220 protein-coding genes, 5 tRNA genes, 1 pseudogene and 1 riboswitch (2 of these 227 running past the window's edge) are annotated in these 230686 nt (G+C 50.4%); of the genes and pseudogenes, 92 read left to right on the top strand and 134 right to left on the bottom strand.

What is annotated here, in order from left to right:
• Positions 1-108, top strand: the 3' end of a protein-coding gene (locus MET42_RS0106505; RefSeq protein WP_019882040.1) for an NAD(P)H-hydrate dehydratase. The gene continues 747 nt to the left of window position 1, outside the view; 108 of the gene's 855 nt are visible here — the last part of the coding sequence; its start codon lies beyond the left edge, outside the window; it ends in the stop codon at positions 106-108.
• Positions 109-175: 67 nt separating this feature from the next.
• Here MET42_RS0106505 and MET42_RS0106500 read toward each other — a convergent pair whose 3' ends face one another.
• The 3 genes from MET42_RS0106500 to smpB all read right to left on the bottom strand — a co-directional run bounded on the left by MET42_RS0106500 (position 176) and on the right by smpB (position 1944).
• Entirely contained in the window at positions 176-742 is a 567-nt protein-coding gene (locus tag MET42_RS0106500) for a PEP-CTERM sorting domain-containing protein (protein ID WP_019882039.1), read from the bottom strand.
• Between the two features lie 232 nt (positions 743-974).
• Positions 975-1175: a hypothetical protein gene (locus tag MET42_RS0106495; RefSeq protein WP_019882038.1), complete on the bottom strand. Its 201-nt coding sequence runs from the start codon at positions 1173-1175 to the stop codon at positions 975-977.
• Between the two features lie 313 nt (positions 1176-1488).
• Positions 1489-1944, bottom strand: a complete 456-nt coding sequence (gene smpB / locus MET42_RS0106490) for an SsrA-binding protein SmpB (protein WP_019882037.1) — start codon at positions 1942-1944, stop codon at positions 1489-1491.
• Positions 1945-2036: 92 nt separating this feature from the next.
• Between smpB and MET42_RS0106485 the strand changes: the two genes are divergently transcribed.
• On the top strand, positions 2037-2471 hold the full coding sequence (locus tag MET42_RS0106485; RefSeq protein ID WP_019882036.1) for a type II toxin-antitoxin system RatA family toxin: 435 nt from the start codon (positions 2037-2039) through the stop codon (positions 2469-2471).
• Positions 2472-2476: 5 nt separating this feature from the next.
• Complete coding sequence (locus MET42_RS0106480; protein WP_019882035.1) at positions 2477-2779, top strand: RnfH family protein; 303 nt, start codon at positions 2477-2479, stop codon at positions 2777-2779.
• Positions 2780-2814: 35 nt separating this feature from the next.
• On the opposite strand, the gene MET42_RS0106475 is transcribed toward MET42_RS0106480, so the two are convergent.
• Positions 2815-3297, bottom strand: coding sequence for a DUF4124 domain-containing protein (locus tag MET42_RS0106475; protein WP_019882034.1), 483 nt, complete (start codon positions 3295-3297; stop codon positions 2815-2817).
• Positions 3298-3438: 141 nt separating this feature from the next.
• On the opposite strand from MET42_RS0106475, the gene guaB reads away from it, so the two are divergent.
• From guaB to MET42_RS0106425, 10 genes are all read left to right on the top strand, one after another.
• The gene (gene guaB / locus MET42_RS0106470; protein ID WP_019882033.1) at positions 3439-4899 is read left to right on the top strand and encodes an IMP dehydrogenase; all 1461 of its coding nucleotides are present in this window, start codon (positions 3439-3441) and stop codon (positions 4897-4899) included.
• A 101-nt stretch (positions 4900-5000) separates the two neighbouring features.
• Positions 5001-6608 (top strand): glutamine-hydrolyzing GMP synthase, encoded by a 1608-nt coding sequence (guaA, locus tag MET42_RS0106465; RefSeq protein WP_029512349.1) that lies wholly within the window; start codon positions 5001-5003, stop codon positions 6606-6608.
• A gap of 44 nt (positions 6609-6652) precedes the next feature.
• Positions 6653-7672: a tryptophan--tRNA ligase gene (gene trpS, locus MET42_RS0106460; protein WP_019882031.1), complete on the top strand. Its 1020-nt coding sequence runs from the start codon at positions 6653-6655 to the stop codon at positions 7670-7672.
• Between the two features lie 33 nt (positions 7673-7705).
• Positions 7706-8206, top strand: coding sequence for a GreA/GreB family elongation factor (locus tag MET42_RS0106455; RefSeq protein ID WP_019882030.1), 501 nt, complete (start codon positions 7706-7708; stop codon positions 8204-8206).
• Between the two features lie 9 nt (positions 8207-8215).
• A complete protein-coding gene (locus MET42_RS0106450; RefSeq protein ID WP_019882029.1) occupies positions 8216-8818 on the top strand; it encodes a nitroreductase family protein in 603 nt (200 codons plus the stop codon).
• Between the two features lie 91 nt (positions 8819-8909).
• On the top strand, positions 8910-10505 hold the full coding sequence (locus MET42_RS0106445; RefSeq protein WP_019882028.1) for an ABC-F family ATPase: 1596 nt from the start codon (positions 8910-8912) through the stop codon (positions 10503-10505).
• Between the two features lie 107 nt (positions 10506-10612).
• Positions 10613-11071 carry a Spy/CpxP family protein refolding chaperone gene (locus tag MET42_RS0106440; protein ID WP_019882027.1) on the top strand — a complete coding sequence of 153 codons (459 nt, stop codon included), beginning with the start codon at positions 10613-10615 and terminating at the stop codon, positions 11069-11071.
• An 87-nt stretch (positions 11072-11158) separates the two neighbouring features.
• On the top strand, positions 11159-11926 hold the full coding sequence (locus MET42_RS0106435) for a response regulator (protein ID WP_024929912.1): 768 nt from the start codon (positions 11159-11161) through the stop codon (positions 11924-11926).
• Positions 11927-11958: 32 nt separating this feature from the next.
• Positions 11959-13338 (top strand): ATP-binding protein, encoded by a 1380-nt coding sequence (locus MET42_RS0106430; protein ID WP_019882025.1) that lies wholly within the window; start codon positions 11959-11961, stop codon positions 13336-13338.
• 105 nt (positions 13339-13443) lie between these two features.
• Positions 13444-13534 (top strand) — tRNA-Ser (locus tag MET42_RS0106425).
• A gap of 708 nt (positions 13535-14242) precedes the next feature.
• On the opposite strand, the gene MET42_RS0106410 is transcribed toward MET42_RS0106425, so the two are convergent.
• Complete coding sequence (locus MET42_RS0106410; protein ID WP_019882021.1) at positions 14243-14941, bottom strand: cation diffusion facilitator family transporter; 699 nt, start codon at positions 14939-14941, stop codon at positions 14243-14245.
• 208 nt (positions 14942-15149) lie between these two features.
• Here MET42_RS0106410 and MET42_RS0106405 point away from each other — a divergent pair, with 208 nt between their 5' ends.
• The 3 genes from MET42_RS0106405 (at position 15150) to MET42_RS0106395 (ending at position 19103) form a co-directional block, all read left to right on the top strand.
• A complete protein-coding gene (locus MET42_RS0106405; protein WP_019882020.1) occupies positions 15150-15872 on the top strand; it encodes an MgtC/SapB family protein in 723 nt (240 codons plus the stop codon).
• A 315-nt stretch (positions 15873-16187) separates the two neighbouring features.
• Positions 16188-16775 carry a hypothetical protein gene (locus tag MET42_RS0106400; RefSeq protein ID WP_019882019.1) on the top strand — a complete coding sequence of 196 codons (588 nt, stop codon included), beginning with the start codon at positions 16188-16190 and terminating at the stop codon, positions 16773-16775.
• Positions 16776-16871: 96 nt separating this feature from the next.
• Complete coding sequence (locus tag MET42_RS0106395; RefSeq protein WP_019882017.1) at positions 16872-19103, top strand: TonB-dependent receptor; 2232 nt, start codon at positions 16872-16874, stop codon at positions 19101-19103.
• A 41-nt stretch (positions 19104-19144) separates the two neighbouring features.
• Here the strand turns inward: MET42_RS0106395 and MET42_RS0106390 are convergent, their stop codons facing one another.
• Genes MET42_RS0106390 through uvrB form a run of 4 tightly spaced genes read right to left on the bottom strand, consistent with a single transcriptional unit; the run spans position 19145 to position 22918 of the window.
• A complete protein-coding gene (locus MET42_RS0106390) occupies positions 19145-19693 on the bottom strand; it encodes a hypoxanthine-guanine phosphoribosyltransferase (protein ID WP_019882015.1) in 549 nt (182 codons plus the stop codon).
• A gap of 6 nt (positions 19694-19699) precedes the next feature.
• Positions 19700-20569, bottom strand: a complete 870-nt coding sequence (gene galU / locus MET42_RS0106385; protein WP_019882014.1) for a UTP--glucose-1-phosphate uridylyltransferase GalU — start codon at positions 20567-20569, stop codon at positions 19700-19702.
• A 52-nt stretch (positions 20570-20621) separates the two neighbouring features.
• Entirely contained in the window at positions 20622-20888 is a 267-nt protein-coding gene (locus MET42_RS0106380; RefSeq protein WP_019882013.1) for a SemiSWEET transporter, read from the bottom strand.
• The gene (gene uvrB / locus MET42_RS0106375) at positions 20885-22918 is read right to left on the bottom strand and encodes an excinuclease ABC subunit UvrB (RefSeq protein ID WP_019882012.1); all 2034 of its coding nucleotides are present in this window, start codon (positions 22916-22918) and stop codon (positions 20885-20887) included. The genes MET42_RS0106380 and uvrB overlap by 4 nt, the downstream gene beginning before the upstream one ends.
• Before the next feature lie 158 nt (positions 22919-23076).
• Here uvrB and MET42_RS0106370 point away from each other — a divergent pair, with 158 nt between their 5' ends.
• Positions 23077-24093, top strand: coding sequence for a tetratricopeptide repeat-containing serine protease family protein (locus MET42_RS0106370; RefSeq protein ID WP_019882011.1), 1017 nt, complete (start codon positions 23077-23079; stop codon positions 24091-24093).
• A gap of 140 nt (positions 24094-24233) precedes the next feature.
• The gene (locus tag MET42_RS0106365) at positions 24234-25445 is read left to right on the top strand and encodes a pyridoxal phosphate-dependent aminotransferase (RefSeq protein ID WP_019882010.1); all 1212 of its coding nucleotides are present in this window, start codon (positions 24234-24236) and stop codon (positions 25443-25445) included.
• A gap of 63 nt (positions 25446-25508) precedes the next feature.
• On the opposite strand, the gene MET42_RS0106360 is transcribed toward MET42_RS0106365, so the two are convergent.
• Positions 25509-26054, bottom strand: coding sequence for a hypothetical protein (locus tag MET42_RS0106360; RefSeq protein WP_232411358.1), 546 nt, complete (start codon positions 26052-26054; stop codon positions 25509-25511).
• Positions 26055-26275: 221 nt separating this feature from the next.
• Between MET42_RS0106360 and MET42_RS0106355 the strand changes: the two genes are divergently transcribed.
• A tRNA-Asn gene (locus tag MET42_RS0106355) sits at positions 26276-26351 on the top strand.
• 100 nt (positions 26352-26451) lie between these two features.
• On the opposite strand, the gene MET42_RS0106350 is transcribed toward MET42_RS0106355, so the two are convergent.
• Both MET42_RS0106350 and MET42_RS0106345 read right to left on the bottom strand, forming a co-directional pair.
• Complete coding sequence (locus MET42_RS0106350; protein ID WP_019882008.1) at positions 26452-27693, bottom strand: type II toxin-antitoxin system HipA family toxin; 1242 nt, start codon at positions 27691-27693, stop codon at positions 26452-26454.
• Positions 27683-28027 carry a helix-turn-helix domain-containing protein gene (locus MET42_RS0106345; protein ID WP_019882006.1) on the bottom strand — a complete coding sequence of 115 codons (345 nt, stop codon included), beginning with the start codon at positions 28025-28027 and terminating at the stop codon, positions 27683-27685. The genes MET42_RS0106350 and MET42_RS0106345 overlap by 11 nt, the downstream gene beginning before the upstream one ends.
• Positions 28028-28298: 271 nt before the next feature.
• On the opposite strand from MET42_RS0106345, the gene MET42_RS0106340 reads away from it, so the two are divergent.
• The 11 genes from MET42_RS0106340 to MET42_RS0106290 all read left to right on the top strand — a co-directional run bounded on the left by MET42_RS0106340 (position 28299) and on the right by MET42_RS0106290 (position 40918).
• On the top strand, positions 28299-29729 hold the full coding sequence (locus MET42_RS0106340; protein ID WP_019882004.1) for a cytochrome ubiquinol oxidase subunit I: 1431 nt from the start codon (positions 28299-28301) through the stop codon (positions 29727-29729).
• A gap of 12 nt (positions 29730-29741) precedes the next feature.
• Positions 29742-30743 (top strand): cytochrome d ubiquinol oxidase subunit II, encoded by a 1002-nt coding sequence (gene cydB / locus MET42_RS0106335; protein ID WP_019882002.1) that lies wholly within the window; start codon positions 29742-29744, stop codon positions 30741-30743.
• Positions 30743-30877 (top strand): DUF2474 domain-containing protein, encoded by a 135-nt coding sequence (locus tag MET42_RS14565; protein ID WP_019882001.1) that lies wholly within the window; start codon positions 30743-30745, stop codon positions 30875-30877. The genes cydB and MET42_RS14565 overlap by 1 nt, the downstream gene beginning before the upstream one ends.
• Before the next feature lie 46 nt (positions 30878-30923).
• Positions 30924-32282 carry a paraquat-inducible protein A gene (locus MET42_RS0106325; protein WP_232411356.1) on the top strand — a complete coding sequence of 453 codons (1359 nt, stop codon included), beginning with the start codon at positions 30924-30926 and terminating at the stop codon, positions 32280-32282.
• Positions 32269-33930 (top strand): intermembrane transport protein PqiB, encoded by a 1662-nt coding sequence (pqiB, locus tag MET42_RS0106320; protein WP_019881998.1) that lies wholly within the window; start codon positions 32269-32271, stop codon positions 33928-33930. The genes MET42_RS0106325 and pqiB overlap by 14 nt, the downstream gene beginning before the upstream one ends.
• 12 nt (positions 33931-33942) lie before the next feature.
• Positions 33943-34536, top strand: coding sequence for a membrane integrity-associated transporter subunit PqiC (locus MET42_RS0106315; protein WP_019881997.1), 594 nt, complete (start codon positions 33943-33945; stop codon positions 34534-34536).
• A gap of 93 nt (positions 34537-34629) precedes the next feature.
• Entirely contained in the window at positions 34630-35127 is a 498-nt protein-coding gene (lysM, locus tag MET42_RS0106310; protein WP_019881996.1) for a peptidoglycan-binding protein LysM, read from the top strand.
• 49 nt (positions 35128-35176) lie between these two features.
• Complete coding sequence (locus MET42_RS0106305; protein ID WP_019881995.1) at positions 35177-35425, top strand: hypothetical protein; 249 nt, start codon at positions 35177-35179, stop codon at positions 35423-35425.
• 165 nt (positions 35426-35590) lie between these two features.
• The gene (locus tag MET42_RS0106300) at positions 35591-37159 is read left to right on the top strand and encodes a diguanylate cyclase (RefSeq protein WP_232411354.1); all 1569 of its coding nucleotides are present in this window, start codon (positions 35591-35593) and stop codon (positions 37157-37159) included.
• Between the two features lie 196 nt (positions 37160-37355).
• Positions 37356-38561: a cation:proton antiporter gene (locus MET42_RS0106295; RefSeq protein ID WP_019881993.1), complete on the top strand. Its 1206-nt coding sequence runs from the start codon at positions 37356-37358 to the stop codon at positions 38559-38561.
• 80 nt (positions 38562-38641) lie between these two features.
• Positions 38642-40918, top strand: coding sequence for an EAL domain-containing protein (locus tag MET42_RS0106290; protein ID WP_232411351.1), 2277 nt, complete (start codon positions 38642-38644; stop codon positions 40916-40918).
• A gap of 6 nt (positions 40919-40924) precedes the next feature.
• On the opposite strand, the gene MET42_RS0106285 is transcribed toward MET42_RS0106290, so the two are convergent.
• Positions 40925-42097, bottom strand: a complete 1173-nt coding sequence (locus MET42_RS0106285; protein WP_029512348.1) for an MFS transporter — start codon at positions 42095-42097, stop codon at positions 40925-40927.
• 106 nt (positions 42098-42203) lie between these two features.
• Between MET42_RS0106285 and MET42_RS0106280 the strand changes: the two genes are divergently transcribed.
• The 7 genes from MET42_RS0106280 (at position 42204) to MET42_RS0106250 (ending at position 49629) form a co-directional block, all read left to right on the top strand.
• Positions 42204-42722, top strand: coding sequence for a MarR family winged helix-turn-helix transcriptional regulator (locus MET42_RS0106280; RefSeq protein ID WP_019881990.1), 519 nt, complete (start codon positions 42204-42206; stop codon positions 42720-42722).
• Between the two features lie 59 nt (positions 42723-42781).
• Positions 42782-43063, top strand: a complete 282-nt coding sequence (locus MET42_RS0106275; RefSeq protein WP_019881989.1) for a type II toxin-antitoxin system RelE/ParE family toxin — start codon at positions 42782-42784, stop codon at positions 43061-43063.
• 23 nt (positions 43064-43086) lie between these two features.
• Entirely contained in the window at positions 43087-43386 is a 300-nt protein-coding gene (locus tag MET42_RS0106270; RefSeq protein WP_019881988.1) for a HigA family addiction module antitoxin, read from the top strand.
• 128 nt (positions 43387-43514) lie between these two features.
• On the top strand, positions 43515-44957 hold the full coding sequence (locus tag MET42_RS0106265) for a P-loop ATPase, Sll1717 family (RefSeq protein ID WP_019881987.1): 1443 nt from the start codon (positions 43515-43517) through the stop codon (positions 44955-44957).
• A gap of 241 nt (positions 44958-45198) precedes the next feature.
• On the top strand, positions 45199-46236 hold the full coding sequence (locus MET42_RS0106260) for a GTP-binding protein (RefSeq protein ID WP_019881986.1): 1038 nt from the start codon (positions 45199-45201) through the stop codon (positions 46234-46236).
• A 126-nt stretch (positions 46237-46362) separates the two neighbouring features.
• Entirely contained in the window at positions 46363-46890 is a 528-nt protein-coding gene (locus MET42_RS0106255; RefSeq protein ID WP_019881985.1) for a TIGR00645 family protein, read from the top strand.
• A 228-nt stretch (positions 46891-47118) separates the two neighbouring features.
• Positions 47119-49629 (top strand): methyl-accepting chemotaxis protein, encoded by a 2511-nt coding sequence (locus MET42_RS0106250; RefSeq protein ID WP_019881984.1) that lies wholly within the window; start codon positions 47119-47121, stop codon positions 49627-49629.
• 78 nt (positions 49630-49707) lie between these two features.
• Here MET42_RS0106250 and MET42_RS0106245 read toward each other — a convergent pair whose 3' ends face one another.
• The 9 genes from MET42_RS0106245 to hemN form a co-directional block, all read right to left on the bottom strand.
• The gene (locus MET42_RS0106245) at positions 49708-51588 is read right to left on the bottom strand and encodes a potassium transporter Kup (RefSeq protein WP_019881983.1); all 1881 of its coding nucleotides are present in this window, start codon (positions 51586-51588) and stop codon (positions 49708-49710) included.
• Between the two features lie 77 nt (positions 51589-51665).
• Positions 51666-52340, bottom strand: a complete 675-nt coding sequence (locus MET42_RS0106240; RefSeq protein WP_019881982.1) for a winged helix-turn-helix domain-containing protein — start codon at positions 52338-52340, stop codon at positions 51666-51668.
• On the bottom strand, positions 52337-53785 hold the full coding sequence (locus tag MET42_RS0106235) for a DUF4118 domain-containing protein (protein ID WP_232411349.1): 1449 nt from the start codon (positions 53783-53785) through the stop codon (positions 52337-52339). Before MET42_RS0106235 ends, MET42_RS0106240 begins: the two co-directional genes overlap by 4 nt.
• A 78-nt stretch (positions 53786-53863) precedes the next feature.
• Positions 53864-54772, bottom strand: a complete 909-nt coding sequence (locus MET42_RS0106230) for a hypothetical protein (RefSeq protein ID WP_019881980.1) — start codon at positions 54770-54772, stop codon at positions 53864-53866.
• A 35-nt stretch (positions 54773-54807) separates the two neighbouring features.
• The gene (gene hrpA, locus MET42_RS0106225) at positions 54808-58818 is read right to left on the bottom strand and encodes an ATP-dependent RNA helicase HrpA (protein ID WP_019881979.1); all 4011 of its coding nucleotides are present in this window, start codon (positions 58816-58818) and stop codon (positions 54808-54810) included.
• Positions 58819-59638: 820 nt separating this feature from the next.
• Positions 59639-60058, bottom strand: coding sequence for a hypothetical protein (locus tag MET42_RS0106220; protein ID WP_019881978.1), 420 nt, complete (start codon positions 60056-60058; stop codon positions 59639-59641).
• A 14-nt stretch (positions 60059-60072) separates the two neighbouring features.
• Positions 60073-60912, bottom strand: coding sequence for a DNA ligase (locus MET42_RS0106215; RefSeq protein WP_019881977.1), 840 nt, complete (start codon positions 60910-60912; stop codon positions 60073-60075).
• A 67-nt stretch (positions 60913-60979) separates the two neighbouring features.
• Complete coding sequence (locus MET42_RS0106210; protein WP_019881976.1) at positions 60980-61696, bottom strand: sulfite exporter TauE/SafE family protein; 717 nt, start codon at positions 61694-61696, stop codon at positions 60980-60982.
• 9 nt (positions 61697-61705) lie between these two features.
• Positions 61706-63091, bottom strand: a complete 1386-nt coding sequence (hemN, locus tag MET42_RS0106205; RefSeq protein WP_019881975.1) for an oxygen-independent coproporphyrinogen III oxidase — start codon at positions 63089-63091, stop codon at positions 61706-61708.
• 170 nt (positions 63092-63261) lie between these two features.
• Between hemN and fnr the strand changes: the two genes are divergently transcribed.
• Both fnr and MET42_RS0106195 read left to right on the top strand, forming a co-directional pair.
• Positions 63262-64098 carry a fumarate/nitrate reduction transcriptional regulator Fnr gene (fnr, locus tag MET42_RS0106200; protein ID WP_019881973.1) on the top strand — a complete coding sequence of 279 codons (837 nt, stop codon included), beginning with the start codon at positions 63262-63264 and terminating at the stop codon, positions 64096-64098.
• 39 nt (positions 64099-64137) lie between these two features.
• The gene (locus MET42_RS0106195) at positions 64138-64989 is read left to right on the top strand and encodes a hypothetical protein (protein ID WP_019881972.1); all 852 of its coding nucleotides are present in this window, start codon (positions 64138-64140) and stop codon (positions 64987-64989) included.
• Positions 64990-65006: 17 nt separating this feature from the next.
• Here MET42_RS0106195 and MET42_RS0106190 read toward each other — a convergent pair whose 3' ends face one another.
• The 9 genes from MET42_RS0106190 to metG form a co-directional block, all read right to left on the bottom strand.
• The gene (locus MET42_RS0106190) at positions 65007-65270 is read right to left on the bottom strand and encodes a FixH family protein (RefSeq protein ID WP_019881971.1); all 264 of its coding nucleotides are present in this window, start codon (positions 65268-65270) and stop codon (positions 65007-65009) included.
• A 58-nt stretch (positions 65271-65328) separates the two neighbouring features.
• On the bottom strand, positions 65329-66774 hold the full coding sequence (gene ccoG, locus MET42_RS0106185; protein WP_019881970.1) for a cytochrome c oxidase accessory protein CcoG: 1446 nt from the start codon (positions 66772-66774) through the stop codon (positions 65329-65331).
• 18 nt (positions 66775-66792) lie between these two features.
• Positions 66793-67689 carry a cytochrome-c oxidase, cbb3-type subunit III gene (gene ccoP / locus MET42_RS0106180; protein WP_019881969.1) on the bottom strand — a complete coding sequence of 299 codons (897 nt, stop codon included), beginning with the start codon at positions 67687-67689 and terminating at the stop codon, positions 66793-66795.
• A 30-nt stretch (positions 67690-67719) separates the two neighbouring features.
• Positions 67720-67860 (bottom strand): cbb3-type cytochrome c oxidase subunit 3, encoded by a 141-nt coding sequence (locus MET42_RS0106175; protein ID WP_019881968.1) that lies wholly within the window; start codon positions 67858-67860, stop codon positions 67720-67722.
• A gap of 11 nt (positions 67861-67871) precedes the next feature.
• Positions 67872-68498 (bottom strand): cytochrome-c oxidase, cbb3-type subunit II, encoded by a 627-nt coding sequence (gene ccoO / locus MET42_RS0106170; protein ID WP_019881967.1) that lies wholly within the window; start codon positions 68496-68498, stop codon positions 67872-67874.
• A gap of 10 nt (positions 68499-68508) precedes the next feature.
• Entirely contained in the window at positions 68509-69945 is a 1437-nt protein-coding gene (gene ccoN, locus MET42_RS0106165) for a cytochrome-c oxidase, cbb3-type subunit I (RefSeq protein WP_019881965.1), read from the bottom strand.
• A 129-nt stretch (positions 69946-70074) separates the two neighbouring features.
• On the bottom strand, positions 70075-70212 hold the full coding sequence (ccoS, locus tag MET42_RS0106160; protein ID WP_019881964.1) for a cbb3-type cytochrome oxidase assembly protein CcoS: 138 nt from the start codon (positions 70210-70212) through the stop codon (positions 70075-70077).
• A 4-nt stretch (positions 70213-70216) separates the two neighbouring features.
• The gene (locus MET42_RS0106155) at positions 70217-72511 is read right to left on the bottom strand and encodes a cation-translocating P-type ATPase (RefSeq protein WP_019915229.1); all 2295 of its coding nucleotides are present in this window, start codon (positions 72509-72511) and stop codon (positions 70217-70219) included.
• Positions 72512-72766: 255 nt separating this feature from the next.
• The gene (gene metG, locus MET42_RS0106150; RefSeq protein ID WP_019881962.1) at positions 72767-74839 is read right to left on the bottom strand and encodes a methionine--tRNA ligase; all 2073 of its coding nucleotides are present in this window, start codon (positions 74837-74839) and stop codon (positions 72767-72769) included.
• A gap of 296 nt (positions 74840-75135) precedes the next feature.
• Here metG and MET42_RS0106145 point away from each other — a divergent pair, with 296 nt between their 5' ends.
• The 3 genes from MET42_RS0106145 (at position 75136) to MET42_RS0106135 (ending at position 80459) form a co-directional block, all read left to right on the top strand.
• Positions 75136-75627 (top strand): RNA polymerase sigma factor, encoded by a 492-nt coding sequence (locus MET42_RS0106145; RefSeq protein WP_019881961.1) that lies wholly within the window; start codon positions 75136-75138, stop codon positions 75625-75627.
• Positions 75628-75631: 4 nt separating this feature from the next.
• Complete coding sequence (locus MET42_RS0106140; RefSeq protein WP_019881960.1) at positions 75632-76615, top strand: FecR domain-containing protein; 984 nt, start codon at positions 75632-75634, stop codon at positions 76613-76615.
• Positions 76616-76718: 103 nt separating this feature from the next.
• A complete protein-coding gene (locus MET42_RS0106135; protein WP_019881959.1) occupies positions 76719-80459 on the top strand; it encodes a TonB-dependent receptor domain-containing protein in 3741 nt (1246 codons plus the stop codon).
• A gap of 284 nt (positions 80460-80743) precedes the next feature.
• On the opposite strand, the gene MET42_RS0106130 is transcribed toward MET42_RS0106135, so the two are convergent.
• Complete coding sequence (locus MET42_RS0106130) at positions 80744-81202, bottom strand: fasciclin domain-containing protein (protein WP_019881958.1); 459 nt, start codon at positions 81200-81202, stop codon at positions 80744-80746.
• A 247-nt stretch (positions 81203-81449) separates the two neighbouring features.
• Between MET42_RS0106130 and apbC the strand changes: the two genes are divergently transcribed.
• Together apbC and MET42_RS0106120 are read left to right on the top strand one after the other, a co-directional pair.
• A complete protein-coding gene (gene apbC / locus MET42_RS0106125) occupies positions 81450-82538 on the top strand; it encodes an iron-sulfur cluster carrier protein ApbC (RefSeq protein ID WP_019881957.1) in 1089 nt (362 codons plus the stop codon).
• Between the two features lie 37 nt (positions 82539-82575).
• Complete coding sequence (locus tag MET42_RS0106120; RefSeq protein ID WP_019881953.1) at positions 82576-83136, top strand: DUF1003 domain-containing protein; 561 nt, start codon at positions 82576-82578, stop codon at positions 83134-83136.
• Positions 83137-83220: 84 nt separating this feature from the next.
• Here the strand turns inward: MET42_RS0106120 and pgl are convergent, their stop codons facing one another.
• Positions 83221-83907: a 6-phosphogluconolactonase gene (pgl, locus tag MET42_RS0106115; protein ID WP_019881952.1), complete on the bottom strand. Its 687-nt coding sequence runs from the start codon at positions 83905-83907 to the stop codon at positions 83221-83223.
• 184 nt (positions 83908-84091) lie between these two features.
• Between pgl and gnd the strand changes: the two genes are divergently transcribed.
• From gnd to MET42_RS0106090, 4 genes are all read left to right on the top strand, one after another.
• Positions 84092-85000 (top strand): phosphogluconate dehydrogenase (NAD(+)-dependent, decarboxylating), encoded by a 909-nt coding sequence (gene gnd / locus MET42_RS0106110; protein WP_019881951.1) that lies wholly within the window; start codon positions 84092-84094, stop codon positions 84998-85000.
• Positions 85001-85142: 142 nt separating this feature from the next.
• A complete protein-coding gene (zwf, locus tag MET42_RS0106105; RefSeq protein ID WP_019881950.1) occupies positions 85143-86618 on the top strand; it encodes a glucose-6-phosphate dehydrogenase in 1476 nt (491 codons plus the stop codon).
• Positions 86619-86800: 182 nt separating this feature from the next.
• Positions 86801-87370 (top strand): dCTP deaminase, encoded by a 570-nt coding sequence (dcd, locus tag MET42_RS0106095; RefSeq protein WP_019881948.1) that lies wholly within the window; start codon positions 86801-86803, stop codon positions 87368-87370.
• 120 nt (positions 87371-87490) lie between these two features.
• Entirely contained in the window at positions 87491-89737 is a 2247-nt protein-coding gene (locus MET42_RS0106090) for an arginine/lysine/ornithine decarboxylase (protein ID WP_019881947.1), read from the top strand.
• A 902-nt stretch (positions 89738-90639) separates the two neighbouring features.
• Here MET42_RS0106090 and MET42_RS0106085 read toward each other — a convergent pair.
• Together MET42_RS0106085 and MET42_RS0106080 are read right to left on the bottom strand one after the other, a co-directional pair.
• Entirely contained in the window at positions 90640-91122 is a 483-nt protein-coding gene (locus MET42_RS0106085; protein ID WP_019881946.1) for a dihydrofolate reductase, read from the bottom strand.
• A gap of 9 nt (positions 91123-91131) precedes the next feature.
• Positions 91132-91671 carry a peroxiredoxin gene (locus MET42_RS0106080; RefSeq protein ID WP_019881944.1) on the bottom strand — a complete coding sequence of 180 codons (540 nt, stop codon included), beginning with the start codon at positions 91669-91671 and terminating at the stop codon, positions 91132-91134.
• Positions 91672-91820: 149 nt separating this feature from the next.
• Here MET42_RS0106080 and MET42_RS0106075 point away from each other — a divergent pair, with 149 nt between their 5' ends.
• On the top strand, positions 91821-93656 hold the full coding sequence (locus MET42_RS0106075; RefSeq protein ID WP_019881943.1) for a tetratricopeptide repeat protein: 1836 nt from the start codon (positions 91821-91823) through the stop codon (positions 93654-93656).
• 42 nt (positions 93657-93698) lie between these two features.
• On the opposite strand, the gene MET42_RS0106070 is transcribed toward MET42_RS0106075, so the two are convergent.
• Complete coding sequence (locus MET42_RS0106070) at positions 93699-94529, bottom strand: HDOD domain-containing protein (protein WP_019881942.1); 831 nt, start codon at positions 94527-94529, stop codon at positions 93699-93701.
• Positions 94530-94781: 252 nt separating this feature from the next.
• Here MET42_RS0106070 and map point away from each other — a divergent pair, with 252 nt between their 5' ends.
• Positions 94782-95576, top strand: coding sequence for a type I methionyl aminopeptidase (gene map / locus MET42_RS0106065; protein WP_019881941.1), 795 nt, complete (start codon positions 94782-94784; stop codon positions 95574-95576).
• 27 nt (positions 95577-95603) lie between these two features.
• Positions 95604-98183, top strand: a complete 2580-nt coding sequence (locus tag MET42_RS0106060) for a [protein-PII] uridylyltransferase (RefSeq protein WP_019881940.1) — start codon at positions 95604-95606, stop codon at positions 98181-98183.
• A 9-nt stretch (positions 98184-98192) separates the two neighbouring features.
• Here the strand turns inward: MET42_RS0106060 and MET42_RS0106055 are convergent, their stop codons facing one another.
• The gene (locus MET42_RS0106055) at positions 98193-98465 is read right to left on the bottom strand and encodes a cupin domain-containing protein (protein WP_019881939.1); all 273 of its coding nucleotides are present in this window, start codon (positions 98463-98465) and stop codon (positions 98193-98195) included.
• A 330-nt stretch (positions 98466-98795) separates the two neighbouring features.
• Here MET42_RS0106055 and MET42_RS0106050 point away from each other — a divergent pair, with 330 nt between their 5' ends.
• Positions 98796-101384, top strand: coding sequence for a bifunctional diguanylate cyclase/phosphodiesterase (locus tag MET42_RS0106050; RefSeq protein ID WP_019881938.1), 2589 nt, complete (start codon positions 98796-98798; stop codon positions 101382-101384).
• A 105-nt stretch (positions 101385-101489) separates the two neighbouring features.
• The gene (locus MET42_RS0106045) at positions 101490-102362 is read left to right on the top strand and encodes a hypothetical protein (RefSeq protein WP_019881937.1); all 873 of its coding nucleotides are present in this window, start codon (positions 101490-101492) and stop codon (positions 102360-102362) included.
• A gap of 34 nt (positions 102363-102396) precedes the next feature.
• On the opposite strand, the gene pnuC is transcribed toward MET42_RS0106045, so the two are convergent.
• The 7 genes from pnuC to MET42_RS0106005 all read right to left on the bottom strand — a co-directional run bounded on the left by pnuC (position 102397) and on the right by MET42_RS0106005 (position 107592).
• Complete coding sequence (gene pnuC / locus MET42_RS0106040) at positions 102397-103008, bottom strand: nicotinamide riboside transporter PnuC (protein ID WP_019881936.1); 612 nt, start codon at positions 103006-103008, stop codon at positions 102397-102399.
• Between the two features lie 35 nt (positions 103009-103043).
• The gene (locus MET42_RS0106035) at positions 103044-103304 is read right to left on the bottom strand and encodes a YkoF family thiamine/hydroxymethylpyrimidine-binding protein (RefSeq protein ID WP_019881935.1); all 261 of its coding nucleotides are present in this window, start codon (positions 103302-103304) and stop codon (positions 103044-103046) included.
• A 43-nt stretch (positions 103305-103347) separates the two neighbouring features.
• The gene (locus MET42_RS0106030; RefSeq protein WP_019881934.1) at positions 103348-105438 is read right to left on the bottom strand and encodes a TonB-dependent receptor; all 2091 of its coding nucleotides are present in this window, start codon (positions 105436-105438) and stop codon (positions 103348-103350) included.
• Between the two features lie 98 nt (positions 105439-105536).
• Positions 105537-105640, bottom strand: a riboswitch (TPP riboswitch).
• A 187-nt stretch (positions 105641-105827) separates the two neighbouring features.
• Entirely contained in the window at positions 105828-106103 is a 276-nt protein-coding gene (locus tag MET42_RS0106020; RefSeq protein WP_019881932.1) for a cupin domain-containing protein, read from the bottom strand.
• A gap of 70 nt (positions 106104-106173) precedes the next feature.
• Positions 106174-106263: transfer RNA gene (locus tag MET42_RS0106015), tRNA-Ser, on the bottom strand.
• A 25-nt stretch (positions 106264-106288) separates the two neighbouring features.
• Positions 106289-106822 (bottom strand): peptide deformylase, encoded by a 534-nt coding sequence (gene def / locus MET42_RS0106010; protein WP_019881930.1) that lies wholly within the window; start codon positions 106820-106822, stop codon positions 106289-106291.
• A 14-nt stretch (positions 106823-106836) separates the two neighbouring features.
• A complete protein-coding gene (locus MET42_RS0106005; protein WP_019881929.1) occupies positions 106837-107592 on the bottom strand; it encodes an S-methyl-5'-thioinosine phosphorylase in 756 nt (251 codons plus the stop codon).
• An 85-nt stretch (positions 107593-107677) separates the two neighbouring features.
• Between MET42_RS0106005 and hpnC the strand changes: the two genes are divergently transcribed.
• Genes hpnC through hpnE form a run of 3 tightly spaced genes read left to right on the top strand, consistent with a single transcriptional unit; the run spans position 107678 to position 110696 of the window.
• Entirely contained in the window at positions 107678-108547 is an 870-nt protein-coding gene (hpnC, locus tag MET42_RS0106000; RefSeq protein ID WP_019881928.1) for a squalene synthase HpnC, read from the top strand.
• Positions 108544-109386 (top strand): presqualene diphosphate synthase HpnD, encoded by an 843-nt coding sequence (gene hpnD / locus MET42_RS0105995; protein WP_019881927.1) that lies wholly within the window; start codon positions 108544-108546, stop codon positions 109384-109386. Before hpnC ends, hpnD begins: the two co-directional genes overlap by 4 nt.
• On the top strand, positions 109383-110696 hold the full coding sequence (gene hpnE, locus MET42_RS0105990) for a hydroxysqualene dehydroxylase HpnE (protein ID WP_019881926.1): 1314 nt from the start codon (positions 109383-109385) through the stop codon (positions 110694-110696). Before hpnD ends, hpnE begins: the two co-directional genes overlap by 4 nt.
• 3 nt (positions 110697-110699) lie before the next feature.
• Here the strand turns inward: hpnE and MET42_RS0105985 are convergent, their stop codons facing one another.
• Positions 110700-110984, bottom strand: a complete 285-nt coding sequence (locus MET42_RS0105985) for a hypothetical protein (protein WP_019881925.1) — start codon at positions 110982-110984, stop codon at positions 110700-110702.
• A gap of 269 nt (positions 110985-111253) precedes the next feature.
• Between MET42_RS0105985 and MET42_RS0105980 the strand changes: the two genes are divergently transcribed.
• Complete coding sequence (locus MET42_RS0105980; protein WP_019881924.1) at positions 111254-111556, top strand: hypothetical protein; 303 nt, start codon at positions 111254-111256, stop codon at positions 111554-111556.
• 103 nt (positions 111557-111659) lie between these two features.
• On the opposite strand, the gene radA is transcribed toward MET42_RS0105980, so the two are convergent.
• From radA to MET42_RS0105940, 8 genes are all read right to left on the bottom strand, one after another.
• The gene (gene radA / locus MET42_RS0105975; RefSeq protein WP_019881923.1) at positions 111660-113015 is read right to left on the bottom strand and encodes a DNA repair protein RadA; all 1356 of its coding nucleotides are present in this window, start codon (positions 113013-113015) and stop codon (positions 111660-111662) included.
• Positions 113008-114072, bottom strand: a complete 1065-nt coding sequence (gene alr / locus MET42_RS0105970; protein ID WP_019881922.1) for an alanine racemase — start codon at positions 114070-114072, stop codon at positions 113008-113010. Before alr ends, radA begins: the two co-directional genes overlap by 8 nt.
• 17 nt (positions 114073-114089) lie before the next feature.
• Complete coding sequence (gene dnaB / locus MET42_RS0105965; protein WP_019881921.1) at positions 114090-115472, bottom strand: replicative DNA helicase; 1383 nt, start codon at positions 115470-115472, stop codon at positions 114090-114092.
• A gap of 233 nt (positions 115473-115705) precedes the next feature.
• Entirely contained in the window at positions 115706-116155 is a 450-nt protein-coding gene (gene rplI / locus MET42_RS0105960) for a 50S ribosomal protein L9 (RefSeq protein ID WP_019881920.1), read from the bottom strand.
• Positions 116156-116176: 21 nt separating this feature from the next.
• Positions 116177-116410, bottom strand: a complete 234-nt coding sequence (rpsR, locus tag MET42_RS0105955) for a 30S ribosomal protein S18 (protein WP_024929836.1) — start codon at positions 116408-116410, stop codon at positions 116177-116179.
• A gap of 19 nt (positions 116411-116429) precedes the next feature.
• Positions 116430-116720 (bottom strand): primosomal replication protein N, encoded by a 291-nt coding sequence (gene priB, locus MET42_RS0105950; protein ID WP_019881919.1) that lies wholly within the window; start codon positions 116718-116720, stop codon positions 116430-116432.
• A 5-nt stretch (positions 116721-116725) separates the two neighbouring features.
• Complete coding sequence (rpsF, locus tag MET42_RS0105945) at positions 116726-117100, bottom strand: 30S ribosomal protein S6 (RefSeq protein WP_019881918.1); 375 nt, start codon at positions 117098-117100, stop codon at positions 116726-116728.
• 138 nt (positions 117101-117238) lie between these two features.
• A complete protein-coding gene (locus MET42_RS0105940; protein WP_019881917.1) occupies positions 117239-117571 on the bottom strand; it encodes a hypothetical protein in 333 nt (110 codons plus the stop codon).
• Between the two features lie 244 nt (positions 117572-117815).
• Here MET42_RS0105940 and epsA point away from each other — a divergent pair, with 244 nt between their 5' ends.
• Complete coding sequence (epsA, locus tag MET42_RS0105935; protein WP_019881915.1) at positions 117816-118595, top strand: XrtB/PEP-CTERM-associated transcriptional regulator EpsA; 780 nt, start codon at positions 117816-117818, stop codon at positions 118593-118595.
• Between the two features lie 26 nt (positions 118596-118621).
• Here epsA and MET42_RS0105930 read toward each other — a convergent pair whose 3' ends face one another.
• From MET42_RS0105930 to MET42_RS0105895, 8 genes are all read right to left on the bottom strand, one after another.
• Positions 118622-119047, bottom strand: a complete 426-nt coding sequence (locus MET42_RS0105930) for an RNA-binding S4 domain-containing protein (RefSeq protein ID WP_019881914.1) — start codon at positions 119045-119047, stop codon at positions 118622-118624.
• A gap of 5 nt (positions 119048-119052) precedes the next feature.
• The gene (locus tag MET42_RS0105925; protein ID WP_019881912.1) at positions 119053-121221 is read right to left on the bottom strand and encodes a Lon protease family protein; all 2169 of its coding nucleotides are present in this window, start codon (positions 121219-121221) and stop codon (positions 119053-119055) included.
• On the bottom strand, positions 121218-121682 hold the full coding sequence (locus MET42_RS0105920) for a molybdenum cofactor biosynthesis protein MoaE (protein ID WP_019881911.1): 465 nt from the start codon (positions 121680-121682) through the stop codon (positions 121218-121220). Before MET42_RS0105920 ends, MET42_RS0105925 begins: the two co-directional genes overlap by 4 nt.
• A gap of 13 nt (positions 121683-121695) precedes the next feature.
• On the bottom strand, positions 121696-121953 hold the full coding sequence (gene moaD / locus MET42_RS0105915; RefSeq protein ID WP_019881910.1) for a molybdopterin converting factor subunit 1: 258 nt from the start codon (positions 121951-121953) through the stop codon (positions 121696-121698).
• Entirely contained in the window at positions 121950-123302 is a 1353-nt protein-coding gene (locus MET42_RS0105910; protein ID WP_198289781.1) for a DNA recombination protein RmuC, read from the bottom strand. Before MET42_RS0105910 ends, moaD begins: the two co-directional genes overlap by 4 nt.
• Positions 123303-123400: 98 nt before the next feature.
• Positions 123401-124087, bottom strand: coding sequence for a hypothetical protein (locus MET42_RS0105905; protein WP_232411347.1), 687 nt, complete (start codon positions 124085-124087; stop codon positions 123401-123403).
• Between the two features lie 137 nt (positions 124088-124224).
• Positions 124225-125763, bottom strand: coding sequence for an alkaline phosphatase (locus tag MET42_RS0105900; protein WP_019881907.1), 1539 nt, complete (start codon positions 125761-125763; stop codon positions 124225-124227).
• A 33-nt stretch (positions 125764-125796) separates the two neighbouring features.
• Entirely contained in the window at positions 125797-126540 is a 744-nt protein-coding gene (locus tag MET42_RS0105895) for a PEP-CTERM sorting domain-containing protein (RefSeq protein ID WP_232411345.1), read from the bottom strand.
• 436 nt (positions 126541-126976) lie between these two features.
• On the opposite strand from MET42_RS0105895, the gene MET42_RS0105890 reads away from it, so the two are divergent.
• Genes MET42_RS0105890 through MET42_RS0105880 form a run of 3 tightly spaced genes read left to right on the top strand, consistent with a single transcriptional unit; the run spans position 126977 to position 130103 of the window.
• A complete protein-coding gene (locus MET42_RS0105890) occupies positions 126977-128716 on the top strand; it encodes a CHASE2 domain-containing protein (RefSeq protein ID WP_019881905.1) in 1740 nt (579 codons plus the stop codon).
• Positions 128713-129204 (top strand): SH3 domain-containing protein, encoded by a 492-nt coding sequence (locus MET42_RS0105885; protein ID WP_019881904.1) that lies wholly within the window; start codon positions 128713-128715, stop codon positions 129202-129204. Before MET42_RS0105890 ends, MET42_RS0105885 begins: the two co-directional genes overlap by 4 nt.
• Complete coding sequence (locus MET42_RS0105880) at positions 129201-130103, top strand: M48 family metalloprotease (RefSeq protein ID WP_019881903.1); 903 nt, start codon at positions 129201-129203, stop codon at positions 130101-130103. Before MET42_RS0105885 ends, MET42_RS0105880 begins: the two co-directional genes overlap by 4 nt.
• A 65-nt stretch (positions 130104-130168) precedes the next feature.
• On the opposite strand, the gene MET42_RS0105875 is transcribed toward MET42_RS0105880, so the two are convergent.
• From MET42_RS0105875 to MET42_RS0105845, 6 genes are all read right to left on the bottom strand, one after another.
• Positions 130169-131173: an AI-2E family transporter gene (locus tag MET42_RS0105875; protein ID WP_019881902.1), complete on the bottom strand. Its 1005-nt coding sequence runs from the start codon at positions 131171-131173 to the stop codon at positions 130169-130171.
• Between the two features lie 42 nt (positions 131174-131215).
• The gene (locus MET42_RS0105870) at positions 131216-131773 is read right to left on the bottom strand and encodes a YigZ family protein (RefSeq protein ID WP_019881901.1); all 558 of its coding nucleotides are present in this window, start codon (positions 131771-131773) and stop codon (positions 131216-131218) included.
• 10 nt (positions 131774-131783) lie between these two features.
• Positions 131784-133427: a formate--tetrahydrofolate ligase gene (locus tag MET42_RS0105865; protein ID WP_019881900.1), complete on the bottom strand. Its 1644-nt coding sequence runs from the start codon at positions 133425-133427 to the stop codon at positions 131784-131786.
• 51 nt (positions 133428-133478) lie between these two features.
• A complete protein-coding gene (locus MET42_RS0105860; protein ID WP_019881899.1) occupies positions 133479-134972 on the bottom strand; it encodes a helicase HerA-like C-terminal domain-containing protein in 1494 nt (497 codons plus the stop codon).
• A gap of 211 nt (positions 134973-135183) precedes the next feature.
• A complete protein-coding gene (locus tag MET42_RS0105850; protein ID WP_019915228.1) occupies positions 135184-135681 on the bottom strand; it encodes a DUF302 domain-containing protein in 498 nt (165 codons plus the stop codon).
• 117 nt (positions 135682-135798) lie between these two features.
• Positions 135799-136725: a CysB family HTH-type transcriptional regulator gene (locus MET42_RS0105845; protein ID WP_019881895.1), complete on the bottom strand. Its 927-nt coding sequence runs from the start codon at positions 136723-136725 to the stop codon at positions 135799-135801.
• Positions 136726-136834: 109 nt separating this feature from the next.
• Between MET42_RS0105845 and MET42_RS0105840 the strand changes: the two genes are divergently transcribed.
• The 7 genes from MET42_RS0105840 to fdxA all read left to right on the top strand — a co-directional run bounded on the left by MET42_RS0105840 (position 136835) and on the right by fdxA (position 143531).
• On the top strand, positions 136835-137605 hold the full coding sequence (locus MET42_RS0105840) for a sulfite exporter TauE/SafE family protein (protein WP_019881894.1): 771 nt from the start codon (positions 136835-136837) through the stop codon (positions 137603-137605).
• Between the two features lie 41 nt (positions 137606-137646).
• Positions 137647-139311: a nitrite/sulfite reductase gene (locus tag MET42_RS0105835; protein ID WP_019881893.1), complete on the top strand. Its 1665-nt coding sequence runs from the start codon at positions 137647-137649 to the stop codon at positions 139309-139311.
• Complete coding sequence (locus MET42_RS0105830) at positions 139311-139928, top strand: DUF934 domain-containing protein (RefSeq protein WP_019881892.1); 618 nt, start codon at positions 139311-139313, stop codon at positions 139926-139928. Before MET42_RS0105835 ends, MET42_RS0105830 begins: the two co-directional genes overlap by 1 nt.
• Complete coding sequence (locus tag MET42_RS0105825) at positions 139925-140683, top strand: phosphoadenylyl-sulfate reductase (protein WP_029512344.1); 759 nt, start codon at positions 139925-139927, stop codon at positions 140681-140683. The genes MET42_RS0105830 and MET42_RS0105825 overlap by 4 nt, the downstream gene beginning before the upstream one ends.
• A gap of 156 nt (positions 140684-140839) precedes the next feature.
• Positions 140840-141763, top strand: a complete 924-nt coding sequence (gene cysD, locus MET42_RS0105820) for a sulfate adenylyltransferase subunit CysD (protein ID WP_019881890.1) — start codon at positions 140840-140842, stop codon at positions 141761-141763.
• Positions 141764-141810: 47 nt separating this feature from the next.
• Complete coding sequence (gene cysN / locus MET42_RS0105815) at positions 141811-143091, top strand: sulfate adenylyltransferase subunit CysN (protein WP_051089055.1); 1281 nt, start codon at positions 141811-141813, stop codon at positions 143089-143091.
• Positions 143092-143207: 116 nt separating this feature from the next.
• On the top strand, positions 143208-143531 hold the full coding sequence (gene fdxA / locus MET42_RS0105810; RefSeq protein ID WP_019881888.1) for a ferredoxin FdxA: 324 nt from the start codon (positions 143208-143210) through the stop codon (positions 143529-143531).
• Between the two features lie 112 nt (positions 143532-143643).
• Here the strand turns inward: fdxA and MET42_RS0105805 are convergent, their stop codons facing one another.
• The 18 genes from MET42_RS0105805 to MET42_RS0105720 all read right to left on the bottom strand — a co-directional run bounded on the left by MET42_RS0105805 (position 143644) and on the right by MET42_RS0105720 (position 161084).
• Entirely contained in the window at positions 143644-145752 is a 2109-nt protein-coding gene (locus MET42_RS0105805; RefSeq protein ID WP_019881887.1) for a hypothetical protein, read from the bottom strand.
• Positions 145753-145878: 126 nt separating this feature from the next.
• Complete coding sequence (locus MET42_RS0105800; RefSeq protein WP_019881886.1) at positions 145879-146106, bottom strand: response regulator transcription factor; 228 nt, start codon at positions 146104-146106, stop codon at positions 145879-145881.
• 242 nt (positions 146107-146348) lie between these two features.
• The gene (gene rnhB / locus MET42_RS0105795; protein ID WP_019881885.1) at positions 146349-146930 is read right to left on the bottom strand and encodes a ribonuclease HII; all 582 of its coding nucleotides are present in this window, start codon (positions 146928-146930) and stop codon (positions 146349-146351) included.
• Positions 146930-148093 carry a lipid-A-disaccharide synthase gene (gene lpxB, locus MET42_RS0105790; protein WP_019881884.1) on the bottom strand — a complete coding sequence of 388 codons (1164 nt, stop codon included), beginning with the start codon at positions 148091-148093 and terminating at the stop codon, positions 146930-146932. Before lpxB ends, rnhB begins: the two co-directional genes overlap by 1 nt.
• 12 nt (positions 148094-148105) lie before the next feature.
• Positions 148106-148885 carry an acyl-ACP--UDP-N-acetylglucosamine O-acyltransferase gene (gene lpxA, locus MET42_RS0105785; protein WP_019881882.1) on the bottom strand — a complete coding sequence of 260 codons (780 nt, stop codon included), beginning with the start codon at positions 148883-148885 and terminating at the stop codon, positions 148106-148108.
• A gap of 43 nt (positions 148886-148928) precedes the next feature.
• Positions 148929-149393, bottom strand: coding sequence for a 3-hydroxyacyl-ACP dehydratase FabZ (gene fabZ, locus MET42_RS0105780; protein ID WP_019881880.1), 465 nt, complete (start codon positions 149391-149393; stop codon positions 148929-148931).
• 8 nt (positions 149394-149401) lie between these two features.
• Complete coding sequence (lpxD, locus tag MET42_RS0105775) at positions 149402-150460, bottom strand: UDP-3-O-(3-hydroxymyristoyl)glucosamine N-acyltransferase (protein ID WP_019881879.1); 1059 nt, start codon at positions 150458-150460, stop codon at positions 149402-149404.
• Between the two features lie 46 nt (positions 150461-150506).
• Positions 150507-151004, bottom strand: a complete 498-nt coding sequence (locus MET42_RS0105770) for an OmpH family outer membrane protein (RefSeq protein WP_019881878.1) — start codon at positions 151002-151004, stop codon at positions 150507-150509.
• Positions 151005-151056: 52 nt separating this feature from the next.
• Positions 151057-153327 carry an outer membrane protein assembly factor BamA gene (bamA, locus tag MET42_RS0105765; protein WP_019881877.1) on the bottom strand — a complete coding sequence of 757 codons (2271 nt, stop codon included), beginning with the start codon at positions 153325-153327 and terminating at the stop codon, positions 151057-151059.
• A 62-nt stretch (positions 153328-153389) separates the two neighbouring features.
• A complete protein-coding gene (gene rseP, locus MET42_RS0105760) occupies positions 153390-154751 on the bottom strand; it encodes an RIP metalloprotease RseP (RefSeq protein WP_019881876.1) in 1362 nt (453 codons plus the stop codon).
• The gene (ispC, locus tag MET42_RS0105755; protein ID WP_019881875.1) at positions 154748-155956 is read right to left on the bottom strand and encodes a 1-deoxy-D-xylulose-5-phosphate reductoisomerase; all 1209 of its coding nucleotides are present in this window, start codon (positions 155954-155956) and stop codon (positions 154748-154750) included. Before ispC ends, rseP begins: the two co-directional genes overlap by 4 nt.
• Positions 155957-155965: 9 nt before the next feature.
• Positions 155966-156793 (bottom strand): phosphatidate cytidylyltransferase, encoded by an 828-nt coding sequence (locus MET42_RS0105750; protein ID WP_019881874.1) that lies wholly within the window; start codon positions 156791-156793, stop codon positions 155966-155968.
• 3 nt (positions 156794-156796) lie between these two features.
• Positions 156797-157561, bottom strand: coding sequence for an isoprenyl transferase (locus tag MET42_RS0105745; protein ID WP_019881873.1), 765 nt, complete (start codon positions 157559-157561; stop codon positions 156797-156799).
• Positions 157562-157587: 26 nt separating this feature from the next.
• Positions 157588-158145: a ribosome recycling factor gene (gene frr / locus MET42_RS0105740; protein ID WP_019881872.1), complete on the bottom strand. Its 558-nt coding sequence runs from the start codon at positions 158143-158145 to the stop codon at positions 157588-157590.
• A 27-nt stretch (positions 158146-158172) separates the two neighbouring features.
• Positions 158173-158889, bottom strand: a complete 717-nt coding sequence (gene pyrH / locus MET42_RS0105735) for a UMP kinase (protein WP_019881871.1) — start codon at positions 158887-158889, stop codon at positions 158173-158175.
• Between the two features lie 135 nt (positions 158890-159024).
• Positions 159025-159900, bottom strand: a complete 876-nt coding sequence (gene tsf, locus MET42_RS0105730) for a translation elongation factor Ts (protein WP_019881870.1) — start codon at positions 159898-159900, stop codon at positions 159025-159027.
• Between the two features lie 193 nt (positions 159901-160093).
• Positions 160094-160840: a 30S ribosomal protein S2 gene (gene rpsB, locus MET42_RS0105725; protein WP_019881869.1), complete on the bottom strand. Its 747-nt coding sequence runs from the start codon at positions 160838-160840 to the stop codon at positions 160094-160096.
• 168 nt (positions 160841-161008) lie between these two features.
• Positions 161009-161084: transfer RNA gene (locus MET42_RS0105720), tRNA-Arg, on the bottom strand.
• A 121-nt stretch (positions 161085-161205) separates the two neighbouring features.
• On the opposite strand from MET42_RS0105720, the gene dhaL reads away from it, so the two are divergent.
• The 3 genes from dhaL to MET42_RS0105705 all read left to right on the top strand — a co-directional run bounded on the left by dhaL (position 161206) and on the right by MET42_RS0105705 (position 165269).
• Positions 161206-161838, top strand: a complete 633-nt coding sequence (gene dhaL / locus MET42_RS0105715; protein ID WP_019881868.1) for a dihydroxyacetone kinase subunit DhaL — start codon at positions 161206-161208, stop codon at positions 161836-161838.
• A 75-nt stretch (positions 161839-161913) separates the two neighbouring features.
• Positions 161914-162912 carry a dihydroxyacetone kinase subunit DhaK gene (gene dhaK, locus MET42_RS0105710; protein ID WP_019881866.1) on the top strand — a complete coding sequence of 333 codons (999 nt, stop codon included), beginning with the start codon at positions 161914-161916 and terminating at the stop codon, positions 162910-162912.
• Between the two features lie 404 nt (positions 162913-163316).
• Positions 163317-165269, top strand: coding sequence for a diguanylate cyclase domain-containing protein (locus MET42_RS0105705; RefSeq protein ID WP_232411342.1), 1953 nt, complete (start codon positions 163317-163319; stop codon positions 165267-165269).
• Between the two features lie 20 nt (positions 165270-165289).
• Here MET42_RS0105705 and glnE read toward each other — a convergent pair.
• Positions 165290-168022 (bottom strand): annotated as a pseudogene (gene glnE, locus MET42_RS0105700) (bifunctional [glutamate--ammonia ligase]-adenylyl-L-tyrosine phosphorylase/[glutamate--ammonia-ligase] adenylyltransferase); the annotation flags it as partial.
• Between the two features lie 109 nt (positions 168023-168131).
• On the opposite strand from glnE, the gene acs reads away from it, so the two are divergent.
• The 4 genes from acs (at position 168132) to MET42_RS0105680 (ending at position 172795) form a co-directional block, all read left to right on the top strand.
• Positions 168132-170108, top strand: coding sequence for an acetate--CoA ligase (gene acs / locus MET42_RS0105695; protein WP_019881862.1), 1977 nt, complete (start codon positions 168132-168134; stop codon positions 170106-170108).
• Positions 170109-170260: 152 nt separating this feature from the next.
• Positions 170261-171835: a peptide chain release factor 3 gene (locus MET42_RS0105690; RefSeq protein WP_019881860.1), complete on the top strand. Its 1575-nt coding sequence runs from the start codon at positions 170261-170263 to the stop codon at positions 171833-171835.
• Positions 171836-171866: 31 nt separating this feature from the next.
• Positions 171867-172331, top strand: a complete 465-nt coding sequence (locus MET42_RS0105685) for a hypothetical protein (protein ID WP_019881859.1) — start codon at positions 171867-171869, stop codon at positions 172329-172331.
• Between the two features lie 71 nt (positions 172332-172402).
• Positions 172403-172795 (top strand): YchJ family protein, encoded by a 393-nt coding sequence (locus MET42_RS0105680; protein WP_019881858.1) that lies wholly within the window; start codon positions 172403-172405, stop codon positions 172793-172795.
• Positions 172796-173245: 450 nt separating this feature from the next.
• Here the strand turns inward: MET42_RS0105680 and prfB are convergent.
• A protein-coding gene (prfB, locus tag MET42_RS0105675) for a peptide chain release factor 2 (protein ID WP_157380505.1) occupies positions 173246-174350 on the bottom strand; the annotation gives its coding sequence in 2 pieces (ribosomal slippage) (positions 173246-174268 and positions 174270-174350; 1104 coding nt in all).
• Between the two features lie 170 nt (positions 174351-174520).
• Here prfB and MET42_RS0105670 point away from each other — a divergent pair.
• The 6 genes from MET42_RS0105670 to pstB all read left to right on the top strand — a co-directional run bounded on the left by MET42_RS0105670 (position 174521) and on the right by pstB (position 180208).
• A complete protein-coding gene (locus MET42_RS0105670; protein WP_019881855.1) occupies positions 174521-175177 on the top strand; it encodes a DUF47 domain-containing protein in 657 nt (218 codons plus the stop codon).
• Between the two features lie 21 nt (positions 175178-175198).
• Positions 175199-176200, top strand: a complete 1002-nt coding sequence (locus MET42_RS0105665) for an inorganic phosphate transporter (RefSeq protein WP_019881854.1) — start codon at positions 175199-175201, stop codon at positions 176198-176200.
• A gap of 124 nt (positions 176201-176324) precedes the next feature.
• Positions 176325-177320 (top strand): PstS family phosphate ABC transporter substrate-binding protein, encoded by a 996-nt coding sequence (locus tag MET42_RS0105660; protein ID WP_019881853.1) that lies wholly within the window; start codon positions 176325-176327, stop codon positions 177318-177320.
• 138 nt (positions 177321-177458) lie between these two features.
• Entirely contained in the window at positions 177459-178385 is a 927-nt protein-coding gene (gene pstC / locus MET42_RS0105655; protein WP_019881852.1) for a phosphate ABC transporter permease subunit PstC, read from the top strand.
• A 79-nt stretch (positions 178386-178464) separates the two neighbouring features.
• Complete coding sequence (gene pstA, locus MET42_RS0105650) at positions 178465-179403, top strand: phosphate ABC transporter permease PstA (RefSeq protein ID WP_019881851.1); 939 nt, start codon at positions 178465-178467, stop codon at positions 179401-179403.
• A gap of 25 nt (positions 179404-179428) precedes the next feature.
• Positions 179429-180208, top strand: a complete 780-nt coding sequence (gene pstB, locus MET42_RS0105645) for a phosphate ABC transporter ATP-binding protein PstB (RefSeq protein WP_019881850.1) — start codon at positions 179429-179431, stop codon at positions 180206-180208.
• Positions 180209-180289: 81 nt separating this feature from the next.
• On the opposite strand, the gene MET42_RS0105640 is transcribed toward pstB, so the two are convergent.
• Both MET42_RS0105640 and MET42_RS0105635 read right to left on the bottom strand, forming a co-directional pair.
• Positions 180290-180655 carry a putative quinol monooxygenase gene (locus tag MET42_RS0105640; RefSeq protein WP_019881849.1) on the bottom strand — a complete coding sequence of 122 codons (366 nt, stop codon included), beginning with the start codon at positions 180653-180655 and terminating at the stop codon, positions 180290-180292.
• Between the two features lie 121 nt (positions 180656-180776).
• Positions 180777-181976 (bottom strand): glycosyltransferase, encoded by a 1200-nt coding sequence (locus tag MET42_RS0105635; protein ID WP_198289762.1) that lies wholly within the window; start codon positions 181974-181976, stop codon positions 180777-180779.
• Positions 181977-182107: 131 nt separating this feature from the next.
• On the opposite strand from MET42_RS0105635, the gene MET42_RS0105630 reads away from it, so the two are divergent.
• Both MET42_RS0105630 and MET42_RS0105625 read left to right on the top strand, forming a co-directional pair.
• Complete coding sequence (locus MET42_RS0105630; RefSeq protein ID WP_019881846.1) at positions 182108-182965, top strand: zinc dependent phospholipase C family protein; 858 nt, start codon at positions 182108-182110, stop codon at positions 182963-182965.
• Between the two features lie 85 nt (positions 182966-183050).
• On the top strand, positions 183051-184208 hold the full coding sequence (locus MET42_RS0105625) for a metallophosphoesterase (RefSeq protein ID WP_019881845.1): 1158 nt from the start codon (positions 183051-183053) through the stop codon (positions 184206-184208).
• A 9-nt stretch (positions 184209-184217) separates the two neighbouring features.
• Here MET42_RS0105625 and MET42_RS0105620 read toward each other — a convergent pair whose 3' ends face one another.
• From MET42_RS0105620 to MET42_RS0105595, 6 genes are all read right to left on the bottom strand, one after another.
• Positions 184218-185174 carry a vWA domain-containing protein gene (locus tag MET42_RS0105620; RefSeq protein ID WP_019881844.1) on the bottom strand — a complete coding sequence of 319 codons (957 nt, stop codon included), beginning with the start codon at positions 185172-185174 and terminating at the stop codon, positions 184218-184220.
• Entirely contained in the window at positions 185174-185710 is a 537-nt protein-coding gene (locus tag MET42_RS0105615) for a hypothetical protein (RefSeq protein WP_019881843.1), read from the bottom strand. Before MET42_RS0105615 ends, MET42_RS0105620 begins: the two co-directional genes overlap by 1 nt.
• Positions 185710-186675, bottom strand: a complete 966-nt coding sequence (locus MET42_RS0105610; protein ID WP_019881842.1) for a VWA domain-containing protein — start codon at positions 186673-186675, stop codon at positions 185710-185712. The genes MET42_RS0105615 and MET42_RS0105610 overlap by 1 nt, the downstream gene beginning before the upstream one ends.
• Positions 186675-187586, bottom strand: coding sequence for a hypothetical protein (locus MET42_RS0105605; RefSeq protein ID WP_232411647.1), 912 nt, complete (start codon positions 187584-187586; stop codon positions 186675-186677). Before MET42_RS0105605 ends, MET42_RS0105610 begins: the two co-directional genes overlap by 1 nt.
• 101 nt (positions 187587-187687) lie before the next feature.
• Positions 187688-188548 carry a DUF58 domain-containing protein gene (locus MET42_RS0105600; protein ID WP_019881839.1) on the bottom strand — a complete coding sequence of 287 codons (861 nt, stop codon included), beginning with the start codon at positions 188546-188548 and terminating at the stop codon, positions 187688-187690.
• On the bottom strand, positions 188545-189591 hold the full coding sequence (locus MET42_RS0105595; RefSeq protein WP_019881838.1) for a MoxR family ATPase: 1047 nt from the start codon (positions 189589-189591) through the stop codon (positions 188545-188547). Before MET42_RS0105595 ends, MET42_RS0105600 begins: the two co-directional genes overlap by 4 nt.
• Before the next feature lie 180 nt (positions 189592-189771).
• Here MET42_RS0105595 and MET42_RS0105590 point away from each other — a divergent pair, with 180 nt between their 5' ends.
• Both MET42_RS0105590 and MET42_RS0105585 read left to right on the top strand, forming a co-directional pair.
• Complete coding sequence (locus MET42_RS0105590) at positions 189772-190548, top strand: hypothetical protein (RefSeq protein WP_019881837.1); 777 nt, start codon at positions 189772-189774, stop codon at positions 190546-190548.
• Between the two features lie 58 nt (positions 190549-190606).
• Positions 190607-191161 carry a TetR/AcrR family transcriptional regulator gene (locus MET42_RS0105585; RefSeq protein ID WP_019881836.1) on the top strand — a complete coding sequence of 185 codons (555 nt, stop codon included), beginning with the start codon at positions 190607-190609 and terminating at the stop codon, positions 191159-191161.
• A 38-nt stretch (positions 191162-191199) separates the two neighbouring features.
• On the opposite strand, the gene MET42_RS0105580 is transcribed toward MET42_RS0105585, so the two are convergent.
• Positions 191200-191832 (bottom strand): TetR/AcrR family transcriptional regulator, encoded by a 633-nt coding sequence (locus tag MET42_RS0105580; RefSeq protein WP_019881835.1) that lies wholly within the window; start codon positions 191830-191832, stop codon positions 191200-191202.
• A 137-nt stretch (positions 191833-191969) separates the two neighbouring features.
• Here MET42_RS0105580 and MET42_RS0105575 point away from each other — a divergent pair, with 137 nt between their 5' ends.
• Both MET42_RS0105575 and MET42_RS0105570 read left to right on the top strand, forming a co-directional pair.
• On the top strand, positions 191970-192713 hold the full coding sequence (locus MET42_RS0105575; protein ID WP_019881834.1) for an SDR family oxidoreductase: 744 nt from the start codon (positions 191970-191972) through the stop codon (positions 192711-192713).
• Positions 192707-192964: a DUF2798 domain-containing protein gene (locus MET42_RS0105570; protein WP_019881833.1), complete on the top strand. Its 258-nt coding sequence runs from the start codon at positions 192707-192709 to the stop codon at positions 192962-192964. Before MET42_RS0105575 ends, MET42_RS0105570 begins: the two co-directional genes overlap by 7 nt.
• Positions 192965-193089: 125 nt before the next feature.
• On the opposite strand, the gene infA is transcribed toward MET42_RS0105570, so the two are convergent.
• The 3 genes from infA to MET42_RS0105555 all read right to left on the bottom strand — a co-directional run bounded on the left by infA (position 193090) and on the right by MET42_RS0105555 (position 194794).
• Positions 193090-193326, bottom strand: coding sequence for a translation initiation factor IF-1 (infA, locus tag MET42_RS0105565; protein WP_018985695.1), 237 nt, complete (start codon positions 193324-193326; stop codon positions 193090-193092).
• Positions 193327-193413: 87 nt separating this feature from the next.
• Complete coding sequence (locus tag MET42_RS0105560; protein WP_018985697.1) at positions 193414-193620, bottom strand: cold-shock protein; 207 nt, start codon at positions 193618-193620, stop codon at positions 193414-193416.
• Positions 193621-193870: 250 nt separating this feature from the next.
• Positions 193871-194794: a LysR family transcriptional regulator gene (locus MET42_RS0105555; protein WP_019881832.1), complete on the bottom strand. Its 924-nt coding sequence runs from the start codon at positions 194792-194794 to the stop codon at positions 193871-193873.
• Between the two features lie 117 nt (positions 194795-194911).
• Here MET42_RS0105555 and MET42_RS0105550 point away from each other — a divergent pair, with 117 nt between their 5' ends.
• Positions 194912-195166 carry a DUF2798 domain-containing protein gene (locus tag MET42_RS0105550; protein ID WP_019881831.1) on the top strand — a complete coding sequence of 85 codons (255 nt, stop codon included), beginning with the start codon at positions 194912-194914 and terminating at the stop codon, positions 195164-195166.
• A gap of 82 nt (positions 195167-195248) precedes the next feature.
• On the opposite strand, the gene MET42_RS0105545 is transcribed toward MET42_RS0105550, so the two are convergent.
• The 23 genes from MET42_RS0105545 to MET42_RS0105435 all read right to left on the bottom strand — a co-directional run bounded on the left by MET42_RS0105545 (position 195249) and on the right by MET42_RS0105435 (position 215447).
• On the bottom strand, positions 195249-195782 hold the full coding sequence (locus MET42_RS0105545; RefSeq protein WP_019881829.1) for a phosphatase PAP2 family protein: 534 nt from the start codon (positions 195780-195782) through the stop codon (positions 195249-195251).
• A 109-nt stretch (positions 195783-195891) separates the two neighbouring features.
• A complete protein-coding gene (locus tag MET42_RS0105540; RefSeq protein ID WP_019881827.1) occupies positions 195892-196173 on the bottom strand; it encodes a DUF2818 family protein in 282 nt (93 codons plus the stop codon).
• A gap of 2 nt (positions 196174-196175) precedes the next feature.
• Entirely contained in the window at positions 196176-197621 is a 1446-nt protein-coding gene (nuoN, locus tag MET42_RS0105535; RefSeq protein WP_019881826.1) for an NADH-quinone oxidoreductase subunit NuoN, read from the bottom strand.
• 16 nt (positions 197622-197637) lie between these two features.
• On the bottom strand, positions 197638-199146 hold the full coding sequence (locus tag MET42_RS0105530) for an NADH-quinone oxidoreductase subunit M (RefSeq protein WP_019881825.1): 1509 nt from the start codon (positions 199144-199146) through the stop codon (positions 197638-197640).
• Positions 199146-201236 carry an NADH-quinone oxidoreductase subunit L gene (nuoL, locus tag MET42_RS0105525; protein WP_019881824.1) on the bottom strand — a complete coding sequence of 697 codons (2091 nt, stop codon included), beginning with the start codon at positions 201234-201236 and terminating at the stop codon, positions 199146-199148. The genes MET42_RS0105530 and nuoL overlap by 1 nt, the downstream gene beginning before the upstream one ends.
• Positions 201237-201241: 5 nt before the next feature.
• The gene (nuoK, locus tag MET42_RS0105520; RefSeq protein ID WP_019881823.1) at positions 201242-201547 is read right to left on the bottom strand and encodes an NADH-quinone oxidoreductase subunit NuoK; all 306 of its coding nucleotides are present in this window, start codon (positions 201545-201547) and stop codon (positions 201242-201244) included.
• 2 nt (positions 201548-201549) lie between these two features.
• Positions 201550-202176 (bottom strand): NADH-quinone oxidoreductase subunit J, encoded by a 627-nt coding sequence (locus tag MET42_RS0105515; protein ID WP_019881822.1) that lies wholly within the window; start codon positions 202174-202176, stop codon positions 201550-201552.
• Between the two features lie 16 nt (positions 202177-202192).
• Positions 202193-202684: an NADH-quinone oxidoreductase subunit NuoI gene (nuoI, locus tag MET42_RS0105510; protein WP_019881820.1), complete on the bottom strand. Its 492-nt coding sequence runs from the start codon at positions 202682-202684 to the stop codon at positions 202193-202195.
• A 39-nt stretch (positions 202685-202723) separates the two neighbouring features.
• Positions 202724-203752, bottom strand: a complete 1029-nt coding sequence (gene nuoH / locus MET42_RS0105505; protein ID WP_019881819.1) for an NADH-quinone oxidoreductase subunit NuoH — start codon at positions 203750-203752, stop codon at positions 202724-202726.
• A 1-nt stretch (position 203753) separates the two neighbouring features.
• Positions 203754-206186 (bottom strand): NADH-quinone oxidoreductase subunit NuoG, encoded by a 2433-nt coding sequence (nuoG, locus tag MET42_RS0105500; protein WP_019881818.1) that lies wholly within the window; start codon positions 206184-206186, stop codon positions 203754-203756.
• Between the two features lie 26 nt (positions 206187-206212).
• Positions 206213-207547, bottom strand: a complete 1335-nt coding sequence (nuoF, locus tag MET42_RS0105495) for an NADH-quinone oxidoreductase subunit NuoF (RefSeq protein WP_019881816.1) — start codon at positions 207545-207547, stop codon at positions 206213-206215.
• Positions 207548-207557: 10 nt separating this feature from the next.
• Positions 207558-208037 carry an NADH-quinone oxidoreductase subunit NuoE gene (nuoE, locus tag MET42_RS0105490; protein ID WP_019881815.1) on the bottom strand — a complete coding sequence of 160 codons (480 nt, stop codon included), beginning with the start codon at positions 208035-208037 and terminating at the stop codon, positions 207558-207560.
• Between the two features lie 47 nt (positions 208038-208084).
• Positions 208085-209338, bottom strand: a complete 1254-nt coding sequence (locus tag MET42_RS0105485) for an NADH-quinone oxidoreductase subunit D (protein ID WP_019881814.1) — start codon at positions 209336-209338, stop codon at positions 208085-208087.
• Positions 209331-209927 carry an NADH-quinone oxidoreductase subunit C gene (locus tag MET42_RS0105480; RefSeq protein ID WP_019881813.1) on the bottom strand — a complete coding sequence of 199 codons (597 nt, stop codon included), beginning with the start codon at positions 209925-209927 and terminating at the stop codon, positions 209331-209333. Before MET42_RS0105480 ends, MET42_RS0105485 begins: the two co-directional genes overlap by 8 nt.
• A gap of 44 nt (positions 209928-209971) precedes the next feature.
• A complete protein-coding gene (locus MET42_RS0105475; RefSeq protein ID WP_019881812.1) occupies positions 209972-210451 on the bottom strand; it encodes an NADH-quinone oxidoreductase subunit B family protein in 480 nt (159 codons plus the stop codon).
• Between the two features lie 6 nt (positions 210452-210457).
• A complete protein-coding gene (locus MET42_RS0105470; RefSeq protein WP_019881811.1) occupies positions 210458-210787 on the bottom strand; it encodes an NADH-quinone oxidoreductase subunit A in 330 nt (109 codons plus the stop codon).
• A gap of 145 nt (positions 210788-210932) precedes the next feature.
• A tRNA-Leu gene (locus MET42_RS0105465) sits at positions 210933-211017 on the bottom strand.
• A gap of 6 nt (positions 211018-211023) precedes the next feature.
• Entirely contained in the window at positions 211024-211368 is a 345-nt protein-coding gene (secG, locus tag MET42_RS0105460) for a preprotein translocase subunit SecG (protein ID WP_019881810.1), read from the bottom strand.
• A gap of 52 nt (positions 211369-211420) precedes the next feature.
• A complete protein-coding gene (tpiA, locus tag MET42_RS0105455; protein WP_051089054.1) occupies positions 211421-212215 on the bottom strand; it encodes a triose-phosphate isomerase in 795 nt (264 codons plus the stop codon).
• 148 nt (positions 212216-212363) lie between these two features.
• Positions 212364-213443: an alkene reductase gene (locus tag MET42_RS0105450; RefSeq protein WP_019881807.1), complete on the bottom strand. Its 1080-nt coding sequence runs from the start codon at positions 213441-213443 to the stop codon at positions 212364-212366.
• A 69-nt stretch (positions 213444-213512) separates the two neighbouring features.
• On the bottom strand, positions 213513-214085 hold the full coding sequence (locus tag MET42_RS0105445; protein WP_019881806.1) for a YceI family protein: 573 nt from the start codon (positions 214083-214085) through the stop codon (positions 213513-213515).
• A gap of 34 nt (positions 214086-214119) precedes the next feature.
• The gene (locus tag MET42_RS0105440; protein WP_019881805.1) at positions 214120-214692 is read right to left on the bottom strand and encodes a flavodoxin family protein; all 573 of its coding nucleotides are present in this window, start codon (positions 214690-214692) and stop codon (positions 214120-214122) included.
• Between the two features lie 44 nt (positions 214693-214736).
• On the bottom strand, positions 214737-215447 hold the full coding sequence (locus tag MET42_RS0105435) for a pirin family protein (RefSeq protein ID WP_019881804.1): 711 nt from the start codon (positions 215445-215447) through the stop codon (positions 214737-214739).
• Between the two features lie 104 nt (positions 215448-215551).
• Here MET42_RS0105435 and MET42_RS0105430 point away from each other — a divergent pair, with 104 nt between their 5' ends.
• Genes MET42_RS0105430 through tadA form a run of 3 tightly spaced genes read left to right on the top strand, consistent with a single transcriptional unit; the run spans position 215552 to position 217433 of the window.
• Positions 215552-216469 (top strand): LysR family transcriptional regulator, encoded by a 918-nt coding sequence (locus MET42_RS0105430; protein WP_019881803.1) that lies wholly within the window; start codon positions 215552-215554, stop codon positions 216467-216469.
• Positions 216470-216505: 36 nt separating this feature from the next.
• Positions 216506-216961, top strand: a complete 456-nt coding sequence (locus MET42_RS0105425) for a phosphate-starvation-inducible PsiE family protein (protein WP_019881802.1) — start codon at positions 216506-216508, stop codon at positions 216959-216961.
• Between the two features lie 7 nt (positions 216962-216968).
• Complete coding sequence (gene tadA, locus MET42_RS0105420) at positions 216969-217433, top strand: tRNA adenosine(34) deaminase TadA (protein WP_019881801.1); 465 nt, start codon at positions 216969-216971, stop codon at positions 217431-217433.
• A gap of 79 nt (positions 217434-217512) precedes the next feature.
• Here the strand turns inward: tadA and MET42_RS0105415 are convergent, their stop codons facing one another.
• The 12 genes from MET42_RS0105415 to MET42_RS0105360 all read right to left on the bottom strand — a co-directional run bounded on the left by MET42_RS0105415 (position 217513) and on the right by MET42_RS0105360 (position 230118).
• On the bottom strand, positions 217513-218316 hold the full coding sequence (locus MET42_RS0105415) for a PEP-CTERM sorting domain-containing protein (protein ID WP_232411339.1): 804 nt from the start codon (positions 218314-218316) through the stop codon (positions 217513-217515).
• A gap of 94 nt (positions 218317-218410) precedes the next feature.
• Positions 218411-219253: a PEP-CTERM sorting domain-containing protein gene (locus MET42_RS0105410; RefSeq protein ID WP_019881799.1), complete on the bottom strand. Its 843-nt coding sequence runs from the start codon at positions 219251-219253 to the stop codon at positions 218411-218413.
• 418 nt (positions 219254-219671) lie between these two features.
• The gene (locus MET42_RS0105405) at positions 219672-222248 is read right to left on the bottom strand and encodes a TonB-dependent receptor (protein WP_019881798.1); all 2577 of its coding nucleotides are present in this window, start codon (positions 222246-222248) and stop codon (positions 219672-219674) included.
• Positions 222249-222487: 239 nt separating this feature from the next.
• Positions 222488-223081 carry a PEP-CTERM sorting domain-containing protein gene (locus MET42_RS0105400; RefSeq protein WP_019881797.1) on the bottom strand — a complete coding sequence of 198 codons (594 nt, stop codon included), beginning with the start codon at positions 223079-223081 and terminating at the stop codon, positions 222488-222490.
• A 134-nt stretch (positions 223082-223215) separates the two neighbouring features.
• A complete protein-coding gene (locus tag MET42_RS0105395; protein ID WP_019881796.1) occupies positions 223216-223902 on the bottom strand; it encodes a Bax inhibitor-1 family protein in 687 nt (228 codons plus the stop codon).
• Between the two features lie 113 nt (positions 223903-224015).
• The gene (gene lpxO, locus MET42_RS0105390; protein WP_019881795.1) at positions 224016-224915 is read right to left on the bottom strand and encodes a lipid A hydroxylase LpxO; all 900 of its coding nucleotides are present in this window, start codon (positions 224913-224915) and stop codon (positions 224016-224018) included.
• A gap of 72 nt (positions 224916-224987) precedes the next feature.
• The gene (gene nagZ, locus MET42_RS0105385) at positions 224988-226034 is read right to left on the bottom strand and encodes a beta-N-acetylhexosaminidase (RefSeq protein ID WP_019881793.1); all 1047 of its coding nucleotides are present in this window, start codon (positions 226032-226034) and stop codon (positions 224988-224990) included.
• A 23-nt stretch (positions 226035-226057) separates the two neighbouring features.
• The gene (locus MET42_RS0105380) at positions 226058-227185 is read right to left on the bottom strand and encodes a class I SAM-dependent methyltransferase (RefSeq protein ID WP_019881791.1); all 1128 of its coding nucleotides are present in this window, start codon (positions 227183-227185) and stop codon (positions 226058-226060) included.
• 39 nt (positions 227186-227224) lie between these two features.
• A complete protein-coding gene (locus MET42_RS0105375) occupies positions 227225-227917 on the bottom strand; it encodes a queuosine precursor transporter (protein ID WP_019881790.1) in 693 nt (230 codons plus the stop codon).
• A gap of 20 nt (positions 227918-227937) precedes the next feature.
• Positions 227938-228729: an ABC transporter permease gene (locus tag MET42_RS0105370; RefSeq protein WP_019881789.1), complete on the bottom strand. Its 792-nt coding sequence runs from the start codon at positions 228727-228729 to the stop codon at positions 227938-227940.
• Positions 228726-229637 carry a nickel ABC transporter permease gene (nikB, locus tag MET42_RS0105365; protein WP_019881788.1) on the bottom strand — a complete coding sequence of 304 codons (912 nt, stop codon included), beginning with the start codon at positions 229635-229637 and terminating at the stop codon, positions 228726-228728. The genes MET42_RS0105370 and nikB overlap by 4 nt, the downstream gene beginning before the upstream one ends.
• On the bottom strand, positions 229630-230118 hold the full coding sequence (locus MET42_RS0105360; RefSeq protein WP_019881787.1) for a L,D-transpeptidase: 489 nt from the start codon (positions 230116-230118) through the stop codon (positions 229630-229632). The genes nikB and MET42_RS0105360 overlap by 8 nt, the downstream gene beginning before the upstream one ends.
• Before the next feature lie 133 nt (positions 230119-230251).
• Here MET42_RS0105360 and MET42_RS0105355 point away from each other — a divergent pair, with 133 nt between their 5' ends.
• On the top strand, positions 230252-230686 hold the 5' portion of the coding sequence (locus MET42_RS0105355) for a VIT family protein (RefSeq protein ID WP_019881786.1). The gene runs 255 nt beyond the window's last position; 435 of the gene's 690 nt are visible here — the first part of the coding sequence; it begins with the start codon at positions 230252-230254; the stop codon falls past the right edge of the window.

Below are 230686 nucleotides of genomic sequence, written 5' to 3'. Positions count from 1 at the left end.
CATGGCGCAGCGGCCAGCCTGTTTGGTGTAGGCTTAATTGCTGATGATCTGCCGGATCTCATTCCGGCCGCACTACGCAGTGCCATGGCCACGCCTGCAGCCAATTAGTCTTTAATGTTGCCAACAAAAAACCTCACCGCGGTGAGGTTTTTTAGATTGCCGTCACGCTGGGTGATTAAACCAGCTGGCGACGGCGCAGCACGGCACCCATCAAGCCCAGGCCCACCAGTATCAGGCCACTACTTTCAGGCTCGGACACGGTACTCACATGATATTTCATCGCAGATGCAAAATTTGCAGCAACTACCGTATCTATGTCGGTACCATCCCTAATAGTCGCCTGCCCGACCAGGCTGTTGTCCCGCCCCGCGTTTGTCGCAAAGCCAAAAGAACCAATCTGCCAGCGCTGAGGTGCTGCACGGGTATTGGTCAACTGTTGATTGACGGTATCAAAGTTAAAAATGAAGTCGACCCGCGATTGCAAATCAGACAGCACATAACCGAAAAGCGGCGTCGCAGGATCCGCTTTGGCAAACACATCATACTTAAAACTGAGTAACTCAGTCTTATCCACCATGGTACCGGCGGTAGCCGCATCGTAGCTAAAGTTACCTGCCAGGTTAAACAAGGTCGAACCAGTGTAGTTAAAGTTGACGGTCATCACTGCGGCCTGCGTACCGAGGCTGGCCAGGCTGAGGCTCAAGCCTAGAAAAAGCGTTTTGATTGTTTTATTGATAGCCACGTGAGCGTTCCTCTCATGCAAGTTTTTTATTTGAATTAATCGTTACCGTGATAACGATTTGCGAATTATAGTGGAGGATATTTAAAGGGCAATGGCCCTAAAGCACTATCGCAAAAACCCTACCGCAGCGCACAAACGCAACGCATTTACCAGCAATTCTGAAGCACACTCACAGCAATAAAAAAAGCGCCATTACATCAGATGCAATGGCGCTCTCTTTTACAGCTTAAATTTAGAATGGACGTGGTGTCGCAATGCCCAATGCTTCGTTCAAGCCCAGTGCCAGGTTAGTACCGGCAACGGCAATGATGTAACCAGCGCCAGTCAGGATAGTAGCGATACCGCCTACCAGACCCAAGGATGTTGGATACTCAGGAATAATGGAAAAACCACCAGAAACCACTTCAACTTCAGTCATTGTTAATTCACGCATAACTTCTTCCTTATTTAAATTGTTAATGAAAATAGTTGGGCCTTAAAACAAGTGAATCTCCTCCACTCAAAGCGGCACCAACCAATTTAGATTAACACAATTTAATTACATTAAAACAACTTTTATTAATAAAAATTAACATTTAAGTTTGCAAGTGAAAAATTCCATTCATTGAAAATGGATGGAGAGCAAATACAAAAAAGTTGAAAACGCACGCATCAGCACGAACGGACAAGTGCAGGGAAAAGTCCGTAGAGAATAAAATGAAAACGCACCATGAATGATGGTGCGAATAACAGGGACTGACCTGGGTTTAACGACTGCGTTGCTTGTTTTTTAACAGCTGATTCTGCTCACGCTTCCAGTCACGTTCTTTTTCAGTATCGCGCTTGTCGTGCTGTTTTTTACCCTTGGCCAGGCCAATCTGGATCTTGATGCGGCCACGTGTAAAGTGCATGTCCAGCGGCACAATGGTGTAACCGGCGCGCTCAACCTTGCCAATCAGCTTGTCAATTTCTTCGCGGTGCAACAACAATTTACGTGTACGGATAGCATCAGGACGGATATGGGTGGAGGCAGCACCCAGCGGCGTCACATGGCAGCCAATCAGGTACAACTCGCCGCGCATGACCACCACGTAAGCCTCTTTGAGGTTGGTACGGTTATCGCGTATGGCTTTGACTTCCCAGCCTTCAAGCACAAGGCCGGCTTCGTATTTTTCTTCGATAAAGTAGTCAAAAAACGCTTTTTTGTTTTGCGCGATGCTCATAACGCTGGTGTGCAGACTTAAATCACTTAAAATAGCATTTTAACTCAAAACCCAATTCCGTTCTGGAACCATCGCTGAAATGGCTTAACTCAATGGCGCAAGTAGAAAAAACCGTTTTAGTCATGCACTCTTGTGCCGCCATGTTTCAATTGGTGGATGCAGTGGAGGATTATCCGCAATTTTTGCCCTGGTGTGGCGGCAGTGAACTCATAGAGCGCACAGAGCTGGTGACGCAAGCGACGATTCATATTCGCTACCATGGCATTCAGCAACACTTCACTACGCGCAACCACAAACAAGCGCCTCACCATATGGATATCACCCTGGTCGATGGCCCGTTCAAGCACCTCACCGGCCACTGGCACTTTATCGCCCTGCGGGAAGATGCCTGCAAAATTGAATTCAAACTGGAATATGTGTTTGCCAACAGCCTGGTCGAACGCATTATCGCGCCTGTATTTAGCCACATTGCCAATACCTTTGTGGATAGCTTTGTCAAACAGGCCGACAAACTGCATTTGAAATAGCACGAATGCCAAACACGCAAGCCGAGATGATGACTGTGGAAGTTGCCTACGCCTTACCGCAGACGCAAACGATTATTGCATTGACAGTGAGCCCGGGCACGACTGCACTGGAAGCCGTTATCCAATCAGGCATTGCACAGCAATACCCTGATATTTCGCTGGATCACTTAGTGCTGGGCATTTTTGGCAAGAAGACAGAACACGGGACGATACTGAAAGCCATGGACCGGGTAGAGATTTACCGACCATTGCTGGCGAATCCTAAAGAAGCGCGCAGGCTACGCGCAGCTGCCAAAAATGGGAAGTAAAAACGCCAGCTTTGAATAAAAGCGAACGCTTTTGGTTACTCAACTGGACAATTTTCGTCAATTTCCTGCTGCGCCCTGGCCTGGCCTTCCCTGATTTGATCATCCGTCAGATACTCTTTCTGGCCATTTTCATTGACATTTTGCATGCGGCCGCCAACGGCATAGTTACGGTAGTTAGACCTTGCGGCAGCACAGTTCTGTGCCTTCAAGCGCTCTTGCATGGCTTTAAGCGCCTCAGCTTCGGCTGACTGCCCATTACCGGCAGCCTCACGGTTATCAAGTGATCTTTTGCTGCTGGACGCGCCTTCTTCGCGCTGATAAGCATCCGAGCGCGTCAGCGGAATATCATTAGGCACCGTGGCGGCCTTGATTTTTTGCGTACTATTGGCCCCTGCCTGTGGTGGCACGTCAGAATAATTCATCACGCCTTTTTCATCGCGCCATTTATAGATTTCAGCGCTGGCCTGCCAGCTGCACAGCAGACATCCTGCCAAAATCAGTTTCAACATCATCTTCATCACTCACGCCCTGCTCTTAATTAAAAAACATCCATGCACAAACCATGCCAAACACTACCAGCATCCCGGCAAAAAATGCAAAACGCTTTGTCAAGGCAAAACGAAATCGGTATAATTATATTTTGGAGATAAGGAATTCACATGCGTTTGTTGCAACAAGCCCTGACCTTTGATGACGTTTTACTCGTTCCAGCCCATTCGAATGTCATGCCTCGCGAGGTCAACCTAAGTACCAAGCTGACCAAAAGCATCACTTTAAATATCCCGCTGTTATCTGCTGCGATGGATACTGTTACCGAAGCACGCATGGCAATTGCGCTGGCGCAACTGGGCGGCATGGGCATCATTCACAAAAACATGACGATTGAGATGCAGGCTTCCCGTGTCTCCCGCGTAAAACGTTTCGAATCTGGGGTCGTGATTGACCCGGTGACCATCCACCCCGCCATGAGCGTGCGTGAAGTGATGGACATCACCAAACAACAAAAAATCTCCGGCCTGCCAGTCTTGCAAGATGGCAAAGTCGTCGGCATTGTCACCAACCGTGACCTGCGCTTTGAAACCAACCTGGATCAAGCCGTCAGCAATGTCATGACACCGCAAGACCGTTTGGTCACGGTGCCAGAAGGTGCCAGCCGTGAAGAAATCATGGGCCTGCTGCACAAGCACCGCCTGGAGCGCCTGTTGGTCGTCGGTCAAAACTACGAACTCAAAGGCCTGATCACCGTCAAGGATATTCAAAAATCGCACGATCACCCCTTGGCCTGTAAAGATGAAAAAGGCCGTTTGCGCGTCGCCGCAGCGGTGGGCGTGGGCGAAGGCACTGACGAGCGTATTGATGCGTTGGTTGAAGCTGGCGTAGACGCCATTGTCGTCGACACCGCACATGGCCACTCGCAAGGCGTGCTGGACCGCGTGCAATGGGCGAAGACCAAATATCCAAAACTACAAGTCATTGGTGGCAACATTGCCACTGCTGAAGCTGCGCTAGCCTTGGTAGACCACGGTGCCGACTGCGTGAAAGTCGGCATTGGCCCAGGTTCTATCTGTACTACCCGTATTGTCGCTGGTGTCGGTGTGCCACAAATTACGGCCATCAGCAACGTGGCTAAAGCACTGGAAAAATCCGGCGTGCCATTTATCGCTGACGGCGGCATTCGTTTCTCCGGTGATATTTCAAAAGCCATTGCAGCTGGCGCATACAGCGTCATGCTGGGCGGCATGTTCGCCGGTACCGAAGAAGCGCCAGGGGAAGTCGAACTGTTCCAGGGCCGCTCTTACAAGTCTTACCGCGGTATGGGTTCTATCGGCGCCATGCAAAAAGGCTCTTCTGACCGCTACTTCCAGGACAACACCGCGAACGCTGACAAACTGGTACCAGAAGGTATTGAAGGCCGTGTGCCTTATAAAGGTAGCGTCTTTGCCGTGGTACATCAGTTAATGGGCGGCTTGCGTGCCTCCATGGGCTATGTCGGTTGTGCCACCATTGAAGATATGCGCAATAAAGCCGAGTTTGTACAAATCACCAGTGCCGGTATGCGTGAATCGCACGTGCATGATGTACAGATTACTAAAGAAGCACCTAACTATCGCGTAGATTAAGTCTCACTGACCATTATTAAACCAGCCACAGAGGACACAGAGGACACAGAGATTTTTTCTCTCAACCCTCTGTGTCCTCTGTGCACTCTGTGGCTAAAAAAATGTCTCACTCAAAAATCCTCATTCTAGACTTCGGTTCACAAGTTACCCAGCTCATCGCCCGCCGCGTGCGCGAAGCACATGTGTATTGCGAAATCCACCCTTGCGATGTGTCTGACGAGTTTGTCAGAAACTTCGATGCCGACGGCATTATCCTCAGCGGCAGCCATGCCAGCGTGTATGAAGAAGAAACCGACAAGGCACCGCAAGCGGTATTTGAACTGGGCGTGCCGGTGATGGGCATTTGCTACGGCATGCAAACCATGGCACAACAACTGGGTGGCAAGGTAGAAGCAGGCACCAAGCGTGAGTTTGGCTATGCGCAGGTGCGCGCACGCGGCCACTCTGCCCTGTTCCGCGATATTCAGGATGCCACCAACGCAGAAGGCCATGGCCTGATTGACGTCTGGATGAGTCACGGTGACAAAGTCACCGAGCTGCCAGCAGGCTTTAAAGTCATCGCCAGCAACGACACGACGCCGATTGCTGCCATGGCCGATGAAGACCGCCGTTTCTACGCCGTGCAATTCCACCCTGAAGTCACACACACCAAACAAGGCCAGGCCATGCTGGAGCGCTTTGTACTGGATATCTGTGCAGCGAAACCAGACTGGATTATGGGTGACTACATCAGCGAAGCGGTGGCAAAAATCAAGGCCCAGGTCGGTGACGAAGAAGTCATTTTAGGCTTGTCCGGCGGCGTTGACTCCTCCGTCGCGGCCGCCTTGATTCATCGCGCGATTGGCGACCAGCTGACCTGCGTGTTTGTTGACCACGGCCTGTTACGCCTGAATGAAGGCGATATGGTGATGGAAATGTTCGCTGGCCGCCTGCATGCCAATGTGATCCGCGTTGACGCTACTGAGCAATTTATGGGTAAACTGGCTGGTGTCAGTGACCCGGAAGCCAAACGTAAAATCATCGGTGCCGAGTTTGTGGAAGTATTTAAAGCCGAAGCAGCCAAACTCAAAGCCAGCGGCGCTGGCCACAAAGGCGCGACTTTCCTGGCGCAAGGCACGATTTACCCGGATGTGATTGAATCCGGTGGCGCCAAATCGAAAAAAGCAGTCACCATCAAGAGCCACCACAACGTCGGCGGCTTGCCTGAACAATTGGGCCTGAAACTGCTGGAGCCATTGCGCGACCTATTTAAGGACGAAGTACGCGAACTCGGCGTCGCACTCGGCTTACCGCGCGACATGGTCTATCGCCACCCGTTCCCAGGCCCAGGCCTGGGTGTACGTATTCTAGGTGAAGTGAAAAGCGAATTTGCCTTATTGCTGCAACGCGCAGATGCTATCTTTATTGAAGAGCTGCGCAACACTGTAGACGCTGCCACAGGTAAAACCTGGTACGACCTCACCAGCCAGGCATTTACCGTGTTCTTGCCGGTGAAGTCAGTCGGCGTGATGGGCGATGGCCGCACCTATGACTATGTGGTCGCGTTGCGCGCCGTCGTCACCAGCGACTTTATGACCGCGCACTGGGCAGAGTTGCCGTATAGCTTGCTGGGCAAAGTCTCCAACCGCATCATTAACGAAGTGCGCGGCATTAACCGCGTGGTGTACGACATTTCCGGCAAACCGCCTGCCACCATCGAGTGGGAATAGCCTTCATTCACTAACCAATCTCAGACCGATTAGAGCACAATACGATGAGCAAACAATCCATTATCCTGACTGGCGATCGCCCGACTGGCCCATTGCACCTGGGGCATTTTGTTGGCAGCTTGCGCAACCGCGTCAAATACCAGCATGAATACAAGCAATATGTGATGCTGGCCGACGCACAGGCGCTGACCGACAATATGGATGACATCGATAAAGTGCATCGCAATGTGGTGGAAGTGGCGCTGGATTACCTGGCCGTCGGCATAGATCCTAAGCTGTCGACCATTTTTATCCAGTCACAAGTGCCTGAACTGACTGAGCTGGCGTTTTATTACCTGAACTTAGTCACAGTGGCGCGACTGGAGCGTAACCCGACGGTGAAAGAAGAAATTCGCCTGCGTGATTTTGAACGTGATATTCCGGCGGGTTTCCTCACTTACCCTGTCAGCCAGGCCGCGGACATTACCGCCTTTAAAGCCACGCTGGTGCCAGTGGGTGAAGACCAGATCCCGATGATTGAGCAAACCAACGAGATCGTGCGCCGCTTTAACCGTACCTATAAAAACGCCAGCACCAAGCAGGAAATCCTGGTTGAAACCAAAGCGCTGGTGCCAGAGCTTGGCCGCTTGCCTGGCATTGATGGCAAGGCCAAAATGAGCAAATCACTGGGTAACGTGATTAACCTGGGCGCGACGGCTGACGAAGTGACTAAGGCAGTGAAGCGCGTTTACACTGATCCGCTGCATTTGAAGATTGAAGACCCAGGCCATGTTGAAGGCAATATCGCTTTCACCTACCTGGATGCGTTTGATACTGACAAAGCCGCCGTCGCTGAGCTCAAAGCACACTATACACGTGGCGGCCTGGCAGACAGCATCGTTAAAAAACGCCTCGAAGCCGTGTTGCAGGAAATGCTGGAACCGATTCGCAGCCGTCGCGCCGAACTGGCAAATGACAAGGGCTACATTTTGCAATTGCTGCGTGAAGGCACCGAACAGGCACGCGAAGTCGCGGCAAACACCATGAGTGAAGTGCGGGCTGCGCTGGGGCTGACGTACTTCTAAGCGTTGTAACTTTTAGGTGATACAACAGACAGCATGAGTCGCGGTTTTGTCAAAGAAGATGATCTGGAACTGGCGGGGACGAATTTACCGGAGCGCCCGCTGAGCCCGCATGCTAACTATGTCACGCCAGAAGGTTTGCAAACATTACAGCACACGGTCAAAACACTGGAAACAGCACGCAACCAATATGTTGCCCGCAAAGAAGACCCAAGCGCCCAGCAAAAGCTGGCTGAAATTGACCGCGATCTGCGCTACTTTTTAGCCAGACTGGAATCTGCGCAATTGGTAGATCCCGCGCAGCAACCACGGCACACCGTATTATTTGGTGCCAAAGTGCTGGTAGAAGATGAAACCGGCGAACAATCCGTTTTCCAGATCGTCGGCGAAGATGAGGCAGATATTGCGCGGCAAAAAGTCAGTTACGTGTCGCCAGTAGCCAAAGCGCTACTGGGTCGCAAAGCTGGTGACAGCACCGTTTGGCAACGTCCGGCCGGCCCTTTGCAGCTGGATATTTTAACTATTGAGTATGAATAAACACACATCATGAACGTATCACAAGCCATCCAGGAACGTCGCTCGATCAAAGCTTACGATCCTACCCACCGGATGACAGAAGCGGAAATCCAGCAACTGTTCTCGCTGGCCATGCTGTCGCCGACTGCTTTCAACATTCAGCACTGGCGGTTTGTGGTGGTGACTGATCCGGTGTTACGTCATCAAATCCGCGCAGTGAGCTGGAACCAGGCACAAGTGACTGATGCCTCGTTGCTGGTTGTCCTGACGGCAGACCTCAAAGCCTGGGCGAAAGACCCGGCGCGCTATTGGGTCAATGCGCCGCAACAAGTAAGCGACTACCTGGTGAAGGCAATTCACGACTATTACACTGATCACACGCAGGCAGAACGCGATGAAGGCATGCGCTCAGGCGGTATGGCCGCCATGACGCTGATGCTGGCAGCCAAGGAAATGGGCTATGACACCTGCCCGATGGATGGCTTTGATTTTGACGCTGTGGCTAAGCTGATCAACCTGCCTGCTGACCATGTGCCAGTGATGTTTGTCGTCGTCGGCAAAGCGATGGAAGAAGCCAAAGCACGTGGTGGCCAGTTGCCTATGGATGAAGTCGTCATCTACAACACATTTTAAAACACCGGCACGCCGCAGTTTGCGTGCCCTGTATTTTTGAAGCATTTATTTATCCGCATTCAACCGCGGCAAAACTTTTTGAAAGTTGTTCATGTTAATTGCAAACAATATCACCATGCAGTTTGGCTCCAAGCCGCTGTTTGAAAATGTCTCTGTCAAATTTGGCGACGGCAATCGTTATGGCCTGATTGGCGCCAACGGCTGCGGTAAATCCACCTTCATGAAAATTCTGGCCGGCGTGCTGGAGCCAACCAGCGGCAACGTCAGCCTGGACCCCAATGAGCGCATGGCGTTCTTGAAACAGGATCAATTCGCCTACGAAGACCAGCGCGTGCTGGACGTAGTGATGATGGGCCACGAACAAATGTGGAAGGCCATGCAGGAGCGTGACGCCATTTATGCCAACCTCGAAGCCACGGAAGACGACTATATGCGTGCGGCTGAGCTGGAAGGTGTGTTTGCCGAGTACGACGGCTATACCGCCGAAGCGCGTGCGGGCGAATTGCTGCTGGGCGTAGGCATTCCGCTGGAACAACATACCGGCCCGATGAGTGCAGTTGCACCAGGCTGGAAGCTACGTGTATTGCTGGTACAAGCGCTGTTTGCTAATCCAGACGTATTACTGCTGGATGAACCGACCAACAACCTGGATATCAACACCATCCGCTGGCTGGAAGACGTGGTCAATAATCGTGACTGCACCATGGTCATCATTTCGCATGACCGCCATTTCTTAAACCAGGTATGTACGCATACCTGCGATATGGATTACGGCAAAATCACCTCTTACCCTGGCAACTACGATGATTACATGGAAGCCAGCATTGCCGCACGTAACCAGCAAGCCAAAGACAACGCCAAAGCCAAACAGCAAATTGCCGACTTGCAGGACTTTGTGCGCCGCTTCTCGGCTAACGCTTCTAAAGCCAAACAAGCGACCAGCCGTGCCAAGCAGATTGATAAAATCAAGGTGGAAGAATTCAAGCCTTCCAGTCGCCAATATCCGTTTATCCGCTTTGAATTTGACGACAGGGAAAAATTGCACCGCAATGCCGTGGAACTCAAAAAACTCAGCCATGGCTTTGACAAGACCTTATTCAACGATATAGAACTGATGTTTGAAGCCGGTGAAAAAGTCGCCATCATTGGTGAAAACGGTATCGGTAAAACCACGTTCCTGCGTTGTCTGGCCGGTGATCTCGCACCTAAACACGGTGAAGTCAAATGGGCAGAAAAAGCCAAGCTGGGCTACTTTGCGCAAGACCATGAATACGAATTCGAAAAAGGCGAAGACCTGTTTGAATGGATGACCGCGCAGCGTCAACAAGGCGATGACGACAACACCGTACGTAGTATGCTCGGCCGTTTGCTGTTCCCGACCGAAGCGACCAGAAAGTCAGTTAAAGTGCTTTCTGGTGGTGAAAAAGGCCGCATGCTGTATGGCAAACTGATGCTGGCAAAAACCAATGTGTTACTCATGGATGAGCCAACAAACCACATGGACATGGAATCGATCGAAGCGCTGAACACTGCGCTGGATAAATACAAAGGTACCTTATTCTTTGTCAGCCATGACCGTGAATTCGTCAGCTCGATTGCCACCCGTATTATCGAAATCAAAGCTAACGGCATTGTCGACTTTACTGGCAACTATGAGGATTACCTCGCCAGCCAGGGCATCGAATAAGCAGATACACTCTGTTACATAGCCAGTTTCATCAGACAAACACCCGATACATTCGGGTGTTTTAATGTCAACATTGCAATTTCGCAATAATGATTAAAGGATACATCATGAAACTGAAAAAACTGGCATTCGCAGGTCTTCTGGTTTTGGTGTGCGGCACTGCCTTTGCCGAACCCGGCCATGGTTGCGACAAAGGTAAATTTGACAAAACCAACTGGCAGGAACACCGCCTGGAGCATTTTGAAAAGCACCAGGAAAAATTGCACACCATTTTGCAACTGACCAGTGTCCAGGAAAACGCCTGGAAAAACTATCAGGCGCAAATCAAGCCACAAGACAAAGCTGAGCATCCGGATGTAGCCGAGTTAAGCAAACTCAATACACTGCAACGTCTGGATAAAATGGAAGCCTGGGACAAAGAGCGTGATACGCGTCAGGCTGAACGTGCTAAAGCAGTGCGTACTTTTTATGCGCAATTGAACGATGCCCAGAAGAAAGCATTTGATGAAAATGCCTTTCCTCAACATGAAGGACCACATCACGGTGGTCCACGTCATGAAAAATAAAACCATCCTGATTTAATGTGCAAAACCGGCCACAATGGCCGGTTTTTGTGCTCCAATATTCAATCTTGTAAGCCCGAGACTTTGTTTATGACTGACGGCCATCCCGACACACATGTACTGGTAGTAGATGACGATGATGCGATTCGTGATTTGCTGTGTGATTTTCTGCAAGACAATCAACTGATCACCCATCAGGCAGCCAATCACGCACAAATGTGGCAAGCGCTAGAGCGGCAACTACCAGACGTCATTATCCTCGATATCAATATGCCGCAACGCAGCGGGATCGAGCTGTGTCGTGAGTTGCGTGAATCGCCCAAATACCGCTTGCTACCTATTATTATGCTGACGGCGCGCACCAGTTCGCTGGATACGATTATGGGCCTGGAAACCGGTGCTGACGATTACGTGGCAAAACCGTTTGAGCCGCTGGAGCTGTTATCGCGTATCCGCAGTGTCATCCGCCGTTCGCGCATGCATGCAGAAAACCCTGGCAAGGCGCATCATGAAGAACCTGCTGACAGCGGTATTTTGCGCTTTATTGGCTTTAACGAATGGACTCTGGATATCCAGAACCGGACCTTGATCGACCAAAGCAACACCAGTATTCCGCTGTCCAATGCCGAGTTCAAGTTCTTGCGTTTTATGCTGCTGCACGCCAACCGCACCTTGAGTCGCGATCAGTTGATGGAAGAAATGCATGGCCGAGAAGCAGGCCCATTTGATAGATCAATAGACTTACAAATCAGTAGATTAAGACAGAAACTTGAAGTGGATACTAAGAGTCCATCCATGATCAAAACGCTACGTAATGAAGGCTATCTGCTCACCGCAGACGTCCGCTATCTTAAATAAAAAAGCACCTGACTATAAAGAGCACTAGAGTGATGATAAAGAAACTGCTGGGCACCATGTCGGTCCGTATCTTCCTGATTACCGTCATTGGGATTCTGCTCACCGCGACGGTAGTGAGCATGCTGGGGCAACGCGACTCACGCGAAAATGAAACGCGCCTGCGCGACCAGTTCGCCTTCGACCGCATTGAAAGCATGATCCGCATCCTCGAGGCGACCGTGCCCGAAAAACGCTCCGAGATTCAGGACGTGTTTAAACGTATGGGCAGCCATGTCACATTGGGCGTAGAACCGCCGCAAAATGCGCCGCTGTTGCCTGCAGAATTAGCCAACCTCAACAACTTGCTGGTGCCAGAAGTGGCTGACTTTATCAGCCTGTCCAAGCCCAGCCATTGCGCCCCGCGCCGCCCACCGCCACCACCGCCCGGCTTTGGTGCACCACCGCCGCATCCTCATGGTCAATGCCTGGCGGTTTACACCCACCTTGAAGACAATACATCTGTGTTGATCGAACTGCACTACGGCGGTCATCGCCCACCGGCCGGGCCACCACATGAACGCAACCCGCTCACCATTGTGCTGGCATTCTTTGGCTTGATCAGCATTATCTGGGCCGTGGCTTCTGTTGCCACTCAGCCATTGCGCAAACTGGCAAACGCCGCCTTACAACTGGCACACAATATTGAGCACGCACCTTTGCCTGAAAATGAAGGCTCCACCGAGGTGCGCCATGCTGCCAAAGCCTTTAACGAAATGCAGCGCAGCATCCTCAAGCATATTCAGGAGCGTGGCTTTATTCTGGGTGCGATTGCACACGATCTGCAAACCCCTCTCACGCGCTTGCGTTTGCGCCTGGAAAAAGTCAAAGACCAGGAGTTAAAACAAGGCTTGATCAAAGACCTCACCGCCACCCAGGCCATGGTGCGCGAAGGCCTGGACTTTGCCCGCCTGTGCGGTGAAAACATCCATAAAAGCAAAGTCGATCTGACCGCGCTGGCAACCGCCGTATGCGATGACTTTGAAGATGCTGGCCATGCCATCGCCAGCAGCCTGCCCACACAGTCCATTACCATCCTCGGCTCGGCACATTTGTTAACGCGTTGCCTGACCAACTTGCTGAATAACGCAATTGCCTATGCGCAAACTCCTGCCCTGTCACTGCACGCAGAAGACAAACAGGTCATTTTCGTGATTTCTGACGACGGTCCCGGCATCCCGCCACAAGAACTGAGCAATGTACTGGAACCATTCCGCAGATTGGAAGATTCCCGCTCACGCCAAACAGGCGGCACCGGCCTCGGCCTCGCCATCGCCCGCATGATTGTTGAAAAACATGGTGGAAAACTATCCATCAGCAACAAACCAGTACCCGCTTCTGGCCTGCTGATCCAAATCGTGCTGCCACTGCAATAATCGCCCAATAAAAGCCATTATATTTTTGTTGAACAGCACGCGCGCCACAGTGTAGACTAATCGCCCAGCCACCTTTTGGAGTGTCAAAAGGTTGCAAAACATCCCGGAGAAGTGGCAGAGCTGGTTGAATGTACCTGACTCGAAATCAGGCATACGTGAAAGCGTATCGAGGGTTCGAATCCCTCCTTCTCCGCCAAGATTTATTAAGCCACTACTCGCCTAAGCGTGAGATCACCCTCAGTTTAAACACTAAAGACCACACCGGTGAGTATCTGTAAATCAGTTGCTAAGGATTCAAGATAAGCCGCGCTAGTGTGATTAGCATTAGAGAGTCTCGCTCGACTCGATTGATACTATACAATTTAGATTATTACAAAATGAGAAAATAGTTGATGTATGAAAACTAATAGAATAGGCAGCCAGGAAGCTAGGGGAAACTCAAAATCATATGTAGCTGTATTTTTCTTCGTGGCCTTATTTATTATTGCTGGATACTCTCTAAGAGAATCCAACAAAGCTAGGCAAGCCCAAGTAGTAGACTCTGTTAACGCCGGGCATTTAGTTAAGGCAGTCTTCATACCTAGCACTTTTAGCTCAGACAATACTAAGATTGAAACGGATAAAGACACTTACCTCGTTTATGGCAAACTTCAAGTCGAGAACGGAACCAGCTTCAGATTAGAGAAAAGGCTGAATAAGCAAAAATTCCTCTGTGAGACCTTAAAAAACGAATGCTGGAAGTTGGTATTTTAATTATTAAAAAATGAAGAGATACCTAATCAACATCGCTTTCTTTGCTTGTGTCGCAGTTGCTATCTACATAATACGAATCTCTGTAGTAGAGCGATTTACGGACAACCAACTTAAAAGGGTTGAGAAAATGCAGGTGAGGCTTGAGGACTGATTAGTCTACTGTTGTCTTTTTGTTGCGTCTAACAGGCATACCGACACCAACTGCCACAGCCTGGGGATGCTTAACTGGTTCTGAAGGCGGCTTACGCAACTCGTCGAGTGCTTCCTTAAGGACAGACGCAGAGGAATGCAGGAACAGACCAGCAATAAGTGTCCCTACCGCAATATCAGGCCAGCGTGAGGTTAACCAGTAGCTGGCACCCGCTGCAATCAACACGCCTACATTGGCAATCAGGTCATTTCGAGAGCATAACCAGGTCGAACTCATGTTTAAGTTATCGCTTCGATGTCTATAAAGCATGCCAAAGCAAACGAGGTTAGCAAACAGAGCAAGCGCACCTATCGTCCCCATAAGTTCAGCATTAGGCACAACTGGATTGAAGACCTTGTAGACAGCCTCTAACAATACGCCAATACCAAACACCAGCATGAACACGCCTTTAATCACAGCAGCTAAAGCTTGCCAGCGTAGAGACTTAGCCAAGACAAACAGACTGAAGCCGTAAACAATCGCATCACCTAGCATGTCCAGAGAGTCAGCCAGCAGTGACGTAGAGTGAGCAACTATGCCAGAGTAAGCTTCAACTACAAACATCACAGCATTGATGACTAGGACAGCCCAAAGCACACGGCCATGAGATTCCCTTAAAGCCGTTACTTCACATCCTTTGTCTTCGCAGCAGCTTGCCATTAGTAAACCTGGAACATGGTTGGTATGAGTTGATTATACGCCTAGCAACTCCACCAGCGTAAGAACCGCCGAATTGCCCAGGAACGACCTACAGCCCCTTATCTAGCTCGAGCTGAGGATTAAAACCTTTAGCTAGTGCCAAGCGTTGACACAGCGTGTACTATGCGCACTGAGAATAATAACTGCGATTCGGATAGTGTGATAAGTCATGACATTACAAGTGATTCAAAACATCAACCTGGTATCTCTGTTAGATAGCTCCATTAGCCTGACCATGGCCTTTATATGCGGCTCGGTGATTGGCTTTGAGCGTCAATTCAGACAGCGTACAGCGGGACTGAGAACTAACGTACTGGTAGCCGTTGGAGCTGCCATCTTTGTCGATATGGGAAACCGCCTCACAGGCAATGAAGGAGCAGTCCATATTGTTGCATATGTGGTATCTGGTATTGGCTTCTTAGGTGCTGGTGTCATTATGCGTGAAGAAGGCAATGTGCGTGGACTCAATACTGCTGCAACCCTTTGGGGGTCTGCTGCTGTCGGAGCTTGTGCAGGAGCTGACTTAATCCTTGAGGCTGTGCTGGGGACTATCTTCGTCTTAGCAACCAATACAGTGCTTAGACCCATTGTGAATGGGATTAATAGGAAGCCGATTGACACCATGCGTGTTGAAGCGACCAACACATTCTATGTCATTGCACTCAAAGCAAACCAAAAGGACGCCCTGGCATTGCTAGAAAGCACCCTAGAAGCTGGCAACTTTCCTGTACAGCAATTACAAATGCATGTGTTTGGTGCTGACAGCATCGAGATTGAGGCAACACTCTTAGCCAACTCCGTTGAGACCGACTCGCTCAATCAAGTTGTAGACACACTTCTAGCCTCCCCTTTTATCTCCCAGGCATTTTGGAGTCCGAATATAAAAGAGTAGCGGCCAAAAGGGCGGACAAGAAAAGGGTTATATGCTCGGCTTATAAGTACTGCCTACAACTAAACCTCTCCTCCAGTGCACCTTTTGACACACTGGAGCCTTGCGCCTTTTCCTTACCTCGTACAACAATTAGCCCACCGGTTCCCCCACAGCGATTCGCACCCCATTATCAAGGGTTGCGCTATCGACTGACTTCATGAATAATTGCTCGCTTGCGTTACACACGGCTACACTTAAAAAATATAATTCATTGATTATTAATGGTAATAAAGAACTTTCCAACGCCCTCCTTCTCCGCCAACAAGCCTTAACCCTATGAAATTATCAGCATCGATCACCGCTTTATTCGCCCTGTTACTCATCGCTCTATGCGCTCAAAGTGCTGAAGAGTTTGGTGCTGAGCAAAGAGTGAAGAGTCCGGCTAAGATTCCCTCCTCCATCATTGCTCAGCTAAGCAAAAAAATTGCTCCAGACGGCATAAACGCTTGCCAAGATACTAAGCCCAATGACTTATTTGAAGCACAGTTAGTGGGTTTGAGCAAATCCACAAAGGCGTATTTGGTGAAACCTGCGCATGCCTGTTTATGTAGTGCGCATGACTGCCCTATGTGGCTATTTAAAGTGAACAAAACGACGGCAAAGCTGATATGGGATACGCCAGCAACCAGTTTGTTAGAGATCATGGATAAGAAATTGAATGGCTATAGCAAGCTAAGAGAAGTGAGTGCGCTTGATGGCCAAGGGCATGAAACCATCTGGGCATGGAATATCTCTAGTTATACAGAAATCTATCACAATGTATGGGTGTTGGATGCCGACAAGAAGTGTCGCTTGGGAGAAGAAACAACACAACTCATGGATGGAAAAATGGTACAACATACAAAAACCTGTATTCAAGATTAACCTATTCCAGCTCCCCCTCTGCCACCAGCGTTCTGGCTTTAGTTTTCACAAGCAGGCCTAAACATGATAGATTTTTAAAAAATATAAAAATCTATCATGTCCATGCAAGCAGTCTCTCCTGTTCCACGCGGTCTCAATCAACGCATTCTTTTTCTATTAGCCATCACCATTAGCAAAACGGCAATTGCAGAAGAGGATGTGTACGAGATCGAATTACCCGATGTTGAAGTCACTGCCGTCAAAAGAAATGCCGCGGCGCATCTCACGCCATTAATGGCGGAGGTAATTGCAGACGACAGCTTGCAAAACGCACATGTGAGCCAGCTATCTCAGCTGAACACCTTGCTGCCCAACTTTTCCATACAGCAATATGGCGTCTATAAAAGTGCGTATATTCGCGGCGTGGGTGGTGGTGGCAGAAATGCCGGTTTTGATGCACGTACTGCGATATATGTGGATGGCGTGAATGTTGGCCCCACGATGTCGCTGGAAAACCTGTTGTTTGATATTGATGCAGTGGAGATTGCCAAAGGCCCCCAGGGGTATACACATGGCAATCAATCCGATACCGGGGCGATCCGCGTTACAACACAAGAAGCCACAGCCACACCCCAGGCGCAGATTAAGTTTGGGGTTGGTCATCTGGATTATCGCGAAACCACAGCGGTCATGAATATGCCTCTCGCAGAGCATATCAACAGCCGTATCGCGATCAGAAAAGAAACGCGTGACTGCTATGTCGAGAATGACCATACCAGTCAATCGCTGAAAGATCAGGACAATACATCCGCCCGTGCTCAGTTGCAGATACAAACCAGTGAGCAGCATCGCTTGAAGTTGTATGCAGACTATGCAGACCTCAACAACCAGAACTTTCTGGCCCAGCCACTCACCGGTATGTTTGGTCAACCAGCGCAAAGTGGCAATTCATTCTCACGCGTGTTTGTAAATACGCAGCCCGTTTCACACACCTTGGCGCAAGGATTCAGCATCCAGAGTGAGCGGCAGTTGGCCAATCTAGCGCAACTGGAGGTGATCGTGGCGGCCAGGGACCACAGACATGACCGGCAAACGGATAATGACTATAGCGGCAATGATGTATTGGCAACCTACTATAAAGACCGCCAGCAGTTGACCAGCCAGGAGTTTCGTTACAGCTCGGATGCGCAGGCGGCGCTACGCTACGTAGCTGGCCTGTATTTCTCGCAGGAAGAGCAATCAAATGACAGACGTGCGGTTTTTGGTAACGATATGGCAACACTGGTGAAACGGCCATCAGCCACTGTTTTCACCCCATTTGGTGCCACTTTTGGCGTGATGGCAGGTGCAGTGGTGCCGCTGCAGGCCAAGGTAAATACACAGACCCAGGCCTTGTATGCCAATGCCAGTTACGATCTGGATCCTTTCACGCTGCACATAGGTGGCCGCTACCAGTGGGAGCAAAAGCAGCTGGATTTCAGCCTGGATGGTTCACAAAGTGGCGCTTTTCGTATCGGTACCTTGAACCAGCAAAAGCAGGCCATGGCTAACCACTTTTTCTCCCCACTGCTAGCGGTGAGCTATCACCCCAACCAAAGAAATACCTTGTTAGCCAAATTTGCACGGACCTATAAAAATGGGGGCTGGAATGTGGATTTTCTGAATCGGGCACAAGTGCAGGATGGTTATGCGTTCGCGCCTGAGTCTGTAAATAGTCTGGAGCTGGGCTGGCATTACCAGCACAGGGCGTTTGATTTCAACACGGTACTGTTTGTGAATCATTACGACAACTACCAGGTGTTCCAGTTTTCCCGGCTAGGCGCAAATACGCAAGTATTGCAGTTGCGCAATGCCGCCAGCGTGAGAACGCAAGGGCTGGAGTTCAGCGCGCTAGTCCCGATTGGCCAGGCATGGCATATCAACTCAACACTGGCTTATCTGGATGCCAGCTACCTGCGCTTTCCCAGTGGTGGTGCCAATGGCACCGATGCCTCTAGTCAGGCGCTGCCTGACGCGCCACGCTGGAGTATGGCCAACACGCTAAGTTATGGTTTTCACTCAGGCATGCTAAAAGGCAAACTCGAAGCCAGCCTGCAGCACTATTATCAATCAGCCACTTATAGCGGTATCAGTAATGAGCCAGAAACCAGCCAGCTTGCCAGGAGAAATTTGCTCAACAGTTGCCTCAACTACACCACGGACAACCAGCACTGGCTATGGAGCGTGTGGGTAAGAAACCTGACCAACCAGCAATTTGCCGTGGCCAAGGGAAAAGACTTTTTAGGTAATCAGATCGCGATTTATAACGAACCCCGGCTATGGGGTGTCAGTGGCGAATATCGATTTTGAAGTTGAAGTGCCTGAATAACGCCAGCACTGGCATGTCAACACTAGGCTTGCAACGCGCGGATTTCTGGTAGATTACGCCACCAGCTATACACATCCATGCCACAGCCAAACACATAGCGGTTAGGCACGGTGAGTCCGACAATATCGGCCTGCAGTGGTTTTTGCAGGCCGTTATCTTTTTCGGTGAGTACTGCAGTCAGCACGCGGCTGGCGCCCGCTTGTTGGCAATACGCCACCACCGCAGCCAGCGTAATACCTTCATCCAGAATATCATCCAATACCACCACGGTTTGCCCGGCCAGATCCAGTTCTGGCTGCTTGCTCCAGACGATTTCTTGCCCGGCAGTGCCGTGATAGCGATTGGCTTGCAGGTAGTCCAGCCGGGCTGGCAATGGCAAACGACTCATTAACTGGCCTGCCAGATACAAGCCGCCACGCATCACACACAGCAAGATCACAGGCTGGCCAGATAACTGATCACGCAACTGCTCAGCCATGCGGTCAATGGCAAGGCTGACTTCTGCCGCTGTAAATACGACATCCGAATGGGCGATCCAGAAATCTGGCGACTGTGCTTGTGCCGCGAGCATGCCTGATTAGATTGCCAGTGATTTCAAATAGCTTCTGAAGCTATCGGCGATTTCAGGATGCTTTAACCCCAGCTCGACGTTAGCCTGCATAAAGCCCAGTTTGCTACCGCAATCATAGCGCTTGCCTTTGTAGCGATAAGCCATCACTTTTTCGTATTCCATCAATGCAGAAATACCGTCCGTGAGTTGAATTTCGCCGCCTTTGCCAGGTTTAACATGCTCCAGGCAATCAAAAATACGTGGGCTCAACACATAACGGCCAACCACTGCCAGGTTAGAAGGCGCTTCTTCTGGTTTAGGTTTCTCCACCATGCCTTTTACTTCGAGCAAATCATCTGTTTTAGCAATCGCATCGACCACGCCATAGCTGCTGGTTTCTTCCGGCGCCACGGTTTCAATGCCCAGTACTGAGCATTGTTGCTCGGCATAGACATCTACCATTTGCTTGGTGATAGAGACATCACCCACCAGCAAATCATCTGCCAGCAATACGGCAAATGGCTCGTTACCCACTACCGGCTTAGCACACAATACCGCATGGCCAAGACCCAGTGCTTGTGATTGACGGATAAACACGCAGCTCACGCCTTTTGGCAAAATGCTGTGCACGATATCGAGTAGTTTTTGTTTGCCCGCAGCTTCCAGCTCGGCTTCCAGTTCATAGGCCTTGTCAAAATGGTCGGCAATCGAACGCTTGTTACGGCCCGTGATAAAAATCAGCTCAGTCGCACCAGCAGCGATGGCTTCTTCAGCCGCATACTGAATCAGCGGTTTATCAACAACAGGCAGCATTTCTTTTGGGCTGGCTTTAGTCGCCGGCAAGAAGCGGGTGCCTAGCCCGGCCACCGGAAACACTGCTTTTGTAATTTTTTTCATGGTCGTATCCTAAACAAAATAATTATAAAAATAATCAACAATCAATCTTAATTTAACGGCTTAATACAGATTTTAATTTTAACCAAAGAACGACGCCAGCCAGTATCGCGGTGATCGCATTGGCAATGATCACAGGCCAATCCTGTCTCAATATGCCGTAGATCATCCATAACAATACGCCTGTCGTAAATATCGTATACATTGGCAGTGATATCCCGCTTAAATCCCTGGTACGCCATGATTTAATCACCTGCGGCACAAATGCTATCGTAGTGCACACAGCGGCAATCGAACCAATACACAGATTTAACGTGGTCATTTCAAATCTTCTACTTCGGCACCAAACGCCTGTAACTTAAGCTTCTTCAACTGGTCACGATATTGGGCCGCTTTTTCAAATTGCAGGTTCTTGGCCGCATCATGCATGGCTTTTTCAACCCGCTTGAGCTCTTTGGTCAAGGTTTTCTCGCTCATGTTTTCATAGCTGGCCTGCTCTTGGGCGGCTTTGCGTTCACGTTGTGCTTCGTCTTTATCATAAACGCCGTCAATAATATCTTTAATGCGCTTGGTCACACCCCTAGGCGTGATGCCATGTTCGGCGTTAAACGCCAGTTGGATTTTGCGTCTGCGATCGGCTTCGTCCATCGCCAGTTTCATGCTGCGGGTAATTTTGTTGCCGTAAAAAATCACCGTACCATTGAGGTTGCGCGCTGCACGACCCGCGGTTTGAATCAATGAGCGTTCAGAACGCAAGAAGCCTTCTTTATCAGCATCCAGTACGGCGACCAATGACACTTCAGGAATATCCAGGCCTTCGCGCAGCAGGTTAATGCCCACCAGCACATCAAACTCGCCCAGGCGCAAATCACGGATGATTTCGACGCGTTCTACCGTATCAATATCACTGTGCAAGTAGCGTACTTTGACGCCATGCTCGCTGAGGTAATCGGTCAAATCCTCAGACATGCGCTTGGTCAACGTCGTCGCCAGCACGCGCTCGCCCACGGCCACGCGTAGTTTAATCTCACCCAGTAAATCATCGACCTGCGTATCGGCCGGTTTCACCGTAATTTCAGGGTCAACCAGACCTGTCGGGCGCGCAATCATTTCTACCACTTGCTGCTGGTGATTTTTTTCGTAATCCGCCGGGGTCGCCGACACAAATACGCACTGGCGCATAATGCGCTCAAACTCTTCAAACTTGAGCGGCCGGTTATCCATGGCTGACGGCAGGCGCCAGCCGTAATCCACCAGGTTAGATTTGCGCGAACGGTCGCCCAGATACATGCCGCCTACCTGCGGTACGGTGACGTGGCTTTCATCAATAATCATCAATGCCTGCTCAGGCAGATAATCAATCAATGTTGGCGGTGGATCGCCCGGATTGCGCCGTGTTAAATGGCGGCTATAGTTTTCAATGCCTTTGCAAAAGCCAATTTCATTCAGCATTTCGAGGTCAAACCGCGTACGCTGTTCAATACGTTGCGCTTCAACCAATTTGTTTTCGCTGAGAAAAAAGCTCACGCGCTGGCGTAACTCTTCTTTAATCGTATCCATCGCCCGCACCGTGGCTTCACGCGCGGTCACATAATGGCTGGATGGAAAAATACGGAAGTTATGGATTTTGTTAAATACCTGCCCGGTGAGCGGGTCAAATAACTGGATACTATCGATCTCATCATCAAACAGACTGATGCGTACCGCTGTTTCACTGTTTTCTGCCGGGAACACATCGATAATATCGCCGCGCACGCGAAAACAGCCGCGGCTAAAATCAAAGTCATTACGGTCATACTGCATATTGATCAGTTGCGTCACGATGTCTTTTTGCGCAACCTTTTTACCCTGATGGATATGCAGCACCATACCATGGTACTCACCGGGGTCACCAATACCGTAAATGGCCGACACAGTCGCCACAATGATCGTATCTTCACGCTCCAGAATGGCTTTGGTCGCCGACAAGCGCATTTGCTCAATATGCTCGTTAATGCTGGAATCTTTTTCGATAAATAAGTCACGCGAAGGCACGTAGGCTTCTGGCTGGTAATAGTCGTAATAGCTGACGAAATACTCCACGGCATTATTCGGAAAAAATTCCCTGAATTCGCTATAGAGTTGCGCAGCCAGTGTCTTGTTCGGAGCCATGACAATGGCCGGTTTGCCAGTGCGGGCAATCACATTGGCCATGGTGTAGGTTTTGCCAGAGCCAGTCACACCGAGCAAGGTCTGAAATTTCAGGCCATCATCAATGCCTTGCGTCAGCTTTTCAATCGCCTGTGGCTGATCGCCAGCAGGTGGAAACGGCTGGTGCAATTCGTATTTACTGCCAGGGAAAGTGACGATCACAAGAACAATCTGGAGACAAGAATGGTATAAATCATATTTTAACTGTTTTTGCGGCCACAGGCGCAGGATTTACAATTTTCAGAGATGCCTTTCGCCCGAACTTTTATCGCAAGAATCAGTCACTTCAAACACACCAAAACAGGCACCAGGGGGATTCCGTGAAACACTTGTTTTTAGCATGCCTATTACTCGGCACATCCGTTGCCAATGCTTATAACCAGCAAGCATTGATGGAGGCCTATTTTGGTGTCGTCATGATCCGCGGCTACAACCTGGATGGTGGCATGGCCTATGGTTCCGGCGTAGTGGTTGCTGATAACAGCGTCGTCACCAATTGTCATGTATTACGCGCCACCAAACAGCCTTGGGTGTCACGCGGTGAGGACAGTTACCCGATCACCAGCGTACGCGCCGATGCCTGGCACGACCTCTGCCTGGTCACCACCCACAATATGCCCTTTAAACCCGTCCTTCGCGGCAATAGCCACGATCTGGTACGCGGCCAGGAAATCACCGCCATCGGCCACTCCAATGGCGTGCCGGCACCCATCACCTCTGTGGGTGAAATTCAGGGCCTCTACCCCACGCAACCTGGCAATATGATACGCAGCAGTGCCAAGTTTTTAATGGGCGCCAGCGGTAGCGGCCTGTTTGACATGGAAGGCAGGCTGGTCGGCATTAACACCTTCAAAACCGCAGGCAATGGCGGCAGCATTCACTTTGCGCTGCCGGTCGAATGGCTGGATACACTGGAGAAAATGCCCGCCACCACCGAATTCCCGGTGCATGGCAAAGCCCTGTGGGAAGAAGACGAAGACAAAAAGCCTTTTTATATGCGCGCAGCAGTGCCTGAGTCCCGGCAAGACTGGGCAGCCCTGCAAAAAGTGAGCAGCTTATGGACGCAGCAAGAGCCCACCAGCGCCGATGCCTGGTTTAGCCTGGGCCTGGCGAACCTCTCGTTAAAGCAATTCGCATTGGCCGCCAGCGCATTTGATCAAGCCGTCAGTCTGGATAAACAATTTGTCGAAGCCTGGTTCAGACGTGGAGAAGTCGCGCAACAACTCGGCGACCAGCAAACCGTACACCAGATCGAGGCCCAATTGCAGCAAATTGATCCGTTATTGGTTTCCGTCTACCAGGCTTATCTCGGCTGCGAACAACATTGCCAGAAATAACGGCTTGATTTTTTTAGAAAAACTGCTTGCGCCAGCTTCCACAGCCGTGGTTTTTTGCGTAAAATATTGCGTTTTTCAATTTTTTGCAGGTCGCACCCGGCGGCCTGTTTGAGCATAGTCGACCCAACAAGGAAGCAATCTTGAGCCAAGCTGCCGCCAACGTGCTGTCTGCACGCGTGTTATCCATTAAAGAATCTCCAACTTTGGCCATTACTGCCAAAGCTGCCAAATATAAATCCGAAGGTCGCCCGATTATTGGCCTGGCCGCCGGTGAACCAGACTTTGATACGCCGCAGCATATTAAAGATGCAGCCAAGGCAGCGATTGATGCCGGTTACACCAAATACACGCCGGTCAGCGGCATTCCAGCGCTGAAAAAAGCCATCGTGAATAAATTCAAAAATGAAAACGGTTTTGACTACGCCTTAAACGAAGTCATCGTCGGTGTTGGCGGCAAGCAAACCATTTTCAACCTGTGCCTGGCCGTATTAAACCCGCACGATGAAGTGATTATTCCAGCGCCTTACTGGGTCAGCTACGCCGACATCGCCATGGTGGCCGAGGCCAAGCCAGTGATTCTCGAATGCGGTATCGAACAAGGCTTTAAGCTGCTGCCAGCACAACTGGAAGCAGCCATTAACGCCAAAACCAAACTGGTGATGTTCAACTCCCCTTCCAACCCAACCGGCGCGGTCTACACGCTGGATGAGTTAAAAGCATTGGGTGAAGTGTTGCTGAAGCATCCACATGTATTAATCGCCACCGATGATATGTATGAACACGTCAACCTGACGGGTGACAAATTCCATAACATCCTCAATGCAGCGCCAGGCCTTAAAGACCGCTGCATCGTATTGAATGGCGTATCCAAAGCCTACTCCATGACCGGCTGGCGTATTGGTTACGCCGCAGGCCCGGCTTATATCATCAAAGCCATGGAAATCCTGCAAAGCCAATCCACCAGCAACCCAACCTCGATTTCACAATATGCTGCCGAAGCAGCCTTGAGTGGTTCACAAGACTGTATCAAGCCGATGGTGGCCGCGTTCCGCGAGCGTCACAAATATGTGGTTGACCGTTTCAACGCCATGCCAGGCCTGAGCTGTTTAATGGCAGGTGGCGCGTTCTACGCTTTCCCGGATGCACGCCAGGCCATCGCAAGCCTGCACCAGGCTGGCAAAATCAAAGACGCGTCAGATATGGCGTTGGCTGAATACTTGCTGGAAGAGCACAATGTGGCTGTGGTACCAGGCTCTGCTTTTGGTGCCGAAGGCTATTTCCGCATCTCGTTCGCCACCAGTATGGAAAACCTGCAAGAAGCACTGAATCGTATTGAAAAAGCGCTCAACTGAATAGCATTCGCCTGAAAAGAAAAAAGCGCCTAAGGGCGCTTTTTTTATTTTCTGCATTCAAGGTTAATCCTTGATGAAGTCCTTGAGCAAGCTCTGTTGCAAAGCCACCTCACTCGGCAAACTGGTGCTTGCCATCAAATCCACCGCACCAGCACCTAAAGCAGACGACTGGCTGGCTGCATGATCCTGAATCAGGTCATCAATATGAAGAGCGGCGGTCAATTCATCAGGCAATACTGTCGCTGCAAATGCAGAAAATGTGTTTTCTACAGGCAACTCCGCCAATAAACCAGCGATATCCAACACGTCCTCGCCAGACTGCACTGAAGCCAGCACATGCTGCAACAACCACGGGTGTATCGCGTCATCACTCGCATCTGCAACGTATTGAGCGGTAAGTTGCGTTGTCATGGTAATGGTTTGCTGCCCATTAAACTGAATCAGCTCACCCGTCATTGCCTCCAGTGCCAATGTTGCACCTGAAGCCGTCACTACCTGATCGCCTTCACGCAACAAATCACCCGCGACCAGCGCGCGGTGCTGCCCACGGGCATCAATCACTTCTGCCACGCCATCCACACTCGCAATTTTACCAACCATGGTTCGCATCGTATTCTCCTGACACATATTATAAGTCAGCACCCTGACAAACCCGCCGCTGTCAAGGATCAGTGGCGCGAATATTACAAAAATTTGCGTAAAAATAGCCACGGATCACGCATTTTGTTTAGGTCATTCACCCGCCACAAAAAATATAAAATATTTCGCAAAAAGTAGTTGACCAAGGGGCGAGGCCTCAGTAATATAGCGCCTTCAAACGACGTACCGATTCCTCAATAGCTCAGTCGGTAGAGCGCCGGACTGTTAATCCGTAGGTCCCTGGTTCGAGCCCAGGTTGAGGAGCCAAATAAAAAAGGCCTTGCAGAAATGCAAGGCCTTTTGCTTTATTCGCCGTACTGAATAATGGTTTTCTAAAAAGACCACCTTTATCCCAGCTTCACGCAACCTACTCCGCGTGAATAAAAGCCATCTGCCGATCCAAACACTGCTGCACTCTTTTCATCAGCACATCACTGCCGCCTAACCTTTCAACAATAGGCAATAACTGTTGACGCGCTTTCTCTTCAATATCGTCAATGATTGCTTTGGCAATATTTTCGTTAATACCGAAATGTGAAGCCGCACGTATGGCCAAGCTGAGCTTGGAAAGATTGTTGCCGGGGAAAATAGCCAGCGCCTGGTAATGCACGTTCGTCAGTTGCATGACGACGTCAAACGCGGGAGAAAGCTGATATTGATTGCCTTTGACATGCAACATGCCATGGTTTTTGACATGGTCATCGGTATTGTCGATGATGAGGTTAAATACCATTCTGCGGTATAACTGCTTTAAATCGTGCTCGGGTTGGGCTGAAATCTTTCTGATCACCTGCGCGAATTCAATATAACTGCCGCCATTTGAGTTGTAGGGCACATTAAGTAACGCAGATGCCGAGAGGTAATGTATGCGCGTTTCGTCATCCACAGTGCCAGCCCGGTCAAAACGCTGCACTAACAAGGCATGCCCGCGATGTATGGGCGCCAGTGTGTGCGGGGAGACGTCTATGCCACACAGTCCGGCTAACGCTAGCACGGCGGCCTCAAGCAACTCTACATCGTGGTCATCGCTACTTGCCGGGAATTTCGCAATCCACCTTTTATTATCGTGGATGAAATCCGCTTTGGGCCTGGCCCCACCTAGGCTGCCACCTTTATTGAGCAGTCGACGCAGGTGCAACGGTATCTCCATGGCGACCTCTAGTCGCTTGACCGCCTCAGCCATTTCATCAAGTGAAAACAGTTCACTGTCGGCTGCTTGCAGTTGAATCGGCAAGGTCTCGGCGAAAGTCATTGCGCCAACGCGATTGGCGTTGGTGAGTAGCAATACATCAATATCATCCAGGGTACGGCCCTGCTGGGACTCCAGCACTTTGCGCCCCCAGGCATCCGGCAACGCGTCACACAAAGTCAAAGGTAACGCGCCGCCGTCACGCACGCGACGCTCGGCCACGCTGACGACTTCATTTTTAAGCGGTAGATGTAGCGGATTTAGTGCAAAGGCATCAGGCGCCGCCAAAAATCCGGTGCCATAAGCCAATTGGCTGGACTCAATCACGCCTCTGCGCGCAAGTTTCAAAATCGCCGCGGGCCTGACATCGGTATCGAACCTGGCAGCCAGGCCTATATAAATGGTGCGATTAGAAATCACGCTCGTCCTCTGAAATGAATGCGGCATCGGTTACGCCAGGTTTTTTTCTGGCGCGAATAGACGCACTAGCACTCACGGAGACAGGCGCAACAGTCTCCAGATTATCCAATTGGCCAAACAGCCACAGTGCATTGGCAATAATGCCCACACTCGCGCTAGGCTTGCCAGCCTCAATCGCCCGGTAAGTATTCTGTGAACAGAGCAAGCGGGTTGACATCTCCTTCACTGTCCAGCCCAAAGCCACGCGGTTGGCACGCAGGCGCAAGCCTAGCGTTTCTAATGCCTTTAGCACATCCGGGTTAGCACTCGCTAGTGAGTTTGTTTTTTTAGACATCAATAAATTAATATTTAATAGACTTAAAGTTCATTATATTGCGTTTTCATACGAAATCAATTCATTTTTAAGCAGCGTGATTAGGCCGCATTTTGCATCATTCACAGGAATAGCCAGCTCGCCCGTAAAACTTATTGCCAGCAATACGAGTCAACGCTGATAATATTCCTCGGCGAGTTAATATTTCCTGGCGAGTAATTTCCACGCAAGTGAGCGCAAGCACGTGACGTCACGCCTATGCGAATATTGCCAGTGATGTAAAAGGATAAGCATGTCTGATTTGGCATTGACCTTGGCAAGAATCCAGTTCGGGTTCACCATTTCTTTTCATATCGTGTTTCCGGCGATTACCATCGGCCTGGCCAGTTACCTGGCCGTGCTGGAGGCGAGCTGGTTAAAAACCAGAAATACCGTCTACCTCGACTTATATCATTTTTGGGTCAAGTTATTTTCACTCTGTTTTGGCATGGGCGTGGTGTCTGGCCTGGTCATGGCCTATCAATTCGGCACCAATTGGTCTGGTTTCTCCAGCGTTGCGGGCAGCGTCACCGGGCCACTGCTGGCTTATGAGGTGCTGACGGCCTTTTTTCTTGAGGCGGGTTTTTTGGGCGTAATGTTGTTTGGCTGGAATAAGGTCGGGCCCACGCTACACTTTGCGGCCACCGTCATGGTGGCCATCGGCACACTGGTGTCGGCAACCTGGATATTGGCATCGAATAGCTGGATGCACACGCCGCAGGGCTTTGAACTGATTGACGGCAAAGTGATTCCGGTAGACTGGTTCAAGATCATCTTTAACCCATCGTTCCCATACCGCTTAGTCCATATGGTGATAGGCGCCTATCTGGCGACTGCGCTATTTGTGGTCGCATCGGGTGCCTGGCAGTTGCTACAAGGAAAAGAGAATGCCGGCGTACGCAAAATGCTGTCTATGGGACTGTGGTTGATATTGTTGCTGGCGCCTTTGCAAGTGGTGGTGGGCGATATGCATGGATTGAATACCTTGAAACACCAGCCGGCAAAAATCGCCGCGATTGAGGCCCACTGGGAGAATAAAGGCGACGAAGCGACCCCATTGGTACTGATCGCCTGGCCGGACATGGCGCAAGAAAAGAATCACTTTGCTTTAGAGATCCCCGTGCTGGGCAGTTTGATTTTGCGCCACTCCTTCACTGAGCAGATTCCAGCACTGAAAGACTTCCCGCCACAAGACCGCCCCAATGCCACTATTATTTTCTGGACCTTCCGCATCATGGTTGGTTTGGGCATGCTGATGATGTTGCTAGCCGCCACCTCATTGTGGTTACGTTACAAAAAACAGTTATACCAACATAAGCCTTTCCTCACATTTGCCACCGCCATGGGCCCTGCCGGGGTGATTGCCATTCTGGCGGGCTGGTTTACCACAGAAATCGGGCGCCAGCCGTGGGTGGTGTATGGTGTGTTACGCACCGCGGATGCGGTGACACCGCATACCGCCAGCGAAGTTGGTCTCACGTTGGCATTGTTTGTCATTATCTACCTGGCTGTATTTGGCATGGGCACGCTGTATGTCTTGCGGCTGGTGAATATCGGGCCAAAAACGGATGAAGCGCTGCAAGGGGATGCCATCTCGGTGAACCCGGGCGACGTGGATGCATTTGCACTGGCACCCGAGTTTCATCCGGATGCCAAGTCACCGGCTAACACCAAAGATCAATAAAGGGGCGACGCAATGGACTTATCACTGGTGTGGGCCATCATTATCCTGTTCGGCATCATGATGTACATCATCATGGATGGCTTTGATCTGGGCATAGGTATCCTCTACCTGTTCTTTAAAGAAAAAGAGGACCGAGACCTGATGATGAATACAGTCGCCCCGGTATGGGACGGTAATGAAACCTGGCTGGTATTAGGTGGTGCTGGCTTGCTGGCGGCATTCCCTCTCGCTTATTCGGTGATTTTAAGCGCCCTCTCCCTGCCCTTGCTGTTTATGCTGATGGCCTTAATTTTTCGCGGTGTGGCGTTTGAATTCCGCTTCAGGGCACATGATGCAGAGCGCCATTTTTGGGACAAAGCCTTTTTATGCGGCTCTATCGCCGCCACCTTTTTTCAGGGCGTGACGCTGGGCGCCTATTTGCAAGGCATTAAAATGGTGAACCAAGCCTACGCAGGTGGGCCGCTGGACTGGATTTCACCGTTCTCGCTCTTTACCGGGCTAGGTTTATTAGTCACCTATGCCTTACTAGGCAGCACCTGGCTGATTTTTAAAACCACAAGCGAACTGCAAACCACCTGTTACAAGCTGTCACAAGGTATTTCTATGGCATTGCTAGTGATTATTGCAGTGATCAGCCTGTGGACGCCATGGATGGACAGCCGCATCGCCGAGCGCTGGTTTAGCTTGCCCAACCTGCTGTGGTTATCGCCTGTGCCCTTGCTGGTGATATTTTTCTTTTACAAATTGCAACGCGCACTCAAGGCCAAGGCCGAAACCAGCCCGTTTCTTTATACGCTGGGCCTGGTATTACTCGGCTATGCAGGCCTGGGCATCAGCATCTGGCCTAACATTATCCCGCCGGAAATGAGCATACATGCTGCCGCGGCCCCACCACAAAGCCAACAATTTGCCCTGATCGGCGCCGTGATTATTATTCCGATTATCCTGATCTATACCGCCTGGGGCTATTACGTGTTTCGCGGCAAAGTGAACAAGGGCGAGGCTTACCATTAATGACACACACGCCCAAAAACACCCTGAAACGTCTGGGCTGGTTTTTCCTGATTTGGCTAGCCAGTATTGCAGCCCTGGCGATCGTCAGCATGTTACTCAAGGGGTTGATGATGGCGGCAGGCTTTCATCACTAAACCATGATGGATCTGGCATAGCGCAACACCTCCGCTGGAATTTTTCTTGCGCGTTCAAATCCAACCCGTTTACCATGCTTATGAAAAACCCACCCAAACAGTCAGGTCAATCCATTCTTTATCCATCCGTATGACGACCCAGCAAAATACAAAATGGCGAAGATTGCGTGCCTGTCGTGCTTGCGACATGGTCAGTGCGATCCCGGTGCTGCGCCCAGGTGAACACGCCAGTTGCCCGCGCTGCGGGCATGTATTGGCCAGACGCCATTTGCATCCGGTTCAACGCAGCATTGCGCTGGCCATCAGTGCATTACTGACCTTGCTAATTGCGGTCGCTTTCCCGTTTATCAGTATGGATACCAATGGCCTGGATACGCAGATTGAATTGCCGCAGACGGCGGTGACCCTAGTCGATGTGCATCAACCCGTGGTAGCGTTGATTGTCAGTTGCACAGCGTTCGTATTGCCCGCTTTATACCTGGTCGGTGTGATCCTGATGCAGGCCAATGTGTTACGCCGGGTGCCGCGTGCCTATAGCGATGTGATTGCACGCCTGTTTTCACGCCTGCACCCCTGGATGATGGCCGATGTGTTCATGGTTGCAGCGCTGGTGAGCCTGGTGAAACTCACCGAAATTGGCGAGGTGCAGTTGGGCGCTTCGTTCTGGGCCTACTGCGTGTTTGCCGTCCTGCTGCTCATGACCACGCGCTCGGTGGATATCGACTGGTTATGGTACAGGTTAGCCGGTGAGCCGCCACCAGATACCAGCATCCGTTGCGGCATCAATGCAGCAGATCAACATGCCACTGGCTGCGCCACCTGCGGCCTGGTCAACACCATTTCGGCCGCTGCGGCCAGCCATGAATGTGGCCGTTGCGGTAGCACCTTGCATATGCGTAAACCCAACAGCCTGGAATTTACCTGGGCGTTGTTAATCACCGCAGCAGTGCTTTATATTCCGGCCAATGCTTACCCGATGATGATTACCACCTCATTGGGGCAAACACACGCTTCTACCATTATTGGTGGCATGCTCGAGTTATGGCAGCATGGCTCAGAGCCCATTGCCGTGGTCATTTTTGTCGCCAGCGTACTGGTGCCTATTATCAAGATGCTGATACTGGTGGTGCTTTCATTGCTGGCAAAATACCCTGGCCCGTTAACGGCACAGCAAAAAACCAGGCTGTATCGGCTCACAGAGTTGATTGGCCGCTGGTCCATGGTCGACGTGTTTGTCGTCGCCATCATGGTCGCGCTGATACAATCGGGCAACCTGATGTCAGTATTGCCCGGCCCGGCAGCGCTGGCATTCTGTGCGGTGGTGATTACCACCATGCTGGCCGCCATGGCCTTTGACCCGCGCCTGCTATGGGATACCCAAGGAAACACGCATGACAGAGAATAACCAAGACAACAACCAATTGCTGGCCAAAGTCAGCAAGCAAGCCCGGCTGTCGCCGATCTGGATCGTGCCTATTGTCGCCCTGCTGATTGGACTATGGCTGATTTACGACAACTACACCAAAGCGGGAAAGCAAATCACCCTCTCCCTCACCAATGCCGAAGGCATAGAAGCCGGTAAAACCAAAATCAAGGTGCATAGCGTAGATATCGGCCTGGTGGAACAAGTCACCCTGTCTGAAGACCTGACGCATATTGAAGTGCTGGCGCGCATCACCCCAAAAGCGCAACCCATGCTGGTGCAGGATACGCAATTATGGGTGGTCAAACCACGCATTGGACTGGAAGGCATCAGCGGCCTGAATACGGTGATTTCCGGCGCCTATATTCAATTACAACCAGGCAAAAGCCTAGAAGAATCGGACCAGTTCACCGTGCTGGATCAAGCGCCCATCTCACTTAATGGCGCCCAGGGTGTGCATGTGAACCTCATCGGTAAAGTCGGTAATTCTTTGCGTGTGGGGGATCCGGTCAGCTACCAGGGCCTACGCGTGGGCAGGGTCGTCAGCGCAGTATTCGACCCCAAGCAACGCCAGATGCAGCATGAATTATTTGTTGAACACCCTTATGACGTACTGGTCACTGAGAACACGCGTTTTTGGACGACCGTAGGCATTGATGTCAAACTGGACTCAGAAGGATTCAAGGCAAATATTCCCACCGTCGAATCCCTGATCGCAGGCGGCGTCAGCTTTGGCCATGTCGATGACAGGCCGATGGGGCAACCGGTACGCTCCGAAGCCACCTTTGAACTGTTTGCCAATGAAGATGCCGCACGCCAGCAAACCTACGACCAATACCTGCAATATGTGCTACTGGTGGACGACACCGTGCGTGGCTTGTCCAAAGGCGCGCCAGTAGAGTTCCGTGGTTTGCGCGTGGGTACGGTGATCAATGTGCCATGGAAATTCAACTCGCCGGAACGCAAAAAAGATTTCCGTTACGCCATCCCGGTATTGATTCATTTGGAACCCGGCCGCCTGGCCGATAATGGCAAGGCTGACCTGGAAGAGTGGAAAAGCCGCATTGCGCAGATGTTGCAACGCGGCCTGCACGCGACGCTTAAATCCGGCAACCTGATCACAGGCTCTGTGTTTGTCGACCTGAATATGGACCAGCATGCGCACAAAACCTACAAACGCGAGCGTTTTGAAGGTTTACCAGTGATGCCGACCACCGCGACTAACCTGGCGCAGATTGAACAGAAACTGTCTGACCTGCTGGATAAACTCAATGGTTTGAAAGTGGAGCCTGTGTTGTCCGGCCTGGATAAAAACCTGCAGCAGTCAGAAAAAACCATGCAGGAAATCCGCGCCTTGAGCCAGCAAGTGAATCAGTTACTCAGCCAGCCTGACCTGCAACAGATGCCTGCCAATATCAACCAGACCATGCAGGAGTTGCGTACGACATTAAAAGGTCTATCACCCGAGTCGCCAGCGTATCAGGAGCTGACAACGACCTTGCAACGCCTGGATAAAGCCTTGCGCGATATCCAGCCATTGGCGCGCACCTTGAATGAGCAACCCAATGCCATCCTGTTTGACCGCAAGCCTGGCAATGACCCGATACCGATGGCACCGGCCAACCCGTAAGGAACCTGACGCATGATGATCGAGAAAAAACAATTAAGAGTTAGTCTGGCTTTATTGCTGGGGCTCAGCCTAACCGGCTGCTTCAAATCGAATCCGCCAGTCAAAACTGAGCGTTACAGCCTGCCGGAAGTGACGGCATCATCGCTTTCAACGGCGCAGACACGTACACTGGTCTTAAACCGTATCCAGTTGGCGGATTACCTGGATACAGACCGCATCGTCATCCAGACCGACGACATCACCATGCAGCCAGCGCGTGACCATCTTTGGGTAGACAATCTGGCGCAGGAGTTGCGGCGCGGCCTGCGCGTACGCCTGGCCAGTCGGCTCAACAATACAATCGTGGTCGACCCGCAGCCTGGATTACCTGCTGCCAACACCCTGCAGCTGACCATAGAACAGTTTCACGGCCAGATGCGTGGTTATGCCGTGCTGAGTGGTCAATGGCAACTGATTGGCGCAAACCATGTGGCAGGCGCCAGCCAGTCATTCAAGTTCAGCACGCCTTTGGCTGAAAATGGCTACCCCGCGCTGGTGCGAGCCTTGGGCCAGAATCTTGACTTGCTCAGTGACCAAATTGCCAGCCAATTACAAACTTTGCCATAGCAGCCACATTTTTAATGCCAATAGGTAGTGACCGCGCCGCCAATTTGCTATGATGAAATTTCTTTTCATAAAATAACAAGTCAGGAGCAAGCGATGGGATTATTTTCTTTTATTAAAGAAGCAGGTGAAAAACTGTTTGGTGCCGGAGAAGCAAAAGCCGCACAAGAAACAGCAAGCAAAGCCCCGACCCCGGTCAATGTGGACGCTGCAAACGCGGCGGCAGCTAAGGCCATTCAAACCTATATCGCCAAAAACAACTTACCGACGACCGGTTATGACGTGAAGTTTGATGGCGCCAGCGGCACCGTTATCGTGCAAGGCAATATCGACACGCAAGAGAATAAGGAAAAAATTCTGCTGTGCTGTGGCAATGTGGCCGGCGTTGAAGCGGTGCAAGACCAGTTGCACGTCCCTAGCCCTGAGCCTGAAGCAAAGTTTTATACCGTAGTCAAAGGCGACACCTTGTCTAAAGTAGCCAAAGAAATGTACGGTAATGCCAATAGCTATATGAAGATTTTTGAGGCAAACCGTCCCATGCTGAACCATCCTGACAAAATCTACCCAGGCCAGGTACTGCGCATTCCGGAATAAGCGTTACACACAATAATAGCCAACCACTCATCTTACAAAGGACACGACTATGTCATCATTCATTCGTTTATTACTGATCGCTACCTTGAGCAGCACCTTGCTGGTCGCTTGTGGTGAAAAAGAGCCACAGATTGAACAAGCGGTCGAATCTGCACAAGAGCATGCCGAAGCCGCTGCCAGCGAAGCCAAAGATGCTGCCGCTGATGCAGTGCAAGCCGCAAAAGAGGCCGCAGCAACCGCTGAGCAACAGGCAGCAGAAACCGCCGACGCCGCTAAAGCCGCGGTTGAAAACAAATAATTGTTTTCTTAGCACAAAAACCCGCATTTATGCGGGTTTTTTATCGGCTATTTTCTACACTTTATTAGTAATTCTTTGCCTTCTTTAATGCGTTATCCTAAGCGTTCCACGGAATGTTTCATGTAAACTGCGTCGAGATTCGACATTTTCACTGGATAATTAGGCTTGCAACGTTTCTTCTTCTGGATGCTGATCTCGTTATGGGTTGCACTGATGCCGCAGGCCTCAGCGACCCCGACTTTGCTCGGCACCACCTGCATGAACAGCAAGGGTGTGGTGATTGCCAGCATCCCGTTGCAAGGCGGCAAATTCGTCTGCCAGAGCGTACTCAAAATCTCGCATGCAGATCAGTATGTGATCGACTTCAAAAACACATCAACCATTGCGCATTTTCAGCACGAAATCACAGATAACAAGCAGCAAACCAGCATTATCAAAGGTGGCTTAAGCAGCCAGGAGAATGATCCATTGCTACTGAGGCACGGCCGTATTATCCACCTGGAGCCTGGCACTTATCGATTGGCCACCTGGTTGCAATCGCCCTACTACCTGGCGCAACCTGAGATTTTCGTCTCCGAGCTAAGCACCTACCAGCAGCAAACCAACCGCACCACGGCTGCCAGCTTGCTGTTACTGGGTGTCTTGTTCGGCATCTTCACCTATTACGCTGCCATTGGCATGACGCCTGGACACACCACCGAGCGTATGTATGCATTGTTTATTTTGGGCAACCTGATTTTCCAGAGCGCTGCGCTAGGGGTATTTAAACAACTCTTTGCATGGCACTGGTTTTACCTGACCAGCTTGCCCATTCTGCTCTCCAACCTGGCCTATATTAGCTTTGTCTGCCACTTGCTGGGCATCAACCCGTTACATCATGCCAAGCTCTATTACTTGTCTATGGTGGCACGCACGGTCCTGGTGGCATTGCTGGTGTTTGCCATGATCTTCCCCAACTGGATGCTGGAAATGGACAGATTTGGCGTCGCCGTTTTCCTGATGTTCGGCCTGGCCTGCGGCATCCGCCTCAGCCTGCAAAAGAATCGTATCGCCCAGCTTTACCTGTTTGCGATCTCGGTATTTGGTATCCTGGGCGGCTTATCTATCACGGCTGAGCGCTTGACCTCTAATGCCTGGACCATCGAGCAATTCGGTTTGATCGCGGTGGCGGTAGAGGCCATCTTGCTTTCGCTGCTGGTCGCCTATCAAATGAACCGCCTGCATAAAGAAAAAGAGCATATGCTGGTCGAGCTGCAAAGCACGCGTTCCATTGCCATGACAGACCGGCTGACCGGCGTGCCTAACCGCCATGCGCTCGAAAATCAAATGGTGCAGTTCCCCGAGCATGGTTGCATGATGTTTCTTGATATGGACAACCTGAAATACGTCAACGACCACTTTGGTCATGACGCAGGCGATCACCTGTTAAAAAGCTTCAGTCAGATTCTGTCCAAAAAACTGGATACCAGTGGCCAGCTTTACAGGCTGGGTGGCGATGAATTTGCCATTCTGTGTCATGAAGATGATGTAGAGTGGTGCCAGCACCAGCTGGAATATACGCATTTGCAGATGGAAAAAGAAGGCTCCGTCAGCACGGGTGCCAGTGTAGGCATCGTCTTTGCGCATGAGGCCAGTGAGACAGAAGAACTCATGCGCATTGCCGATAAACGCATGTATGCCAACAAACGCAGCCGTAAAAATCGCAAAGAAATGATGCAAGTGCTTGCCAATTAATGGCGGGCAGACGGCTCCCCCTGCTCACCACAACAGTACCAAGCTAATTTGCAAGCAAGCATGTCACTATTGGCACAAATGCATTACACTGCAAATAATCATACATACAAGAATGTATTTTTACTGTATGTTAAGTTTGACCGATAGATCCATCTGACGCAGGCAGCTGTCATGTGAAAAAAACCAAGAGAACATCATGCCGTTACTGACTACCTTGCTTATCCTCATCGTCACCGCCCGCCTGCTAGGCCAAGTATTCAGCCGTTTTAACCAACCCGCTATTATTGGTGAAATGCTGGCAGGGGTGATTTTAGGCCCCAGTATTTTCAACCTGATTTCACCGACGCCTGCGCTGTCGGGCATTTCAGAGTTCGCCGTATTTCTGATCGTATTGTCTGCCGGTCTGGAGATGAACTTCAAAGAGGTGATCGACTCCATGCGTGGCAAGGGCGTCGTCATCGCATTGCTGGGCTTTTTGTTACCGCTCACCGGCGGCATTCTGGTCGGCGTCGGTTTTGGCCTCGATGTCAGCCGGACGATTTTCCTTGGCCTGTGCGTCTCGATTACCGCATTGCCCGTCACCGTCAGCATCCTGCAAAGCTTTAAGCTGCTGGACTCTAACATTGCACGCTATTCAGTCGCGACTGCCATTTTTAACGATATCGCGGCCCTGCTGGTCTTGGGCGTGATTCTTAACCTGCCAGAACAAAAATCCTACCAGGCCGTCGGTAGCGCTATTTTTCATGCCAGCTGGAAACTGATTTTGCTGATTGTATTGATCGTCAGCGTTAGCCTGATCATTAAAAAAGTGATTGAAAAAGGCATCAGCATAGACCAGTGGTCAGAGAAACTGGTTGATTTGATTGGCAATGAAGCCCTGTTCGGCCTGCTACTGCTGCTGGTACTCATCTTTGGCTCAGTCAGCGCAGCACTTGGTTTTCATTTTGTCATCGGCGCATTTTTTGGCGCCTTGCTCATAGACCGCAAGTTTTTCCTGCCCTCACGCTACAAAGAACTCGAGCTCACCTTGAGTTCGATTACCGGCGGCTTTCTGGCACCGGTATTTTTTGCCTACCTCGGCTTGGAATTCAAAGTTCAAGTCATCGACTCCTTCTGGTTTGTTGCCGTGGTGCTGGTGGTGTCTATCCTGACCAAGATCCTCGCCGGGTGGGTGGGCGGACGGCTTATCGGTCTCTCCAAAAGTGATTCACTGGGCATAGGCTTTATTCTTAATGGTCGTGGCGTGATGGAGCTGGTGATTGCCAGCATTGCCTATGACCGCGGCTTTATTGGCCAGGACTTGTTCTCGGTACTGGTGCTGATGGGGGTAGTGACCACCATGATTACGCCACTGATGTTCCGCAAATGGGTGATGCCGCAGCTGGAAAAGCAGGCCAGCTAGTTTAAGGACTATTGACATCAATTGACAAAAGAGGAACACTGATTAGCAAACGAACCATTCTCTAAAAGACTGGACACCCCTTGAGCGCACACCCTACTGTTTCAGCGTCATCGGTTCTAACTCCCCCCCGCATAGACAGCGGGCCGCTGTCTATTGAAGAACAAAACCAGTTGCTCACCCTGCAACGTGCCATTCTGGAGTCAGTGGCGCGTGGTGCCGATCACATGGAAGTGATCAACCAGATCTGCCGCCTGGCAGAAAACCTGCTCACCAACGCCTTCAGTTCCGTCATGCTGATGGACGATAACAACGAATTGCTCAATGTCTATGCAGCGCCCAGCCTGACACCCGTACAAATCCAGAAAATCAATGGTTTGCGGCCCAGCCCGGGGGGCGGTTCCTGCGGCAATGTCATCTACCAGCAAAAAGTGCAATATGTCAGCAATACCTTTACTGACGAGCGCTGGCATGACATTCGCCATCTGGCCTATGAATTCAACGTCAAATCCTGCTGGTCTATCCCGATTTTTTCTGCCGAAAACAGGGTGATCGGCACCTTTGCCCTCTCCAGCTTTGAGCACCGCGAGTCCAGCCAGTTTCACCGCATGCTGCTTGAAATCGGCTCAGCCATTATCGGCATTGCGCTCAACCGCAATAAATACCAGGAAAGCCTGCGCCAGTTTGAAAAAGTGTTCGAAGGCAGCGAGCAAGGCATTATGGTGACCGATGTGCACCATGTGATTTTGTCTGTGAATCCGGCATTCACCAGGATGCAAGGCTTTACCATCGACGACATTAAAGGCAAAACGCCTAAAGTCCTCTCCTCTGGCCTGCACGATGCAGGCTTTTATCGCAACCTGTGGGAAAGTGTCACCAACTTTGGTCATTGGCGCGGCGAAATCTGGAACCGGCGCAAAAACGGCGAAGTGTTCCCCGAATGGCTATCTATCACTGAAGTCAAAAATACAGTCGGTGAAGTCACACACTATGTTGGCACCTTCAGTGATCTCAGTGACCTCAAGTCGGCGCAAAAAGAGATCCAGTACCTCTCCTCGCACGACGCCCTCACCGGACTGCCGGATATTACATTGTTTAGAGACCGGCTGGAAAACGCAGTCTCTATTGCCGCGGCGGCTAACAGCAAAATCGGCCTGCTTGCGCTCAACCTGGATAACTTCAAGTTCCTCAATGACTCATTGGGCTATGCCTCGGGCGACAAACTGCTGCGGCTATTTGCCGAGCGTCTCAAAGCCTGTTTGCGTGAAACAGACAGCATCTGCCGCCATGGCGGGGATGAGTTCATTATCCTGCTCAACAATATGCACGATGATGAATCCATCAGCTATATCGTCGATACCCTACTCAACGAAATCTCGTCGCCGTTCGCGTTTGCCGGTAACAATATTTCCACCTCCTGCTCAGTCGGCGTCGCCGTTTACCCCACCGATGGCAACGACTTTGAAAAACTGTTTGGCCGCGCCCGCAAAGCTATGTCGCAAGCCAAAGAAGAAGGCCGTAACACGGCCCGTTTCTTTACCGAAAAGCTCAACAACGATAGCCTGCACTATTTGAATATCGCCTATGGCCTGCGCGAAGCCCTGGCGCATCGCCAGTTTGAATTACATTACCAGCCGCAAATCAACCTTAGCAGCGCGCAAGTGATCGGCGCCGAAGCACTTATACGCTGGCATCATCCGCAAAATGGCCTGCAACCCCCGGCGCAATTTATCGCCATTGCCGAGCAAACCGGCCTTATTGTCGATATCGGCGAATGGGTGATAGAAGAAGCCTGCCGCCAGGCCATGGAATGGCAAAAAAATGACCTGCCGCCACTCAGGATTGCCGTCAACGTCTCTGCCGTGCAATTCCGTCGCGGCAATTTGGACAAGGTGATTATTAAAGCGCTCGAAAAAACCGGCCTTGAGCCGCGCCTGCTGGAGCTAGAGCTTACTGAATCCATCCTGCTCGAAGACATAGACCACCTGCTCGCCCAGCTCGACACCCTCAAACAACTAGGCGTCAAACTCGCCATCGATGACTTCGGCACCGGCTACTCCAGCCTCGCCTACCTCAAAAAGTTTAATATCGATCGCCTCAAAATTGACCAATCCTTTGTGCGCGATATCAACACTGATCCCAACGACGCTGCCATCGTCCGTGCCATTGTACAAATGGCGCATACTTTGAATCTGGATGTGATTGCCGAAGGCGTGGAAGACGAAGCCATGCTCAAGCATTTACGTGAATCCGGCTGCGATGAAGTGCAAGGGTATTTATTCTCGAAGCCGCTGCCTGCACAGGCATTTCAAGCATTTATACACAGCCTTCGGCAAGATATCAGAGCAACTCAAGCATAAGCACGATCAGCCAGAAAATGCCTTGCGATAACTTGCCGGTGAGAATCGTGCGGCAAGCAAGGTGATGAAAAAGACTGCCACCAAAACGCCTATCCATGCCCATGACAAGTGGGCAAACTCGCTCTTCACCCAACCCGCCAGGAACGGCATTAAACTGGCGATCATATAACCGCCACCTTGCACAAACGCCGCCAGGTCGCCAGAGAATCTGGGATCATCCAAATGGTCCATCGCCAAAATAAGTGACAATGGGAATAACGCCCCAACCCCCAGCCCTAGCAACACCATGGCCGCGAATGCAAGGCTGATGGGTGCCATAATCATCACTGCCAGCCCGGCCAGCGTGCAACCCAACGCGGTAAAGAGCAATGGGCGGCGATCATGAGATTTACTCACCATGGCTGAAACAATCACTCCTGCAATCACCTCGGTTAATGTCAAACCCGCCAATATATCTCCGGCTAACTGGCGGCTCTGGCCGAGCTCGACATAAAACGGCGGCAACCAGGCAAGAATCAGTGTATAGACGCCGGTGCCAATGCCGAAAAACAGCATTAGTGTCCAGGCTCTGCTATAGCGCCAAAACTGCATGGGCGCATGCTGCGTTTGAATGACTGCTGGCCGTTTACGCGGTGCCGTAGCGGTGATCCAGACAATCAATGCCAGCAATGCGGGCAAGGCCCACCAAGCCAATGTGTGCTGCCAACCCAGTGTTTCATTCAGCCGGGCGGCACTCGCCGCGGCCACAGCAGCGCCGCCCATAATGCCGGTGGTATACAAACCCATCATACGGCCCGTGGCTGCCCCAAAGTGTTCTTTGATCAAGCCGGGCAATAATGCCTGCACCAGCGCAACCCCCACCCCAACCACCGCAGCACTGGTTAACATCGCCAACGCAGAATCCCAATAACCGCGGGCAGCACAAGCCAGCATAATCAATATTACCCCCAAGGTAACACCGTTCACCTCACCCAGTTTTCGGCGCAAAGACTGCGACAACAATGCCCCCAAGCCCATCAAAAATACAGGCAATGTGGTCAGCAAACCCGCCCCTGTCGCATCCAGGCCAGTGCCTTGCTGAATTAAATCCAGCAACGGGCCAAGTGCCGCCATCGCCGGGCGTAAATTGACAGCGACTAACAGAATTGCAACCATCAACCACAAGCGCCCTGCTTTCATCACACGCGTCCCCCACAGTAGGTTAATATCACATATATCTTGAGTTCAAGATATATTCAGACTACGGTTAATTTATCTTGAAGTCAAGATAAATGCAGGAGCAAATATGAGCAAAAAAGAAGACGCTGTCGACCACATCATGAACCAATGGCGACGCGAACGCCCCGACCTCGACCCAAGCCCCATGGGCTTGATTGGCCGCCTCGCGCGCTGCGAAATGTTGCTCAGGCGCAAGCTAGACCAAACCTTTGAACACTTTGGCATGACTAGTTGGGAATTTGATGTACTCGCAACTTTAAGGCGCGCGGGCCACCCTTACAGCCTGGCCCCAACGGCCCTCTACTCATCCCTCATGGTTACCTCAGGCACGATGACGCATAGGTTACAACGGTTGGAAAAGGTGGGGCTGGTAGAGCGCGTCAAAAGCAGTGAAGACCTGCGCAGTATGCTCGTGCAACTCACAGAAGCTGGACTAAACTTGATCAATCAAGCCGTGGAAGCCCATATCGCCAATGAGCAAGCCATACTCGACTTATTGCCCACTGAATCGCGCAAACAGTTGGATAAGCATCTTGTGACGATGCTATCGGTACTCGAAACTTCAACTAATGAGCCCACAGCTTAAGCGCTATCGATTACAAATTGAGATCACTTTACAATACTATCGCCATACGATAGTATTTAATGATGATCGAATCCTTTAAAGATAACGACGTAGCCCTGTTATTTAATGGCACCCGTATTGCTAGATTTGTGAATATTGAAACAGTCGCCATGCGTAAACTGGCCATGCTCAATCGGGTATTACGTGTTGAAGAATTGCGAATACCCTCCAACAACCGTCTCGAAGCTTTAAAAGGTGACCGTAAAGGCCAATTCAGCATCAGAATCAATGACCAGTGGCGTATTTGTTTCAGATTCGAGAATGGGCAGGCGTTTGATGTTGAAATTGTGGATTACCACTAACCACCCCAACAAGGAGTAAACCTATGCGTGAAGTTGCATACCCTACCGCAGGTGAAATATTACTTGAGGAGTTTTTAAAGCCTCATGGCATTACCCAATACCGCCTGGCAAAAGAGATTGGCGTCTCGCAAGCACGCATCGCCGAAATTATTGCCGGTAAACGAGCAATTACCGTTGATACCGGCTTACGTTTATCCAAGTACTTTGGATTAAATGATGCATTTTGGACTGGCTTACAAATGGATTATGAAACTGCTACACAAAAGCAGCGGATGGCCGAGACGCTGACTAAAATAAAACCGTTAGAGCAGAAGGCAGCTTAGAAGGTTTTAATTTTTACTCTGACCCCAAAACATCTGTATTAATATTATTAAAGTATTTATAGCCACCCGTGTTACATCAATGGGCATTTGGCGCGATCAACTTTACCTAGGGTGAAAGGCTTATAAAAATGGAGTTTACAGAAGAAAATATAGCAACGGTCTTTGGCCACGAAGCTGCAGAAGATGAAGATATTGAAAGACTTAGAGGTTATTATTTAAAAGGAAATGTTTTTGAACAAGTAGCCAATGATCTTCCATTAAGAGTACTCGTTGGTCACAAGGGTATCGGTAAATCCGCTTTATTTCATGTTGCAATGTCTGAAGAGGCATTACGAGGAAAATTATCGATACTAATCAAACCTGACGATATTGTCGGAATAGGCGACTCAGAAACCGACATTCTCAAACTAATTAGAGAGTGGAAGTCAGGCATTACTGAAATCATCTCACGTAAAGCACTAATATCTTTTGGTTTAGGCTTTGATGGTATTCGCGGAAAGGTAAATGAATATGGTGGGAAAGTAATCGATTTCTTGCAGGCGACATTTAAAGCAAGCGATTACATAAACCTTCAAGAGTCCAAGCGTAAAATTATCGAAGACTTCCTCAAAACAGGAAAGATATATGTATATCTTGATGACTTAGATCGTGGCTGGCAAGGAAGGCCAAACGATATACGTAAAATTTCAGCCCTACTAAATGCTGTACGAGACATATCGGCAGAAAGTAAAGGAATCTCCTTTAGGGTTAGCTTAAGATCAGACGTTTATTATTTGGCACGAACATCTGATGAGTCAACAGATAAAATTGAAGGCTCCGTGATTTGGTTTTCATGGACAAACCATGAAATCCTCGCATTGCTAGTTAAAAGGGTTGATCAGTATTTCGGTAGAAAATTTGATACTGACGTTTTAATCAAACTTGACCAAGCTAAACTTGCTACACATCTCAATGATATTTTGGAGCCTTTTTTTAATGGCCGAGGTAATTGGGAGAATATTCCAACACATAGAATGTTGATGTCTCTAATAAGAAAAAGACCACGTGACCTTGTCAAGCTTTGCACCTTAGCTGCTCGCAATGCAAGATCATTTAAAACGGATAAAATTGGGACGAAATCTTTTGAAAGTGTTTTTGAAGAGTACTCCCAAGGTAGACTTCAAGATACGGTAAATGAATACCGATCAGAACTACCTGACATAGAAAGATTGTTGTTTGGTATGAAACCATCCAAAGAAGAAAGAAAAACTAAACTTGGATACGTCTACACTACTGAATCACTATTAAAGAAAATCAAAAACATTCAACAAGGTGGCACCTTTAAATTTGCAAATGGAAAAGCCGCTGATGAAAAAGATATTGCAGCATTTATGTACAAAATAAACTTTTTAACTGCAAGAAAGGATCAAGGTGAGGTAATTGATAGAAGATACTTTGAAGAAAGCAGATACCTCTCCCATAAGTTTGTGGACTTTGGGTTTGATTGGGAAATCCATCCCGCTTACAGATGGGCATTACAGCCAGACAATATAAGTGACATATTTTCGCAATTAAAACCTAGTGGAAATTAATGACTTAATTCTTACACCAGTTTATTGAGGTAGTTACTACCATACAACTTGTATGCTCCAGTTACTAGTTTGATCAATAGTGGTGAGCCAATCTGGGCTCGAAAAGCCTCAACTAATTGAGGCTTTTTATTTGCCTATCACTTGTGATTCAACACCGAATCGCCATATAAGTAGAAACACTTAGCATCCCTAACAATCATCCGCGTTAAAATACCGCCACACTCGTTTTATTAGAATTTATATGGATAAACGTATCCCCGTCACGCTGCTCACAGGTTTTTTGGGCAGTGGCAAAACCACCCTGCTTAATAAACTGCTGTATAACCCCGCGATGAAAGACACCGCCGTGATCATTAATGAGCTCGGCGAAGCAGGTTTGGACCAGATCTTTGCCAATAGCCAGATTTCGCAAACCATTGAGAGCGAGCATATTGCCGATAACACGGTATTGTTGAGTTCTGGCTGTTTGTGCTGCTCGCTCAAAAACGAGTTGGCCGATACCATGCGCGATTTGTTTTTTAAGCGCAGTTTGCAGGCGGTGCCGGAATTTAACCGTCTGGTGATTGAAACCACAGGCATGGCCGACCCTGGCCCGATTTTAGCTAACCTGATGAATGAGCCGGTGATTGAATCGGTGTATCGCCTAGATGCGGTGGTAGTGACGATTGATGCGGCTTACGGCTTGCATCAGATTGCAGAGCAGAAAGAAGCACTCAAGCAAGCTGCCGTCGCAGATGTATTGCTGATTACCAAGTCTGACACGGCGACGCCTGAGCAGATTAGCGCGTTGCAGGCCAAGCTGAGCGAGATTAACCCAAATGCAACGCAGCAGTTTGTGTTGCATGGTGAAATCGACCCGATGCAGATTATTGATGTCGGGTTGTTTGACTTCGCCAGCAAGCAGGCGAATCCGCAGCGCTGGTTGCGAGCGCCTGCCAGCGGCTTTAGTGCAGGCAAGAAAGGCACCTTACCCAAAGCGCCTGTGCATGATGATGTGAACACATTTACCGTCTACTTGCCCAAGCCGATGACGTGGTCTGACTTTAAAGGCGTGATTCTGAAACTGTGCCAGACGCACGGTGAAAAATTGCTGCGTTTAAAAGGCATTTTGCACGTGGAAGACGCTCCTGCGCCATTGGCAATACACGCCGTGCATTTCACGCCCTATCCGCCCACGCTGCTTGAAGGTTGGGATGAAGAAGAACCGATTAGCCGGATTGTGATTATTGGTAAGGGGATTGATGAAGAAGCCGTGCGCGAGATGCTGACACAATTCTAGTAAACATGAATCATCGTTGCGCTTGAAATGAACGCTGCAATCATGGCGGCGTCATAGTAGGTCAGCATACTGATGCTGGAAAATAGTGATATGTGCATTAGCGCAGTGTTTTAATTTGGAGTTTGTATGGGACGTTATTTAGAAAAGATTTTAGAAGGCTGGATTTTCCAGAGTCGCTGGTTGATGGCGCCTATGTATCTGGGCCTGGTGGGTGGCTTGTTTATTTTGCTGGTGAAATTTGGCCAGGAGTTCTTTCATATCGCCGTACACTTGGCTAGCTTCTCCGAACAGGAAACCGTGCTTTCCCTGCTGGCATTAGTAGATATCACCCTAGTGGGCAACTTGCTGATTATGGTGATTTTCAGCGGTTACGAAAACTTTGTCTCGCGCATTGATACTGCGGATAGCGAAGACCGCCCGGAGTGGATGGGTAAAGTGGATTACTCTGGCCTGAAACTGAAGTTGATCGGCTCTATCGTTGCGATTTCCGCCATCGACCTGCTGAAAGCCTTTGTGCACCAGAGCTCAGGCACCGCTTCGTTCAGCACCGAGCAAATGGCATGGCTGGTCGGCATCCACCTGACCTTTATCATCACCGGCGTGTTGTTTGCCTGGATGGATAGAATTGCCGGACATGGCAGTAGCGACCACTAATGCTATTTTTTATCGCAGAACCCGCCACTGGCGGGTTTTTTATTGCCTATTGCATTGGTTGATTACAACCAACTTCGCAATAAAAGGTAAATCTCGGCTGCTTATTCAAGAAATGGCCCTAAAACACTGTTTTCTTTCATCAATTATATTGCCGACAATCTTGATTTAATGCAGGAAGATAATTGTCACGATACCTATTTAATTGTTGCAGTACCCGGAGAAAAAACCATGCGCCTGGCCATACTGAATAAACTGAAGAGCACCTCATCGACCGAGCAACGACAGCCAACGAGTGACCTATGTGGGCAAATTGAAGCCATTAGCAAAGTCATGGGCGTGATTGAGTTTGACCTCAAAGGCAACATCACTGCCGTTAACGATAATTTTGCTGCCGCCACTGGCTACAGTAAACAAGAGATCATTGGCCAGCATCACAGTATGTTTGTCACCGCGGCGGATAAAAGTAGCCAGGAATACAAACAGTTCTGGGACAATTTAGGCCGTGGCGAACCGCATGAAGGCCAATATAAGCGCCTGGGTAAAGGCGGCAAAGAAGTCTGGTTACAAGCCAGCTATAACCCGATTTTTGATGCCGAAGGCAAGCCATTTAAAGTGGTCAAATATGCGACTGACATCACAGCTGACAAACGCAGAAATGCCAACTTTTCCGGGCAAATTGATGCCATTAGCAAAGTCATGGGCGTGATTGAATTTGACCTCACAGGCAAGATCACTGACGTGAATGACAACTTTGCCGCTGTGACTGGTTATAGCAAGCAGGAAATCATTGGTCAGCACCATAGTATGTTTATCGAAGCCGCTGACAAAAACAGCCAGTCATACAAACTGTTTTGGGAAAAGCTGGGCAGCGGTAAAGCCGACGAAGGCCAATATAAACGCATAGGCAAAGGCGGCAAGGAAATCTGGCTGCAAGCCAGCTATAACCCTATTTTTGATGCCGAAGGCAAGCCATTTAAAGTGGTGAAATATGCGACGGATATCACCGCCGAAAAACTGAGGAACGCAGATTTCGCCGGCCAGATCAGTGCTATCAGTAAAGTCATGGGCGTGATTGAGTTTGACCTCACAGGCAAGATCACTGCCGTGAACGATAACTTTGCTGCTGTCACCGGCTACAGTAAGCAGGAAATCATTGGCCAGCATCACCAGATGTTTGTTGAAGCGGCCTATAGAAATAGCCCTGAATACACGAAATTTTGGGACAAGCTCGGCCGCGGTGAAGCGGATGAAGGCCAATATAAACGTGTAGGCAAAGGCAGCAAGGAAATCTGGCTGCAAGCCAGTTATAACCCGATTTTTGATGCCGAAGGCAAGCCATTTAAAGTGGTGAAATATGCGACGGATATCACCGCCGAAAAACTGAGGAACGCAGATTTCGCCGGCCAGATCAGTGCTATCAGTAAAGTCATGGGCGTGATTGAGTTTGACCTCACAGGCAAGATCACTGCCGTGAACGATAACTTTGCTGCTGTCACCGGCTACAGTAAGCAGGAAATCATTGGCCAGCATCACCAGATGTTCGTTGAATCCGCTTATAAAAGCAGCCCGGAATATAAACAGTTTTGGGATCAACTGGGCCGCGGCGAAGCCGACGATGGCCAATATAAACGCGTAGGTAAAGGCGGCAGGGAAATCTGGCTGCAAGCCAGTTATAACCCGATTTTTAATGACGAAGGCAAACCATTCAAAGTGGTGAAATATGCCACCGACATTAGTGCCAAAGTGGCTGAAGCCCAGGCCATGTCACAAGCGGTACACGAAACCGCCGAAGTAGTCGCAGCGACCAAGGCACATGACCTGACCCAACGCATTGCGACCGAGAATAAGCAAGGCGAAATCAAGCTGCTGTGTGAAGGCGTCAACGAGATTGTCGACACCATGAGCAACATCTTGTCGACCATCAAGGCCGCTGGCGAAACCATTAACTCGGCTGCATCAGAAATCTCGCTTGGTAATAATGATTTGTCACAGCGCACCGAAGAGCAAGCCAGCTCGCTGGAAGAAACCGCCTCCAGCATGGAGGAAATTGCCACCAATGTGAAAAATAATGCCGAGAACGCCAAACTGGCGCATGGCATGACAGACCAGGCCAACGACATTGCCACCAAAGGCGGCGAAGTGTTTGGCAAAGTGGTGGCCACCATGACCGAAATCACTGAAAGCTCCTCGCGCATTGAAGAGATTATTTCGGTGATTGACGGCATTGCCTTCCAGACCAATATTCTGGCGTTGAATGCCGCCGTAGAAGCTGCCCGCGCGGGTGAGCAAGGCCGTGGCTTTGCGGTGGTGGCCAGCGAGGTGCGCAACCTGGCACAGCGCTCTGCCAGCGCCGCCAAGGAAATCAAGGTATTGATTAATGACTCGGCCGAAAAAGTCGCCAACGGTTCACAGTACGTAGAACAGGCAAGTGGCACGATGGAAGAACTTGTCAGCGTTATCAGCAAGTTTTCACAGCTGATCGGAGAAATTACCGTCGCATCCGTTGAACAAAGCAGTGGTATCGAGCAGATCAACCTGGCGGTGTCGCAAATGGATGAAGTCACCCAGCAAAATGCGGCACTGGTGGAAGAAGCGGCTGCCGCGGCCATGTCTCTAGTGACACAGGCTGAGAAGCTGCAAGACACCGTCAACCAATACCAGTTACTGGAGACTGAGACTATCAGCCGGGCACCGCAACAGCGCGTCAGCCTGGGTAGAACCGGCACGGATAATTACTAAACGCAGCCTGTTAATAAAAAACCCGCCAACTGGCGGGTTTTCTTTTGATGCTTAAACGCACGCCATTGATATGTGTATTTATATCTGTACGCGGCTACCCAATTCAATGACACTATTGGCCGGGATATTAAAATACTCGACTGCGCTGCTGGCATTGCGTGACATTACGGAAAACAGTTGGTCACGCCAGCGTGGCATGGCACCACCCACGTCTGGCACGATGATATCGCGGCTCAGGAAGTAGGAGTTGGTAAACGGATCCAGTGTTTGCCCATCCAAATCCAGTTGCAATAAGGCTTGCGGAATATCGGCATGCTGCATAAAACCGTAGCGCAATTGCACTTGCCAGAAGCCATCGGCCAGGCGCTTGGTGGTGATGCGCTCAGCGGTATTCATAAATGGCACGTCTTCAAATGACACATTCACAAACAAATTACGCTGATGCAGCACCTGGTTATGCTTGAGGTTATGCATTAAAGCCTGTGGCACTGTGTCGAGGTTAGACACCATATATACCGCCGTTCTCTGTACCTGCGGCAGTGTGCTGCTGGCGAGCGTAGCGAGCAACGGCTCCAGTTTGGGATCTGTCTCAGCCATGCTATTCAGCAGTGTATAGCGGCCTTTTTTCCAGGTGGTCATCAGCACAATCAACAGTATGCTCAACGCAATCGGGAACCAGCCACCCTGCAAAAACTTCATGGAGGCTGAGCTAAACAATACGGCATCCACCACGCCCAAGGCACCGGTCAATAGCCAAGCCAACCAGGCCGGAAACTGCCAGCGATGACGCATGACAACAAACAGTAAAATAGTAGTAATGAACATGGTGCCGGTAACAGCGATACCATAGGCAGACGCCAGCGCCGACGAGCTTTGGAACGCCAGACAGACGATGATGACGGCCAGCAACAATGCCCAGTTCACTGCGGGAATATAAATCTGCCCGGATTCACTGGCAGAGGTATGGATAATGCGCATCCGTGGTAAAAAGCCTAATTGAATCGCCTGACGTGTCATGGAGAATGCGCCGGAAATTACCGCTTGCGAAGCAATAATGGTCGCCAGTGTGGCCAGAATCACGGCTGGAATCAGCAATGGTTGTGGAAACGATAAATAGAACGGATTGCTGACCGCATCAGGATGTTGCAACAATAATGCGCCCTGCCCCAGGTAATTTAACGCCAAACAGGGGAACACCAGCCCCAGCCAGGCCAGTTGTATCGCGCGGCGGCCAAAGTGGCCCATATCGGCATACAGCGCCTCCGCGCCGGTCACCGCCAGCAATATTGCACCGATGGCGATAAATACACCGGCACCACGCGCTTGCAAGAACTGCCAGGCATACTGCGGATGCAGTGCCTGCAACACTTGTGGTGCTTGTGCGATTTGCCACACGCCTATCGCCGCCAGCGCCAGAAACCAGACGATCACAATCGGGCCAAAAAACCGGCCAACAGCATGTGTGCCATGCCGCTGAAACCAGAACAGGCCGATAAGTATGCCTATCGTAATCGGCAGAATCTGCGCAGCCAGTGTGGGAGACGCGACTTGCAGGCCTTCGACCGCAGACAGTACGGAAATGGCCGGCGTGAGCACGCTGTCACCATAAAACAAGGCGGCGCCGAGCACGCCCAGTAATAGCAAACCACCGGTGCGCTTATCTTGCGGCCGCAAACTGGACACCGCCAGTGACAGCAAGGCCATCACACCACCCTCGCCTTTGTTGTGCGCGCGTAACACCAGCAGCACATATTTAAAGGTCACCACGAACATCAGCAACCAGAAAATAGACGAGATCGCGCCCAGAATATTGGCCTGGGTGAGCGGCACGCCAGTGCTCTCGCTAAAAATGACTTGTACGGTATAGAGCGGGCTGGTGCCGATATCGCCGTAGACGACGCCTATCGCCCCCAGCGCCAGCGCAGCCAAACTGCTTTTTTGTATGGAAAGATTGTCCATCACATCCCCTTGTGGTTGATTGATGGAGGCAGTGTGAGGCTAACGGTATATCAATCGCATAAACAAGAGCGGCTGATTCAGGCGAGTCGATAGCCGATGCCGAGCTCAGTCAGAACGGTTTGCGGTGCAGAGGGATGGTCTTCGAGTTTGGCGCGTAAACGGCCAATATGGATACGCAGGTAATGCGTGTCATCGATATAATCCGGCCCCCACACCTGCGCCAATAGCTGGCTATGCGTAAAAATGGTGCCGGGTTTGCTGGCCAGCAACATCAGCAAGGCATGCTCAATCGGGCTCAAATGCAACTGCTCGCCATGTTTGGTCACCAGGCCGCTGGCACGGTTAATCACTAATGACTGATGTTGATAAACGTGATCACGCATCTGCATGATGGCTGTGCGCCGCAGCGCCACCTGTATCCTCGCCAGCAACTCCTGTAAACCAAATGGCTTCATCAGGTAATCATCTGCACCCAGGTTCAGGCAATGTACTTTATCCAGTTCATCCTGGCGGGCAGACAGTACCAGGATCGGCACATCCGAATAAGCACGCAGCTGCGGAATAAACTGCTCGCCCTGCCCGTCTGGCAAACCCAGGTCGAGAATGACCATGGCAAAGCCGCTGGCCTCACGCGCCTGTGCCAGGTCACGCACATGTTGCACGCGATAGCCGTGCGCAGACAATGCAGGTAGCAGAAACTGGTACACGCCCGGGTCGTCTTCCACCAATAATAACGTTGCCTGCTGGCTCATGTGTCGGCCTTGATTAAGTCTGCCGCGTATACAAACGGGAACAACAGGCGCACCTCCGTGCGATGGTCAGCACTGGTGCCCAGCTGCACTTGCCCGCCATGTAGTTGCATCACGGTATCCACAATCGATAAACCCAGCCCAAAGCCACGCACACCTGCCATCGCCGGTGTGTGTGTGTCAAAAGCGGAGATCACAAAACCTGGTGGAAAACCCGGCCCCTGATTGAGTACTGACAAAATCAGCGACGAGGATTCTATGTGCATGGCGACTTCAATGGCGCTATCCGCCTCTCGCCACTGCAAGGCGTTATCGATCAGGTTGGCCAGCGCATGCGCCACCAATACCGCATCTGCTTTAAACAGTATTTCTTGCTGCGAATCGGCCTCAGGCAATGTCACTTGCAACAACACCGCAGGCGTACGTTGCAAATAGCGCTGCACGACGTGCTGAATAATTTCCTGAGGCGATGCCCAGTCCAGATGCAAGCTGCTGCTACCTGCATCCAGTTTCACCAGTGTCAGGATGTTCTCGGTAGCCTGCGTTAAATAGCTGGCTTCAGCCTGTATGCTATGTAATAACTGCGCAGACTGCGCTGGCGCCAATACAATCTGGTGATCGGCCAACACATTGACGGCACCGAGGATGGCGGTCAGCGGTGTACGCATATCATGCGACAAGGCGGTTAGCAGCGTCTTTTTGAAATTGGCCTCACTGGCATCGCGCGCGGCTTGCGCCAGGGCCATTTGTTGGCGTAACTTCATCGTCGCTTGTGCACATTGGTGGGTCAGCAAGCGTAAAAAATGCAGGTCAGGTGATGCATGGCTTGCCACCACCAGCACTTCGCGTTGCGGAACGCCGAACGGCAACAGGCAGACGCCCAGATTTGGCCAGTCTGCGGTGCCCACACCAATCGCGCGCTGGTAATCCAAGGCCCATTGCACACTTGAGGCTTCAAGGGTCACCGGTGCACCCGCCAAATATGTTAATGCATTGGCATCCGACAACTGCACCACGCTAACCTGCCAGGCAAACACGTCTTGGACATGCTGGCAGGCGGCTTGCAACAAGCCCTCAACACTGGACTGCATGGCCAGCAACTCGGCCAATGACTGGAAAAACCGCGACTGCAAGGCCGCCTGTTGCGCCTGTTGCCTTTGCTGCTTGAGTTGCTGCATGGCGCGACTCACCATCAGCGCCAGCGCCGCAAATACCGACAACATCAGCCAGGATTGCAGGCTGGCGATACCAAAGGTGTAACGCGGCTCGATAAAAAGGTAATTGATCAGCAGTACGGCGATGACCGCCGTCAGCAAAGCATGAAAAAAGTGTAGAAAATAAGCCGCCCACAACACGCACAACAGATACAGCAGCGTGATCACTGCCACTCCTAATGCGGAGAAATAATACAAGCCTATGCCTGAGACCAGCGCCAACCCTGTAACCAAGGCGGCATAGCTTTGCCAGTATGTCGATTTCGATAAAACAGGATGATCGAAGTTGCCTGGCATGATCACTGAGAATGACTAGCGCCCGTAAATATCCAGGTTTTTATAATTGGGCCCGAAGAATTCCTTCATCATAAAATCTTCGAGGAAAGCATTATCCGCTGGCCTTGCCGACAGTGAGATCGTGCGCCCCAAGCGGTTGGATATCCAGTCAAAATCACCATTGTAGTGCTCACGGATAATCGCAATCATGCGCCGCATCATGACCAGCCGGATATCTTCACCATTGCGCGCCTCGACTTCGTAATACTGTGTATTGGCCGAGGTGTAATCGTTGACCCAGCCTTTAAAGCTGAAGGTCGCGTTATACGGATCCATACGCCGGATCTGGAATAAACCATTGGTGCCGAACTTAAGGTTATTCATGATGTTTTTGGTACGGCGCTCATCTTCTGAGGGCCCACGCTCGGCAGCCGCAGCGGCATCATTGATCTGTTTGGCGGCCATTTCATCTGAATTACGGTCCGACTGCCTGCGTTTGATCATACTCGAGAAGTCCTCCACCGGCGGCGGTGGCACAGGCGGTGTTGGCTCAGGCCGGTTCTGCGGCCTGGGCTCAGGCAATTTGAACGGGCTATCTGGCCGTTGTGATTGAATGACCTTTTTCGGTAATTTTGGCTCAGCCTTGGGCTGTGGTTTCGGTTTGGGCTGCGGCGGCGGCTCCGGCGGCATTTCTGGCGGCGGCGACACTTTAGGTGTTTTAGGCGCAGGCACTCCAAGATCCAGCACAATATTCAAAGGCTCTTGCGCAGGCTCTTCAAGTGGGTTGAGCAAGTCGAGTAAAAATCCCCAGAACAAAATCGCGTGAAATACCAGCGACAACAAGAACGCCCACATCAGGCGTGCCGGGATACGCAACACGCGATCGCGTTGTTTCGGCTTTAGCCAGTTTGGCGTACTAAAGGGTTCAAAAGGAGAAGGCTGCATCAACTGAATGAATTAAAAATAGCGGACGTCACGCATCACGATTGTATTTCGAGCCAGAGTTTTTCAAGACGTTTGATTGAGACAGGATAAGGTGTCCTTAATTCCTGCGCAAATAATGATACACGCAACTCTTGCAACTGCCACGTAAAGTCTTGTAACTGGCTTGTTACAGGCAAATGCGCCTTGCGTAACTGCTCAACTTTCTGCTGCCAGCGCTGCTCCAGTTGGAGCAATGCCTGCGCATGCCGCCCATCACGTTCGATACTGGTTGGGTATTTATCCACACGCATTTTAATCGCCTTGAGGTAACGCGGCAGATGCGGCAATTGCTCCCACGGCGTCTGGCTGAAAAAGCCATGGTAAAGCATGCCTTGCAACTGCTGCTCGCACTCACGTTTGATTTTTTGCGTGACCGGCGTCATTTTCTGCAGCAGCACCGCCAATACCTGGTATTCATTAGCGATCAGTTGTGCCTGCCGGGTGAGCGCCTCTGTCACGGCTGGCAGGCGCGTGCGTGCACGCGCTTTCAACTGCATAAACGCGGCATTGGTACGCGGCAACTCATCCTCGGCAATAAAGGCACGGTCGGCAATCGCTTGCAGCATATCTTCGCGCAGTTGATCCGGGTTCATCACCGCGCGCAACAACAAGGCATAGTGGTTAAAGCCCGGCAGGCCTTTTTCCAATTGCTTGATTTGCTCTTTCAGCTCAAAACGCATCAGGCGACACACGCCTTTGCGGTGCGAAACCGCTGCCGCTTCCGGTGTATCAAATAGCTTGATGGCGACGCTATCGCTATTGTCTTCAAGACCCGGATAACCCGTCAATTGGCGGCCATCTTTGCTAAAGGTAAGCGTTTGCGGCAAATCGCCAAAATCCCATTGCTTGAGGCCGGACTTTTCAATCCCCGGTGAACCGGTTCTGAATGTCAGCTGCGCTGCCGAACCCAGTTGCTTTTTAAGCAGATGCCAGTCACGGCCCATGCCCAGTTCGCGGCCTTTTTCATCCACCACGCTGAAATTCATCAGGTGATGTGCGTCCAGGCCAGCCAGGTCAAACTCCTCTGGCTTCAATTTGAGCCCAACCTTGTGCTGGATAAACTCCGCCAGGGCTGGCAACAAAGGCGCAGTAGCAGTTTTGGCTTCGAGAAAACCGGTCACAAAATCCGGCACTGGCACACAGACGCGACGCAGGGTCTTGGGCAAGGCTTTAATCAGCGCGGTGACCTTGTCGCGCACCATGCCTGGCACCAGCCATTCGGTCACTGTGGCGTCCAGCTGGTTTAGCAAGGCCAGGGGGATCGTCGCTGTCACGCCATCCAGTACATGCCCGGGTTCAAAACGGTATTTAAGCGGCACCGTTTCACCGTCTATCACCATCTGCTCCGGGAACTGCACCTCGGTAATCGCGCTGGCACCATGGCGCATAAGTGACTCACGCGTCAGGTGCAGCACTTTGGGATTCACTTTCTCCGCATCCTGGCGCCATTTTTCAAACGCGGCACCGTTATAAATGCGATAAGGCTCTTGATGACCAGGCTCCGTAATCTGTGGCACAACCTTGTCGTAGAACACAAATAACTGGTATTCATCCACCAACACATCCTGGCGGCGCGCCTTGTGCTCCAGTGCTTCAACTTCAGCGATTAAGCGGCGATTAGCCTCAAAAAATGGCGCTCGCGTGTCGAATTCCATATTTGCCAGGGCTTCACGGATAAAAATCTCACGCGACTCCGTCGGGTTAATTGGCCCGTAATGCACACGCCGCTTGGGCACTATGGTCAGGCCGTACAAGCTCACGCGCTCCCAGGCCACCACTTGCGCGGTTTTTCTATCCCAGCGCGGGTCGGTATAGTCACTTTGCGTCAGGTCACGGCTGCCACCTTCATTGGCAATCGGTTCTATCCAGTCCGGATCAATTTTTGCGACAACGCGCGCATATAGCTTGGTCGTGTCTACCAGTTCAGCAGCAATCACCCATTTCGGCCGATTTTTCTTCAGTGCCGAGCCCGGTGCAATGGTAAAGCGGATACCACGCGCGCCGGCATAGGTCTCGCTGTCACCATCCTTAAAGCCAATATTCCCCAGCAAACCGGATAGCAATGCGCGATGTACCTGCTCATAACTGGCTTCCTTATCGCTGCGCTTGAAGTCCATCTCCTCCACCATCTCCAGCAGTTGCTGATGCAACTCACGCCACTCTTTCAAGCGCAAGAAAGACAGGAAGTTTTGGTGACACTGGTTAAGCAAGTCGCGATTGGACTTTTTAGTCTTTAATGCCTGCTCATACCAGTCCCACAACTTGAGATAGCTCATAAAATCGGAATCATCCGCTTTGAACTTGGCATGTGCGCTATCTGCCGCTTCGCGCTTGTCCATGGGGCGCTCGCGTGGATCCTGCATGCTCAAGACACTGGCAATAATCAGGATTTCGCGCAAACAGCTTTCTTTTTTCGCGGCCAGAATCATACGTGCCACACGCGGGTCCAGTGGCAAGCGCGCCATCTGGCGGCCTAGCTCAGTGATTTCTCGTCGCTCGGTGACCGCGCCCAGCTCTTGCAACAACTGATAACCATCGCTGATCAGCCGTGACGAAGGCGCTTCAATAAACGGGAACTCGCCAACATCACCCAGGCGTAAATCGGCCATACGCAAAATCACGCTGGCCAGTGAACTACGCAGGATTTCAGGGTCAGTAAAGGCCGGACGCTGGTTAAAATCTTCTTCGGAATACAAGCGTACACAGATACCGTTAGACACGCGGCCACAACGCCCTGCCCGCTGCTTGGCGGCCGCTTGCGAGATTTTCTCTATCTGTAATTGCTCCACCTTGGCACGTGGGCTGTAGCGGTTAACCCGCGCCAAGCCGGCATCAATCACATATTTAATGCCAGGCACCGTCAATGAAGTCTCTGCGACGTTGGTCGCCAGCACAATGCGGCGTTGGCCGCCCGGGCGGAAGATTTTTTGCTGGTCTTCAATGCTCAGTCGCGCAAACAGCGGCAGTATCTCTATCGATTTGAGTTTGGGCGAGCGGCCCTGGTATTTACGCAAATGATCTGCCGTATCGCGAATTTCGCGCTCACCCGGCAAAAACACCAGAATATCGCCATCGCCTAAACGCAGCAAATCCTCAGCCGTATCGAGGATGGCATCCTCCATCACCTCTTCTTCGTCATCCTCTTCCAGCCAACGCGTCTCGGTACGCGGTGGCTTGCGCTTAATGCCCATGAGGTCCTGCGCAAAACGGTCAATATCATCCAGACCATCATCCACCGGCACCTCAACCGCCACCATGGTGGTTTTATTACCCAGCGGGCGGTAACGAATCTCAACCGGATAAGTACGGCCACTGACCTCAATCACGGGTGCGCCGTTAAAGTGATTGGAGAAGCGATTAGCATCAATCGTCGCTGACGTGACAATGATTTTTAAATCTGGCCGTTTAGGCAACAACTGTTTGAGGTAGCCCAACAGGAAATCAATATTCAGGCTGCGCTCGTGCGCCTCATCGATAATGATGGTGTCATAACCGTTAAGGAATTTATCGCTCTGCGTCTCCGCCAGCAAAATCCCGTCGGTCATTAATTTGACATAACTGCGCTCCGACAATTTGTCATTAAAACGCACCTTGTAACCCACCACCTCACCCAGCGGGCTCTGCAGCTCCTGCGCAATCCGTGAAGCCACCGAACGCGCCGCAATTCGGCGCGGCTGGGTGTGGCCAATCAGGCCTGCAACCCCGCGCCCCAGCTCCAGGCAAATTTTGGGCAACTGCGTGGTTTTACCAGAACCCGTTTCACCGCAAACAATCACCACCTGATGCTTGGCAATTGCTGCTGCAATCTCGTCTTTTTTGCCACTAACGGGCAACTCTTCGGGATATTCCGGCTTGGGTAATGCGGCTAATCTGGCTTGCAAACGCTGCTGGGATGCTTGGACTTTATGGGCAATATCAACCAGCGCTTTATCAACCGGTTTATTTTGTTTCAAAGCATCGCGTAACTGCTGCAAACGGCGTTTAAGCGGAAAGCGATCTGCCAGCATGCACTGGGCAAGTTGTTTTTCGAGCTGGGCGATGAGTTGTACAAGAGAGGCGGCAGTCATAGGGAGGAGATTTTAACATGGCAGGCGAAATGACATGCATTCTCGCAGCTTACATATAGCTTAAGTTTGTCTTGCTTGATACGTTGTTTTTCGCCTTGTTGGCGAGTCACTTTCTGGTGCTTGTCCCCCAGAAAGTAACCAAAGAGGAAGACACCCAGCCATCACGGCCTGCGGCTTCCTTGCGTTGCTCAAATTAGGACTTTCGTCCGTTGCTTTGCCGGACTTAAGCATAAGCCGGTCACGAAACTCATCCTAGCGGGCTGCACACGACGCAGCCCACCGCGGGATTCGGACAGTCGCTCCCTCTACTCTTATTTTGTCTCCGCTACTCAGCGTGATGGGATGGGGATTTATCTCGCCAAACAACCATTAGTGAAGATTTAACGGAAGCATAATTCTTCTGGTTTATTGATAACAACTACTAACGTTGGCGCTCGCTTGGTTTTCGGGGTCCCCATCTGCCGCGCCGAGCAACGCAGGATTGGCGGGAGTAGTCGGCAAGCAACTGTTTGAGCTCCAAAGGAGCGAGTTTTTGATTGCCGCCCGACAATTCGAGTAGCACAGGAAACAAGCGGAAGTTGGGGTGTCTTGTTCTTTGCCTTCTTTCTTATGGAGAAGCATAAGAAAGAATGGTCGCCGGAAAGGCGAAATAGATCGATCATAGAATAGTCTTCTCTTTGGGCAAGCAAAGAAAAGTAACTCGCTGAAAAAGCGAAAAGCAATCCCTCACATCCTAGTCAACGCTGAGAAAACAAAAGAATTACTTTCTTACACACTCCTCTACCCCTGTATTTCCTCCCTTGAACCCAGGCTCAAAATAAAACTTCCTGAAGCTCAGCTGTCCTTTGGCATTTCTCTTGAACTCGGCAATGCCAGTGCCATAATCATGCGTCTTGCCACCATATTCGCCATTCTCTGTTGGTAAGGCAAAATGCATTGCAGCGTGCATACCATGCGCCGCTGCGTGGCCTTTATAAACGCCATAATCCGGCACTTCAAGCTGGAAGTCATAACTGGCATCTGCGCCTTTGCTATGTTCCGGACGTAATTTCATGGTCACTGTGCCGGTATATTTTCCTTCATGCGCATCATCACCCGTGCAGGCATAAACGCCGCTTAAATCAAGCGCATAGGCACTTGCTGCTATCCAGCAGCTTAATAATCCTGCGAACCACTTCATATGATTTCCTTTCACTATTCAGGCGAACGTATGCGTAAAAAACTGGCAAACTTGGGTTTACCTGTTTTGGTCACATCACGGTAAGTATAAGTGACCTGGCAGCCTATCGGCGGTGGATGCGCACGCTCCGCGTCGCTGAATCCGGTGCCCAGTTTAAATTGGATACCTGCCGGGGTTTCCACTAACAGCGCGCCCATTTTACCTTGGTATTTGCCTTTGCCGGGCACATGGGCGATCACTTTGGCTTCTGCATCAAGTTGTGGCTTGAGCTTGAGCAATACATGGCTACGGCCTGTGAGATATGGCGCGTCAGCGCGGTGCAGCATCAGGCCTTCGCCACGCTGAGCCACAATGTGATTCAGCGTTCTTTTAAGCACTTGCCTGTTTTTAACACGGAATTGCGGCAGACTTTTGAGATAAGGGCTATGCGCTTGCCGGGCGATGTGCACGATTTGCTGCGCTCTCTGGGCGAAATCACCGTTGGCGTTTGGCAACTCAAACACATAATAGGCGACTTGCCGCCAGGCAGCATCACTCGGTTGCGTTTGTCTGACAGTGGATGAAAGCGTCTCGAATTGGCCGCGGCCTATCCATAACTCCCCATCCAGTGGCCGTGGCGGAAAGTCTTTAGTAAACCAGGCTGGCGCATGAATAGGATGACCCTGGCGGCTGGTGAATTGCTGGCCATCCCAGATGGCACGGATACCATCCAGTTTTTCGCTGACCAGATACTCTTGCACCAGGATATCGTCATGGTAAATCTGCGCCAGCAAAATGGCAGGTGCTTGGGCGTAGCTATGCGCAATCAGCAACGACAAGAAAACAAACAGTAGATACCGCGTTGGCCCAAGCATGACGCCTCCAATTGTTAAATTAAATTAACAATTGAAAGTTACAGAATGCAGGGGATAAAAGCAATGTTTAGAGGAGTTGGCACCACAGTTTGTCGTGATGCATGACGTCCATCCATAAAGCGACCACGCTGAGGGCGATGAGCAATACGCCACTCAGGCGCATCCCCGTCGATTCTTTAAACCAGCCGGGCATGGATTGCTGGCTGGCGCGCCATAGGACAGGTGCCAGTGCCAGCACGGTAGCTGAGCCACAGGCAAAGGCCATCATCACCAACGCCCCTTGTAACCATTGCGATTGCAATGAGGCCAGCATCACCGCGGAATAGAGCAAGCCACACGGCAACAGGGCCCAGACCATACCCGTGAGCAAATAGCCGAATTTGACATGTTCGGTGCGCTGCTTAATCCAGGCCCAGACTTGTTGTGCCCGCTGCACGGCCCATTGTGGTTGTTGGCCGGTGACCACTAATAGCACGCCCCAGGCAAAGATCAGCGTATGAGAGAACGTCCACAATGGCTGGAACACATGACTCTGGTTGGACAACCAGGCCAGGCCACGCAGGGTTTCTGCCGCAATTGCGCCCAATATGCCGTAACCCAGCATGCGCCCGAGGTAAAAACTCCAGGGAATGGTTTTGATGACACGTAGCGGAATCGAACGAAATTGGCTGGTGGTGTGAGGGGGAGACTGCATGGCGCCGCAAGCTGCACCACACATGGCAATGCAATGCGGGCCGCCTGCCAGCCCCATGACAAAAGCGGTCAGGAGTAAGCTGGCTAACATGCCGAGAGTTTAAAGGATTTTGGAAAACCTTGCACGATTGGCATCGTGCTGCAAATAACGGTCAAACACCATGGCAATAGCACGCACAAAGTACCAACCCATTTCAGTCACTTTCAAGCCATCGTCCTCCAGCACCACCAACCCCTGCTTTTCTTTATCTGCAAGTTGTTGAATCTCTGATTTAAAGTAATCCCTGAAATTCACCATGTAAGAGAGCTCTATTGACTCATAGCTGAGCTCACCGTGGCACATGATGGCCATAATCACTGCGCGCCGGATCAGGTCATCACGGCTAAGTGCCAAGCCGCGCACAATCGGCAACTGACCCTGGTCCAGAAAGTCGTAATACTCTTCCAGCGTTTTGGCATTCTGGCTATAAGTCGCGCCCATTTTGCCAATGGCAGAGACGCCCAGCGCGAGAATATCCTGGTCAGCCATGGTACTGTAACCCTGAAAGTTGCGATGCAACCTGCCCTGTTGCTTGGCAATCGCCAGTGCATCCTCAGGCAAAGCAAAATGGTCCATGCCGATATACACATACCCCGCCTGCATCAATTGCTGAATCGCCTCTGACAGCATCTGGATTTTGTCTACGGCGTTGGGCAACTCATCTTGCAGGATACGGCGCTGCGGCTTGAAGCGTGACGGCAAATGCGCATAGCCATACAGGGCAATACGGTCTGGGCGCAATGTGGTAATTTTAGCGATCGTTTCGCGGAAGGTTGCCGGGGTTTGCTTGGGCAAGCCATAAATCAGGTCGGCATTGATAGACTGGTAACCCATCTCCCGCGCTTGTTGCATCAGGATTTCCACTTGCGGATAAGACTGCACTCGATGCACCGCTTGCTGCACATCGGCATCAAAATCTTGTACACCAAAACTCAGGCGGTTAAAGCCCAGGTCGCGCAAATGCTGCAAGCGTTGCTGGTTCACCGTACGCGGATCAATCTCAATCGAGTATTCACCCTCCTGGTTAAACACAAAGGCTTTTTTCAGCATCTCCACCAGGCGGGTTAACTCTTCATCATTGAGAAAGGTTGGTGTGCCGCCGCCTAAATGCAGCTGGTTCACGGCCTGCGCTTGCGAAAACTTGTCCAGATGCAGATTGAGTTCGCGTTGCAGATAATTGAGGTAAATGGCGCTCTGCTCATAACGCTTGGTGACGATTTTGTTGCAGGCACAATAAAAACACAGCGACGCGCAAAACGGGATATGTACATACACCGACAACGGTTGTGTCCAGTTGCTGATATTGCGCTGCTCTGCGGCCTTGACATAGGCCGCCGCATCAAACGCCTCGACAAAGCGGTCAGCCGTGGGGTAAGAGGTATACCGCGGCCCCGAAACATCATAGCGCTCGATGTGCTCTTGAGTAATCGTCAACGGTTGTTTCATGGTATCTAGCAAATGCTTTCCTGTCTGCACAAGTGAGACATCTCGTCCCGGGAGTCATTGACGGCTACTTTGCCATAAAGCAAACCATGACTTCTTGATGCATATCAAATAGTCCGGTCAGCTACGCGTGCATAATGCAACTCACTATAATAGGGAAGAGTAAAAGCATCATGTTAAATGCCATTGCAGCACATGAAGTCGCCACGGATGAAATCGCCACCCATGAAATCAAGGCGCAGGAGGCGTATAATCAGTCGCAAGATCAACGACTGCCAAGGACATCTCCCATGCAAGCCGAATCCAGTTTCAAGGTGGCCTGCTCTAACTGCAACCTGCGTGAGCTGTGTCTGCCCATAGGTTTAAGCACGGACGAGATGAGCCAGCTGGATGGCATGGTCGCCACCAGAAAGAAAGTCAAACAAGGGGGGCACCTGTTTAGCAGCGGCGACCCGTTCACCACCTTGTATGCGATTCGTACCGGTTTTTTTAAAACCTGTGTGGTATCTGAAGACGGCCGCGAACAAGTCACCGGTTTTCAAATGGCGGGTGAAATCATGGGCCTGGATGGCATCGTCAGTGACAAGCACAATTGCAATGCCATCGCTCTGGAAGATGCCGAAGTCTGCGTGATGCCATTTAACCACGTCGAAGACCTGTCACGTCAAATCCCCATGCTGCAACGACATGTGCACAAAATCATGAGCCGGGAGATTGTGCGCGAAAATGGCGTCATGATGTTGCTGGCCAATATGCGCGCCGAAGAACGCCTGGCGGCTTTCCTGCTCAATTTGCTGCAACGTTTGCACGCACGTGGTTATTCAAAAAGTGAATTAATTTTACGCATGACCCGCGAAGAAATCGGCAGCTATCTGGGCATGAAACTGGAAACCGTGAGCCGTACCTTCTCTAAATTTAGCGACGAAGGCATTATTGAAGTGAAACAAAAGAATATCCGCATTCTTGATCACGACAAACTGAAGACCATCTTTAACGCCAGCACTTGCTAGTCCAAGCCCACCGTTAACGCTTATCACGGCGGCGTACAAATGCAGACCACTGCCCTCTTTGAGGCCTTAAGCGAATTTGCGGCCACTCGCGCATGGCGCTATATTTACCCGGTGTGGTCACGTCGCGCGCAAGGCATTTCCATCGGCATTAACCTGCAACCGAACCATTGCTGTAACTGGCACTGTGTGTACTGCCAGGTGCCCGGTTTACAACGCGGCCCTTCGCCCGTCATTGATAGCCAGCTTCTGCAACAAGAGCTGGCAGACTGCCTGGGCTGGCTCACGCACCATATCCACGACAGCATTTACAGCCTGCATGACTGCGTACAGGATATTGCCTTTGCGGGTGATGGCGAACCCACCACATCTCCGCAGTTTGCAGACATCCTCGATATGGTTGCCAACCTGATGCAGCAACGCAAACCACATGACCGCCCGGCTTGTCTGCGGCTCATCACCAATGGCAGCCAGTTGCAGCATGCGCATATACAGCATGCACTCAAACGCTTACACGAGATGGGCGGAGAGGTATGGTTCAAACTGGATGCAGGTAATGATGGCGAGATGCTGGCTGTCAACGATACGCATTTGCCGCTGGCGTTGCATTTGCAACGCCTGCAAACCTGCTGCACGCTTTGCCCAACCTGGGTGCAAACTGCCATTTTCAGTAGAACACTGTACGGGGAGACCGTGACCACGCCAACGCTGCCAGGCTATATGGAAGCTCTATTGCCATTGAAACAGCGCATCAACGGCATCTTGCTATACGGCATTGCCAGACCCAGCCAGCAAGACCTACGCGGCTGCATTCAGGCCACTTCAGAGAAAATATTAGAGAAATATGCCAGTACATTGCGCACGCATGGATTTCGCGTGCGCATGTTTGTTTAGACTGTAACGTTTAAGCGCTACTCTTCGGCCGGCTTGAGGCCGGTTTGTGCATGGTTACGCGCCTGAATGGCAGGCGCCATGGCTTCGTCCTGCACATCATGGCCTTGCGCATCCAGCGTTTTATTGATTTCTATGCCCTTGCGGTAATAGTCATCAATGGCCGGATCCGGATGCGTAATGGCCAGGTACAAGGTGATAAAAGACGCCACAACGACCAGAGACGGACCGCCAATAATCAGCCAGACATACGCATTCTGGTACCATTTTTGTGTTTCAACCATCGGTATTCCTTTATCTATGCTGCTTTACGCCACCCTGCGCTAGGCCATGCCTTAACCGCTAATTACTGGGGACAATAAAGACAGATTTTTCCTTAATTGTTTCTTTGGCCTCAATGTCAGTCAACTCAAAGAAAATCTTGTGCGATCCGGCACGCGTTTCAGCTTCAGGCACCTGTATCTCGACTATGACATTGCGCTTTTCAAAAGGTTTGAGTGCTTTGAGCTGCTGACTGTTATTGTCTGAAAAGTGGATGGCGAGCGCGGGTAAACCAGTGACTTGCAAATCATAATCGCGCACAGATTCGGTCTCATTTTCCAGCTTGAGATTGTACACATTCTCAATATTGCCATCGTTGGTGTAACGCGCCATCACCGAGCGATCACGCAACACATCCAGCCGGAAATCGGGTTTAAAGTAGATACCGACCCCCATACCGACCACCATGATCACCAAAATGGTCGAATAAATCAGCACGCGTGGCCGGAGCAAACGCGCAAGCATCTGCTGACGGGTCCAGCGATTTTCCATGCCATTTTGCGTCGTATATTTAATCAGGCCTTTGGCATAGCCCATCTTATCCATCACATCGTCACAGGCATCAATACAGGCACCACAGCCGATGCACTCGTATTGCAAGCCATCACGGATATCGATACCGGTCGGGCATACTTGTACGCAAATGCTGCAATCAATGCAACTGCCCAATCCATTGGCATTCTCACCCGCTTTTTTAGAGCGTGAACCACGTGGCTCACCACGTGCTTCATCGTAAGTCACCGTCATGGTGTCGCCGTCAAACATGGCGCTCTGGAAGCGTGCATACGGGCACATGTATTTACAGACCTGCTCACGCATGTAACCTGCGTTACCATAGGTCGCAAAGCCATAAAAACATACCCAGAATGTTTCCCAGCCACCGGCTTGAAATTGCAACAAGCTAGGGACCAGTTCACGCATGGGCGTAAAGTAGCCGACAAACGTCACACCGGTCCACAAACCAAATCCGATCCAGGCAAACTGTTTCAGGGATTTACGTGTAACTTTGTTCAGGTTCCACTTGCTGTCATCAAGACGCATGCGAGCGATACGGTCACCTTCTATTTTCTGCTCCATCCACATATAGATTTCGGTATAGACCGTCTGCGGACAGGTGTAACCACACCACAAGCGTCCGGCAATCGCCGTAAACAGGAACAGGGAAAGTGCAGAGACAATCAACAGGAATGCCAGGTAAATCAGGTCCTGCGGATGGAAGATCAGGCCAAACACATAAAACCGCATGCCTTCCAGGTCAAACAGCATGGCCTGTCGACCATCCCATTGCAACCACGGCACACCGTAGAAGAACAGCTGCGTTGCCCACACCATGACCCATCGCCAGTTATTAAATAAACCGGAGACATGGCGGGCATAAATCTTATCTTCGGACTTATAAAGTGACAAAACCACCTCCTGTTCACGGATGGTGGTTTTGTTCACAGCGCTTTGTTTAGTATCGCTCATGTATTTATCTGCATTCGCTTACTTGTTGGAGAGGCCCCAAACATAAGCGGTCAGCAAATGAATTTGCTCCGGGCTGAATTTCTCTTGCCAGGCTGGCATCTGGTTGGTTTTACCTTCGTGAATACGCTTGATAATCGCCGCTTCACCCTGGCCATGCAACCAGGTGTTGTCTGACAGGTTAGGTGCACCAATCATCTGGTTACCTTTGCCTTCAGGACCGTGGCAAGCTGCACACACGACAAATTTGTCTTTACCGGCATTGGCACGACCAGAGTCATGAATACTGCCAGACAGACTTAATACGTAGTTAGCCACGTTTTTCACGTCTTCTTCATTACCGACAGCGGCTGCCATCGGCGGCATCATGCCGATACGGCCACCCGTAATGGTTTCTTTAATACGCTCTGGGCTACCGCCATACAACCAGTCGGTATCCGTCAGGTTAGGGAAACCACGGCTACCCTTGGCATCTGAACCATGGCAAGCAGCACAGTTGTTGAGGAAAATACGCTTGCCAATATCACGGGCTTCCGGGATTTTGGCCACGTCTTCAACCGGCATTGCAGCATATTTGGCATACAGCGGTGCAATTTTTTCGTTGTTTTTGGCTACTTCAACTTCGTACTGCTTGACGCCCGTCCAGCCAAATTTACCATTGTAAGTACCCAAGCCTGGGAACAGGTACAAATAAGTCAGGCCAAAAATAACGGTAATGATAAACAAACCTACCCACCACATTGGCAGCGGATTGTTCATTTCTTTAATGCCGTCCCACTCGTGACCATTGGTGTTGTCACTATCCAGAGGCACTTTGACGCGGCTTGCGAAAATCAGCAAACCGACACAAAAAGCGATCCCACCCAAGGTAATGGTCGAAATCCAAATCGGCCAAAATCCATTTACAAAATCATTCATGATGTTTTCCTTAACATGTCCGCACAAATATTAGTCTTGATCGAACGGCAGGTTCTGCGCGTCCTTGAATTGTGCGGAGTGACGATTGCGCCATGCCCAAACCAGGATTGCGATAAACAGGACAAAACTCAGTACTGTAAACAATATGCGTAACAGGTTGATGATATCCATGGCGCGTCTCCTTATTTCAGGTGTGTACCCAGTACTTGCAGGTATGAAACCAGTGCATCCATCTCGGTTTTACCCTTGATATCTGCGCCAGCAGCCTTGATCTGCTCATCGGTGTAAGGCACGCCCACTTTACGCAGCGCAACCATATGGTCACCAATCGTTTCATCGTTCACCAGGTTTTCATTCAACCATGGGTAGGCTGGCATGATGGACTCCGGTACAACGTCACGCGGCTGATTCAAGTGCACACGATGCCAGTCGTCACTGTATTTGCCACCGACACGGTGCAAGTCAGGACCGGTACGCTTACTGCCCCACTGGAACGGGTGGTCATACACGTATTCACCCGCTACAGAGTAGTGGCCATAACGCAATGTTTCAGCATGGAACGGACGAATCATCTGTGAGTGGCAGTTGTAGCAACCTTCACGCAGATAAATGTCACGACCAGCCAATTGCAGTGCAGTGTATGGCTCCAACCCACGGATAGGTTCAGTCAGGGATTTTTGGAAAAACAAAGGCACGATTTCAACCAGGCCACCAAAGGAGATCGTAATAAAGGTCAGTACGATCAACAGGAAGTTATTGGTTTCAATCTTTTCGTGCAGATTGCCACTATTATTTTGATGCGTTGCCATAGTGAGCTCCTTAAGCGTGTGCAACAACAGCTGGTACTTCTACCGTTGCTGGTTTGCCATTAGTTGCTGTTTTATATGTGTTCCACAACATGATCACCAAACCGCTCATATACAGGAAACCACCCAATGCACGTGTGAAATAGTATGGGAACTTGGCTTTCACACTCTCAACGAAGGTATAAGCCAATGTACCGTCAGCGTTCATTGCACGCCACATCAAGCCTTCCATCACGCCAGAGATCCACAACGCAGCGATGTACAACACCACGCCAATGGTTGCCATCCAGAAGTGCACTTCAATCGCTTTCACGCTGTACATGGTCTTCTGACCGAACAAACGTGGAATCAGGAAGTACAGGGAACCGATAGAAATAAAACCAACCCAGCCCAGAGCACCAGAGTGCACGTGACCTACGGTCCAGTCAGTGTAGTGAGACAAAGCGTTCACAGTCTTGATCGCCATCATCGGGCCTTCAAAGGTACTCATACCGTAGAAAGACAGGGAAACGATCAGGAAGCGCAAGATAGGGTCAGTGCGCAGTTTGTGCCATGCGCCGGACAAGGTCATGATACCGTTGATCATACCGCCCCAGCTTGGTGCAAACAGGATTAAAGACAACACCATACCCAAGGACTGTGTCCAGTCAGGCAAAGCGGTGTAATGCAGATGGTGAGGACCCGCCCACATGTAAGTGAAAATCAGTGCCCAGAAGTGCACGATAGACAGACTGTAAGAGTACACAGGACGCTCAGCTTGTTTAGGCACAAAGTAGTACATCATGCCGAGGAAACCCGCTGTCAGGAAGAAACCTACCGCGTTGTGACCATACCACCACTGCACCATCGCATCTTGCACCCCTGCGTAAGCAGAGTAAGACTTGAACCAGCCAGCAGGGATCGCCGCACTCTCAACGATGTGCAACAAGGCCACTGCCAAGATAAAGGCACCGTAGAACCAGTTAGCCACGTAGATATGCTTGACCTTGCGGATACCGATAGTACCGAAGAACACAACCGCGTAAGAAATCCATACGATCGCAATCAGGATATCAATTGGCCACTCCAGTTCGCCGTACTCTTTACCCTGGGTATAACCCAATGGCAACGAGATCGCTGCGGCGACAATCACGGCTTGCCAGCCCCAGAAAGTAAAACTGGCCAGTTTGTCGCTAAACAAACGGGTCTGGCAGGTACGTTGCACGACATAGTATGAGGTAGCAAATAAAGCACAGCCACCAAATGCGAAAATCACTGCATTGGTATGCAGTGGTCGTAAACGGCCAAAAGAGGTATACGGCAAGCCCAGGTTAAGCTCTGGCCACACCAGCTGAGACGCGATAATCACGCCCATCAATGTACCAACAACACCCCAGACCACTGCCATGATGGCAAACTGGCGGACCACGGTATCGTTATAGGTCGCAGCCTTCACGGTTGCATTTTGCATGGATTTCTCCCAATGATTAAAACAAACACCCAACACTAAAAAAATTCTAAAAAATTTAGTTGTTCAACCTGATCATCTCAGACTCGTCACACATCTGATTTGACACATATCAATCCTGTTCAAAAATTCTTAATCCTGCTCAAGAATTCGGGAACCTTCTTCTTCCAGGTCTTCAAACTGCCCGGTCTGGATTGCCCACCAGAGGCCACCCAGAATCACAAACACCAGCAACACTGCCAGCGGGATCAACAAAAATGCAATTTCCATAACGCTATGCCTGACCTTTCTGCCAGTCCGACTTATTCCAGTCGGTCAAACGTAATGCATTCAGCAATACCAAAAGCGAACTGGCCGCCATGCCCAACCCGGCTAACCAGGCAGGCAACAAGCCCATAATCGCCAATGGCACACCAGCTGCGTTATACAACGCAGCCCACAACAAATTCTGTTTTACGATGAGAATGGTTTTTTGACAATGCGAAATGAGCGAAACCAGCACACCGATATCATTACCCAACACCACCATATCGGCCTGTGCCTGCGTCAAAGGGACGCCGGAACCCATTGCAATAGAAGTATGCGCTGCTGCAATGACAGGGCCGTCATTCAAACCATCACCAACCATTAATACTTTCCGCCCCTGTTGTTGCAACAACTTTACATGCTGCAGCTTATCTGCTGCTTTTTGTAACCCGAATGCGCGCTGGATTCCCAGTTGCGCTGCGAGGTTTTTAACGGGCGCTATTCTATCACCAGATAACAGTTGAATATCAAGCCCATTTGCAATTAATTGTGAAATCGCTGCCTTGGCATGTGGTTTTACCTGCTCAGACAAAGTCAGTCGCACCAGCGTGATTTCGCCTGTGGTGACATAAACCTGACGCAGCGCTTCGCCCTCCACCTCATCCCTTACACCACAAAATTCTGCATTGCCTAGTTTCACCGGCAGTAATGCGCCGTTTGGTGCATGAAATATAGCAGACATGCCGCCACCGACAATCTCTTGCCAATCCTGCATAGGCAGTTGATCTTGCGCATCATGCTGCAAGGCAAAGCCATGCAAGGCCTGCGCCACCGGATGCAAGGAATCCCGGCTCATGCTGGCAATCACATCGAGCAGCCATTGCGAATCCCAATCGGGGTGACTGTCTGCCAATGTCACTTGCTGCACATTCTCAGTCAGGGTGCCGGTTTTATCGAACACAACGGTGTCAACTTCACTGATTGCCTGTATCGCTTGCAAACGGCGGATCAGCACACCGCCTTTGGCAAAAGTACCAGCACTAGCCAGCATGGCCGCGGGCGTTGCCAGGGATAATGCACATGGACAAGTCACGACAAGTACGGCCACGGCCGACATAATGGCCTTGGCAGGATCGGTGTTCCACCAGTAAAAAACGGCATAAATGGCCGCTAACAATACGGCCCACAAGAATGGTTGCGCGACTTTATCTGCCAGCAAGGCGATGCCGGGTTTTTCAGTGGAGGCCGAAGCCATGAGGTTGACCAGCGCATGATATTGCGTGCCCTCACCTACCTGCTCCACCTGCATTTCAATGGCAGACGTTAAATTGCCGGAGCCAGCAATGACCTTTGCGCCTGCGGGTTTCATCACTGGCTCGGATTCACCAGTCAACATGGACTCATCAGCACTTGTGCTGCCACCCAAGATCAGGCCATCGGCCGCAAACACTTCGCCGGGACGCACATAAAGCACATCGCCGACATTGATATTAGTCGCGGCGATTTGCACCCACTCACCGGCGGCATTTTTCTTAAGCACCGCATGTGGCAAGCGGCGCATCATGTTTTCCAAGGCACCAGCCGTGCGGTTGCGCAATTTAACATCCAGCCAGCGACCAATCAGCAGAAAGCTGACAAACATGGTCAGCGAGTCATAATAAACCACGTCACCCCACCAGCCGCCTGGCGCAAACGTGGCCAGTGTGCTCATCACAAACGCGGCCAGAATACCCAGCGACACCGGCACATCCATGCCTAACTGGCGCTGCTTGATACTTGCCCAGGCCTGGGACAAAAACGGTGTGGCTGAAAATAGCATGACCGGCAGGGTCAGCACCCAGGAGGCCCATTTCATGAGCTGCACCATATCTGGCGCCATATCATTGCTATCAGACCAATAAGTAGGATAGGCATACATCATGACCTGCATCATGCAGAACACGGCCACGACCAGGCGCCATAACATCTTGCGTTGCTGTACAGTACGATCCGAAATCGCGCTGTATTCGTTAAGGGGTAATGCCGGGTAACCAATCTCGTTTAAATTGGCAAACCAGTGAGAAGGGGAAGTTTGTTTCGCATCCCAGACCACGCGGACGCGTTTTGAAGCAGCGCTGGCTTGTACGGCAAGCACGCCGCGCTGTTGTTTGATAGTTTGCTCAATACGCCCACTGCAAGCGGCGCAGTGCATATTATCGACCCATACATGAGAGGTCCATACCTCAGCAGAGGATGCATCGCGCTGACTAAATCGCTCCCACTCAGACTGGATATCCAGCCCTTGCCAGGGATTCGCACTGCTTGCTGCTAAAGGTTTTGCCATTGGGTGATGGACCGTCCGTCAACAATATATAACTTTATATTATATGATTGAATATAATATAAATCAATGTGTTAGCCGTTTTGTGAAAAGCGCCACGCTCTTTCAAGGTGCCACACTTTGCTCAAATATGATTAGAACAGCCAACTGCCGGTGAAGCTTTGATATAGCACAATAAACCACACGCAAACAGGACGCGCAAAAAGAAGAGAAGTGCCAGCACAAACTCGCGCCAGCACCACTCATTTTATATTCGCCTTACTTCACGCGCATGCCTGCTTGCGCCCCACTGTCTGGCGACAGAATATAAGGACCGCCACGCTCATCGCTGGCCGCCAGTACCATGCCTTCGCTCATGCCAAACTTCATCTTGCGCGGCGCCAGGTTAGCCACCATGACAGTTAAACGTCCTACCAGCGTGGCCGGGTCATAGGCAGACTTGATCCCGGCAAATACCTGACGCGGTTTTTCTTCGCCGATATCTAGCAGCAATTTAAGTAATTTTTCAGCCCCTTCCACATGTTCGGCGCTGACAATGTGCGCAATACGCAGATCGACCTTGGTAAAATCATCAATCGAAATATACGCGCCCTCTTCTACCGCTGGCGTATCCGCTTTCGCCTCACTCTTGGCCGATGTTTTCGCAGCCGATTCCGTTTTAGCCGGTGTAGACGCCGCTTGCAAGCTATCTTTATTGGCTTCCACCATGGCTTCGATCTGCTTGCCTTCCAGGCGCGTCACCATATGATTATAAGGTTGTATCGTTTGCGCGCCCAAGCCCTGGCCAACATCGGACCACTGCAATGGCTGCACATTCAGGAACGCTTCCACGGCCACGGCAATATTTGGCAACACTGGTTTCAGGTAAATCGTCAGCAAACGGAACATCTCCAATGCATTGCTGCAAATAGTATGCAACTCAGCCGCTTTACTGTCATCTTTGGCAACTACCCAGGGCGCAGCTTCGGCTACATAAGCATTGGCAGCATCCGTCAGCTTCATGATCTCACGCAACGCGCGCGCGAAGTCACGGGCAGCATATGCCTCGGCAATTGCAGGGACTGCAGCGCGCATCTCATCAATCACCGCATGCTGGGCATCAATCAGCTTGTTATCAAACTTTTTAGCCACGAAACCGGCCGTACGACTGGCAATATTGATGTACTTCCCGACCAGATCACTGTTGACGCGGGCGACAAAATCTTCGAGGTTGAGATCAATGTCTTCCATACTGCCATTCAATTTGGCCGCATAGTAATAACGCAGGTACTCCGGATTCTTCACATGTTCCAGATAGCTACGCGCGGTGATAAACGTGCCACGCGACTTGGACATTTTCTCGCCATTCACGGTCAAAAAGCCATGTGCAAACACTTGCGTGGGCGTACGGTGACCTGAATATTCCAACGTTGCGGGCCAGAACAAAGCGTGGAAATACAGGATATCCTTGCCGATGAAATGATACAACTCTGTCGTCGAATCCTTTTTCCAGTATTCATCAAAGTCTATGTCCGCTTTGGCACACAGGTTCTTAAAGCTGGCCATATAACCAATCGGCGCATCCAGCCAGACGTAGAAGTACTTACCTGGCGCATCCGGAATTTCGAAACCGAAATAAGGCGCATCGCGCGAAATATCCCAGTCTGAAAGTTTATTCTCGCCAGCCTCGCCCACCCACTCACTCATTTTATTGGCAGCTTCGGCCTGCAAGGTGCCTGAACGGGTCCAGTCACGCAAGAAGTCTGCACACTCACTGAGTTTAAAGAAGTAGTGCTCGGTTTCCTTACGCACCGGCGTCGCGCCAGACACGGCCGAGAACGGGTTAATCAACTCCGTCGGGCTATAAGTCGTGCCGCATACTTCGCAGTTATCGCCGTACTGGTCTTTGGCATGGCATTTCGGGCATTCGCCCTTGATAAAACGATCCGGCAAGAACATGTTTTTGACCGGGTCAAAATATTGCTCTATGGTTTTGGTCGCGATTTTGCCGTTGGCCTTGAGCGCACGGTAAATATTGCCGGACAACTGGCGATTCTCTTCCGAGTTGGTCGAGTAATAGTTATCGAACTGCACTAAAAATTCGGCAAAATCCTGACTGTGCTCGGCATGCACTTTCTCAATCAGCGCTTCCGGCGTGATACCTTCTTTTTCTGCACGCAGCATGATAGGTGTACCGTGGGTATCGTCCGCGCAGACATAATGCACAGTATGGCCCTGCATTTTCTGAAAACGCACCCAGATATCGGTTTGAATATACTCAACCAGATGCCCCAAATGAATGCTGCCGTTGGCATATGGCAAAGCGGACGTCACCAGAAGTTTGCGTGTCATGAAAACAAGACCAAGATAAAAACGATCATTTTAGCAAACCATCCACAGTTGAGCGATGGCAAAGGCAGATATTCTTGATCAAGCCAAATTTCTTCCACATGGTTTGGCTAATTCAGATTTGGCTAGTTTAAGCCAATCTGGCTGATTACAACCAACCGGATTATTTCCATTTACCCAAATCAGTTATTAAAAAAGCTGACTAAACAAACAGTTATCAATCACCATATAAAGCACAGGCGTGGGAACAATCCTTGCGTATGGTTTGCCATTTAACATTACCTCACAACGCACACGGCATGTTTTGGCATGGTATCAACCTACATTGGGCGTATACGACGCTGCTACCAGGCATACGTCGCAAAACCGTTTGTCCACATCAAGCAAAAGATATTTTGCACGATGGCTTTTTACGCTTTGCGCTGACCACCAGCCCGCATCGCAACGAAGAGCCACATGCCTACCTGCGAACCATTGTGCAAAACCTGCTACTGGAGCAATACCGCAAAGACAGCTACTTTGCCGACTACCAGCAACAGGCAGACCTTGAAGAACCTGCCTCAGTGTCAACTGAGCACCTGGCAGACATCAAACAAAGGCTGGCACTAATCACACAAATCATCCAGGACTTACCGCCGCGCTGCCGCCAGGTGTTTATCATGTACCGCATTGAGGGGCATGCACAAAAAGACATCGCTGAGCAGATGCAGATCAGCTTGAATATGGTTGAGCGTCACCTGATCCGCGCCTTGCTGGATCTCCGCGCCGCACGCGAAAAGTTTCTCAAATAAGCGCATGAGCACGCACAACAAAATTTCAGAAACGGCCGCACGCTGGTTTATCCGCATGCAAGAGGCCTCGCCTGACGCCCCCGAGCGCAGCCAGTTTGAAGCCTGGCTCATGCAAAGCCCATTACATCAGCAGGAATACCTGAGCATCAGCCATGCCTGGCAAGGCATAGACTCAGTGAGTGAATTGCAAAGTTTGGCACAAGCTAAACAAACAGATGTATTTCTCAAACAAAACGAGCGCAAGAAAACCAGGCAAAAACTGGCGGGGACCGTGGCTGGCGTGGTGGCTGCCATCTGCATTGGCTGGGCAGGCTTTCATCAATATCAGGTTTGGCAAAACACCCCCATGCTGCAATTAGCATCAACAACCGCGCGCGCGCAACTTATGACGCAAACATTAGATGACGGCAGCCGCGTGACGCTCAATGCTAATTCGCATATTGAAATCAAGTTTTACCGCCATCAGCGTCATATTGACCTGCTGCAGGGAGAAGCCGTATTTGAAGTGCAACAAGACCCTGACAGGCCTTTTGTGGTTGAAACCAATCGCCTCAAGGTCACCGTACTGGGCACTCGCTTTGCTATCAACAAACTCCAACAGCTTGAACGCATTAGCGTTGATCACGGCAAAGTAGAAGTCATCAGCAAAACCGGTGGTACAAAGATCATCCTGCACAACAACCAAGTCGCAGAACTAACCGCGGCAGGCTTACAACCACGCACCAACGTCACGGCACAAGACTACTTCAAGTTCATCAGCAGCACCTTGGTCTTCAACCAGGCTGAGCTCGCAGAAATCGCCGAAACCCTCTCGCGCTATCGGCCGACACCTGTCACAACGGACGGCTTATCCAAAGAAAAGATCAGCGCAGTCGTCGCCATTAAAGACAGTAACAACTTTATCTCTACCCTACCGCGTATCGCCAATATCCATATCAAGCAAACAACAACAGGCACCTTGCTTGAAACCGACCAACCCTCAAAATAACGCCTACCCTAATTCATTACATTTTTTTGCAAACAACACATCAGGGTTTCAACTCCCCATGCATTAAGGCAATAACAAGCCATAAAAATAACGGGGAAGTCAGATGCATGCACCAAAAAAGTTGATCCTAAGCGCAGCGATTGCAGCCTGCTTTGCCAACCAAGCAGGATTGATGCCTCTTGTACAGGCCGCTGAGTTAAACACAACACTACCTCAGCCAGAGGAAGAGATCCTCTTCACACGTACGATCTCCATTGAGCTACCCAGCCAACCACTCGCTACTTCTTTAAAATCAATTAGTTCAAAACTAGGGATTAACATCACCTTTAACGATGCTCTCGTCAGTGGTAAAAATGCCCCTGCAATTCGCGGCACCATGCTCACCAGAGAGCTTTTCAAAAAGCTACTCGCCAGCGCGGGTCTTGAGGCCAAGCTCAACCAGTCTACGCTTTATATTCAACCCGCAACCAAAACATCCAAAGAATTAAGAGATGAAAAAACCAGCCTTGAGCTGGATAAAGTTGAGGTGCGTGCCAAGAAGTTTTATGAAGTAGGGCCGATGCCTGGCTTGGCACTGACTAAAGAGGAAATTCCTGGCAACGTGCAATCACTCTCTGCCAAAGATATTAAAGAGGCACACACCCTGACGATTACTGACTTAATGAATCAGAAACTGCAGTCAGTCACTGTCAATGATTATCAAAGCAACCCATTTCAGATGGACTTGCAGTATCGTGGCTTTACAGCTTCGCCCCAACTGGGTACGGCACAAGGTATCTCAGTATTTCTTGATGGCATCCGTGTGAACGAGCCTTTTGGTGATGTAGTGAACTGGGACATGATTCCGATGAATGCGCTCTCCAGTCTCGAAATCATTCCGGGCTCCAACCCTATTTATGGATTGGGCACATTGGGTGGCTCATTAACGATGCGCACCAAAAGTGGTTTTGATGGCAAAACACTAGATGCTGAAGTGCTGACTGGTTCGTTTGGCCGCAAACAGTTGCAAATATCGGCAGGCGATAACAACGGTGTAGTGGCTGGCTTCTTATCGGGGAACTTCTTTCTGGAAGATGGCTGGCGGGATAACTCACCGAGTAAGGTCAATCAAATCTTTGGTAAAGCTGAATGGCAAAGTGAACGAGCCAGGGTGAGTTTTTCAGGTTTGTATGCAGGTAACAAGTTAACCGGTAACGGTTTGTTGCCACAGCAAATGGTCGATCAAAACCCCAAGCAGGTTTACACCTCACCTGATGAGAGCAAAAACAACCTATTTCAATTCCAGCTATCAGGTATCTGGGATGTGACAGATACCTTCAACATCACTGCGCAGGTATATAACCGTAACAGCAAGCGCAAGTCACACATGTCAGATGTGAATGAGAACTTTGGGGGGACGAGTGGGAGACCGAATAGTGCAACAGAAAATGATCCTAGTCGCCAGTTACTTTATGGCTTGCCAGATATCAACCGTGACGGACTGCCCGATTATAACAACTATGCCTATAACGTCGCGGCAGATGCATCAGGAAGAGCGTTGGATGTAAATGGGATTGCCGATGGCGACCCTGGTTTTGATGTAAATAACTTAGCTTATGGGGCGAATTTTAATACGCAAGCTAACGCCAATCAGGCACAAGTGACTGCTGCAGATGGTTCTGGTAATACAGTCTGGAACTGGACATTTGATCCAAGAAGAAATAATGACGATATAAATCAACCTTCAACGATCCCGAACGCATTCAATGCTCCAGTTACTTCAGATTATGAGGGTAGGGTTCGCTTTGGTTTTGAGAATTATGGAAAAATTCTGGCGGGTATTAATAACAATTACGGACTGTCGACAGATACTCTTCATCCTGGTACAGGAAACAAACTTTATTTTTATGACATTCCAACTGGGCAAGGCCTTACAGGCACATTAAGCGGTTATACAGACACTAGTGGTTTCTATCATGACTATTGGGAGTTGGTTACCCCAATTAATGAAGCGACTATTTCCAACTCTTCTGGCAGTGTTGGCGGGTTATCTCAACAGTCAACTCGAGGGCCGTTGGTACTAGACGCTAATGGCAATGCGATTTTTAGAGACGGTAGGTATGCAAGTGGTCCTTTTGCTACAACTGGTTATATAAATGGTACTCCAACTGCAATATTCACTGATACGGAGGTCGATCAATTAGGAAAAGGAGCGTCATTACAATTTAACTGGAACCTTGATAAACATAAGTTCATGATTGGTAGCTCTATTGATAAAGCTGATACCACCTATGAAAGTAAGCAATATCTGGGAATGCTTGATGCGAATCGACGAGCCTATGTTGCGCCTGAGCTTTTAGGTTGGGAGTATTACGCAAATAGTCCTGAGCGTGGATATGGTTTAAATGACTTTAAAGGAAATAGTCTAACAAAAAGCATTTACTTTAGTGAAACATGGTCGCCTACAAAGGCGCTAAATTTTACGTTTTCTGCTCGCTATAACCGTAGTTATGTCGATAATCAGCTCGCAGTAGCGAGATTGTCTTCATTCACTGATGTGAACTCAATACTGAATTATATAAACCTAATCACATTATGTACCGACAACAATAATGACGGCACGATAGAGGCGTCAGAATGCCCCAATGGCCTTGGTGCCATTATTCCCTTTGACCCTAGCACTTTTCCACTTGACGCTAATGGGCAAAATATTGCCACCTTGCGTCCTCCCGAAAAAGAAAAATTTAAATACCGTTCGTTCAATCCCTCGCTTGGTGTGACTTGGCAAGCTACAGAAGATTTGAACCTCTATGCCAATGTGGGACGTGGGGCCAGGACTCCGACAGTCATTGAATTAGGTTGTGCCTATGACCCAACACCGGTTTTCCAAGGTAATGATGCCAATGGAAATCCGTTGTATCGACCAAGATCTACAAGTGAGCAGCGTGTATGTAATTTGCCAGGTGCACTATCAGGAGACCCTTATTTAAAACAAGTACGCTCGACCAGCTATGAAATCGGTGGGCGTGGTCAACTGACGGACAGTATTCAATGGAACGCAGCGTTGTATCAAACCGATCTGACCGATGATATCTATTTTGTAGCAATTAATGCTACCAGTAGTTATTTTCAGAATGTGGGAGACACTCGCAGACGAGGTCTTGAAATGGGACTTAAAGGGACATGGGGCAAAGCAGGCTGGGGTGTTAACTATGCACTAACAGACGCTACCTTCCAGTCCAAGTTCAAGCTTGCTAGTCCTAGTAACAGTAGTGCAGGGAATGTCTACGATATTGTGACCCAGACAGGCGAGGGTAACTATCAGCAGATTACAGTAACCCCAGGAGATCGTATGCCTGGGGTTGCGTTGCATAACCTCAACGCAAATTTTACCTATGATATTACCAATGCCTGGCGTGTTGGCTTAAATGTAGTCGCACATTCCGATGCATTTATTCGCGGTAATGAAAACAATAAACATAGAGCGGGTCCCGCTTCTCCTATTACAGGTCCGTTTTGTAATGGTGGTACCACCACTTGTACCGTACAGCGTGCCGAATTTGGTGAAGGTAAAACTGATGGCTATGCCGTCGTTAATTTCAATACAACCTACAGGCTTAGTCCCGAATGGACATTGGGTTTACGTATTAACAATCTGTTAGACAAACAATATGCCAGTGCTGGGCGACTAGGTCTAAACGCATTTTCACCTTCTATTCGTGGTGTGATTGGAGAGAGCGGATTCAACTACAACAGTGCTGATTGGCAAGGAACGAGCTTTCTTGGAACGGGGGCGCCAAGGTCGGCTTTTGTGACTTTGAGTTATGAGTTTCAGCCTAAAAAGCTGGATGGGTTGATAGAGTAGCCCTTCTCTAAACAACTGAAGCAATTCAAGCACCTAGATTGTAATAAAAGCTGATTGCAACCAAATTTTTAATGTAATCAGACACTTTTCCAATACCACCTCTCACCCATTACAACAAAATCAAACACTTATCAGACCAAGGGGTCAGACTCCTTTGAAAGTACCAATTTTGTTGCCCCTGGCGCCCCGCGCGGTGCCTGGCTCAGCCTGAACAGTCACTTCGTCCCCGACTAGAAAAATGCCTCGCTAAGCGAGGCATTTTGACGCAATCCTTTGCTAAACAGTTAACTTTTAGGCATCAGCACGGCACTCACCGTATGAATCACACCGTTATCGGCATTAATTTCATCGCCAACCACTTTCACATTATTCACTTTAACGCCATCGGTGACGGATAGCTGCAAATCAGCGCCCTCCAATGACTTCACCTTACCCGCGCTCACGTCCGCCTGGGTAATTTTGCCAGGATAAACATGATAGGAAAGTACTTTCTTGAGTGCCTCGCTATTGGCCATGAGTGCATTCAGCTTGGCTTTGGGCAACTTGGCAAACGCAGCATCATTGGGCGCGAACAAGGTAATCGGGCCGCTGCCATTGAGTGCGCCTTCAAGGCCAGCCACTTTGACCGCTTTGGCAAAGGTCTGAAAGCTACCATCTTGCTGCACTGTTTGCAGCAAGGTATCTGCACTAGCCGCGCCAGAAAAACTGATGGCTAACAGCGTGAATGCGAGAATTCTCTTCATATGATGTCTCCTGATAAATGTAAAAACTAAATGTCCGGTTTAAAACCACGACTACCGACCTGCTTACACTATCTGCTCAGGCTTACGCCTAGCTTACCCAAGCGTGCCCGCAGCTTACAGCCAACTTACCAATCGCATAATGGATACCGCCCAGCGACAAATCCCCCGTAGATAACATGACGAAGAGGGTCTGTTGGAGTAGAATTCCTGATTCATTTAGTCAGGCATTTCTGCAGGAACCTCAAGCATGGCCATTAGCGAATTAATCATTCAAAGCACCTTAAAACTGTGCATAGACCCCAATACCGGCAAAGACTTCGTCAGCACGAAGTCGATCAAGAACATTCAGATCAATGGCAACGATGTCAGCCTTGATGTGGTGCTGGGCTATCCGGCAAAGAGCCAGCTGGAGCCGATTCGCCAGCAAGTGACTGACGCACTGAAAAGCATTGATGGCATCGGAAAAGTCGCTATCAATGTTGGCAGCCGCATCGTGGCGCATGGCGTACAACGTGGCGTCAATTTATTACCGAACGTGAAAAATGTGATTGCCGTGGCCTCGGGCAAAGGTGGCGTCGGCAAATCCACTACCTCAGTGAACCTGGCGCTGGCGCTAGCCGCCGAAGGAGCGACGGTGGGCTTGCTGGATGCGGATATTTACGGCCCTAGCCAGCCACAGATGCTGGGTATTTCCGGCCGCCCGGATAGTGCCGACGGCAAAAGCATAGATCCTATGCGTGCGCATGGCATACAGGCCATGAGCATAGGCTTTCTGGTCGACACTGATACCCCTATGGTATGGCGCGGGCCGATGGTTACTGGTGCATTGGAACAATTATTACGCGACACGCGCTGGCAAGATCTGGACTACCTGGTGATTGACCTGCCACCGGGCACTGGCGATATCCAGCTGACTCTGGCACAAAAAATCCCGGTAACCGGCGCCATTATCGTCACCACCCCGCAAGACATTGCCCTGCTCGATGCGCGCAAAGGCCTGAAAATGTTTGAGAAAGTCGGCATCCCGATTTTAGGCATCGTCGAAAACATGAGCACACATATCTGCTCAAATTGCGGCCACGAAGAACATATCTTTGGCACGGGTGGCGGCGCTCTGATGGCCAGCGATTACAACATAGACTTATTGGGCAGCCTGCCGCTAGATATTAATATCCGCATGCAAGCCGATGGTGGCCAGCCCACTGTCGTCGCCTCACCTGATAGCGCCGTTGCGCAAAGCTATAAAGAGATCGCGCGTAAAGCTGCGAGTAAAATCGCCATCGCCAGCCTCGACCACAGCGCAAAATTCCCTAATATCGTCATTCAAAAAACCTGATCACCTAATTAAGCCTAACCACCGAAGGACGTTGCGTATGACAACCCGCAAGCACCATATTGCAGAAGGCCTGATGGGCGCGCAGTACGAGGCCATGGATGAACATATGCAACGTGTCGCCCGGCATATGACCGAGCGCCATCCGGTTTCGCGCAACCTGGCCGTGCATCACACCCACGAAACGCCCAGTCGTGGCCAACGTGCGGCTGATGCCATGGCGCGCTTTGGCGGCTCCTGGTCATTTATTTTCATTTTTATGCTGATTCTGGTGAGCTGGGTGATTCTGAATTCGGTCATTCTGCTGCACTACGACCGCGCATTCGACCCCTATCCCTATATTCTGCTCAACCTGTTTTTATCCATGCTGGCGTCCATTCAGGCACCCATTATCCTAATGTCGCAAAACCGGCAGTCAGAAGTTGACAGACGCCAGGCCGAGCACGACTACGAAGTGAATTTAAAAGCAGAATTAGAGATTTTGCTGCTCCATGAAAAACTGGACGGTTTGCGTGAGCAACAGTGGCAGGAACTGATTCAGTTGCAACAACAGCAAATCAGCTTGCTTGAAAAGTTACTGGTCGAGAAGAACGAAAAGTAATCTTGGCCACGAAAAATATAGCGTACATAAAAAAGACCACAAAGATTTGTCTCTGTGGCCTTTGTTTTCTGTGGTGATCAGGCTTTAATTAAGCGTCACACCAAAGCAATAGACATCGACACCGTTCGGCGATTGAATCAAGGTCGCCGGAATAGCCACACCATTACGCCAGTTGTCGACAGCTTCCTGTTTACCAGCCCCCGTCACCAGGAACATGACTTCATGCGTATTATTCAGGCGGTCCTGGCTAATCGTAATGCGGTCTGCCGGTGGCTTGGGAGAGTTGAATACCGGCACGGCATCGGCGGTGTTGTTCACCACTTGTCCCGGGAACAGGCTGGCAGTATGGCCATCTTCACCCAGGCCTAAAATCACCAGGTCAAACGTACGCACACCTTTAAGCGTTTCCGCATACGCCTTGGCGCCTTCAACATTGCCCAATTCAGCTGGGATATCGTGAATCTGGCTTTCAGGAATCGCCACATGACTTAACCAGGCATCGCGCGCCATCTTGCTGTTACGCTCAACATGATCGACTGGCAGGCAGCGGTCATCATTATGATACACATGCCAGTTGGCCCAGTCGGCATCTGCCTTGGCTAATAATTGATAAACGGCTTTGGGGGTGCTGCCACCCGCCAGTACAACCAGAAAACTACCGTGTTTGGCGATGGCAGCATCCGCTGCTGCCAGGACTCTATTGAGTGCTGCCTGGTTAATTTCTTCCTGAGATTGAAACGAGTGCCAACGAGTTTGAGAATTCAAAGACATAGAAAACCTGTAAAAAACAATACAAAAAAGCGTGCGCAGCCTTTTAGTGCGTGACTGCATTTGCTATAATTATATCTGACTCGACATGATAATTCTGCAAAATTATCCGAAGCACTGATCGAGTTCATGCCATCCAAAAGATGGGTGTCTCTTAAAACTATCCTCACACCATAGGAAAATCCGAATGAAATTAGCAATGATTGGCTTGGGCAAAATGGGCGGCAACATGGCTGCACGCTTGCTGCGTCACAAAATTAACGTGGTTGGTTTTGACTTCAATACCGAATTCGTTAACAGACTCGTAAAAGAAGAAGGTCTGGAAGCAGCAACCTCAGTCGCTGATGCAGTCAGCAAACTCGAAGGCCAAAAAATTGTCTGGTTGATGTTACCAGCTGGTGAAATCACCGAAAATCAAATCAAAGATCTGATCCCTCTGCTGAACAAAGGCGACATCATCGTCGACGGCGGCAACTCAAACTACAAACACAGTCAGCGCCGTGGCGCAATGTTAGCTGAACATGGTATCGGCTTTATTGACTGTGGTACTTCCGGTGGCGTTTGGGGCCTGGACAACGGTTACTGCCTGATGTACGGCGGCGACAAGCAATACGCAGACGTATTGGCACCTTATGCACAAGCACTGACACACGCTGACCGCGGTTGGGCGCACGTGGGTCCAGTAGGTTCCGGTCACTTCACCAAAATGATCCATAACGGTATCGAATACGGCATGATGCAAGCATTTGCCGAAGGTTTGGACCTGATCAAAGGTAAAGAAGACTTCAACCTGGATCTGGCACAAATCACTGAATTGTGGCGCCATGGTTCCGTGGTACGTAGCTGGTTACTGGACCTGACAGCAGAAGCATTGAAAGGTGATCAGACACTGGAAGGCATCGCACCTTATGTTGCTGACTCCGGCGAAGGTCGTTGGACAGTGGTTGAAGCCGTTGAGCAAGGCGTTGCAGCACCAGTGCTGACAGTGGCATTGCAAGCCCGCTTCCGCAGCCAGGATGCAGATGGTTATAGCTACAAGCTGTTGTCCCTGATGCGTAATGCATTTGGCGGTCACGCAGTAAAATCATCTAAGTAATCGATATGAGCCTCTCGTGACGAGAGGCTTTTTGCTTATTATTTAGAGCGACTGTGAGTACTCATAGAGTGGGAACTTATGGTAGCAAATATATGGGAAAGGCTTGCCCTTTCCCGTTTACATTTTTATCTTAAGGTTAGAAATGACGAATAAAATTGATCCATGCACACTGGTGCTGTTTGGCGCTAGTGGCAATCTGGCCCGCGTAAAACTTTATCCTGGTCTGTTCAGACTGGACTCACTGGGCCGCTTGCCAGCAGACCTGAAAATTGTAGGCGTTGGCCGTCAAGTGGTTGACCTGGAAGCCTGGCGTGCAGACATCAAAAGCATGCTGGATGCCAAATTTAAAAAAGGGTATGACCAGGCTGTGTTTGAGCGCTTTATCGCGCGTAACTTCTACCACGCCAACCCACCGACAGATCCAGATGCATTTAGCAAACTGAAAGCCACCCTCAGCGACGAAAGCGTTTTCCCGCAAAACCTGGCTTACTTCCTGTCCGTGCGTCCAGTTGACTTCGCCCCAGTGGTGGAATCATTGGCCAATGTTGGCCTGACGCAAGAAGACAAATACTGGCGCCGTGTGGTGATCGAGAAACCATTTGGTACCGATCTGCCATCTGCGAAAGAGCTGCAAGCCGCAATCACCAAGCATCTCAAAGAAAGCCAGATCTATCGTATCGACCACTACCTGGGTAAATCAGCACTGCAAAACATTTTGCTGCAACGCTTTACCAACACCGTGTTAGAGCCAATCTGGAACAACCAGTACATTGATCACGTACAAATCACCAACACCGAAATGCTGGGTGTAGGCGACCGTACGCAGTTCTACGACAGCACTGGCGCATTACGCGACATGTTGCAAAGCCACATTCTGCAAACATTGGCACTGACCGCCATGGAACAGCCGAAAGACCTGTCCCCTGAAGGCGTACGCGATGCAAAAATCAAACTGCTGGAAGAAATTCGCCCGATCCCGGTGAGCGAGCTGGAAAAACATGCTTTCCGTGCGCAATATGCTGCCGGTGAAATCAATGGCGAAAAAGTGCCTGGTTACCTGGAAGAATTGGGCAACAATGACAGCGTGGTTGAAACCTATGCCGCGCTGAAATTGTTTATCGACAATCCACGCTGGAAAGGTGTGCCGTTCTACATCCGCACCGCCAAGCGCCTGCACGAAGCCGATACGCGTATTTCTATCCGCTTCAAAAAGGCACCGCTGCAGATCAATGACCAGGATCAAAACTGGCTCATCATTGGTATCCAGCCGCGCGAGTGTATTAAGCTGGAAGTGCAATCCAAGATTCCAGGCCTGGATGTACAAACCCGTACCATTCAGTTGGATGCGGCCAACCGTTGGGATAGCGACGACTCCGTAGATGCATACGAAGCCCTGCTGCTGAACCTGATGCAAGGTGACAATTCCAACTACCTGCACATTTCTGAAGCTGAAGCGCAATGGCGCCTGGTAGATCCAGTGGTCAAAGCCTGGGCTGAAGACAAGAAGCCAGTACATCAATACCCTGCTGGTAGCCGTGATCCTGAAGCCTCAAAAGTTATTTTTGAAGCCGAAGACCAGTTCTGGCGTTACAGCATTGAATTAGGCGGCGACAAATAATAGCTGGCGGCTGCAAATGCCGCTGGTGAAATAAATCGCCAAAAATTCATAAAAAGTTTGCGAAACTGACGACATTTGTTGTTATTATTTGCACTCATTAAAAGCGGAGTTTAAACTCCGCTTTTTTCTCTTTATTGCAAGCAATCTTGCACAGATAAGCAACGCTAAGACTGGATAAGGCAATGAGCATTAAGTCGGACAAATGGATACGCAGAATGGCTGAACAACACGGCATGATTGAGCCGTTTTCACCGACGTTGGTGCGTGAAACCAATGGCGAAAAAATCGTGTCTTATGGTACCTCCTCTTACGGTTACGATATCCGCTGTGCTGACGAATTCCGCGTGTTTACCAATATCAACAGCACCATTGTTGACCCTAAACAGTTCGACCCGCAATCTTTCGTTGAAGTCTCAGGCAAAGGCTATTGCGTGATTCCACCCAACTCGTTTGCATTGGCCCGTACGGTCGAATATTTCCGCATTCCGCGCTCAGTGCTGACCATCTGTTTAGGTAAGTCCACCTACGCACGCTGCGGCATCATCGTCAACGTCACGCCGTTTGAACCAGAGTGGGAAGGTTATGTCACACTGGAGTTCAGTAACACAACGCCCTTGCCTGCCAAGATTTACGCCGGCGAAGGCTGTGCCCAAGTACTGTTTTTTGAATCTGATGAAGTTTGCGAAACCAGCTATAAAGACCGCGGTGGCAAATATCAGGGCCAGGTTGGCGTGACTTTGCCAAAAATATAGCCTCACCCAGAATTGAAAAACGACCCATTTCACCACAAAGGCACCGAGTAAAAGCATGGCTTTCTCAGTGCCTTTGCACTTTGAGTTACACGTTTCAGTGACAAGTTAAGGATTCATTGAATGAAATTTAGATTTCCCGTCGTCATTATTGACGAAGACTTCCGCTCCGAGAACTCTTCTGGCCTCGGCATCCGAGTATTAGCCAAAGCCATCGAAGATGAAGGCGTTGAAGTGCTGGGCGTGACCAGTTATGGTGACCTGACGTCGTTCGCACAACAGCAAAGCCGCGCCTCTGCATTTATCTTATCCATTGATGATGAAGAAATCGTCGAGGAAAAACCGGAAGCCATCGAACAATTGCGCAACTTTGTGGCCGAAATACGCTACCGCAATGAGGAAATCCCGATTTTCCTGCATGGTGAAACACGTACCAGCCGCCATATCCCGAATGATGTGCTGCGCGAATTGCACGGCTTTATTCACATGAACGAAGACACGCCAGAATTTGTCGCGCGCCTGATTATCCGTGAGGCCAAAGCCTATTTGGACAGCCTGCCACCACCATTCTTCAAGGCACTGACACATTATGCAGCGGACGGCTCCTACTCCTGGCACTGCCCTGGCCATTCCGGCGGCGTCGCCTTCCTGAAATCGCCAGTGGGCCAAATGTTCCACCAGTTTTTTGGCGAAAACATGCTGCGTGCAGACGTCTGTAACGCTGTTGACGAATTAGGCCAGTTGCTGGACCATACCGGCCCGGTCGCCGCATCCGAGCGCAACGCCGCCCGCATTTACAACTGCGACCACTTGTACTTTGTCACCAACGGCACCTCAACTTCCAACAAAATTGTCTGGAACTCCACAGTGGCGCCCGGTGACATCGTCGTCGTCGACCGTAACTGCCATAAATCCGTGTTGCACTCGATCATCATGACCGGTGCGATTCCTGTTTTCCTAATGCCGACACGTAACCACTTCGGCATTATCGGACCAATCCCGAAGAGCGAATTTGCCTGGGAAAACATCCAGAAGAAAATTGAACGCAACCCGTTTGCCAGCGACAAAAACGCCAAACCACGCGTATTGACCATCACGCAATCCACTTACGATGGCGTGCTGTACAACGTAGAAGAAATCAAGGAAATGCTGGATGGCAAAATTGACACCCTGCACTTTGACGAAGCCTGGTTGCCACATGCCACCTTCCATGACTTCTACGGCGACTATCACGCCATTGGCGCGGATCGTCCGCGTTGTAAAGAATCCATGGTGTTCTCTACCCAGTCCACGCATAAACTGCTGGCCGGTTTGAGCCAGGCCTCACAGATTCTGGTGCAGGACGCGCAGGACAACCACCTGGATAGAGACCTGTTTAACGAAGCCTACCTGATGCATACTTCCACCAGCCCGCAATACTCGATTATTGCCAGCTGCGATGTGGCAGCCGCCATGATGGAAGCCCCGGGCGGCACCGCCTTGGTGGAAGAGTCACTCAAGGAAGCGCTCGACTTCCGCCGCGCCATGCGCAAGGTGGACGAAGAATGGGGCACCGACTGGTGGTTTAAAGTCTGGGGGCCTACTGACTTGTCCGAAGATGGCCTGGAAGAGCGCGATGCGTGGATGCTCAAAGCTAACGAACGCTGGCACGGTTTCGGCAACCTGGCCGAAGGCTTTAACATGCTGGACCCGATCAAAGCCACCATCATCACCCCAGGGCTGGATGTAGATGGTGAGTTTTCTGAGGAATTCGGCATCCCCGCCGCCATTGTGACCAAGTATTTGGCTGAACACGGCGTGATTGTTGAAAAAACCGGCCTCTATTCGTTCTTTATCATGTTCACCATCGGCATTACCAAAGGCCGCTGGAACACCATGGTCGCGGCTTTGCAGCAGTTTAAAGATGACTACGACAAGAACCAGCCCTTATGGAAAGTACTGCCGGAGTTCGTACAGAAACACCCACGCTATGAACGCATTGGCCTGAAAGACTTGTCTACACAAATCCATGAAGTGTATAAAGCCAATGACGTGGCGCGCCTGACCACTGAAATGTACCTGTCAGACATGGTGCCTGCCATGAAGCCAACTGATGCCTTCTCAAAAATGGCGCACCGCAAGATTGAACGTGTTGCGATTGATGAGTTGGAAGGTCGCGTGACTGCGGTATTGTTAACGCCCTACCCGCCGGGCATCCCATTGCTGATTCCTGGCGAACGCTTTAACAAGGTGATTGTGAATTACCTCAAGTTTGCGCGTGAGTTTAACGAGAAATTCCCGGGCTTTGAAACCGATAACCATGGTTTGGTGAAACAAATTGTGGATGGTAAAGCGGTGTATTACGTGGATTGTGTGAAGCAAGAAGATTAGTTTCTGTAATCTTGTACAAGGGAAACGCATGGCTGTATAGCAAAGCGTTTCCCTTTTTTGTTTTTAAGGCCATTGCTGACATTACTGGCTTAACGCAACTCGTTGTCATCGGTGTAACTTCTACAAAGAATCTTATCGCCACATATTCATTCCGACGTAAAGTGGGCATTGTGGTTGCATGCATTCTTGCTTTTCGCCTCTCGGCGAGTCACTTTCTGATGCTTGCCCCTCAGAAAGTAACCAAAGAGGAGGGCACCCAGCCATCACGGCCTTCGGCTCCCTTGCGTTGCTCAACAAAATAAGCCGGTCACGAAACTCAACCTGGCAGCTCACACAAAACGTGAGCCGCTGCGGGATTCGGACAGTCGCTCCCTCTACTCTTATTTTGTCTCCGCTACTCAGCGTGATGGAATGGGATTTATCTCGCCAAACTAACATTGTAGAAATCTGAACGGTTCAAAAAAACAGATTAGTTTATTAAGGACACAAATGGTGGCATTCGCCTGGTGTTCGGGGTCCCCATCTGCCGCGCCGAGCAACGCAGGCTTGGCGGGAGTCTTCGGCCATCGGCTGTTCGAGTTCCGCAACAAGCCACGTCTTTTGTGGCTTGTCAGGGCGAGTTTCGATGGACGCCCGGCAAGCCGAGTAGCGCAAGGAAAAAGCGGAAGTTGGGGTGTCTTGTTCTTTGCCTTCTTTCTTATGGACAAGCATAAGAAAGAATGGTCGCCGAAAAGGCGAAATAGAATCGTTCACAAAACAACCAGGTGTTTTTTTATAAAATAGCCCTCGCTTTGTGCAAACAAAGAAAAGTAACTCGCCAAAAAGGCGAAAAGCAATGCATCAACACTCCCATTAAAGAATGACTTTCCTAAGACTATCTCTATCTGGTCAAATCATCTCAATCAGCGGCGCTGATAAACCATATCACTATAATGCAAGCCATTCACCGAGGTATGCCCCTCCTCGCTCACCAACGCCCAATCATGCATCTCCATCTCAGGGAAAAACGCATCGCCGCCGACATGCGCATACACGCGCGTAATGTATAGCCGCGTGACATAAGGCAAACCTTGGACGTACATCTCTGCCCCACCAATCAAAAACGGCTCATCATCGCCTGCGCACGCCGCCAGCGCTTCCGGCAATGAGTGAACCACTTTCGCGCCTTCAACCGCATATTCAGTATCGCGCGTCACAATCACGGTGGTGCGCCCGGGCAGCAACCGTCCCAACGATTCATAGGTTTTACGGCCCATGATGATATGGTGGCCCATGGTGAGTTGCTTGAAGCGTTTGAGGTCTTCGGGCAAATGCCAGGGCAATTGGTTATTGTGGCCAATTACCCGATTGTCGGCATGGGCGACGATGAGGGAGAGTGCTTGCATAAAAACCTCTTAAAATGCGGATAACCGTTTGAGGTCATCAATAATGGCTTGGCTGTGTCCATCTGGATTGACGTTGCTATAGGTCTGCGCAACCATGCCTTGCGGATCGATAATAAAGGTCATGCGTTTGGCGGCCTGCAATATGCCCAGGTTAAACAACGCGCCATAGGCATCTGCCACCTGGCCATTGGTGTCAGCCAGCAAGGGAAACGATAAACGGTGTTTTTGTGCAAACTTGGCATGGCTGGCAACAGTGTCTACGCTCACGCCAACGACTTCCGCCCCCATGGCATGGATTTGCTGGATATCATCACGAAAATGGCAGGCTTCGCGCGTGCAGCCTGGCGTATCATCTCTGGGATAAAAGTACAGAATCAACCACTTGCCTTGCCAGTCAGCCAGCCGGCGCGTATTACCTTGCGCATCTGGCAACTTGAAATCTGGCGCTTTCATGCCGACACTGACGCGGTTTGAGGGCTGCTGATACTGGCGATAACCCCAGATGGCCAACCATAATATCAGTCCGTACATGATCAGTTTGATGAGCATTGCTTAATTTCCCCTTTAGACGTAAATGACTTAAAAGTGAGCCTGATGACCGTTTGGCCGTTGACGCTTTAAGCCGCTTATTGTACCTTAATCCGCCATCTGTCATTTTAAGGTCATACGCAAACGTTTGAAGTGTTGCAGTCTCTCCCATGAATAATGAAGCCATTGCAAAACTGCTCAAACTAATTGCTGACGACCCGCTGCGCTGGGACGCATACCAGAAACTGGCTGGCCTGATGTTAAAGAATCAGGAGTTTCATGCCGCTGAGCAGTATTTACTGCAAGCGATTAGCCTGCAGCCCAAAACACTCGAGCTGCATGTGCAACTGGCCAATCTGCATATGCGCACGCAGCAATTTAAAGCGGCGCATGAATGTTATAAACAAGCGATTGCCCTGGATGCAAAACAGGCACAACTATATTCCCTGGACGCCCGTGCACTGAAAAATATGGGGCGCACGCAAGAAGCGATTTTACGCCTGCGTACTGCAACCAAGTTAGATCCGCAACAATCACAGGCATTCAGCGAATGTGTCGACTTGATGCTGCAAGCGCAACAGCTGGAACCAGCAGCCAATATGCTCAGGCAAGCGGTAGCCGCGCATCCTGAACACGCACACTTTCACTATCGCCTGGGTGTGTTATGCCAGCAGTTGCATGCAACCGATGAGGCCCTGCAATGCATGCAGCAGGCGATCAATATCCAGCCGGACTTTGCTGAGGCCTATCATCAGCGCGCCCTGATGCTGCAACTCCAGGGTAAAACACAAGCCGCCCTGAACAGTTTTAACGATGCGATTACCTACCAGCCGAATTTGCCGGTGCCGTATAACAATCGTGGGGTGGTGCTTTGCCAGCTTGGCCAATATCCAGCGGCCATTGCCGATTTCAGGCAAGCACTGCAATTGAACCCAGGCTATGCCTCGGCTTACTGCAACCTGGGGCTGGCCTTATATGAAAATGGCGATGCGGACGAAGCCTATACCTGCCTCGAAACGGCTTTGCAGCATGCGCCTCACCACGCACAGGCGCGCTATTACCTGAGTATGCTCAAACTAGCCAGGGGCGAATATGAGACTGGCTGGCCCATGCATGCCTCGCGCTTTGAGGTACTCCCCGACAAGCAGCGACCAAACACAGACTTGTTGTGGCGCGAAACCGGCTCGCTGGTGGGCAAAACCATCCTTATCCTGGCTGAAATGACGCTGAGCGACACCTTGCAATACTGTCGCTATATCCCGCTGATCAAGGTCTTCAAAGCTAACCAGATGATTATCGCGGTGCCCGAGGCCTTGTTTGATCTGTTAAATGAGTTTTGGGCGCAGGATGCCGGTATTCTGGTGATTCGCCAGGATGGCCGTCCTTTACCGCATTTTGATGTGTATTGCCCGATGCTCAGCCTGCCAGCGGTCTTTAAAACTCTGATCGACACGGTGCCTGCCAACCTGCCATACCTCACCATTCACGAGCGGCATAGCCAACCCTGGCAACAATTGCTGGGGCCGACCAGACGTTTGCGTATCGGCCTCAACTGGTGTGGCGATGCGGATAATAAATATGACAAGCTACGCAGCATTCCGCTGTATCTGATGGCGCCATTACTGCAAATGGAAGTCGAATGGCACAGCATGCAAAAAGAGTTCCGGCGTGAAGACCACATCATGCTCAAGCGTTTTCCGATGCTGGAATGCCATCACCCGGCACTGACTGATTTTACACAGACGGCCGGGCTGATCATGCAGATGGATCTAGTCATTACGGTGGATACAGCGGTCGCGCATCTGGCAGCGGCACTGGGTAAACCGGTCTGGTTATTGTTGCCACACCAGGCGCATTTCCGCTGGCTGCAACAGCGTGAAGATAGCCCTTGGTATCCAGGCATGCGACTATTCAGGCAAAATGCTGAAGAGCCGTGGGAACATGTCATTGACCATGTACACCAGGCGATTACCGACCTGCTGGCAAAACGCGCCGCAGATGCCTGATCAAGCGCGGGGGATGCTAGTAGTGCAACAGCGCTGGAAATATTAGTGCGGCACGCCCACAATATGCATCACCCGTTCCACATCCACGTGCAGCAACTGGGCAATATCCTTGTAGTCATCTGGCAGGGCCGCATTGGCCCAACCATCGGCAGAATGCCTGGCCAGGTTGACGGCCAGTTGCACATTGCGCACCCTGGGCAGATGCGCGCGCTGCTCATCCATTAAATCGTTTAACAACGATGGCAGGTTAAATGCCTGCACCAGTTCCGCCTGCAACTCCAGGATACGGAAACCAAGTACGTCTTGCTGCACGACACGACTGCGCAAGGCTTTATCAGCGGCCTGGCGCTTGCTGATTTCACCCATCGCTTCTGGATTAAAACACCACATCAGCATTTCGGCAAAATCGTACAATGAGGCCGCCACACGCAACTCTTCTGCGTGCAAATCCATCAAATGTGAGGCAAATTCGGCCGCAAAATAACCGGCACGGTGTGCACGTATCATGAGTTTAAGCAAATCCACCAAGGCAGGCACATGCTGGTTCAACACATCCTCGACATGCGGCACGGCAGGAATTTCGGCAAAAAAGGTGCTGGTGCCCATCATGATAATTGCCTGCTCCACCTGCACCAGGTCTTGCAACTGGTGGCGGCTGCGGTGATTGTTGGCATAGGTCAGCACTTTAAACATCATCAGCGGGTCATTAATCACCACGCGTGTAATGTCACGTGCTCCCGTGTCGTCCCCTCGCTCTTGCAGCGCAGTCAGTTCCCTGGCGGTTTGCCGCAATACCGGAATATCCGCCTGCTTTAAAAAAGCGACCCAGCCATTCACGGTCCGGTGTTGCCTTGCTTCGGTGAGTGTCACCATGTGTTCGCTCCAGCTTGATTCATGCGCCCGAGTATAAAACATTGCCACCGCATGCGATGTTGCAATCAATCGCACAAATCAGCGCCTGTTTGTTTTTAGGGCATATCCGTTTGAATGCAATCATTAAGTTTAACGCCACAAAAGGCATGTTTCTTTAGTCGTGACTGATAAATGCCTATGTTAGAATGACATTTTAGTTATTGATTCCCAAGCCGGATCCTGAAAAATCCGGTTTTGTAAGGTCATCAGCATATGGCAATCATTCTGCACACCCCCGAAGAAATCGAAAAAATGCGCATCGCCGGTCGACTGGCCTCCGAGGTGCTTGACTACATTACGCCCTTTGTTGTGGCTGGCGTGACGACCAATAAGCTGGACCAGTTGTGTCACGATTACATCGTCAACGTGCAACAGGCGATTCCTGCCCCGCTCAACTATGCGCCGGATGGTCATACGCCCTATCCCAAATCAATCTGCACCTCCATTAACCAGCAAATTTGCCATGGTGTGCCCAGCGAAAAAGAGCTAAAACAAGGTGATATCGTCAACCTCGACATTACCGTTATCAAAAACGGTTACCACGGCGACACCTCACGCATGTTTATGGTAGGTGGCGTAACACCGCAAGCCAAACGCTTGTGCGAACTGACCTATCAGGCCATGTGGCGCGGCATTGAGAAAGTAAAACCCGGCAACACGCTGGGTGATATCGGCTACGCCATTCAATCGTTTGCCGAGAAAAATGGTTACAGCATCGTGCGCGAATTCTGCGGCCACGGTATTGGTAAAAAATTCCATTGTGAGCCACAAGTGCTGCACTACGGCAAACCTGGGGCTGGCCTGACACTCAAACCTGGCATGATTTTCACCATAGAACCCATGATTAATGCCGGTCGTCGTGACATCAAATTCATGTCAGATGGCTGGACGGTGGTCACCAAAGACCGCAGCCTGTCAGCACAATGGGAGCACACCGTACTGGTCACCGAAGATGGCTTTGAAATCATGACCGTGTCTGCCGGTACGCCACCGCGCCCAGCCCTGTAAACACCTGACGATGGTGACCATTGCTACATGACAGTGATTAGCAAGGAACAGCTCAAACACTGGCGCGAGTCACTCCAACTGGCGCGCCAGCAGATTGCCGATGCCTACCAGGCCAATCCGCAAGCAAAAACCTTACTGCAACAACATAGCCGTGTGCTGGACCAACTGCTGCGAGATCTCTGGCGCAGTTATGCCTTACCGGCCAGTGTCAGCCTGATTGCCGTTGGCGGTTATGGCCGTGGCGACATGTTTCCCCAATCCGATATTGACCTGCTGATCCTGATGCCGGAAAACAGCGACAGCCAGCTACAAACCGCTGTCGAATCACTCATCGGCACCTTATGGGATATTGGCCTGAATATAGGCCACAGTGTGCGTACCTTGCAAGAATGCCTGGACGAAGCCAAGCTGGACGTGACCATCATGACCAACCTGCTGGAAGCACGCTGGCTGACCGGTCACCGCCAAACCTTCAGCGGCCTGATGCAGTCATTGCACACGCAATTGGACCAAGCGCGTTTCTTTGCCGAAAAACTGCGTGAACAACAAATTCGCCACGCCAAGTTTCACGATACAGCTTACAACCTCGAACCCAATATCAAGGAAAGTCCGGGCGGACTGCGTGACCTGCATATGATTTTGTGGGTCGCACAAAGCCAGGGGCTGGGCAATGACTGGAACGATCTGGTGCATGCTGGCCTGCTCAACCGCAGCCAGGCCAGCCAACTCAAGCGACACGAGCGCTTGCTGCAAAACCTGCGCATCCGCTTGCATCTACTGGCCAAACGCCGCGAAGACCGCCTGGTATTTGATTTTCAAAATACCCTGGCCGAGCAAATGGGCTATAAGACCACGGCACAAAAACGCGCCAGTGAACAACTGATGCAAGGCTTTTACCGCAGCGCCAGGGCGATCATGATTGAGAATGAAGTGCTGCTCAAACGCATGCACGCGCGTGTGAGCCCGCCCACTGAAGCGCCCAGCGTGATAGACCAGGACTTCACATTGTCACAAGGCCTGTTGAACGCACAAATGCCAGACTTGTTCCAGCGCAAGCCTGAAGCCATCTTGCGCTGTTTTCAGCTATTACAGCAACACCCGGCCATCACCGGTTTTAGCGCCACATTGGTAAGAGCCTTGCAGGATGCACAACCGCTAATCGACCGCAGCTTCCGGCAAAATGCTGCACACAAAGCCTTATTCCTGCAGATACTGCAAAGCCGTGAAGGCGTACACCGCAGCCTGCGCCGCATGAACCGTTACGGCATTCTTGGCCGCTATATCCCGGTGTTTGGCCGCGTCATTGCGCAAATGCAGCACGACCTGTTTCATGTCTACACCGTTGATGAACACACACTCAATGTGTTGCGTAATTTGCGCCGCTTTGCCAAGCCAGACCTGCGCCATGAGTTTCCGCTATGCAGTCAGCTGTTTAATGAATTTAGCCAGCGGCATTTGCTGTATTTAGCCGCGATTTTTCATGATATTGCCAAAGGCCGTGGCGGCGATCACTCACAATTGGGCACCATTGATGCCAGACGCTTCTGCCAAAAGCTGGGGCTACCCAAAGCCGATACCGAATTGGTGGCCTGGCTGGTCGAAGCGCATTTAAAACTATCGAGTACGGCGCAAAAAAGTGATTTGTCCGACCCGGATGTAATTGAAGCGTTTGCGCAGATGGTCGGCTCAGAATATCGACTAACTGCCTTGTATTTACTCACGGTGGCCGATATCCGCGGCACCAGTCCGAACGTGTGGAATGCCTGGAAAGCTAAACTATTGGAAAGCCTGTTTTTGCAAACACGCCGCGTATTGCAGCAATCACTCAATACCGAAGCGCAACTGAGTTTGCGCAAGCAAGAAGTGCTACAAAAACTCAGCAGTTTTAACCTGAAAGAAGCTTCAGTACAACCGTTGTGGCAAGCCTTTGGCAGCGGCTATTTCAGCCGCTTTGAGAGTGACGAGATCGCCTGGCAAAGCCGTTTGCTGATCCCGCACCTGCGTGCTGAAAAACCGATTGTGCGGGCCCGGCTCAGCCCTAAAGGTGACGGTATACAAGTCATGATTTACAGTCGCGACCAGAAAGAGATTTTTGCCCGTATCTGCCACTTTTTTGACAGCATGCAATACAACATTGTGCAGGCCAAGATTTACACCACGGCGCATGGCTACGCGCTGGATAACTTTATCGTGCTGGAACCAGACACACGCCAGATCAGTTATAACGGACTGCTCAAGCACATTGAACAAGGCCTCAACGACCAACTGCTCAGTGATCAAGCCATGCCCGACCCGATACGCGGACGTGTCAGCCGCCAGGTCAAACACATGCCCATCCCGACACAAGTCAATCTGCGCCCGGTAGATGCGCATCCTGCGCCAGGCCAAGTGGCATTTCAGCAACTGGATGTTATTGCCAACGACCGGCCAGGCTTGCTGGCGAGCATGGCGCTGGTGTTTCTCAACCATGGCATCGAATTACACAATGCAAAAATCAACACCTTGGGCAACCGTGTAGAAGATAGTTTCCTGATTTCGGCCTGCCATGGCCAAACCATAGACGACGCACAAACTGCCGCCCTGACACAGGCGCTGAGTGAGCTCTAAGCAAACAAGCTACTCAAAATGATAATGTTTGCGTAGCGGTTTTTTTACTTCCCACACGCAATCCAGGCCACTGGCAAACGTCACCAGATCCCCTGCCACAAAACTCACCGGCGCACCATTGGCTGGCGTCACCGTCACTTCGCCTTCGAGAATATAGGCAATTTCAGTGCTGCTGTATTGCCAGGTAAAGGTCGACACTTCTTTCGACCAGGTTGGCCATTGCTTCACCCCCAAAGCAGCCAGGGTCATGGCACTCGGTTTTTCTACTTTGATCTGGCTCATAGCGGCTCCTTTGTCATGGGGTAAACATGCAGACGATGCTTGGGAAAAATACATGGCACTGACAACATCATGCCAGCGCTTATTTTTGCGGATTATGCGTCACAGTTCAATCTTTTTAACACATGTCTGGCCTCTGATTTAAATCAGTGAAAGCGACTATTTCTTAGCAAATCTTTTCACTTCTCCCATCTTAATCCACATTGATTATGCGATTTCTAAAGCACATAATGTAATTAACATACGTAAAGAAATTCCTGTTTCTTGCCGAAAAAGAATAAAGACGTGTGTCATGCCATACAAAAATGACTACGAACAGTATTGGGGGTAGTTATGATCAATCAGGTATCCGGGGCCTTGCCCCAATATTCCATCCTGGACGATATTGATGTGCCCGAAAAGGTACTGCAGAGCTGGCAAATCACCACAGACTTGCTCGCTTATATTGCCCATATTCCTGCAGCGCTGATCATGCGCGCGCATGCTCACGAAATAGAAGTATTTGTGTCCAGCCATAGCGAAGGTAATGTTTATCATCAGGGTGAACATGCCAGTTTGAATACAGGCCTCTATTGTGAAAATGTGATCAGCAACCACCAGGCACTGCTGATCCCGAATGCCCAGAGCAGCCCGGGCTGGGAGCAAAATCCAGATGTCGCCCTGGGCATGATTTCCTATTATGGGTTACCGCTTAACTGGCCGAATGGCGAGGTGTTTGGCACCATTTGTATTCTGGATACAAAGGAAAACCATTATAACCAGGTGATCAAAGAGCTGATTGGCCAGTTCCGCGACAGCATCCAGCTTAGCCTCTACCATATTTACCACTCCAGCCTAGCCACCGAGCAAAGAGACCAGGCTAGGGAAGCCCTGCGGGATAGCGAGGCCTTATTCCGCGCGGTGTTTGAGCATGCTGCGATTGGCATTGCGCAAGTGGATTTATCTGGCCGTTTTTTGCAAATCAACCGCGAATTTTGCCGCATCATTGGTTACAGCCAGGACGACATCCTGTCGCAACACATGACTTATCAGCAAATTACGCTGCCCGATGACCTGGGTAAGGAAGCGGAAACCATTGCGCACTTATTAAGCGGCGACATTGATCAATATATTGTAGAGAAACGCTATCTGCATAAAATGGGGCAAGTGGTGTGGGTGAGTCTGTCAGTCCATTTATTACGCGATGATCAACAACAGCCTCTCTATTACATCAGCGCGGTACAAGACATCAGCGAAAGAAAACTGGCAGAAGAAGAGCTGAAGCTGGCAGGCTTAGTCTATAACAACAGCAGTGAGGCGATGGCCATCACAGATGCCTATGGCGCGGTTTTGGCGATCAACCCCGCATTTACTAAAATGACAGGCTATGCGCTGGAAGAAATCAAGGGGCAATCCATCACCCTCTTGCGCTCCGATCAGCACGATGCCCCTTTTTATGCCGCGCAAAGCCAGGCTATTCAGGCCTGCGGGCAATGGCAAGGTGAAGTCTGGAGCAAACGCAAGAATGGCGCTATTTTCCCCACTTGGCTGACGATCAACACCTCTTATCAGGCTGACGGCGCGGTACATAGACGCGTCGGCTTGTTTTCTGATATCTCGGCCATTAAAGATGCCGAAGCGTTAATACTCAAACAGGCCAATTTTGACCAGCTGACCAAGCTGCCTAATCGGCAACTATTCCAGGACCGCCTGGAACAGACCCTTAAAATGACGCAACGGGAAAACCAGAAATGTGCCCTGCTCTTCATTGATCTCGACCGCTTTAAAGAAATTAATGATACGCACGGCCACAATGTCGGCGACACCTTGCTGATTGAAGCGGCTGACCGCATCGTTGCCTGTGTACGCCAATCTGACACCGTTGCCCGCCTGGGTGGGGATGAGTTCACCGTGATTCTGAGTGATACCCACGACAATATGATGATTGCGCATATTGCACAAAACATTATCGACCGCTTGTCAGAACCGTTTATCACCGCAAAAAAAGAGGCTTTTATCTCGGCGAGTGTCGGCATTGCTATTTACCCCGAAGATGCGACGGATACCCAACAACTTCTGAAAGTGGCAGACCAAGCCATGTACGTGGCCAAAAATGCCGGACGTGGCTGCTATCGCTTTTTCACCAAGCTTATGCAGCAGGAGTCAGATTTCCGCATTCGCCTGTCTACCGACTTGCGCCAGGCATTGTCACGCAAGCAGTTTTCTGTCCATTACCAGCCCATTATTGAGCTATCCAGCGGCCGCATTAATAAAGCAGAAGCTTTACTGCGCTGGAAGCATCCGGAACTGGGGTATATCAGTCCTGATATTTTCATCCCCATTTGCGAACACTACGGCACTATCCATGAAATTGGTAACTGGGTATTTATAGAAGCCGTTAAGCAAGGCGCCAGATTTAAACAATTGCTGGGGCGCGACTTTGAAATTGCCGTCAATAAATCGCCGGTACAATTCAAAGCGAATGAAGAAATGATGCATAACTGGATTAGTCTGCTGGATCATATTCATTTCCCGACCAAATGCGTCGTGATTGAAATTACCGAAGGGGTGCTGATGGACCTGGTCGGCAACATTGAAGAGAAGCTGATGGGATTTCACAATGCCGGCATTCATATCGCCATTGATGACTTTGGCACCGGTTACTCCTCTTTGTCCTACCTGAAAAAATTCAACGTCGACTATTTGAAGATTGATCGTTCATTCACGGCCAACCTGGCGCCAGATTCCAGCGAACTGGCGATTTGTGAAGCCATTATTGAGATGGCGCATAGACTGAAGATTAAAGTCATTGCGGAAGGCATAGAAACTGAAGCGCAATTGCATTTGCTCGAAGAGATACATTGCGATTTTGGCCAGGGCTATTTATTTGCCAAACCAATGCCAGCAGATGCATTCGAGAAGTTACTGATCGATTTAGGCTAAGGGTCTCATCTGCCTGACTTGTCACGGCGTCTACCTACAAAAGGTAGACGCATCGCGATGATCAGATGATTTAAACCGTCTGATGATTTAAAATGACTCGCTTAAATGTTTACCTATCCCCTACTCACGCCCGCCGAACAAGCCAGTTTGCCTACACTGGTTGCCGAGCCTAATCCCATCCAAGCCAAGTTTGAGGATAGCACGCATCAGCTGTTTTATTGCCAAACGACGGATGGCGAAATGGTACTGAAAGTGTGTAATGAAGCGACCATTAGAAGCTCTCACTTCTGGCTAGGTGCAAACCATTTATTTGCAGCCAACTTCCCTGACAGCCTGGGCGATATCCATCTAACGCATCATTTTTTGCAGAAAAACGGTGCACTGACAGTACCTGGTTTTGTCGCGGCCAATGCTCAACGATTTGTGCTGACCCGTTTTTTAGCCGGCAAGGACTTAGATGCTGAACTTATTGCTGATGATTGGGTAATACAGTTAGCCGAGCATATTATAAAACTGCATCAATGCACTTACACCAGTTGGGGCGAGCTGCATGCGCCAAAGCTGCCTGCCATTGAATGGTCCGGCCGTTTGCACCAAACAATTACTTTTCTGGCCAAGCAAAAAGGCACGTTGATTGATAAAACGTTATTGGCTGAAGTATTAGCGAACGCAGAAAATATCCGCGAAACCCAATTCGTGCCGATGATGCTGGATTTACGTTGGGATCAATTCCGTTCAGGCACCAATGATTTGGCTTTGATTGATCTGGATGCATTTTTCATCGCACCACGCACGCTGGATCTAGTGCTGCTTGAATATGTATTAACACCCACGCAATTGGCTTTATTCAAACAGCACTATATTCAAACACACAACTGGCCCGAGCATGGAGCATACAAATCCTGCTATCAGTTGCTGTTGTTTTTGATGAATATATTAGGTGAGACTGATTTGGAAAAATGGATGCAGCAAATATAAACGCTGCATTCCGTTCACCATCATGTTGAGTTGTTTAAGCTTTTTGTTGCCGATAAAGCTTCACCCAGCTGATAAAACCGACAATCGCCAGAATCGTATTCAGCACAAATAAAACCGCCGTAGCGTAATAGCCTGTTTGCACATACAAGAGCGTGGCAGCACCATCAATCACCGCCCAATATAGCCAGTTTTCCAATACCTTCCTGGCAATCAGCCATGTGTTCATGACAGAAAAAACCGTCGTATAAGCATCTAACATCGGACTTTGCGATTGCCCTGTCTGTTGCAAATAATTACTGACCAAAGCGCTCACTATAATTCCGACTGCAATAAAACCAACATGCCAAAGCCAAGGCCAACGGCTGATCTGTAATGTATCAGTTTTAGCACCGTGTTTATGCCATGCCCAAAAGCCATAAATCGCCATGCCAATATAGTAAAAATTCAGCAGTGCTTGCATGGGAAGCTGACCTTCCCAAAACAGCATGGTGTATACCAGAGTGCTGAAGAAGGCAAACAGCCAACACCATTGAGACTCTTTGGCCGCCAGCAAAATATAAGCCACGCCCATCAGAGCAGCGGCGATTTCCCAATTGGACATTTGTTGAAATGCAGTCAGGATGGGCTGGAAATTATCTTGGTTCATGATCGATAAACACGCAAGAGATTAATGAGAAGGTCTTATACATCAACCACATCGGCCCTGTCTGTACCAATAAACTTCATCACAAATACACTGTGCGGCAGCGCATTGAACACCGCTTCCATCTCTGCATCGAGACAATCCATCACTTCGCGATATTCTCCAAATACTTGGGTCGCCAGGCTATTGCGCTTGACCACAAGATTTTTATTCGCTTCGAGCTTATTAATAAACTCCAAAATAGGTTCTACATAACCTTCGGTTAAGGGATATAAACTAATATCGACTGAAATACGCATTTAGCGCTCCTTTCATCAGGCGAGCTCTTGCTCTGGCAACATTTTAGTAATCATAACTGACGGTAATACCGGCTACGCGTGGTTGACCGTATTGAATATATTTTTCATTAATCGTGTAGTTATCCGCTGGATTGTTAGCAAAATAAAATCCACGAGTGGCATACTCTTTGTCAAATAAATTCCTTACCCAACCGCGGACCTTCCAATGTTTGTCATGCTTATAATCGAGACTTGCATTCACAAGTGCATAAGCATCAGATTTTGCATTATGACTGTCTGAAAAATAAAACTCGTCTTTACCTTCTACATTCGCACGTAGCGTCAAGTTTTCATTCGCATAGAACTCTGAACCCAAGTTAAATGTGTATCTTGGAGCATTTGCTACTTGGCGGCCATCGAAACTCACTCCGTTTGCGACATGACTTCTAAACTTGGCATCTAGCAGACCCAATGACCCTAGGATGCGCAATTTGTCAGTTGCAAACCAATCGAAACTCGCTTCCAAACCTTGATTAGTCGCATTTGAAGCGTTGTTAATATAATCTAAAAATGTGCCGTTACTGAGTGCTTTGGAAGCCTTGATTTGGGCATCATTACGCTCTGTGTGAAATACAGATAATGTTGTGATTAATGTTTTGTTTAGCCAACTGGATTTAATACCCGTCTCGATATTGACGTTATATTCCTGCTTGATATTGCGTTGTTCACTGTTCAGTCGACCATCATTATTAACACCACCAGCTTTAAAGCCACGCGACAATGTTGTGTAAAGCAAATGGTCTTGATTGGCTTGATAGTTCAATCCAATTTTCCCACCGAATAGATTTTCAGCAACAGAAGTGTTATCAATATTCACCAGATTAAAAGCATCATCGTATCCTGTTGCATCAGATAAAGTAGCCTTGAAATGCTCAAGACGTAGACCATTGGTTAAAGTTAATTTTTCAGTCAAATAAGTATCTAGTTGACCATACAGAGCAGTATTGTTGGTTTCATAATGACCGCCGGAGTTAGGGTCATTGTAATAATTGGAGTTGATTTGAAAGTTTTCTTTTTGGTTGTAGTGAAATAAACCAACTGTCCAATCTGTGGTCCCGCCAAAGATTCGACCTGGTTTATCAGACAGCGCACGAACATCAAAAGAGTAGTTCTCACGTTTTCGGTTAAAACGCTCAAAATAATCCGGCGGTACAGCGGTCCAATCTGCATCGTAGCTGTATAGTACGTCTGAATGCAGGTAATTGACTTGTGATTGAATAATCACTGCATCAGACGCTTGCCAATTAGCTTTTAACGCTAGCGCATTCGTTTCTTGGTTATCAGAACCTGGCTGATTCGATCTTGTTTTGCCGCTATTATCCAATGTAAAAGCATCATAGCCATTGTGAATGTTCAAATGTAGATAGGTCAAATCTACAGTTAAGTTTTCGGTAGCTAGCCATTTTAACTTGCCACGTAAAGTCAGCTCGTTTTGGTCTTGGGTATCATTCCGGCCTAAATATGCATTTTTAACATACCCATCTGATTTGTGGTTGTAAACAGCAAGTCGTCCCAGCAAGGTATCATCTTTTATAGTGCCGCCAACAGCAAAACCAACATTTTGCGTATCATAGTTACCTGCGGCAGACTCAAAGTGCATCTTAAAGTCTTTGGTAGGCTCTTTACTACGCAAATTAATGGTGCCTGCTAAGCCATTGTTACCAAATTTGGTGCCCTGTGGACCACGTAAAATCTCTACCGAGTCAATATCAAACAGCGTTGCGGCACCGCCAATACGACTAAAGTCTATTCCATCGATAATCAGACCAACTGAAGGGTTTATTGGAGATGAATACTGACTGTCTTCACCCATGCCGCGTATTTGAAAAAACTGCCCCCGAGAAGCACCACTGGCAAAACCAACGTTGGGTGCCAAGTTAAGCACTTCTTCCAAGTGTTGCGCGCCACGTGACTCTATGGTTTCTTTGTCAATTTCGGTCAGGCTGACGGCCGTTTTTTGTGCGGTACTGGGGCGAAAGTCTGCGCTGACCACAACTTCCGAGAGTTCAACGGCTTTGTTGTCATCTTCTGCGCCCAACGCAGGCATGGCCAGTAACAGCCCAATGAGGGGCAATGGTTTTATAATCGGTTTCAAGGTAATCCTTTCTATCAAGATACATAAAAAGGACAGGGGGAGAGTGACAAGGACGTGAGTAGGTGTGTTGATTAAACAACAAACCAAAAACATTTGCGTTGTAGAGGCTCTGCCTGTCCCTACGCCAGCATTATCTGGGTCAGGTTCATTGGGTTTCTCACTTGCGCGAGATCTCAGGCGTTAGCCACCCCAAGGCGTTTTGATTTTTCAATCAGGGTGAGATTGTATTTTAATATCAACAACTTGGCTAGAGAGCGATGTTGAATGACGTTTGAATTTAAAGCACAATTTGCAAAGTTTAATGATTCCGGCCTTAAATCGCAGTGTTCTAAAAACAAAAAACCCTGCATTGCAGGGTTTTTTATTGAATACTGGCTACAACAAATCAATTAGAAATGTTTGTAGTGTTTTTTCAATTGCTTAACTACTTCCCACTGTGATTTCAGGCCTTTTGGAAACTCAACATAGTCACCAGCCTTGATCGTTACAGTGTCGCCACCTTGTGGAGTCACTTTGAATTCGCCTTCTAACACGTAGGCTTTTTCAGTCGCTGTGAAGTCCAAAGGGAATTTTGAAGGTGCGCAATCCCATGTGTTCCAGCTTTTTACGCCCAGTTCTTTCAGCTTCTCTTCTGATGGGTTATGGTCGATGATGATTTGAGTCATGACGATTCCTTAAATTGAGTAATTAAAACCTGCAAATAGAAATGCCGCAAAAACTGCGGCATGACATGTCTGGCGGAAGAGGTGAGATTCGAACTCACGGAGGGCGTGAACCCTCGACAGTTTTCAAGACTGTAGCATTAAACCGCTCTGCCACTCTTCCGGAAAGTCGGCATTATAGCAAACAATCAGTCATCTGGAAGCGTTATTCCAGGAAAAAGTACATCATTAAAGCCAAATTTTGTCAGATCACGGATACGCATGGGGTAAAGTATGCCAAACAAGTGGTCACACTCATGCTGCACGACACGCGCATGAAAGCCGCTCACGGTACGGTCAATCACGTTGCCTTGCGGATCAAAACCGCGATAATGCAAGTGCTGGTAACGTGGTACCACACCGCGCATGCCGGGGACAGACAGGCAGCCTTCCCAGCCCTCTTCTTCAGTTTGGTCGACCGGGGTCAATTCAGGATTAATCAGAATAGTGAACGGCACCTCTTCCGCATCCGGATAACGCGGATTCGCGCCGACGCCAAACATCACCACCTGCAAGCTGACGCCAATTTGTGGTGCGGCGATGCCTGCCCCATTCATCTGCGCCATGGTGTCGTGCATGTCCTGAATCAGCGCATGCAACTCAGGCGTATCAAACTGGGTGACTTTATCTGCGACGCGATATAACAGTGGCTCGCCCATACGCAATACCGGTTTCACCGCCATCGTTGTCTCCTCCCCTACGCTATCGAACAGTCGTTATCAGCCAAATAATGCGCAATCACTGTGCGTACTTTATCCATGGTTTGCTGCAACAACGGCATCACTTGCTCAAACTGGATAGATTGTGCGCTATCACCACGACCAGCAGCGAAATTAGCCACCGGGCAAATAGCAGCATAAGCCAAACCAAGTTCGCGCGCCAATACTGCCTCCGGCATACCGGTCATGCCAACAACAGTGGCACCATCGTGCTCGTAGCGGTTGATCTCAGCTGCAGTTTCCAGGCGTGGCCCCTGTACGCACGCATAGACACCGCCATCCACCACGCTATAGCCAACGTCCGCCGCCGCTTGCAGGCAGCGCTCACGCATGGCCTGTGAATATGGCTGGGTAAAGTCGATATGGCGCACAGGCAGCTCAATGCCATCGTGATAAGTGTTACTGCGGCCGTAGGTATAATCCAGAATCTGGTTCGGCAACACGATATCACCCGGGATCAGGTTGCGGGCGATGCCACCGACGGTAGCGACCGCCAGCAAGTTGCGTACACCGACAGAATGCAGCGCCCAGATATTCGCCCGGTAATTCACCGCATGCGGTGGAATGGTATGACCGCCACCATGACGCGCCAGAAACACGACTTCTTTGCCATTTATCTCGCCAAACACCAATGGCTGCGACGGTTCACCATACGGGGTACGTACGATCAAGCGTTTCGAAATATTTAAATTATCCAGCGCGGTCAATCCGGTACCGCCAATAATGCCTAACATCCTGTCATCCCCAACTTTGATTTCTCTTTAGACTTGTTCATCTGCAAGGTGTAAGCGTATCACGGATTTATGGCATACTTAAGCCATGCAAGCCTTTTCCAAGCCAGCCGAGCCATCTCCCAGCCTGACGCTGGCGCAAACGCACTACGAAAACTTCCCGGTTGCCTCCCTGCTGTTACCCGCCCATTTGCGTCATGCGGTCACGGTGATTTACCAGTTCGCGCGTGAAGCGGATGATATTGCTGATGAAGGCAATGCGACTGAAGCGTCACGGCTGCAAGCATTGCAAGCGTATGAAGACGAGTTATTGCTGATCCAGGCCTATATCAAGCCAGCTAAGCCCTTATTTATCGCCTTGCAGCAAGTGGTTAACACCCACAAACTGGACGTGCAATGTTTGCTAGACCTGATAGATGCTTTTAAACAGGACGTGGTTAAAACCCGCTATGCCAATGTTGATGAGGTGCTGGACTACTGCCGCCGCTCGGCCAACCCAGTAGGCCGCTTGATGTTGCAACTATATGGCAGCGATACGCCGCAACACCGGCTGTGGTCTGACCAGATTTGCAGCGCCTTACAACTGATTAACTTTTATCAGGACATCGAACCAGACCTGCAAAAACACGGTGCGGTTGGACGTATTTACCTGAGTCAGGACGAGATGCAGGCGGCAGGCATCAGTGAGCAGGACTTACGTCAACAGCGTGTGGATGCGCCCTGGCAAGCGTTTTTCATGCAAAATGTGATACGCGCAGAAGACATGCTGCTGGCCGGAAAACCACTAGGTCGCGCCTTGCCAGGCCGCATCGGTTTTGAATTACGCATGATGATTGCAGGTGGCGAACGTATCCTACATAAATTAAAATCCTGCGGTGGCGATATCTATCATCATCGCCCGACCCTGAAAGCCTATGACTGGCTGCTGATTTTGCTGAAAGCCCTGTTTAAACAATGACACCGCAACAATATTGCCAACAAAAAACCCGTGAAAGTGGCTCCAGTTTCACGCTGAGTTTTATGTTTTTACCGAAAGACCGGCGCGATGCCATGACCGCGCTGTATGCGTTCTGTCGCGAAGTGGATGATGTGGTGGATGAATGCACCGATTACCAGATCGCGCAAACAAAACTCGCCTGGTGGAAGCAGGAAATCCATAGACTATTTCATGAAACCCCGCAGCACCCGGTCACCCAGGCCTTAAAACCGGTGGTCAATACTTTTCATTTGCAAGAAGCGCATTTCGTTGAAATCATCGATGGCATGCAAATGGACACGCAATACAACCGTTATGCCGACTTTGAACAACTGGCCTTGTATTGCTACCGGGTTGCCAGCGTGGTCGGGCTACTTTCTGCACAAATTTTTGGCTACAAAGACCAGGCGACGCTGGAATATGCGCATGACCTGGGCATGGCGTTTCAACTGACCAATATCATTCGCGATGTTGGTGAAGACGCCCGACGCGGCCGTGTTTATATTCCCCTCGATGAGCTGGAACGTGCCGGTGTGACTGAAGAGCAGTTGCTCAACAGCCAAGCTTCGCCACAAACACAGGCGCTGCTACTCAAACAAATTGAACGCGCTGAAATGTTCTATGACAAAGCACTGAGCCAACTCCCCAAGACTGATACCAAACCGCAATTGCCGGGACTCATGATGGCCGCTATTTACCGCGCGCTGTTACAAGAAATTAAACCTGAGCCCAACCTGGTGCTGACACATAAAGTGGTGCTGCCCCCCTTCAGAAAGCTCAAACTGGCGCTGGGCGCATGGTTTAACTATCGCAAAGCATGATCGCTACCGCGTCTACTCACCGTAAAATTGCGATCATCGGTGCCGGGCTGGCTGGCGTGTCTGCTGCGCTCAGGCTGTTGCAACATGGCCACCAGGTGTGCGTGTTTGAAGCCGCCCCACAAGCAGGCGGCCGGGCACGTAGCGTCGCTCATGACGCCACCACCTTGGATAACGGCCAACACCTGTGTATAGGCGCTTATCGCGCTACACTGACTTTGCTGCAAGAGGCCCACATAGAGGCAGAACAAGTGTTTATGCGCCTGCCACTGGCCCTGCATATGCACAATGGTGCCCAACGCATGTCATTGGTGACACCCACGTGGCTCCCTGCCCCGCTACATTTACTATGGGGCTTACTCAGTGCGCGAGGATTGGATTGGCAGAGCAAATGGCGCGCAATCTGCTGGATGCAACAACTCAAACAACAAGCGTTTACACTCACCCATGATTGCACCGTTGCTACTTTACTGGCCGATGGCAAACAAACGCCCTTCGCCATTCGCACCTTGTGGGAGCCTCTCTGTTTGGCGGCGCTGAATACGCCAATTACCCTGGCCAGCGCCCAAACTTTTCTCAATGTACTACGCGATAGCTTCCAACACCACCGCCAGGACAGCGACTTGCTGGTGGTGAAAAGCGATTTATCCACTGCATTGATACAACCATTGCTACAGCGGATTAAAACATTAGGTGGTGATGTCAGGCTACGCACCCCTGTCACCGCGATACAATCCAAGGAAGACAGCTGTGAAGTATCGACAGCGACAGGCACAGAAACATTCGACAATGTGATTATTGCAGCAGGCCCACATCAACTCAAAACCATGGCCGGTGCACAAGTACACAGCCCGACATTCGACTATCAGCCGATTACCACGGTTTACCTGCAATACGGCGCCGAGACGTGCTTACCTCACCCCATCATGGGTTTATGCCATGGCCTGGCACAATGGGTATTTGACCGCGGACAATGTTGCGATCAGCCAGGATTACTCGCTGTAGTCATCAGTGCGCATCCCCCACTCATCGCCGATAAAGCCGCCTTGGTGAAGCAATGTATTGATGAAATCAACCAGGCGCTATCTGCTTATCAGATGTCACTGCCTACGCAACCTCAGTGGTCGCAAATCATCACCGAAAAGCGCGCCACTTTTAGCTGTACACCAGACTTGCCGCGCCCGGCGACACGCACCTCTAATCCGCAAGTATTTCTGGCCGGTGACTATATCGCCGGGCCCTACCCGGCCACCATTGAGGGTGCGGTCACCAGCGGCTTTGCGGCCGCGCAGGCGATCATAAGCGGCGTATAACCTTTAACCTGCCGAATCTTTGCACACGACCGCGAGGTGATTATTCGCAGGCCGGTAAATACCATCCCCGCTATCAGGAAAACTCTCTTTAAAAGACAACTGTTTGTCCACCTCATAACCCTGTGAACATAACGCACCCGCCTTTGACTGGCACTGCTCCCATGTCGTATTGAACTCGCTGCACGTCAGTGTATAGCCCATCTTGCCTTGTTGCGTCGTATATTGGTGAGGAGTCACGCTGGCACATGCAGACACGATCAGTGGTAAAAGAAAAATGATTTTTTTCATTATTTTTGCTCCTGATGTATTTTTTATTCAGTGTCATCTTATTGTCACACCCATGTGATAATCGACACCCAGTTTGGGCAAGCACTTGTTGCGAATAGTTGCATGAAGTTTTTGTGACTAAATGGCCGCGCAGTGGCGCAAAACATGGGTAACTTTCCCCTGTATCGAAGTCGCTACAAATTGCTACAAAACCCCACCCGTTTGTAACTGACAATCCCGCCCCCGTTTTTTATACTGCATGCATCGTTCATCGCAGAAAGGCAATCACCGTGAAATACGCCACCGTGATGACCACAGGTTTGCTCGTCAATATATCGATATTTGCATCAGCTATGCCGTCTACAGAAAGCTATGCTGAATTGATGGATAACAAACAACGCATTATTAAACAACTGGCTAAGCAGGTGGAATGTGTCAGATTAGCCAGTGATGACCAGGCGCTACGCGCATGCCAGGCGACATTAACGCGTGTAGAAGTAAGTGTGATGGATAAAACGGCGAAGAATGCCCAAAAGTTAAAAACTGACAATCCGAAACAAACCGAAACAAACCGAATTTTTCTAATGATTTAGCCTAAATACAGGCTCACAACCGCTTCCCTGTGGCTGTCCTCCCTCTTCTGGGCAGCCTCACTCTCTGGCAACGATTGCATTCCCGGCAGTCGTTGCCATTTTTTTATGCGCGCAGCACGTCTATCGCTTGCTCTAACCGGTCCACCGCATCAATATGCAAACCAGCCACACCGCCTTTGGGGGCATTGGCTTTGGGGATAATCGCATGCGTAAATCCCAGCTTAGCCGCTTCTTTCAGGCGCTCTTGCCCACGTTGCACCGGGCGCACCTCCCCTGCCAGGCCGACCTCACCAAACACAATCAGCTTATTGGCCAAGGGCTTGTTTTTAAGTGAAGAGACAATGGCCAGCAATACCGCCAAATCAACAGCAGGTTCACTGATTTTCACCCCGCCGACCGCGTTGATAAATACATCCTGGTCGAAACAGGCCACACCTGCGTGCCTATGTAATACCGCCAGCAGCATAGCCAGGCGGTTTTGCTCCAGGCCGACGCACAGGCGTTTGGGATTAGGTGCATGCGCGGTGTCTACCAGCGCCTGAATTTCAACCAGCAAAGGACGCGTGCCCTCTTGGGTGACAGTAATACAAGAGCCAGGCACCGGCGACTCATGATGCGATAAAAACAGGGCCGAAGGATTGCTGACCTCGCGCAAGCCTTTTTCGGTCATGGCAAATACGCCCAACTCATTCACCGCCCCAAAGCGGTTTTTAAAAGCACGAATCAGCCGGAAACTCGAATTCTGGTCACCTTCGAAATAGAGCACGCTATCGACGATATGCTCCAGCACGCGCGGCCCGGCCAGCGAACCCTCTTTGGTCACATGGCCGACCAATATCATGCTGATGCCCAGTTGCTTGGCAATGCGCGTCAGTTGCGCACTGCATTCACGCACCTGCGCCACCGAACCAGGCGCCGACTGCAACGCCTCAGAATACACGGTTTGAATCGAATCGATCACCACCACATCTGGTTTATGCTGTTGCAGCACCTGGCTGATTTTTTCCAGGTTGATCTCGGCCAGCACATCTACCTGGCTGGCATCCAGCCCCAGGCGATGCGCACGCATGGCAATCTGCTGCGCAGACTCTTCACCACTGATATAAAAAGATTTCAGGCTCTGCGACACTTTGCATACGGTTTGCAGCAACAGCGTCGATTTACCGATTCCGGGATCACCGCCAATCAACACCACGCCGCCTGCCACCAAACCGCCACCCAATACACGATCAAATTCGGCGATACCTGTCGCCTGCCGCGATACATCCTGCGCTTCGACCTCAGCCAGCTTTTGCAGTTGTGCCGTCGGTGCCAGGCTGGCAAAGCGGCTTTGCGTCACTGCCTCAGGCACGGTTTCTACCAGCGTATTCCAGGCATTGCAGCTCGGGCACTGGCCTTGCCATTTAGGCTCAGAGGCACCACATTCAGTACAGGTATATTGTGTTTTTGCTTTAGCCATGAATTTTAAAAGGCACCCTGGCCGTGACTGCACATAACAATTCGTAGCCGATGGTACCGCTGGCATGCGCAACCTCATCTACCGGTACTTGCTCGCCCCACAACTCCACTGTACTGCCGATGGCAGCCTGTGGAATATCGGTAATATCTGCTGCCAGCATATCCATCGAGACCCGCCCCAATGTCCGGGTTACGTGGCCAGCAACGGCAATTGGCGTCCCTGTAGCGGCATGCCGTGGATAACCGTCCGCATAACCGCAAGCTACGATCCCCACGCGTGTGGGTTTGTCTGCGGTAAACAGGCTGCCATAACCGACACTCTCACCCACGGCAATTTCCTGTACCGCAATCAAGCCTGACTGCAATGTCATCACCGGCCTCAAACCAAGGCTACTAGCTGATTTTTCAGCTACAGGCGTCGCGCCATATAGCATAATGCCAGGGCGTACCCAGTCTGCATGTGTGTGTGACTGCTGCACAATGGCCGCAGAATTGGCCAGCGAGCGTGCATAGGAGGCTGGCATCATCTGCGCCACGACTTGCATGGCAGCACGCGTGCCATCGGCCACATCCGCGTTGGCGAAATGGGTCATCAATATCAGTTCACGCACATTCGCTGAACTGGCCAACTGCTGTAATGCGTGACCGTACTCATGCGGCTGAAAGCCCAAACGATGCATACCGCTATCCAGCTTCAGGTAAACCCGCAGCGGAATATTGGGGACACTTTCCAGCACCCACGCCAACTGGGCTTGATGAGAGACCACCGTATCCAGATGATAGCGGTCAACCAGTGCCATTTCGTCAGCCGAGAATACGCCTTCCAGCAATAGAATCGGGTGCTGGTAACCAGCGTCGCGCAGCACAATCGCCTCACTGATATTGAGTACGGCAAAGGCATCTGTTTCCTTTAGTCCACGCGCTGCATTGAGCAGGCCGTGGCCATAGGCATTGGCCTTGACGACGGAAATCACTTTGGATTGCGGCGCATAGCGCCTGACTTGCGCCAGGTTATGCGCCAGCGCAGCTTCTGAAATATGGGCAATAATAGGACGCATATGCAATGCCAGCCAGATTAATACTCGTCAGGCATATACGCGGCGTTGGCGTAATCCATAAAGCGTGTATGCGCACCCATAAAGGTCAGGCGCACACGACCAATCGGGCCGTTACGTTGCTTGGCGATAATGATTTCGGCCGTGCCTTTTTCAGCACTGTCCGGGTTGTAGTACTCATCCCGGTACACGAACATGATCAAGTCGGCATCCTGTTCAATCGCGCCAGATTCGCGCAAGTCACTCATGACCGGACGCTTGTCCGGACGCTGGTCCACACTGCGGTTTAACTGCGAAATCGCAATTAATGGCACGTTTAATTCTTTAGCCAAGGCTTTAAGCGAGCGCGAGATTTCTGAAATTTCTGTCGCCCGGTTTTCACCCTGGCGGCCAGCTGGTGAACTCATCAACTGCAAATAGTCGATCACGATCAGGCCTAACTCGCCCGTCTGCCTATGCAAACGACGCGCACGAGCGCGCACGTCAAAGCTGCTTAAACCAGCACCTTCATCGATATAAATCGGCGCTTCGTTGAGTTTGCCCAGCGCCGTGGTCAGTTTTTCCCAGTCCTCGTCTTCGAGGTTACCGTTACGCATCTTATGCTGGTCCAGGCGGCCAATCGAACCGATCATACGCGTGGTCAGTTGTGTGGCGCCCATCTCCATCGAGAAAATGGCCACGGCTTTATTGGTCTCCAGCGCCACGTTTTCGGCAATGTTAATCGCAAACGCGGTTTTACCCATGGACGGACGACCGGCAATAATCACCATATCCCCGCCCTGCAGGCCAGAAGTCATGGAATCAAGGTCGCTAAAGCCGGTCGGGATACCCGTCACATCAGAATGATTTTCACGTGAATACAGGTAATCAATACGGTCTGCCACTTGCGGCAGCAACACTTGCATGCCCAAAAAGCCCTGGCTCTTGCGGTTACCGCCTTCGGCAATCTGGAAAATCTTGGCTTCTGCTTCATCCAGCAATTGCTGTGCATTACGGCCATTCGGCAGATAAGCGCTTTCGGCAATATCGGTGCCGACAGTGACCAGTTGGCGCATGACAAAACGTTCATGCACGATTTCCGCATAGCGGCGAATATTGGCCGCGGTCGGCGTATTCTGTGCCAGCGCGCCCAGATAAGCGACACCACCCACGGTAGTCAATTCATTGCTGTTTTCCAGCGACTCAGCCACCGTTACAATATCAGCAGGCTGGTTGCGCTCAATCAAGCGCGCAATATGTTCATAAATCAGCTTGTGGTCGTGCTGATAGAAGTCCTGCGGGGCCAGGATATCGGCGATCTTGTCCAGCGCTTCATTGTCGAGCAACAGTCCGCCCAAGACCGATTGCTCAGCTTCGATGGAATGTGGAGGGAGTTTTAAGAATTCGAGTTGTTCATCAGCCATCTGGTGATTATACCGAAAAGCAGTCTGGCTTTTTGAGCTTTCAGGACAGATGAAAGATTAAAATACTTTAGCCACAGAGATCTCAGAGGACGCAGAGAAAAATCTCATACACTATACTTGCAAGTTATTGAGTAACTTTATACAGCACGAGCCACAAACGCTGTGAGCTCTGTGGCTAAAAAGAAAAAAGGCTACCGAAGTAGCCTTTTCTTGTACTGCATGCAGAGGCTTGATTAAGCTTCTGGCGTCACTGTCACAGTGATGTCTACAACCACGTCGTGGTGCAGCGCAACGCTCACAGCGAAGTCACCGATGTTCTTCAGTGGGCCGTTTGGCAGGCGCACGTCAGATTTTTTCACTTCGTGACCTTGTGCTTGCAAGCCTTCAGCGATGTCCATGTTAGTCACGGAACCGAACAGACGACCATCAACACCCGCTTTTTGAGTCACGGTCAGGCTGAAACCAGCCAGTTTTTCGCCACGTGCTTGCGCAACGGCCAACAAGTCGGCTTGTTGTTTTTCCAACTCAGCGCGCTGTGCTGCAAAAACAGCTTTGTTTGCTTCTGTTGCACGTTTAGCTTTACCCTGTGGAATCAGGAAGTTACGGCCATAACCGTCTTTCACTTTAACCACGTCACCCAATGAGCCCAGGTTTGCTACTTTTTCCAATAAAATTACTTGCATGTTGTTCTCCTAAGCCGCCAATTAACCTGGGTGTTTGTCTGTGTAAGGCATCAGCGCCAGGAAACGTGCGCGTTTAACCGCGGTTGTCAGTTGACGTTGGTATTTAGCCTTGGTACCAGTCATACGGGCTGGGATGATTTTGAAGTTTTCAGAAACGAAATCTTTCAACAGATCTACGTCTTTGTAATCAACTTCTTTGATGCCTTCTGCGCTAAAACGGCAGTAACGGCGACGTTTGTACATATCTCTTGCCATTTGAAACTCCTTAAATTCTTTAATACTGTATTCGCTGTAATTCTTGTATATGCAGTACCACTTGTGTGCTTTTTGCACTGCGCTGCGCTAGAAACCCTTTGACTTTGATGTGATCGCCGCTTTGCAATGGCAGATTGGCTTTTTCACCAATCAGCACCGCAGGTAATAGACACTGCACTTTCCGATTCAGGCCAGCTTCGCTTTGCTCTGAATCATGTTGCAATTGCAATCGCAACAAGGGTAAGCCTGCCGGTGTGTAACGCAACGCTTCAATAGATTGAATGGTTGCCGCAATCACCAGCGTATTCACAACACTTAAGCAGCAGCCTCGGTGGTAGCAGCAGGTGCGTCACCAACGATGGTTTTGGATTTTTCCTCTTTCATCATTGGGCTTGGTGCTGTGACTGCTGTTTTCGTCGCGATTGTCAGGTGACGTAATACAGCATCGTTAAATTTGAAGCCGTGTTCCATTTCTTCCAGCACTTCCTGGCTCACTTCGATGTTCATCAACACGTAGTGGGCTTTGTGTACTTTTTGAATTGGATAGGCAAGTTGACGACGGCCCCAGTCTTCCAAACGGTGGATGTTGCCGCCATTGCCAGTGATTTGAGCGCGGTAACGCTCGATCATTGCTGGCACTTGCTCACTCTGGTCAGGGTGAACAATAAACACGATTTCATAGTGTCGCATGAGATTTCCTTGTGGTTATTAGCCACCTTCAGAACCAATCAACGTTTGCTGGGAGCATACATTGCTTGCGATCAAAGTGTGGCAAGGTTGCAAAGCACGCGATTATAAACCGGATTTCATGCTGCAATCAAGGACTTATTACTTTTTGGGCGGATTCTCTAACGTCTTGTCTTCTTTTGGCAGGTAATAAGGGTCAGACACATAGCCCGGCCCTTTCATAATAATGATCACGATCAGGCCGATGGCCATGGCACCAATAAAAAACCAGAAGGTAAACAGCAAACCGAGAAACATGGCCGTACGTTCGACGTCCCGTGTCAGCAAGTCGCCATGCTGCCACCAGGCATGCACTAACGGTGTCGCAAACACCAGAGTGCCCAGCAGCCACCATTTAGGCAGCTTTTTCAACAACTGCCATTCTTTATGACTGGGATAACGCACACCATTTGGAAGTTTATTTAATCTACCCATGTGTTTCCGCTCCAACCCACGCATCCATACGATTATTTACCTTTGCATTTTAACGCAAGTATGACCCTGTTTTAAAAGGAAAAATTCAAGATCTGACAGCAATTGATTTATATCAAGCATATTTTCTGTCATCCACAGAGACTATCATATTAAAGAAGCTGCAAATTACGCCGTAAAACCCTTGAGACCATAAAGACACAGCGGGCAAAGTTCGCCCTGCGCAAGAATAACTTGAGGTAACTGCATGCTGGTACAAAAAAAACAAACCCATTGGGAAGGCATCCTGCAGGCCATACAGAACTCGTATGCGATCAAACGCCATATTGAATTCTTTAACTGGCTGAAACAAGACATTCATCCGCTGATGCGGCACGATGTATTGTTGGCGGCATGGGGTGACTTTAGCAGTGGCGAACTACATTTTGATGTGTCGTCTTCCTTGCCCGAAGCGTCCACACAGCGTTTGCTTGAAGACTCTGCCATTGTGAATTACCTGATGTGCAATCTCTATAAGCGCTGGGTAGAAAATGACGACAAGTGGTATGTCATTAATCGCTTTGATGCCAGTGGCATTCATGCGCAATCCCCTAACCCGTTTACACAGCAACTGCTTAAGATGCACTCTTTAATGGTATATGGCGTGCGTGATACGCGGGGTAAAGCCGATTGCATCTATGTCTTTTTCGATCGCACCAAAGAGTTTACTGTCCCAGACCAGATGCTGGGCATGATCATGCCACATCTGGATGCTGCTATCCGCCGCGTTGGCCATCTGGCACCGGTAGTTAAAGATGAAGACTTGCTCGATAACATGGCGCAAGGCGGACTGTCTGACCGCGAGCAGGAAATCTTGCATTGGGTACGCAGTGGTAAAACCAATTTCGAAATCGGCATGATCCTGAATATCAGCGCCAATACGGTCAAAAACCACCTCAAACGTATTTTCCAGAAACTGGATGTGTCTTGCCGGGCACAGGCTGTGGCGAAAACAGGTATGCCTGCTGGCGCACGCCGCCCAAGCTAGGCCTAATCTTAAAGTTAAGCCGCCACTTAACCTCGCCCGGTAAAGCGCTGGATATCCCGCATCTGCCGTTTAGTAGGACGTCCCAGACCACGGTCACGCTCGGCAAATTGATCAGCGCCCGTTTCCTGCGCCTGCTGACGCACACGCTGGCTTTCATCTGTTTCACGATAGAGCAGCGCGGCCTCTGGCGCACCACGGCGCACATTGCTTAACGCCAGCACCTCGACTTCGATCTGCATATCTTTATTTTTGATGCTGACGCGCATGCCTGGCTTCATTTCCCGTGCATTCTTGGCGCGGTCACCATCAATACGCACCTTGCCGCCATCGACCGCTTCTGCGGCCAGACTGCGGGTTTTAAAAAAACGGGCAGCCCACAACCATTTATCCAAACGACAACCATCGTCCTTTTCTGGTGGCGCTTCCTGTTTACGGTGATGCGTACGTGGCATAAAACTTAGAGATTAAGATGATTGTCTTGATGTTGCTGGAAATAAGCCATGCGCGCCTGATTACGTTCCAGGGTATGACGGTAACTGGCCAATGCGCTTTGCGCGCGTGCCATCAGGCTGTCACCAGCATAGGTGCCATCCGCCTCTTGCGTGCCTGCCTCACACTCGGTGAGGTGCGCAATCCCTTCCAGCACATGGTCGATGGCAATAATTTTAAACATGCCATTATTGACCGCGGTCACCACGCTTTCATCCAGTATCAGATGGCGCTGGTTGCGTTTGGGGATAATCACTCCCTGCTCGCCATTTAAACCCAGCGCTTCACAGACGCGGAAATAGCCTTCAATCTTCTCGTTGATGCCTCCAATCGGCATGACTTCACCAAACTGATTCAGCGCGCCAGTGACAGCCATGCCTTGCTTGATTGGCAAGCCAGTCAACGCAGACAGCAAGGCAAACAGCTCAGCACAGGACGCTGAATCGCCTTCGACACCGTTATACTCCTGCTCAAATACCAGCGAAGCACTCAAGCTTAACGGCGCCAGCGCCCAAAAACTGGCACTGAGCCAGTTTTGCAGAATATAAATGCCTTTGTCATGCGTGGGGCCACTCATATTCACTTCGCGGTCAATGTTAATCACCCCACTGCGGCCTGGGTAACAACGGGCAGTAATACGGATAGGCGAACCAAAACTGGCATCCCCCAGCTCGATATGGGTCAAACCATTGACCTGGCCAACCACGTTGCCATGGACCTGAATCAACAACTCGTTATCAATAATCGAGTCACGAATCTGCGCCTCAAAGAACTGCTGGCGTAGCAAGCGTGCGGACAGCGCTTGTTTCACATGCGCATCGGTAATCAGGCGTGCATCGTCGGCAACCGCCGCACTTTCGTGCATCAGCTGGTCCAGATGCGCAAAGTGCGTACTGATACGGCCCTGGTCTTCTTCCAGCCTATGCATAAACTGCAGCAACACATTCACTGCGGCACCGCTAAAATGAGACAGCGCTTGCTGCTGGCATTTGCGTGCAATGTAACCGGCGATCCAGGCATAGTTATCCAGCGTCGCCGTGACGCGATCTTCGAACTCAACTTTAATGGGGAAAAAATCAAAGAAATCCGGTTGCGCTTCCAGGCAATCGTAATAATCTTCGCGGCTGGCAATCATGACAATTTTCACATGTACAGGCAGCGCAGCGTGGCGGTTACCACCGGCGCCTTGCTGGGCGTGATTGGCCCAGTCTTCAATCTGCACTTCACGATTACGCATCAGGCGATACAGCTTCTCCAGCAAGGCGCTGCCGTTACCTTCATCCTGCATCAAATCACGCAAATGCAGCAGCAACATCCCGCCATCGGCCTGATGCAAGCTACCGGCGCGCAAGCGTAAAAATTCCGGCCATTGCGCCGCCTCGCCCACGGCGGTTTCCAGCATGCCAAACAAGGCTGCAAAACCAGGGTCTTTTTCCTCAACCACAGGCTGTTTGACACCTGATGTCAGGTTAGCGCGCTGGTCCACCAGCAAATTGACGCGAAAGCGTGACAAGAAACTATCGTTGATAATACTGTCCGAGCCATTGTCGCCATCACTCCCTACTTGCTGCCAGGCCTGCAAATAGGCCAGCACTTCCGGTTTGATGATATTAAAGAATGACGACAATTTGGCACTGCTTAACTGTGAGCGCAGGCCATCCACACGCTCTTCCAGCCAGGTTTCGGCTTTAGACAGATTGACCTGGCCGCTGGCATCAAGCCATTGCTGCATTTCAGCAATCAGCCCTTTGATAAAAGACTCCATGACCGTGCGCAACTGTGCACCCAGCCCAGCGGGCAATTTGAGATAGTTCACGCAAGCCTGCTGGCTAAAGTCATACAGCGCCACCAGGTCCGTCAGCGAACTATCAATGCCAGTGACTGCGGATGCCTTCATCGCCGCCATGGTTAACCCGGCCCGGCCAGAGCCTGGGGTGCCCAGCACCAGCACATTGCTGCCAGCCTGCTGCAATGACAAACCCATCATCAATGTTTTTTGTGCTTCGGGCTGCAGTTTCCAGCCGTAATCGTTGAGACCCAAATCCGCAGCGTCCAGTAGCTCTTCGGTAGATTCAAACGACATGGGTGACAGTTTGTAAGAAACCGTCATTTCATTGGGACTCAGTACTTGCATCATTTAGGCAGTTTCCACTGTTGTTTTGCTTGTTCATCAGATGCACGGGCTTCTACCCAGTGCTGACCAAAATCACCAACTTCTTTTTTCCAGAAAGGCGCTTCGGTCTTTAAATAATCCATCATAAAAGCGCAGGCCTCAAACGCCGCTTGCCGATGCAAGCTGGTCGCCGCCACTAGCACAATCTGCGCCTGCGCCGTGAGCGAGCCGACGCGATGTATCAAGCGGATGCCGAGCAATGGCCAGCGCTGCATGGCCTGTTGCGCAATCTGCTGCAAGGCTTTTTCGGTCATGCCCGGATAATGCTCAATCACCATTTCGCTGACTTGACCGTCAGTGGACACATCGCGCACCAAGCCGACAAAATTAACCAGCGCCCCCGCTTGCGGCGTGGCCGCTCTCAATTGTTGCAACTCGGCGCCCACATCGAAATCGCCAGGCTGCACAGACACTTTGAGATACATGGCTTCGCTCAAACTATCCTCCGGTCACCGGCGGGAAAAACGCCACCTCATCGCCCTCATCAAACGTCGCCATGTCATCAACCAGTTCATGGTTAATCGCAGCGCGTACCACACCGCTGCCATCAAACAGTTTCTGCCAGGTCGCGCCACGACCGGATAACCATGACTTAAGCGCGATGATGGTCTCCACCTCTTCTGGCAATACGACATCCTCAGATGAGTAATTCACAACCTCTTTGATGCGGGCGAAATATAAAATGGTGATCTTCATGGGTTGCTCTTTCCGGCCTCGTCTAATTCATCCAGCATGTCCAGCGGCTCCACGCCCGCGGTCTGCGCCAATTCTACTTTTTCAATCTGGGCAAAACGCCTGGATATTTTCTGGCTGCTGATATGTACGTCCTGCGCGTTTTCATGCGCCTGACGGATATTATCGGCCAGTTTCTTCATGCGGGTATCGAAACGGTCAAAATCTTTACTCAGTTTGCCCAGTTCATCTTTAATAATATGCACTTGCTTGCGCATCTCAACGTCTTTGAGCACGGCGCGAGCCGTATTGAGCACGGCCATCAAAGTCGTCGGCGACACCAGCCATACGCGCTTTTGCATGGCGTAATCCACCACATCGCCATGGTAGGCATGAATCTCGGCAAACACCGCTTCGGCCGGGATAAACATCACGGCACCATCTGACGTTTCATTGGCAATAATGTATTTGCTACTGATATCGTCGATGTGTTTCCTGATATCGGCCTTAAACAATTTGGAAGCCTGCGCCTGCACCAGTTCGCCAAGACTGCTATCGATCATGCGGTGGTAATTTTCAAGCGGAAACTTGCTATCCACGGCGACGGTGCCGGTGGGTTCAGGCAAGAACAAGGCACAATCGACGCGCGCGCCATTGCTCAAAGTATGTTGCATGGCAAAACTGTTTACTGGTAACACATTGCGCACCAGGCCTTCCAGTTGCACCTCACCATAGGCACCACGACTGCGTTTGTCGCCTAGCAACTCCTGCAAGCTCACCATATTGACACTGAGGCCATCGATTTTCTTTTGCGCCTCATCAATGGTGGCCAGGCGCTCCATCACACTGACGAAAGTCTCGTTGGTCTTTTTAAAGCCCTCTTCCAGGCGGATAGACACCTTGCCACTCATTTCTTCCAGGCGGCCATCGACCACTTTGGTCAGCGCTTCAATGCTTTGGGTCAGGCTTTGAGTGGTGGTTTGCAAAGCAGTTTTCAGCAGGTTTTGCTGCAACATGCCCTGTTCGGACAAGCCGTTACGCAAGCTCAAGCTGAGTTGCTCACTGCTCTGGCTTAAATGGTCGCGCTGCGCCACTTGCAAGGCTTGCATGGCTTCACGCGTCGCCGTCAGTTCTTGCGACAATTGTGCGCGCAAACGGTCTTGCTGATCCGCATTCAGGCTTTGCAAACGGTCGGCCAATTGATTCAGTGACTGATGCATCTCGCTCATCATCAAGCGATGTTTTTCTTCAAGCTGTTGGGAAAGTAATTGCGCCAGTGCCTGTTGTGCAGTGTGTTGCTGTGTACGCCACTGCCAGACCAGCATGGCAATCACCAGCAGCAAGAGGAATAACTGAATAATTTGTAGCGTCATGGCGGCATTATAGCCGATGACCGTGTACGCCACATCGGCTCGCAGCAAATTCGGCTGCGAGGATGCGGGTGTATTGAAACAACGATTAAGCTAAAACATTAATGTTCATGCGCATGTAAACCAGGCGCGCCGTGCGCTTTGGCCAGCCATTGCATTTCCGAAGGATTGTGCTCCATATCGCCCAGGTCGGCATAATCCACATGCTGGTAATTGCTGAGTGCCGTCAGTGACGTACCTGGCGCGATTTCTACGGCCTGCTCAGACTTGGCAGTTGGTTGCAGCGATTGCAACTGGATGCTCACCGTGTGCTGCGGGTAGGTATAAGCGACTTTATAAGGTAATTTTAATGCCGGAATCCACCATACTTCGCTGCGGATGCCATCGCCTAAAGTACCCACATACTTCTCTACCGGGTAGCCATATTGCGTGGCAGACGCTGCGTCCACTTTCTGCAAGCTGGCCAGTTCGCTATCTGTCACCAACTGTGATTTCAGTTGCCAGAACTGTTCATCGGTTTTGATGGACAACAGTTTCAAATCCACATCGGCATAATCAATGGCGCGACGCTCATCGTGCATCAAATACACATAATTCATCTGCCCGGCCGGTTTTTTCAGCCACAAACTGCTGTGATGCGCCGGTTCACCGTTTTGATACAGATTGCGTATCTCCACCTGATTCGTTTCACGCATCAGCCACCATTGCACATGTTTGGCCTCTTCTGCCTTGCACGGCGAGGCGCACTGCACCGTTTCATAACGCGCATTCACCACGTCATCTGCCATTGCGCCAGCACTTATCAACATCAATGCGAGGCATCCAGCTGATTGTTTAAATATCATTTTATTCCATTCCGACTAAAGGGATCAGGGCAGCCTGAAGCTGCCCTGCAATCACTCGCTATGCACCAGCATACCGCAACTTAGAAGCCAAACGCATCTTTCATCACTTGGTAGATATAGCTTTGCTCTTGTACACCATGTACCAGGTAGGCTTTAGGGCCAATGGCGTAAATTGCCACCTCTTCACCGGCATGGGTTTCTGAGCTCAGTGGTACCAGTGCTTCCTGATGGAAATCAGGATCTTCAGTGTCCACACCAGACATATCTACGACACGGCCTGCAGCGATAGACTCGTTATACACGGCATCGCCTGGGGAGTTAACGTGGTAGCCTGGGCCGTTGGCAAAACTCACAGTAGTGTAAGGCTTGCCATCTGCTGCCAGCGTTGGCGTGGTTTTGCCTGGCTCAACCACTTTACCCAAAATCGGGTTGCCGCGTTTTGGATAACCGCCAATGGTCAAAGTGTGGCTGTGGTCAGCCGTCACAATGATCAGGGTGTCATTCAGGTTCACCTTGGACGCTGCTTCACGCACAGCATCAGACAGTGCCACCGCATCCTTGAACGTACGGTAAGCGTTACCGGCATGCGACGCATGGTCGATACGACCGCCTTCTACCATCAGGAAATAACCGTTCTGGTTTTTCTTCAGGATATCGATCGCTTTACCCGTCATGTCAGCCAGTGATGGTTCGCCAGCGATGTCATTCGGGCGGTCTTGCTCATATTCCATATGGGATGGATTGAACAGGCCCAGCACTTTGTTCGTGGTCACTGGATTCAAAGCATTAAATGCAGTCTGGTTTTCGATATACACACCACCAAACTTGCTCACGTATTCTTGTGTCAGGTTACGGCCATCAGTACGGCGGCCTTTGGTGCCTTCGATATCGGTAATGCTGTTAGGCAGGAAGTAGCTACGGCCACCACCAAATACTACGTCAATGCCATCACCAATTTTGCCGTTGCCAAAGTTATCAATCAGTTGCGCAGCGATGTCTTTCACACCATTGCTGGCAGCGGCGGCAGACAGGTTCGCATTCGCTTCCCAGTCACGGTTAGAGATATGCGCGTAAGTAGCTGCTGGTGTGGCGTGTGTGATGCGTGCAGTTGAAACCACACCAGTGGATTTGCCTGCCTGCTCTGCTTGCTCCAGCAATGTCGTCACTTTGTTAGCGTTCAATACTGTTGGGCTAGGCTCATTACGCGCTACAGACTGGTTAAGTGACAAAATACCATCGTTGGTTTTTACACCAGAAATCATGGCAGTCATGGTTGGTGCAGAGTCAGCCGTTTGCTGGTTGGTAGAATATGTTTTAGACAAGGCAACATATGGGAACTCTTCAAAAGACAATTTATGGCGCTCGCCATCAATGCCTTTCAGTTGACCTTCAAAAATACGTGCGCCAGTCACGGTAGAGATACCCATACCGTCACCGACAAACAAAATCACGTTTTTGGCTTTTTTAGCGTTTGGTACCAGCTTTTTGCTGTCATTCAGGCTGGCAGCGCCATCGTTCAGCCAGAACTGGGCATCTTCAGCCATCGCCGCGTTAGAAAGAAGTTGTGAGCCCAGCAGCATGGCGACCATGGCCGTGCGTTTCAAGTTAAACAGTTGCATGTTGATTCCTTTATCAGCTTTTAATATTGTATGTTATGAATAACGACGACGCATCACCGCCGCAATGATGCCCAGGCCAGCCAGCATCAAGGCATTGGTATCCGCCTCAGGCACAGATGAAACGGCTTGCAGACTGACGTTATCAACGCCCAGTTGCAATGCACTCTGGTTGGCTACGGTGGCAAAGCGCAACACATAGCTGCCACCAGCAGCCAGGCTGGAAGACAAGTCAAACTGGTAGTTGATATAGTGATTGACTGCCAGGCTGCCGTTAGCACCGCCCACATACAGGGTTTGCAAGATATCTGCGCTATCGGTCGAGAACGGGTCACTGCCAGCCTTTAGCAAGTCCACACGCACATGCTGGTTAGGATGATCGGTCGCATCCACGCTGTAATCCAGGCCAGCGGCATCAATCTCAGTCGTCGCATTCTGGTTATTGACAAACATCTGGAACGACAAGGTCGCCTGACTCACGGCAGCCGTAGTGAAAGATTGGTACAACACATTGCCAGCCAGGCCGTAGTTATCCAGCAAGCCATAATAGCTGCCCTGATAAGCCCCTGCAGTGGCATTGCCTGTCACTTCTGACACATTGCCTGATTGTGACAATACGCTGCCGAAAAAGCCTTGCTCGGCCACTTGCCAGCCAGAAATGTCGTAGCTATCTACGCCCTGCACTTCGAAACCACCGTTTTGAATCAATTCGGCAGCTTGTGCCTGAGTCAGCATCGCTGTGCCCAGCAAACCTGCCATTAGCCAAGGTTTAAGTTTCATTCTGAATATCCTCTCTTAAGTACACTTACGATGTCGCTCACTGTTTTTAAACACAGGGCCTGCGCACTGTGTCGCTTTGAGCATTCTTGAGAAACTGTATGTCAGAAAGTTTTCACTGGCATGAAGCTTATATGACGGGCCTGACTACGCCGATTGAGAGTGACCGGGAATAAAAAAGAAAAAACCCCGCATTGGCGGGGCTATAAAGAGACTTTAAACTTGAAAAACACAACACAATGACATAAAGGCATCCTGGATGCTGACAATCAAACAAACATCTAAAACAAATTCAGATTTAAGTAGATGATGATCGCTGCGTCTTTGTGATGTTGCTAGAATACTGACGACGACTCATGGTCACAATGACCCGTTCGGGTCATCCGGCACGCAGCGCAGACAAAGCTAAGAACGAATTAAAGAATAACAAGGGAGCGATATGTTAAAACTCAAATTGATGCTGGGCTTCTGGCTGGCCAGCCTGACCCGCAAGCTAAAGAATAACTTTTACCTGTATCTGGCATTGTTATTCAGTGTGATGATACTGCTAGATGCGGCTGTATTTCACGTCGGCCAGAATATGCGCGACAAAGCGTTTGACCTCATGGTGAAAAACCGTATCCTCAAACCGGCAGCTGATCAGAGTATTGTCATTATTGATATCAATGAAGCCAGCCTGGATGCCATGGCCAAAGAATATGGCCGCTGGCCGTGGCCACGCCAGGTGATCGGCGAACTGGTGGAAAATATCCAGCAACAACAACCGAAAGCCATCGTCTTTGATATTGTGTTTTCGGATGCCGACGTCTACAACCCGGACAGTGACAGCTACTTTAATGATGTGATTAGCGAATGCCAGCACTGCTTCTTTCCATTGCTGCGCCTGGACGCCAGCCAGGATAGCCAGAGCCAGCTCAAATATGCGCAAATTCCCGGGCTGGTCGCCGCCACCGATGCAGACAAACAGGCCACGTTTGCCGCAATTCCACCTTATTTCAAAGGTGCCTGGAAGCCAGGTCGCCTGGGCACGCATAATGTGTACCCGGATAACGATGGCGTGGTGCGCCAATACCGCATGCGCCACCAGGATAGAGGCTGGACCTTACCCGCGCTGCCACTGGTGGTTGCCAATGCCCAAGGGGAGATCAGCCACAATACGCCGGACGAAATGCTGCTTAACTGGCGTGGCAAACCGTTCACTTATGCCTACGTAAGCTTTAGCGACGTTTACCGTGACCTCACCAGTGCACAACCCAAGCGGGGCAAGGATGAGTTCAAGGACAAGATTGTCATCATTGGCTCCACCGCCCCGGCCCTGTTTGATATCAAACCCACCGCCATGGACAAGCAGTTTCCAGGTGTTGAAATCCTCGCCACGGCGCTGGATAACAGCCTGCACCAGGATTACCTCAAGGTCTGGCGCGGCAAGCTGCCTTATATCCTGCTGAGCTTTTTACTGGTGTGGCTGACGACGCTGGCGTTTTACTTCAAGATTGACCGCGACCGCTTTAACGGCGTGTTTACCGGTAGCCAGATTGGTTTGCTGGTGTTGTCTTACCTGGCGATCAACCTGTTTCATACCTATTTGGACTTGGCCGCGCCTATCTTCTGGGCCGTGGCTTATTTCGGTGTCGCCAAAATCTATGCGCTGGCCACCGACCGTGCACTGCAACGCTGGCTAGCATTTGGCCTGACCTCCAGCAGCAATGAACTGGAAGTACTGCTGATACCGATTGCCATCGAAAGCCAGGAAACACTGGGCGATGCGGCCATGAAACGCATTCGTCGCGAAATTGAGCAAGCCTGCCGTGCGCCGACGCAGATCGATATCCTCACCGGCACGCAAAGCGGTATCTGGGGCCTGTTTGGCGATATGGTGATGGTCAGCTGGCAATATGCGCCGGAAGCAACTTACCGCGAGGCGGCACAACAAGATGCGCAGCAACTATCGGCACAATTACAAACATTAATTAATCAACTGAGTCTACCTGGCCAGCCCGTCGTGCGTTATGGGTCGCATCAGGGCAAGATTGCCAACAACGCATCACAACTAGCCGCACAGTGGCGCATCTTGTTTGCACAAGCCATGATACAGCTGGAGATGGCCGCTTTAAGTCATTCGGACTTGTCTAGCGATCAAAGCAGCACACATAACAACAATCAGGAGAACAAGGCATGATCAAAAAAAGCTTATTCTGGCTGCTGACGGCATTCGCATGCAGTCAGGCAGTCGCAGCGGAGACCGGGGTCGCCCTCAAAGCAGACCAGTTACGGGCAGATACCTTTAGCGACGCCAAGGTCGTCGGCAGCGTCAACAAAAACGACGCCGTCGAAATCCTCAATAAAAAAGGCGCCTGGCTACAAATTAAAGCCGCCGGCAAAACCGGCTGGGTACGCTTACTCACGGTTAAACGTAACAGCGCGGGTGGCAACAATGTCGCAGGCGTGGTCGGCGTGGCTACCGGCCGCAGTGGCACCGGAAAAGTGGTATCGACCACCGGTATTCGCGGCCTGAGTGCCGAAGATCTGAAAACGGCATCATTCAACGAAGTAGAAACCAAGAAGCTGGAAAGCTACACGGTGAACGCAGAAGACGCCAAGCAATTTGCCAGCAACGGCGGCCTCAGCAGCCATCAATATCCATACTTTACGGGAGGCGCACAATGAACAAGACCTTAACACAAGCGATGGCGCTTGCATTATGTAGTAGCCTGGCATGGGGCACCGCTTCTGCGCTTGACCTTAAAGGCGTACTCAAAGACGCCGTGAATGAGCAACTAGGCACCACCAACAAAACTGAAGCAGCCGCCACGACCACGCCACAAAGCACTCCGTCAGCACAAGACAAACTGGCCAATATCAACTGGAAAAACCCTAGCCGCGAAGACGAAATTGCGGTGGGACGCAATGTCACCGGCACCATTCTCGGCGCTGCGCCCCTGGTCAATGACGCACAGTTACAGCAATATGTGAACAAAGTGGGGCGCTGGGTAGCCAGCCAGTCCGAGCGCGCAGACTTGCCCTGGCATTTTGGTGTCATTGAAAGCACAGATGTCAACGCGTTTGCCGCGCCAGGCGGCTATGTGCTGATTACCAAAGGCTTGTATCAACGCTTAAGCAGTGAAGCGCAACTGGCCGGTGTCCTGGGGCATGAGATCGCCCATGTGGTGCAAAAACACCACCTGAAAGTGATGCAGAAACAGGCCTTGCTGGATGCGGGCACCTCATTCTTAAAAGAGAAAATCAGCAAAAACAAACTGACCCAGCGCGCAGTCTCCACCGGCGCAGAAATCAGCGCGCGCAACCTGGATAAAAGCGCCGAATTTGAAGCCGATAGTATGGGCACGGTGCTGGCGGCGCGCGCCGGTTACGAAGCCTATGGCCTGGCAGAGGTGCTGCAGGACATGGAAACCATCAATAACAATGATGGCAGTGTCGCCCTGCTGTTCCAGACCCACCCACACCCGGACGACCGGCTGGCGCAACTAAGCCAGGTCAGCGGCGACCAGATGGACAACATCAGCGGTGGCAAGACGCTTGAAAACCGCTTGTATAAGCTGAAATAAACACGGCTACAAATGAATAAGGCTCGCCATGGCGAGCCTTATTTTTGATCAATCACAGCTGATTTTTATACCCAGTCGCGCGCCCTGCACTCACTCTTGATATAGGCATAATACACCGGTGCCGCCACAATGCCGGGCAAACCAAAGGTCGCCTCCATGAGCAACATGGCCAGCAGCAACTCCCAGGCATAAGCGCGAATCTGGCCGCCGACAATACGCGCATTGAGGAAGTATTCCAGCTTGTGGATCACAATCAAAAACGCCAGCGAGCCCATGGCCACCATAAATGAATGACTGGTGCTGACAATCACAATCACGGTATTGGAAATCAGGTTACCGATCACGGGCAACAAACCGACCAGGAAAGTGATGGCAATCATGGTTTTGGTAAACGGCAAATGGACACCACACAACGGCAAAATCACTGCGAGGTAAATCCCGGTTAGTGTCGCATTCACGGCAGAAATTTTCACCTGTGCAAATACAATATTCTTGAATGCCTGCGCAAACAAGGTGATGCGCTGCAACAGGCTTTGCGCAAACGGTTTATGGTTGACCTTGGTTTGTACGTCATGCAAGGCGATCATCGCACCGATAACCATGCCGATCAGGATATGTGCCAAATGATGCCCGGCTTCCTTGCCGAGCAGTTGCCAGTCGGCTGAATGCGCGCGTAACCAATCAATGACCGTTTGTTGCAGTGTAATGGCATCATCAGGCAGCCGTTCATTCAACCATGGCGGCAACACCTTGCGTGAGTCTTCAATAATTTTGGCTAGTTGGTCAAACAGTACCGCCAGGCCACCAGCATCACTGCGAATCAAGGTGACGATGCCCATGCCCAATGCGACCAGCAAGCCAATCACCAGCGTAGCAATCAGCACAACAGCCAGCCATTTAGCGTATTTTCCCGGCAATTTACGTGCAATTAACGGCGAAATGACGTGAATTAACTCAAACACCAACAGACCAACGAGTAATGCTGGCAGCAACTGCACTTGCAACACCAGCCACATCAACACCGCCATCAAGATGTAGGTCGCAATATCAAATCGTTGGTTTTGGGTCACTACAGGCTCCGGTCGATGAGGTTCTGGTAGAAATAAGATTGGTTAAAATTTGGCTTGTATTTGCCTGGCAGCATCCAGCGGTAATTTAAGCAAAAAATGGACGGCTTCATCAAACTGCTTGTCCAGAATCTCGCCATGGCACTTTTGCACTTCACGCGTCAACTCATCCACACGCTTGTAGCTGGTCGATATCTTGAGGTGCACCATTTCCACAAAAGGCATGCTGCCTGCCTGGTCCATCGCCTGTTTGGCAGTGCCGCCATAAGCACGCACCAGACCACCAGTGCCCAGGTTAATACCGCCATAATAGCGCACGACCGCCACACAGCAATTGACATAATTCTGGCCATCCAGCATTTGCATGATGGGCTTACCCGCAGTGCCAGCAGGCTCACCTGCATCAGAAAAGCGCGCCACGATGCCTTCTGCTGTTTTCATCCTGAACGCATACGCCAGGTGCCCGGCCGTTTGATGGTCACTGGCAAACTGGCGCAAAAACAAAGCAAGCTCGCGCTCATCTTCACAACGCTTGGCGCGGGCAATAAAACGGGATTTATTAATGGTGTGATCGGCCTGGCCGAGCTGGCTAAAGGTTTGCATGACAAGTACTTCAGGAAAGTCCCACTATTCTACCATTGGCATCCACGCTGATGCGCGCACTGGCGGGCTGTTTAGGCAAGCCCGGCATGGTCATGATGTCACCGCAAATCGCCACCACAAAACCAGCACCGCGCGACAAACGTAACTCGCGCACATGCAGAACATGATGTTGCGGCACATTGCGCAGCTTGGCATCACAGGACAAGGAATACTGTGTTTTAGCGATACACACAGGCAGCCCCTGGCTGGCAGCCTTGATCTGTTCCAATTGCTGCTGGGCCAACTCACTGTAAGTGACACCGCTGGCACCATACATTTTCTGCGCAACAGTGGTCAGTTTTTCCGCTAGCGAGAGATCATCTGCATACAGTAAATGTGGCGTGGCAAGCTGTTGCACCTGCGCAGCCACCGCATGCGCCAGATCCAGCGCGCCTGCGCCGCCTTGCGCCCAATGCCGACACACATGCAGACTGGCACCCAGTGCCTCAACGGCAGTTTGTACCAAAGCGACCTCTGCTGCGGTATCGGCCGTAAAATGATTCAACGCCACCAGCACCGGCAACCCAAAGTGCTGGCGCAAATTGCTAATATGCTTTTCCAGATTGGCAACACCAATAGCCAACGCTGACAAGTTTTCGGCATTCAAATCAGCGACTTCTACGCCGCCGTTATATTTCAAGGCACGCACGGTAGCCACAATCACCGCCACATCTGGCCGCAAGCCAGATTGACGACATTTGATATCCATGAATTTTTCTGCGCCCAGGTCAGCGCCAAAGCCGGCCTCGGTCACCACGTAATCGGCCAGGCGTAAAGCGGTTTGCGTCGCTACCAGTGAGTTACAACCATGCGCAATATTGGCAAACGGGCCGCCATGCAACAACGCTGGCGAACCTTCCAGCGTTTGCACCAGATTAGGCTGAAAAGCATCTTTAAGTAAGGCCGTCATCGCCCCTTCAGCCTGCAAATCACTGGCCAGAATTGGGGCTCCTTGCGCATTCGACCCCACTTGAACCTTACCCAGTCTGCGCGTTAAATCCGCCAAGTCCGTCGCCAGGCAGAAAATAGCCATCACTTCACTGGCGACCGTAATATCAAAGCCGGTATGCACGGTATTTTCCAGCGTGATTCGGCGCAAGGCGCGGTCGTTCATGTCCATGCAACGGCGCCAAGTCACCTGATCGAAACCCAATGCATTGCCATGGTAAATATGATTATCAATCAGCGCTGCCAGCAGATTATTGGCGGCACTAATGGCGTGAAAGTCGCCGGTAAAATGCAGGTTGATATTCTCCATCGGCACCACCTGCGCATACCCACCGCCGGTCGCCCCACCCTTCATGCCAAACACCGGCCCTAGCGAAGGCTCACGCAAACAGGCCAGCGCGTGATAACCGGCCTGATTCAAGGCATCGGTGAGGCCAACGGTCGTGGTGGTTTTACCCTCTCCGGCAGGCGTCGGATTGATCGCCGTCACTAGAATCAGCTTGGCTTTGGCTGGCTCTGCATACAGCCGATTCACCGTGGCTTGCGTCAATTTGGCCATATGCTGGCCGTATGCATGCAAGTCATCTGCCGACAATCCCAACTTGCCAGCCACCGTCACAATCGGTTCCAGCGTCGCGGCCTGGGCGATGTCGATATCACTTAACATGCAGTGTTCCTAACTTCATTCACTTATCAAAGCTGATAATCAACACCATGGTTAACGCTTGGTCTTACTGCCCCCGAGAATCGAGCCCAGTACGCCGCGGATAATGGCGCGGCCCAATTGAGAGCCGATCGCGCGCGCAGCAGATTTAGCAGCAGATTCCAGCACAGAATCCGAGCGACTGGTTTTGCCACCTAAAATGCCACCAAGGTCAAAACCAGAGCCCTCTTCTTCTTTTTGCGTTTGCGCCTGCGTGGCTGATGCTGCCTGATCTGCACGTTGTTTGAGAATTTCGTAGGCCGATTCGCGGTCGACCAGCTTATCGTATACGCCAGCGACTAGCGATTGCGCCATCACCTGCTTGCGCTCCGCGTCCGTGGCCGGGCCGACACGGCTTTCTGGTGGACAGACAAACACACGTTCAACCGGGGTCGGCGCGCCTTTTTCATCAAGGAAAGAAACCAGCGCTTCGCCCACCCCCAACTCGGTAATCGCAGTCGCCACGTTTAATTTGGGATTAGCGCGGAAGGTTTGCGCCGCTACTTGCACGGCTTTCTGGTCGCGCGGCGTAAACGCACGCAGCGCGTGCTGCACGCGGTTACCTAATTGGCCCAACACGACATCTGGAATATCCAACGGATTTTGCGACACAAAATACACCCCAACACCTTTGGAACGCACCAGACGCACCACTTGTTCAATCTTTTGCATCAGAATGGCGGGCGCGTCGTTAAATAACAGGTGCGCCTCATCAAAGAAAAATACCAGTTTTGGTTTTTCCATATCGCCGACTTCAGGCAATTTTTCAAATAACTCCGACAATATCCACAGCAACAATGTCGCATAGACGCGTGGCGAATTCAGCAATTTATCCGCTGCCAGGATATTGATAAAGCCTAATCCTTTGGCATCGGTTTGCATCATGTCTTCCAGGTTCAAGGCCGGTTCACCAAACAGGATATCACCGCCCTCGGTTTCCAGTTGCAGCAACGCACGCTGGATGGCGCCGACGCTGGCCGTGGAAATATTGCCGTATTGCGTCTGGTAAGTGGCCGAATTTTCAGCACAATGCTGCGCCATTGCACGCAGGTCTTTCATATCAAGCAACAGCATGCCATTGTCATCGGCGATCTTGAAAATCGCATTCAATACACCGCCCTGCACATCATTCAGGTTGAGCATGCGCGCTAATAGCAACGGCCCCATTTCACTTAAGGTAGTGCGTACCGGATGGCCTTTTTCACCGAACATATCCCAGAACATTGCCGGATAGGCTTTATTGGTATAGTCAGTCAGCCCTAATTGCTGCACCCTGGCCTCGACTTTGGCATTGCCACCGCCCACCTGGCTCATGCCTGACAAGTCGCCTTTGACGTCTGCCATGAATACCGGCACACCGATGCGTGAAAACTGCTCAGCCAGGCTTTGCAAGGTCACCGTTTTACCAGTACCGGTTGCACCGGCAATCAGGCCATGACGGTTAGCCATTTTTGGCAGCATGACGCTGTCGACGTCATTATTTTTTGCGATGAGCATAGGTTGCACCATGGAATGTACTCTTAACAATGAAAGTTAAGTTGAGTATAGGGGATGGCTCTAAAAAGGGGAAGATTGTTGTTTTGCCGGAAGCGCGAAATCGTTTAAAAAAACCTTTAGCCACAGAGGACACAGAGTGCACAGAGAAAAGCTATTGGTGCGCTACAGCGGTAGACATTTTCTCCGTGTCCTCTGTGGCTAAAAAATGTCTTTATAATAAATACTAAAAATCCCCTCGACGGGCTTTTTCCATCAGTTCGATCAAGGCATCTTCAAGCTGTTGCGCCGAGGCCTGTGCCCTGGCAGTCGGCTGTTTGATATTTTTTAAATCATGCGTGGGCCGGTCCAGGCCAAGATATAGTTGGCGTTTGCCACTGGCGTCGGATTTTTCGTAAATAGCCAGGCGGCACGGTGCAAACACCAGAAACTCAGGATGGTCGAGAATAATCTCTGTGCCCATACTTAAATTACAAAAAGTGCGTACTTCTTTCACACCTTGCGGATCCTGGCCGCGCAGCTTCATATGCTCACCAATCGGGAAATTGGCCGGATTGACGAAATTCATGCCTTCCGAAATGGATTTCAGGCTATCGATTAAATCCTGATAAGTCACACCGGCCTTGACCGGCACTTCATAAATCGCGTTATCCAGGTCTATATCTGGCATGCCATGGCCAATGACACGCATATGCGCCGGTGCGGCACAGACTGGCAAGCTCATGATCAAACCCAGGCAACACAATACCTTCAATATGGATAAACGCATGACCAACCTCTTAATGTCTCACACAGATAAAGGCATTACAGCATGTCACCATGCACATCCGTGTGACTGCTATCACAGGTCTTGATGAAATGCACGTTGCACGGTGCGCTTGTCATATTGCGGCGACAACATGGTAATGAAATTCAGCATGTAATCACGCAGAAAAGCATCACGGCGCACCCCCAGATAAGTCGTGCTATTCGGGAACAGATGGCTGCAATCCAGGCTCTTGAGTGGCGCGTCACGCGTTTCTTCATACGCCATATTGGCGATCAGGCCAATGCCCAGGCCCAGATTGACGTACGTTTTAATCACGTCGGCATCAATCGCAGTAAACACGACATTCGGCTGCAAGCCAGCGTCGTGAAACACCTTAGACACCAGCGTGCCGCCCGTGAAGGCAAAGTCATAGGTAATTAAAGGATAATCGGCCAGGTCTTTTAGCGTCAGCACCGCTTTAGCCAGCAGCGGATGCTGTGGCGGCACGACCAGGCAACGGTTCCACTCATAGCAGGACAAGCAGGACAAACGCTCATCGTTACTAATATTTTCTGTCGCAATGCCGACATCAGCCTCACCGGAAGCAACCAGTTCGGTCACTTGCGCCGGGTTACCCTGGTGGATGGTCAATTTCACATTGGGATACTGCGCAATAAACTGCTTGACCGCAGAAGGCAAGCGGTAGCGCGCTTGCGTGTGGGTGGTGGCAATCGTCAGTTCACCGCTATCTTCACGACTATATTCATCGCCGACCCGCTTGATATTTTGCATATCCAGCATGACACGCGCTGACAACTCAACGATTTTACGGCCTGGCTCGGTGACACCGATCAGACGTTTGCCATTGCGCTGAAAAATCTGCAAGCCCAGCTCTTCTTCTAACAGCTGAATCTGCTTGCTGACACCAGGCTGTGAGGTGTGCAATACTTCAGATGCCGCAGAAATATTTAATTGCTGCCGCACAACTTCATGCACATAGCGCAACTGGTGGAATTTCATCACCCGACCTCATATAACCAAATGCTATATCATAGAACATCTGATTATTAAATCAATCATTAAAAACTTGATACTATTCCGCGGTTTATAGTTTTACAAGATACTCCTCATGGAATTCGGATACATACTGGCAGGTTTTGTGGTTGGCTTTTTGGTTGGACTCACCGGTGTAGGTGGCGGCTCGTTAATGACGCCTATCCTGCTATTGATTTACAACATCAAACCGGCTGTGGCCGTAGGCACAGATTTACTTTACGCCTCCATCACCAAGTCCGTTGGCATTTTTGCCCATGGCAAACTTGGCAACATTGACTGGGTAATCGTAAAACGTCTGGCCACGGGCAGCGTCCCCGCCTCCATGCTGACCTTATGGGCGCTGCATAGTATGGATCTGCAATCAGGCAATGTCGTGTCTACCATCAAATTCTGGCTAGGCGTGGCCCTGATTGTGACGTCAGTCGCCGTGCTATTGCGCAACAAGCTGATGTCTCTGGTCGCAAAAGAGGAGTGGATTCCAGCACGCTACGTGCCAGGTGCGACCGTCGTACTGGGCACAGTGCTAGGCGCACTGGTCACGCTGACTTCGGTTGGTGCTGGCGCGCTGGGCGTCACCGCGCTGATTCTGCTTTATCCTAAAGAAAAAATCACCACCATTGTCGGGAGTGATATTGCACATGCCGTGCCGCTGACCCTGGTCGCAGGCCTCGGTCATGCCTCTTTGGGCACCATAGACTATCACTTGCTGGGCACTTTGCTGATAGGCTCCATTCCTGGCATCTATCTCGGCAGCCACTTGAGTTCACGCGTGGCAGAGCACTGGGTACGCATTGCGCTGGCTATGATATTGATTTTTGTAGGCTTTAAGCTGATTTTCCATTAAAATATTGCCTCTTCGCTTTTTGCGAACAAAGTGACTCAAGCATGTACAAATACGACCCTATAGATCAACAAATTGTCAACGAACGCGTCGCCCAATACCGCGACCAAACACGCCGCTATCTGGCTGGCGAGTTAACGGATGAAGAATATCGCCCGCTGCGCTTGCAAAACGGCCTGTATATTCAGCGCCATGCGCCCATGTTGCGTATTGCCGTGCCTTACGGCCTGATATCGAGCAAGCAATTGCGCAAACTTGGTGATATTACCAAGCAGTATGACCGTGGCTACGGCCACTTCAGTACGCGTCAGAACCTGCAATTAAACTGGCCTAAACTGGAAGACACGCCAGACATTCTGGCCGAGCTGGCGACGGTTGAAATGCACGCCATTCAAACCTCTGGCAACTGCATCCGCAACATCACCACTGACCAGTTTGCGGGTATTGCGCCGGACGAAATTATTGATCCACGTGCCGTGGCCGAGATCATGCGCCAATGGAGCACCTTCCACCCTGAATTCGCATTGCTGCCACGCAAATTTAAAATTGCGGTGTCAGGCACAGAAAAAGACCGCGCAATTGTGCAAGCGCACGATATCGGCCTGGAGTTCTACAAAGACGATCAAGGCCAGATGGCGATTAAAGTCTGGGTAGGCGGCGGCTTGGGTCGTACACCGATTCTGGGCACCGTGATTCGCGAGCATCTGGAATGGCAACACGTGCTGTCCTACTGCGAAGCCGTGATTCGCGTCTATAACATTCATGGCCGTCGTGACAATGCGTACAAAGCGCGTATCAAGATTTTGGTCAAAGCACTGGGCATTGAAGAGTTCAAGCGCCAGGTAGAAGAAGAATGGGCGCACTTTAAAGATGGCCCATTGACCATCACGCAAAACGAACTGGATCGCGTTGCCAAGTATTTTGAACCGATGCCATACAAGGACTTGCCTGCGCACGATGCTTCTTTCGACGCGGCAGTGGCCAGCAACCCGGCCTTTGCAGCATGGGTAAAACGTTGCGTACAACCGCACCGCGTGCCTGGTTACCGTGCTGTCACGCTGTCGCTTAAACCACACGGCAAAGCGCCTGGTGATATCACCAGCGAGCAAATGCATGTGGTCGCAGACCTGGCAGACGCCTACAGCTTTGGCGAATTGCGTTCCTCGCACGAGCAAAATCTGATTCTGGCCGACGTGCAATTGTCTGACCTGTTTACTGTATGGCAAAAAGCCCATGCAGCCGGTTTGGCAACACCTAACATTGGTTTGTTGACAGATATTATCTGCTGCCCGGGCGGCGACTTCTGCAGCCTGGCCAACGCCAAGTCGATCCCGATTGCCGAAGCGATTCAAATGCAATTCGACAACCTGGATTACCTGCATGAAATCGGTGACCTTGAACTTAATATTTCAGGCTGCATGAACGCTTGTGGCCATCATCACGTCGGCCATATCGGTATTCTGGGCGTCGATAAGGATGGTTCCGAGTGGTATCAGGTCACCGTCGGTGGCAAACAAGGCAATGACGCCAGCATCGGCAGCGTGATTGGCCCTTCATTCTCGGCAGAAGAAATGCCGGGCGTGGTACAGCGCCTGATTGAGGTCTATGTACGCGAGCGCCAGGACGAAGAGCGTTTTATTGATACCGTACGTCGTCTGGGCGTCGCGCCATTCAAAGCCCATGTCTACGCTGAAAAGGAAACTGCATAATGAGTCAACTGATTCAATTAGCCGCTAATGGCCAAGCCAGCATCGTAGCCGATACATGGACCCGCGTGGTGCCGCCTGCAGCCGGTGAAGAGTCTGTGCGTAAACAGGCCGGTAAAGTGGTGCTGTTCAAACTGACAGGCGAGCAAACCTACACTGCCGAGCAAATTGCCAACACCGAAATCCCTGCCACAGGCAAGATTCTGGTGCCACTGACCATCTGGCAGGCACGCAAAGCAGAGTTGCAATCGCGCCTGCCAACTGGCGAACTGGGCATTATCCTGGCGACCAATGAAACCGCCGAAGCTTTGCAGGCAGAATTTGCCGACCTCAACAGCCTGCCCCTGATTGCAGTGTTTGTAGAGCGTTTTGCAGATGGCCGTATTTTTACCCTGGGCAACTGGCTGCGTACCCGCTTCGGCTTTAAAAACGAACTGCGCGCGATTGGTGACGTATTGCGTGACCAATTGTTTTTCCACAAACGCGCCGGTTTCGACAGCTTTTTGATTCGTGCCGACCGCTCAGCGGAAGATGCGCTGGCCAGCCTGAACGACTTTAGCCAGCCTTATCAAGGCGGTGTGGCAGATGTGCCGGTATGGCGCAGGATCAGCCGCGCATGAGTTTCGGCGTCAGCATGCTCAAACCGGCCGCCAACAACCCGGCCATCCGTCCACAGCTGACAGATGCGCTGATTGCCAGCGTCCACACCAAGCGTGCGCAAGCATTGGCTTTGCTGCAATCTGCAGCAGCCGAATTTCCTGCGATCACCTTTGCCAACAGCTATGGTGCTGAAGACATGGTCTTGACTGATCTGATCAGCAAGGAAAACCTGCCCATAGAGATATTCTCACTGGACACCGGCCGCCTGCCTGCTGAAACCTATACGCTGATGGGCGAGGTTGAGCAAACCTACGTGATCAAACCGCTGGTGTTTTTTCCCAAACACGAAGCCGTGGAAAGTTACGTGCGTACGCAAGGCATCAATGCCTTCTACGAAAGCATAGACCTGCGCAAGGCCTGCTGCCATATGCGCAAAGTGGAGCCATTGCAACGTGCGCTGGCGAATAAGCAGGCCTGGATTACCGGCATGCGTGCCGAACAGGCGGCGACCCGTGCCAGTTTGCCTGTACGCGAGTTTGACGCAGGCAACAAACTGGAAAAATTCAATCCGCTGAGTGACTGGACAGAAAAAGAAGTCTGGGCCTACATTCGCCTGTTCGAAGTCCCTTATAACGCCCTGCATGAGCAATTTTACCCAAGCATTGGTTGTGCGCCGTGTACGCGCGCCGTCGCCATGGGTGAAGATATCCGTGCTGGTCGCTGGTGGTGGGAAAATCCCGACAGCAAAGAGTGCGGATTGCACGTAAAGAAATAGTGATCCGTCGATAAACGCGGATGAACGCCGATCAAAAGAAAAATATTTCTTCTGTGCCTCAGGCCATTTAGTGCTGTAAAAATGACCAAGGCCTCATCGGCATCAATCTGTGTTTATCGGCGGTTTAAAAATTTGATTGGTTTTTTAAAGATGACAATGAAACAACCTTTATCTCATCTCGACTGGCTGGAAGCAGAAGCCATTCATATTCTGCGTGAAGTCGCAGGTCAGTGCGCCAACCCGGTATTGCTGTTTTCCGGCGGTAAAGATTCGCTGTGCATTTTGCGCCTGGCTGAAAAAGCATTCCGTCCTGGCCGCTTTCCGTTCCCGTTGTTGCATATCGACACCGGGCACAACTACCAGGAGGTGGTTAACTTCCGTGACCAGCGCGCGGCAGAATTAGGCGAGCGCCTGATTGTGCGTTCAGTGGAAGACTCCATGAAACGTGGTACCGTGGTACTGAAATCAGCAGATGAGCCACGTAATAAACACCAGTCTGTGACCTTGCTCGAAGCGATTGAAGAGTTCGGTTTTGACTGCTGCATTGGCGGCGCCCGCAGGGATGAGGAAAAAGCCCGTGCCAAAGAACGTATCATGAGTTTCCGTGATGAATTCGGCCAATGGGATCCGAAAAACCAGCGTCCGGAACTGTGGAACCTGTATAACGCTCGCGTGCACAAGGGTGAAAACATCCGCGCCTTCCCGATCTCTAACTGGACCGAGATGGACGTTTGGCAATATATCGAACGTGAAAAGCTGGAATTACCTAGTATTTACTTTGCACACCAACGCGATATCGTCATGCGTCATGGCGCCATTTTCCCAATTAATGTGCCACTGTCTAATGGCGATTTCATTAATCAGCCTAAAGCCGGTGAAGAAGTGATCAATATGCAGGTGCGCTTCCGCACGGTGGGTGATATCACCTGCACGGCGCCAGTGATTTCAGATGCTGATGACGTCAGCAAAATTGTACTGGAAACAGCGACCACCACCATTACCGAGCGCGGCGCAACCCGTCTGGATGACCAGACGTCGGATGCATCGATGGAACAGCGCAAAAAAGAAGGTTACTTTTAATTTCTGCCACAGAGTGACCTGCGTGTTCTCTGTGGCTTAATAAAGACATGACAATCATGACGACACACAACGATTCATTACTCCGTTTTATGACCTGCGGCTCTGTCGATGATGGCAAAAGCACGCTGATCGGCCGTCTGCTATACGACACCAAAACCATTCTGGCAGACACGCTGAACAATATTGAACGCACTTCACAAAAGCGCGGCATGGAAGCGGTCGACCTGTCCCTGCTGACAGATGGCCTGCAAGCCGAGCGTGAGCAAGGCATCACCATCGACGTTGCTTATCGCTATTTCAGTACCGGCACACGTAAATACATCATTGCCGATGCGCCTGGCCATGAACAATATACACGCAACATGGTGACTGCGGCGTCTACAGCCAACCTGGCGATTATCCTGATTGATGCGCGTAAAGGCGTGCTGACGCAAACGCGTCGCCACAGCTACCTGGCACACCTGGTGGGTATTCCACATATCGTCGTTGCCGTGAACAAAATGGACCTGGTAAATTACGACCAGGCCGTCTATGAAAAAATCAAGGCAGACTACATTGCTTTTGCCACCGAAATTGGCCTGGCACAGGCGCGCGATATCAAGTTCATGCCTATGTCTGCCCTCAATGGCGACATGCTGGTAGACCGTTTGGACAATATGAACTGGTACCAGGGTGAGACTTTGATCGACATTCTGGAAGCGGCGCCAGCGGCACATAGCGAACAGAACGAAGCCTTCCGTTTTCCGGTGCAGTTTGTCTGCCGTCCGCATGATTCTGCCAATCCGGAATTGCATGACTTCCGTGGCTTTATGGGCCGCGTCGAATCTGGCGCGATTACCGTCGGTGATGCCGTGACTGTGTTGCCAAACGGTTACCAATCAAAAGTAAAAGCCATTCAACTGGGTAATGAGCAACTGCAAAGTGCACAAACTGAGCAAAGCATCACCCTGTTGCTGGAAGACGAAATTGACACCTCACGCGGCGACATGATCGTTAAAACCAGCGAAACCACAGAAGCCGTCAAACAAATTGAAGCGCATGTATGCTGGCTGTCTGAGACACCGCTGTCTCCTGCCCGTACTTACATCGTGCGTCATACCACACGTGAATCTAAAGCCAAAATTGGCAGTATTCAATACAAGGTAGATGTGAACACTTTGGAGCAACAAACCGCGACAGATCTCAAAATGAATGATATCGCCCGTGTCAGCTTTAAACTGGCACAGCCACTGATGGTCGACAGCTACGACAAAAACCGCGCCACAGGTGCCTTTATTATTATTGACGAAAGCAGCAACAACACCGTTGGCGCTGGCATGATTGTCTAATCCACCACTGTCTAATCACCACCAGGGTGAGGAAAGACAAGCCAACACATCGTCAAGTTGGCTAAATTGCAATAAAATATCGTTTTGGCTGAAATAGCCGGCAAAGGATTTAAAACATGACTTATGTAGTAACCGAAAATTGTATTCAGTGCAAATATACCGACTGCGTAGATGTTTGCCCGGTAGATTGCTTTGTTGAAGGCCCGAACTTCCTGGCGATTAACCCGGATGAGTGCATTGACTGCACCCTGTGCGTCGCTGAGTGCCCGGCAGAAGCCATTTTCTCTGAAGATGACGTGCCAGCAGACCAGCAGCACTTTATTGAACTCAATGCGCGCCTCTCTACCGTTTGGCCAACAATTACGGCACGTAAAGAGCCGCTGCCAGATGCAGATGCCATGAATGGTAAAGCAGGCAAAACAGCACAGTTGATTGAATAAGCCGTTAGCATTCAAGCCAAACACGTAAAAGCCGCTCATTGAGCGGCTTTTTGTTTGATTGCCTGGCCCCAAAAAAAGAGATGGCCAGACAATTATCGTCAATGAGGGAGGGTTACCTTAAGCAGAAACCAATGGCCGTTGGCTGGAATTGATGCCCGCCCCCCGTGTAATACGCGGTACCACTGGCGTAGCCAATCAGGGCGCGATCTGAACTGGTCAACTGCACGACGTAACCACACTTGGTCATGCCGGTGGTTTCTAAACGCCAGGTGCCAGACTCATTGCTTGATGTGAGCACAACGGGTATTTTAGTTAACACGCCACCCGGATTACCAAGAATCGCAATCGAAACGCTCCCCAGAAAATCGTCTGCCGCGCTATAACTGCCGGTAATGGCATCACCGACTTTAATATCAGAACAAGGCCCTTGATCCATGGTAATGCTGGCGGTCGGGGCGGCGTTATCCACCCGAACCTTAATCGTATTCGATAAATAAGTGGTCGCCGGATTTAAAGGATCCACGACTTCCATCTGCAGCCAGCGGTAAGGGCTGGCATCGCCTGCCGTGTGCAAAACGCCTAGAATATCCAGATTGACAAAGGTTTGTAGCGGCGCAATCAAATCTTCCTGATATTCAATATAGCCATCTGCCAGCGGTGCTTGCGTGACGGGTGCGGGGAAGGTCCAGGTACCGCCACTTAACTGCTCCAACGCCAGTTTGAATGCGTTAGCAACCGGTTTAAAGGTGATACCATCCGTGCTGTAGTTCAAGCGGTACTTGAGCTTGGCTACCCCACTACTCGCATCTGGGGCATTGCCAATATGGCCGCTAATCCAGAGACTGTTGCCAAACGGTGCATCGCTGAATGCGGCGTTGGTCAATGTCCCCGTCGTCGGATGAATGTCGGCAATACTTTGCCCACAAACCGCCGTAATCATCGGGGCCGGCTTCCAGCTTTGGTCAATCATGCCTGGTGTTAACATGACGGTGGTGTTTTCAGTATTGCCCCACACAGGCTTATAGTCTGGCGTATTGGCGGGTGGCGGTGAGCTCCAGGAAAGGATCGCGCGCATTTTGGCGTAAACGGGCCCCTGCTTGCAGGGTTTTTTATACTGACTCAAATCAACAGGTAGAAACACCGCATAGTTAAAACCATCTTTGGGCAAGCTATTGATATCATGCACCTGCACCGAAGTGAGGCCCATGTCTTGCCAGCCCGCGCCAAAATCGAGGTAAAAACGCACATACTCCTGACTGCCCTTGGTACACAAGTTGCCTGAATAGCCCTGTGATTTCTTGATTTTTAACACGCCAACCAAATGGTCCAGCGTTGCTCTGGGTTGCAGGCCAATACAATTAAGCTCTTCAAAATCGATATTGCCATCGGTATTGGCAATGCTCTCTACGACTTTAGACCAGTCAAACTTCAGCGGACCAAACGAGTGTTTTACCTGCGCCTGCAAAGCACTGAGTTGGGCAGGCTGCGCCATCAATGTTTGCACTAAAGGATAAGCCAACCGATGTGGGGCTAACTGCGCTTCTTGATAGCTTTGCTCCAGAGCAACATAATTGACAGGCAATACGGCGGTGGGAATTTTCAGATCCAGATCGATCAATTCACTCACGTCTTTCAAGATTGCACTATCAATCACATCTTTAAGCAGCAGGCTTTGTACCGGCTGGGCCAGGATATGTGCATTCACCACATTGCCCCACACTGGTGTGTAATGTGGGGTATTGGCAGGCGGCGCAACCCCCCAGGACAAAATGGCGCGTGCCAAGAGCTGATTTGCTTTCTTGCATGAATAGCGCTTAATATCCACCAGCATCTCTACCGCATACTCCAAACGACCTTCATGCTTCACATCATGGACATTTAAGCTGGTCAGCCCCTGATCAACCCAGGTGGCCCCATCGTCAAATGATAAATAAAACCTGATATATTCTTGTGAGCCTGCCGAACACAAACTGCCTGAGTAACCACTGTCCTGGTTGATATAAACAATGGCTTTGAGTAGGTTAAATTGCGGCTGCAATCCCAGACAACCCAGATTCTCATAGTGGGTATTGCCTTGTATTTTTTGCACCGCTTTGGGAAAGCCAGCGCCCGGCAAATGACCAAAGTAATTAGCATTGCCTACAATCAGGGTTTGAAAATGACTCCGCAATTTGCTTAGTTCAGCGGAAACGACTTGGCGTTTAAATGGTTGATTTTGCATGGTGCTTCATCCTCAGTCAGGTTATGATTGAATACATTTGAAGCATTCAAATTACGCAACTGAACGAAAGAAGACCATACTGCAATTGCATACATTTTCTAAGAAAATAGATGCAATTGATATGATTTAATGCTTTTTTGACGATACTTCCAGCCAACCATTTTCCTCAGCAGTTTTAAGTGCTGCATAGCGTGAGTTGACGTTCATCAGTGCCATGGCGCGCTGAAACTCGGTGCGCACGGTGGCCGGTGACTTGTTTAAATGGACGGCCAACACCTTGGATTCTGTGGTTTTAAATTTCTGGCAGGCTTTCATTAAATCAGATAGCGCCGGTGTCAATGGATTGTCATACATAATCAGGCTCTCTCAATCAGGTTAAAGTAATATATCCACACTCAAAATATGATGCTGATAAATACAATAACATAATATTATTAACTTTTATTAACATTTAAAAGTCAATCGGCATAAAGAGCGTGCTCGCACAACGCGCGCGATCATCGCCAGAGAAATTTAAACACTGGATTACCGACGAGAATACGCCAGAACAAGCGCGTGAATCAGTTGATGCAGGAACCTGGGCAAAACCGCCCAAGTTACGCTAGGAGTTTTTTAACCGGACCGTAGCTACGCCTATGTTCCGGCGTGATGCCATATTGCGCCAAACGCGCCAAATGCAAGGCCGTGGGATAGCCCTTATGCTGTGCAAAACCGTATTGTGGATATTGGGCATCAAGCACCAGCAAGGAAGCATCCCTGGCCGTTTTAGCGAGGATAGAGGCGGCAGAAATTTCAGCGACTTTACTATCGCCTTTGACAATTGCTTCACAAGGTAACTCAAATTTCGGGCTGCGATTACCGTCGACCTGGATGAGTGTTGCATGCACCCCGTACTGTGCCACCATCGCCTGGTAGGCGCGCTGCATGGCCAGCAGGCTGGCTTGCAGGATATTGATCTCATCGATCTCCTGCGCACTGACGCTGGCAATGCCCCATGCCAGTGCATGCGCCTTAATCTCAACGGCCAACGCATCACGCTTGGCTTCAGACAGTTTTTTTGAGTCTGCCAGGCCAGCAATCGGCCGTTCCGGGTCGAGAATCACCGCCGCCGCGTACACCGCACCGGCCAACGGCCCCCTACCAGCTTCATCAATGCCACAAAGTCCTTGCATCAACATCAAGCCTGTAAAAACTGTTTGACGACAGCGGCGGCTTTCTGCGCACTGTTTTGTTTGAGTTGTGCATGAATATGGCGGTATTTTTCCTGCAACACAGCGAGACCGGTTTTATCTGCCAGTAAATTGTAGAGTGTCTGTGCGACACCTTCTGGCGTCGCTTCTTTTTGCAACAACTCAGGTACGATAAATTCGCCAGCTAAAATATTGGGCAGGCCAACATAAGGCTGCAAGCGCATGCGTTTAAGCAACTGCCAGCTCATATTAGACATTTTGTAAGTGATCACCATGGGCTTTTTCAACAAAGCCGCCTCCAGCGTGGCCGTGCCTGAGGCAACTAACACGGCATCTGCCGCGGTCATCGCATCATGCGCATGGCCAAACATAATTTGCAGGTCTATGGCAGTATCAGGTTTTTGCGTTAATAGCTGGTGCCAGGCACTGGTAAAAATGTCACGCGTTTCGCGCGTCACCAGCGGCACCAGAAACTGAACCTGCTGTCCGTTCTCACGCATCAAGCGATCAAACACAATGGCAGTTTCCAGCAATAACTCAGCATGAAAATTCACCTCAGACTGGCGACTGCCTGGCAACATGGCAATCACCACATGGTTTTTCTTCAATTTGAGCTTTTCCCTGGCCTGGCCAACATCCGGCTCCATGGGCAAAGCATCCGCCAAAGGGTGGCCGATATACGTCACAGGCACACCAACCTGCTGATACAGCGCAGGCTCAAACGGGAACAGCGCCAGCATGTGTGAAACAGCGCGTTTGATTTTATGGATGCGGTTTTGCCGCCAGGCCCAGATCGAAGGGCTGACGTAATGGATGGTCGCGATGCCTTTGGCTTTGAGCTTACGCTCTAACCAGAAATTGAAGTCCGGCGCATCAATGCCAATAAACACATCCGGCCGCTCTTTCAGGATATGCTTGTACAACTGCTTGCGCAGCTTTAACAAGCCCCACAGATGCCTGAGCACCTCGAGATAACCACGTACTGACAGGCGTTCTATCGGAAATAATGATTTGGCGCCCAGGCCCATCATTTTAGGACCAGCAATGCCAAAAATCTCAACGTCAGGATGCAGTGATTTCAGCTCCTGAATGAGGTGATAGCCCAGCAAGTCTCCGGAGGCCTCTCCCGCCACCATTGCAATCTTAGCCATAGTTTCTTTGAATTAACGTACAATGCCGCGCGTTGTTTGCGCGAGAAATCGAGTCATGAGGCCGATTTCAGGGCAGGATTTTTCCATCTCAGCCAATGCAATCTTGGCCTCTTCAAATGACAGCCCCTGACGGTATAGCACCTTATAGGCGCGTTTGATTTGCTGAATGCTCTCAGCACTGAAGCCACGACGTTTGAGGCCTTCTGCATTGATACCATGCGGTGCTGCATCATAACCAGCGGCAGTCACGTAAGGCGGAATGTCTTTAAACACCACAGAACCGACCGCAGTAATAATATGTTCGCCGATCTGGCAGAACTGGTGAATCAGCGTGAAGCCACCCAATATCGCGTGATCGTAAATGGTCACGTGCCCGGCCAGCGATGAGTTATTAGCCAAAATAGTATGGTTACCGACGATACAATCATGGGCGATGTGCACATAGGCCATAATCCAGTTATGGCTGCCAACTTTGGTGGTGCCTTTGTCCTGCACCGTGCCACGGTTAAAGGTACAAAACTCACGGATGGTGTTATGGTCACCAATTTCCAGCAAGGTTGGCTCGTCTTTGAATTTCTTATCCTGAGGCTTCGCGCCCAGTGAAGAAAACTGGAAAATTTCATTATGTTTGCCGATGGTGGTGGGCCCTTCAATCACCACATGCCCGGCAATCTTGGTGCCTGCATCAATGCGGACACCCGCACCAATCGTGGTATAGGGACCCACCTCTACTGAGCTATCCAGCTCAGCTTTAGGGTCAATCAATGCGGTAGGATGAATCAGGCTTTGCATGTTTACGTGTATGGCCCGCCTTTAAGGGCAGGCGCATCTATGGTTATTTTTCAATGGCTTTCAGGATACACATCATATTGGCTTCAGCGACCACTTCGTCACCAACCTTGGCAACGGCGCTATATTTCCAAATACCTTTTAAGATACGATCAATTTTGACGTTCAAAATAATCTGATCTCCAGGGGAAACCGGTTTTTTAAAGCGAGCACTATCAATACCAGCAAAATAGTACACAGAATCACTGGTAGGCTTGGTGCCCATTGTTTTAAAAGAGAGTAAAGCAGCGGCTTGTGCCATGGCTTCAACAATCAACACGCCTGGCATCACTGGGTGATATGGGAAATGGCCAGGGAAATATGGTTCGTTGACCGAAACGTTTTTAACGGCAGTAATCTCTTTACCGAGTTCCATTGACAATACACGGTCAACCAGCACAAATGGATAGCGGTGCGGCAGGTGTTCCAAAATCTCATGAATATCCATGCTATTCATTGTGTTTTCAGCCATAAATTCTCTCAATCTTCCGAATGTTTTTGTATGTTGCTTATTGCTTGCTCAAGCTGCTTGAGCTTGAGGTTGTGTTGTTCCAAATGGCGGATGTTTGCAGCCGTCCGCAGCCAGTCTTCGTGTTTCTGAAATGGCATCAGCGCCGTATACGTGCCGGCCTGCTGTATCGAGCGCATAATCATGGAGCCAGGTGAGATAGTCACACCATCAACGATGTGCAAGTGACCCAGTATCATGGCCGCCCCGCCAATCTTGCAATGTGCGCCGATCACGGCACTACCCGCAATACCAACGCAGCCCGCAATCACAGTATGCGCGCCAATACGAACATTATGGGCGACCTGTATCAAATTGTCCAACTTCACACCGTCTTCGATCACCGTATCATCCAGTGCACCACGATCCACCGTCGTATTAGCACCGATATCGACATGATCGCCGATCACCACGCGGCCAATTTGCGGTATTTTAACCCATTGGCCCTGCTCTTCCGCATAGCCAAAACCATCATTACCAATGACGCAGCCGGAAAATAAATGGCAATGGCTGCCAATAACCGTGCCATGCTTGACGACAACACGCGGCTCGAGCACGGTATGTGCACCAATGGTGACATCATCTTCAATCACACACCCGGCGCCAATACGCACATCACGCCCCAACTTCACGCGATCACCGATGCTCGCCATGGCATCTACCGTCAACTCTGACGGCAAATGGGTATCAAAACCAATCGCGGCGCTGGCATGCACGTGATTCACATACTGCCGCGGCGGATTCATCAATGCAGACAGCTTGGCAAAGTATGCATATGGATTATCAGTGAGGATACATGGCAACATCGTTAAGTGACGATGTTCTGGCCGCAGGATCACCGCCGCTGCTTGCGTGACCTGCAATGATTGCGTGTATTTGGTGTCATTAAAAAATGCAATGGCACCAGACTGCGCTTGCGCCAGAGAGGCTAAGCGAGACAGCTTTACCGTTGCTGTATCGGTATGCGTGCCAGCGTCGACCTGTCCACCCAGAGACGCAACAATCTCTTGTAATGTAAAGTGTTGCGCCATAGTGAAGTACTACCCTTGAGAATAACTTGAGAACGATGATCGCTGGTTATTTCTTACCCAGCAATTTAAGGACTTTATCTGTAATATCGATACGTTTGCTGGCATACGCCACGCCGCTGTAAGCGACCAGGTCATAGCCTTCGCTTTCGGAAACCGTTTGCACCGCCTTGTTAATACGCTCCTGCAATAAAGCCAGTTCTTCGTTCTTGCGCAGGTTGATATCTTCACGCAATTCACGCTGCTTGCTCTGAAATTCAAGACGCAGGTTATTTAACTGTCGCTCTTTTTGACGACGGTCAGACTCAACGATGTTGGCCCGGTCATGATCCAACTGGGATTCCAGGTCGCGAATTTGCTTTTGCAACTTGTCCAGCTCCAGTGAGCGCGGGCTAAACTCTTTTTCCAGCTTTTTGCCAGTTTCAGCTGTTTGCGGCGCTTCCTGCAACAGTTTATCTACCTGCACATAGCCAACCTTGAAATCAGCAGCTATCGCCTGGCCGCAGCACAGCAAGAGGCCCAGCAACCCTACCAGAATCCTTCTCATGCGATCACTCCCTTCCGAGCCTGCCTTGTCACAACCTGATGCTGTTCAAACATTAGAATTGCTGACCGAACTGGAATTGCAACATTTGTGTGTCATCACCACTCTTATCGTTCAACGGTTTGGCCAGTACCAGCTTCAATGGTCCGAATGGAGACACCCAGGTCACGCCCACACCGGTCGAGAATCTCAAGTATTCAGAGTTAATTGAATCATCTTTACCATAGACACCACCGCCATCGACAAATGCACTCAGCCTGAACTGGTTGGATTGCGATACAAATGGCACCGGCATAAACAACTCAACGTTACCAACGAAACGCTTGGTACCACCCACGGCAAAGTCTGAACCTGTGCTTGGGTTGATTTGGCGCGGCCCCAAGGAGGAGTTCAGGAAGCCGCGTACGCTGTTCACACCGCCGGCATAGAAGTTCTTGAAGAACGGATAGTTCTTGCCGCCATAACTGTCAGCATAACCAGCTTCACCGTTCAGCATCAGCGTGAAGTCTTTACCTAAGTCTTTGTACCAACTATGTTGATAGCTGACTTTGTAATATTGCAAATCCAACCCTGGAATAGACACATCTCCGGACAGACGTTGCAAAACACCACGACGCGGGAACAGGATATTGTCACGCGAGTCATACGTCCAGCCTGCGTTAAACACGATGGAGTTACTGCTACAACCATTGTTATTACCGCAGAAGTTCAGGTATTGAATTGGGCTGCTGGCAGACAGCTCAACATCGGTAAAGTCCAGCGTTAAGCCCGCACTGATAAAGTCCATTTCGGACATTGGCATACCAAAACGTACACCGACCCCGTAAGACTGGCTATTATAAGTACCAACGTTCAATGTACTGGAGTTTCTGCGGCTGGTATCGACGTCACGGCGATAAATATCGAAGCCACGGCTGATACCATCTGGCGTGTAATAAGGGTCAGTATAAGACAGTGAATAAACCGTATTGTAACTGCTGGTATTCACTTGCAAGGCCACGCGATTACCCGTGCCCAGGAAGTTAGGCTGGTTAATGTTAAAACCAAGCACCACACCATCACTACTCGATAAACCAGCACCAAACTGCACGCTACCGGTGGCTTTTTCGGCCACGGTCACATTCATGTCCACCTGATCATTGATGCCTGGAACGCCCGGCGTTTCCAGCTCAACCGTATCAAAGAAGTTCAAGCGCTGAATACGCTCTTTAGAACGTTTGATCTTGTCGCCAGCATACCAGGCCGACTCCAATTGACGCATTTCGCGGCGAACCACGGCATCTCGTGTACGCGTATTACCTTGCACGTTAATCCGTCTGACATAGACTTTACGGCCAGGGTCAACGAAGAAAGTAAACGCAACCGTATGCTCCAGCTTGTTGATTTCAGGCACAGCATTCACGTTAGCAAACGCATAGCCCTCTTCACCCAGCTTGTCATTCATGTTTTTGCTGGCATCTGTCACCTTCTGGCGACTAAACACTTCGCCATCCTGGATATTGATCAGCTTGCGCAAGTCCTCTTCCGGCAGCAACATATCGCCAGCCAGTTTGGTCTTGCTAATATTGTATTTTTCACCTTCTGTGAGGTTGATATTGATATACACATCGCGCTTATCAGGCGAGATTGACACTTGTGTCGAATCAATCGAAAACTCCAGATAGCCCTGATTCATATAAAACGAGCGTAAAGCTTCCAGGTCAGCCGTCAGTTTTTGCTTGGAATACTGGTCATCTTTATTCCACCAGCTCATCCAGTTTGGCGTGGTCAGCAAAAAGTTGGCACGCAGATCTTCGGTCTTGAATAAATGGTTACCGACAATATTGATGTCGCGGATCTTGGCGGCCGGGCCTTCGGTAATTTCAAAACGAATAGCCACACGATTACGTTCCAGCGGACTGGCCGTCGCTTTCACCTCGGCGCTATACTTACCTTGTGACAGGTATTGGCGCTTGATTTCCTGCTCGGCTCTGTCAAGTTGGGATTTATCGAAAATCTGGCCTTCTGCGATACCAATTTGCTTCAGGCCGTCCTTGATTTTGTCTGTCTGGAAAGATTTATTACCACTAAAGTCAATTTGCGTGACAGAAGGACGCTCCTGCACGGTTACGACCAGTACATCGCCTTCATTTTCGATACGCACATCTTTAAAAAAACCAGTCGCATACAGGGATTTAATCGCCTGCGCGGCTTTTTCGTCACTCATGACATCCCCTACCTGCATGGGTAGGTAATTAAATACGGTCCCGGGTTCGGTGCGCTGCAGGCCTTCGACACGGATATCGGTAATCACAAAAGGCTCTGCGGCATACGCGCTGACGTGCATCACCCCCGCCAATAAACACAACCACAATTTGGAACTGGATTTTATTCTCATTAACTATGCTTTCAACCTATCAGGTAACGATTGATGTCATTAAAAAATGCAATCACCATCAATGCCCCTAAAATACCTAAACCCAGACGCTGCCCAATCGCCAACACCTTGTCAGGTAATGGTTCTCCTCGTATCAATTCCGCCATATGATACAACAAATGACCGCCATCCAATACTGGAATCGGTAGCAGATTCATGACGGCAATACTGATACTCAGTAAAGCAATAAATCCTATATAGGGCTTGAGCCCCATCCCGGCCGACTCGCCCGCGGCATCGGCGATGCTCACCGGCCCGCTAATGGCTTTGAGTGACGCCTGGCCGGTGACCATTTTGCCCAGCATTTTCAAAGTAAATGCGATGGTTTCCTGCATTTTATCCAGTGCGCGTATGGCTGCTTGTGAGGCACTGTACTGGCGAATCACCTGATAAGGCGTCAAATCAACGGCATCCATATTGACGGCAGCCCCCAGACGGCCGATTTTTTGCCCGCCTTGCTGTATAGCCTCGGGTAATAACTTCACCTGCAACAGGCTATCCCCACGCTGATACTCGACCTTCAACGGCTGCGCCGGGCTGGCGCGTACCAGTTTTACAAATTTTTGCCAGTCTGCAATTGGTTTCTGATTGACTTTGAGGATACGATCGCCAGCTTGCAAGCCACTTTGCTCGGCAACTGAGTCTGCCATAATGTCGCCAATCACCGCTGGCACCACTGGCATTAATACTGCTAGCCCGGCTTTTTGCATCACGTCACCATCCGGCTCGCCAGCGAGCTGGTTCAGCGGCAATACCTGCTGATGCACTTCACCTTGTGGCGTTCTGGTGACTACCGCCACCGGTTTATGCACCATCCAGCTTTCCAGCAACTGCCATTGTGCCTCCTGCCAGGTGGCGACTGGCTTACCATCCAGCGCGACGATGAGGTCGCCTTGGCGCAATTTGGCAACTGCCGCTAATGAGCCCTGCTCTACCGGGCCAATATAGGGTTTGAGTCCAATTTCCCCCTGGGCAATCAAGCCCCAATAGCAGACAAATGCCAGCAAAAGGTTGGCTAACGGGCCAGCAAATACGATCCACATTTTCGCAGCGATCAACTGCTTGTCAAACGCTTGCGACCAGTCAGTGCCAGGCACATGTTCCACATCCGTCTCGCGACTATCCAGCATTTTGACGTAGCCGCCCAGTGGAATCCACGACAAAACCCACTCGGTGGCTTGCGCATGTGCCTGATATTTGAAGATAGGCTTGCCAAAGCCAATAGAGAATTTAAGCACTCGCACGCCACAGCTGCGTGCTGCCAGGTAATGGCCAAATTCATGAATGGTGACCAACACACCAATGGCAACGATAAACGCCCAGATGGAGGTCATACGCTGACGGCCTTGCGCACTGGGGCAGTAGTCATATTGGCAATCGCTTGCGTCACAAACGCTCTGGCTTCTGCATCAATGGCCAGCAATTGCTCAATCGATTGCACCTGCTCAGCAGGCAATTGCTGCAAAGTCATTTCCAGCAAACGTGGAATGTCCAGATATTGAATCTGCTCACGCAAGAAGGCAGCCACCGCCACTTCGTTGGCCGCGTTGAGGATAGCGGGCGCCGTGCCGCCTGCGGCCAATGCGTCATAGGCTAATCGCAGACATGGAAAACGCTGGGTATCAGGCGCCTCAAACTCCAGCTTGGCCACTTCAATCAAACTCAGTGGTTTCACACCGGAGGCAATGCGCTCAGGGTATGCCAGACCATAGGCAATCGGCGTGCGCATATCAGGATTGCCCAATTGCGCCAGAATGCTGCCATCGACATAAGACACCATGGAATGGATCACACTCTGCGGATGCACCACGACTTCGATCTGCTCGGGACGCGCATCAAACAGCCAGTGCGCCTCAATCACCTCCAGCCCTTTGTTCATCAGCGTAGATGAATCTACGGTGATTTTTGCCCCCATCACCCAATTCGGATGTTTAAGCGCCAGTGCCGGGGTCACGTCCTGCAGTTGCGCCTGCGTATAGCCACGGAAAGGGCCACCGGATGCCGTAAGGATAATCTGGTTAACGCCAACATCACGCAAGTCGCTGTAAGCTTGCCTTGGCATGACCTGAAAGATGGCATTATGCTCGCTATCAATCGGCAACAAGGTGGCTTGCCCTTGTTTGACCGCATCCATAAACAATTGGCCTGCCATCACCAGGGTTTCTTTATTCGCCAGCAAAATCTTTTTGCCCGCTTTCGCCGCGGCCAGTGCAGGCAACAAGCCTGCGGCACCAACAATCGCCGCCATCACAATGCCCACCTCGGCATGTGCAGCCACTGCTGTCAGGCCTTCTACTCCGGCCAACACTTCTACGTTGAGCTGCTCGGCCTGCACTCGTTGCTGTAACAAACGGGCGGCTTCGGCATCCTGCATCACGGCATAACGCGGCTGATATTGCGCACATTGCTGCAACATGGCCTCCACATTGCTGTGGGCCGTAAGCGCAAACACGCCATAGCGGCCAGGATGTTGTGAAATCACATCCAGTGTCTGCTGACCGATGGTGCCGGTGCTGCCGAGTATGGTGACGTATTGCAAAATAACCTCTTAAAACGAATAAGACTGTTGCCAGTAATGAAACCAGAACAGCAGGCACATGCCAATAGGCAACGCCGGAATCACGCCATCGACGCGATCAAGCAAGCCACCATGTCCAGGCAAGAATTGGCCACTATCCTTAAGATTGGCGCGACGTTTAAAAAAGGATTCAAACAGGTCGCCATAAATACCGGCGATGGTCACTACCCACAATCCTGGCAACACCCACCAGGTCGCAACGGCACCGGTGATTTTCAAGCCTGCAGCATAGACAGCCACAGCCAGCAATGCGCCAGCCACGCCCTCCCAGGTCTTGCCGGGGCTGATGGCAGGGGCCAGTTTATGTCGCCCAAACTGCTTACCTGCAAAATAAGCCGCACTGTCTGCCAGCCAGATGGTGGAAATAATCACCAGCAACACATAGGGATTCACTTCCTTAGCAGTGACCAAGGCCATCCACAATGACATCATCAAACCCCAGCCCAGCAACAGATTGAGCGCTTTGTGTTTGAAAAAGTCATTAAAAAACAGCGCAACAGGCACGACCAATAGCCAAAACACACTGGCCGCAACAAACACTTGCAACGCGCGATAAAAAAACCAGTGAAAACCAAATTGGTGTAATAAATACAGTAACCCTACGCCAGTCATCGCAGAAACAGCCAGGAAAACACGCGTTTGTGCCACACTGAGTTGCAAGAAGCCCGCCCATTCACGCAGGCAGACCAGCGTCAGCGCCAGCATCACCGCTGCCCATCCCATGAGTGGCAAGCAAAACAGCGCTGGCAAAAACAAGCCCAGCAATACAATTGCGGTAATGATTCTGGTTTTTAACATAGTTTACTTAGAGGTACCGCTATCGGAAGTCAGCTGTTCACTGGTGCGGCCAAAACGTCTTTCGCGTTGATGATACGAAGTCAATGCAGCCTCAAATGCCGCATCGTCAAAGTCCGGCCACAAGGTAGGGGTAAAATACAGCTCGGTATAAGCCAGTTGCCATAGCAAAAAGTTGCTGATGCGAGTTTCGCCCCCGGTACGGATAAACAAATCAGGTTCAGGGGCATAAGGCATGGATAAATAAGGCGCCAGGTCTGCTTCGCTGATGGCAGTCACGTTACCCTTGTCAGCCAGCAACTGATTCACCGCATGCACCACATCCCAACGGCCGCCGTAGTTGACGGCAATCGTCAGTGTCAGACCGGTATTGCTAGCCGTTTGCTGCTCAGCCTCCAGCATTTTTTGCTGCAAGGCCTGGTTAAACGGGCTGCGGTCGCCAATCAGCTTTAAAATCACATTGGCCTCATGCAATTTCCTGACTTCTCTATCCAGCGCCTCCAGAAACAGGCTCATCAAAAAAGTCACTTCATCCGGCGGTCGGCGCCAGTTTTCACTGCTGAAAGCAAACAGGGTCAGGTATTTGATATCAAGACGGACACAGGCTTTCACCAGCGCACGTACAGATTCCAGGCCACGCTGATGACCAGCCACGCGGGGTAAAAAACGCTTTTTTGCCCAACGTCCGTTGCCATCCATAATCACCGCAACATGTTGCGGCACTTCCTGAATAGGCGGAACTTGCTTGGTAGAACTGGAAAATAAACCCAAATCGATCCCTGATTCCCTGATAGCGGTTAAACCGCCATCAAATCTGTTTCTTTTTGCTGCAAAATTTTGTCGACTTCGGCCACGGCCTTGTCGGTCATTTTCTGAACTTCGTCTTGTGCACGACGCTCATCATCTTCAGAAATCGCTTTATCCTTGATCAATTTTTTCAAGGCATCGTTAGCATCGCGACGCACGTTACGGATCGCCACCTTGGCGCCCTCACCTTCGGAGCGCACAATTTTGGTCAAATCACGGCGGCGCTCTTCAGTCAGCATTGGCATAGGCACGCGGATCAAATCGCCATTGGTGGCTGGGTTCAAACCCAGGTCACAGTCACGGATTGCTTTCTCAACTTTGGCAATCATGTTTTTTTCGTAAGGCTGCACGTTCAGTGTACGCGCATCGCCCAGATTGATGTTGGCCACCTGGCTAACGGTCACCATAGAGCCGTAATATTCCACCATCACGTGATCCAGCAAACCGGTATGGGCACGGCCTGTACGGATTTTCGCCAGATCGGTTTTCAACGCTTCCAGCGATCTATGCATTTTCTGCTCAGCAGATTTTTTAATTTCTTCAACCATCGTTACTCTCCAATCTTCATGCCAGACTTAAGCCATGACACGCGTTCCTTCATTTTCGCCCAGAATCACGCGTTTCAATGCACCTTCTTTAAAGATGCTGAACACCGCAATCGGCATTTTCTGGTCACGGCACAGCGTAAATGCCGTGGCATCCATGACTTTTAAGTTCTTGTTGATCGCCTCATCATAAGAGACGATATCATAGCGTGTCGCCGTCGGGTCTTTTTTCGGGTCCGCCGTGTAAATACCGTCTACCTTGGTCGCTTTCAATACGATTTCCGCATCAATTTCTACGCCGCGCAAGGCTGCCGCAGTATCGGTAGTAAAAAACGGGTTACCGGTGCCGGCACCAAAAATCACCACTTTACCCTCTTCCAGGTAACGAATCGCTTTGCCGCGGATATAAGGCTCAGCCACGGCTTCAATATTCAGCGCACTTTGTACGCGCGCAGCCACACCCGCGTGCTTCATGGCATCTTGCAAAGCCATGGCGTTCATCACCGTGGCCAGCATGCCCATGTAATCGGCAGTTGCCCTGTCCATACCTTCAGCTGCCGGGGCCACACCACGGAAAATATTGCCGCCACCGATGACGATGCCTACTTGCACGCCCATGCTGACGACTTCTTTGACTTGCGCCACGATGGCCGTCACTGTTTCGCGATTAATGCCATAGGCATCATCACCCATCAGCGCCTCACCAGACAACTTGAGCAATATGCGCTTGAAAGCAGGTTGTGCCATGATAATTTTCCCAAACTCAAAATGTGCTTATTTAATCACAAAACGCGCTTTCTTTGGCGTCTTGCGCCCGTTTTGGGCATAAAAAAAGTGGAATCCTGGGATTCCACTTTTTGGGATACCGCTTTAAAAAGTCAATTAGACTTTAGCAGCAGCAGCCACTTCAGCAGCGTAATCAACCACTGCTTTTTCAATGCCTTCACCTACCACGTACATGCTGAACGAAGCCACGCTTGCACCTTTGGATTTCAGCAATTGCTCGATGCTCAGTTTGTCATCTTTAACAAAAGCCTGGCTCAACAAAGTCACTTCTTTCAGGAACTTCTGCACAGTACCTTCAGCGATTTTTTCCAGCATAGCTTCCGGCTTGCCTGCTTCTTTGGCTTTTTCAATCGCAACACGGCGCTCAGCGTCGATCAGCGCAGCATCCACACCAGTGGCATCCAGTGATTTTGGTTTAGCTGCAGCAATGTGCATAGCGATATCTTTACCCAATGCTTCATCGCCACCAACCAAGTCCAGCAACACACCGATTTTGCTGCCGTGTACATAGCTAAACAATTGGCCTTTTGCTGGCGTGCGAACAAAACGGCGTGGCGTGATGTTTTCGCCGATTTTACCAACCAGTTGAGCGCGAACAGCTTCAGCGGTCTCGCCACGCAGTGGCAGTGTACCTACGGCTTCAATATCAGCCGGGTTATTTTCGTTCACAGTTTGTGCCAGATCGCCTACAAACTTCAGGAATTCTTCGTTCTTGGCACAGAAGTCAGTTTCAGAGTTGACTTCAATCAATGTACCCAGTTTGCCATCAGCAGAAATGCTGATGCCTACAGTACCTTCAGCTGCAACGCGACCAGCAGCTTTGCTGGCTTTGTTACCAAAACGCACACGCAGAATTTCTTCTGCACGGGTCATGTCGCCTTCAGCTTCGGTCAACGCTTTTTTACAGTCCATCATTGGGGCATCGGTGCGCTCACGTAAGTCTTTCACCATGCTTGCGGTAATTTCAGCCATTTATTGCTCCTTTTATTCAACGACTCTGTTATTCAACGACGCGCTTGTTTACGCACAAGGCCGTCGCAGTCAATATTCTTTTCAGTGTATCAAGGCTGTGTGACAGACAGATTGCGACATCACACACTCAACACCAATAAACTCAGCACAATAGAAAAAGGGGCGATGCGCCCCCTTTTCAAGCCATCCGAAATTACTCGGCAACAGCCTCAGCTGCTGGTGCAGTTTCTTCCTGAGCAGCTTTTACGATTTCAGAAATCGCGTTTGCGCGACCTTCCAATACCGCATCTGCCATGCCACGAGCATACAAACGAATCGCACGTGAGGAGTCATCGTTACCAGGGATCACGTAAGTGATGCCGTCTGGAGAGTTGTTAGTATCCACGATACCGATCACTGGAATACCCAGTTTGCGTGCTTCAGTAATCGCGCCGCTTTCATGACCAACGTCGATCACGAAAATCGCATCTGGCAAGCCACCCATTTCCTGGATACCGCCGATAGAACGCTCCAGTTTTTCGATTTCGCGCTTGATACCCAAAGCTTCTTTTTTACCGAACTTGTCGATGCTGCCGTCTTGGATCATGGCTTCAAAGTCGTTCAGACGCTTGATAGACTGTTTTACAGTTTTGAAGTTAGTCAGCATACCGCCCAACCAGCGGTGGTTGACGTAAGCACAACCAGCGCGTTGCGCTTCTTCTTTGACGATGTCACGAGCTTGACGCTTGGTGCCCACGAACAGAATACGACCCTTGTTTGCTGCCAGTGTGCGCACGTATTTTTGTGCTTCTTCAAACAGTGGCAGTGTTTTTTCCAGGTTTACGATATGAATTTTGTTACGATCACCGAAGATGAACTCAGCCATTTTCGGGTTCCAGTAACGAGTTTGGTGGCCAAAGTGAACACCGGCCTCCAGCATTTGACGCATAGTCACAGACATGATTTTAGTCTTTCCATTCAAAGGGTTATTCATTAACATGCAATCAAAAACACCCGATTAAAGGCACCCAATGTGATTACATGCAAGTTAATTGACATGAAAGTCAATCCAAAATTATAGCGCTTAAATCAATTGCTTTCAAGCACTTAACTGTTTTATCAGCATCGCTGGCGTCCCCGTCAGGACTCGAACCTGAAACTAGCCCTTAGGAGGGGCTGGTGATATCCTGTTTCACCACGAGGACCGCGGCGCTATTTTAAACGCAAGCGACCAAAACGCCTACCCTGAAAACAACAAAATCAGACTTGCCGACGCAGCAGGCTTGTGAGTAACATGCGGTTTTCAGTCTCTTTAAGCTACCGACAATGCACAGTTCAGTCATCAACCGTTATGCCGCCGCCATCCGTGATGCCATTCTGGCCCACGAAGCCGATATTGAATGCCTGGACCGCGAGATCGGCGATGGCGACCATTACATCAATATGAAGCGTGGCTGTGAAGCGATTGCCGGCCTGGCAGATGAACTCAACACCCTACCCGCCGCTGATGCGCTGAACAAGATCGGCATGAAGTTACTCAGCACCATTGGTGGTGCCTCCGGCCCCTTATTTGCCAGCTTTTTTATGAGCATGAGTAAAACGCTTAAAACCAGCGACACCATTACCACATTACAAATCGCACTTGCGTTTGAAGCAGGCGTGCAGGCAATTATACAGCGCGGCAAGGCACAAGCCGGTGAAAAAACCATGCTGGATGTCTTGATCCCGGTGGCCACCACATTCCAGCAACTGGCAGAACAAGGCCAGTCTGACAAAGACATCGCCGCAGCATTGAAGCCTATCGCCAGCGACGGCCTGGAATCTACCCGCAACATGCTGGCGACCAAAGGCCGCGCCTCAGGCTTGGGCGAGCGAGTGATCGGTCATCTGGATGCTGGTGCAAAAAGTTGCCAGGTCATGATAGATACCATCTGTGACCTCATAGTATCTGGACAATAAAACAAGGCAGTCACAAGCAAACCATTACCAGCCGGGCGTTACGCCATCCGCTTACAAAAGAACAGGGGCATCGATATGAAAAAATTCGCCAACAACGTTGATCACATGCTGATTGAAAGCCTGACTGGCTTTGCCACTGCGCATAACGATCTGGTCGAAGTGCAATTCGACCCCACTTTCGTCAGCCGCAAACACAAATCACATAACAAAGTCGCCATCATTTCTGGCGGTGGCGCTGGCCACGAGCCACTACATGCGGGCTATGTGGGCAAAGGCATGCTGGATGCGGCTTGCCCCGGCCAGGTATTCACCTCCCCGACACCTGACCAGATGCTGGCAGCCGCAGAAGCGGTGCATGCCGACAAAGGCGTGCTGTTTATAGTTAAAAACTATGCCGGTGATGTGATGAATTTTGAAATGGCGACTGAAATGCTGCCGTTTGAACATGCAACGGTGCTCACTTCAGATGATTGCGCCGTCGTCAACAGCACGTATACGACTGGCCGCCGCGGTGTGGCAGGCACAGTGATTATCGAAAAATGTGTCGGCAGCCTGGCAGAAACCGGCGCTGACCTCGCCAGTTGCAAGGCGCTGGGCGATAAAATCAACCTGCATACCTCCAGCATAGGCGCAGCGCTCACCAGTTGTACTGTGCCTGCCGCCGGTCGACCAACATTCGACATCAGCGACAGCGAAATCGAAATGGGTGTCGGCATCCATGGCGAACCCGGCCGTCGCCGCGAAGCGATGCGTACAGCGGATGCCATTGTCGCCGACATGGTAAATGCCATCGTGCACGACTTCGAAGCCAAACAATTACCGACCCAAGGCGAGATTTTACTGCTGGTCAATGGCCTGGGCGCCACGCCACTCATGGAGTTATACCTGATTTACAACACGGCGGCGAAATTGCTCACAGAGAAAGGATTCGGCATTGCCCGCAGCCTGGTCGGTAACTATATTACCGCCATCGACATGGCAGGCGCTTCACTCACCGTTTGCTTGCTGGATAACGAGATCAAACAACACTGGGATAGCCCGGTACACACGGCCGGTTTACGCTGGGGCTGCTAAAAGCATCTACCCTCTCTCTCCGAACCGGCCTGCCAGGGCCGGTCTGCCAAACTCGGCTTATTGCAAACTCAGCGCTACCGCAAATGAAGTATTTTCATTTCCAGACCGCCACTGTCAACCATCCACGCTTCTGCCCGTTTTCAACAAAATCAGCATAATTGCAGCAATCTGCAACACGCGACGTCATTAGGCCTATTTAGTCATTGCGTCTCCGTGAACGCAGGAGTATGTTGATTCTCAGGGCTGCGAAACAATCCTTGCCACAGGCGGATTGATATAAAACAAAACAACATAAATATAAGATTTGAGCGTGTATGTCTGCAACAACCATCTGCTATTCCTCCTGAATTCACATTCAGCACGATTTCCACTGTCTCCAGAAATATAGCTTTCCCGGAATGATTATGCGTTTCCCGAACTACAAACAATCGTTAACCATGGATGTGATGTTGCAGATGGCCGTCAGGGTCAGCATCGTCATTATTGTCGTCAGCGCACTCACCTACTGGCACATTTATAAAACCCTGGTCAGTTCGACCATAGACGGCCTGGAGCATTACATTCAGGAGCGCGGGCAACGCGAAAGCGGGATTTTCAAGCTGGCGGAGTCAAACCACCAGATTTTCAGGGCCAGCTATCTGGCGCACTGGCAGCAGGACTTTTTCTATAACGACGCGTTCTTTTGGCACGTGTTTGAAAGAAGGTCAGACCAGACCATACGCTTACAGAAAAAAGCCTACGACGGTTATTTCAACCATTCCGGCCTGATCAGCAAAGATGTCACCGCCTATATTGGCGCCAACGCCCCGATTGAAAACAATGCCTTCAGAAAGAAACTGCTGCTTGCCTACACCATGGTCGATCACTTTGGCGTGGCCTGGACACGGCAGTTTGCTAACCTCTATGTCTCCATGCCGGAGAACGTCAACATTGTGTATTGGCCAGGCGTGAGATGGGCGGATAACGCCACCAGTAAATTGAATGTGCTAAGTGAGGAATGGGTCTATATCACCACGCGGCAAAACAACCCCGAGCGCAAAAGCGTGTGGACCGGCCTTTACTACGACCCCACCGCGCTGGAGTGGATGGTGTCACTGGAAACGCCAATTGATATCACACCAACCAACACACTGAATATCGGCCATGACATTTTGCTGAATGCCTTGTTTGAACGCGTGTTTAATGACCATTTATCAGGCACTTATAATTTTATTTTCAGGGAAGACGGCCGACTGATTGCGCATCCGGCCAAAATCAAGGAAATGAACCGTACGCGCGGCATGCTGATGATTTCACAGCTGAAAGACACACAACTGCATCACTACTTTCAAACGCTGCAATCCAATATCAAGAACAAGCAAAAGGATTACTTTATTGTCGAGTCGGATGACGAATTTCTCGCCGTATCAAAAATTGATGGCCCCGGCTGGTGGTTTGTCACCGTGTATCCAAAATCTCTGCTCTCCTCCCCCTCTCTCAAGGCAGCCAAATTCATCCTGATTGTCAGCCTGTTTGCGCTGGTAATTGAACTCATCATGCTGTATCTGGTGATGATGAAAAAAGTGGTTGGCCCGCTGGAAACATTTATGGACGCGTCTAGCGCCATTGAAGGACAACGTTATGAAAAAATCACCGGCAATGTGCTGCCACTGCCTGACCATCTGGATAATGAAATTGGCAAACTGGCCAAACTGTTTAAAAGCATGTCTGGCAGTTTGCAGCACTTCCGCAGCGACATGCAGCGCCTGACCCACTCCTTGGAGGATCAGGTCAAGGTGAGGACGCGTGAGTTGCAACGGGCAAAAGACAAAGCCGAAAAAGAAGCCACCATCGATAGCCTGACGCAAATCCCCAACCGGCACTCCTTTTACAATCGGGCCAAAGCGATGGTGCAGCAGGCAGATCATGCTGGCGAGCCGCTGTGTTTCCTGATGCTGGATATCGATTTCTTCAAAATCATCAATGATACTTACGGCCACCCACAAGGCGATCAGGTGCTGGTCGCTTGCGCGCGCACCATAGAAAATACCATCCGTGAAAAAGACCTGCTGGGCAGATTGGGCGGCGAAGAATTCGCCGTGGTATTACCCAACACCAGCCTGGAAGAAGCGCGCGTGATTGCCGAGCGCATACGTGTCAGGATTGCCGAATTGTCATTTTATACCACACAACGTACGCAAAGCTTCCACACCACAATCAGCATTGGTATTTCGTGCGCAGCAGAGACGATTTATGCCTACGAATTGCTGTATAAACATGCCGATCTGGCGCTTTATGAAGCCAAGCAGTCCGGCCGTAACCTGGTGATTACTTATAGCGGAAATGCAACGCCACAAGAGGATGTGGCGGACAGTTAGCGTATCAGCCGACGCCACGCTCAATCATCAGCGAACAGCGCCTGCCACAATTGCACCACAGCCGCCCGCTCGGACTGCAACTGGTCATCGGCCACCAGCGCATCCAGGCCTTGCAATTTGGCATGGTGTATCAAGGTGCGATATTCACGGTAAGCATCAGCGACTTTTTCAGCCAGCGCGCTTGATTCAATCAAACCCAGCTTGGCACAACGCTGCAACAAGGCAATATTGCCAATATTGTCAGTCAGCTCAGGATAATGCACTGCCTGTGCCAGCACCAGATATTGCACCACAAACTCAACATCAATAATACCGCCCACCCCTTGCTTGACGTCAAAGCGATCGGCTTTGGGTTTATACGCCTCGCGCATTTTTTCGCGCATTTGGGCAATCTCTTGTTTGAGTGCAGCAGTATCGCGCGGCTGACACATAATCTGACGACGAACCTGCTCAAATGTTTCACCAATCGCCGTTTCACCTGCCACAAAACGTGCGCGGGTAATGGCCTGATGCTCCCACACCCAGGCTTTATGTTGCTGGTATTCAGCAAAGGCCTGCACCGTACTCACCAGCAAGCCGCTATTGCCATCTGGCCGTAACTGCAAATCGGTTTCATATAACAGGCCGGCATTGGTCAAGGTGTTAAACCAGGTATTCAGTCGCTGTGCAAAACGCGCATAAATTTCCTGCGCCCTGTCGGCCTCATCTTCAAACAGGAAAATAATATCCAGGTCAGACAAATAACCCAGCTCTTTGCCGCCCAGCTTGCCGTAGCCAATCACGGCAAACTTCGGTATCTCAAGATGCTTAAACGGCAAATTTTGCCAAACCGTTTGCACACTGACCTGCAGAATCACATCGGCCAGCGCGCTCAAATCGTCTGAAATCGCCTCCAGCGGCAAGGCGGTCATCAAATCCTGGGCGGCAATTTTAAGCACATTGGCATGCTTAAAATGCCGCACGGCATCCATTTGCGCTTCCACATCACCTGCCAGTTGCTGCATATGGCGCGTCAGCTCAATTTTCAACTGTGCTGCATCCAGCCGCTTAAACAGTGTTTGCTTATTGAGCAATTCGTCCAGCAAAATCGGGTGGGCGGAGACATACTGCGCAATCCACGGGCTGGCGGCGCAGAGTTTAACAATCAAAGCCAACGCATCCGGAAACTCAGCCAGCAAGGCCAGATAACTGGCGCGGCGGCAGATGCTCTCCAGTAAATCCAGTGTCCGTATCAAGGCGGTATCTGGCGTGGTGCTTTGCTGTTGGCTCGCTTCGCGTAACAACAAAGGCATGAGTTGATCCAGGCGGCGGCGGCTCTGCTCCGGCAGTTGCTGGATACGCTGGCTGTTACGCGTTTGGTGCAGTAAATGCACAATATCACTGGCACGTGTGTAGCCGTGCTGCGCCAGCCATTGTCCGGCTTCGCTGCCGCTCACGGTGCCTTGCCACAGTGCGGTTTCCTGCTGCAAGTCATTGCTTTGCTCGTCTTTAAATGTATCGTCGAAAAAACGTTGTACGCGGTCGCGGTGAATATTCAGCTCAGCGATAAAACTGGCCCAATCCGGCTGCTTGAGCATGTGTAATAAATAGCCGCGGTAAGTCTCCGAATCTGGTAAGTCCTGTGTTTGCTGGTCATCGATATACATGAGCCGATGTTCCAGGTTGCGCAGATAAATATAACTTTCCTTTAACGCAGAGACGTCGTCAGCAGGCAGCATGCCACGCGTTGCCAGGCAATCCAGCACCGCCAATGTCGGCTTGATTTGCAAATCAGGTAGTTGCCCGCCGCGGATCAGCTGGAACACCTGCGCAATAAACTCGACTTCGCGAATACCGCCACGCCCCAGCTTGATATTGTCAGACAAGCGGCGTTGCACCACATCGCGCTGAATCTGCACTTTCAGGTCACGCATGGAGGCATAGGCGTTAAAATCCAGGTATTTGCGGAACACGAAAGGCTTCATCACCTTAGTCAGCGCTGCCTCAGGCCCACACACGGCGCGGCCTTTAATCCAGGCATAGCGCTCCCACTCGCGGCCATAATTCTGGTAATAATCTTCCAGCGCATCCAGGTTGCACACCAGTGCGCCCTCTGAGCCAAATGGCCGCAAACGCATATCGACGCGAAACACAAAACCATCTGCCGTGACATCATCCAGCGCAGCAATGACCTTTTTACCTAATCTGGTAAAAAAGTCCTGGTTGCTGATCGACTTTGCCCCATCCGTATCACCTTCCTGCTCGTAGGCAAAAATCAGGTCAATGTCAGACGACACATTCAGTTCGCGACCACCCAGCTTGCCCATGCCGACCACAATCATGCGTTGTGCCTGCCCCTGGGCATCGCGCGGGTTGCCATAGGTTTCTGCCAAACGGGCGTGATAAAAATCCACCGCGGCAGTAATGGCTGATTCAGCCAGGGCACTGGTGATTTCTGCCACTTCGGCAAAGTCTGCCAGGCCATTCAGGTCACGCACGATCATATGCGCCATTAAACGCTGCCGGTTCAGCCTGATTTGTTGCAAAAAAACAGATTCTTCAATATCTTTTTCATATAAAAACAAAGTGTTAACATCTTCAGTCTTATATGTCTTATATAAGTTATCTAACAAATCAGTTATAAAATCTGTATGTTTCGTAACGAATCTGGCAAAAAATGGGCTGCAGGCTGCTGCATGTAGCAAATAGGCGGCCTCTGTAGACGCGACCTGCTTTTCTGTTAGAATTTGGGCAAGCTGTTGCATGAGTTTTTGCTCTTGTAATGAGTTGTGTGCTCGGAGAGTTTGTCAATCAGAACCAGAATAATAATACCTGAGGTTCGCTCACACTTTCATTTTTTGACATTGATTTTTGGGGGTCGCTATGTCTATCGAATCAGTACTTCATGAACACCGCGTATTTGCGCCAGGCAAGGCGTTTGCCAGCCAGGCAGCGGTGGGCAGCATGGAGGAATACCAGCGCCTGCATGCAGAAGCATTGCAGGATTACGAAGGATTTTGGGCCAAACTGGCACGCGAGTTATTGATTTGGCACAAGCCATTCAACAAAACGCTGAACCAGGACAATGCGCCATTTTATAAATGGTTTGAAGATGGCGAGCTGAACGTCTCCGCCAACTGCCTGGACAAGCACCTGCAAACCATCCCGAATAAAACCGCCATTATTTTTGAAGCAGATAACGGCGACGTTAAAAATATCACTTATAAAGAGTTGTATCACCAGGTTTGCCAGTTCGCCAATGGCCTGAAATCATTAAGCCTGGTTAAAGGCGACCGCGTGATCATTTACCTGCCGATGGGCATTGAAGCCATCGTAGCCATGCAGGCCTGTGCACGCTTAGGGCTTATCCACTCCGTCGTGTTTGGCGGCTTCTCGGCCAAGAGCCTGAACGAGCGTATTATCGACGCCGGCGCAGTCGCCGTCATCACCTCTGACGGCCAATACCGTGGCGGCAAAACCTTGCCACTGAAACAAGCGGTAGATGAAGGCATTGCCATGGGTGGCTGTGACAGCATTCGCCACATGGTGGTATTCAAGAAAACCGGCCAGGACGTGGCCTGGGATAATAAATGTACCTGGTGGCATGACCTGATTGCCGACAAGGCCGATACCTGTGAACCCGTAATGGTCGATGCCGAACATCCATTATTCCTGCTCTATACCTCAGGCTCTACCGGCAAACCCAAAGGCGTACAACATAGTTCAGCAGGTTATTTGCTGCATGCCATGAACACCATGCGTTGGACGTTCGATATCAAGCCGGATGATATTTACTGGTGTACGGCCGATGTGGGCTGGATTACCGGCCACAGCTATGTGACCTACGGCCCACTGGCCATGGGCGCAACACAAATCGTGTTTGAAGGTATCCCTACTTTCCCTAACGCTGGCCGTTTCTGGGAAATGATCCAGCGCCACAAAGTCAGCGTGTTTTACACCGCGCCGACAGCGATCCGTTCATTGATTAAAGCCGGTGAAACTGACTTCACTACCCACCCCAACCATTTCGACTTATCCAGCCTGCGCCTGCTGGGCACCGTGGGTGAACCGATCAACCCGGAAGCCTGGATGTGGTACTACGAACAGGTCGGCGGCAACCGTTGCCCGATTGTCGACACTTTCTGGCAAACCGAAACCGGCGGTCATGTGATCACACCATTACCTGGCGCCACACCACTGGTACCAGGTTCCTGTACCCTGCCCTTCCCCGGCATTGATATTGATGTCGTGGATGAAACGGGCAAAGACCTTCCCTGGGGCAGCGGCGGCCTGTTGGTAATTAAGAAACCCTGGCCGTCCATGATACGCACCATTTATAACGACCCTGAGCGTTATAAAACCAGCTACTTCCCGGCTGAGCTGGGTGGTAATCTTTACCTGGCGGGCGACGGTGCGGTACGTGATGTCAACACCGGCAACTTCACCATCATGGGCCGTATTGATGATGTGTTGAACGTGTCTGGTCATCGATTAGGCACCATGGAAATTGAATCAGCCCTGGTTGCCAATCATTTAGTGGCTGAATCTGCAGTGGTGGGTAAACCGCACCCGATCAAAGGTGAGTCTGTGGTGGCCTATGTCGTGCTCAAAGGCAAGCGCCCGGAAGGTGAAGAAGCGAAAAAAATCGTTGCTGAACTGCGCGAATGGGTAGGTAAGGAAATTGGCCCGATTGCCAAACCCGACGAAATCCGCTTTGGCGACAATCTGCCCAAAACCCGCTCAGGCAAAATCATGCGCCGCTTGCTACGTAGCCTGGCCAAGGGTGAAGAAATCACTTCGGACATTTCCACCTTGGACAATCCCGCCATTCTGGAACAATTGAAGCAGCCAATCAACTAAGACTGGACTAGATGTGGAAGGCCTGATTATCCTGATTGTGTTCGCGGCAGTAGCCATTTTCCTGATGCGAAAATAATCCGGCCTGGTGCATGATGCGGCCCAATGTAAAATCTGGGTTAAAATAGCGCTTTTTCCCAAAGCGCTATTTTTTCATGTCCAGTTTGCAGCAAGAAGTTGAACGCCGCCGTACCTTCGCCATCATTTCGCACCCGGATGCGGGTAAAACCACGCTCACCGAGAAATTGCTGTGGTTTGGTGGTGCGATCCAGGTGGCCGGTGAAGTGCGTGGCCGTAAAGCGGCGCGTCATGCCACCTCAGACTGGATGGAACTGGAAAAGCAACGCGGCATTTCTGTCACCTCCTCCGTGATGCAGTTCCCATACCGTGAACATATGGTCAACTTGCTCGACACGCCCGGCCATGATGACTTTTCTGAAGATACCTATCGCACCCTGACCGCCGTGGACTCGGCCGTGATGGTGATCGACTCTGTAAACGGCGTCGAAGCGCAAACCATTAAATTGCTTAATGTCTGCCGCATGCGCGACACGCCAATTATTACTTTCATCAACAAGCTGGACCGCGAAAGCCGCGCGCCTATTGAGTTGCTGGATGAAATCGAAACGACATTGGGGATGGAATGCGCGCCGATGACCTGGCCAATCGGTATGGGTAAAACCTTCCGTGGCGTGTATAGCCTGGTCAATGACTCCATTTTATTCTTTGATCCGCGCGCTGAAAAAGGCACTTCAGAGACCATTCAAGGTCTGGATAATCCAAGACTGGATGAATTGATTGGCTACCAGGCGCAAGAGCTGCGCGTAGATATTGAGCTGGTACGTGGCGCTTCTAACGAATTTAATAAAGAACGTTATTTAAGCGGTAAACAAACGCCGGTATTTTTTGGCTCAGCCGTGAATAACTTCGGCGTGCAATCGCTGCTGGATGCGGTAGTCGACTTATCACCTCCGCCACAAGCCCGCAAAACAGCCACCCGTGCTGTGACGGCTAACGAAGAAAAATTCGCTGGCTTTGTATTTAAAATCCAGGCCAATATGGACCCCAAACACCGTGACCGCATTGCGTTTTTGCGCGTATGCTCCGGCCGTTTTGAGCGCGGCATGAAGATCAAGCAGGTCGCCTCCGGCAAGATGCTCAACGTCAATAACGCCATCACTTTCATGGCGCAAGACCGCACCATTATGGATGAAGCCTACTCCGGCGACATTATCGGCATCCCCAACCACGGGACGATTAAATTGGGCGACACGTTTACCGAAAACGAAGCACTCAAATTCATTGGCATCCCGTCGTTTGCGCCAGAGTTTTTCCGTCGCGCGCGCATTAAAAACCCGATGAAAATGAAGCAGCTGCAAATCGGCCTCAAACAGTTATCCGAAGAAGGCGCGGCGCAGCTATTCCGCCCCTTATTGTCGAACGACCTGATTTTGGGCGCCGTGGGTATGTTGCAATTTGACGTAGTCGCGCACCGCCTGGAACATGAGTATGGCGTCGACATGGTGTTTGAGCCCTACGACTGTTACACCGCACGCTGGCTCAAAGGCTCTGATGCCGACCTGAAAGCGATTGCGGATAAATACGGCTTTAACGTCGGCCTCGATAGTGCCGATGATTACGTTTACTTGGCCCCTAACCGCGTTAACCTGCAAATGGCACAAGAACGTTATCCTGATATCCAGTTTATGGAAACACGGGAAATCGCCTAAGCGCGGGCAATTAATATCAGGTAGTCAGACCATGTCCACTTTAGTGCCGTCCGGCGTGCTCAAGGCATTGTCTCTCAAGCAACCATTTGCATGGCTGATTGCCAACGGCTATTTACTGGTGGACGACCGCAGCTGGGGCACGCAATATCGCGGCCCCATCCTCATTCATGCCAGCAAAGGCCTGTATGAGGAATATTATCAGTACATTAAACGCCACACTGACGTTCCCATCCCTGACCGAGACAAACTGGAATATGGCGGCGTCGTTGGCATAGCCAAACTGGTTTTGTGCAGCAAGCCTGGTGAGTTACCTGCTGGCATTAGTCGCGAACAGCGCGCGCATTTTGGCGGCGTACATCAAGAATATTATGGTTTTTTATTTGAGCAGGCCACGCCATTACCGTTGATGCCCTGCGCTGGAAAGCTGGGTATTTTTGAGCTTGATATAGATAAGCTGTTGGCAGCACCGCCTGCGGCCCAGTCCGAATTATTTTAATCTGTGACCAGAGCTTATCACTCAGGTAACAACCTAGTGATAAATAGCGTGTTTTTGAGAGTTGGAGTCATATGAAAAACCCTTGCCCATGCTATAGCGGCCAGCCTTATAGCGCTTGTTGCCAGCCTTTACATGAAGGGCAAGCAGCGCCGGATGCAGAGCGCTTAATGCGTTCGCGCTACAGTGCTTATGTGATGAAACTGCCGGACTATATTCTAGCGACCTGGCATCCGGACACCAGGCCAGAAACATTGACCCTGGATGACCTGAATGGCATTAAATGGATGAAGTTACAGGTGAAAACACATCACCAGTCAGATGCCACACATGCCGAAGTTGAATTTAGCGCAACCTATCAGAGTGGCAACCAGAAAAAATCGCAACTTACCGAGCATAGCCGGTTTGTAAAAGAGAATGATCGCTGGTTATATGTCGGCGAGAACCAGAAGTCGCCTGTAGATTAACCTCGTCATCCAGTCCATAAAGGACAATCAGGCTGGCAAATGAAGTCGAAATCGGGAGAGTGCTCGGCTCACTGAGCCAATCCAGGATGGCAAGATGAAGCGCATGCGGATAGATGCGCTGATGGCCATCCTGATCCAGCGCTAGCAAAAGTTGCTTGATCTCATATTGACTAAGGCCGACTAAGGCTTGTTCCAGTGTATTCTGATCCAGGTAACCATATTGATGCTTATCTAAGCGTAAAAAGATATTCTGGGTAAACTGTGCGCTCACCTTGCAAATAATACTCGCCATAAATTTCGTTCTCCTGCACTCATCATGTGATGTCAGGTTTATTCTAGGCGTATCAATATCTCAACGGTGTATCGCTGTGTAACGCTTTGTATCACAACAAGTAATAAAAAACCCGCCTGCCGATCAACAAACAGACGGGGTTAATATTCACACAAAAATTACATGCCCTGCTTCAGGCTCTCCATAATAAATGGATCCAGATCACCATCCAGCACCCCTTGCGTATTGCCGATCTCGACATTGGTACGCAAATCCTTAATTCGGCCCTGGTCCAATACGTAGCTGCGAATCTGGTGACCCCAGCCAATATCGGTTTTGGCATCTTCCAGCGCCTGCTTCTCTTCGTTACGTTTGTTCAGCTCCAGGTTATACAATGCACCTTTCAACATATTCATCGCTTCCTCGCGGTTGCGATGTTGCGAGCGGTCATTCTGGCATTGCACCACCACGTTGGTCGGCAAGTGAGTAATCCGTACTGCGGAATCGGTTTTGTTAATATGTTGACCACCGGCACCACTGGCGCGGTAGGTATCAATGCGTAAATCGGCCGGGTTGATTTCAATTTCAATTGAATCATCGACTTCGGGGAAAATCTGCACACTGGCAAAACTGGTATGGCGTTTGGAGTTGGCATCGAACGGTGACTTGCGTACCAGTCTATGCACACCACTTTCCGTGCGTAGCGTGCCAAATGCATAATCGCCACTGACTTTGATAGAAGCGCCTTTAATCCCGGCGATATCACCTTCAGACTCTTCCAGCACTTCTACCGTAAAGCCCTTGCGCTCCACATAGCGCAAATACATACGCAACAGCATGCCCGCCCAGTCTTGTGCCTCAGTGCCGCCACTGCCAGACTGAAACTCAATAAAGCAGTTATTGGCGTCCATGGGGTGCGAGAACATGCGCTTAAACTCCATCTCGGCGATGGTTTTTTCGACTTTTTTTACGTCATCATTGACGCTGAGCAGCGTATCGTCATCGCTTTCTTCGCGCGCCATGTCGAACAGCTCCTGGCTATCCGTTAGCGATTGTGCGACGGCATCCAGCGTGGTAACCACGGTTTCCAGCATGCGTTTTTCCTTGCCGAGCTTTTGCGCTTTTTCGGCATCGTCCCAGACTTTGGGATCCTCCAGCAGGCCGTTCACTTCGGCTAAACGTTGCTCTTTGTTTTCGTAGTCAAAGATACCCCCGAAGGGCATGGTGACGTTGGGTCAAATCGCTCAACGCATTGGCGATGGCATTTAGTTGTTCTGCTTCCATGTGATTGATTTTAAATTGTGTAAAAACCACTATTATACCGCAGCTAAAACGTTGATTCAGCGCCAAAACATGCCTTGTATTCCATTTCAGATACAGATTTTTGTCACAAACATTGTCACAAAATAGTAAAATCCCTGTCACAAAACTTTGAAACCACCAGGGAGTACCCAATGGCGAATGCCACTTTTGGCCGCATCATGGCTGCAATCAGCCCCAGAAACGATAACTATTTTGTACTGTTTAACCGTCTGGCCGATTGTGCGGTGCGTGGTTCCAAAGTGCTGGCCCTGATGGCTGCGGAAGTCGATCAGGCAAGTTTTCAGAAACATTTCTCTGATATTCGCGATATTGAATCCGAGGCAGACGAGTACACCAAGGAAATCCTGCTGTCCTTGCACAAAACCTTTATCACCCCGTTTGACCGCCGCGAAATTCGTGAGCTGGCGATGGCACTTGATGACATCATCGACTATATGGAAGCCATTCCGCAAAGCGTGGAAATTTACGGCCATAGCAAATTCACGCCTGAGATGGTCGCCCTGGCGCAAATCCTGTTGCGTGCCGCTGAAAAAGTCCAGGATGCTGTACACATGTTGTCTGACATGAAAAATGCCGAGCGCATTTTGCGCACCTGTGAAGAGATCAGCAAGATTGAAGGCGAAGCCGACCATATCATGCGCTCCGGCATGCACAGACTGTTTGAAGAAGACCATGACGCACGCACCTTAATCCGCTCAAAACAATTATATGACCTGTTTGAAGAGGCCGTAGACAGCTGTGAAGACGTGGCTGACGTCATCCATGGCGTTGTGCTTGAACGCATCTAACACCGTCACCAGGAACTCAACATGGATCATGTGATTTTAGTCATGGCGGTGCTAGTCTTCGTCGCCCTGATTTTTGACTTTATGAACGGTTTTCACGATGCGGCCAACTCGATTGCGCTCATGGTGTCCACCCGTTTATTGACTCCGCAGGCGGCAGTGATCTGGGCCGCTTTTTTCAACTTTGTCGCGTTTATGTTTTTTGGCCTGCACGTGGCCGATACGGTGGGCAAAGGCATTATTGACCCGAACATTGTCAATAACACCGTCATTTTTGGCGCGCTGTTTGGCGCCATTGCCTGGAATGTGATCACCTGGTGGTTTGGCATTCCCTCTTCTTCATCTCACGCACTGATTGGCGGCCTGATTGGCGCAGGCATGGCACATTCTGGCACCAAAGGCGTGATTATCGGCAGCAAGCTGATCAGCACCGGCATTGCCATTATCCTGTCGCCACTGTTTGGCATGATACTCGCGCTGCTGTTATCAATTGGCATTATGTGGGTGTTTCAAAAATCGTCACCTTACAAAATAGAAAGCCGGTTTAACAAACTGCAATTTATTTCATCTTCATTGTTCAGCCTGGGCCACGGCGCTAATGACGCGCAGAAAACCATGGGCATCATCACCGTATTACTGTTTGCCAATGGCTATTTGCACGGTGACTTTCACGTCCCCTTCTGGGTCGTCATTGCCTGTCAGCTGGCGATGGGTCTGGGCACGCTGTTTGGTGGCTGGCGCATTGTGCGTACGATGGGTATGGGCATCACCAAGATCCGCCCGACCGGTGGCTTCGCTGCGCAAACCTCAGGCTCGATTGCCTTATTCCTGGCGACCAGTTTAGGCATTCCAGTCTCTACCACCCATACCATTACCGGTGCGATCGTCGGCGTCGGCTTATCACGCCGCATGACGGCCGTACGCTGGGGCCTGGCGTCACGCATTGTCTGGGCGTGGGTGCTCACCATTCCTTGTGCCGCGATCATGGCGGCGATTGCCTATCATATTGGTGAAAGCTTGCTGTAAGGAAAATCAATGATAAAAAGGGGCGCAGACTGCGCCTTTTTTATTTTTTGTCACATTTCTGTCATATTAAGTTTTTATGATTTCGTGCATCACAACAGACAACACCAAACACAGGAGTGTATAGATGAAAACCCGTTTGTTCCGCAATACTTTAATGGCCGGTCTGATCGTTCAGGCATTTAGCTTCACGCACTCAGCAACGGCTGCGGACAAAATCATCAAGATTGATGGTTCCAGTACGGTTTACCCGATTACCGAAGCCGTCGCTGAAGAATTCCAACGCGCCAAAGGCGTTAAGGTCACTGTCGGCGAATCTGGCACTGGCGGCGGCTTTAAGAAGTTCTGCCGTGGCGAAACTGATATTTCAGATGCGTCCCGCCCTATTTCACAAAAAGAAATTGATGCGTGTAAAGAAGGCGGCGTGCAATTTATTGAATTGCCTATCGCTTACGATGCATTGACCGTGGTCGTGAATGGTAAAAACGACTGGGTGAAACAAATCACCGTTGCAGAGCTGAAAAAAATCTGGGAGCCAGGCTCCAAAGTGAAAAGCTGGAAAGAAGTGAACGCCACTTACCCAGACAAAGCCATTAACCTGTATGGCCCAGGCACCGCCTCTGGTACCTTTGATTACTTTACAGAAGCAATCAATGGCAAAGCCAAAGCCAGCCGCACAGACTACACACCGTCTGAAGATGACAACGTATTAGTGCAAGGCGTTGCTGGTAATGCAGGCGGCATGGCCTACTTCGGCCTGGCTTACTACCTGGAAAACACGGACAAGCTAAAAGCTGTACCTGTGGTGGCTAAAGAAGGTGGTAAACCAGTGTTGCCATCCGAAGCAACTGTGATGGATGGTACATACCAGCCATTATCCCGCCCGCTGTTCATTTATGTGAATGCCACTTCAGCGGCCTTCAGACCAGAAGTGAAAGCCTTCGTTAACTATTACCTGGAAAACGCACCAGAGCTGGTAAAAGAAGTGAAATATGTGCCATTGCCAAAAGCAGATTACACTGCCGTGAAAGAACACTTCAAGGCAATGAAACCAGGCACTGGCTTCAACGGCACCTCTGAAGTTGGCATCAAGATTACTGACTTGTTATCCCGCATCAAGTAATCATAAAAAAGGGGCTGCAACGCCCCTTTTTTAGTGATGACTCGGCCTGAACCGCGGATTATCCGCTAAAATTCTTCCCTGGCAGATCAATACTCTTGATCATTAGCAAAAGATCAACACACTATGGCGACCCAAGCAATGCAAGCTCCCGTGCAACTGACCATCAGCCCCAGACTGGCGAAAAATATCCGCCGCAATGTCAAAGAGCGGATTATTGAACTGATCCTGATGATGGCAGCCCTGGTCGCTGTCGCCACCACATTTGCGATTGTCGGCGTGTTGCTGTACGAATCTCTGAGTTTTTTCAAAACAGTGTCCGTTATTGAGTTTTTTACCGATACGCAATGGACGCCCTTATTTGAAGATGCGCACTACGGCATTATGCCGCTGGTATCCGGCACCTTGACCACCTCGGCCATTGCACTGGCTGTTGCCGTGCCGATTGGTACCATTTCAGCGATTTTCCTGTCTGAATTTGCTTCACACAAAACGCGCGAAATCATCAAGCCTATCCTGGAATTATTAGTCGGCGTGCCTACCGTCGTATTCGGCTATTTCGCGTTGTTTTTTGTGACCCCTTTACTGCAAAGCATTTATCCTGACCTGCCGAGCTTCAACATGCTGGGTGCCGGTATTGTGATGGGCATCATGATTATTCCGTACATTGCCTCCATGTCTGAAGATGCCATGCGCGCCGTACCTATGAGCATGCGTGAAGGCTCTTACGCCATGGGTGCGACACGTTTCCAGACAGCAATTAAAGTAGTCACACCGGCAGCAATTTCCGGCATTGTGGCAGCGTATATTCTGGCGATTTCACGCGCGGTGGGCGAAACCATGGTAGTCGCGATTGCCGCTGGTCAACAACCTAACCTGACCTTTAACCCGCTGGATAGTGCAGCGACCATTACCGCTTATATCGTACAGGTTGCCATGGGTGACTTGCCACATGGCAGTATCGGTTATCAAAGTATTTTTGCAGCAGGCCTGGTATTGATGGCAATGACTTTGTCATTCAACATTTTTGGCCACTGGGTACGTAAAAAATACCGCGAAAGCTACTAATAAACTGTCTCATTGCTGACATATAACCACCATACACTGCCAGTAGCCAGACTACTGGCCAATGCGGAAATAAAAAATCATGGAACATAAAGCTTCTGTCCTCGAAAATCTGGCCGACGTCCGCGCCATGATTAAACGCCACAAGCGCAATGACACACTGTTTGCCACCCTGGGCCTGATTTGCCTGATGCTGGGTTTAATGACACTGATGTTGCTGTTCTGGCAACTGATTGCCGATGGGCATCCAAAATTTAACCTGGATTTTTTAACTGAATTCCCTTCGCGCCGTGCTGGCCGCGCCGGTCTACTTTCAGCTTGGGTTGGCTCGTTACTGGTGATGTCTGTCACGTTTCTGACCGCCGTACCCATTGGTGTCGCTGCTGGCTTATACCTGGAAGAATACGCACCAAAAAACTGGTTTACCGACCTGATTGAAATCAACGTGTCTAACTTGGCAGGCGTGCCGTCCATCATTTACGGCTTGCTGGCACTGGGCCTGTTTGTCTACATGCTGGACTTCGGCCAAAGCATTCTGACCGCCGGCCTGACCTTGGGCCTGCTCATTCTGCCGATTGTCATTGTCTCGACCCGTGAGGCCATCCGCGCTATTCCGGTGTCTATCCGCGAAGCTGCTTATGGCGTCGGCGCGACCAAATGGCAAGTCGTTTACGATCACGTATTCAAGTACTCTTACGGCGGTATCCTGACCGGCATCATTATCGGCATGGCGCGCGCCCTGGGTGAAACTGCGCCGATTATTACCATTGGTGCACTGACGTTTATCGCCTTCTTGCCACCAAGCCCGATCACGACTGAACCACCATTCCTTAATTTTGAATGGTTGTCTTCAGGCTTTACTGTGATGCCGATTCAAATGTTTAACTGGCTGTCGCGCCCTGACCATGCATTTCATGTCAATGCGGCTGCCACCGGTGCACTGATTATCGTTGTCACGCTGTTAATGAACGGTGCAGCCATCTGGTTGCGCTACAAAATTCGTAAAAATATTAAATGGTAATGCCACATAAGATTTAGGAAACTCCATGGCCACTGTCACAACTGCAATAAAAGCCGAAGCACGCGATTTAAACTTTTTTTATAGCAACGGCGCACGCGCACTCAAAGGCATCTCCATGCCTTTGTATGAAAATAAAATCACGGCGCTGATTGGCCCATCCGGTTGCGGAAAATCTACCTTCCTGCGCTGTTTTAACCGTATGCACGATTTATATCCTGGTAATAAATACCAGGGCGAGATTGTGATGCACCCGGACAACACGAATGTGCTGGATTCAGGCGTAGACCCGATTGAAGTGCGCATGCGTATCAGCATGGTGTTCCAGAAACCTAATCCGTTTCCGAAATCCATCTACGAAAACGTGGCTTACGGCCTGCGCGTGCGTGGTGAAAACAACAAACGCATCATGGACGACAAAGTAGAAGAAGCGCTCAAAGGCGCGGCTTTATGGAACGAGGTCAAAGACCGTTTGCACGACCTGGCATTCAACCTGTCCGGCGGCCAGCAACAACGTTTGTGTATCGCCCGTGCATTGGCCACCGACCCGGAAATCATGCTGTTTGACGAGCCCACTTCAGCACTGGATCCAATTGCAACCGCTAACATTGAAGAGCTGATGGTCGAGTTGCGCAGCAAGCTGACCATCTTGGTGGTGACGCACAATATGCAACAGGCAGCGCGCGTATCCGACTACACCGCGTATATGTACCTGGGTGAGTTGATCGAGTATGACGATACCGACAAAATCTTCACCAATCCGGGCCGTAAAGAAACCGAAGACTACATTACCGGCAAGTTTGGCTAATTTAAACGTTTGGTTAATTTAAAAGCTCGAATAAAAAACGCCACACTATGTGGCGTTTTTTATTGTCCACTGGCATCAATCTTACTGTCGGCGGATGCCTGCTTCCAATACAAAGAACTGTGGGCTCAATGCGGCTAAAGGCGCTTTGAGCTTTTCCACTTCTGCCGCCGGTGCGTGTACTTCCAGGCGAATCAATTTGGCGAGTTTAAGTGCTTCCCCCAGTGGCTCAGCCACGTTTTCCAGATGCGCAAGAATGCCAGCTGCACTGGCATAACCTTCACGGCAATGCGCAATATTGCCGCTGAATGAGAATGCATAGTGCATACAGTCGGTTTCGTTGCGGGTCTTGTCTAAAAACTGGGCACCTAGCGCCTTAAATGCAGCCAGGTTCTCGGCAGGCACTTCAAAATAAGGAACCAGCGTGCAGCAGGTGTCTGGGGTAAACATGGTTGATTTCTCCTGATAGGTTACGCTTGCATCAATACAAGTCTGCCCATATCTTGGCGGGCAGCCGGTTGACCGTCAAGCCTCCCGGCACAAAATCAGGATTTTAATGAGGCCGCTACACTTAGGCCGCGGCAGACGCTGCCATGGGCATATGCGTCAGCATCAGGCGCTCATAGCACTCAAGCAGTTTGTTTGCTTGTGCGTCGCTGGACCATACTTGCTCCACATAACGTTTGCCTTGCTTACCAACGCGCTCACGCAATTGATGGTCTATGAGCAAGGTTTGTACTTGCTCTGCAAAGTGCAACTCATCATCTTTCGCAATTAAGGCACCCTGCTCCTGGCGTAAAATGGACGCAGTGCCCAATTCGGCAATCGCCACCACCGGCGTCGACTGCGCCATGGCTTCCAATAAGACCAGGCCTTGCGTTTCGCTCTTGGAGGCAAACACAAAAATATCTGCCGCCTGATAAGCTGCGTTTAATCCAACCGCCCTGTCAAGGTAACCGAGGAACATCACGTGCGACTGCAGCCCATTATCACGCGCCATTTTCTTCAACATCGCCTCGGCCGGGCCTTCACCGGTAATCACCAGCAACACCTCGGGGTGATCCTGAATCACCAGTGACAACATCTCAAGCAAAAACTGTATGTTCTTTTCATAAGCCACACGGCCAACAAACATCAATAAAGGGCGTTGTGCCGGAATGCCGTATTTTTCCCTGAACGCGGCCCCATCACCGGGAATAAAACGCGAAGCATCCAAACCAGTCGGAATGACCGTGATAGGCGTGGTAACACCATATTGCTGCAAGACCTCCCGCATCTGCGCTGAAGGAGATACCACGGTATCCACCTGCTGGCATTGTTTGCGTGACACCGATTGTGCGATACGCACTGCCCATTGGCGTGGCACCCAAGGCAAATAATGATGCATATAGTCTTCAAAAAAGGTGTGATAGGTTTCCACTACCGGCACTTGCAGTCTTTTGCCAATCTTGAGCCCGGCATAATGCGCAATAAAAGGCGTATGGATATGCACCAGGTCATAATCGCCTGGATGCAGGCTGTTGATGTAAGTCACCAAGGCTGACCATTTCATTAAATAGTCTTCCGGATCGAAGACGATTTTACGGGCGTCTATGCGGGTAATCCAGGCCTCGTCTGCCGACAGTGGCTGGCCCGGCTGGACAGGATACTGCGGTGCAATCAGATGGACGACATGACCCTGCTCGCGCAAGCTCTCGGCAAAGGTACGGATGCTGGTAGACACCCCATTCACGCGCGGGAAGTACACATCTGAAATCATCAATATTTTCATGCAGGATTCCGAGTTAACAAATCTCACATAGCTTAACAAGAGCTCATGATGCTTTTGTGACAAAAACTGCTTTCATATCAACGTCATACAGATTTCATCTAACTGTCATTTAGCAGGCGCAAAGTGCGCGCATGTCACTCCGCACCCTGACCATTATTTTGCTACTGTTACTGGCCCTGCCAAGTGAAGCGCATGCCTGGGGCCTGTATTCGCATGTTGCCTATACACACCAGTGGTTGCAGGCCTTGCCGCTGTTGCCACTGCCCTGGCTGGGCGTCATGCGGCGCTACCCGACACTGGTGATGGCTGGCGCCTGCCTGCCCGACCTGGCCGTGGTATCTCGCACGTTTAACCATAGCCATGGCTGGGGCATCGGCCAACAACTACTGCATACCAAAAACGATAGGCAACTGGCACTGGGCATCGGCTACAACCTGCACCTGCTGACAGACGTGGTTGCCCACCAGCACTTTGTGCCGACCTTTGAGGCCAAATGGCAGCACCACAGCCTGCTCACCCATGCCGCTGCCGAGTGGGCCATGGATGCCTACCTGCATGTGCCAGACCTGCCTACCCCTGGCAAACTGTTGCGTATACACCGCAAGACCATTGTAGAGACGCTGACACAATCATTGCAATGCGAAGCCGACACGGTGAATAAAGCAGTCTCTCGCCTGGCCAGTGCAGACCAGGCCTTGCGCCTGTCACGTATTCCACAATATCTGCTGCGCCGTTACTGCAGGCTGGATAACGAGTTTGAACACAAACTGGGCTACTACCGTGACCAGGTCACGCTGGCGCTGCAGGACCTGCCGCAACTGCTTAACGGACACTTTCCATCACTGCATGCCGAGCATATCAACCTGGGCATGGAGCAACTCGATGACTGGCGCCGTAAATGCCTGCAAGATGCCCGCCTGCGCCCTACGCGCGCCATTAGTGCCTTTGAGCACTATCAGCATCAATGGTCTAACCAGCCAGATTGTTAGCGAAATAGCCCCTGGACTTGAATCTATTGGCATTGGCGCCATCTAAAGACTAGCTCGCCTTCGACGCTCCTCTGGATTCATACGCATGCCACCACTCCGCTTTCTGATCGTCACCACCACCCTGGTGGGTCTTTTACACTATTACATTGGTTCGCGCCTGTTAGGGCAACTCCCGTGGCCGACACTCGTCGTGTGGCTGGGCTGGGCGGGATTAGCCGCCTCTGCGTTATTACAACCCGTGGCATTTCTGGCACGTGGCTTCAGCAACCAGTCCTTGCGTGATGGCGTAAGCTGGGTGGCGATGACCGTCATGGGGCTGTTTTCATCCTTACTGGTATTCACGGTCTTGCGCGACGTCTTATTACTGGCGATGGCAGGCTTGCATGCATTACATGTGGTACAAATTGATTTCATTGCCCTGGAAAAACAGTCAGCCTTACTGGCAGTCACGGCAGCCTTTGCCATTAGCATTATTGGCTTCTTTAATGCGCGCAAACTGGCGCGTGTGGTCAATGTCACCGTGCCACTACGCGATCTGCCAGCGAGCTTGCAGGGATTCCGTATTGTGCAGATCAGCGATATTCATGTTGGCCCAACCATCAAGCAAGGCTATCTTTCCCGCATCGTGCAACAGGTGAACTCGCTAGAAGCAGACCTGATTGCGATTACCGGCGATCTGGTCGATGGCCGCGTGCATGAGCTGGCTGAACATACACGGCCATTGGCGACGCTAGAAGCACGCCATGGCAGTTTTTTTGTCACAGGCAACCATGAGTATTACTCAGGCGCGCTGGCCTGGATTAACGAACTGGAACGCCTCGGTGTGCGTGTGTTACTCAATGAACACGTAAAACTGTCGCATGAAGGCGCCACCTTAGTATTGGCTGGCGTGACTGACTATACGGCAGGCAGTTTCTATGACGACCATCATAGTGATCCGCAAGCTGCCATTGCCGGCGCGCCCGCAGATGCGCCCAAGATATTATTGGCGCACCAGCCACGCAGTGCAGAGGCTGCCGAGGCGGCGGGCTTTGATTTGCAACTCTCTGGCCATACCCACGGCGGACAATTCTGGCCATGGAAATACTTTGTACCGCTACAACAACCTTATGTGGCAGGCCTGCACCGCCTGCAAGACCTGTGGATTTACGTCAGCCGTGGTACCGGCTATTGGGGCCCGCCTAACCGCTTTGGCTCACCGTCGGAAATCACCTGCTTAACGCTGGTAGCCGCTGGCGATTAAGCCCAATATTTAAATGGCCGCTGCCTGGCGCCGGAAGCGCAAGTCAGGCAGATAAGTGGCCAATATCAACAATAAGGCCAGTAGCAGATAAATAGCGCGCAATGGGTAGTCCGTCACAAAGCTGGCGGTGGCTGGCTTACCTGTCAATGCACGGTAAAAAGCCTCGTTATCGGTACCTTTCAGATAACTGCCCTTAAACTCATCGGCCAGCGACTTCAGATAATCCTCTTCCAGTTGCGATAGCATGCGGTCATACTCGGCATAGGCCACTGGCGGATCCGGTTCATCCTGGCTGGGGTCAGCATACGTCACACCCACCGCCCCGGCGTTGTTATTGTCACTCACTGGCCAATCCCCTACCCGTTTATTGGCCGAGTTATAGCGTGGAATCGCCACCTTTTGCGGGCCGCCAACGCCAATAAAGGTAAAAAACTCACCAATCTGCACGCCACTCAAGTCCTGCTTAATCGTCACATTCACGCGCGGCGCTTCATCGCCATCAGTAAAAAATAACATTTGAGCTGGCTGATTGAGCGCATCATACACATGCGTCGCCGCATGCACGGCAAAACTGAGACGACTATTGCCCTTCCAGGCCATGCGCCATTCCAGGTGGTCTATGCCGTCACTGATCACATCCAGGTTTTTGCACACCTCGAGCGGCGTTTGCAGCATGGCAATATTGTCCGAGGCAAAAATGCCCAGACTGAAATAAGTGCCACAGGGTGACTTATGTACCAGTTGCTTCATCAAGTGCTGGCTATAGGCCAGGCGGCTCACGGCCTGTTGCTTCAGCGTTTCATCCTCGGCATTCATGCTTTGCGAAATATCGGCAATCAGCAAATAGTGCTGTACCTGTTGCCGCAGCTGAATTTCAGGTTTAACCAGCGCCAACAGCACTAACACCAGAGCCAACCCATACAATACCGGCTCATAATGTTGTTTTAACCAGGCAAAGTACTTCATTATGGCAATCCTATCGGCAGGTTACTCAGTTCCATATGCGATTGCTCTTTGCTCGCGCCCTGCATACCGCGCGCCATGACAGAGTGCAACAAGGCCAGGTTGAACTTGGCCGCTTTGTCATCTGGCTGCAAGCGTAATGATTGCTCATAAGCAATTTTGGCCTGGGTGAAGGCGTAACGTGCTTCATCCTGAAACGTGCCATCTTCATTCACCGTGCGCACCAGGCCGGACAAAAACAGGTTATTGCCGATATTAAAGTGGATATGCGGCAACTCACTTGCAGGCGGAGACAACTCCAGCGCCTGGCCATAGGTTTGTACCGCGTGTTTGTAGTCACCATGCAAACCTTGATCATACGCAGCAGTAAATTTCTGCAAGGCAGGTGAACCGCCCTGCTTGATCACAACACCGCTTTGAATCTGCTGGTTAAGCGCGCGCAATTGATGCAATTGCCAGCCAAAATACAACACGCTTAACAGGCCAAGTGTGGTCAGGCCAGCCCAAAGCCAATTGGCATTTTTTCGATAGATTGTCATTAATACACCTTTATCTGTTTAATCAACACCAGGCCCAGGCCCAGAATGAACGCGATAATCATCAAGTCTTTGGCATAATCATGGCCAGGAATAATGACTTCGTACTGAATCACATTTTTTTCTTTGGCATCAATTTCGCGCAATGCAGATTCCAGTGCCGTCGCGTTATCCGCCTCAAATGCTTTGTATTTCACATTCAATGACTGGAAAAAACGGTCCAGTGCAATCGCTTCCGGCAGATGGTCATCATCGTAAGTATTTTGGGTAAAAATACTGATGTCATCCGGTTCGCGCAGCACAATCCAGTACAAATTGAGTTTTTTACCGACCAATTGCTTGCGGATCTGGTATTTCACACGTGGACTCAATTTACCTGCGCCATCCGACAACAGCACAATCGCGCGTGAACCGGTGCTGGCAATATTTTCAAACAGGGTCACGGCGTTGGTAATGCCTGCACCAATATTGGTCTGGTTAAGCGCAGGCCCGGTCGCGGCCTGAATCGCGGCATGAATACCTTCGCGGTTGGTGGTGATTTTCATGCCATACAACGCGGAGTTGGTAAAACCGACCACGCCCATCATATCGTCCGGTCGTGAATCAATAAACGCCGTAATCAGGCGCCTGGCCGCAGCCGACTTGATTTCTGCCGCATGGCCGCCGGTGGCCTGCCCGGCAAACGGGTGATCCATACTTACGCTGCGGTCAATCACAAACACACTTTGCGCGCCCTTACCGATTTTTTGCTCCTGATGGCTATCGCCTTGCGGCCCGGCCAAGGCCAGTACCAGGCATAGCAATAACAGGCTGGTGGCCGCCTTTACCAACAGATTGATGCGGTCAGAAAACGCATCTGCTGGCACCATCTCCAGCCAGGAATAAGTTTGCGCATGACGACTTTTGAGCAAAAAAGGCACGGCCGCTACTGGCAACAGCAGCAAAAACCACGGGTGTAAACAATGCATCACACCCTCCGTTCACAATCGCGTAACTGACGCGTCAGCGTTTTGCATTGCTGCAGGTATTCGGCCGCAGCAGGCAGTTGCCCGCCATACAGCACCGCATTCGCCTGTGTAAAAAACGTCTGTATCTGCGCTTCCAGCGATTGGAACACCGGTTGCTGCTGTACAAATGCACTCACCTGGCTGCCCAGCATCTGCTGGCCATAATGCTGGTTAAACGCATGCTGCACAATCAATGCTGCCTGCTTTTGTCCTTCTGCCGTTGCAGGCAAACGTTTCAAACGGTGATACGCCTTGGCAAAGTGTCCATTCATCATTGGCAACCAGGTCCAATCGGCATTACGGTAAAGCAATACCAAGCCGCCAACCACTACCAGCAAGACACTGACACGCAACCAGCACTGTATGGCTTGTGTATCCAGCACACTGGCGCGATATTGGGCAATCACGGTTGGTTTGGCCGGTTGCAAACGGTCAGGCAATTGTGCCATCAGCCAAAAACGCCAGGCGGGTAACTCTGCCGCGGCACCGCTGTTAAAGCTAATGCGTTCAGCCGGTAGCTGTAACTGAGTAGGTTTACCGCTACTGGCAAATACCTGGTAATCAAATACCAGCGTGTATATCTTTTTGTCCGCCTGTGACTCACTGCTGACTTGCAACTGGCGCAACTCGATGCCATTGCGCTGCAAGCCTTTCAGCGGCAAGCTGCTGTCATTGAGCTGGTCCTGCGCAGCGACTGCGAGTTGTATGCGACGTTGCAACACATCGCCCAGCTGTATGCCCGCATATTGTGCAGGGTTATGCACACTGACGACTTTCACTGCTGGCAATGATTTAGCGGGTGCTTCTGTGTCGGCCCAAGCTGGTGTTGCCATCAGGCAAGTCGCCAGCCATCCTAAAAAAATCTGTTTCATCACGATACTTTCTGTTTCAGCATGGTTTTTTCTCACTTCGGTTTTGCTTCACGCCGGTACCTTCTGTTTCACTCTGGTACCTTCTCTTTAACCATGGCACGCTAATGAATAAGTTGTTCAAAATAATCCGACAACAAGCTGGCCTCAAATTGTCCGGCGACATAGAGCGGACGAATATCAAAACGTGCGAACAGTTGATCCAGCGCCTGTTTGCGCTGCTCAAACTGCTCGGCAAACTGGGCACGAATCGCCTGGCGGAAAAAAATGGTTTTTTGCAGCCCGGTTTCCGGGTCTTGTAAATTGCCAAAGCCAAAGCGTGGCAAGCGCTCATATTCTTGCGGGTCCCATAACACCACGGGAATCACCTGGTGGCTGGACATGCCATTGAGGCCACGCTCAATCAGGGCCAAAGGTAAGTGAAAGTCTGAAATCCAGAAGACCAATCCCTTTTGCTGACCCAGCCAGCCGGTCGCCTCAACAATGCCCTGGCCATCCTTGCGTGAATTATGAAAGCCTGCCAGTTGGTCTATGGTGGCAAATGACTGGTGCGCATGATGACCGGGGGCCAGGCTTAGTTGCGGAATCACCGTCTGGTCATAGCTCACCATGCCAAACAAATCACTGTTTTCATGGGCTGAGCAGGCGATCGAAGCGGCAACGGCTTGCACAGTCGCCAGCTTGCTTACCTGCCCCTGAAACTGCATCGAGCTAGACATATCGCAGATCGCATACAAGGGCGTCGACGCTTCCTGCTTGAATACCCGCACCTGCACCTGCTCGTAGGGGTCGCGTAAAGTTTGCCGTAAATCCAGCCGCCTGGCATCCGGGTAATCAACCAGGGAGACGTGTTTGCTGAACTCGTCACCAGGCCCACGCTGTATGCCTAAATGCTCACCAGCATGCACACTGGCAGAGCGCCATGGCACCTGGTAAAAAAACGGCTGCGCGTTGGCCGGAATCATGCTGCTTTGGCCCGTGCTGGCATGCTGACATTGGCCAGAATCTGGTTGGTGAGTTCACGTGAAAGCTGGGTACGGCGGCTCTCAAACATCGGGTTCAATACCAGGCGATGCGCGATAATCTCGTGGAATACCGCATGAATATCTTCCGGGTACAGGCTGTCGCGTTGCATCAGCCAGGCGTGTACACGCGCGGCTTTCAGCAACATGCCCATACCGCGCGGGCTGGCACCGGTATGAATCAAACGATTCACATCCACGCTATCGAGCTGAATGCCAAATGCCGCCGGAGACTGCGTCGCTTGCCACAAGTCCAGTGCATAATCTTCCAGCACATCACTGGCGCGAATATGGCTTTGCAGCACATCAGAAAACGCATTCAGCTGGTCATAGGCCAACACCCCGCCTTGCACTTGCTGGGTCAGGCGTTCGGCATGCTGGAACTTGACGTCAAACATCAGCGCCTTGCGCAAGTCGCGGTCCTCCGGAATCTCAATCGGGATTTCCATCATAAAACGGTCACGCGCCGCAGAAGGAATTTCAAAGGTTTCGTTCTTTTCAACCTGGTTGCGGTCAGCAAACACCAGCATGTGCGGCAAGCGGTATTCTTTTTTGAACGCATGTACATGGCGCTCGGCCATCACACGCAACATCAAGGCATGCACTTGTGGTCGTGCGCGGTTGATTTCGTTAAAGAAAAATACCGATAACTGTTCACCGGCACGCAACAAAGGGCCTTCCTCTACTTTTGGGCGGCCATCTTCCCCTAAAAAGGTGTGGTAAATCAGGTCATTCGGCATTAAATCCACCGTGCCCTCAATACGCTCATAGGCACCACCCAAACCGCGTGCAATGGATTGCAGCAAGGTGGTTTTACCCACGCCCACACCGCCTTCCAGCAGCACATGGCCACGGGCAAAGATGGCAATATTAATGGCGCGGATGGCTTTATCCTGGCCAACAACGACTTTTTTCACTTCATTTTCAAGCGTGAGCGCATGATCGCGCCATTCCGCCAATTGTGTTGCAATAGAGACAGATGTCATGATGATCCCTTGTTTACAAATTCAGCCAGCGCTATGATGGCAAAGTAGCCTCTGGAATAGAGTGTGTTGACAACCAGTTGCATTTTGCGTGTGACCGCGATAATATGCAGACAGGTCTGTTCACTTCTTTTCTAGTCTACTGCAGCCATCGAAAAAAAAGCAAGCGGATTTTTAGGGGTTATGGTGAATTTACTAACAATAGGGAATCAGACCAGGCAGCGATACGGGCGCACTTGCAAAGCCTATGCAACGCATGGGTTATGGGCACTCGGATTAAAGCAATGGGGCAGGCATGCGCCGTTTTACAAGCTACGTGATGAACTGACGAGCTGGAACAGGCAACGCCTGGCAGAAGGTGGTGCAACCAATATACTGAATGTGCAGGATATTGCCACTATCCGCCAGATGGTAGACCAGGCACAGCAGCAATCGGTGGCGAGCTTGTCACCTACCCTGCTCGACCAATGGTTTTTCCTGGCGGTGGGGGCGATACAGGTGCAATCACAGACAGGCAGCCCGCAGGCCTGGCATTTATTTGACCAGTCTGTGCATAGCCAGTTAGCACAGCCAGCGTTTCAGCGCTCGCTGTCGTTTGGCTTATTAGTGAGTGCATGTGTGGTTTGGATGGCGTTCGCGCCACTCAAGCAAAAACAGCTAGAACCAGCGATGTCACCGTTGGAAACGGCCGCCGATCAATCACATGGCGGCACGGTAGATCCGGTGACACTGAGCTTGCTTAACCTGGCTTATCAGAAAATGCAAAATGGCAGTTGCCAACTGCCGCAGGCAGCGATGCTGCCAGACGCACAACGTCAGGCCTTCATCTTGTTTGTGACTGAGGGCAAAGTGGATGTTGATCAGGTAGAACACTTGCGGCAGGCGCTTGGATATGTCAGTTGCCTGTATCCGCAAGAATTGATGCGGCCACAGGGGCGCGATCGTTTACCAAGAGAATAAGCGTAAAAGCACAAGCGAAAGATCGGGAACCCTGAAAATCGGGATAAAAGGATAAGTGATGAACATGCGAGAGAAAATACTGAATATAGCCAGCAGCCTGTTTGACAGCAGAGGGATACAAGCTTCTGGCGTCGATACCATCATACTGGAAGCAGGCGTGGCCAAAGCCACGTTGTATAAACACTTCCCCAGCAAGAACCAGCTGATTACCGCCTACTTGCGTGACAAGTCCGACAGGTTTTATAGCTGGCTGAATACGCAACTGTCCTCTAAAAAGGCTGAGTCCTTAGAGTTGCTGTTATTGCTGTGCGAACTGATGGAGCAATGGATCAGCCAGCCGGAATTCCGTGGCCTGCCCTTTCATATTGCCGCGGTTGAATTTCCGGAAGCAGAGCACCCAATTAACCAGTACTCAGTCGTACTGTCTGCCGAATTACAAGGTTATTTGTGCAAAATTGCCCGCCATGCCGGTGCCAAAGACCCTGAGGCACTTGGCCAGCAACTGACCATCCTGTTTGAAGGTGCAGCGCTGGTTGAGCGCCTGGCGCCTAATAGTGGTGCAGCATCGCGTGCCAAACTCGCCGCCATGACACTGGTTCGTAACGCGGTTTAATCTCCACGGCTGCTATCTGCAAACAGATGGCAGCCAACTCACTTTACTTGCCCCGTCGTGTACCCCTGCGCGACTAACTGCGTGGCCATGGCAGCCACGTTAAACAGCTCTGCCTGTGTTGCACCACCCACAGCCTGTACCACCATCCCTTGATGCACCGTCATCACCAGCTTGGCCAATATCACCGGGTCTGTCGTCGCCAATAAGTCCTGTTCGCTAACCGCGCGCGTGAAACGCTGCGCCAGTTGTTGCTCAAGTGTCTGGCGATACCCGCCTAATAATGCCTTGATTTCAGCCGATTCCGCACTGCACGCCAACGCGCCTTGCGTGACCAGGCAGCCAACAGGATGCGATTGATCGGCGAGCATTTGTGCCGCCTGCGATAGCATTAACTGCACCACGGCTAACGCTGTCGGCTGCGCCAACGACGCAGCCAGAAAACTTGCCGGCCCTTGCACATAACGCTCAAGTGCTTTTTTAAATAAAGCCTCTTTGCTGCCATAGGCGGCGTAGATACTGGCCTTATTCATGCCCATCACCGCCATCAATGTGCTCATAGAAGTCCCTTCATAGCCATGTTGCCAAAAGGCATGCATGGCATTCTGCAAGGCGGTCTCGTAATCAAAGGCCACTGGCCTACCGCGTTTTTTCGCAAGTGTTTCTACAGTCATGATCATTTACCTGTGTGTATTTTTAATTATTATACCACTTGGTAAAAAATATATTGACAACTTTATCATCCGTGATTACTATTTATTTACCGATTGGTATTTAATATTTAACGCATCACTGACAAGGAGTTAGAAAAATGAGCACTTCACAACAACGTATTGCATTGATTACAGGTGGCAACCGCGGTATCGGCTTTGAAACTGCCAAAAAACTGGGAGAACAAGGGATTAAAGTCATCATCGGCGCCAGAGATCCTCACAAAGGTGAACAAGCCGTGGCTGAACTGAACGCGCTGGGCGTAGATGCTGAATATGTGCACTATGACGCAACGCAGGCTAACGCATCACAAGCAGTCGCCACCGCGCTGGAGTCACGTTTCGGCAAACTGGATATCCTGGTCAATAACGCAGGCATTCTTAAAGAGGAGCTCATCGGCCAAAACAATACCCTGAGCGTGGATCAAGACACCTTGAAAACAACATTCGAAGCCAACTTCTTTGCTGTCGTGGCGTTAACCCAGGCATTACTGCCTTTGCTGCAACGCTCCCCTGCCGCGCGCATTGTTAACTTATCCAGCATTTTGGGCTCACAAACCTTGCACAGCACGCCCAATTCACCGATCGAAGTCGCCAAAGGCTTAGCTTATAACGCCTCTAAATCTGCATTGAATATGTTTACCATCCATCTGGCACACGCGTTAAAAGACAGTCATATCAAGGTGAACTCTGCGCATCCTGGCTGGGTGAAAACTGATCTGGGCGGCCCTAATGCACCGATGGAAATCAGCGATAGCTGGAAAACCTCGGTCAGACTGGCTACGCTTGATGAACAAGGCCCGACTGGCGGTTATTTCCACGAAGATCAGCCTTTGCCATGGTAAACAGCAGCAACAAGCGCGTGGCGTTGAAACGCAAACTGCTGTTTGCACTATTGATGTCACTGGTGACAGTGAATATTGTCAGCTTATCTATCTTGCTGATTAATCATGTGCCGACGGCAGTGTTTTTTGAGAAATGGCTCACTAGTATTAGCGTCGCCTGGCCGATTGTGTTTATCAGCATCCTGCTCATTGCACCGTGGTTATTGCGGCTGACGGAATGGATAGTGCAAGAGACCCCGTCACAGACATGATACCGGGCATGGGCAATAGTGCCCTGCCCTTTAAGGCGTTTCAATGTAACAGGTATTGATGACCGTTAGGCCTTGCAAAGCGAGTTGCAAGCCATTGGTCAGAGTGAGTCTAGAGGGCTCAGAGATTAGAACGGCTTGCGTGGTTCTAAGTGACGGAAAATAATACGGCCTTTATCCATGTCATAAGGCGACATTTCGATGGTGATTTTATCACCGGCCAGAATGCGAATTTTGTGCTTACGCATTTTACCGCCTGTATAAGCGATCAACTCATGTCCATTGTCCAGCTTGACGCGGTAACGCGCGTCCGGCAGGATCTCAGTCACTGCACCTTGCATTTCGATTAACTCTTCTTTTGCCATTAAGCATCCTTTTAACAATAAAAAAGCCCGGGGACTCCGGGCTTTTTCCGGTGAGTCACTTGAGTAACTCAGCGGACAGGCTTTGAATTATTCAATGATTTGAATATTTGCAGCTTGTTTGCCTTTAGGGCCAGTTGCCACTTCAAAGCTTACGCGTTGGTTTTCTTTCAAAGTTTTGAAACCAGCAGATTGAATTGCAGAGAAATGTGCAAACAAATCTTCGCCGCCGTTGTCCGGAGTGATGAAGCCAAAACCTTTTGAATCGTTAAACCACTTAACAGAACCTGTTACCATAATAAATCCTTGGATAAAAAATAAAAAAACGGGTAAATACCCATAAAAACGAGGATCAAGATGGCGAGAAGTAACGATAGAACCAAAAGATAGAACCGGAGAACAACAACACTACTTGAACTTCGTGAGGGTGTACTATGCACGCAATATTGAATATTAGCAACAAGTATTTTACAAAAAATAAGCAATCCAAGTGATCCGTTGCTGATAAACGACAAAAACTGCGCCAAACAGCCATAGAACACTGTATTTACCATGCATCCGGCATCTCTTTGACCAGATAATCCATAAAGGCCCGCACTTTATTGGTCATGGCGTGCTGATCACGGTAACAGGCATAAAATGACAAAGGCATGCTGGCAGATTGCACAGCTTCATGCGGTGCAGCAGCAGATTGAAACAATGCGACTAAAGTGCCTCGCCGAATGTCCTCATTTGCCACAAAAGCCGCCAAGCGCGCGATACCAGCGCCTTCAACAGCCAGGCGATGTAGAGAGTCGATATCGTTACAAATAATGCTAGGATTGATTTCAGGTTCGTAGTGCATGCCATTGCGATCAAATACCCAGCTCAGCAGCCGCCCATCAACCGGCACTCGGAACATCAGGCAATCGTGCTGGAATAGCGACTCTGGAGTGCTCGGTGTGCCTTTTCTTTGCAGATAGTCTGGCGAGGCACAAAATAATACAGGCACACTGGCAATCTTGCGTGCAACCAGGCCTGGCTCCAGCTGCTGGTTGAAGCGTATGCTGATATCAATATCCTCTGTGACATGATCCAGGCTATGGTCAGACAGCACTAACTCAATCGAGACTTTAGGAAAATGCCGGGTAAAGGCCGGAATGAGCGGCATTAGTACATGCCGGCCAAAGGCCACAGATGAACCTATCTTTAAGCGGCCTTGTGGTTGGCCATGAAACTCGGTGATCACAGCTTGCGCCCTGCTGAGGGCAGCGATGATAGGCTGTACTTCTGCATAGTAAAGTTCACCACTTTCCGTCATCGACAGCTTGCGTGTAGTGCGTGTCAGCAAGCGCGCGCCCAATGATTTTTCCAGCCGCTGGATATTCTGGCTGGCTGCCGCAGCCGTGATGCCTTGTAAGCGCGCGCCAGCGGCAATACTGCCTGCCTGTACGGCTTTCACAAAACTCTCGATGCTTCTTAAAGTATCCATTTACTATCGACTCAATGAATTTATTCGATAGTTTATCTTTATATTGATTCAATATCCAAGCGTCTACACAATCGTGAACAGTGTCGATATAGTGCAAAAACACCTATGGAGCACATAATGAACCTAAGCAACAACACTTTCCGCAAGATTCCCAAAAAATTTACGCCTTATGTGTTTGCATTCTTCATGGCGGGCATCATGGCCTTTTTAATGTGCATGGTGATCGTTGCCGCGAATAGTGGCATACAGACCGGTTATCTATGGCGTGTGGTGCACGCCTATGCGCTGGCGATGCCGACAGCATTCTTTTGCGTATTAATTGTCAGGCCTGTTGTGATGCACCTGGTTGCCCGATTAGTAGAGCCACATTAATCCGCAAGCCAGTTAAACAAAGGAATCCATCCAGAAAACAAAAACGGATGCCATGGCATCCGTTTTTCATTCATGCAGAACTTCAAAACACTAGCGAATACAAGGCTACCAGCAAATACCCTATGCCAGCCCCGGCAAGCACATCACTCGGATAATGCAGGCCTAACACCACACGCGAGATACCGACCAACACGACAAACGGATAAACAATCGGGAACAATTGCGGATAATGCTGTACCGCCACCATGCCAAAAGCCACTGCATGTAAGGTATGCCCGGACGGAAAACTGAAATAATCCAGCGGCGTGCCGCTTAACAACACATCTTGACGCACCTGAAATGGCCTTGGGCGGCTAGTGCGATGTTTGAGCCATTTATAGACCAAGGTGCCGGTGAGACCTGCGGTAAGCATATGCAAGCAGGCATAATAACCGTCCTGACCTTGCGTGATAGCAATCACCAGCATGAGCAAATACCAGAACATACCATCGCCCATACGTGAAATGGCACGGAACGAGTTGCGGATAAGACGGTACTGTCCGGTATGGCTGACTTTGACACACAACCGGCTGTCTACCGACTGCACCCATCCCAGGGTTTGTTGTAGTTTCAGCATCTCAAGTCCTTTCCGGGGCTCACCCCGACTATGCTTCTTGGGTAAGCATAGTCTGACTATGATGCTTGAAACTATCGTGAAGAATTAATGAAATTAATGTGACGTGCGATTACTTCCACAGCACGCGGTAGATAAATCCCGGGAAGGACAGCACCAGGAAGACGCACAAGGTAATGCTGTAAAACTCCCAGCCTTGTGGCCACACCTGGCCCATGACAAAGCGCTCGACCAGATAGGCAATGACGAGGGTGATGAAGTAGGCAGGCAGCAACACGGCAAAGCGCTGCCACAATTGGCTAATCGTCCCGACCAGGCCCAGCCATTTATCTGAGACCCAGCCCAGGTTGGCCATAAACAGCATCAGTAATAAAAAAATAAGTTTTGCGGCCATGATTATTGCAGACTGATTAACAAGCTATGACCACAGACACCCAGCAGGACTTCCGGGAACAAACCCAAGCCTAATAAAGCCAGTGAATGCACACTGAGGATAAAACGCATATCAAGCGGTGCGCTCAGTGGCGTGTGGTCTTCAGGCGCATCAAAGTACATTTTGCGCACAATATTGAGGTAATAGAACGCGCCGATAGTGGCCATCAACACGGCCAGCACCACTTGCCAGGTAAACCCAGCCTGCCAGGCCGCTTGCAGCACGGTAAACTTGGCGTAGAAACCGATGGTTGGTGGAATCCCCGCCATGCTGAACATAATGATCAGCATGAGGAAAGCAAACCAGGGATGACGCTGGTTCAAGCCTTTGAGGTCATTGATTTCTTCTGCTTCAAAGCCTTGGCGGCTCAACAGCAAGATAATGCCAAAGCCCGCGATAGACATCAGCACATAAGCGCTGATGTAGAAAAAGCTGGAAGCAAAGCCATTGGCATTCGCACTCATCATGCCGAACATGATGAAACCCACATGCGAGATGGTGGAATACGCCAGCATGCGTTTGAGGTTGGTTTGCACAATGGCGCTGAAGTTACCAATGATGATAGACAACACCGCCATCAATACCAGCATGTCCTGCCAGTCTAAGGCCAGCGGGTGCAAGCCTTGTACCAGCAAACGCACCGTCATGGCATAGGCCGCCAGTTTAGGCACCGAGCCAATCAACAAGGTCATCGGCGTTGGTGAGCCTTGATACACATCTGGCACCCACATCTGGAATGGCACCGCACCAAATTTAAAGGCTAGCCCTGCCACCACAAACACCAGCCCCAGGATCAGCACCGGGCTTTTTGGTTGCTGCGCAATACTATTCGCGATGTCACTGACGTCTAGACTGCCAGTCATGCCATATAGCATGCTCATCCCATACAGCAGCATGCCGGAAGCCAGCGCACCCAATACAAAATACTTCATGGCTGCTTCTGACGCTCTAGGATTATCGCGGTCAAACGCCACTAGTGAATACAGGCACAGTGACAGTAGCTCCAGGCCAATGTAAATGGTCAGCATATTATGGCCTGAAACCATGATCATCATGCCTAGCAAGCCAAACAGGACCATGGCATAAAACTCGCCACGATACAGGTTGCGGTCTTGCAGGTATTTACGCGTATACACCAGGATCAACGAAGTGCCGAGATACATCATCAACTTGATCACGTCGGACAAAGTATCGTCGATAAACATGTGCGAAAAGGCAAAGCCAACCGCAGGCGTATGGGTTTTAAAAGTAAAAAACGCTGCAGCTAACAAGGTGAACTGGCTCAGGCCATAAATCATGAAACGATTTTGTGGCAGGATGAATAAATCCAGCAACAAAATAAACATGGCCATGCCCATGACAACCAGTTCCGGCAACAGGGCGAGCAAATCGAATTGCATATTATCCATTTTCTAAAATCCTGCCTTAATAGCCTGTGACGGGCAATTTGGAAATCGCCATGTGTTTCAGGAACTCTGTACTGGTGGCCTGCATCACCTCGGTGATTGGCTGCGGATAGACACCAAAACCAATCACCAGCAACGCCAAAGTACCTAAAATCAGGAATTCTCGCTTATTCAAGTCACTCAGTTCAGCAACATGATGATTTGTCACGTTGCCAAAGAACACGCGCTTGGTCATCCACAAGGTATAAGCCGCGCCAAAGATCAGCGTGGTCGCCGCCAAAAAGCCAACCCAGAAGTTAAACTTGACCGCTGCCAGAATCACCATAAATTCGCCGACGAAGCCCGAAGTGCCTGGCAGGCCACTATTGGCCATGGCAAACAGCACGGCAAATGCAGCAAATACCGGCATTTTATTCACCACACCACCATAGGCCGAAATTTCGCGGCTATGCACGCGGTCATACAACACACCTACGCTGAGGAACATGGCGGAGGAAATAAAACCATGCGAGATCATCTGCACCACTGCGCCCTCAAGTCCTAACTGGCTGAACATAAAAAAGCCCAGTGTGACAAAGCCCATGTGTGAGATCGATGAATAGGCAATCAGCTTCTTCATGTCTTTTTGTACCAGGGCGACCAGCGCAATATAGACCACTGCGATCAGTGACAGCACAATCATGGCGGTACTGAAATAATGCGCAGCATCCGGTGCAATCGGCATGGCAAACCGCAGGAAACTATAGCCACCAAGCTTGAGCGCAATCGCCGCCAGTACCACAGAACCACCGGTCGGTGCCTCAACGTGCGCATCCGGCAACCAGGTATGCACTGGCCACATGGGGATTTTGACGGCAAATGCCATAAAGAAGGCAATAAAGATATAAATCTGCGCTTGCATGCTCAACGGCAACAGATAGTAATCCGCCAGCTCAAAGCTACCGGTTTGATGATAGAGGTAGATAAAAGCCACCAGCATCAGCAATGAGCCCAGCAAGGTATACAGGAAAAACTTAATGGTTGCGTAGACGCGATTCGGCCCGCCCCAGATACCAATCACCAAGAACATCGGGATCAACATCGCTTCCCAAAACACGTAGTACAAAATAGCATCGAGTGATGTAAACACGCCTATCATGATGCCGCTCATGATGAGGAAAGCCGCCATATACTGGGCAATATGCTTGGTAATCACCTCCCAGCCAGCCAGCACCACAATCACCGTCGTAAAACTGGTCAGCAACACCAGTGGCATGGAGAAGCCATCAATACCCAGGTGGTAATGCATATTAAATGCAGGCACCCAGGGTAATAACTCTTCAAACTGGAAGAAGCCATCCTGCACATCAAACAAGGTGTACAGTGGCAGCGTCACCAGAAAGCTGACCAGGCTACCAGCCAATGCCAGCCATCGTGTCAGGGTAGCCTTATGGTCACCCCCCAGCAGCAATACCAGCACGCCGGAGAGCACCGGTAGCCAGATGGCCAGACTTAACCAGGAAATACTTGTGAGGTCGGCTTGCATCATTAGTTTATTTTGATAAAGAAAGTCATGAGAAGGAATACGCCGATAATCATGGCAAAGGCGTAGTGATAGATTAAACCGGACTGCAGGTTGCGCATTTTGGCTGCAATCTTGCCCATGGTATTGGCGGTACCATTGACCATCGCGCCATCAATCAGCGTGATGTCGCCATATTTCCACAATAGGCTACCCAGGTAGCGCGAACCACCGGCAAAGAACTTCTCGTTAAAGCTGTCAAAGCCGTATTTGTTTTCCAGGATATTGTAGATCACGATAAAACGCGCTTTGATGGCTGCCGGGATATCCGGGCGCTTCATATAGAAGAACCATGACAACAATACGCCAGAGGCCGCCAGGAAAAATGGCAAACTGGTAAAACCGTGAATTGCCATGCCCGCCGGGCTATGCATCAACTCATGGTAGTGATGCGCCAGATGCGTCATGGCCGGATGTGCTTCAGGATTGACAAAAATGACGTTTTTGAAGAAATCACCATACAACATAGGTTCTAAGGCGATATAACCAATCACCAACGATGGAATCGCCAGCAAGACCAATGGCAGAGTCACCACCCAGCCTGGTTCATGCGGGTTGTCATTCGGGCCCAGGCCATGATGATGCTCTTCTTCATCGTGTGCGTGGTCATCATCGTGATGCGCGTCGTCATGGTGCGCACCTGCATGTCCATCGCTATGGGCTGCATGTGCATGGTCATCATGCTTGGCATGGCGCCATTTTTCTTCACCGTGAAATACCAGGAAATACAGACGGAAGGAATAAAAAGCCGTCACAAACACGCCGACAATCACGGCAAAGTAAGCAAAGCCACTGCCTGGGATATGCGACAGCTCCACCGCTTCGATAATGCTGTCCTTGGAGTAGAAACCAGCGAAGAATGGCGTGCCGATCAAGGCCAGTGAGCCGATCAATGAGGTAATCCAGGTAATCGGCAGGTATTTTTTCAGGTTACCCATATTGCGGATATCCTGATCGTGGTGCATGCCCATAATCACTGAACCGGCACCGAGGAATAACAGCGCTTTAAAAAAGGCATGTGTCATCAGGTGGAAAATGGCAACAGAATAAGCAGACGCGCCCAATGCAACCGTCATATATCCCAGCTGCGACAAGGTGGAATAAGCCACCACACGTTTGATATCGTTCTGGATAATGCCAAGGAAGCCCATAAACAAGGCGGTAATCGCACCGATCACCATCACCGTCGACAAGGCTGTCGTCGACAACTCATACAGTGGTGACATACGAGCCACCATAAAAATACCGGCAGTCACCATGGTCGCTGCATGAATCAATGCAGAAATCGGCGTTGGACCTTCCATCGAATCTGGCAACCACACGTGCAGCGGCACTTGTGCTGATTTACCCATCGCGCCAACAAACAGTAACAGGCAAGTGACTGTCATTAACGACCAGTTGCAGCTACCCAGCAAATTCACCTGGGTATTCGCCAGTTCTGGTGCGTGCTGGAACACCGTGGCGTAATCCAGGCTGCCAAAGTAGTACAACACCATGCCGATACCCAGCAAAAAGCCAAAGTCCCCTACTCGGTTGACCAGGAACGCCTTCAGGTTGGCGTAAATCGCCGTTGGGCGCGTAAACCAGAAACCAATCAGCAAGTAAGATACCAGGCCTACCGCCTCCCAGCCAAAGAACAACTGCATAAAGTTGTTGCTCATGACCAGCATCAGCATGGAGAAAGTAAAGAGTGAGATATAGCTGAAGAAGCGGCTATAGCCTGGATCTTCCGCCATATAACCAATGGTATAGATATGCACCATGAGTGAGACAAATGTCACAACTACCATCATCATGGCGCTCAGGTTGTCGATGAGGAAGCCGACTTCAAAATGCACGTCACCAGAATCGAGCCAGGTATAAATCGCTTCATTCAAGGTAAAGCCATTTAAGGTCTGGTTAAAAATATAGGCAGACAGAACGAACGCAGCACCTACACCAGCAATGGTCAGTACATGACCGGCCCAGCGCGGCAGGAAGTTGCGGAAAATGCCGACGACAGCGGCTGCCAATAATGGCAACACTGGGATCAACATCAGGATTTGTTTGATAGTCATTATGCTTAACCTTTTAACTGATCCAGATCGTCGACGTTGATGGTGCGCAAGTTACGGAACAACACCACCAGAATCGCCAGGCCAATGGCAGACTCTGCGGCGGCCACGGTCAGGATAAAGAACACAAATACCTGGCCAGCGATATCGTTCAGGTAGTGTGAAAAGGCGATAAAGTTCAGGTTGACGGCCAACAGCATCAACTCGATGGCCATCAGCAGAATAATCACGTTTTTGCGGTTGAGGAAAATACCAATCACACTGATCGCAAACATCAGCGCCCCCAGAATCAGGTAATGAGACAAACCGACCATGATTACTTTTTCTCCTCTGCCGCCACTGCTGGCGCTTCTTCTACTTCGGCGGGCATAGATACAATGCGAATACGATCGCTGCGCTTCACTTTTACCTGGTCTGCCGGGTTCATGGATTTATTGTCTTTACGTTCACGCAAGGTCAGTACAATGGCCGCGATCATCGCTACCAGTAAGACCACGGCAGCCAACTCAAACGGCAACAGATAGTCGGTATACAGCACTTTACCCAAGGCCGCGGTATTACTGTAATTGGCTGGCAGTTCAACGGCCTCGCTAGGATGCAGGTTTTTCTCGGCCAGCACCATCGTCATCTCGACCACCATGAGTACACCGATCAGACCCGCCATGGGCAGGTACTCCCAGAAACCCTCACGCAATTTGTCGAGGTTGATATCCAGCATCATCACCACAAACAGGAACAGCACCATCACCGCCCCGACGTAGACCAGAATCAGCGCGATCGCCAGAAACTCAGCTTCAAGCAACAGCCAGATACCCGCGGCAGTAAAAAAGGCCAATACCAGGAACAGCGCTGCATGTACTGGGTTACGCGTGGTGATCACGCGGATGCCGGAAAACAGCAGAATGGCTGACAGTACGTAAAAAACAATATCGGTAAATAACATGATTATCCTGTCTCGCCTATCGATAGACCTTGTCCTGGGCGCGGTCTTCTGCAATTTGCGCCTCATACTTGTCGCCGACTTCCAGCAACATTTGTTTGGTATAGATCAGGTCACCACGCTGTTCGCCGTGGTAATCAAAAATACGGGTTTCTACAATGCTATCTACCGGGCAGGATTCTTCACAAAAGCCGCAGAAAATACACTTGGTCAGGTCGATATCGTAACGCGTGGTACGGCGGGTGCCGTCGTCACGCTGGTCCGATTCAATCGTGATAGCCATCGCCGGGCAAACGGCTTCACACAATTTGCAGGCAATGCATCGCTCTTCGCCGTTCGGGTAGCGGCGTAAGGCATGCAAGCCACGGAAACGGTTAGATTGTGGCGTCCGTTCTTCCGGATACTGAATCGTAATCTTCTTGGCAAAGAAATAGCGTCCGGTCAGGGCCATGCCTTTCAGCATTTCCACCAACATCAAACTGCCCAATGTATTTTTAATCGAATTCAACATGGTAAGGTTTCCAAAATCCCTGTTTGTGCATCGCCCGGTTTAGTGGAACAAATAAGCCCATTGTGTTTGCATCATCGCCCCAACCACAACAATCCAGACCAGCGTGATGGGAATAAATACTTTCCAGCCCAAACGCATGATCTGGTCATAGCGATAGCGCGGGAAGGTGGCGCGGAACCATAGAAACAGGAAGAGCAGGAAAGCAACTTTTGCCAGCAACCACAAAATGCTGTCTGGCAGGAAAGGGACCGGCGACAACCAGCCACCAAGGAACATCAGCGCAGCCAGCATGGAAACCAGCATCATGTTGGCGTATTCAGCCAGGAAGAAGACGGCAAACGCCATGCCGGAATACTCGACATGGAAACCAGCCACAATCTCGGATTCACCTTCGGCCACGTCAAATGGTGCGCGGTTGGTTTCGGCCACGGCACTAATGAAATACACGACAAACAGTGGGAACAACGGCAGGAAATACCAGTGCCAGAAACCGCCCTCCTGGCCCATCACAATATTACCCAGGTTCAAAGAGTTGGCACACATGAGTACGCCCACCAGGGTAAAGCCCATGGCGATTTCGTAAGACACGATCTGTGCTGCTGAACGCAACGCACCCAAGAAAGCATACTTGGAGTTGGATGCCCAACCGGCAATAATCACGCCATACACCGCGACCGAGGTCATGGCCAGGATATACAGCAAACCAGCATCCACATTCGCCAGCACCAGGGTCGCATCAAACGGGATCACCGCCCAGGCAGCAAACGCTGGCGCAATCGCCAACACCGGCCCGATAAAGAACAATGCCTTGTTAGAAGCCGTAGGCAGGATGATTTCTTTAAACAGCAGTTTCAGGCCATCCGCCAACGGTTGCAGCAGGCCCCAATAACCAACGCGGTTAGGGCCAATGCGCACTTGCATATAGCCAATCACCTTACGCTCAGCCAAGGTCAGGTAAGCCACACCGATCATCAGCGGCAGCACAATGGCCACGATTTTAATCAGCGTCCACACCACCAGTTGCACGTCTGCCCAGTAGGAGCCAAATAATTCAGCAAAGAATTGCATGTTATGCCATCTCGGTCAGTTGTTTTTCGTAAATCGCCACTTGATCGGCCGACGCTTTTTCAATGGTGATATCGCCCATCAGGTCACCCAGGCCAGCCGTCAACGGATGCGCCGCAGCAACACGCACGCAACCCTTGGCCACATGGTTATCCACACGTACTTTAAGTACGGCACTGCCTTTATCCTGACGCGCAACCACAATATCGCCATCCTGCAAGCCCAAGTCGGCCAATTGCTCGGCACGCATGCGCGCCATGGGACGAATGTTGTATTTGGTTTTTTGCAAAGGGGCTGAACGACGCACAATCGGGTCAAACTCGTATTGCGGCACTTCGCCAATGCGTTGTAAACCTTCTTTTTTGATATTGACCTGAATTTCTACCAACTCTTTCAAGTTGTTGTTCAGACTACGCCATACCACTGCAGACGGTTTTTCACCATTAAAGATGGCGTTTTTCACGTCTTCTGAACTGTTGAAATCAAAGCCCGGCAGCCCTAATGTATTGGCCAGTACACGCAGTACTTTCCAGCCTGGACGCGCTTCGCCTAGTGGCCGGGTCACCGCCTGGAAGCTTTGTACACGGCCTTCCATACTCATAAATGTGCCTGAGGTTTCGGTAAATGGCGCAATCGGCAACAGGATATCTGCGTTATCAAGTGCCGCAGACTTATACGCCGTCAATGCAATCACACACTCCGCTTTAGCCATGGCATCGCTGGCCAGGGCCGCATGCTGGCAATCCAGCTCAGGTTCGATATTTAACAGCAGATAAGCCTTGCGTGGCACCTCAATCATGGCACGCGCATGCATGCCCGTGGCTGAAGGCATCACGCCCATCAGGTGCATACCGGTACTGTTGGCAGCTGGCGGCAAAATACCACCTTTAGCGCCTGTGATACCACCGATAGCTTCGGCCATACTATACATTTCGGTAAAACGGGGATCACTCAAGGCCATATTGCCGAGGAAAATACCGACTTTAGGCGCGATCAGGATCAGCTCTTCACTGATACCAGCCAGGCATTCGGCAATTTTCTGTGTGTTTGGACGAACCTGGATTTCTTCCAGCAATGTATTCAGAGTCGGTGGCAAGCACAGTGACAGCTTTTGCAAGCCGGACATGGCTTTCAGAATCTGGCCCAACACGTTCACCATATCGTTAGGACGCACAATGACCTTATGCGCGATATCCATCAATGGGTCGTTATCCAGCGGGCTGACAATGCACAGCTCAGCACCATTCGCCACCGCCTTGCGGATACGCTGTGCCAGTAATGGATGCTCGTTGCGCAGATTAGAACCAATCAGCAGGATACGATCCAGCTCTTCGATTTCCTGGATATTGCAGCCCATCCATGGCGTACCTGTCCGTTTACCATCCAGGCGGAAATCGGTCTGACGCAGGCGGTAATCGATGTTGCCACTGCCCAATCCCTCAGCCAGTTGCTTGATCAGGTAGCCCTCTTCCATAGTGCTATTAGGTGAAACCAGCACACCCAAGGCATCGCCGCCATATTCTTTGGTGATGTCTTTCAACTGACCTGCGGCAAACTCCAGCGCGGTTTTCCAGTCGGTTTCCTGCCATTGACCGTTGTGCTTGATCATCGGCACTTTGAGGCGGTCCGGGCTATTGAGGCCTTCGTAAGAAAAACGGTCGCGGTCAGATAACCAGCATTCGTTAATCGACTCTTTTTCACGCGGCAATACACGCATGACTTTATTGTCTTTGACATGCACTTCAATATGCGAACCCAGGCCATCATGCGGCGCAATAGAAGGTCTGCGTACCAGCTCCCAGCTACGGGCAGAGTAGCGGAACGGCTTGCTGGTCAACGCACCAACCGGGCACAGATCAATAATATTGCCGCTCAGTTCGGAGTTGACGGATTGATCGACATAGGCAGTAATTTCAGCATGCTCGCCCCGGTTGACCAGCCCCAGCTCCTGCATGCCGCCAACTTCCTTGAGGAAGCGCACGCAGCGCGTACACTGGATACAACGCGTCATATCGGTACTGACTAGAGGGCCGATATTTTTATTGAACACCACACGCTTTTCTTCGGTATAACGAGAGCCGGAGGCGCCGTAAGCCACGGCAATATCCTGTAAATCACACTCACCGCCCTGATCGCAAATCGGGCAATCCAGCGGGTGGTTAATCAACAAAAATTCCATCACGCTTTGCTGGGCTTCTACCGCAGATTTACTACGGGTATAGATCTTCATGCCATCAGCCACTGGCGTCGCACAGGCAGGCAAAGGCTTGTTGAATTTCTCTACCTGCACCAGGCACATACGACAGTTGGCGGCCACCGACAGCTTTTTGTGGTAACAAAAACGCGGGATCGCGATACCTACCGCGTCCGCAGCATCAATAATGGTGCTGCCGTGTTCGACTTCTAGTGGTTTGCCGTCAATTTCGATGTTTAGCATGTGATTACCGTTAAGCTTGATAGCGTTTATTTACCATCGACCATGGACTTGCCATGCTGGATGTAATATTCAAATTCAGGGCGGAAATGTTTGATAAAGCTCAACACGGGTGTCGCCGCAGCATCGCCCAACGCACAAATGGTACGGCCGGAAATGTTGTTGCTTAAATCCGTCAGCAGATCGAGATCTTCCATTTTGCCTTTGCCGTCGACGATGCGCTCAATAATACGATAGACCCAGCCGGTGCCTTCGCGGCACGGCGTACATTGACCGCAGCTTTCTTCATAAAAGAAGTAGCTGAGGCGTTTAAGCGTTTTAACCATACAAGTGGTTTCGTCCATGACGATCATGGAACCCGCACCCAGGCTGGACCCCGCCTTGCTCAGACCGTCATAATCCATAGTGGCATTTTCAATAGCACTCGCTGGCATGACGGCGGTAGATGGGCCACCTGGAATCACAGCCTTTAACTGACGGCCTTTCCAGATACCACCCGCCATATCGAGCAAGTCTTTAAAAGGCGTGCCCATTTTGATTTCATAGTTGCCAGGTTTTTCAACATGGCCAGATACCGAAAATAATTTGCTACCACCAGAGTTAGGCACACCCAGATCAGAAAATGCCTGGCCACCATGCTGCATAATCCAGGGGATAGACGCGTAGCTTTCGGTGTTATTGACGTTGGTTGGTTTGCCAAACACGCCATAACTGGCCGGGAATGGCGGTTTAAAACGTGGCTGGCCTTTTTTGCCTTCAATCGACTCAATCAGTGCCGTTTCTTCACCGCAGATATAAGCGCCATAGCCATGCACCGCATATAGATCAAAGCTGAACTCGGAGCCAAACAGGTTTTCACCCAGATAACCAGCCTCACGCGCTTCTGCCAGCGCCGCTTCAAAAATCTCGTAGTCTTGCCAGATTTCACCGTGAATGTAGTTATAACCAACGCGTGCACCCAGGGTATAGGCGGCAATGGCCATGCCTTCAATCAGTTGGTGCGGGTTATAGCGGATAATATCGCGGTCTTTAAACGTGCCTGGCTCGCCTTCATCGGTGTTACACACCAGATACTTAGTGCCATCGTAATAACGTGGCATAAAGCTCCACTTGAGGCCGGTTGGGAAACCAGCACCACCGCGGCCACGTAAGTTAGACACTTTGACCTGGCTGATAATATCAGGCGCTTTTACTTTCTCTGCCACCAGGCGTTTGAGCTGCGCATAGCCGCCCAATTTTTCATAGGTCGCCAGTGAAGAAGGATTATCTTCTGCCAGCGTCCGCAAGGTGACCAGGGTCTGCCCGGCAAGATCCGTCTTGACCACAGGTTTACTATTCAATGTCGCGTTTGAAGTTTTTGCCATGTTCAGCGCCCTAGCCCTTATTTAACTCGTTAATGAGGGCATCCACTTTTTCAGTGGTCAAAAATTCGTGCATATCGCTGTTATTCACATGCAATAACGGCGCACCACCACAACAGCCCATGCACTCGCCCTCTTTCAGGCAGAACTTGCCATCAGGCGTCACTTCGTTAAACCCAACACCGAGCTTGTGTTGCAAATGCTCCACAATCTCGTCCGAGCCTCGCAGCATGCAAGAGATATTGGTACAGATCGTAATCTTGTGCTGACCCACCGGCGTCAGATCGTACATATTGTAGAAAGTCGCGACTTCCAGCGCAGCGATTTCCGGGATACGCAAATACTTGGCAACCTCGGAAATACTTTCCTTGGATAACCAGCCACGTTCCATTTGGACAATCCTCAAGGCCGACATCACTGCCGCCTGACGCCTGTCTTTTGGATATTTCGACAGTTCGTATTCAATCTTTTCAATTGATTCTGCACTGAGCATGCTTGACCCTTACTATCTTTCCGATCCGTGCTATCACGTCGTTCCGGTTATCTGTCAATTTCACCGAACACAATATCTTGTGTACCAATAATTGCGACCAAGTCAGCAATCATATGACCTCGCGTCATCTCATCCAGCGCGGCCAGATGTGGAAAGCCCGGCGCCCGAATTTTCAAACGATAAGGCTTATTGGCGCCATCAGACACCATATAAATCCCAAACTCACCTTTAGGATGCTCTACCGCTGCATATGCTTCACCGGCAGGCACATGGAAGCCTTCGGTAAACAACTTGAAGTGGTGAATCAAATCTTCCATATTGGTTTTCATGCCTTCGCGGTTAGGCGGTGCAATCTTGTTGTCATCCGTGATGACCGCGCCCGGATTTTTGCGCAACCAGTCGATACACTGTTTGATGATGCGGTTGGACTGGCGCATCTCTTCCACGCGCACCAGGTAACGGTCATAACAGTCACCGTTCACACCAATCGGGATATCGAAATCCATTTTGTCGTAGACTTCATACGGCTGTTTTTTGCGCAAATCCCAGGCAATGCCAGAGCCGCGCAACATGGCGCCCGTCAAGCCCAATGCCAGTGCACGTTCAGGCGTTACCACGCCGATGCCCACGGTACGCTGCTTCCAGATACGATTATCAGTCAACAGTGTTTCATACTCATCGACATAAGTAGGAAAGCGCTTGGTAAAGTCTTCGATGAAGTCCAGCATGGAACCCTGGCGGTTCTCATTGAGTTTTTTGATTTCGTCGGCACTGCGGAATTTGGTGGTTTCGTGCTGCGGCATTTTTTCCGGCAGGTCACGATAAACACCGCCTGGACGGTAATACGCCGCATGCATACGCGCGCCAGATACAGCCTCATAGACGTCGAACAAGTCTTCACGCTCGCGGAATGCATACAAAAACACCGTCATGGCGCCGACGTCCAGCGCATGCGCGCCCAACCACAGCAAATGGTTGAGGATACGCGTGATCTCATCAAACATAACACGGATATATTGCGCACGTACCGGCACATCAATACCCAGCATTTTTTCAATCGCCATCACATAAGCATGCTCGTTGGCCATCATGGACACATAGTCCAAACGATCCATATAAGGCACACTTTGCAGATAAGTACGGTTTTCAGCCAATTTTTCCGTGCCGCGATGCAACAAACCAATATGCGGATCGGCGCGTTGAATGACCTCACCGTCGAGCTCCAGCACCAGACGCAATACCCCGTGTGCCGCAGGGTGCTGCGGACCGAAGTTCATCGTATAGTTTTTAATCTCAGCCATGGTGCGCACCTTCGTCACGAATCACGCGCGGCACATTGTTACGCTGCTCTATAGACACTGGCTGATAAATCACGCGCTGCTGCACTGGGTCATAACGCATTTCAACATTACCAATCATAGGGAAATCTTTGCGGAAAGGATGGCCGACAAACCCGTAATCCGTCAGCAAGCGACGTAAATCAGGGTGGTTCTCAAACATAATGCCGTAGAGGTCAAACGCTTCGCGCTCAAACCAGTTAGCTACCGGCCAGATATCCACCAAGGTCGGAAATACCGGAAAATCATCATCGGCAGCAAAGGCACGGATACGCACACGCTGATTCAAGCTCACAGAAAGCAAATGCAATACCACGGCGTAGCGCTGACCTTCCCAACGGCCATCACCGTAATCAGAATAATCCACGCCACATAAGTCAATCAGCTGTTCAAATTTAAGCTCAGCATGTGTTTTCAATCGTTCAGTCACAGCCAACAGGTGCTTCACATGGACTTCTACTGTGATTTCACCCAGCTTTTGCTCCAGCCTGACCACACCATCACCCAAGGCCAACTTGAGCTGCGCGGACAAATGTTCGAGTTTTGCGGACATAGTTTAATTTCTTGGGCTTAAGTATTCTGGATAATCGGTCAACATCAGGTTCTGGCGATGGTGTTGGTACGTCTGATTTTCTTTTGCAACTGGATAATGCCGTATAACAAGGCTTCAGCTGTAGGCGGGCAACCAGGCACATAAACATCCACGGGCACGATGCGGTCACAGCCACGCACCACAGCATAAGAATAATGATAATAGCCACCACCGTTGGCACAGCTGCCCATGGAGATTACCCAGCGTGGCTCAGCCATCTGATCGTAAACCTTGCGCAAGGCAGGTGCCATTTTGTTCACCAGCGTACCGGCGACAATCATCACGTCAGACTGGCGCGGACTCGGGCGGAACACAATGCCAAAGCGGTCCAGATCGTAACGCGAAGCACCAGCATGCATCATTTCCACGGCACAACAGGCCAGACCAAACGTCATCGGCCATAAAGAGCCCGTGCGAGTGTAGTTAATCACCGTGTCTAGCGTGGTAGTGACAAACCCTTTTTCCAATACGCCTTCAATGCTCATTTTGCATTAATCCCATTCAAGGGCGCCCTTCATCCATTCAAAGATGAAGCCGACCACCAATACAAACAAAAAGACCATCATTGCCCAGAAGCCGGCAGACCCAATTTCCTGAATCACCACCGCCCACGGGAAAAGAAATGCAATTTCGAGATCAAACAGAATAAACAGAATGGCGACCAGATAATAACGTACATCGAACTTCATACGCGCATCTTCAAACGCTTCAAAGCCGCACTCATAAGGGGAGTTTTTTTCCGCATCAGGTTTGTGCGGAGAGAGAATTTTACCTGCAATCAGCGGCCCCAAGCCTACGCCCAGGCCGACCAGGATAAACATCAGAATTGGGAAATAGTTTTCTAACACTGATTTGCCTTAATCGATCATGTTAACAAGTGATTTCAATGCATCATGCCCAACAGCACATTGAAATACTCCCAAATAACCAATTCCCATCCAGCCACGTCGCAAAACAACATGGGACTGGTGCCGTCGGCGAGACTCGAACTCGCACGACTTTCGTCACTACCCCCTCAAGATAGCGTGTCTACCAATTCCACCACGACGGCTAAGTATTAATTAGGAATATCTTTGGGTGTATTTTCAACTGGCTTAACCGCTTCCGCAGCTTCACCTTTGGCCGGAGCCTGTTGTGTCAACGCAGATTTAACCACGCTGCCAGAACTTGCTTTATGACTGGACATAAATGCCAGCGTCAAGCTAGTTGCAAAAAACACTGTAATAAAAATCGATGTCAGCTTGCTGAGCAAGTTAGAAGAGCCGGACACCCCGAACAAACTGCCGGAGGCACCACTTCCAAAGGCGGCACCCATATCGGCGCCCTTGCCATGCTGTAATAAGACCAAGCCAATCACGGCAGCGGCTGCCAGCACATGAATGACGAGAATGACATTTTCCATATTTCTTTAATCCATAATTAAATAACGATTAAGCTTTTGGCATCTTCGCTATCTAGATGACGCTGTTTTCAGGAACGGCCTGACATATTTTTATAAATTGCTCAACATCTAGAGAGCAACGGCCGACCAGCGCGCCATCTATTTCCTTCTGATTTAATAATTGTACCGCATTTTGCGGGTTTACGCTGCCCCCGTAGAGGATTTTTAAGCTATCCGCCGCGGTTTTATCTGCGGCAGCAACGGTGTCACGAATAAACTGGTGCATGGCCACAGCTTGCTCAGCGGAGGCCGCCAGGCCGGTGCCGATAGCCCAGATCGGTTCGTAAGACACAATAGTGTGCGCAAACGCCTCACCACCAAACAACCGGATAATGGTTTCAAGCTGCTTGCCAACCACACGCTCCATCACGCCAGCTTCACGCTCCAGCAAAGTTTCACCAACACACAAGATCGGGATTAAGCCATGACGTTTGGCCATCATGAATTTTTCGGCAATATTTTCATCCGACTCGCAATAGGCAGTACTACGCTCGGAGTGGCCGATAATGACATGGTGTGCACCAAAGTCACGCAGCATTTCCGCGCTCACTTCGCCGGTATAAGCGCCCTCTTCATACTTGGCAATATTTTGCGCCCCCCAGGCAACGGCGGTGCCGGCCAGCGCAGATTGCACTTGCGCCAGATAAGGGTAAGGCACACACACCACCACATCGGTTTGCGGTAAGGATTGCAAGCCTTGCAGATAGCCATCAAGCAGCGCCTGGTTGCGGACCAGGCTGCCATGCATTTTCCAATTGGCAACAACAAGTTTGCGTGGGGATAAGGGAGTGATATCAGAGCGGGACATGCAGAAATTAACTCACAATGTACAGAGCGTTAGTTCGGTTGAATTCGCGTTGCGCGAATTTTACGCCCGCATACAGTGAGCGGCAAGCACAACAGGGCATATTGCAACGAATCGGCAGCATTCGTGCAACACACCCGTTGCGAATCCATTAAGCCGTTAAAAACGGATAGTCAGTATAGCCATGCTCGGTACCACCATAAAAAGTCGCTGAGTCTGCTGCATTGAGGGACGCATTGCTAGCAAAACGCGCCACCAGATCGGGGTTGGCAATAAACGGCACCCCGTAAGCCACCGCATCGGCATGACCGCTGGCAATCGCCGCATCACCGCGCGCCTTGTCATAACTCAGGTTAGCGATATAGCCATTATTAAACAGCTGACGGAATGTCGCAAAGTCAAACGGCTCAGACTCACCCCCGCCATGAATGCCACCTTCCACAGCATGCAGGTAAGCCAGGTTGAATGGATTCAATGCCTGCGCAACATAATTGAACGTCTGTTGCGGCTGACTATCTCGCATGTCATTGAATGGATTCACCGGAGATAAACGTACACCGACTTTATCGGCGCCTATGGTATTGACCACAGTCTGCACCACCTCCAGCAAAAGGCGCGTACGGTTTTCAAGGGAGCCGCCATATTGATCCTGGCGCTGATTGCTACCATCACGCAAAAACTGGTCTAGCAGATAGCCATTCGCCGCATGCACTTCCACGCCATCAAACCCCGCTGCAATGGCACAACGTGTGGCGTGCACATAATCCTGCACAATGCCAGCCAACTCAGCAACATCCAACGCCCGCGGCGTCACGTAATCTTGCAAACCCTGATAAGTAAACGCCTGACCGGCAGGCTTCAAGGCCGAAGGCGCGACAGGTGTAGCCTGGTTAGGCAGTAAGCTAGGGTGTGAAATACGCCCCACATGCCACAACTGAATCACAATTTTGCCGCCCTTGGCATGCACGGCATCAGTGACTTTTTTCCAGCCCGCGACTTGTGCGTCCGTATAAATGCCTGGCAACGCCGGATAACCATGCGCCATTGGCGAGATCGGCGTGGCCTCAGTAATAATCAGGCCTGCCGTTGCGCGCTGCTCGTAATAGGTGACGTTCATTGCCTGCGGCACACCGCCCTCGCCCGCACGGTTGCGCGTCAGTGGCGCCATGACCACACGGTTTTGCAAGGCAATGTTGCCTAACTTGACTGGGGAAAACAAATCCAATGCCATTTACCTGCTCCCTTAAAGGTCAGTAGTCGCGCAGGCACTTCGCCCGCGCAGCCACTTGCTTAATTACGCTTATTTAGCTTTCACGCCTTCAATCAGCAAGGTGATTTCAATATCATCCCCCACAGGCGCGTTCGCACCTGCTGCCCAGCCAAAACCATAATCTGAAGCCTTGATAGTCAAATGACCTTCAAAACCCGCACGTTGGCCGCCCCATGGGTCTGAACCATAACCCAATACTTTGACCGGAATATCCACCACTTTGGTCACACCATGGATGGTCAATTTGCCTTGCATCACCGCCTGCGTCTGGCTGCTGGCAGTAAACTTTGTGCTTTCAAACAGAATTTGCGTGTACTTGCCCACATCTAGGTATTTATCCGCCTTGATATGCTCGTCACGCTTGCCGAAACCGGTATTCACACTGCTGACATTAATCGCCGCACGTACAGTTGCCGTATTCAGGTTGGCAGGATCCAGCGTCACCACACCGGTCACATCGTTAAAAGTACCCGTAGTTTTTGACACCACATGGCGAATGCTGAAGTTAGCAAAGCTATGGGTAGCATCGATGTTGTAGGTATCGGTCGCCGCCCACACCTGTGAAGCTGTCAACAACCCCAGCGCAAGAATGATTTTTTTCACTTATAGTCTCCTTTGTTTTTAGTTAATCGCTACGTTATGCAGATTTTGAAAATCGCTTGGTCGTCGTTGCCACACGCTCACCCAAGTGCTCAGCTGTCAGCAAATCACTCTGAATCGGCGCCAAATCCGGGCCTTGATCGGAGTTGGCCTGCGCCATGGCGCCCAAAAAGCTACCCAAACGATTTAAGTCGTTGACCGAACCATTGCTGTGATTGTTCCCCGGCAGCAAACCCAAACTGACCCAAATCATGCCATGCTGGGCTGCGAACACTGACAATTGCGCCAAGGTATTCAATTTATCGCCACTCTGGCTGGCTGAAGTGGTGAAACCTGCGGCAATTTTGTCTTGCCAGTCACGCGTGTACCAGGCTTTAGAACTGGCATCCATAAAGGCTTTAAATTGCGCAGAAGCAGAGCCCATATAGGTTGGGCTACCAAAAATAATCGCATCACTGGCCTTGAGCAAATCCCATTGCCGCTGCGCTTCATCCACCGTCAGCAGATTCACCGTCACGCCCGCCACTTTTTGTGCGCCACGTGCCACTGCTTTGGCCTGCTCAGCCGTGTGCCCATAACCACTATGATAAACAATTGAAACCTGAGTCATTTTTTAGCTCCTTATCAATAATTCAAAATCAATAATTCAAACGATTATTCGCCAACTTGTGGCAAATCAAACCACAACACTTCACTCTCATTGACAGCGCGCATACTCAACTCACTCGCCGCATCCACCATGAGCGCATCCCCCGCTTGCAGGCGCTGGCCATCAATCTCTACTTCGCCGCGGGCAATATGCAGATAAGCGGAGCGACCGGCCATGACATGAACAGGCAAAGCCGCATCGGCCGTCAGCACAGTGGCATACAGTGACACATCCTGATGCACTTTTAATGACCCTGCCTGCGCACCAGGCGAAGCAATCAGCGCCCAGCGGTTTTGCTTATCTTTGAGCGAAATGGTTTTGTCTTCATAACCGGGTGGCAGCCCCAAAGTGTCAGGCGTAATCCATATCTGCAACAAATGTGCGGTCGTTTCTGCGGAGGCATTCATCTCGCTATGGCGCACACCCGTGCCCGCCGTCATGCGCTGTACATCCCCGGCACGTATCACTTCACTATGGCCCATGCTGTCGGTATGCCGCAGTTCACCTGCCAGCATATAGGTAATAATCTCCATGTCCTGATGGCCATGCATACCAAAACCGGTCGTTGGCGCAACTTTGTCATCATTGATCACGCGCAACACCGAATATCCCATATGCTCAGGGTCGTAATAACTGGCGAATGAAAAGCTGTGAAAGCTTTCCAGCCAGCCATGGTTAGCGTAACCACGTGTATTGGAAGGGCGAACATGTAACATTTATTCACTCCATTTGAAAGATTAACTGTATGATAAAAAAACACTTAATCTTTTGATAGCAAAACATTTTGCATCTCTTGTTCAGTTTTTTTGATTAACCTCACATGACAATCAAACTCAGTCTCGAAGCCCTCGAAGTCATTGATGCCATTGACCGCAAAGGCAGCTTTGCCGCCGCAGCCGAATCCCTTTATCGCGTGCCCTCTGCGCTAACCTATACCATTCGCAGGCTGGAAGAAGATCTGGGGCTGGAATTATTTGACCGCAGCGGTCATCGCGCCACGCTCACACAAGCAGGCCTCGAACTGCTGAAAGAAGGCCGCTACTTGCTGGATGCGGCACACACACTGGAACGACGCGTGCAGCGTATTGCTACGGGCGTAGAAACCGACATTACGATTGCTGTCAGCGACCTGTTCGACTTCAAACCCATCCTGCATATCCTGCAAGACTTTTACCAGCAAGAATTCGGCACCCGCGTCAAATTGCTGCGTGAAGTCTATGGTGGCAGCTGGGACGCATTACAATCCGGCCGGGCTGATATTTCAATCGGCGCGCCCGGTGATGCGCCACCCGGTGGGGTATTCTCCACCCATTTGCTCGGCCAACTGGAATTTGTATTTGCAGTTGCCCCGCATCATCCACTGGCCGCCCTGCCGGAACCCTTGAGTGCCAGCGATATCGTGCAACATCGCGTGGTAGCCGCGGCCGACAGCTCACGTAACCTGCCACCACGCACCTCAGGCATTCTCTCCGGCCAGGATATTTTGACCGTCCCGGACATGCAAACCAAATTGCAGGCACAAATTTCCGGCATTGCCATTGGCTACCTGCCAAAATCCCTGGCCCAGGCCGCCGCAGAAAACGAGCAACTCATAATTAAACAGGTATCTGAACCCAAGCCGGTTGGCCCCACATTTATTGCCTGGCGCCAGCAACGTCCATCTGAGATGGGCAAAGCCATGCAGTGGCTGCTAAAACAATGTTCGCAACTACCATTGGAGCAATTGCTGAGCAAATGATTTATCATCATCGATGTATGATGAAATGGACGCAATATGTCACAAGAACAACTGCCTGAAGAATTCGAACCGCTTAACCGTATTGCCATTAAAGCCATGCTTTGGCTAAATGGACTGGCGCATATCATTATTGGATTGGCGCTGGCGACTTCAGTCATCATGTTCACCTGGCTGTTTTTTCTCGACGTCAAAGAAGCTGCCTACGCCCACAACCTGGTACATGGCTTTTTGCGTGCACTAGGCACGCTGATGTTGCTCTGGTCGATCTCGGCCCTGATTTCTGCTGAAATCCGCTATCTGCGCGGCCACAAACTGCTGGTAGAAACCTTTATTGAAGTCGTACTGGTCATGTTTTTGCGCAAACTGATCGTGCTACCGGTACAAGATGCCACACCTACCTATGAAGAAATCGGCATCTGGCTGGCAGGTGCTTTTATTATGGGGCTGGTGTATATCCTGATTCGTCTGGCCGATAAAAGCAGCAGCAGGTAACCAGCACATGCAAGATGAAGACTTTATGCGCCAGGCCATGATGCTGGCAGCCGAAGCTGCTGCTCTGGGAGAGGTCCCGGTCGGTGCTATCGTCGTCAAAGATGGCATCATCATTGGCAAAGGCCGTAACACCCCGATCAGCCTCAACGACCCGACTGCACATGCCGAAATCCAGGCCATGCGCGAGGCCGCCCAACACCTGGGCAATTACCGCCTAGTAGACTGCACACTCTACGTCACACTAGAGCCATGTGCCATGTGCAGTGGCGCCATTCAGCATGCCCGCATCGCACGGCTAGTGTATGGTGCCAGCGACCCCAAAACCGGCTGCTGTGGCAGTGTGGTGAACCTCATGGCTGAACAGAAACTGAATCACCATTGCCAAGTCAATAATGACATACTGGCCGCAGAATGTGGCGCGCTGCTGAGTGACTTTTTCAGGCAACGCAGACTGGAAAAATCAAAAGTTTAATCCATTACCGAACACAGCACCTTTCAAAACAACAACCCCGCCATTGGCGGGTTTGTTTTCACTACTTAATTAAACGCAATTAAGCAGATTTACGACGGCGAACAACCGCGCCCATCAAACCCAAACCGGCCATGAACATAGCATAGGTTTCAGCTTCTGGCACTTGAGTCACAGCAAAACCACTCAACCACATATCTTGGCGAATACGACCTCCTTCATTTGTAGAGGCACCTTGCACGATATGCACTGCGTTGCTTACCCACTCATAAGAATAGTTATTGGCACTAAAGCTGATTAAATACAAACCACTGTTAGGGTTGTCTTCACCAATACTTACGTCTGTACGAATAGCCACTTTGTCAGCGTCATAATATGCGCCTGTCGCGGCAGTTGTTGCATTGTATGATGCAATATAGTCAGAACGTGAAGGATCACGCAAACGATAACCATCAGCAGGTGCAGAGCCATAAACATCTGAAGCATATACCCAAGCTGCAGACAATGTACCTGTATAGTCAGCAAAACCGCTACGTACGATAGAGTTGATCTCTGTAATACCGTTTGTGTTGTTATCTAACTGGAAATAGCTACCAATGATGTAGGAGTTAGTAGCACTATCAAGCCATACAGAATCAATGAAAGAGCCAACAACTGCACTATTCACTGGTGAGTAAACAGTAGAAGTTTGTGTTGCTTGCAATGTCCAGGTTGATGGCAGATCAACACCCAGGTAAAACGCATCAGTACCTGTATTATTAGTGCTGCCAGGTGTACGTGCACCGGTATTCACAAGATCAACAAAACCACCAGCATAGGCGCTAGAGGTTGCTGCCAGCGTAAATGCTGCAATAGCAAAAGATTGTTTCAACATAGTTGCTTTCATAGTATTATTTCCTCACAAATTGTCATTAATTAGATGGCGGGGTAGCTTGTGCTCCCCGCTCTTTTTTTCATGGCATATTGTTTTAATAAGCCAATTATTTTGATTTACGGCGACGGGCCGCAACGCCAACTACACCAAGTCCGGCCATCATCAAGGCATAGGCGTCGGCTTCTGGCACTGGAGTAGCAATAAAGCCAGTAAGGAAGCCACCAACAACAGCTTGCCCCTCTTCACCTGCCTGATAGTATCCAATTGCATTTGCGCCAAGACCATAATTAACTGCATCTGTTTTCACCAGATACAAACCAGACCAAGGATTACCTTCGGAAACACTGATATCAGCCTTTTGACGCACGATGCCATCAACATAGCTCACTGATGAGTTATAAGTAATATCGCTTGTTTGGCCGGCTTGATACATACGCAAATCATAGTCACTTAAAAAAGTCCATGATGTAGAAACATTACCGCCTGCACCTTGGCGATACAGGTAGTTCACCTCTTGATCGTTGTCTACCAAGTTCAAATAGCGAGTACCAAATACCAGCTTGCCATCCAGACTATCGCGATAAACATAATCAAACACAGTCGCTTGAGGAATACCGGGCAACAGCGTGACATTTTCAGTGATTTTATAATCCACCAGCGTCAATGTACCAAAGGTTGAATTCGCACCAGTAAATGCTCTGTAATTCAACGTACTCGCGATGGTGCCGTTATCTGAGCCATATTCATATCCAGCCAGATAAGTGGTTGAAGCCAGGTTTTCAATATAAAATTTGTCAGCATTCAGGCTATTGGCACCGTTGATCAAGCCACCATTAGCCAATGTCAAATTAGTGCCATTACCACTGGTCAACGTCACAAACTGACCCGCATTTGCAGCATTGACGCCAAGAGCCATTAAGGTGGCAAGCATTGCTATTTTTAACTTCATCCATCTTCTCCTAAAAATTAAGCTTTCGAATTGTTGTCACGAGCAACCTTCATGACGGAGCGCTCGCGCTTAACTGCTCCCAAACTCTGGATATTTTTCTACACCAAAAACGGCTTATAACAGTTCATTCACTATCTGCAAAAGATATGCCACCTCGTCCCACGCACAGAAAAAATCATAGGTAAACTCTTGTCAACACACTAAAAACCACCATAACCAACTGTTTTTTATTGGGAAATTTCAATTCCCACCCGAAGAAGCACCATTAAGGACGACATAAATATGCGAATAATTACAAGTAAGACCTATCAACTTAGAACTGACATGGCTTAAATGAACCACCCTTGGCTGTTCTTAACCACCAAAAGAAAAAAGCCGACATCATTCGATATCGGCTTTTACAATACATTTGACGACACTAATCTTTTAGAGCCTTGTTTTTCCAGTCCCAATCAAGAGAGACGCCAATCCATATGGCTCTAGGAGCGCCTGGACCAATAAAGGTTGTATTGTTCCATGAGCTTGAATTGGTTTGAAAGTTGCCACTGGCGCTAAATGGATTTCGACCAAGTGCACCCGCAGTAGAATATTCACGATCGAATATATTATCGAACTTTAAATAGGCATTGACGCCGGGTCTGAATTTATAATTTGCTCTCAGATTAAATACGGCATACCCGGCAGTGGAGCCATCGCCTATGTAATCATAACGCTCCCCAGGTAAAGCGTCGCGTGGCTGATGCCTATTGTTTTCATTACCGCGCACATAAGCTGAGGAATGCATCACCATAGATAACGTAGCATCAAACTTATCAGTAAAACGATGATTCCAGTTCGCTTGAATAATGTGATTGGGCATGCCGGGTATCTCATCTCCCGAGCGCACATCAACAAATGCCTGTGCGGCATTTCCTGCGGAAGTTTGGCCGTTAGTACTATTGGCATCGTTAATGATGCGCGCTGAAGACTCAAATGTTGCGGCCATCAAGGTGTAATTGAGACTAAACTTATCCTGGTCAAAATTCCCTTTAAACCCCATTTCCAAGCCTTCGCGCAGGGTTCGCCCAAAGTTGTTAAAAACACCGCGGTTTTTTCGTCCCAAAGGTACAAATAAAATATCGTCGGTGATTTCTGTTCTGAAATACCCGATATTCCAGTCCCACCCCCCATTTTCACCGCGCAAGCCGGTCTCATAAGCCGTTGAGCGAATTTGCTTTAAATACGGATCAGATGATAAAGAAGTTGGAATTGAGCAGCCGAATTGATAGTTAGTACTCCCCGGCGCATTACTTTTAGTCGGATCGTTTGCACACCCGAGTTCGATTACTGTTGGGGTTCGCGCTCCCCGGCTCACGTTTGCATAGGTAGAAAGATTATCTTTAACCTCCCAGGTAACGCCCAGTGAAGGATTAAAGCTGCGGTAATCATAATCACCTTCACTACATATAAAACGGCCCCTACTCGGACTAACATCGCCAGGAACCAAGCACTTTTGCCTGACTGGCCTAAGATCATTCGTCGTAAAGTTATAAAACTCTTTCCCAGAGTCTGACACCAAGGTATTTTTAACATTTGCCCAATTCATACGAGCCCCCATACTGATATGTACATTATCAGTCGGTGACCAAGTATCGAAAATAAATGCACTCTCAGTCTTGCTAGTCCCCTTGAGCTTATTTCTGACAATCGTCATGTACGCGGGAAAATATCCAAAGTCACCAAAAATAGGGTCAGTCACAACTGACACTGAATGGTCGGCATCATTTATTTCGCCAAGCTGCTGTGACTGCAAGAAATCCACCTTGTTGGTATCAAGGGATACGCCTGCAACAATTTGATGTTTTTCAAGGTCAAAAGCAGCCTGAAGTGTAAAACCATCACTAGCCTGATTAAGATTTGAATAGTTAAAAAGCCCATTAATCTTACCGGCATCAACAACGCCGTCACCATCAACATCATCCCCCCAAGCTGAAACCAACTGTCTGTACGCGTCATAAACATCAGCACTGACCGCCGTCTGATTCATTTTCCTTTTATAAGCCATGCCAGATAAAGTTAATGTGTCATTCACATACCAGCTACCACTAAAGTTGTAATGCTCTAGCGAGTTTTTCACCGCATCGGGCGATGTAAATACCTGCTCCCGATCCTGCGCAGCCATCTCAAATGGCAACATGCCATTTCCAACTAATGCGGTATCAACATTCAATGCAGTTAGATTAAACTCAGCCTTATCAAACCTCAAAGTCGCCTTGTTAAACAATTGGCGCACATTACTAGGTGAGTTATCCCTCCAACCATCCTCTTTAAAATGGTTGTAAGCAGTAAAAAAGCCAAACTGCCCGTTGTTCACCCCGTTTGACAACTGGAATTGATCTCTCCCCCAAGCGCCGGTTAGATATTGAGAGCGGAAATAATTGTCTGAGAATCCATCTTTTGTTCGAATCGCGAGCGCCCCCCCAATAGTATTCAAGCCAAATAATGGATTAGAGCCAGGAATTAAATTCAGACTTGAAATGGCATTCATGGGAATAAGATCCCAGTTCACAACCTCACCGAATGCCTCGTTAATCCGTACTCCATCCAGATAGACAGAAATACCCTGTGGTGTTCCTATGGCAGGTGACGCCGTAAACCCACGGAAATTCAAATCTTGCTGAAACGGATTACCCGCATAATCATTCGTTGTCACAGACTGGAGATTACCATTCATAAACTCCGTTATATTGAGGGCTTTAGTCTCTTCAATTTCTTTGGATGTAGCGCTTTGAATATTTGTGGTTGCTGTAGCCTTATCAATTGGCACGCCTGGCAACGGTGTAATAATTTTCAAGCGCTTGGCCTTAACCTCAATTTCGTCTAACTGAATTGTCTTATTCGAATCCGTTGTGTTTTTATTGTTATTAGATGGTTTCTCACCACTGTCATCAGCTGCCATTGAGACACAAGAATACGCGGCAAGAAACAGCACCGACTTTATTTTTTTATTTAACATACTTCCCCTCCGCAGGGGAAGATTGCAAAAATCAAACCATCTCAATCAGAATAATTAGATCAATATAATCATACAGTTACGATTTAATTAATCTTTACAACCACTTTTAACGGTTGCTGGCAGCCGCTTTGGCTGCAATAAACCATACAGAGCAAACCATTTGCTACGCAATAAACATCGCGCAAATAAAAAAAGCCCGCATTAAGCGGGCTTTTGTTTCATAACAACCAGTTTATTGCTTAAGTAGATTTTCTGCGGCGCACAATAGAACCCATAATGCCTAAACCAGCGAGCATCATGGCAGCCGTTTCGGCTTCAGGCACTGAGGCGACTGAGACATTCAATAGCAATGCCCCCATGTTGTCGCCACCACCATTTTTAAATACGACCGAGGCTAATGAGTTAGAAGCAAAATTTACAGTACGTGTATAAATAGTGACTGGCGCATCAGAAGTCAGGTTAAAGGTTTCGTTATAGCTACCAAAACTGACGTCTACTGTATTTGACTCACCACGTGTACTGCCGGACAAGACGAACTCCAGTGTATACGTCCCGGCAGCCACATTCAGGGCTTTGGAGCTAAAGTCACCGGCGTCACTTGTACTGCCATCCAAATCGATATATAAGCCGTTACCAGGGTAGAAATCAAAATAGCCATTACCAATTACATCGACTGTGCCGTTGGTCACGGTCCAGTTACCAGCAAAATCAGTCACATTTAAACCAGCGGTATAACTATCAAAATTATCTGAAAAAATCACTGCGGACTGAGCAGGTGCTGATAATGCGCCACACACAGCAACCGCACACAAAGTTTTTGTTACTACTGACATACATCCCCCTTCTCAACCGTTGTAAAAATTAGAACGACAACTGTATGCCTGATATGTATTTAATGCAATACCCCAAATGGGCTAATAAAAAACCCGCCAATTGGCGGGTTTTTTATTTGAATCTTAATCTATGCTTAATCGCGGTTGCCCAGTAAAGCAAGCAGGATGTTCAACAAGTTAACAAACAAGTTGTAGATATCCAGATACAGATTCAGGGTTGCCATCACATAGTTGGTTTGACCACCACGTACGATCTGGTTGACGTCATACAAAATGTAGCCTGAGAAAATGAGTACGGATACACCAGAAATGGCCAGTGACAAAGCAGGAATCTGGAAGAACATATTAGCCAAACCAGCCACAATCGCCAGGATCAGGCCGATCATCAGGAACTTGCCCATGCCGCTGAAATCACGCGCAGGTGAAGAACCGATGGCAGCCAGACTCAGGAAAGTAATCCCTGTACCGGCAGCAGCCAGACCAACGATCTCGGCACCGTTACGCAGATGCAGTGCAAATTGCAGAATCGGGCCTAACATCACGCCGAAAACAAAGGTCATGGCCAACAACAACCAGACGCCTACACCACTATTCTGGTTCACAGCGATCAGCTTGAACATGCCGAACATCACGGCCATAAAGCCAATGGCAAACATGAACGGATGTGCGGCCATCCAGCCAAAATTCATTTGCATGCCGACATAAGCACCAATCACCGTCGGCACCATGCTCAAGCCGAGCAAAGCATATGTATTACGCAGCACGCGATTTTGCGCCGCGGATACATTACTCTCACGACCTAAAACTTGCATATCTGACATAGTGTTTTTTCCTCTCAATAAAACTTTTTTAAAACTTACTTAGGATTAAGATAATGGCAAACGCACAAAGTTTCAAGTTTTAATCATGACATTTGTGTGAAGCTATCTGTTAACTACAGCTTCCAGATCGCATAACAAACCAATGCAATCAAAATGATACGTGTGATTTGATACACATTTTTATTCCACTTTTTAAAACGACGGCGATATTGCCCAACGACCCAGGCATAGTGGAACAAGCGGTTAATCACGCCAGTTTGGTCTCCTGCTTCGTTCGGTGAACTAGCGGCAGTGACAATGGTATTCGCCAGGAAACGATTGATTGCCTGTGCCCAGCCATAGCGCATGGGACGCTCAATATCGCAGAACAGAATCACACGCGTTTCGTCGGTCTTGTTATACGCTTCATGGATATAGGTTTCGTCAAACATCACCGCCTGGCCATCGCGCCAGCTATAGTCTTCACCATCGACACGGATAAAACACTGATCATTATTAGGCGTCGCCAAGCCCAAATGAAAACGCAAGGAGCCCGCGTACGGGTCACGGTGCGGGCGCAAGTGAGCACCTGGCGGCAACTCAGCAAACATGGCCGCTTTCACACTGGGAATACTTTGCAACAAAGCCACTGTTTTCGGGCAATAAATGCTGGCAGAAGGATGATGTGCGTCATACCATTTAAGGTAGAAACGCTTCCAGCCGGTTTTAAAAAATGAGTTAAAACCCGCGTCGTTATTGGTTTGTGCCGCCGCAATGCGCTCTTGTTCGCGTACGTGTAAAGCCTCTTCACGAATTTCCTGCCAACGGTCGGTGATTAACTTCAACTCAGGGAATTCATTCACCGACAAATAAGGCGTGGTCGGTGCTTTTGAGAACATGTATAAAAATACATTAAACGGTGACACGATGCCTGAGTGGTCAAACACCTGGCGGTAAAAACGATGCCGCACTTTACCGCGAAAGTGAACATAACTGACTGAGGATAAGAATATCCCGAGAATAATCCATTTCATAATCGATACCGTTGCTTACACAGTTATTAGATTGCTATCAATAATAGACTAGCTTAGCGCATCACCGTTGATTCAGGCAAACAAATCAGACTCTTTTTGACCAACCATAGCCACCCTTTTTATCGCATCCACATAATAAGCAGATTCACGCAAGCCAACCATGTCCTGCGGATGGTGCCCGCCATGCATGCGCGCCAGGCGCGCAATACTTTGTGCCGAGATTTTCCAGTCCAGGTTTGCCAGTAATTCATCTGCCAAATCAGGGCGGTTACATAGCAAGACCATATCGCAACCCGCATTCAACGCCGCCAAAGTGCGCGCTGTCACATTCCCTGCGACGGTCGCACCTTCCATGCTCAAATCATCACTAAAAATCACGCCATTAAAGCCCAGGCGCTCGCGCAATACCTTCTGTAACCAGCGTGGCGAGAACCCGGCAGGTTTTTCGTCTACTTTAGGGTAAATCACATGCGCAGGCATCACTGCGTGCATGCCTTCGTCTATCATGCGTACAAAGGGCTGCATGTCGTTTTGCGCAATCTGGTCAAACTCGCGCTCATCGACCGGGATACTCACATGCGAATCAGCCACCACAAAGCCATGACCCGGGAAATGCTTGCCCACCGCAGCCATGCCCGCTTTTTTCAGGCCTTGCATCAAACTGAACGCCAACTCGTTGATCGCTTGCGGGTCGCGGTGAAACGCACGGTCACCGATGACCAGGCTGTCACCATAATCCATGTCCAGCACCGGCGTAAAACTAAAATCCACACCATGCGCACGCAACTCGGCGCCCAGCACATAGCCTGCCTCCACCGCCAGCTCTTTAGCCTTGCGTGGATTTTTGTCCCAGATATGGCCAAATTCACGCATGGGCGGAATCTTGCTAAAGCCTTCCCTGAAACGCTGTACCCGGCCGCCTTCATGATCAACTGCAATTAACAACGGCGGCTGACGCACGGCATGGATGCTTGCCGTCAGCGCCCTGAGTTGCTCGCAACTCTCAAAGTTACGCGCAAACAAAATCACCCCGCCTACCAGCGGATGTTGCAAACGGCGGATGTCATCAGCAGTGAGCTCTTTGCCAACCACATCCAGCATGACGGGACCTAAAGACATAACATATTCCTATTGTTCAAATTTCAAGCACATTTTAATCGATAAAGACTGGTAATTTCTTTGGCACGCGCCTCATACAAAGGGTCGGACTGATCACTGGCTTTGGCATGTTTAGGCGCAATATCCAGTTTTTCAACAACCTGCAAACCCGCCTCATTGATCCACGCGGCCAATGCCTCAGACTGACGCAAGCCAATATGCTCGGCTAAATCCGACATCACCAGCCATGCTTCACCATTGGCGGTTAAATGCGTTTTCAAGCCACTTAAAAACCCTTTCAGCATACGGCTATCCGGGTCATACACCGCATGCTCAATCGGCGCATTGGCTTTCGCAGGGAGCCAGGGTGGGTTACAGACAATCAGGTCGGCTTGCCCTTCCGGGAACAAGTCTGCTGGCAGGACCTGAATATTGGTTTGCATATTCAAGCGTTGCACATTCTCTGCAGCACACGCTAATGCGCGTGGGTTGTTATCTGTGGCAAGCACCTGCTTCACGCCGCGTGCCACCAAAATGGCCGCAATCACCCCGGTACCAGTACCGATATCCCAGGCCACTTGCGGGCTGTTAAGAGGGGCCTGATCTATGAGATCAAGATACTCACCACGCACAGGGGAATACACCCCGTAATAAGCGTGGATACTGGCATTGAGCGCATGAATCTGCACGCCTTTTTTACGCCATTCATGCGCGCCCACCATGCCCAGCAGCTCACGCAATGAAAGCACCAGCCTTGCGGGCAGTTTGTCGGCTTTTTCGTCCACAATCAACGCGCCTTGCACCGCAGCTTTCACATCAGGGGCGCGAGGTAAATCGCAACCACCGTGCTTGAGTTCAATCAATACTTTGTTTGTGATATTGGCACGGCCAATCTGGCGCGCGCGATGCTGGTGAAAGGCTTCGAGCATGGTCGCTGCCGGTTTAACCGGTTTGCGGTCTACGCGGCGCGTAATGGCCTGCAACAATTGTTTGGCATTTTGAAAGTCACCGCGATAGAGCAATGCAGTGCCCTCACAAGCCAGGCGGTACGCCTCATCCGCCTTAGTGGTATCGTCCGCGATCACCACCGCTTTCGGCGGCGGGTTACCTGCTTCAGATTGCCAGTCGGCGGCTTGCGTCTTTTTTTGTTCGTACCAGTTAATCAGGTTCAATGGGGTTCCGATAATGAGAAGTTATTAAATGTGGCCAGTTTAAAGCTTAAACGGGCTAAAGTCGGTGTGGGTATCGTAATAATCTTCATTTTCTGCACGTTTGAGAAATGCGACTATTTTGTAGGTGACTGGCGTAAAAGCAACTTCTACCAATACTTTGGCCGTGAATTGCGCCAGCACGATTTGCGGCATCATGGCATCGGGGAATTCGCCAGAACCATAAAACGCCAGCGGAAAAAACAGGATAGTGTCGACCGCTTCACCGAAGATGGTCGAGCCTATGGTGCGGCTCCATAACCAGCGGCCCTGGGTCAGGATTTTCATTTTGGCCAGCACAAACGAATTGACGAATTCGCCAGCCACAAACGATACCAGCGAGGCAATAGCAATGCGCACCGTGGAGCCGAACACCGATTGATAGGCCGCCTGGTCGTGCCAGTCTGGCGCCGGTGGCAGCGCTACGATCACCCAAGCCATGAGGCTAGCAAAGGCCAGGCAGATAAACCCGGTCCAGATTACGCGGCGCGAGGCAGCATAACCGTATACTTCGGTCAGGATGTCACCAAAAATAAAGCTGATTGGGAAAAACATAATGCCAGCACCAAACGTCAGCGCCCCCAGTAAGGGCACATGAACCTCGGTAATTTTGCCAGGGCCGATGAGATTGGAGCAAACCAGCACCACGGCAAACGCCGCCATGATCAGGTCATAGTAACGATACTGTTTTCTCATGAATGACCTTTTCCAATCATCTAGCCCTCGCTGCGCACATCCAGTTTGTCACGCAATACATCGCCGCCCAGGTTAATGGCCAGGATCAGGCTCATCATGCACACGCCGACAGTGAGCACATAGTGTGGTGCCACCAGCATAAAGCGCACAGCATCGCGCAACATGGCACCCCAGGAGGCATTGGGCGCCTGTATTCCCAAGCCAAGAAACGACAATGACGCCTCAGCAATCATGACACTGGCCATGCTATACGCCGCTTCCACCAGCAAGATCGATATCAGTAGCGGAAAAATATGCAATGACATCACCCGCAAGCTGCTGGCGCCTAAGGACTCCGCCGCCAACACATGCAAGCGCTGACGCAATGCCAGTGACTGGCCGCGCGACAATCTGGCGTAGGTCACCCAGCCGGTCAGGCACAGCGCAAGAATCAGGTTGTTAATCCCCGCGCCCAGCACCGCCGCAAACGCAATCGCCAGTAACATTCCCGGGAACGCCAGAAAAATATTGGTCAATTGCATCAATACGGCATCCATCCTGCCGCCTTTATACCCGGCCACCAGACCGATGCTCAGGCCAACCGTCATCGTCACGGCAGTAACAACCACAGTAACCAGAAAAGAAACCTCTACCCCGCGAATGACGCGCGCCAGAATATCGCGCCCCAAATCATCTGTGCCTAGCCAATGTTGCAGACTCGGCCATTGCAGAATGGCGTTAAGGTCAATCTGGTTGGGATTCAAACCAATCGCATGCCCCAGCAGCACGGCAAGTAGCCAAAAGCTCAAAGTCAGCAACGAAAAGGCTTTCATGCTGCGCCTCGCGTACGCGGATCCAGCCAGCGATAAACCACATCCGTCACCTGATTGATCAGCACATAACTAAACGCCACCACCAGCACACAGGCCTGCGTCACCGGGTAATCGCGTTTTTCTATGCTATCTACCAGCAAGCGGCCAATGCCGTTCCAGCTAAAAATGGTTTCGGTAATCACGGCGCCGGCCAATAAGCTACCCATTTGCAGACCGACAATAGTGACCAATGGCAACAAGGCTGCACGCAAAGCGTGTTTCAATAATACTTGCCGTTCACTCAAGCCTTTGGCACGGGCAGTACGGATGTAGTCCTCATTCAATACTTCGAGCAGGCTGGTACGCGTCATGCGCGTCAAAATGGCGCTTAAGCCCAGTCCCAGTGTCATTGCTGGCAACACAATGCTGGCTGCGTTCGCCATGCCGCTCACAGGCAACCAGCCTAGCCAAACCGCAAATACCAGCATCAACACCGGCCCCAGCCAAAACGCAGGCATCGCCGCCAGGCGGATACTCAACATGGTGATCATCACATCTTGCCAGTGTCCGGCCTTGAGCGCAGACCAGATGCCCAATGGAATACCGATAGACAGCCCTATTGCTAATGCAACCACAGCCAGTAATAACGTGGCCGGGTAGGCCTGCCATAACAGTTGCGAGATCGGGGTTTGTGTGTGGATAGAGGTACCAAAATCCCCTTGCAGCAGATGCATCACATACTGGCCGAACTGCACCAGCACAGGCTGGTCCAACCCCAGTTGCGCTTTGAGTGCGGTGCGGTCAGCAGCACTGGCAGATTCACCCAGCATGACATCCACCGGGTCGCCCGGCACCAGATGCAGCAAGGCGAAGGTCAGGCATAGCACCCCGAAAACCACGGGCAATAATGTAGCAAAGCGCTTAATCATCCGCCTCGCAAATGTTAACGGTGGTACCGACGGGCACCAGCTCGAACAATTCGATCAGGTCCGCGTTGCGCATGCGCACGCAGCCATGTGAGCCTGGCACACCCAGCACAGTCGCCTCCGGCGTGCCGTGGATATAGATATAACGCTGCATGGTATCGACATTACCCAGGCGGTTTTTGCCCGGCTCAGTGCCACTCAACCAAAGAATGCGGGTTAAAATCCAGTCGCGGTCAGGAAATTGCGCTTTGAGTACTGGCGTAAATATTTCCCCGGTCGGGCGGCGCCCAACAAACACGGTATTTTCAGCTGCCCCGCCACCGATTTTGGCGCGAATAATGTGCGCTCCCAGCGGTGTACAACCACTGTTTTTGACGCAACCTACGCCATTGGCCGCCGTAGACACGGCATAACGCGTGACTTGGCCGCCATTGTCGTCAAACACCGTCAGCGTTTGCGCCGGGATAGAAATTTCAATATGCATAACCATTATTCTAAGCGATTTGCCCGTGATAGACGGAGATTTGATGCAACACGGTCTCTGGCAATAAAAATTCCATTAAAATCCGATTCACTCGCTTAGTTATTTTATTCATCGCTAGACTCAGGGCAATCGCATGGCACATCACGAATTACACTTTTTACAACGCAGCGGCTGGCTGCGCGCGGCTGTGCTGGGCGCCAACGATGGCATTATTTCTACCGCCAGCCTGCTGATGGGCGTGGCCGCCGCTGGCGCCTCTCACCAGGCATTGCTCATGACCGGTGTCGCCGGGCTGGTGGCAGGTGCGCTTTCCATGGCTGCAGGCGAATATGTATCAGTGAGCTCACAAACGGATATCGAACAGGCAGACCTCGCCCGTGAAGCCGAAGAGCTCAAGGAAAACCCGGAAAGCGAATTACGTGAGCTGACTGGTATTTATATCCAGCGCGGCCTATCTCCTGAGTTGGCCCAGCAAGTGGCGCAGGCGCTATCAACACATGACTCACTAGCCGCACATGCACGCGATGAACTGGGCTTGCATGACATCAACCAGGCGCAGCCATTACAG

It is taken from the genome of Methylophilus sp. 42 (assembly GCF_000384155.1).
In the GTDB taxonomy this organism is placed as follows: domain Bacteria; phylum Pseudomonadota; class Gammaproteobacteria; order Burkholderiales; family Methylophilaceae; genus Methylophilus.
Note: the sequence above shows the minus strand (reverse complement) of the source record. Positions and strands in the feature narration are given on the sequence as shown.

Excerpts from the sequence above, each read along its gene's own strand:
- MET42_RS0105680 (WP_019881858.1), top strand. The coding sequence starts at position 172,403 with ATGAAAAACCCTTGCCCATGCTATAGCGGCCAGCCTTATAGCGCTTGT.
- MET42_RS0106360 (WP_232411358.1), bottom strand. The coding sequence starts at position 26,054 with ATGCGAACCATGGTTGGTAAAATTGCGAGTGTGGATGGCGTGGCAGAA.
- hrpA (WP_019881979.1), bottom strand. The coding sequence starts at position 58,818 with ATGCTGGCAGATCGCTTTCCGCTTAAACGCCGTTTGCAGCAGTTACGC.
- MET42_RS0106395 (WP_019882017.1), top strand. The coding sequence starts at position 16,872 with ATGTCCATGCAAGCAGTCTCTCCTGTTCCACGCGGTCTCAATCAACGC.
- MET42_RS0105485 (WP_019881814.1), bottom strand. The coding sequence starts at position 209,338 with ATGGCTGAGATTAAAAACTATACGATGAACTTCGGTCCGCAGCACCCT.
- MET42_RS0105585 (WP_019881836.1), top strand. The coding sequence starts at position 190,607 with ATGAACATGCGAGAGAAAATACTGAATATAGCCAGCAGCCTGTTTGAC.
- map (WP_019881941.1), top strand. The coding sequence starts at position 94,782 with ATGGCAATCATTCTGCACACCCCCGAAGAAATCGAAAAAATGCGCATC.
- fabZ (WP_019881880.1), bottom strand. The coding sequence starts at position 149,393 with ATGGCTGAAAACACAATGAATAGCATGGATATTCATGAGATTTTGGAA.
- dnaB (WP_019881921.1), bottom strand. The coding sequence starts at position 115,472 with ATGGCTGATGAACAACTCGAATTCTTAAAACTCCCTCCACATTCCATC.
- MET42_RS0106270 (WP_019881988.1), top strand. The coding sequence starts at position 43,087 with ATGCGTGAAGTTGCATACCCTACCGCAGGTGAAATATTACTTGAGGAG.
- MET42_RS0106005 (WP_019881929.1), bottom strand. The coding sequence starts at position 107,592 with ATGTTAGGCATTATTGGCGGTACCGGATTGACCGCGCTGGATAATTTA.
- MET42_RS0105555 (WP_019881832.1), bottom strand. The coding sequence starts at position 194,794 with ATGGATACTTTAAGAAGCATCGAGAGTTTTGTGAAAGCCGTACAGGCA.
- MET42_RS0106140 (WP_019881960.1), top strand. The coding sequence starts at position 75,632 with ATGAGCACGCACAACAAAATTTCAGAAACGGCCGCACGCTGGTTTATC.
- MET42_RS14565 (WP_019882001.1), top strand. The coding sequence starts at position 30,743 with ATGACACACACGCCCAAAAACACCCTGAAACGTCTGGGCTGGTTTTTC.
- dhaL (WP_019881868.1), top strand. The coding sequence starts at position 161,206 with ATGCACAGTTCAGTCATCAACCGTTATGCCGCCGCCATCCGTGATGCC.
- pstA (WP_019881851.1), top strand. The coding sequence starts at position 178,465 with ATGGAACATAAAGCTTCTGTCCTCGAAAATCTGGCCGACGTCCGCGCC.
- MET42_RS0105425 (WP_019881802.1), top strand. The coding sequence starts at position 216,506 with ATGTCACAAGAACAACTGCCTGAAGAATTCGAACCGCTTAACCGTATT.
- MET42_RS0105805 (WP_019881887.1), bottom strand. The coding sequence starts at position 145,752 with ATGCAAAATCAACCATTTAAACGCCAAGTCGTTTCCGCTGAACTAAGC.
- MET42_RS0106050 (WP_019881938.1), top strand. The coding sequence starts at position 98,796 with ATGATCAATCAGGTATCCGGGGCCTTGCCCCAATATTCCATCCTGGAC.
- tsf (WP_019881870.1), bottom strand. The coding sequence starts at position 159,900 with ATGGCTGAAATTACCGCAAGCATGGTGAAAGACTTACGTGAGCGCACC.
- MET42_RS0105440 (WP_019881805.1), bottom strand. The coding sequence starts at position 214,692 with ATGACTCAGGTTTCAATTGTTTATCATAGTGGTTATGGGCACACGGCT.
- MET42_RS0106195 (WP_019881972.1), top strand. The coding sequence starts at position 64,138 with ATGCAGACCACTGCCCTCTTTGAGGCCTTAAGCGAATTTGCGGCCACT.
- MET42_RS0105800 (WP_019881886.1), bottom strand. The coding sequence starts at position 146,106 with ATGTATGACAATCCATTGACACCGGCGCTATCTGATTTAATGAAAGCC.
- MET42_RS0106210 (WP_019881976.1), bottom strand. The coding sequence starts at position 61,696 with ATGTTAGCCAGCTTACTCCTGACCGCTTTTGTCATGGGGCTGGCAGGC.
- lpxD (WP_019881879.1), bottom strand. The coding sequence starts at position 150,460 with ATGGCGCAACACTTTACATTACAAGAGATTGTTGCGTCTCTGGGTGGA.
- MET42_RS0105750 (WP_019881874.1), bottom strand. The coding sequence starts at position 156,793 with ATGTTAAAAACCAGAATCATTACCGCAATTGTATTGCTGGGCTTGTTT.
- MET42_RS0106265 (WP_019881987.1), top strand. The coding sequence starts at position 43,515 with ATGGAGTTTACAGAAGAAAATATAGCAACGGTCTTTGGCCACGAAGCT.
- MET42_RS0106440 (WP_019882027.1), top strand. The coding sequence starts at position 10,613 with ATGAAACTGAAAAAACTGGCATTCGCAGGTCTTCTGGTTTTGGTGTGC.
- frr (WP_019881872.1), bottom strand. The coding sequence starts at position 158,145 with ATGGTTGAAGAAATTAAAAAATCTGCTGAGCAGAAAATGCATAGATCG.
- MET42_RS0106240 (WP_019881982.1), bottom strand. The coding sequence starts at position 52,340 with ATGAGCCAGCAGGCAACGTTATTATTGGTGGAAGACGACCCGGGCGTG.
- MET42_RS0105630 (WP_019881846.1), top strand. The coding sequence starts at position 182,108 with ATGTCACTCCGCACCCTGACCATTATTTTGCTACTGTTACTGGCCCTG.
- MET42_RS0105450 (WP_019881807.1), bottom strand. The coding sequence starts at position 213,443 with ATGGCATTGGATTTGTTTTCCCCAGTCAAGTTAGGCAACATTGCCTTG.
- nikB (WP_019881788.1), bottom strand. The coding sequence starts at position 229,637 with ATGATTAAGCGCTTTGCTACATTATTGCCCGTGGTTTTCGGGGTGCTA.
- MET42_RS0105540 (WP_019881827.1), bottom strand. The coding sequence starts at position 196,173 with ATGGCCGCAAAACTTATTTTTTTATTACTGATGCTGTTTATGGCCAAC.
- pstB (WP_019881850.1), top strand. The coding sequence starts at position 179,429 with ATGGCCACTGTCACAACTGCAATAAAAGCCGAAGCACGCGATTTAAAC.
- pstC (WP_019881852.1), top strand. The coding sequence starts at position 177,459 with ATGCAAGCTCCCGTGCAACTGACCATCAGCCCCAGACTGGCGAAAAAT.
- cysN (WP_051089055.1), top strand. The coding sequence starts at position 141,811 with ATGACAATCATGACGACACACAACGATTCATTACTCCGTTTTATGACC.
- MET42_RS0105660 (WP_019881853.1), top strand. The coding sequence starts at position 176,325 with ATGAAAACCCGTTTGTTCCGCAATACTTTAATGGCCGGTCTGATCGTT.
- MET42_RS0106070 (WP_019881942.1), bottom strand. The coding sequence starts at position 94,529 with ATGGTGACACTCACCGAAGCAAGGCAACACCGGACCGTGAATGGCTGG.
- alr (WP_019881922.1), bottom strand. The coding sequence starts at position 114,072 with ATGCGTCCTATTATTGCCCATATTTCAGAAGCTGCGCTGGCGCATAAC.
- MET42_RS0105395 (WP_019881796.1), bottom strand. The coding sequence starts at position 223,902 with ATGTCAGATATGCAAGTTTTAGGTCGTGAGAGTAATGTATCCGCGGCG.
- MET42_RS0105690 (WP_019881860.1), top strand. The coding sequence starts at position 170,261 with ATGTCCAGTTTGCAGCAAGAAGTTGAACGCCGCCGTACCTTCGCCATC.
- MET42_RS0106175 (WP_019881968.1), bottom strand. The coding sequence starts at position 67,860 with ATGGATATCATCAACCTGTTACGCATATTGTTTACAGTACTGAGTTTT.
- tadA (WP_019881801.1), top strand. The coding sequence starts at position 216,969 with ATGCAAGATGAAGACTTTATGCGCCAGGCCATGATGCTGGCAGCCGAA.
- MET42_RS0106145 (WP_019881961.1), top strand. The coding sequence starts at position 75,136 with ATGTTTTGGCATGGTATCAACCTACATTGGGCGTATACGACGCTGCTA.
- MET42_RS0106405 (WP_019882020.1), top strand. The coding sequence starts at position 15,150 with ATGACATTACAAGTGATTCAAAACATCAACCTGGTATCTCTGTTAGAT.
- MET42_RS0106155 (WP_019915229.1), bottom strand. The coding sequence starts at position 72,511 with ATGGCAAAACCTTTAGCAGCAAGCAGTGCGAATCCCTGGCAAGGGCTG.
- MET42_RS0106485 (WP_019882036.1), top strand. The coding sequence starts at position 2,037 with ATGGCGCAAGTAGAAAAAACCGTTTTAGTCATGCACTCTTGTGCCGCC.
- MET42_RS0105370 (WP_019881789.1), bottom strand. The coding sequence starts at position 228,729 with ATGAAAGCCTTTTCGTTGCTGACTTTGAGCTTTTGGCTACTTGCCGTG.
- pgl (WP_019881952.1), bottom strand. The coding sequence starts at position 83,907 with ATGTCTTTGAATTCTCAAACTCGTTGGCACTCGTTTCAATCTCAGGAA.
- MET42_RS0106035 (WP_019881935.1), bottom strand. The coding sequence starts at position 103,304 with ATGCGTATTTCAGTCGATATTAGTTTATATCCCTTAACCGAAGGTTAT.
- MET42_RS0105640 (WP_019881849.1), bottom strand. The coding sequence starts at position 180,655 with ATGTTTACCCCAGACACCTGCTGCACGCTGGTTCCTTATTTTGAAGTG.
- MET42_RS0106380 (WP_019882013.1), bottom strand. The coding sequence starts at position 20,888 with ATGACCACGTTAAATCTGTGTATTGGTTCGATTGCCGCTGTGTGCACT.
- acs (WP_019881862.1), top strand. The coding sequence starts at position 168,132 with ATGTCTATCGAATCAGTACTTCATGAACACCGCGTATTTGCGCCAGGC.
- MET42_RS0106090 (WP_019881947.1), top strand. The coding sequence starts at position 87,491 with ATGAAATTTAGATTTCCCGTCGTCATTATTGACGAAGACTTCCGCTCC.
- MET42_RS0106230 (WP_019881980.1), bottom strand. The coding sequence starts at position 54,772 with ATGCAGCCTTCTCCTTTTGAACCCTTTAGTACGCCAAACTGGCTAAAG.
- MET42_RS0106220 (WP_019881978.1), bottom strand. The coding sequence starts at position 60,058 with ATGAAGTGGTTCGCAGGATTATTAAGCTGCTGGATAGCAGCAAGTGCC.
- MET42_RS0105665 (WP_019881854.1), top strand. The coding sequence starts at position 175,199 with ATGGATCATGTGATTTTAGTCATGGCGGTGCTAGTCTTCGTCGCCCTG.
- MET42_RS0105610 (WP_019881842.1), bottom strand. The coding sequence starts at position 186,675 with ATGCATTGTTTACACCCGTGGTTTTTGCTGCTGTTGCCAGTAGCGGCC.
- MET42_RS0105570 (WP_019881833.1), top strand. The coding sequence starts at position 192,707 with ATGGTAAACAGCAGCAACAAGCGCGTGGCGTTGAAACGCAAACTGCTG.
- ccoO (WP_019881967.1), bottom strand. The coding sequence starts at position 68,498 with ATGGCAACGCATCAAAATAATAGTGGCAATCTGCACGAAAAGATTGAA.
- MET42_RS0105430 (WP_019881803.1), top strand. The coding sequence starts at position 215,552 with ATGACAATCAAACTCAGTCTCGAAGCCCTCGAAGTCATTGATGCCATT.
- MET42_RS0105910 (WP_198289781.1), bottom strand. The coding sequence starts at position 123,302 with ATGACGCTACAAATTATTCAGTTATTCCTCTTGCTGCTGGTGATTGCC.
- MET42_RS0105595 (WP_019881838.1), bottom strand. The coding sequence starts at position 189,591 with ATGACATCTGTCTCTATTGCAACACAATTGGCGGAATGGCGCGATCAT.
- nuoE (WP_019881815.1), bottom strand. The coding sequence starts at position 208,037 with ATGCTCAGTGCAGAATCAATTGAAAAGATTGAATACGAACTGTCGAAA.
- MET42_RS0106315 (WP_019881997.1), top strand. The coding sequence starts at position 33,943 with ATGATGATCGAGAAAAAACAATTAAGAGTTAGTCTGGCTTTATTGCTG.
- MET42_RS0105705 (WP_232411342.1), top strand. The coding sequence starts at position 163,317 with ATGCGTTTCCCGAACTACAAACAATCGTTAACCATGGATGTGATGTTG.
- MET42_RS0106275 (WP_019881989.1), top strand. The coding sequence starts at position 42,782 with ATGATGATCGAATCCTTTAAAGATAACGACGTAGCCCTGTTATTTAAT.
- cysD (WP_019881890.1), top strand. The coding sequence starts at position 140,840 with ATGAAACAACCTTTATCTCATCTCGACTGGCTGGAAGCAGAAGCCATT.
- MET42_RS0105860 (WP_019881899.1), bottom strand. The coding sequence starts at position 134,972 with ATGGTGCAACCTATGCTCATCGCAAAAAATAATGACGTCGACAGCGTC.
- zwf (WP_019881950.1), top strand. The coding sequence starts at position 85,143 with ATGACGAATAAAATTGATCCATGCACACTGGTGCTGTTTGGCGCTAGT.
- MET42_RS0105560 (WP_018985697.1), bottom strand. The coding sequence starts at position 193,620 with ATGGTAACAGGTTCTGTTAAGTGGTTTAACGATTCAAAAGGTTTTGGC.
- MET42_RS0106285 (WP_029512348.1), bottom strand. The coding sequence starts at position 42,097 with ATGAAAGCAGGGCGCTTGTGGTTGATGGTTGCAATTCTGTTAGTCGCT.
- MET42_RS0105415 (WP_232411339.1), bottom strand. The coding sequence starts at position 218,316 with ATGAAAGCAACTATGTTGAAACAATCTTTTGCTATTGCAGCATTTACG.
- MET42_RS0106135 (WP_019881959.1), top strand. The coding sequence starts at position 76,719 with ATGCATGCACCAAAAAAGTTGATCCTAAGCGCAGCGATTGCAGCCTGC.
- MET42_RS0105375 (WP_019881790.1), bottom strand. The coding sequence starts at position 227,917 with ATGAGAAAACAGTATCGTTACTATGACCTGATCATGGCGGCGTTTGCC.
- fnr (WP_019881973.1), top strand. The coding sequence starts at position 63,262 with ATGTTAAATGCCATTGCAGCACATGAAGTCGCCACGGATGAAATCGCC.
- MET42_RS0105620 (WP_019881844.1), bottom strand. The coding sequence starts at position 185,174 with ATGAAGTACTTTGCCTGGTTAAAACAACATTATGAGCCGGTATTGTAT.
- MET42_RS0106190 (WP_019881971.1), bottom strand. The coding sequence starts at position 65,270 with ATGGTTGAAACACAAAAATGGTACCAGAATGCGTATGTCTGGCTGATT.
- MET42_RS0106245 (WP_019881983.1), bottom strand. The coding sequence starts at position 51,588 with ATGGACAATCTTTCCATACAAAAAAGCAGTTTGGCTGCGCTGGCGCTG.
- hemN (WP_019881975.1), bottom strand. The coding sequence starts at position 63,091 with ATGAAACAACCGTTGACGATTACTCAAGAGCACATCGAGCGCTATGAT.
- MET42_RS0106075 (WP_019881943.1), top strand. The coding sequence starts at position 91,821 with ATGAATAATGAAGCCATTGCAAAACTGCTCAAACTAATTGCTGACGAC.
- epsA (WP_019881915.1), top strand. The coding sequence starts at position 117,816 with ATGCTGGTACAAAAAAAACAAACCCATTGGGAAGGCATCCTGCAGGCC.
- MET42_RS0106060 (WP_019881940.1), top strand. The coding sequence starts at position 95,604 with ATGACAGTGATTAGCAAGGAACAGCTCAAACACTGGCGCGAGTCACTC.
- MET42_RS0105985 (WP_019881925.1), bottom strand. The coding sequence starts at position 110,984 with ATGAAAAAAATCATTTTTCTTTTACCACTGATCGTGTCTGCATGTGCC.
- def (WP_019881930.1), bottom strand. The coding sequence starts at position 106,822 with ATGGCGGTGAAACCGGTATTGCGTATGGGCGAGCCACTGTTATATCGC.
- dcd (WP_019881948.1), top strand. The coding sequence starts at position 86,801 with ATGAGCATTAAGTCGGACAAATGGATACGCAGAATGGCTGAACAACAC.
- MET42_RS0106305 (WP_019881995.1), top strand. The coding sequence starts at position 35,177 with ATGTCATCATTCATTCGTTTATTACTGATCGCTACCTTGAGCAGCACC.
- MET42_RS0105930 (WP_019881914.1), bottom strand. The coding sequence starts at position 119,047 with ATGCCACGTACGCATCACCGTAAACAGGAAGCGCCACCAGAAAAGGAC.
- metG (WP_019881962.1), bottom strand. The coding sequence starts at position 74,839 with ATGACACGCAAACTTCTGGTGACGTCCGCTTTGCCATATGCCAACGGC.
- MET42_RS0106045 (WP_019881937.1), top strand. The coding sequence starts at position 101,490 with ATGTTTACCTATCCCCTACTCACGCCCGCCGAACAAGCCAGTTTGCCT.
- MET42_RS0105850 (WP_019915228.1), bottom strand. The coding sequence starts at position 135,681 with ATGAGCTTGCCAGTCTGTGCCGCACCGGCGCATATGCGTGTCATTGGC.
- rpsF (WP_019881918.1), bottom strand. The coding sequence starts at position 117,100 with ATGCGACACTATGAAATCGTGTTTATTGTTCACCCTGACCAGAGTGAG.
- bamA (WP_019881877.1), bottom strand. The coding sequence starts at position 153,327 with ATGCACGTCAGCGCGTATGCCGCAGAGCCTTTTGTGATTACCGATATC.
- MET42_RS0105835 (WP_019881893.1), top strand. The coding sequence starts at position 137,647 with ATGTACAAATACGACCCTATAGATCAACAAATTGTCAACGAACGCGTC.
- MET42_RS0105615 (WP_019881843.1), bottom strand. The coding sequence starts at position 185,710 with ATGACAATCTATCGAAAAAATGCCAATTGGCTTTGGGCTGGCCTGACC.
- MET42_RS0106085 (WP_019881946.1), bottom strand. The coding sequence starts at position 91,122 with ATGCAAGCACTCTCCCTCATCGTCGCCCATGCCGACAATCGGGTAATT.
- MET42_RS0105770 (WP_019881878.1), bottom strand. The coding sequence starts at position 151,004 with ATGAGAAGGATTCTGGTAGGGTTGCTGGGCCTCTTGCTGTGCTGCGGC.
- MET42_RS0105895 (WP_232411345.1), bottom strand. The coding sequence starts at position 126,540 with ATGAAACTTAAACCTTGGCTAATGGCAGGTTTGCTGGGCACAGCGATG.
- cydB (WP_019882002.1), top strand. The coding sequence starts at position 29,742 with ATGGACTTATCACTGGTGTGGGCCATCATTATCCTGTTCGGCATCATG.
- nuoF (WP_019881816.1), bottom strand. The coding sequence starts at position 207,547 with ATGGCAAAAACTTCAAACGCGACATTGAATAGTAAACCTGTGGTCAAG.
- nuoK (WP_019881823.1), bottom strand. The coding sequence starts at position 201,547 with ATGGTCGGTTTGTCTCATTACCTGATTCTGGGGGCGCTGATGTTTGCG.
- MET42_RS0105885 (WP_019881904.1), top strand. The coding sequence starts at position 128,713 with ATGATCAAAAAAAGCTTATTCTGGCTGCTGACGGCATTCGCATGCAGT.
- MET42_RS0105515 (WP_019881822.1), bottom strand. The coding sequence starts at position 202,176 with ATGTTATTTACCGATATTGTTTTTTACGTACTGTCAGCCATTCTGCTG.
- MET42_RS0105545 (WP_019881829.1), bottom strand. The coding sequence starts at position 195,782 with ATGCTGAAACTACAACAAACCCTGGGATGGGTGCAGTCGGTAGACAGC.
- MET42_RS0106400 (WP_019882019.1), top strand. The coding sequence starts at position 16,188 with ATGAAATTATCAGCATCGATCACCGCTTTATTCGCCCTGTTACTCATC.
- ccoP (WP_019881969.1), bottom strand. The coding sequence starts at position 67,689 with ATGAATGATTTTGTAAATGGATTTTGGCCGATTTGGATTTCGACCATT.
- MET42_RS0106250 (WP_019881984.1), top strand. The coding sequence starts at position 47,119 with ATGCGCCTGGCCATACTGAATAAACTGAAGAGCACCTCATCGACCGAG.
- MET42_RS0106255 (WP_019881985.1), top strand. The coding sequence starts at position 46,363 with ATGGGACGTTATTTAGAAAAGATTTTAGAAGGCTGGATTTTCCAGAGT.
- secG (WP_019881810.1), bottom strand. The coding sequence starts at position 211,368 with ATGGAAAATGTCATTCTCGTCATTCATGTGCTGGCAGCCGCTGCCGTG.
- MET42_RS0105410 (WP_019881799.1), bottom strand. The coding sequence starts at position 219,253 with ATGAAGTTAAAAATAGCAATGCTTGCCACCTTAATGGCTCTTGGCGTC.
- trpS (WP_019882031.1), top strand. The coding sequence starts at position 6,653 with ATGAGCAAACAATCCATTATCCTGACTGGCGATCGCCCGACTGGCCCA.
- MET42_RS0106430 (WP_019882025.1), top strand. The coding sequence starts at position 11,959 with ATGATAAAGAAACTGCTGGGCACCATGTCGGTCCGTATCTTCCTGATT.
- rseP (WP_019881876.1), bottom strand. The coding sequence starts at position 154,751 with ATGACCTCCATCTGGGCGTTTATCGTTGCCATTGGTGTGTTGGTCACC.
- MET42_RS0106130 (WP_019881958.1), bottom strand. The coding sequence starts at position 81,202 with ATGAAGAGAATTCTCGCATTCACGCTGTTAGCCATCAGTTTTTCTGGC.
- MET42_RS0106495 (WP_019882038.1), bottom strand. The coding sequence starts at position 1,175 with ATGCGTGAATTAACAATGACTGAAGTTGAAGTGGTTTCTGGTGGTTTT.
- lpxB (WP_019881884.1), bottom strand. The coding sequence starts at position 148,093 with ATGGCTAAGATTGCAATGGTGGCGGGAGAGGCCTCCGGAGACTTGCTG.
- MET42_RS0106450 (WP_019882029.1), top strand. The coding sequence starts at position 8,216 with ATGAACGTATCACAAGCCATCCAGGAACGTCGCTCGATCAAAGCTTAC.
- MET42_RS0106340 (WP_019882004.1), top strand. The coding sequence starts at position 28,299 with ATGTCTGATTTGGCATTGACCTTGGCAAGAATCCAGTTCGGGTTCACC.
- infA (WP_018985695.1), bottom strand. The coding sequence starts at position 193,326 with ATGGCAAAAGAAGAGTTAATCGAAATGCAAGGTGCAGTGACTGAGATC.
- MET42_RS0106295 (WP_019881993.1), top strand. The coding sequence starts at position 37,356 with ATGCCGTTACTGACTACCTTGCTTATCCTCATCGTCACCGCCCGCCTG.
- MET42_RS0105880 (WP_019881903.1), top strand. The coding sequence starts at position 129,201 with ATGAACAAGACCTTAACACAAGCGATGGCGCTTGCATTATGTAGTAGC.
- MET42_RS0105475 (WP_019881812.1), bottom strand. The coding sequence starts at position 210,451 with ATGAGCATTGAAGGCGTATTGGAAAAAGGGTTTGTCACTACCACGCTA.
- smpB (WP_019882037.1), bottom strand. The coding sequence starts at position 1,944 with ATGAGCATCGCGCAAAACAAAAAAGCGTTTTTTGACTACTTTATCGAA.
- moaD (WP_019881910.1), bottom strand. The coding sequence starts at position 121,953 with ATGAAGATCACCATTTTATATTTCGCCCGCATCAAAGAGGTTGTGAAT.
- MET42_RS0105480 (WP_019881813.1), bottom strand. The coding sequence starts at position 209,927 with ATGTCCGCAAAACTCGAACATTTGTCCGCGCAGCTCAAGTTGGCCTTG.
- ccoG (WP_019881970.1), bottom strand. The coding sequence starts at position 66,774 with ATGAGCGATACTAAACAAAGCGCTGTGAACAAAACCACCATCCGTGAA.
- MET42_RS0105400 (WP_019881797.1), bottom strand. The coding sequence starts at position 223,081 with ATGTCAGTAGTAACAAAAACTTTGTGTGCGGTTGCTGTGTGTGGCGCA.
- MET42_RS0105905 (WP_232411347.1), bottom strand. The coding sequence starts at position 124,087 with ATGGCAGATGACGTGGTGAATGCGCGTTATGAAACGGTGCAGTGCGCC.
- MET42_RS0105890 (WP_019881905.1), top strand. The coding sequence starts at position 126,977 with ATGTTAAAACTCAAATTGATGCTGGGCTTCTGGCTGGCCAGCCTGACC.
- MET42_RS0105870 (WP_019881901.1), bottom strand. The coding sequence starts at position 131,773 with ATGCAAACCTTTAGCCAGCTCGGCCAGGCCGATCACACCATTAATAAA.
- hpnC (WP_019881928.1), top strand. The coding sequence starts at position 107,678 with ATGCAAGCCTTTTCCAAGCCAGCCGAGCCATCTCCCAGCCTGACGCTG.
- MET42_RS0106260 (WP_019881986.1), top strand. The coding sequence starts at position 45,199 with ATGGATAAACGTATCCCCGTCACGCTGCTCACAGGTTTTTTGGGCAGT.
- MET42_RS0106345 (WP_019882006.1), bottom strand. The coding sequence starts at position 28,027 with ATGTCTAAAAAAACAAACTCACTAGCGAGTGCTAACCCGGATGTGCTA.
- MET42_RS0105405 (WP_019881798.1), bottom strand. The coding sequence starts at position 222,248 with ATGTTAAATAAAAAAATAAAGTCGGTGCTGTTTCTTGCCGCGTATTCT.
- MET42_RS0105830 (WP_019881892.1), top strand. The coding sequence starts at position 139,311 with ATGAGTCAACTGATTCAATTAGCCGCTAATGGCCAAGCCAGCATCGTA.
- lysM (WP_019881996.1), top strand. The coding sequence starts at position 34,630 with ATGGGATTATTTTCTTTTATTAAAGAAGCAGGTGAAAAACTGTTTGGT.
- MET42_RS0106120 (WP_019881953.1), top strand. The coding sequence starts at position 82,576 with ATGACAACCCGCAAGCACCATATTGCAGAAGGCCTGATGGGCGCGCAG.
- dhaK (WP_019881866.1), top strand. The coding sequence starts at position 161,914 with ATGAAAAAATTCGCCAACAACGTTGATCACATGCTGATTGAAAGCCTG.
- pqiB (WP_019881998.1), top strand. The coding sequence starts at position 32,269 with ATGACAGAGAATAACCAAGACAACAACCAATTGCTGGCCAAAGTCAGC.
- MET42_RS0105925 (WP_019881912.1), bottom strand. The coding sequence starts at position 121,221 with ATGATGCAAGTACTGAGTCCCAATGAAATGACGGTTTCTTACAAACTG.
- nuoI (WP_019881820.1), bottom strand. The coding sequence starts at position 202,684 with ATGTTGAATTCGATTAAAAATACATTGGGCAGTTTGATGTTGGTGGAA.
- MET42_RS0105865 (WP_019881900.1), bottom strand. The coding sequence starts at position 133,427 with ATGTTAAGTGATATCGACATCGCCCAGGCCGCGACGCTGGAACCGATT.
- MET42_RS0106480 (WP_019882035.1), top strand. The coding sequence starts at position 2,477 with ATGCCAAACACGCAAGCCGAGATGATGACTGTGGAAGTTGCCTACGCC.
- MET42_RS0106055 (WP_019881939.1), bottom strand. The coding sequence starts at position 98,465 with ATGAGCCAGATCAAAGTAGAAAAACCGAGTGCCATGACCCTGGCTGCT.
- rnhB (WP_019881885.1), bottom strand. The coding sequence starts at position 146,930 with ATGTTGATGCAAGGACTTTGTGGCATTGATGAAGCTGGTAGGGGGCCG.
- MET42_RS0106280 (WP_019881990.1), top strand. The coding sequence starts at position 42,204 with ATGAGCAAAAAAGAAGACGCTGTCGACCACATCATGAACCAATGGCGA.
- MET42_RS0106475 (WP_019882034.1), bottom strand. The coding sequence starts at position 3,297 with ATGAAGATGATGTTGAAACTGATTTTGGCAGGATGTCTGCTGTGCAGC.
- rplI (WP_019881920.1), bottom strand. The coding sequence starts at position 116,155 with ATGCAAGTAATTTTATTGGAAAAAGTAGCAAACCTGGGCTCATTGGGT.
- radA (WP_019881923.1), bottom strand. The coding sequence starts at position 113,015 with ATGGCTAAAGCAAAAACACAATATACCTGTACTGAATGTGGTGCCTCT.
- MET42_RS0106020 (WP_019881932.1), bottom strand. The coding sequence starts at position 106,103 with ATGACTCAAATCATCATCGACCATAACCCATCAGAAGAGAAGCTGAAA.
- lpxA (WP_019881882.1), bottom strand. The coding sequence starts at position 148,885 with ATGCAAAGCCTGATTCATCCTACCGCATTGATTGACCCTAAAGCTGAG.
- MET42_RS0105670 (WP_019881855.1), top strand. The coding sequence starts at position 174,521 with ATGGCGAATGCCACTTTTGGCCGCATCATGGCTGCAATCAGCCCCAGA.
- MET42_RS0105940 (WP_019881917.1), bottom strand. The coding sequence starts at position 117,571 with ATGGGTAGATTAAATAAACTTCCAAATGGTGTGCGTTATCCCAGTCAT.
- MET42_RS0106390 (WP_019882015.1), bottom strand. The coding sequence starts at position 19,693 with ATGCTCGCGGCACAAGCACAGTCGCCAGATTTCTGGATCGCCCATTCG.
- MET42_RS0105920 (WP_019881911.1), bottom strand. The coding sequence starts at position 121,682 with ATGTATCTCAAAGTGTCTGTGCAGCCTGGCGATTTCGATGTGGGCGCC.
- fdxA (WP_019881888.1), top strand. The coding sequence starts at position 143,208 with ATGACTTATGTAGTAACCGAAAATTGTATTCAGTGCAAATATACCGAC.
- MET42_RS0106445 (WP_019882028.1), top strand. The coding sequence starts at position 8,910 with ATGTTAATTGCAAACAATATCACCATGCAGTTTGGCTCCAAGCCGCTG.
- MET42_RS0105635 (WP_198289762.1), bottom strand. The coding sequence starts at position 181,976 with ATGAAAATATTGATGATTTCAGATGTGTACTTCCCGCGCGTGAATGGG.
- MET42_RS0105435 (WP_019881804.1), bottom strand. The coding sequence starts at position 215,447 with ATGTTACATGTTCGCCCTTCCAATACACGTGGTTACGCTAACCATGGC.
- nuoN (WP_019881826.1), bottom strand. The coding sequence starts at position 197,621 with ATGGATAATATGCAATTCGATTTGCTCGCCCTGTTGCCGGAACTGGTT.
- nuoL (WP_019881824.1), bottom strand. The coding sequence starts at position 201,236 with ATGACTATCAAACAAATCCTGATGTTGATCCCAGTGTTGCCATTATTG.
- lpxO (WP_019881795.1), bottom strand. The coding sequence starts at position 224,915 with ATGAAATGGATTATTCTCGGGATATTCTTATCCTCAGTCAGTTATGTT.
- MET42_RS0105530 (WP_019881825.1), bottom strand. The coding sequence starts at position 199,146 with ATGATGCAAGCCGACCTCACAAGTATTTCCTGGTTAAGTCTGGCCATC.
- ccoS (WP_019881964.1), bottom strand. The coding sequence starts at position 70,212 with ATGGAAATTGCATTTTTGTTGATCCCGCTGGCAGTGTTGCTGGTGTTT.
- pnuC (WP_019881936.1), bottom strand. The coding sequence starts at position 103,008 with ATGAACCAAGATAATTTCCAGCCCATCCTGACTGCATTTCAACAAATG.
- guaA (WP_029512349.1), top strand. The coding sequence starts at position 5,001 with ATGTCTCACTCAAAAATCCTCATTCTAGACTTCGGTTCACAAGTTACC.
- MET42_RS0105685 (WP_019881859.1), top strand. The coding sequence starts at position 171,867 with ATGTCCACTTTAGTGCCGTCCGGCGTGCTCAAGGCATTGTCTCTCAAG.
- MET42_RS0105825 (WP_029512344.1), top strand. The coding sequence starts at position 139,925 with ATGAGTTTCGGCGTCAGCATGCTCAAACCGGCCGCCAACAACCCGGCC.
- ccoN (WP_019881965.1), bottom strand. The coding sequence starts at position 69,945 with ATGCAAAATGCAACCGTGAAGGCTGCGACCTATAACGATACCGTGGTC.
- hpnE (WP_019881926.1), top strand. The coding sequence starts at position 109,383 with ATGATCGCTACCGCGTCTACTCACCGTAAAATTGCGATCATCGGTGCC.
- pyrH (WP_019881871.1), bottom strand. The coding sequence starts at position 158,889 with ATGGCACAACCTGCTTTCAAGCGCATATTGCTCAAGTTGTCTGGTGAG.
- MET42_RS0105360 (WP_019881787.1), bottom strand. The coding sequence starts at position 230,118 with ATGCATATTGAAATTTCTATCCCGGCGCAAACGCTGACGGTGTTTGAC.
- MET42_RS0106455 (WP_019882030.1), top strand. The coding sequence starts at position 7,706 with ATGAGTCGCGGTTTTGTCAAAGAAGATGATCTGGAACTGGCGGGGACG.
- MET42_RS0105845 (WP_019881895.1), bottom strand. The coding sequence starts at position 136,725 with ATGAAATTCCACCAGTTGCGCTATGTGCATGAAGTTGTGCGGCAGCAA.
- hpnD (WP_019881927.1), top strand. The coding sequence starts at position 108,544 with ATGACACCGCAACAATATTGCCAACAAAAAACCCGTGAAAGTGGCTCC.
- MET42_RS0105600 (WP_019881839.1), bottom strand. The coding sequence starts at position 188,548 with ATGATTCCGGCCAACGCGCAGCCGTTTTTTTACCAGGTGCCATGGCGC.
- apbC (WP_019881957.1), top strand. The coding sequence starts at position 81,450 with ATGGCCATTAGCGAATTAATCATTCAAAGCACCTTAAAACTGTGCATA.
- tpiA (WP_051089054.1), bottom strand. The coding sequence starts at position 212,215 with ATGTCCCGCTCTGATATCACTCCCTTATCCCCACGCAAACTTGTTGTT.
- MET42_RS0105840 (WP_019881894.1), top strand. The coding sequence starts at position 136,835 with ATGGAATTCGGATACATACTGGCAGGTTTTGTGGTTGGCTTTTTGGTT.
- MET42_RS0106410 (WP_019882021.1), bottom strand. The coding sequence starts at position 14,941 with ATGGCAAGCTGCTGCGAAGACAAAGGATGTGAAGTAACGGCTTTAAGG.
- MET42_RS0105580 (WP_019881835.1), bottom strand. The coding sequence starts at position 191,832 with ATGACTGTAGAAACACTTGCGAAAAAACGCGGTAGGCCAGTGGCCTTT.
- galU (WP_019882014.1), bottom strand. The coding sequence starts at position 20,569 with ATGAAAAAAATTACAAAAGCAGTGTTTCCGGTGGCCGGGCTAGGCACC.
- nagZ (WP_019881793.1), bottom strand. The coding sequence starts at position 226,034 with ATGTCTTTAGGTCCCGTCATGCTGGATGTGGTTGGCAAAGAGCTCACT.
- MET42_RS0105590 (WP_019881837.1), top strand. The coding sequence starts at position 189,772 with ATGGTGAATTTACTAACAATAGGGAATCAGACCAGGCAGCGATACGGG.
- rpsB (WP_019881869.1), bottom strand. The coding sequence starts at position 160,840 with ATGTCTGTGACTATGCGTCAAATGCTGGAGGCCGGTGTTCACTTTGGC.
- nuoG (WP_019881818.1), bottom strand. The coding sequence starts at position 206,186 with ATGCTAAACATCGAAATTGACGGCAAACCACTAGAAGTCGAACACGGC.
- MET42_RS0105900 (WP_019881907.1), bottom strand. The coding sequence starts at position 125,763 with ATGCAACTGTTTAACTTGAAACGCACGGCCATGGTCGCCATGCTGCTG.
- rpsR (WP_024929836.1), bottom strand. The coding sequence starts at position 116,410 with ATGGCAAGAGATATGTACAAACGTCGCCGTTACTGCCGTTTTAGCGCA.
- MET42_RS0106215 (WP_019881977.1), bottom strand. The coding sequence starts at position 60,912 with ATGCTTGGGCCAACGCGGTATCTACTGTTTGTTTTCTTGTCGTTGCTG.
- MET42_RS0105470 (WP_019881811.1), bottom strand. The coding sequence starts at position 210,787 with ATGTTTATCCTGGTCGGCCTGGGCGTAGGCTTGGGGCCGCTGATTGCA.
- MET42_RS0105625 (WP_019881845.1), top strand. The coding sequence starts at position 183,051 with ATGCCACCACTCCGCTTTCTGATCGTCACCACCACCCTGGTGGGTCTT.
- MET42_RS0105605 (WP_232411647.1), bottom strand. The coding sequence starts at position 187,586 with ATGAAACAGATTTTTTTAGGATGGCTGGCGACTTGCCTGATGGCAACA.
- MET42_RS0106080 (WP_019881944.1), bottom strand. The coding sequence starts at position 91,671 with ATGCTCATCAAACTGATCATGTACGGACTGATATTATGGTTGGCCATC.
- MET42_RS0106435 (WP_024929912.1), top strand. The coding sequence starts at position 11,159 with ATGACTGACGGCCATCCCGACACACATGTACTGGTAGTAGATGACGAT.
- MET42_RS0105550 (WP_019881831.1), top strand. The coding sequence starts at position 194,912 with ATGAACCTAAGCAACAACACTTTCCGCAAGATTCCCAAAAAATTTACG.
- MET42_RS0105575 (WP_019881834.1), top strand. The coding sequence starts at position 191,970 with ATGAGCACTTCACAACAACGTATTGCATTGATTACAGGTGGCAACCGC.
- nuoH (WP_019881819.1), bottom strand. The coding sequence starts at position 203,752 with ATGCAATTCTTTGCTGAATTATTTGGCTCCTACTGGGCAGACGTGCAA.
- guaB (WP_019882033.1), top strand. The coding sequence starts at position 3,439 with ATGCGTTTGTTGCAACAAGCCCTGACCTTTGATGACGTTTTACTCGTT.
- gnd (WP_019881951.1), top strand. The coding sequence starts at position 84,092 with ATGAAATTAGCAATGATTGGCTTGGGCAAAATGGGCGGCAACATGGCT.